This is a genomic window from Agrobacterium sp. NPDC058088, from assembly GCF_042885035.1.
Classification (GTDB): Bacteria; Pseudomonadota; Alphaproteobacteria; order Rhizobiales; family Rhizobiaceae; genus Agrobacterium.
In genome coordinates, this window is sequence record NZ_JBHVSU010000003.1 from 115,072 (window position 1) to 345,757 (window position 230,686).

Below are 230,686 nucleotides of genomic sequence, written 5' to 3' on the forward strand. Positions count from 1 at the left end.
GTTGTCCAGGTCGATAACGTGGAATTTGACAGCGATGAACCGCAGCTTGTCGTCGTTAGGAATGGCAATCCCGACAGCTAGTCCTTGATATTCGATCGTTTGTCTTTGCATTTCGCTTCTCCGCCCATTTTGGCTTTGTGGGTTGGACCGCCTTTCGACGGCGTCTGCATTCGCTGCACAGAGAAGCGACAACACGACCTGGGGTGACGGACATGATCCAATGTCAATGCAGGCGGAGCGGATGCAAAGGCCATTTCCGAATTCTTTCTTGCCGTTGTTTCTATAAAAAATATAGACTAATATTAGAAACGGAGCCATTGATTTGTGTCTTTTCCGAAAGAAAAATCTATATTTCTCCGAAATATCGCGAATGCGTAGATAATTATCTCAAAAATGCAGGTCTAGGGAACTGTCATGCTTGGTGGGCGGCGTCACCGGCGATCGGTCCCGTGGGTTTGACGGAACCGGTGAACTGCCGGGCTGGGCGGATGATGGCGCGTGTGCGAAGAGCTGTTAGGCCGATGGTGCGGCGACCAGAGAAGATCGCCGCCGTGATCACCTGGCTGGCATCGGAGGAATGTTCCTTTTTCTAGCGGTGCGGTGTTCGACCCTTCCGGTTGCAATGCGCCTACCGAAAGCGGAAACCCGCCAGGGTTCTGACTTTTGTGCTCAGTGTCTTTCGAGTTTCTGCGTGATCTTGTCACCTAGCCACTGAATGCCACACACGACCACGATCAAGACCACCACGACGGCGATCATGACGTTTGTTTCGAAGCGTTGATATCCGTAGCGGATGGCAAGGTCGCCGAGGCCTCCGGCACCGATTGCGCCTGCCATCGCGGAGGCACCAATGAGGGTCACAAGTGTGACGGTAAAGCCCGCAACGATACCCGGAAGCGCTTCCGGCACCAGGACTTCGCGAATGACAGTCCACCGATTGCCGCCCATGGCGCGGACCGCTTCAATCAGACCATGATCGACCTCGCGCAAAGACACCTCCGCTATCCGGGCGTAATAGGGTGTTGCGGCAATAGCCAGCGGAACGATCGCCGCCCAGGTGCCAAGCGACGTTCCAACGATCAGTCTTGTCAATGGAATGAGCGCGACGAGCAAAATGATGAAGGGGACAGACCGGAACGCGTTGACGATGGCGCCAATGATGCTGTTGATCCAAAGGTTTTCCGCGATGCCGTCCTTGGCGGTTGCTACCAGCGCAAGGCCAAGCGGCAGGCCCGCCACAAGAGAGATCGCGCCGGCGGCAAAAGTCATCAGGATCGTTTCCCACAATGAGCGGATCAGAAGTTCAATCATGATGTCAGACATTTCCGAGCACCTCCACACGCGCACCTGAAGCGCTCAACTTTCTTTTCACATCCTCCAGCAGATCCGGATTTGCCTTCGGGAGAGTTATGAAGAAGCGCGCAACCGGCTTGCGCTGGATATGCTCAACACCGCCCTCCACTATTCTTGCACCCTGTGAAAATGCTTCTGAAAGATCACTGAAAAGGGCTTGTTGCGCGTAAGGCCCAACAAGATCGACGCTGAGCAGAATATCCGTTCCGGCGTCTCCGATTGCCTTTTGCAAATGACCAGGCAGTTGTGGTCGGCTGCCTGCAAGAAGACTTTTTGTGATGTCTTTTTCCGGCCGTGAAAAAACCGACCAGACGTCGCCTTCCTCCACGATGCTGCCCGCATCGATAACGGCAACGCGGTCTGCGATGGCACGAACGACATCCATTTCGTGGGTTATCAGGACAATTGTCAGCCCGAGTTTCCGGTTGATGTCCTTCAAAAGCGCGAGGATAGAACGGGTTGTTTCGGGGTCCAGCGCAGATGTCGCCTCGTCGGAGAGGAGAAGTGCGGGCTTTCCCGCAAGCGCTCTGGCAATGCCAACGCGCTGTTTTTGGCCGCCGGACAGTTGCCCGGGATAGGCTTTGGCCTTATCGGCAAGCCCCACCAGCTCCAGCATTTCATGAGCGCGTTGCAGACGCTCCTTTCTTGCAAGTCCTTCGATCTTCAAAGGGAGGGCAACATTCGCCTCAACCGTTTTGGCTGAAAGAAGATTGAAGTGTTGGAAGATCATGCCGATCTTGCGGCGCAACGGTTGGAGCTGGCGCTCTGGAAGCCGATCGATCTTCTGGCCCTCGATAAAGATGTCGCCACTGTCAGAACGCTCAAGGCCGTTCAGGCATCGGATCAGCGTAGATTTCCCGGCGCCGCTCCGCCCGATTATCCCGAGGATCTCACCCCTGCTGACGCTAAGGGAGACGCCAGCCAGCGCGGGGACGTGACCAAAACTCCGGCGTACGTCGTTCAGCCTGACGATTTCGTCTGCCTGCTTTTCAAGAATATTCGTCGCTGCAATCGTGGTGTGACTGTTCATCTATTTTCTCAAACCAGAAGGGCGGCACGGGCAAGCCCGTGTCGCCGTTCAAAAACATATCCATGCTTATGCTTAGTAAGCGCTCAAACCCGTGCCGCGATAAACCTTCTCGAACACGGCCTTCACGGCGTCGTTCTGGTAGGATGCGACCAGCTGCTTCACCCAGGGCTGATCCTTGTCGGCTTCCTTCACCGCTATGAAGTTGCGGTAAGGATTGTCAGCGGTCGGTTCCTGGGCAATGCGATTGTTCGGGCCGAGGCCCGCTTTCAAGGCCCAATCCGTGTTGACGACGGCTGCATCGAGATCATCGATGGAGCGGCCGACGATACCGGCGTCAAGTTCCTTGATCTTGAGCTTCTTTGGGTTCTCTACGACATCAGCGAGAGTCGCCAGAATTCCGGTGCCATCCTTCAGCTTGATCAGACCTTCGTTCTGCAGCACGCGCAGTGCGCGGCCTTCGTTCGAGGGATCGTTTGGCACGCCGATCTGGGCGCCTTCCTTCAGCTCAGCCACCGTCTTGTGGGTCTTGGAATAGAGCCCAATCGGCCATACGCCCGTGTATCCGACGGAGACGATCTTGTAGCCATGCTGCTTGATCTGATTGTCAAGATATGGCTTATGCTGGAAGGCGTTGGCATTGATTTCGCCGCGCTCCAGAGCCTCATTCGGCTGCGTGTAATCGTTGAAGATAACCGTTTCGATCTTCAGGCCATTTTTCTCGGCCTGTTTCGTAACTTCACGCCATACGTCTTCGTCTTCACCGCTGATAATACCGACCTTGATGGTCTTGTCGGCTGCATAGATTGTTGTAACGCCAGTTGCCGCTGCTGCAAAGGATGCAAGCAAAGCAACCAGGCCGAAACGACGTGAAATAGATGTGGTGTTTCCGAGTTTTTTGATCATTTTATCGCCCCTGAGTTCAATGAGGCGAGTGCCTCATGTTCAGAAAGCATGTCAGACGAAATCGTGCGTCACCAAGCAGCGTAATCCAAATTGTCGAACTTGCGAGAAAAGGAATTTGCGTCGAACAAAGCTAGTTAGCAAATTCGACCGATTTTGTGTTCTATTGGGGTGACGCTGCTGCTGGCCCTGATTTTATGCCGCGAAAATCGCCTTTCTGGTCGGCTTGATGCTGCAAAGGAGCGGCACATGAGGTGACATGCGATCATGACGGACCTTATCGGAAGACAGCTTTGAGTGTCCCATGAGCTAAGGTCAGGCATCTGGGCGGTAGCTTTATTTCACACCAGGCGTCCAATTTAGAATGGAACGGCTTCCTGTATTCGATGAAATTTATAGATTAAATTTCATCGTTTCAAAGGGAGTTGGACATGAAATATGTGATTAGCCTGGCGCTCGGTCTTTTGGCGTCAGTAACGGCTTTGGGTCATGCCGTTGCCGCCGAGATCTCCGAAATCCGTATAGATTGGGCGACTTACAACCCCGTCAGTCTGGTTCTGAAGAGCGATGGTCTGCTGGAGAAAGAATTCGCGAAGGACGGCATCAAGGTTACCTGGGTCCAATCTGCTGGGTCAAACAAGGCCCTTGAATTCCTCAATGCGTCATCGCTGGATTTCGGCTCCACAGCCGGTGCCGCCGCGCTGATCGGCCGGATCAACGGCAATCCTATCAAATCCGTTTATGTCTATTCCCGACCTGAATGGACTGCTCTCGTCACCCGTAAGGATACCGGTATCTCCAAGGTGGCTGACTTGAAAGGCAAATCCATCGCCGTCACGCGTGGAACGGACCCGCATATATTCCTGGTCCGGGCCCTGGCGGATGCCGGCCTTTCGGAAAAGGATGTCTCGCTTGTGCTTCTGCAGCATGCAGACGGCAAGCTTGCCCTGCAACGCGGAGATGTCGACGCCTGGGCCGGGCTCGATCCTCTGATGGCTTCGGCCGAAGTGGAAAACGGCGATCGCCTGTTTTATCGCAAGCCGGAGAACAACACTTGGGGTGTTCTGAATGTTCGCGAGGCCTTCGCGAAAGAACATCCGCAGATCGTTTCACGCGTTATCGCCACTTATGAGGTTGCTCGTAAGAAAGCTGTTGCCGAGCCTGAGGTCCTCAAGGCTGCACTGGTGAATGCGACAAAATTGCCGGACAACGTCATTGCAAAGCAACTTGAGCGGACCGATCTCAGCTACTCTAAGATCGGCGATGAACAGCGCGCCACGATTGAGGCTGCCGGGGCTGCCTTGCAACAGGCCGGCGTTATCAAGGCTGATGTGGACGTAAAGAAAGTGGCTGGCGACTTGATCGATCCGACATTCGGCAACAGCCTGGGTCAATAAGGAGGCGCCCCATGGCTTTGGCCGATCTGTCGCGACCAGATGGAGTAGGGAAAGAAGCCGGGAGGCGTCCAGGACGCCTCCCGGTTTTTGACAATCCTATCCTTGGACTGGCTTTTCCCTGTGGGCTTCTCATCGCATGGGAAGTTTTAGTCCGGTCCGGACTTGTCGAGGGACGATTGATGCCGCCGCCATCGCGCATCTTTGCGACCATTTTCGAACTTGCCGCCTCAGGTGAGCTCACGGGCCATATTGGTGTTACTCTCTGGCGTGTCGTCGTTGGCTTTCTGGCTGGCGCCGCGCTTGGTACGGTGATCGGCGCATTCACCGGATATTCATCCCGGCTGAGCCGGTTGCTGGATCCTACATTGCAAGCACTTCGTGCCATTCCATCGATTGCCTGGGTTCCTTTATTCATCCTTTGGTTCGGTATCTTTGAAGCATCGAAGGTGGCGCTTATTGCCGTCGGTGTCTTTTTTCCGGTCTACCTCGGCGTTTATGGCGCGGTGCGGGGCGTGGATCGTAAAGTCGTGGAGGTTGGGCGAATATTCCGGCTTTCCGATTTCCAGCTTGTTCGGCGCATCCTGCTCCCCTCCATTTTGCCAGATTATGTACTGGCACTTCGCGCCGGTCTCGGGCTCGGCTGGATGTTCGTGGTGGCTGCCGAATTCATGGGGGCGTCAAAGGGGCTTGGCTATCTTCTTGTGGACGGTCAGCAATTGGGTAAACCAGACCAGATTCTCGCCGCGATCCTCATCTTCGCCGTCGTTGGCAAATTGACCGACACCCTGTTGATAGTGGCCAGCGCGCCCTTCGTTCGCTGGCACGATTACCACGGTCGAAAGGGATAATATGCTCACCATAGACAGACTGTCGAAGACCTATCCCAACGGCACAAACGCGATCAGCGATTTCACCCTGCAGATCAAAACGGGAGAGGTGGTCGCCATCATCGGTGGCTCCGGATGTGGCAAAAGCACTTTGCTGCGGCTGGTCTCCGGTCTCGAGCGCGCAACGCACGGACAGATCGTCCTGCACGACAAGCCATTGATAGAACCCGATGAGCGCGTCAATCTCGTATTTCAGGAGCCGCGGCTTTTTCCATGGCTAAGCGTCGCTGACAATATCGGGTTCGGGCTAAACCATCTACCTTCCAAAGACCGCAGGGATCGGGTTTCGAAAATCCTCTCTCGGATAGGTCTCTCGAATTACGGAACCCGCTGGGTGCGCGAGCTGTCCGGCGGTCAAGCGCAGCGGGTGGCGCTCGCGCGGGCGCTTGTCGCCGATCCTGCCCTCCTGCTTCTCGATGAGCCTTTTTCTGCACTTGATGCGATGACGAGAGCCGATCTGCAAGACCATCTTGCCGATCTGTGGCTAGAGAAGCGCACAACCATGCTGCTTGTTACGCACGACATCGAAGAGGCCGTTGTGCTCGCCGACAGGATCGTCGTGATGCAGCCATCGCCTGGGCGGATATTTGAAACTGTCAACGTCGATCTGGCACGCAAACGCGACCGAAATTCGTCCTCCGCGACGTCCTTGAAGCGCCATTTGTCAGGATTGCTGGAACGTTCTCTTGGCACAGCTTCGCGCCAGCATCCCGCAGTGAGTGCTGCCTGACGCAAGAAGAGCCTGTGCAGTGCAGTCTCCGCCCTGCGATGCGCACAGATTCGTCTGGTAAACGCCGCCCCGGAGCCGTTTGCCTGCGATTCCGAAAAATGAGCCTGACCTGGCCTTAGGAGGTCGGCCTTGCCCCTTGAGATCCAGCAATGTGCCTTTGCATGCTTTTTGGAATTTTTTTTCGCGCCGGTCAGGCGGAAGGGCTTTTCGTTTCTATCAAAACCAATTGAATCTACTAATTTGCTAGACAATATAGTTTTAAGAGGCTCCAATGAAACTCACTGCTCTCCTGTCCGCCCTGTTCCTTACTGTCACAGGTCCGGCGCTTGCTGAAACCGTAAAAATTGGCGTCGTTCCCGGCGTTTATGGCGATTCTGTCGCGGCACTCGTGCCGGAGGCGAAGGCCGCCGGTATCGACTTGCAGGTCATCGAATTCAGCGATTGGACCACGCCGAACGAGGCGCTTCAGGCGGGCGATCTGGATCTCAACTACTTCCAGCATGTGCCATTCCTCACCAATGCCATTAAACAGAAAGGCTACGACATCACGCCGGTCGGTGTCGGCACGCTTGCCAATATTGGCATCTACTCCCTGAAGCACAAGGATTTCGCCAGCGTTCCCCAAGATGCAACGGTTGCTATCGCCAACGATCCGGTCAACCAGGGGCGCGGCCTGTTGCTGTTGGCCAAGGGCGGACTGATCAAGTTGAAGGATGGTGTCGGCTACCTCGGCACGCTTGACGATATCGTCGACAATCCGAAGAACGTCACGTTTAAGGAAGTCGAAGGTCCGCAGCTTGCCCGCATCACGGCCGATGTGGATCTGGCTCTGGGCTATCCGCATTTCATCATCGCCGCTAAGACGTTCGATCCAGGTTCGGCCCTGATTTTCTCCGGCATCGACGACAAGCAGTTTGCAATCGTCTTTGCCGCCAACAAGGCGAAGGCAGATAACCCTGCGCTCAAGAAGGTTGTCGAGCTTTATCAGACGTCCAAGACGGTGCGCGAAGCGATCGACAAGGGCTTTGCACACAACCCCAAGCTCTACACACTTGCGTGGGAAAAATGAGCGCCGTTCTTTTCGATGCAGACGACGATGTTACGCCTATGACGGTGACAACCTCGCGTAGCGTCGAGGACGACGTATCGTCACAAGAGTTGAGGCCTGCGGCAACTGCCGCCGGCTCCATCCGCTTCCAGTCTGTGGAGAAGACTTATGTCTCCTCCGCAGGACCGGTGAAAGCACTCACGGATATTACCATCGAAGTGCCCGCCGGTACCGTTTTTGGCATCATAGGGCGTTCGGGCGCCGGTAAATCGAGCCTGCTGCGCACGATCAACCGGCTGGAGCGGCCAACCGCTGGCGAGGTAGTTGTCGATGGTGAGGATATCTCTGTCTTCAACGAGGATCAGCTTGTAGCTCTGCGCCGCCGTGTTGGTATGATCTTTCAGCACTTCAACCTGCTCTCGGCCAAGACGGTGTTCGGTAACGTCGCCTTGCCGCTGGTCGTGGCCGGTGTGCCGGCGCAGGAAGTGCGGGCAAGGGTCGCCGAGGTACTCAAACTCGTTGGATTGGAAGGCAAGGAGAGCACCTATCCCTCTCGCCTGTCCGGCGGACAGAAGCAGCGTGTCGGAATTGCCCGTGCGCTTGTCAGTCGCCCGGAAATTCTGCTTTGTGATGAGGCGACATCCGCGCTCGATCCAGAAACGACGCTCTCAATCCTGTCCCTGCTGAAAGACATCAATCGCCGTCTTGGTCTGACGATCGTACTCATTACTCATGAGATGAGCGTCATTCGTGAGATATGCGACCATGTTCTGGTGCTGGAGGCGGGGCGAATTGCCGAGGCCGGACGGGTCTGGGAAGTGTTTGGCAACCCAACCCACGAGGCGACACGGGCGCTGCTGAAACCGCTCGATCGTGGTCTGCCGGAGGAGTTGACCGGCCGTCTTGTTGCTGACTGGGATGGCTACCGTGCAACGGCCGTAATCGAATTCACCTATACGGGGGCCGGCGGTCTGGAGCCGGATCTGAGCCGTCTTCTTGCTGTTCTCGGAGAGGGCACAAGGATCATCCAGAGCAATCTGGACCGCATTCAGGGTCATATCAGCGGACGGTTGATCGTCGCTTCGCCCGCGCGCAAAGACCTGGAACGGCTTATTGCCAACCCCGATCTGGCCCATGCAGCAAGGATAATCGGTTATGACGCCGCAAATGTATAACCGCCTCTGGCAGGCTTTTCTCGACACATTGGCAATGGTCGGCGTATCTGCGTTCGTGGCGCTCTTGGCCGGTATTCCGCTTGCCGTATTTCTGGTTTTGTCCTCGCCGGGCGGGCTTATCCACGCGCCGCGTGCCAACCGGGTGCTGGGTGCCGTTATCAATGGTTTCCGCGCAACGCCCTTTATCGTGCTTCTGGTCGCGCTTCTTCCATTCACGCGTCTGGTAACGGGAACGACCATCGGCGTATGGGCTGCCATCGTTCCACTCTCCATCAGCGCCACGCCTTTTTTCGCCCGTATCGCTGAAGTCAGCCTTCGCGAAGTGGAGCACGGTTTGATCGAAGCTGCCCAGGCTATCGGTTGCCGGCGCTGGCATATCATCCGGCATGTGCTGCTTCCCGAAGCCCTGCCGGGCCTGATCGGCGGCTTCACGATAACGGTTGTTTCCATGATCGGCGCTTCGGCGATGGCGGGGGCAGTGGGGGCGGGTGGGCTCGGCGATATGGCGATCCGCTACGGTTACCAACGTTTCGACACTACCGTGATGCTGGCGGTGATCGTCGTGTTGATCGCCACCGTTTGCATCGTGCAATTCATTGGCGATACCGCCGTACGGCGACTGCGAGCACGTTGACCGAACGCGTTTTTTCAAAAACGGCAGGAGCTATGACAGTGCCTCAGACAAAATTTGCCGTGGCCAACGATCCACAGGGGTCCCGGCTGCCACGCGCTCCAAGGCCCGTATACCGGATCCGTGACGACGGGGAAGCCATCGACATTGCCCATCGGCTAGCCGGGAATTTCAAGGCAGGCGCCTCAGAGCGGGACAGGGACCGGTCCTTGCCATGGGATGAAATCGAGGCCTACACGGAAAGCGGACTTGGGGCGATTACCATTCCACGCGCTCACGGCGGAACAGGTGTGAGCTATGAGACCCTGGCCAAGGTCTTCGAAATCCTTTGCGCGGCAGATCCGGCTTTGGGTCAAATTCCGCAGAACCATTTCGGTGTTCTGGCGCTTGTGCACGATATCGGTACCGAAGAGCAGAAAGAACGCGTCTACGGCGATGTTCTTGCAGGTTGCCGGATCGGCAATGCAGGCCCTGAGCGGAAAACCAAGCTTGTCAACATCGCCACGACACGCCTTGAGCAGCAGCGCGAAGGTCTTTTTCTCAGCGGAGAACGGTTTTATTCGACGGGATCGATCTTCGCCCATTATATTCCAACGCGGGCGGTGGACGATGAAGGCAGAGCGGTTCAGGTCTGGGCGCAAAGGGATGTACCCGGTGTCACTGTTATCGATGACTGGAATTCTTTTGGTCAGCGAACCACCGCCAGCGGCACGGTGACATTCGACAGGGTGCCCATCGATCCCCTTCTCGTCTTTCCCGTCTATGCCTTTGTCGACAAGCCGGGCCTTGCCGGACCGGTCTCCCAGATCATTCAAGCCGCGATCGATGCGGGCATCGCCCGCGCCGCACTGGACGATACGCTGGATTTCGTGCGTGAAAAAGCACGTCCATGGATGGATTCAGGCCTGGAGCGGGCGGTGGATGATCCGACCATCATTCATGAAGTCGGCAATCTTGCTACGAACCTGCATGCGGCCCAGGAAATTCTCTATGAAGCGGGGCGGGTCCTCGACAGCGTTGCTGCCGAACCGGTAACGGCAAAAAGCAGTGGCCGCGCTTCCGTCGCCGTGGCGGAGGCGAAAATCCTGACAACGGAGATTGCCCTGGAGGCCAGCGAGAAGCTCTTTGATCTGGCGGGTTCGGCTGCGACCCGGGGCAGCCACAACCTTGATCGCCATTGGCGAAATGCCCGCGTTCACACCCTGCATGACCCGGTTCGGTGGAAATATCATCTCATCGGTAATTACGAATTGAACGGCGTATTACCCGCCCGGCACCAATGGAACTAATCATGACCGATCCGCGCATCGCAGACCCCGCGCCCGCGCCTGTCGTCAGGCCGCATCTGATCACGTCCGATGCAGAGGCTCTAGAGACGGCACAGAATTTCGCAGAACGGGTGCGGGCAGAGGCCTCCATCCGCGATACGGAACGTCGCCTGCCGTGGAAGGAACTGGATGAATTTGTCGCGACAGGTCTCTGGGGCATAAGTGTTCCCAAGGAGTATGGTGGGGCGGGGGTTTCGGCCACCACGCTCGCGCAGGTGACAGCGACCATCGCCGCGGCGGACGGTTCTCTCTCCCAAATCCCGCAAAACCATTATTACTCGCTTGAGGTGCTGCGCGTTGGTGGCAGCGAAACCCAGAAACGCTACTTCTATGATCGCGTCCTCGCCGGTGAGCGCACTGGCAACGCCCTAGCCGAAATCGGTCACAAAGATTTCAAGCGCAGGACGCATCTGACAAGAGACGGTGGACGATGGCGCGTGAACGGTACGAAATATTACTGCACCGGCGCCATCTATGCGCACTGGATCCCCACGCTTGTATCCGCGGAGGAGGAGGGGGCTGTCAGGACCTACATCGCCTTCATCCCACGCAGTGCGCCCGGCGTCACCGTTGTGGATGATTGGGATGGGTTTGGCCAACGGGTGACCGGCAGCGGCACAGTCCGTTTCGAGGATGTCGGGGTCGAGCCGGAATGGATCGTTCCTTTTCAGTCCTCCTTTGAAACGGCAACCACCATAGGCCCGGTTGCGCAGATCATCCATGCCGCAATCGATCTTGGGATCGGCGAGGGGGCTTATCGGGACACGCTGGATTTTGTCCGGGGACGAGCCAGGCCATGGATCGATGCCAAGGTGGAAACTGCGGCCGAAGATCCCTTGACATTGAGCGAAATCGGCCAGGTCCGGGTCAGACTGCGTGCAGCGGATGCTCTCTTGCGACGAGCGGGACGACTGGTGGATGAAGCTATGGCCAATCCGACGGAAGACACGGTTGCTTCAGCATCAATTGCCGTTGCGGAAGCGAAGATTCTCTCTACCAAAGCTGGCCTGCTTGCAGCCAACAAGCTGTTTGAACTATCCGGCACCTCATCCACAATGAAAGTAGATAACTACGATCGCTATTGGCGGAACGTGCGAACCCACACGCTCCATGATCCGGTCCGCTGGAAATATCAGGCGATCGGTCAGTACATCCTCAATGGCCGTCGGCCGCCGCGCCACGGTGCTATCTGACTGGTGCCGTTTGCCTTTGTTCGAATTCTGGAAAAGTGATGTCGTCGCGTAAACAAATTCTGCTCAATGCCTTCAGCATGAACTGCGTGGGCCACATTAATCATGGTCTGTGGACGCATCCCCGTGACCGCTCTCATGACTATAAACGGCTATCCTACTGGACGGATCTGGCGAGGACGCTTGAGCGCGGCCTTTTCGATGGTATCTTCCTTGCCGACATCGTCGGTGTCTACGATATCTACCAGTCCTCTGTGGACCTGACGCTGAAGGAGTCGATTCAGCTTCCCGTCAACGATCCGATCTTGCTGATATCGGCCATGGCGGCGGCCACGCAACATCTGGGTTTTGGTGTCACCGTCAATACCAGCGTCGAAGCCCCCTACACCTTTGCGCGGCGAATCTCGACGCTTGACCACCTTACAGAGGGTCGCGTCGGATGGAATATCGTGACGGGTTATCTTGACAGCGCCACACGCGCCCTCGGCCAGTCCGGCTTGAAAGAGCATGACACGCGGTATGACCGCGCAGATGATTATCTTGATGTGCTTTATAAGCTCTGGGAGGGAAGCTGGGCGGATGACGCGGTAGTTCTCGATAAGAAGCGACGCGTCTTCGCAGACCCGGACCGCGTGCGAAAAATACACCATCAGGGACCCTTCTACCAAGGTGAGGGGTATCATCTGTCGGAACCTTCTGCGCAGCGCACGCCGGTGCTCTATCAGGCAGGCACGTCAGGGCGTGGCCGACGCTTTGCAGGTCGTCATGCCGAATGTATTTTCATCAACGCAACCGACAAGGCCGCCGCGGCCAAGACATCCCGTGCTCTCCGAGAGGAGGCGGTTGCGGCTGGAAGGCGACCCGAAGACATCAAGATTTTCGTCGGCATAACGGTTGTGCCGGGGCGCACGGCGTCCGAAGCGGAGGCGAAGCTCGCGGACTATCTGGAACATGCAAATCCGGAGGCGGGATTGGCGCATTTCGCTGCCGGCAGCGGCATCGATTTTTCACGCTTCGACCTGGATGAGACAATTGAATATGCGACCGGCAACGCCATTCAATCCGTCACGCAGCTGGCGCGTCAAAAGGGTTGGACCAAGCGACAGCTGCTGAAGGAACTGGCGATCGGCGGGCGGTATCCGGTGATTGTCGGCGATGGTGCCAAAGTGGCCGAGGAGTTGATCTCCTGGCTGGACGAGGGCGGAATTGACGGTTTCAATCTGGCGCGAACAGTCGTTCCCGAAAGCTATATCGATTTCATCGACATCGTAGTACCGGAATTACAGGAGCGTGGCGCCTACAAGACGGCTTATGCCAATGGCACGCTTCGCAGCCGCTTGTTCGGGGCAAGCGACAGGCTGCCGGACAATCATTACGGCAGCAAGTTTCGCAGCCCCGCTATCCGTGCTGCGGCCACGCACACATGAATTTCGGCTAGTTGACCGGCGCGAAGCTAAATGTCTATCGCGGCGATGCGCGACTTTGATCTCGTCGTCGTCAGATGCTGCCAACGTCGATTCCATCCCGTTGTTGCTGAAGCAGAATGAAAAGATTTGAAGCCCGGTGATCTTGCTCGATCGTGTTAATGGGCTGTTTGAACTCAGAATCTCGATTAGCCAAAATCATCCTAGTTGCAATCCTAAGCTAGGTCGGACCGATGCCAGTCAATTGACGAAAATCCACGGGTTGCGAGTTCGACTCCGTTCAAGAGCTTACACAAGCTATCTCCGACACGAAGTGGAGATCACCCCTTGAGGAGCGCGTGGAGCTGGCTGCTTTTGTCAAGAAAGCCGCAGCCGTGCGGTGACGTTCAATATTCAGGAGCATTTCTGGGCGATAGAGGCTCTTCTGGACAAGATCATGCAGGGCACGGACGAATTCCGGCGACGCATATCGAGGTGACGGCGGCCCCGCCATCAACAAACAGAGCAGTGGGGAAACACTTCCACCGGCGATGACTTGTCATGCCCAGCCCTTCAGCGCCCGCCCGGAATAATAGCTGGGCGTGGTGGCGCGGTAGATCGGTATGCTGGCGGCGCCGAGATGAGGCAGGTCGCTCATGATCGATTTGCGTATTTCCGGAGGTTCGACGAAAAAATCTTCCCCGAGTATGTCCAGCGAACCGATACGCCGCACGATATGCTCGAGAATCCAGTCCGGCAGCGATCCACCGAAAATGATGGCTGCCGGATCCATCGTGCGGGCGACCGTCAGTGAAAGCAGGCGAAGCTGATCCGTTGCCCGCTCCAGCCACGACACCACGGCGGGATGGTCGGCGTAACTCTCGTCAATGTCCTTCAGGCGTCGAATGCCGATGCCCTGAGCAGCCAGAGTGTCGCACAGGTCCTGTCCCGAGGGTCGGGGATGGGATTTTGGAAACAGTCCACCGAACTCGCCGGCATTGCCATTGGTGCCGCGATAGAGATGGCGCTGCACCACCAGCGCACCGCCAATGCCATATGTCAGCCAGATCATCGCGAAATTTCGGATATTGCGGCCTGCACCATAATAGAGTTCCGAAAGAATGACGGTGTTGCCGTCATTTTCGTGAAAGACCGGGAAATCGAAATAGGGCTGGAAGTCCTTTTCGACGTCGATATCGCGCCAGCTTTCAAACTGCTTGATGCGGAAGACATGGCCGCGATCCCGCTTGAAATGGCCGGGAAAGCTGATGCCGCAGCCCAGTACATCTTTCTTTTTTATCTTCGCTTTTTCAAGCACTTGCCGGGCGGATGCCTCGGCCATCTCCATAATATGCTCGAAACTGTGCCCTTCCAGTTCCGATCTGATTTCCTGCCTTATCGTGCCGTTGAGATCGGCCACGCAGACACGCAGATCGTCTGGATTGAAGTAGACCCCCAGCGTGAAAAGCCCGTTCGGGTTGATTTCGATGGCGGTGGAGGGTTTCCCCCGTTTACCGTCATTGCGGGCTTCCTCCGCTTCGACGATGAGGCCGGATTCCAGAAGATTGGCGGTCAGGCGGGTAAGGGTGGGGGCGGACACATCCATCTCCCGCGCCAGTTCGATACGCGACATACCTCCCTTGCCGCGCAAAATCTCGAGCAGACGCCGCTCATTGTAGCCGAGATCGATCAAAAAAGTCTCCCGCGAGAAATCATGCCGGATGATTAGCGAAAATTACGCGATTGTACATCGCGTTTCGCCAAAAATCCCGCCATTGAAATTGGTGGGCTGTGAGTCAAAATCAGGAAATAATGTGGTTTTTCAATATGATATTTTATTGTCATATTCGAAATAAATTTTGGCTTGACTAATTAATTTACGTAAAGAAAATAAATAGCAGACAGCGGGTGGCGACAGGGAAAACCAAAAAGAAATCATGTCGCAGGGCCGGTCTGTCAGGGAACAAAAAAACGGAGCCCCCTCATGCGTCAATCATGCACTATTTTCGCGCGCCTTTTTGCCGGCGCCACTTTCCTTGCCAGCGCGGCTTTCGCTCATGCCGAAGGTACCGTCGTGGTCTATTCCGCTGCCCCTCAGCAACTCATGGACGAATTGCTGCCCATGTTTGAAAAGAAAACCGGCACCAAGGTCGAGCTTGTCAAAGCCGGGTCCGGCGAGCTTATGAACCGCATCAAGGCGGAGAGCGGCAAGGCGGCGGGCGATGTGATCTGGAGCGTCGACGGAACGGTTATCGATTTCTCCGCTGACCTTTTCGAGCCATACAAGCCGGTTGAGGCTGCATCGATCAACCCAGCCTTTTCACCGAGCACAAACTGGGTGCCTTTTACGGCCGTCGTCACAGCCTTTATCGTCAATAAGGAGGCCCTGAAGGGCGCTCCCGTTCCGACGTCCTGGGCCGATCTCGCAAAGCCGGAATATAAGGGCCTGATTTCGTCGGCTCGCGCCGATCAGTCGGGCTCCGCCTATATTCAGATGGCAACGGTATTGCAGGATTTCGACAGCGAGGAAAAAGGCTGGGAAATTTATACCGGCATCCTCGGCAACTCGGTTCTGTCCACTTCTTCGGGCGCGGTGCCGCGTTTCGTGAACGACGGCGAGCAGGCCGTTGGCATTACGCTGGAAGATGCCGCGCTGCGTTACAAGCTCGGCAGCGCGCCGGTCGAAATCGTGTATCCGAAAGAGGGTACGGCAATTGCGCCTGACGGCATGGCGCTCGTCAAGGGAGCGCCGAATGCCGACAATGGCAAGGCCTTCATCGATTTCATCGTCTCCAAGGAAGCGCAGGAAGTCGTCGTGAAGGCGGGTCGTCGCTCGGTTCGTACCGATGTTCCCGCCAATGCGGCACTTGTTCCGCTGTCCGATGTTCCGGCGGCGAAATACGATTTCAAATGGGCTGCGGACAACCGCGCGCGCCTGATGGAAAAGTGGAACGAGACATTGCTCGACGTTCAATAAGATAATTGCCGGGGACGGCGCAGAAGCGGCCGTCCCCCCTTTATCCCGTTCACAATTCGCTTTTCGTTTTGTCCAGCGTGGTCACGGGCCGTGCAGGATTTGTCATGGAGCAGCACATGGCCGCCGTGGAAATTACCAGCATCAAAAAGAGTTACCGGGATGTCGTTGCCCTTTCCGACATCAATATCTCCATCCCCTCGGGTTCGTTCTTTACGCTTCTCGGTCCGAGCGGTTGCGGCAAGACGACCCTCCTGCGCACGATTGCCGGGTTTCACCAGCAGGACAGCGGCAGCATCAGTATCGAGAGACAGGCGATCGAACATGTGCCCGCACATAAGCGCGATGTGGGCATGGTTTTTCAGGATTACGCGGTCTTTCCGCATATTTCCGTCTTCGACAACATCGCCTTCGGTTTGAAGCAGCGCAAGGCGTCTTCCGCCGAGATTCGTGAACGTGTCGGCAAGATTCTCGATATCGTGCAGCTCGCTCCCTACGCCAAGCGCATGCCGCATGAATTATCCGGCGGTCAGCAGCAGCGCGTCGGTCTGGCGCGTGCACTCGTCATCAATCCAAAAGTGCTGTTGATGGACGAGCCGCTATCCAACCTCGATGCGAAACTGCGCGTCGATCTGCGGCGCGAGTTGCGTGAAATTCAGCAGGCCATGAACATTACCACGGTTTATGTGACCCACGATCAGGAGGAGGCACTTGCCATGTCCGATCTGGTCTGTGTGATGTATGGTGGCGTCATCCAGCAGGCAGCTGCACCCTGGGAGGTTTATAACAACCCAGCCAACCGTTTCGTCGCCTCCTTCGTGGGTGCGAACAATTTCCTGACGCTAGATCGTTCGGGCGGACAGACCTCCATTTCCGGGCACCCGGTGGAGCTACCGCAGGTCGACGCCATTATGCCGGAACGAACGGTCGTTGCGGCCATCCGCCCCGAAGCGATTACCGTTGGCTCTCGGGCAACCGATGGCGAAGACCGCATCGAACTGCCCGTCACCATAAGACAGGTGAGCTTCACCGGTCGCGAGATGAATGTTGCCGCGGTACTGTCGTCGGGAGAGGAAATCGAGGCGATCACCAAGCCGTCGCCTGACATCATCGCCCTTCAGCCCGGCCAGAAAACGGTTTTCTCCTGGTCTGCTGTTGATACCAAGCTCTTTGGCGAGGGCGTTACCGGGGAGCGCCTGTCATGACGGATATGACTGCGACTTCACTACCCGGAGGTTTCCGCCTGCGGCTGCCGGGGTTCTGGACAAGCGTGACGGTACTTGCCGTTATCCTCTTGGGGATTTTCCTGATCCTGCCGATCTTCAGCGTATTCTTCATCAGTTTCTTCGATGCCAAGACGGGTGCGTTCGGTTTCGGCAATTATGTTCAGGTGCTGACGCGGCGTTTTTATACCGTGGCATTGTGGAATACGCTTGTCATCGGTGTGCTCGGCATGTTGGGGGCCTGCCTGCTCGGTATTCCGCTTGCCTTCTGCACGTCGCGTTACCGCATCAAGGGCCGCACCTTCATTGCCACCTTTGCTGTGCTGGTTCTGTGCGCGCCGCCCTTCATCGGCGCCTATGCCTGGATCATGCTATTCGGCGCCAACGGCGCAGTAACCAATCTCCTGTCTTTCGCCGGCATTTCATTGCCAACGATTTACGGGATACCCGGCATCGTGATGGTCTTCAGCCTGAAATTCTTTCCCTATATCTTCCTGATGACGGAAAATGCGCTGAACACCATCAACAAATCCTATGAGGATGCAGCGGAAAACCTCGGCTGCACGGCGTTCCAACGGTTCCGCAAGATCACCTTACCGCTGGTCTTTCCGGCAGTCAGCACCGGCGCGATCATCTGCTTCGTATTGTCCATCGCAGATTTCGGAACGCCGGCAATCCTCGGCAAGGGCATCAGGACGCTGTCGACCATCGCCTATGCGCAATATACCTCCGAAATGGCCGGTACGCCGACCATGGCAGTCACGATTTCCATGGTGATGATCGCCATTTCCATGGCCGCACTCCTCTTGCAGCGGCACATCCTCGCCAAGCGCCGTTATGCCAGCTCATTGACGAGCCGGCCGGTAAAGCGCTCCATGCGCCCGCTGAAATCGTTCATCGTGCATGGTTTCTGCTACCTGGTCGTCTTTGTCGCCATGCTGCCGTCTCTTACGGTCATCTACACATCGTTCCTCGCAACGAACGGTCCCGTTTTCACCGGCGGTTTCGGGTTGGACAGCTATGCCCGCATTCTCCGCGATTCACCGCAGGCGATTGCCAACAGCTTCACCTTTGCGCTTGCCGCGGTAGTGTTGATCGCCATCGTTTCCGGCCTGCTCTCTTTCATCGTTGTCAGGCGGGACAATGCAGTATCAGGCTCGCTCGATCTTCTGTTGATGGTTCCCTATCTGATACCCGGTGTCGTCATGGCAATCGGCTACGTCACGACGTTCCGTTATCCGCCATTTGATATCACCGGCACGGCGCTCATCATCATCCTGCTGGTGTTTATCCGTCGCCTGCCTTACGGCGTCCGCTCCACCACTTCGATTCTCAGGCAGATCAAGCCTTCCATCGAAGAGGCCGCGGTCAATCTCGGCGCTTCGCCGGCAAAGACGTTCATATCGGTGACGGTGCCGCTGATGTTGCCGGGTCTCATCATTGGTTCGTTGATGAGCTTCATCACCGCCATCAATGAGCTGTCTTCGACGCTGATCCTTTACACGGCGCGGACGATTACGATGCCGGTCCTGATCTATATTCAGGTGATTGACGGCGAGTTCGGCACGGCAGCCGCACTTTCAACGTTGCTTCTCGTCAGCACCGGACTTTGCGTCTTCGTCGTCTTCCGGCTTTCGGAAGACAAGGAAGCCTCTTTCGTCTGAAGCCATCAAATATCATTCAAAACTGCAGCAGCGGCGACTCATGTGTCGCCGCCAGCCTCCCTCTGCAAGGACACCAGAAAGATGAATATCGCGAGCTTTTCGCAATCGAAATACAAGAACGCCGCAAAGCCGGGGGACGATGTGGCGCTTCTCATTCCCGGGCGGGTTCTGGCCGTTTTCGATGGCGCGACCGACCCGACCGGAGCAAGTTACGGCGGGTTGAGTTCTGGCCGCATCGCGGCCCTCGCCGCCGCCAATGCCGTGGCTGAAATGAGCCTTGACGGCAGGCTGCAAACACTCGCTGCGCCCACGCTTTTTCAAAATATCAGCGATATCCTGAAAAAGGAGGCGCAGCGGATCAATGCCGGCCATCCCCCATCGACCACATTGGCAATCGTGGCGGATATGGGCGACAGTTTCCGCCTGCTGCTCGCCGGCGATTCCGGCGTCAGGATCAACGGCACGCGTCTGGTCCAGAACACAAAGTTGATCGATACGGTAAGCACGTCGGCGCGCATATTCGTATTTCAACAGCTTCTCGCCGCCATCGGTGACGGTGATGCGGCCGAAGCACGCACGCGTGCGACGATCTTCTCCGGCCTGCGTTCGGCGGTCGAAAACGGGATCATGACGGCGCAGGATGCGGAAAATGTCGTCATTGCTTCGGCCGGGATGAGCGGCCTTGAGAACGACATCGAAACGGTAGAGGAATTCCTGATGGGTGGAATCCGTGTCCAGCCGCAATTCGCAAACCGGCATGGGCATGTACTAGGTTACGCCTCGGTGAATGGCGGAACCGTCATGCAGGAGGGGACGGTTGACCTTCGCGTCAACAAGGACGAGCTTTCGAGCATTGAAATATTCTCTGACGGCTATTTATCTCTGCCGGCGGGGACGGATGTTGCGGCCTGGGAAGCGGAATTCGCGCGTGTGGAGGCGGTGGATTTTCACAAGTTGCGTGAATATCCGTCCGTCAAAGGTTCAACGACGGCGGAATTCAGCGATGACAGAACCGTCATCTGCCTCAACCTTCTTCAAGGGTAGCAGAGTTTACAAACCTTATATGAGCCGGCCGACATCGCGTATCGATGTCGGCATCATTCGCGATCGGTCAGCTTGAGGTCTGCTGACGGAAACGGTCATGCTGTGCCCGTAAGGATCGGAGACTGAGAGCTTATGCCACCCGGTTCATTCAGATCGGAGACCGAGGCGGTAATAACGTCCCCTAGACCGATGTGGCATTAATCCCAATCAGAGCGCAACATCCTCGCGCGGAATTGTATGTCTTAGCTATTCTTGGGACTGCCGTCATGAAGGCATTCGTGACCATAAGCTGGTAACGCCTGACGAATTGCAAAAGGAAATTCGATCCTACGGAAGGAGGTGAACCGCGACAGGCCGGATGTCATCCGTGCGCCCGTGCCCCATCACAACGATGGCTGACGCGTATTCCCTGCGTTGTAATTGAGTGCTGCCCAAAAAAAGGGAAACCCGCGCACTGTTAATACAGCCAGCGGGTCTCAACCTTTACCCCCTCCCACAAGGGCGGCTGCACAAAAGCACATGAAATGAAATATGGCAAGATCATGGCGAATATATTCTTGTTGTACAGCGCTGGGCTTGGCTGATTTTGGATCGGAATCTGGCTCGCGCCGGGTCAGTTCTTCGGGGCCGCGGTGAAGACCGCTAATTGGGCGTCATAGGCCCGCTTGAACGCAAGCCTCGCCTTGCCTCGGTCAACATAGGCCAAAAGGTTTCCGTAGTCTTTCAATATACTCGACGATTCCAGCCGGCGTAATACGCAGATCATCAGGATATCTGCAGCGCTGAAAGAACCTTCGAGCCATTCGCGGTCGCCAAACCACGCGGATAATTCGTCAAGGCGCTGCAGGAGCTGTTGCTTTACTCGGGCAAGCCGGGCGTCGTACCAGGGCTCGTCGCGCTCGAAGAGCCAGACCGTACCGAAATTGATGACGGGTGGCTCGATCGTGTTCAATGCAGCGAACATCCAGGCGATGGTCCGGGCTCGTTCCAGTGCATCCTCCGGCAGCAGGCCTACATGATTCTGGGCGATATGGAGGACGATCGCGCCCGACTCGAACAGAATTGGCCCACTTCCTCAAGCGCCCAGCGCACCGGCATGTCGCGCGCGAGACCGCGGCCACCATCGGGAGAGCGTTCAAAAACGGTGATTGTGGGGGGCGTTTGCATCTCCGCAGAAGCGGGAGGTGTTTCGATGTTCGACATGCTGTTTCTCCCATACGAGGTCCGTATTTCCGAAAGGAACAGCCTCCGCCTCGCGGAACGTTCGGTCAAGGTTGCGGCGCCGGCGCGATCGACATCAGGCGCGCAGCCGGTGGGGAGAGTAGCCGACTATCCTCGTGCCAATGATCGTGGCGAATATTGACTGTTTCCAGCCGGAGAGGCGAAACGGCGCTTCAATGCCGGACTGATACGTGGGGAAGCCGCGGAAGATGGTGTCCTGAGGACAGTTTGGGCTTTGCCGGGCGGCGTTATACAAGCGCAAACAGAAGGCGCGTCGTATAAAGGGATAGCCGTCCAAACGTCGATTTTTCTAGGAAAACTTGGAGCGGGCGAAGGGATTTGAACCCTCGACCCCAACCTTGGCAAGGTTGTGCTCTACCCCTGAGCTACACCCGCTCAAATCCACCGGTCCGGGGTAGTTCGCTGAACCGTGGGCCGCCAAGCGGCGACGGGCGCTATATCGCTCAATCGATTTTGGAATGCAACAGGGAAATGACAAAAACGCGAAAATTTCTTTGAGAAATGCGACAAGCAGCGGAAATGATTGAGAATTTTTCGATTTGGCGGTTTTTCCTGCGTTGCCAAGCGCTGGCCACCGCCTTAATCAGGAAAGAACGATAACGGAATCGGCGGAAGCAGGTGGCAGGATATGACGGAAAATTCCCGGAAGACGGCAACGGAGCTGTTCGAGTTTCTCGACGGTCTTGGCATTTCGCACACCACGAAACAGCATGAGCCAGTATTCACCGTCGCAGAATCCCAGTCGCTGCGCGATCTCATTCCAGGCGGTCATACAAAGAACCTCTTTGTGAAGGACAAGAAGGACCAGTATTTTGTTCTGACCGTCGAGGAAAATGCCGCCGTGGACCTTAAAAGCGTTCACAAGACCATCGGTGCGTCAAGCCGCGTCTCCTTCGGCAGGCCGGAAAAAATGCTGGAATATCTGGGCGTCGTGCCGGGGTCCGTCACGGTGTTTGGGGCCATCAACGACACGGGCAGGCAGGTCACTTTCGTGCTCGATAGCGATCTTCTGGAAAACGAACTGGTCAATGGCCATCCGCTTTCCAATGACCAGACGACAACGATCGCGTCCAAGGATCTTATTCGCTTTCTCGAGGCAACCGGACATGCGCCGCTTGTCTTGAAAGTCAGCGAGTGAGATACGATCTTTGCTTCAACTGAGACATGCGAGAGAGATTACGGGAGACCGGCATGAGTGACACGAATAATCCCTACGGCGGCTCCTATGGCGGGCAGATGACCGCAAGCGTGCATCATCATGGCGAGGTGAACGGCGCGGCCTCCGGCCATGTCAAAGACACCACGACGGCGGGATTTTCCAAGGACGTTCTGGATGAGTCGCGCCGCCAGCCTGTTCTGGTGGACTTCTGGGCACCCTGGTGCGGTCCGTGCAAGCAGCTGACGCCGGTGCTGGAGAAGGTCATCAATGAGGCAAATGGCCGTGTGAAGCTTGTGAAGCTGAATATTGACGATCACCCGTCCATTCCAGGTCAGCTCGGCATCCAGTCCATTCCCGCCATCGTCGCTTTTGTCGACGGCCGGCCGGTGGATGGCTTCATGGGTGCGGTGCCGGAAAGCCAGATCAAGCAATTCATTGACAAGATTGCAGGCCCGGATGCGGGTGATCCGAAGGCCGAAATCGAGGCGGCTCTGACCGAGGCGAAGCAGCTTCTGGCTGATGGTGATTTTAACGGTGCGGCACAGCTCTTCGGTGCCGTCATGCAGGCCGATCCGGAAAACCCCGCAGCGATTGCCGGTATCGCCGAATGCATGATCGCCGCCGGTCAATACGAGCGGGCCAGCGAGTTGCTTTCTTCCCTTCCTGCCGAACTCAATGACGATGCGGGCATCCAACTGGTTTCTAAAAAGATCGCGCAATATGAAGAAGCGCGTAAGATCGGTGATCCGGTCGCGCTTGAGCATGACCTCGCCCAAAATCCTGATGATCACGAGGCGCGGGTAAAACTCGCCAAGGTGCTGAACGCACAGGGTCGGCGCGATGAGGCGGCGGATCATCTGCTTTACGTCATGCGCAAAGACCGCACTTTCGATGATGATGGCGCGCGCCGCCAGCTTCTGGAGTTTTTCGAGGCCTGGGGCTTCAAGGACCCGGCAACCGTTGCCGGCCGCAGGAAGCTTTCGGCGATACTGTTTTCTTAATGCGGGCATATCCCGGCCGTTGCGGTTGAACCGCCGGCCGGGCAGCAGTGAACAGGGGGCTTGATCCCATGCATGTCGGAAATGCGAGATATGTGGAGAACGATGACCTGCCGGAGACCGTGCCGGTCTTTCCATTGCCCGGTGCGTTGCTTCTGCCGGAAGGCCATCTTCCGCTCAATATTTTCGAGCCGCGATATCTTGCCATGATCGATACGGCACTGGCGAGCCACCGTCTCATCGGTATGGTGCAGCCGGCCCTTCACCTCCTCGAGGCGGGGACTGAAGGCGGGCCTCTGAGTGCTGTCGGCTGCCTCGGCCGCATCACCTCCTTTTCCGAAACGGGGGATGGCCGCTACATCATCTCGCTCACCGGTGTCTGCCGCTTCCGCCTGCTGGAGGAGGTCGCCGCGGGTGAGCCCTATCGACGTTTCCGGCACGCGCCCTTCATCGCCGATCTTAGCGGCGAATATGACGAGGAGGCTGTGGACCGCGAGAACCTTTTGCGTGTCTTCCGCTCGTTTCTGGATGCCAATCAGCTGGAGGCGGATTGGGAAAGCGTTGAGAGGGCGGGCAATCGCGTTCTCGTCAATTCGCTTTCCATGATGTCTCCGTTCGGGCCTGCCGAAAAGCAGGCGCTGCTTGAAGCGCCTGATCTGAAGACGCGGGCCGAAACACTGATCGCCATCACCGAGATCGTTCTTGCCCAGGGTTCGGGCGAGGGCGGCACCGTGCTGCAATAGGATCGCTGCCATGGACGACAGGATGAGCAGTGTCGATCCGAAGCTGCTGGAGCTCTTGGTCTGCCCCCTGACGAAGGGCCGTCTTTCTTATGACCGCACCCATAACGAGCTCATTTCCGAAAGCGCAAAGCTTGCCTATCCGATCCGTGACGGCGTGCCGATCATGCTGATTTCGGAAGCGCGCAAAATAGAAGACTAACCTCCCCTTCCTCCGTCTTCCACAGATCGTCATGTCGCGAATTGACGAAGATGCGTTGACAACCATGCGTGGATTTGACCAGAGTCCCGCCCGACATGTCTGTTGCGGGGAGAATATTGATGTCGTTGCGCGCTCTTGTCCGGGTCTCGTTGGTTGCGGTCTCTACCGCCTTCATTTTTCTTCCAGCCACGGCAGCAGAACCTTCGCGGAAGGTGGTAACCACCCAGAACGGCGATTATTTCGGCTTTGATCTTCGAACGGAGCAGAATGTCTCGCTGGAGCAGTGCGGCGAAATTTGTGTGGGCGACGCAGCCTGCAAGGCCTTCACCTACAATCCCAAGGTGAAATGGTGTTTCCTCAAATCCGATTTCAATCAGCTGAACGCCTTTCCCGGCGCTGTTGCCGGCAAGATCGTGAACGTGGCGACAGAGTCCGATATAGGCGCGCCACAGCGCCTGTCCTTCGTCACCGACAGCCTGCAGCAGGAAGCACGCCGGCTGAAATCCGGTCTTGTGGCAACTGACGCTGAGGCCGGGCAGGGTGTCGAAGCGCTGGTCGAAACGGCTCGGCAGCAGGTGGCTTCGGGGAATATTCCCGATGCAGTCACGACCTATAAACAGGCTCTAGCCATCACGCCTGATGACGGTGCGCTCTGGGCGGAATTGTCGGAAAAGGCGGCTCAGGTCACGGATAATTATTCGATTGCGGGGCAGGCGGCGTCTGCTGCCATCAACGCCTACCAACTGAGCCGCACGGTCAGCGCCCGCACCGAAGCCCTGAACCGGCTGGCGAAGGCTTTTGAGCGAACCCAGAATTACCGCGCAGCACTCAATTCCTATAAGGAGAGCCTTGCGCTCACCGACAACGCACAGACAAAGGCGGCCTATGCGGATCTGCGCACGCGTCAGGGTTTCCGTGTCATCAACAACACGGTGGATACGGATAGTGTCAGCCCGCGCGCCTGCGTGCAGTTTTCCGAACCGCTGGTAAAGAACGGCGTCGATTATTCCTCCTTCATCACGCTGGATGGAGCAGCCCCCAAGGCCATCGAAGCGAAGGGCAGCGAAATTTGCGTGGAGGGCCTGAGCCACGGCCAGCGCTACAAGATCGCGTTTCGCGCCGGCCTGCCGTCCTCGGTGGACGAGCCTCTGGAAAAGCAGGTCAATCTCGATATTTACGTGCGCGACCGCGCCGCCAGCGTGCGATTCACGGGTGAGAACTTCGTACTGCCGGGTACGGCGCGCCGTGGCATTCCGATTGTCTCTGTTAATGCCGACAAGGCTGATCTGAAACTCTATCGTGTCGGTGATCGCAACATCACCGCGCTTCTCACCAATTCGCAGTTTCTGACGCAGATGGACGGTTACAACGCCGACCGCATCGAAAACGAAATCGGCGAACTCGTCTGGCAGGGCGCGATCGATATCCAGCCCGACCTCAACAAGGATGTGGTGACAAGCTTCCCGGTGGATGAAGCGCTGCCGGAGCGCAAATCCGGCATTTATGTGCTGACCGCCGTGCCGCCCGGCACCGCGCCGGAAACATGGGATTCCCGCGCCACGCAATGGTTCCTGGTGTCCGATACCGGCATCACCACTTATGCTGGAACCGACGGTTTGAATGTGTTCGTCCGAGCCCTTGGCAGCGCCAAGCCGCTTGCGGGCGTGGACCTGCAGCTGCTTGCCAAGAATAACGAAGTGCTCGGCACGGCAAAGACCGATGCGGACGGCCGCGCGGTGTTCTCGGCCGGCCTGATGCGCGGCACGGCGGCGCAGGCGCCTGCGATCCTGACGGCGCGGAACGGCGACAAGGACTACGTCTTTCTGGATATGACACGCGCCGGCTTCGATCTCTCGGATCGCGGCGTGACGGGACGTGCGGCTCCCGGCCCGATCGATGTGTTCAGCTGGACCGAGCGCGGCATCTACCGCGCCGGCGAGACCGTTCATGCGGCGGCGCTTGCCCGCGATGTCGACGGCAAGGCAATCGAGGATTTGCCGCTCACCTTCATCTTCTCACGCCCTGACGGTGTCGAGGATCGACGTTTCGTCAGCGACGGCAAGGCACTGGGCGGCCATGCAGTCGATCTGCCGTTGCAGGCAAACGCCATGCGCGGCACCTGGACATTGCGCATCCATACCGACCCGAAGACGGCTGCGATCAGCGAAAAGAGCTTCCTCGTCGATGATTTCGTGCCTGATCGCACCGAATTCGACCTCTCGAGCAAGGCAAAGCAGATCGATCCGGGTGCGGAAACGGCAATCGATGTGGATGGCCGTTATCTCTATGGCGCCCCGGCCGAAGGCCTGACGCTGGAAGGCGAGATCGCCATCAAGCCGACACGCACCAGTGCCGATTTCGAAGGTTACTTCTTCGGTCTGGCCGATGAGGAGAGTGAAGAAGAAAACCGCACGACGCTTGCCGACCTGCCGGTGCTGGATGAAGAGGGCAAGGCGAGCTTCAATGTTGATCTGACCGATCTACCTTCCACCACGCAGCTTCTTTCCGCCAATATTACCGTGCGCATGCAGGAGGCGGGCGGCCGTGCCGTGGAGCGCTCGCTGACGCTACCCATCAAGGCTGAAGCGCCTCTCATCGGTATCAAGCCGCAATTTTCCGGCGATCTCGCCCAGAATTCCGTCGGTCGTTTCCATATTATCGGCGTCAGCACAGATGGTGCGAAACAGGCGATGAACGGCCTCAACTGGAAGCTCATCAAGGTCGAGCGGAACTATCAATGGTATCGTCAGGGCAATTCCTGGCGTTACGAACCGGTGGAATACACCAAGCAGCAGGAAGCGGGTACGCTTTCGGTCGATGCCAACGGCGGCGAGATTTCCGTGCCCGTCACCTGGGGCCGCTACCGGCTGGAAGTGGAAGGCGCAGGCAATGGCGCACCGGTTTCAAGCGTCGAATTCGATGCAGGTTTCTATGTCGAGGCAAGCTCGACAGAAACGCCGGATGCACTGGAAATCGCACTGGATAAGCAGAGCTACAGGATCGGCGATACGGCCAAACTCAAGGTTTCCTCGCGTTTTGCCGGCGAGTTGATGATCACGTCCGGTTCCGAGAAGCTGATTTCCATTCAGAACGCCGAGATTGGTGAGAATGGTGGCGAGATCGACATTCCGGTCACTGAGGAATGGGGGGCGGGCGCTTATGTGACGGCGACGCTGTTCCGGCCCGGCGATGCCCAGGAAAGCCGTATGCCGATGCGCGCCATCGGCATCAAGTGGCTTGCCGTCGATCCGGCCGAGCGCAAGCTTGCCGTCACGCTCGGCGCGCCGCAGAAGACGCTGCCGCGCCAGCCGCTTGAAATTCCGATCACCGTTGCCGGTGCTGGTGTCGGCGAAAAGGCCTATGCCATCGTCGCGGCCGTCGATGTCGGCATCCTGAACCTCACCCGCTATGAGCCGCCGAAGCCGGATGAATGGTATTTCGGCCAGCGCCGGCTGGGGCTGGAAATCCGTGACCTTTATGGCCGCCTGATTGACGGTTCGCTTGGCGCCACCGGCCGGCTGCGCACCGGTGGTGACGGCGCGGGTGCAGCCCTTCAGGGCAGCCCGCCCACCGAAAAGCTGGTGGCCTTCTTTGCCGGTCCGGTCGAACTTGACGCTAACGGCAAGGCGACTGTCAGTTTCGATATTCCGCAGTTCAACGGCACCGCCCGCATCATGGCTGTGGCCTGGACGAAGACGGGTGTTGGCCATGCGGTTTCCGATGCCATCATTCGCGATCCCGTCGTGGTGACGGCCAGCGCGCCGAAATTCCTTGCCCCCGGCGATGTCTCGCAATTGCGGCTCGATATCGCCAATACGGATGGCGAGGCCGGTGATTACCGGTTGGATGTGACAAGCAATACGGCCTTGACGGTTGATCAGGGTGAGATGTCGCAGACATTGGCGCTTCAAAAAGGCGGTAAGTCGTCGCTGACCGTTCCGCTGACGGGCGAACAGCCCGGCAACGGTGCAATCACCATCAAGGTTTCCAATGCGTCAGGCGTTTCGCTGGAGCAGGTGCTGAATGTTCCGGTCCGCCCGGCCGTTTTGCCGGTGACAACGCGGCGCGAAATCAAGATCGCGCCGAACAGCAGCCTGACGATCAACGGTGATCTTCTGGCCGACAGCATGCTGCTCGGTTCCTCCGTCGCCATCAACGTCACGCGCTCACCCGCCTTCGATATTCCGGCGCTGGTGATGATGCTGGATAAATATCCTTATGGCTGCGCCGAGCAGACGACTAGCCGCGCTTTGCCGCTGCTCTATGTCTCGGAACTGACAAAGGACAGCGGCATGGCTGAGGATCCCGATACCCGCAAGCGGGTGCAGGAGGCGATTTACCGCGTGCTGTCCTTCCAGTCGAGTTCCGGCAGCTTCGGCCTCTGGTCGCCGGGGTACGGCGATCTGTGGCTCGATGCCTATATCACTGACTTCCTGACAAGAGCGCGTGAGCAGAGTTACGATGTTCCCGAAGCGGCCATGGTGCAGGCGCTGAACAACCTGCAGAACGGTCTTTCCTATGACAGCAATGTCAAGGATCGCGGCAACGAGATCGCCTATTCGCTTTATGTGCTGGCGCGCAACCGCAAGGCGGCGATCAACGATCTGCGTTATTACGCCGATACGGCGCTTGCCGATTTCCCGACGCCGCTTGCCAAGGCGCAGGTTGCCGCTGCCCTTTCGCTTTATGGCGACCAGACCCGTTCGAAGAGTGTGTTCGGCGCTTCGCTCGATATGGCAAGCCGTGCAACCAATGTCAGCTTCGCCCGCGCCGATTATGGCTCGGCCCTGCGTGATGGTGCGGCAACGCTGGCGCTTGCGGCCGAAAGCCGTCCGGTTCCGGCCGTCGTGCCGCAGCTTGCCGGTGCCGTGGCGAAGGAATGGGAAAAGAAGCCCTACACCAGCACCCAGGAACAGGCATGGATGCTGCTGGCCGCCCGCGCCGTCAAAGGCGAGGACAAGGATATCCGTCTCGACGTGAACGGCGATCTGCAGACCGGCGGTTTCGGTAAGCGGATGAGCGGCGATGAATTGCTGGCGGCTCCCCTGAAGATCGCCAATGCCTCGGCCGATCCGGTCACGGCTGTTGTCACCACCGTGGCGCCCCCGGCGCAGCCGCTTGCCGCCGGCGGCGAAGGCTTCACCATAACCCGCACCTATTATTCCATGGATGGCGAGGAGGTGAACCCGAGCGAGGTCACGCAAAACGAGCGTTATGTGGTGGTACTGAACGTGGTGCCGCAAAATAACTGGCAGTCGCGTATTCTGGTGACAGATCTTTTGCCCTCCGGTTTCGAAATCGACAATCCGAGCCTCGTCAATTCGGCAGCGCTTTCGAATTTCGACTGGTTGCCGGAAACGGAAGCGGCACATACCGAATTCCGCTACGACCGTTTCGTCGCGGCCTTTGATCGCTCGGCCGGCGACAGTTCGGAAATTGCTCTCGGTTATGTGGTCCGGGCCGTCACCCCCGGCACCTATGACCATCCAGCAGCCTCGGTTGAGGATATGTACCGGCCGCAATTTGCCGCCCGCACGGCAACCGGCCGCATGGAGGTGCGCTCGGCAACCCCATGAGGCGGAAAAAGGCTGTTATCGTCGGCATCGTTACGGCCGCGCTGCTTATCGGCGGCGCGGCCTTCGGTCTCGACGCGCTCGACAAGGCCTTCCCACCACCGCTGGAGGCGGCGCAGCAGCGATCCTTCGAGGTGCTGGACCGCGACGGTAAGCTGTTGCGCGCCTTTGCGACACCGGATGGCCGCTGGAGGCTGAAGACCGAGGCCGACGAGGTCGATCCGCAATTCCTGCGCATGCTGGTCGCCTATGAAGACCAGCGCTTTTACGATCATCACGGCGTCGATCCCTGGGCGTTGCTACGCTCCGCCTGGCAACTGGCCAGCAACGGGCGGATCGTCTCAGGCGCGTCGACGCTGTCCATGCAGGTGGCGAGGCTGATCGAGCCGCGCGCCGACCGATCTTTTTCGGCGAAGTTCCTGCAGGCGGCGCGCGCGCTTCAGATCGAGAGGCGGCTCGACAAGGCCGAGATTCTTGATCTTTATTTGAATATTGCCCCCTATGGCGGTAATCTTGAGGGTATCAGAGCCGCAAGCCTCGCCTGGTTCGGCAAGGAGCCGGGCCGGTTGGATACCGCCGAAGCGGCTCTTCTGGTAGCGCTGCCGCAATTGCCGGAAAAACGCCGCCCGGACCGTTTTCCGGACGCGGCGAAACAGGCGCGCGAACGGGTGCTTCAACGGCTTGCCGTGGAGCGCGTGGTGGGGGAAGGAGAGGCGGAGCGGGCCGCATCGGCGGCTGTGCCGGTCAACCGGCGGGACTTGCCATCGTTTGCGCCGCATATGGCGGTAGCAGCTCGCGCGAAGTTTCAAAATGCTCCTGAGGCGCGTTCAACGCTGAGATTGCCGATCCAGCGGGAACTGGAGGGCGTTGCCCGCCATGCGGCTGAAAAGCTGGGCGACAAGGTCTCCGTCGCCATCGTCATGGCCGATGCGCAGACCGGGGATATTCTCGCGGAGGTCGGCTCGGCGGATTATCTCGATACGGCACGGCGTGGCTTCGTGGAGATGAGCCGGGCCGTCCGCTCGCCGGGCTCCACCCTCAAGCCGTTCATCTACGGCCTTGCCTTTGAAGACGGTCTTGTCGGGCAGGAAACCATCATCGAGGATCGCCCGGTCGATTTTTCCGGTTACCGGCCGCGCAATTTCGACATGCATTACCAAGGCGATGTCAGCATCCGCCAGGCGCTGCAACTGTCGCTCAACGTGCCAGCGGTCAAACTGCTTGATGCCGTCAGCCCCTCCGCACTGATGGTGCGGTTCCGGCGGGCGGGCGTCAAATTGGTGCTCCCGGCCAATGAAGCGCCGGGCCTTGCTATAGCGCTCGGCGGTGCCGGCATTTCCCTCGTCGATCTGGTGCAGCTTTACGCCGGGCTTGTCGGCAGCGGCGATCCCGTGCGGCTGGGCGATGGTGTCCGTGCCATCCCCGAACGGCTGGAGGGGGACCGGCTGTTTTCCGATGCCGCGATCTGGAATGTCACCGATATACTCTCCGGTGTTCTTCCGCCGCTTGGCATGAAACAGCGAGGCATCGCCTATAAGACCGGCACCAGCTATGGTTATCGCGACGCATGGTCGGTCGGCTACGATGGGCGGCATGTGGTTGGCGTCTGGGTCGGCCGCGCCGATAATGGTGCGGTGCCTGGTATTGCCGGTTACGCGACGGCAGCTCCCATCCTGTTCGAGGCTTTCGCGAAATCCGGCGTTGCGGTGACGCCGATGCCCGCCGCACCCTCCGGCATTGCGCGCGTCGCCGTAAGCGACCTTCCCGCCAACCAGCGGCGCTTCACCACGACTGCAAACGGCCTGCTTTCGGCCTCCAGACGCGAAAGCCCGCCGCGCATCGTCTATCCGCCGGAAGGCGCGCGGGTGGAACTCTCCAGCCAATCAGGCATTTCGCCGCTGGTGCTGAAGCTGCAGGGCGGGCGCGCGCCCTTCCGCTGGCTCGCCAACGGCCTGCCTTTGCCGGATGCTTCTCATCGCCGCAACAGCGAATGGCGACCGGAGGGGCAGGGGTTCTCGACGCTGACAGTCATCGATGCCGATGGCCGCGCCTCAAGTGTGCGGGTTTTTGTCGAGTAAGTTCATTAGTTGGAACGTTAAATCGTGCTTCCCCCGTCCAAGCGGCGAAGACAGCCTGCCGAGATCAGGAGGTTACAACGATGATAGGACCAACTCTATATGTCTGGATGTTGAGCGCGGTGCGCAGGAAGTTCAGCGCGGCCTCCGTATCGGTTACGAAGAGCGTGCCGCTGACGACACGCCGTGCCGTCGCTTCGTTTCCTATGACAATGCGCCCATGAAAATGCCGTTGTATTTCCTCGACCACATAGGAGAGGGGCACATTGTCCACGGTGAGCTGGCCCCGGCGCCAGGCAAGCGCCGTACTGACATCCGTTTTCCGGATCGTGCTTTTGCCTGTCTCGTTCAAGTGAAGCACTTCTTCGCCTTCGCCAACTTTCACCGGAACGCTTCCCTGCTCCTTGAAATCGACGCGCACGGAATGTTCCGTAACGGCAATGCGGGTGTCGGTCTCGCTTTGGCGAACATCGAAGGCCGTGCCGAGAGCCGTGACCAGCGTATCGTCCGTGCTGACGGAGAAAGGTCGCTTCGCATCCGGGCTGACCTGAAAGAAGGCCTGTCCTCGCAGGAGCCGAACGGTCCGTCGCTCGCTGGTGAAATCGAGCGCAATTGCAGATGACGCGTTTAATTGTACCCGGGAACCGTCTTCCAGTGTCACTTCAGGCATCTCATCGGCGCCAGACATGATATCCGCACTCAGGCGCATGGGGCCATCCAGAGCAACGAACAATGTTCCGGCCGCGATGATCGCGACGACCGAGGAGATGATCGTGTTGCGGGTGCGCGATGAGGATGCGGCCGGCGCTTCACGCAGCCCGGCGTCAGAGCGTATCGCCGTTCTCGCTTCACCGAGAATGCGTTTCGCCGCCGTGTAGGCCCGACAGTTTTCCGGATCCATCTCCATCCAGCGACGAAATTCCGCCACTTCGGTTTCAGGCTGGTCCGGATCGCGGTTGCGAAACACCCAGTCGGCTGCCTCTCTGTTTCGTTTGCGCTGATCACGCGTCAGGCGTCTACGTTGCACGGAACGCTCCAATTATGCTCTTCCATGTGTAGACGAATGAGCTGTGTTGATTGGGATGTTTACTCCATTTCAAACAGCCGGTCGAGGCAATGGCTGAGCGCGCGCCGGAGGTGCCGGTCGACCATATTGCGTGAAATTTTCAGTTTTGAGGCGATCTGGTCCGGGGAGAGGTGATGCAGCCTGTGCAGGACGAAGGCCGTACGCCGTTTTTCGGGCAGTTCGGCAATGGCCTGTTTCAGAACCGCCAGCCGCGCTTCGATGGCCAGGCCCTGATCGGGCGCGCTTTCTGTCGTGACCACGGTTCTGGCATCTTCATCCGAGCCGGAAAAAAGCCTGGATTCGAACTGCTCCCGTCTGATCCGGTCGATCCGCATATTCGAAGCGGCGCGGCACAGGAACGCCTTTATGGATCGCTTGCCGGACAGCGCATCCGGCTGCAAGGCGAGCTTGACATAGAGGTCGTGCACGATTTCCCGCGCGGCCCCGTCCGAGCGGCTGCGTCCCCCCACGGCCTTGATGATATCGCCGTAATGCTCGACGATCGCCCTGTTCAACAGGTCGGTTCCGTCACTTTCATTGAGGCTGGCCGTCGACGTTCGCATTGCTTTCCTGAACCTCCGCAAGCTGCAAGGTGCGACAACTGAAGGCGGACACAGAGCGTAAACCGGATGCTCTCCTTAGGGTCTGTCCGAACCTCGTCATCATCCGGCATCGAAGTTTTGGCCCTTCATTGCCGGTTGGGAATTTCTAGTCACGGGTAAAAAGCGATGCAAGTGCAATGATTTAAGGTCAGAGCCGCAAAAAACTCTGTTGGTGCTTAAAAGAGGACAATTTTTATCATGTTTATGTCTGGATTCATTGCATCTTTTGGCTTGTGAACGAATGGCCGCAAAGGCGGGAGGCAGAAGCGTCTTTCACGAAAAACCCAAAGAATGTTGCGTAGCGGCCACAGGTCAGGCCCCTCGGGCCTGTGATGGAAGGGGCACGCACATCGGTGTTCCCGAAATCGGATCCGGCATGATGACGGCATTGACGCCAAAGACGTCAAGAACATTTGGCGCGGTGATGACGGCGCTTGGGACCCCTGCGTCGAATATCCTGCCGTCCCTGACAAGAACGATTTCGTCAGCATAGCGGGCAGCCTGGTTGAGATCGTGGAGAACCGCGACAATGGTGCGGCCGCGCTCATGAACAAGCTGCCTGATGAGTTCAAGTATTTCGATCTGGTGGGCGAGATCGAGGAACGTCGTCGGTTCATCCAGAAGAAGGATGTCCGTTTCCTGGGCGAGCGTCATCGCGATCCAGGCGCGTTGCCGTTGACCGCCGGAAAGCGCCTCCACCTGACGGCCGGAGAGTGATGTCATGTCGGTCAGTTCGAGAGCATGGGCGCACGCATCCTCATCACGGCTGGACCAGCGCTCGAAAAGCCTGCGATGGGGATAACGCCCTTGCCGGACCAGTTCCGCGACCGACAGTCCTTCCGGGGCCTGCGGTCCTTGCGTGAGGACGCCGATCTGTTTTGCACGCTCCCGCGATGGGATTGTCCGCGTCGAAGCGCCATCCAGAAATATCTCGCCTTTCATGGGGCTGAGAAGTCCGGCGAGTGCACGCAATATCGTGGATTTTCCGCATCCGTTCTTCCCGACGAGAACGGTAAAATGCCCGGACGGAATCTTCAGGTTCAAGTCTTCGACAATGACGGAGCCATTATATCCAAGGGACAGATTGTGTGTCGCGAGGCGGTAATTTTCATGCATGCCGGCGGCCCTTCAGAAGATAGGCGAAAAACGGAGCCCCCAGCAGGGCCGTGACGATACCGGCCGGCAATTGCGCCGGTGCTATGACCGTGCGGCCGATAATATCGGCGACCAACAATAAGAGACTGCCAGTCAGAGCCGCAACCGGAATGAGGGTCCGATGGGCAGGACCAACGATCCGCCTCGCAATATGCGGGGCGATCAGGCCGACAAACCCGACCAGCCCCACCATGGCGACGGTGGCGCCCGATATCAGTGTGCAGAGCACTATCAGGAATGCACGCGCGAGATTGACCTTCTGTCCCAAGCCCGTCGCCACGTCGTCGCCGAAACGGATGAGGTCCAGCTGTCGGCAGGAGAGCCAGGTCAGGGCCAACGGAACGGAAAGCCAGAGCAGAAGGCTTTTGACCTTGGTCCAGTCAGCGCCGTAGACGCTGCCCGATAGCCAGATCATTGCCCGTTGCACATCCATGACGTTGCCGAATGCGGTCAGAAAGCTGGTTCCCGCGCCGGCCATGGCGCTGAGGCCTATGCCGACAAGGATGATCCGGAGGGAGGAGGTGCCACGCTTCCAGGAGAGTGCGTAGACGGCAGCCGCCATCGTGACGGCCCCTGCAAAGCCCGCCCAAGGCAGAACGGCTGGCGAAACATCTGCAAAAAGGATGATAACCACACTTGCGACAAGTGCTGCCCCCGCATTGATGCCAAGAACGCCGGGCTCTGCCAGGGGATTGCGCATGACGGTCTGCGAGATCGTGCCCGCAACGGCAAGGCCGGTGCCGGCCAGCAGGGCGAGGATCGCTCTTGAAAGCCGGAATTCGATGATGATCATCTGCAGATCGGCAGGCGCGTTGCCAATGAGTGCATTCGCGACATCACGCCAGGCAATCGACTGGTCACCCCAGATCATCGCAGCAATGATGGCCAGAAGATTAAGAAGGATCAGAACAGTTATCGCGCGTGTCACGGTCTGCCTGCTCCCGTGCGATAACGCGCCAGCCAGAGGAAAAATGGCGCTCCAATCAGCGCCATCGTGACGCCAACAGGAAAACTCTGGTTGGCGAGGACGATCCGTCCGGCGAGATCGGCGATGACCACCATGATCGCACCGATGATGGCGCTGAAGGGAATGACCCACCGGTAATCCACGCTAATAGCAAGGCGAACGATATGCGGCACGACGAGGCCGACGAAGCCGACGGGCCCGACAAGTGCGACGGCGCTGCCGGAGAGGAGAATGACGATCACGACCGACAGGCTGCGCCAAAGAGCCAGGTTCTGGCCAAGCGCCGTAGCGACATCGCTGCCAAGACTGAGTGTCGTCAGATGACGGGCGAGCAGCAATGATCCGAGCAGTCCTGCCAGCGAATATGGCACCATGGTGAAGACGTGTTCCATAGTCCGGCCGCTTAAGGAACCGACGGTCCACAGCCGCACGGCATCCAGCGTCGTCTGGTCGAAGATCAGAATTGCCGTGGTCAGTGAGGTGAGGAATGTCGCGACCACTGCTCCAGCCAGCACCATGATCAGCGGGGTCGCGCCCACACGGCCGACAGAGCCGATGAAGAAAACACAGAGTGCAGCAAAAGCCGCGCCACCAAAGGCATACCAGACCAGTGCGTCGCCCGAAACGCCGACGATCGACAGGCTGGCGACGACTGCAAAAGCGGCGCCGGCATTGATGCCGAGCAGCCCTGGCGAAGCCAGCGGGTTTTTTGTTACCGCCTGCATGATTGCGCCTGAAACAGCCAGGCCCGCTCCTGCGATCATGGCAGCCGCGACGCGTGGCAGGCGCAGCAACATCACGACGAGATGATCACGCGAGCCGTCAAAGCGGAAGATTGCAGAGAGCACCGTCGACGGTGAAAGGGATGCCGGACCAGCCATTATTGCCAGCAGTGCGGAAACCAGAAGGCCAGCTATGGCCAGCAAAAGCAGGACCGAGCAGAAAAATTCTGCTCGGCGTGGATGTATCGGTCTTTCCGCCCTCGATAGTCCGCGCAACAATGTCACGGCTTATCCAGCAGATATTGCTCGATGTCATCGAGAACTTTGTTTGCTGAGCCGATGCCGTTGAAGCTCATCCATGTTTCGCGCCTGACCCGATGGGCGTTTCCGGATGCGACTGCCGGCAACATTTGCCAGAAGGGGTTGCTGGTCGTGCGGTCGGCAAGCGCGTCGTCCATGGTTGTGTCATATCGGCCGGCAACGACGTAAAGCAGGATGTCCCCGTCAAGGAGTGCGAGGTCCTCCCATTCGGGCCGTTTGAAGACCGTATTGTCCTCAGTCGTTTCGTAAGCACTCCGTTTTACGCCGGCATCACGAAGAACCTCATAAGGCGCATAGGCGGCCGGACCGTCGAGATAGACATGAAAACCGCTGGGCGTCACCCGCAATACCGATACCTTATGGGAAGCGGTCTTCTCTCTGATGGCGGCAACTCGTTTTTCGTAACCGGCCAGCATCGCTGCCGCCTCGTCACTCTTGCCTGAAAGGAGCGCCAATGTGCGGAAATGGTCTTTCCAGCTCTTTGCGTCGATGAGCGCGGTCGGCGCAATCTTGGCGAAGTTCTGGTAGGATTGGCTGTGCAGGGCGGCGTCCCCAATAATCAGGTCAGGCTTCAGCGCGACGATGCGCTCGAGACTCGGCTGCCGTGCTTCGCCAATATCGGCGACCGCCGCCTTTTCGGCTTTTTCTTTCAGTTCGTGGTCTTGAACGGACATGAGCGGTGCGCCGACCAGAGGCAGGCCGAGTTCAAGCGCCATTCCCAGATTGTAGAAGGGATCGAGCACGACGATCCTGCGGGGCGTGTCCGGTACGCAGATCGGTGCGCCATATACGCCCGATGTGAAGGACCGGCCCGAACATTGCGCTGAAGCGCCGGAGGCAAAAAGTCCCATCAGCAAGATGAGAAACGATCGCAGGATCATTCGTTACTCCAGAAATGGAAGCCTGCGCGGCATGAAGCCGCGCAGGAAACGCATCAGAATTTGACCTTGAGATTCAGGCCGACGTTTCGGCGCTCACCGAGCGTGGCGGCAATATTGTTGTCGTTGTAGACAAAATATTTCTCATCCAGAAGGTTCTGCGCAAAGGCGTTGACTTCCCACCTTTCGGTCTTGTAGCCCGCCTGCAGGTTCACGATCCAACGGCTGTCGAGATAATCGTGCGGCAGGCTGCCCAGACGCGCGAGGTAGCTCGAGGTATATTTGGCGTCGGCGCCGACATAGACGCCGTTATCGAAGGTGTAGCGGGCACCGAGACCCAGCGACCATTCCGGCGCTTCCGGGAATGGCAGGCCGGACAGATTGCCATAGGTCAGATCGTTGAAATTCTTGAATTCGGTATGGACGTAGCCGAGCGATGCGAAGGTCTGGAGGTTGTCCGTGACCTTGAATGACGGCTCGAATTCGAAGCCCCATGCTTCCGAAGACGCAGCGTTGATAATGCGCCGGCTCAGCAGATCCGTCGGATCGAGCTGCATCAGAACCTGCTGGTCCGAATATTTGGTGAGGAACACGTTTGAATTCACGGTCAGCCGGTCATCCATGAACGAGCCTTTGTAGAAAATCTCGTAGGTCGATGCCGTTTCCGGTTCGTAATTATAGGCTGTGCGCCGATACGAATCGTAACTCGCGCCACCTGTCCGGAAGCCTTGGGAATAGGTAATCCCGACCGTCTGTGTGTCAGTCAGCTCTTTCGAAAGGCCGATTTTCGGTACGAAATTGACCTCGCTGAAGGATGCGGCATAGTCCGTCACAACAGTCGTGGTGCCACCCAGAGGCTGGGTCCGAACCAGATTTTGCGTTATATCCTGATCCGTATAGTCCAGCCGGCCGCCGAGGGTGATTTTCCATGTCGGAACGAATTCGTATGTCGCCTCTCCGAACAGGGCGGCATTGAACGATTTCTGCGTATTGTGCTGAACCTGGTTGCGGTTGACGGTGGCTGTCAGCGGAATGGTGCGATCATAGAAATTTTTCTCGTCTTCATAAGAAAAATAAACGCCGCCGACCCAGTCCCATTTGTCACCTTCATAATTGAGGCGGACTTCCTGGGAGCCGATCCATTCCTTGTAGTAGCCATGATAGGTGTTGATTTCGCCCGGAGTTCCGTAATTGACCGAAAGGCGATCGGCATCGGAATAGCTGAAGGCCGAAAGTGACGTCAGCTTCAGCTCGTCTGAAAAGTCATGCGTTACCTCCAGTCCGACGTTATGGACGTCGGTCGGGCGATATTCGATGTAGACCGGAAGCTGATAGTCGCCGCGTTTCTGGTCGAAGCTGAAAGGAATAGAGCCCTTGGGGCCGCCAATATCGCGGACGGCGGGATTGTCGTGTGAAAACGAGTAGCTGAGAAGCGCGCGCGTCTCCGGCATTTCTGCCGGTTCAAACAGAACCTTGCCGCGGACCTGGTAATAGAAGTCGTGGGTGAACTCGTTATAGTTCTCAAAACGCTCGAAGGTCGGGTAATTGATATCGTTCTTGCTGCGCTGAACCTCACCGGAAATTCGAACAGCGAGCTGATCGTCCATCAACGGCGCATTGAACATGAAGCCGGTGCCGTAGAGATTGCCGGTGGCGATCGTGGTCGAAAGTTCCGCTTCCTTTTCGAAAGTGGGATCCTTGGTCTTTATGTAAATTGCGCCGGCCATGGCCGCGCGTCCCGACAGGGTTGACTGCGGGCCGCGATAGACTTCGACCTGCTCGACGTCAAACAGCCCGCGTGCCCCGCGGCGCGCGCCACGTACCGTCTGCTGAACGCCGTCAATGTAGAGGGTGGCAAGAGGTGCGCCGCCAGGCACGAGACCTTCCGAGCTGACACCACGAATGATGAAACCGGCATCGGCCCAGTCGCCATCCATGACGTTTGCCATGCGGCGGAAGCTATCGCGGAAACTCCTTAGCTGGCTGTTGTCGATCTGCTCCGCGTTGACGATGCCGATGCTTGAGGATGTGCTGGCAAGCGTCGTAGCGTTGCGGGAACCGTAAATCGTGATGGCCTGCAACTGGGTCGCGCCATCGGCACCGACGGCTGCGGCATCTGCAGGAGCCGGCGCAAGGCTGAGGGCGATCTGGTTCTGGCCGGCAAACCGCGACTGGACACCGGTCCCCGCAAGCACGGCGCTGAGCGCCTGGGAGGGTGTGAGATTGCCCCTGGCGCCGTTAGACGTTTTGCCGTTGGCGATCGACCCGTCAAAGATAATCTGCAGGCCGGTTTGCGTGGCGAGCTGATTAAGCGCGGAAGTCAGCGGCCCGGCGGCAATGGAGATCTGTCGTGGCGCGGTGCTGGTCTGGGCGGCAGTCTGTGCCGCAGCCGGCGCATGTAAAGCCAGAGCAGAAACCGAAGTTGTAAGCAGCACCGCTACCCATCCTGCCAGTCCGGTTCGAGCCGTCCTGCCATTAATTCCCTTGCATTCCATTGAAGCCCCCGCTCCCGCGCACTTGATAAGCGTTTCAGAAAAAAGGCGGCAATATCCGCCCACTCATGCTGAAGACGATCAAAGGTGGCGTGATGGGACTCTCAGGTAAAAAAAATATTGAAAATAATAATCTTATTTTAGGCAGAAATGGGCACGCATTTCCTGAAGAAGAATGCTGTTACGCTCTTCATTCGACTTCAGCACGCAGGTGGGGCACTTTTCCGCACCCTCTACGGTATAATACCGACAGCATCCACCGCGGGCGCGAAACGTATAGGTGAAGGGTTCTTTTAAGGCGCTGTCATGCAGGGTGAGGTCGAAATAACCTAGCTGGCGGTTGTTCAGCGGCGATCCCTGTACCTTGACGATCGTCATGGCCGTAGCCATCGCCTCGGTAAGGCAGCCGAACCGCCTTCCGACATCGAGAAATCTGCCGGCTATCGCATCTCCCACCAGCCGCCACTGCGCGTTTTTCGAAAAGCCGGTCCTTTTTGCCAATGCTTCCACCAGCGGATGGAAATGTTGCTCGACGCCCATGCGGAACCTTTCGCATAAGCCTGCGTGGTCCGTGACCGTCGAAAAAGGCCCGGCCTCACGATCGGTAAATATCTGCGGCGACAGTAGCCGGACGCGTGCCCGCCTCACCGTCATCGCTTCCCCGTCATGTTCGCCATGATGGGTGTAGAACTGCAATGAGACGGAGTCGGGCGACATATCCGGCACCACGCTTCGGCCCACTAGCAGCGGAACCGTGGCCATGAAGAAAATATAGCAATAGTCGCTCATCAGGAATGCGGCGCGACTTTTGAGATCGACGCCGGGATCGAACGACCCTTCATAATCCAGAAATTCTTCCAGCGCCGCGGGGCTGGAGAACAGCTCGGCAGACGTCATCCAGCCGGGAAGCATCGGGCCGGCGCTGCAAGGCACCTCGGGCCACATGGACTGCTGTAGGGCAGTCGCTTCCGTCAGACTATCGGCGGCGGAGGCGCCGGCTGTTTCATGATCCCTCATTGTCTGCCGCATCCTCAGTTTGGCATCGCAAGTCAGGCTCATGCCGTTCCGGTTGAAACAGCGCAAGCCTGCACCTGATCGGTTTGCCATAATTGGCCCAGTTTTCCAATGAAGTGAGCGAAGGCCTGTGGCGCGAGCATATGCGCCCCTTCGATCTGATGCATCGTGATGTCTTGCCCGATACAGTTTTCCCAGGCACCTGCCGCATGCCAGCTGACAAGATGGTCGGCATCGGCAACGAAGACATGGACCGGGAATGTCACGGGCAGATGCGGAGGGGTGAACTGATAAGTCTCGCAAATGCGAAAATCATTGCGCAGAACCGGCTCGAACAGGGCCATAGCCTCTCTGTCACGTAATATTTCGTCCGGCGTGCCGCCGATCGCGACCAGCGATTGGTGAAAATCCTCGCTCGTCATGCTGTGGATGGGCTCACGCCCCTCAAGGACGCGGTCGGGCGCGTTGGAACCGAGAATGTAGAAGGCGTCGGGAAGCGGCAGGCGCCGAACAGAGAGGTGTCGGAGCAGTTCATAGGCCAAAACCGCGCCCATGGAATAACCGAACAGGGCATAGGGCGCCTGCAGCAGCCCGGCGATTTCGTTTCCGACGTGGTCGGCAAGGCTCTGGATATCGCGTGGCAGCGGCTTGGTGAAATGCGCTTCGCGACCGGGCAGGGCGACCGGTACGACGTCAAATACGGCCTGTGAGTTCTGTACCCATGATCGGAACAGGCTCGGGCCGGCGCCGGCCGGGGGTAGGCAGATCAACCGCGGACGAACGGTCATCGGGGCTCCTCTCATATTTCAATCGCATTGTATTCGCCGACTGGCGCGGCGGTTGCTTTCAACGCGTCGATGAATGCCGCAAAATCCGCAAGCACCGGACGGTCGAACAGGACTTTTACGGGAAAATTGATCGCAAATTCTCGCCGCACCCGGTTGACGACCCTGGCTGCCAGAAGCGAATGGCCACCGAGATCGAAGAAATTGTCGCTATTGCGCTGGGCCTCAACTTTCAGAACCTCTGCCCATATCCGGGCAATCCTTTCTTCCGTCTCCGTCCAGGCGTTAGCGGAGAGGGGCTGATCATTATGTGTTACCGCCACAGGCGGCGCAGGCTTGTCGATATCGACCGGCTTTGTGTCCGGATCGGATACATGCGGAACCGCCGCCGTGCCGCCGACCATCTCGCCGATTGTCGCGTCAAGCTCGTTCAGAAATGCCTCCATCTCCTGCGCAGCAATGCAGCGCCTGTCGTATCGGGCGGAAATCGCAATCTTCGTGGCGTCGGCAGCCGCAAACAGGGTGAGGGGATAGTGGGTCCATTCATCGACTTCGACGCCGGTCACGGCGAATGTCGCTTCCGCCGATATGTCTCGCGGCACGGGATAATTTTCAAAGACCAGCAGGCAGTCGAAAAGATCGCCCCGCCCGGCCTGTATCTCGCGTAACGGAAGATAGTCATGCTCCGCACAGGCGGACTGGCGTTTCTGCAATGTCTGCAGCCACGGCGCGAGGTTGCCCTTGTCAACTTCGATGCACACCGGCAGCGTGTTGATGAACAGGCCGACCATGTTTTCCACGCCCTGTAGTTCGGGTGGACGCCCGGCCGTCGTCGCACCGAAGACGACATGTCTCTTGCCGGTTTTTCGGGCAATGACGATGGCAAGTGCGGCCTGCAGCAGGGTATTGGGGGTAATCCCCATGTCCCTGCACAGTTTTGCCGCCTGCGTGGAAACGGCGGGATCGCAGGTGAGGTGATGACTTGAGAAATCGGCCTTGCCGCCGGTGGCGTCGCGGGTAATCCTGTGCGGTCCGTCGATCCTGGCAGTGTAGTCCGTCCAGAACGCACGCGTCGCCTCACGCTTCCTGCTTTTCAGCCAGGCAATATAATCCACATAGGGTCGTGGTGCGGGCAGTGGCGGACGTGATGAGCCGCACCGTCTCTGATAGGTCCTGAAGGCGTCTTCGACGATGCGCCCTGCCGACCATCCATCGAGAATAATATGATGATACTGAAGCACAAGGCGCGAATTTTCCCCGCCATAGTCGATCCATTGCAGACGGATGAGCGGAGCATTTTTCAGATCGAAAGCCTGCCGCCGGTTGGTGTAGAGAAGCGTGCCGAGGCGGCTGTGCTGCTCCTCTACATCAATACCGGACCAGTCCAGTTGCGACCAAAAAAGGCTGGCATCGCTGTGGACCACCTGAAAGGGCTCGTCTCTTTCTTCCCAGTGAAAGGTGGTGCGCAAAACGGCGTGGCGCGACACCATTTCGCTCCAGCAATCATGCATGATCTGCGGATCGACGGCGCCCCTCAGTTGCAGGACGATCTGCGGCACGTAGACGCCCTCGTCAGGCGTGGCGATGGAGTGGAACAGCAATCCTTCCTGCATCGGTGACAGCGGATAGATGTTTTCGATAGCCGGGCGGCGGCGGCTTTCAAGCGGGCGATTGTCCATTGTGTCACAAGCTCTTTAGCAGATTGTCGAGTTCGTCCTGGCCGAGATCCATCAGCGGGAAATCAGAAACGCTGTAGCCAGCACCTGTACCATCAAGGCAATGCTGGATCAGCGTTTCAAGATTGTCCCGGAAATCTTCGGCCAGCATCCTGATGGTGTCCCCGGAATGCAGCTGCGCGCCATAGACCCATTGCAACTGCAATTCGCCGCGCACCACCATGGCGTTGATCTCGAGGATCGCATCGCGCGGGTTGCCGGAGCCGTACATCGGACCGGAGGTAATGCCGGAGGGAGCAAACAGGCTGTCGGCTCCAAACATGGCATCCATCTGGCCGAGATAATTGAAGCGGACCTGCGGTTGGCCGTAGTCCAAATGCTTACCCCTGTTGCGAAGATATTTCAGAACGCCGAAACCCACGCCATTATTGGGAATTCGCCGCAGGGTGTCCTTGACGTCGAGAAGCAGGCGGTCTGGCGTTGCCTCATCAGGCGTATCGAACAACACGGGATAAAGCGCGGTCAGCCACCCCACCGTTTCGGAAACATCGATATCTTCGAACAGATGCGGTCTGCCGTGGCTTTCCATTTCAAGGCGCAGGCGTGGCTTTCCACTCCATTGGCGCAGCGTCAGATAAAGGGCTGCGACCAGAACTTCGTTCGGGGCGACGCTGAAGCATTCCGGCACATCCCGAAGCAATTGCCTTGTCGTTTCGGCATCGATCGTCTGCCGGTACGTCATCGCATCCGATTGAGTATTGCTGCCACTCTGGTTGTCGAGCGGCAGCGCCTGCACGTCTTCTTCGCAGATGCCGCGCCAATATGCCTCCTCTCCATCGAAAAGCACCGACCGCAAAAGCCGGCTGTTCCAACTGCCCGCAGCGACCGTGCCGGAGCGGATGGTGCCAGTTTCCAGATAATGTCGCTCGATATCCGCGACGATCATTCGCCAGGACACGCCATCGACGATGAGGTGGTGGGCCGCGAGGATGAGGCGCCCGGAACCATCGGGCAATGTCGCGAAAATAGCGCCGAAGAGAGGCCCGGCACTCATATCGAAGCTAGCGTGGAGCTTTTTGGCAAAATCCGTGACCTCCTTCTCATCTGCGGCGGCCAGTCGCTGCATGAGGGGCATCCCCGAAATGGGGGCAAATTTCTGTTGCCATTGCCCGTTTTCACGCAAAAATCTGGCGCGGAGCGATTGATGCGCGTCTACAACTCTGGCGATCGCCTTTTCCAGCCGGTCGAGATCGAGAGATCGGGTGGGTTTCAGGATCAGTCCCTGGTTCCAGTGGGAGAGATCGGGCAGATCCTGATCCAGCAGCCAGCGCTGTATTGCGCCGAGCGTCGCTTCGTCATCAGCTTGATCGTTTTCGGTCGTCGCCGTGCTTTCCGTGCGTGTCGCTTCTGCGAGCGATGCGAGCGTGGGGTGGAGGAATACGTCGCGCGGGGTCATCCTCAACCCCTTCTGGCGGGCCTGAGACACCAGCTGGATGGCAAGGATGGAATCGCCGCCGAGCGAGAAGAAATTGTCGTTTCGCCGGATGTCTCCGCAGCCGAGCAAGCCTTGCCATATCTGCGCCAGCACGTTCTCTCGGTCATTGAGCGGGCTTGCGGTTTCAGTGGAGCGTTCGCCATGGGCTGCGGGATCGGGCAGGGCGGATCGGTCCAGCTTGCCGTTTGGCAGGCGCGGAAGCGCATCGAGCCTTGTTGCAAGGGTGGGAATGAAGCGCTCAGGCAGGCGTTGCCTGAGGGTTGCAACGAGTTTGGCGATCTCTAGTGAGGGACTGCCGGCAACCCACATCGCCAGGCGCGGATGATTGGAGGCATCGCGCCAGAGCCCGGCAACGGCCTCGTGCACCCCTTCCTGCTGAAGCAATACGGCCTCAATTTCACCCGGCTCGATACGAAACCCGTTGAGCTTCAGCTGCCGGTCGCCGCGCCCCATGTAATCGAGGCCACCATCATCACGTCTGCGCACGATATCGCCGGTTTGATACATGACGCGGTGTTCGCTGCAATCGGCAAAAGGATTGGGCAGAAAACGCTCGGCCGTCTGGCCGGGCCGGTTCCAGTAGCCACGTGCCAGCCCGCTGCCGGACAGGAACAATTCACCGGGAACGCCAACCGGCACCTCGTTTAACTCGCCGTCGAGCACATAGGCGCGGGTATTGGCAATCGGAACCCCGATCCCGAACCATTCTCCCGATCTGGGCACCGGCGCCACCGTCGAATAGGTCGTGTCTTCCGAGGGGCCATAAAGATTATAGAGTCTCTCGACATGGTCGTTGGCGTAAATCCGCGCGACAAGTTCACGAGGAAGCGGCTCTCCCGCCAGGCAAACCGTTTTCACGCTCTCCGGCAGGGGCCCGAGTTTGAGCAGTTCGGATATCGGCGTCGGAACAGTGTTCACCAGCGTTACTTCACCCGAAAACGGTGCGCTCGGGAAGGCAAAGAGGTCGTCCACCATGAAGATGCGTCCACCCGCCGCAAGCGTCGCAAATATTTCGAATATCGAAAGATCAAAGCAGATCGAGGTGGAGGCGAGCACGCCGGATAGCTGATCTCCGGTGAAGCTGTGCAGGCACCATTGCACGAAAGAAACGGCGTTGCGATGTTCGATGGCCACGCCCTTCGGCCTGCCGGTCGAGCCTGATGTGTAGATGATATAGGCAAGATCGGAGCCTGACGTTGCTGGCGTCGGCACGGCCCCGCCTGCCAGACTTTCCACCATGCCCGGCGTCATGCAGCGGAAATTCTGTCCGGCAGTCGAGATATCATCCTCTGTCGTGACCAGAATGAGCGCCAGATCGGCGTCCGCGGCGATGAATTCTATGCGGTCGGCAGGGTAACGCGGGTCGAGCGGCACATAGGCCGCGCCGGTGCGAAGAACGGCCAATATGGCGACCACCAGCCCCACGCTTCTTTCAAGACGGATGCCGACGCGTTTGCCACGGCCTATGCCTGCTGCAGCGAGCCCGCTGGCGAGCTGGTCGGCTCCTCGGTCAAGTTCGGCATAGGACAGGCTCCGGTCCTGATCAGTGACGGCTATTGCCTGCGGATTGGCGTCAGCACTCGCTTTTACGAAGTCGTGCAGGCAGCGCCGCTGCGGCTGAAAGGCCACCTCCGTGTCGTTCCACTGCCGCAGCCTTTTCTGCTGGCTGCCTGACAGCAGGGAGAGCCTGTCGAGTGGCACATCAGGATGTTCGACAATCTTTTCAAGTAGGGCGACCAGCGCATCACCAAGCGATTCCATGGTTGAGCGGCGGAAAAGATCGCTGCGATATTCCAGACGGCACGAAAGTTCGTGCGCCGTTTCATGGATGAACAATGTCAGGTCCACACGCGACGACGTGTCGGGAAGCACCAGTCTTTCCCAATCCATACCGGCAAGCGAAATGGCTTCACGCCGGGTTTCGACGGTCGAGACGAGCATGGCCTGGAACAGCGGGTTATGGCTCCATGTCCGGGGAAGTGAGAGCGCATCAACCACTTTCTCAAAAGGCGCAGCCTGGTTGGCGAAAGCGCTTAATGCCGTGTCGCGGGTTGCCTTCAGTGCTTCGTTGAAGCTCTCGCCGCCTTGGGTCTGCAATCGGATCGCCAGCGTATTGGCAAACATCCCGATGATGTGTTCCAGATCGGGGTGGAACCGCTCGGATATCGGTGTCCCGATGACGATATCGCGCATGCCGCTGGCGCGCTGGAGCAGCGTCGAGAATGCTGTCAGCATTCCCATGAAGAGGGTAGCGCCTTGCTGGTCGCAGAGCTTGCGCAGTCTTGCGAGCAAAGCCGCGTCAAGCGAGAATCGGATGCTGTCACCCGAGAAGCCCTGTATGGCGGGCCGCACAAAATCCGTCGGTAACTCCAGCAGCGGTGGAGCGCCTGCAAGCGTCTTCCGCCAGTAGTCGACCTCATTCGCGGTGTCCTGCTCCCGCTGCCAGACTGCAAAATCCGCATATTGCAGCGGCAGCGTCCCGTTTGGCGGTGCGGTTTTCTTTAAGAGGGACACGTAAAACTCAGCAACATCGTTGAGCAGAATTTCCGCTGAAAGGGCGTCACCGATGATGTGGTGCAGTATGAAAAGCAGAACATGGTCCTGCGGGCCGGTGCGGAAGGCGTGAATGCGCAGGAGCGGCGCGACGGCAAGATCGAATGGCCGGCGCGCGCAGTCGAGCAGGGCAGCCTCGAGTTCCCTATCGTAGATCTCTTCCGGCACGATCCGGAATATCATCTCGGGGTCAGTCTCGACGAATGGCTTGCCATCGACGGAGACGAACCGGCTGCGCAGGATATCCTGCTTTTGCGCCGTCAGTTCCAACGCATGCGAGAGGATTTCGAAATCGGGCGTTCCCCTGATCTTCAGGGCAAACGGAATATTATAAAGCGGGCTGTCCGGTTCAAGCTGCGCGAGCGCCCATTGCCTGTTCTGTGCATGCGACAGTGGCGTTAGGCCGGTATGGTTCCTCTTTGCCAGTCCGGATGAAGCCGCTTCCGATCCGCGTCCGGTGATGGCCACCAGCGCATCGACAGCACCGGCAAATTCCGAAAGCCTCGGTTTTTCAAAAATGGCGCGCAGCGGCAGGTCGATGGAAAACGACGTCCGCAAACGCGCGAGCACCCGCGTCGCGAGTAGGGAATGGCCGCCAACCGTGAAGAAATTGTCGTCACGGCCGATCTTTTCGGCGCCGAGCAATTCACGCCATATGGCCGCAACCATCCGCTCGGTGCCGTCGCGCGGAGCGGCATAGGCGGCTGACGAGACTATGTGTTTCGGTCGCTCAAGCCGCTTGCGATCGATCTTGCCATTGGCGTTTAATGGAAAACTGTCCATCCAGACATAGGCTGAGGGAAGCATGTAGGAGGGAAGCTGCGACGCGAGCGCTGTGCGGATCGCTTCCTCGTCCACCACGCCTGTCCCGCGGCGGCAATAGGCGACGAGGTTGCCCGAGCCTTCCTCATCGTACCAAAGGGTAACGACGGCCTGCTCGATGGAAGGCTGCGAGGCGAGGATCGCCTCGATTTCGCTGAGTTCGATGCGGAAACCGCGAAGCTTGACCTGAAAATCGGCGCGGCCGACATAAAGAAGGTGCCCGGCGGCGGAACGCCGCATCAGGTCACCGGTTCGGTATAGCCTTGACGTTTCAGGACGACCGTTCGAGCCTGCGGCTGGGCCTTCGACGAAGGCGCGCGACGTCAGATCGTCCCGCTTGAAATAGCCGGGGCTCAGACCTTCGCCACCGATATACAGTTCTCCGACAACGCCTGCCGGCACCGGCATCAGCGCGTCATCGAGCAAATGCAACTGCGTATTGGCGATCGGCTCGCCGATCGGCAGGGCAGGAAGTTCCAGATGTTTGGGGGTTATGCGAGTGCAGGTGGACCAGATGGTCGTTTCGGTCGGGCCGTAGAGGTTCCACAATTCGCCACCGGTCTCCAGCAGGCGGCGGGCAAGGCCCGGCTCGAGCGCTTCACCGCCGCAAAGCATCCTGAAACCTGCCGGAGCCTTCCAGTCGGCGTCTGCCATCAGCCGCCATGTCGCGGGGGTCGCCTGCATCATCGTCGCGCCGTGGTTCCGGATAAGCTCCGAAAGGGCCATATCGTCATAGACATCATCGGCTTCGGCGATGATCAGCAGGCCGCCGACTATGAGCGGCATCAAAAGCTCGAGGGTAGCGATGTCAAAGGCCGGCGTGGTGACGGCGAGGAACCGGTCTTCAGCGGTCATGCCTGGCCGTCTCGCCATGCTGGTTAGAAGATTGACCAGGCTTTTCTGCCGGATCGGCACGCCTTTCGGCCGGCCTGTCGAACCTGACGTGTAGATGATATACGCCACATCGTCAGGCAACGTCTCGCGGTGCGGATTGCTGAAGGAGCCGGTTGCGCGCAGCAGAGGTTCAATCGCCATGCAATCGAAAGGATATGCCGCTTGCGCAGTGTCATCGTCAGCCTCGCTGACGAGAATAATGTCAGGCCTGCAGTCTTCGAGAATGAGTGCGCGCCGTTCCGCCGGGTGCCCGGGGTCGAGAGGCACATAATGGCCACCGAGTTTCAGCACCGCGAGGATGGCGATGACGAGGTTTTCGGAACGCGGCAGGCAGATGGCGATGCGGGGATGGGGTTTGTCTTTGCCGATGCGATCACGCAACCCCGACGCTACGCGGTTGGCGGCATCGTTGATATCGCCATGGGAATATTGCCGGGCACCGCAGCGCACAGCCGCAAACGAACCGCGCGTCTGGGCGGTCTCTTCCAGCAGCGATGCGACATCTTTTGATGGAAAGGCAATGGTGGTCCGGTTCGCAGTCGCTATAGCCGCATGCTCCGTCTCGTCCAGCAGGTCGATTTCGGCGATGCGACCGCTTGGATTCGATACGAGCCCGCCGAGCAGTCTCATGAAGTAGCCGGAGAAGCGTGCCACCGTTTCAGGCAGGAAGAGTTCCGTATTGTATTCGAAAACGCCGCTGAAACCTTCGGTTTCCCGTCCCTCGTGCATATCGAGGCTGAGATCGAAACGCGAGGCGCCTGAATCGAGCGCGATCGGTGTGACTTTGATATCGCCGAGGTCGAAAGTTGCACCCACGACGTTGTGAAGCACGAAGGTCGACTGGAACAAGGCGTTGTGGCCGATGTCACGCTCGACATTCAGCGCATCCACCACCTGCTCAAAGGGGACATCCTGGTTGGACAGGGCTTCAAGCGTCGTCTCCCGAACCCGTCCGAGCAGCGCATCGAAAGTGTCATTCGGTTGCAGGCGGGTCCGCATGACGAGATTGTTGACGAACAGCCCGATGAGGTTGCGGGTCTGCGCCCAGTTGCGGTTCGATGCCGTCGTGCCGATGCAGATGTCGTCTGATCTCGAAAGGCGGGCGAGCAGAATTTGATAGGCCGCCAGCAGCACCATGAATGTCGTCAGGTTCCGGCTTTTCGCCAGGTCCTTGATGGCGGCGGAGAGGTTGGGCCCAAGGTGGAACTTATGCCGGGCACCGCGAAACGCCTGCGTCACCGGCCGGGCGAAATCGAACGGAAGTTGAAGCAGCAACGGTGCGTCACGAAGCTGTTCGCGCCAGTAGTCGACCTGGCCAGAAAGCGCCGCAGTGCCGTTGCGCTGCCATTCGGCATAGTCGCGATACTGGATATCGAGTGCCGGAAGCTGGCCGGTGGAGGGAGATCCGGACGCGCTATAGAGTCTGTGGACCTCGTCGATGAGGATCTGCATCGAGGCGTAGTCGGAAATGATGTGATGGATGACAATGACGAGGATATGCTCGTCAGGTGCGACGGAAAACAGGCCCACGCGAAACAGCGGACCTTGCGAGAGTTCGAATGGCTCCCGCGCGAAGCGGCTTATGGCGGCATCGCGTGCGGTCTCTTCATCGCCCGGTTGGTGAAAACTGAAGTCTGCCGTTGACCGGGAGGAAATGACCTGGAATGGCTCTCCGTCAAGCACCTTAAAAACCGTCCGCAGGCTTTCATGGCGCTCTACGACAATATCGAAGCAGGTCTTCAGCCTGACGCGGTCGAGCGGACCTTTCAGCCTCACGGCCAGAGGTATCGAATATGCGCCTGAGCCGGGCTGCATCTGCTCGACGAACCAGATACGTTCCTGAGCATGGCTCAGGCGGACGTTCTTTTTTTCGGATGCCTGCTGTCCGGCCATCATGCGCTGCAGAAGCTGGCGCTTTTCATCTGCGGTCAGTCGGGAAATATCCATTGTGTTCACGTCTACTGGTCCTTTTGGCCGGAGAGCAGCTGCTCCAGCATTTTATCCACGTCATCATCAGAAAGGTCGCTTACGGATGTCTCCCTGGCGATCGGGGAAATTCCCGCTTCCACGTCGCCCGACAGGGACGGTGAAAGAGAGCCGAGTAATTCCGTCTGGGCTTTGACGGTGGTGGCGCCGAAGAGCTGAGCGAGCGTCAGGTGCACCGAAAATTCCTGTCTGATGCGCGAAAGCAGCTGCATGATCGTCAGGGAATCACCGCCCGCTTCGAAGAAGTTGTCCTCCACGCCAGCGCTGTCACTGGACAGGAGTTCGTGCCAGATCGCCAGCAATGCGGCCTCTTTTTCGCTTGCCGGAGCGACGCTGTGGCGTGCCTTCGCGCCGGGTGCGGGCAGGGCCTTTCGGTCAACCTTGCCATTGGCGCTGAGAGGCAGCCGCTCCATGATCACGAATTCGCGGGGGACCATATAGGCGGGAAGTTTTGCGGCAAGAAAGGCGCGTAGACGGTCAGACAGGGTTTCACCGCGCATTTGAGCGGCTGCCTGCCACTGTGTGCTCCATGCGGGATCGATGGATCCGCCGGCGAGCACGTAAAGCGGCTCCGCGTCTTCGTCCGTTGCCAGTGCCGATGCGATGGCCGCCAGATCAACGCCACCGGCCGCGCACAGGCCGATATCGAGACGCGGCGCATGCAGCATCATCACCTGCGCCATATGGCCGGCTTCCAGCAGGCAGAAATCTCTGGCCTTTTGCCCGTAACTGCGCGCCATGGCGGCCTTGAGGCCGGTGAAAACCACGAGGAAAGCGCTTTGCCTGACGATATCGTCACTTTTGCCGGCGATTGCCGCGATCTGTTCCGGTGAAACGGCCGCCAGAAATTCCAGCCGGTGTTCGGCGGGATGATGACGATACCAGCCGGCAGACAGCCCCTTGATCCGGCCGTCCTGGACCAGAATATGGGTCTGAACCGGATAAAGTCCTCCCGCTGACGGGTAAAGCGCCTTTTTCAGCGGTGTGCCGGGGACATCGAAGGCCCTTATGCTGGCGAGCAGATGGCCGATGCTCTGAAGTTCGGCGGGAGCGCTCAAAAACCGGCGATGACTTTGCCGGGTGATCGCTTCGTGGAACAGGCCGTCCGGCGTGCTCAAATCGACGGTTCTCCCGGCATCGCCCAATCTGTCATCACCTGACCGGCCGGCCTTCGCTTCAAGTTTGCCGATGAGGCTGCCTTTGGTATCCGGAACGATATAGGCAACGAGAGCAGGTGGCTGGCCTGTCGTCGTTACCACGGCTTCGGCGACATTTTGATTTTGCAGCAGGGCGGTCTCGATTTCCCCGAGCTCGATCCTGAAGCCGTTGACTTTGACCTGGAAATCTTCGCGCCCCAGAAACTCCAGCAGTCCCTCCGGCCGCAGCCGCCCGAGATCGCCAGTTTCGTAAAGCAGCAGCGCGCCGTTTCCGGCCTCTTCTTCGTCCGCAAAACTGTCGGGAATGAAGCGTTCGGCGGTCAGCTGCGGCCGCCCCCAGTAACCACGCGCAACACCGATCCCGCCGATAAACAGCCGGCCCGTGACCCATGGCGGGCAGGGCCGCCCCTGATCATCGAGAACATACCAGCGCTGGTTCGCCAGCGGCTGGCCATAGGGGATGCTCGTCCAGTCCCGCAGTGCTTCCCCGATCGGGTAGAAAATCGACCAGATGGAAGCTTCGGTTGCCCCGCCGAGGCTGATGAGATCGGCATCTGGCAATTGTGCTTTCAAGGAGGGAGGCAGGCTGACGGGAATCCAGTCTCCGCTCATCATGATCAGGCGCAGGGGCGGCTTTTCCCGGAGCGCCGGTAACTCGGCCAGGAGCAATTGTGCAAGGGCCGGCACCGAGTTCCAGACCGTCACCCGATGTTGCAACAGAAGCTTCATCCAGCGGGCATTGTCCGACACTTCCTCGCGCACGGGAATGACAATGGCGCCGCCTACCGCAAGCGGACCGAATATATCGTAGACCGAAAGGTCGAAGCTCAGCGACGAGAGCGCGAAAACCCGGTCCTCAGTGGAAACGCCAAAGCGGCGATTGATGTCGAGGATCGTATTCAACGCACCGCGATGGTCAATCATCACGCCTTTCGGTTTGCCGGTCGAACCCGAGGTGAAGATGATATAGGCGAGATCCGACGGTTTGGTCGCCGAGGGTGAAGGTCTGGCTCCGCCATCTTCGGGAACAGCGATCACGGTTACCCGCTGCGGCCAGTCGCCCCCTTCGGCGATGACGAGATCGGCCGCCGTATCTTCCACAAGCTCGAAACGCCGCTCCGCAGGCAGGTCGGGGTCGACAGGCACATAGGCTGCGCCGCTTGCCAGAATGCCGAGGCAGGCGATCACCTGACCTGCGCCCTTCGGCAGAGAAACGGCAACCCGGTCGTTAGGACTTGCACGGGCCTTCTGCAGATCAGCCGCCAGCGCCAGCGCCCGTTCGGCCACCTGTCCGTAGGTCAGTTCGATGCCGCCTGCGCAGACGGCGATCTTGCCAGGGCTTTCCGCGGCTCTCTCAAAAAACGCCTCATGCAGCAGCTGCGTGTCGTCGGGAAGCGCGATTTTCGCCCTGTTGTTCAGCGTTTCGAACGCTTGGCAATCAACGATATCAGGCTCGGTCTGCCATGCCGCGTCGTCGCTGGCCAGCGCCCGCAGCAGGGTCTCATAGGCGGCAAACATCATGTCCAGCATGGCAGGCGGGAAGAGTTCCTCGACCGCATCCCAATTATAGACGAGCTCGCCCTGATCTTCGGAAACCTGATGGTCGAGATAGACCTGCGGCGTCTGGCTGACGCTGTCCACCAATCGGGTATCGAGACGCGGAGCGTTGTCGTCTCTCGAAGATTGGCCAAGAACGCTGGTGAAAACCACGGGCATAAGGGCGCCGCCGGAGCGCCCGTTCTGTTTCGCCAGCTCACGAAGCACGGAAACGCCGCTAAAAAGCCGGTGTTCCAGATCTTCCATCAGGCGCAGCTGAACCTGACGGGCACGCGTGGTGAAGTCGGCACGTGCCGAAAAATCGAGCCCCAGCAGGAGTGACGCCGTGAAGTCGCCGACGATCTTTTCCACGTCCTGATGGACCGGCTCACGATTGAAGACAGTAAGATTGAGGGTGAAATCCTGGCGCCTGCTCCAGCGCGCCAGAACCTCCGCAAAGATCGTCATGATCGCGGCCGTAGGGGTGAGGCCGGCGCTCTGGGCCAGTTCCTTGAAGCGTGACCAGTCTTTCGCGGCAAGCCGGCCCCGGCGACGCGTGAAGCGCGGATGCTCGATCTGCGATGGGTTGCATGCCAAGGGCAGATCCGGTGAGGCTGGCAGGGTGGCTATGCGGGCAGTCCAGTACTCCCGCGCCCGCTCATAGGCTGCACTGTTATGGGCGGATTTCTCGAACAGAACATAATCCCGGAATGTCAGTCCGATTTCAGGAAGCGCGCGTTTCTGCATGAGCGCCGCGAGTTCGGTCCCCATTAATTTCAACGACCAGGCGTCACCGATGAGAACATCGAAACTGACGAACAGCCTCGTCGTTTTTTCATCGAGCCGGGCGGCTTCGATGTGAAACAACGGCCAGCGGTCCGCCTTGAAAATATTGTGCGACAGCCGGTTTCTGATGTCCATCAGGCACGCGGCCCCATCGGCCGCATCACGCAGGTCCGCCACCGGCAGCGTATAATGGGGAACGTCTGCCAGCACGCGTTGCCGCCCGTCGGCATCGACGATCGCGCGCAGCATGTCGTGGCGCGCGACAAGACCGTTTATGGCGTTTTCCAGCGCACCGGTATCAAGATTGTCTATATCGAATTCCCGATAGCCGTGTGACCCGACGCTCCCGAGTTCGAAACCCTGGTTGCGGCCGATCCAGTATGCATGCTGGATATCCGTCAGCGGAAAAGGCTCATGGCGGTCTTCAGGATTATGGACCACCGCAAGGCCGTCGACGTTGAGGGTTTCCTCGGCCTCATTATCAAGCCGGTTTGCCAGCCCAGCGATCGTCGGTGTCTCGAAAATTGCTTTCAGCGGCAGTGAAACCCCGAAATCGGCCTTGATGCGGGCAATGATCCTGATAGCGAGGAGTGAGTGCCCCCCCATCTCGAAGAAGCTGCGCTCGACATCGATCATGCTGGTTTGAAGAACGTCCTGCCATATGGCAGCAAGTCGCTCCTCGACATGGTTTCGTGGCGCGGTAGCGCTGCTATCAGGCGTCTTTATTTCAAGTGCGCGCAGGGCGCTCCGGTCGATCTTGCCGTTCGGCAGATGCGGCATGGCCGGCAGGATGGTCCATAGGGCCGGGACAAGGTGGGAGGGTAGCTGCCTTGCCAGTGCAGAGCGGATGTCGTCGACCGTTAGCTGTCGTCCGGCATCGAGCGAAATATAGGCGGCCAGCTGGCGTTCCGGGCTTGCTTCATCACCGATAACTGCAACGACGGCCTCGTTGACGCCATCGATATCCTCAAGCTGGTGCTCGATCTCGCCGGTCTCGATCCGCAGGCCCCTGATCTTGACCTGATTATCGAGACGTCCGTGGAATTCCAGCGTACCATCCGCGCGGCGCCTGACCCGGTCGCCGGTGCGGTAGAGATAGGCGGACGGCCTGCCGGAAAAAGCATCCGGGACGAAACGCTCGGCCGTTTGGCCCGGGCGTCGCAGATATCCGCGGGTGACACCGGCTCCGCCGAGATAAAGTTCGCCCGCAAGACCGTCAGGCCGGAGACGTCCGGCCCGGTCGAGGACATAGGCTTCCGTGCCCGGCAGGGGTGCGCCGATGGAAACCGTTTTTTCCCCGTTGACGGCGCAAACCATAGCGCCTGTTGAGTAAGTCGTATCTTCCGAAGGCCCGTAGAGATTGTGTATGCCCGCCTGCGGTGCCTTCTTCGCCAGTTCTTCAAGCAGGACCGGCGGCAGCGGCTCCCCGGCGAGATTGACGGCCCGAACGGAGGTCGGAAGCGTGTCGTGGCGCAGATATTCGCGCAGCAAACTCGGAACGGTGTTGATCAGGCTGACCTCGGCGACATGCTGCAAACGCGGCAGATCGAACAGCGTGTTGGCCAGAACCACCTGACCGCCGCAGGAAAGCGTGCCGAAAATCTCGAATATGGAGAGATCGAAGCACACTGAGGTCGATGCCAGGACGCCTGCCAGCTCGTCACCAGTGAAATTGCTGCGGGTCCACTGCATGCGGGCGGCGGCATTGCCATGCGTGATCGCCACGCCCTTCGGTCGTCCCGTCGAGCCTGATGTATAGATGATATAGGCGAGATCGGCCGGATCGCAGGCGTGAGCGGCGGCAAAGACCGCATCGGGAAGTTTGGCGACCTCAAGGATAGTCAGTTCATCCGTGGCGTCGAATGCCAGCCGGTCGCTATCCGTGAGCACGACCCTGATGGCCGCATCCTGTGCAATGAAGGCAAGCCTCTCTGACGGATAGTCCGGGTCGAGCGGCACATAGGCCGCGCCGGCTTTCAACACGCCGAACAGGGCCGCGATGAGATCCGGCGTGCGTTGCATGCAGACGCCGACGATAGAGCCGCGGCCAAGCCCGCCTGCGGCGAGCGCAGCGGCAATCGCGTCGCTTCGCTGATCGAGCTCCCGATAGGTGAGGCTGCCATGTTCGCTCGCCACGGCGGATTCTTCCGGGGTGCGCGACGCCTGCGAGGTCAGCATCTCGTGCAGGCAAAGCCGGTTGGGTGTCAGAGCCTGACCGGCAGACCGGCGGATCTCTCCCTGCTGCTCGTCGTCGCAAAGAAGGGAGAATTCCGAAAGCTTGCGGGCAGGATTTTCGGCGATCGTGCGCAATACATGTTCGAAACGCCGCCAGATCGTGGCGACCGTCTCCTCATTGAAGAGATCGGTTGCATATTCGATCTTTCCGCCGATGTCGGGGTCATTGTCCTCGAGGTTGAAGCGGATTTCGTTTTTTGCAGCACCATCGGGCAGGCGCAGTGTCTCGATGGCAAGACCGTCGAGTTCAGGCAATCTTGCCAGATTGTGCTGAAGATCGAATTTTGCCTGAAACAGCGGCGTCATTTCGGACAGGGAGCGTTTTGGATTGAGCGCCTCGACGATCCGCTCATAGGGCACATCCTGGTTCGCCAGGCCGGTGCGGACGGTCTCGCCGACGCGCTGCAGCAGGCTGGAGAAATCCGGATTGCCGGCAAGATCGGTACGCAGCACCAGCGTGTTGACCAGAGGGCCGATCATCGCCTGGGTTTCCGGCCGGTCGCGGTTTGCGACTTCGCTGCCCACGACGATGTCGTCGCTGTCGCAATAGAGATGCAGCACCAGTTTGAAAGCGGAGAGAAGCAGAACGTAGAGGCTGACATTGTGTGCCCGTGCCAGCGCCCTCAGCTGTCCCGACAGTGCGGGGTCGACGGAAACCGCAAATTGCGCGCCGAGGAAAGTGGCGACGGCCGGTCGCGGCCGGTCGAATGGCAGGTCCAGCACCGGCAGGTCCGTTCCGAGCGCCTTTTTCCAGTATGCGAGCTGGTTTTCAAGCACCGGGCCGCGCAGCATCTTTCCCTGCCAGATCGCCCAGTCGGCATATTGAACGCGAATATCAGGCAGATGGTGTGACTGGCCTGTCGTCTCCTTGTAGAAGCCCGCGAGATCACGGGCAAGCACGGTCATGGACCACCGGTCGCCGGCGATGTGATGCAGCCCGACCGCCAGCAGATGATCTTCGGCCGAAAGGCGCACCAGCATTGCGCGCAGTTGCGGATGGCTCAGATCATAAGGTTCGGAAAGCCGTTGCAGGATGTGCTGCCGGGCTGTGGCTTCCGCATGGGTGTCCTGCGCGAGGTCTAGGAATTCGATTTCCCCGTCACCGGCCGTCAGAATATCCTGTTCAGGAAAGCCGTCGGCGCCGGCAATGAAGCGCGTTCGCAGCGGTTCATGCCGTTCCACAACCTTCGCCAGCGCCTCTTCCAGCGCCGTCCTGTCGAGTTTCCCGCGGAACCGCAGGATGCTGCGCATATTGTAAGCCGTGTTTTCAGGTTCAAGCTGCTGCATGAACCACAGGCGCTGCTGCGCAAAGGACAGGGGCCGATCACCATCGCCTTCCTCACGTCCTGGAATGACGGAGTCGAGAGCCGACTGATATCCCCGCTCGGCAAGGCGCTGCTCTATGAGGCGACGGCGCTCGGGCGAAAGGTTCGCGAGTTTGGCGTAGAATTCGTTCATCGTGCTTCTGCTCCTCCAAGCGCGCTCTGGACTTCACTGTCGGAAAGGCTTTCGATTTCCATCAACAGCGCCGCCATCTCGTCCAGGTCGCCTTCATCAGGCATATGGGCGGTAATCATGCTCGCCACGCGGGCGACCGTGGGGTTTTCGAAGAGGAGTTCGCGCATTTCGATCTTGACCGGGAATGTTTCCCTGAGCTTGGCGACAACGCGGATGGCCAGAAGCGAGTGGCCGCCCAGCTCATAAAACCCGTCATCCACGCCGATCCCGTTCACGCCGATCAGTTCTTCGAAAATGCCCGCGACTGTGGTTTCGGTGTGGGTGCGCGGGGCGATGAAGGGTGTGGACATCGCCGGCCTCGCACGGCCCGAAACAGGCGCATTCGACAGCTGCGCCTTCTTGACCGCCGTTGGTGCGACGGTGATGTCACTGCGCGAAAGCATCGTTGTGCCGGTAATGCCGTTCTCGATGATCCTTCTCGTCAGGTCCCAGGCATCATCAGAGGCAACCGCATAGGCGTTGGTGTCGAGCGAGGAACGTTTGCCGGCGGCCAGCACATCGATGAGCGGATAACCAATGGCGAACCAGGGCATTCTCGCGCTGCGTGACTGGGCAGCCACAAGCAGCTCCACCGCCTGATATCCCGATGTATAGGCGGCCAAGCCCACGCCGCCGATGACGGTTGCGAGCGATGACTGGATGCAGCAAAAACCTGCCCGCCGTTGCTCCATCGCCGTTATGAGCGCCCGCAGCGGCGCGATGCGAACCGCTTCATTGTAGCTGAGATGCGTGTCGTCCATCATCGAAAGCGGCGCTGCGGCCTGCCGGTTCGCCTGAGGCATGCTCAGAAAAATTCCGTCGATACGGCCGTGCCTCGACACCACCTCATCGAGTGCCGCGCCGATGGCAGCCGGATCATTGCAGTTAATCCGGCGCGTATCGATAGCTGCGTCCAACTGTATGGCGGCCTCGGCATCCTCGATGGAGTGCAGCACGGACAGGCGTGTGCCGGATATTTTCGCCAGATGATCCAGCCAGACGGTGCCGACACCTTCGGCGATATTGCCGATCACGACATAAACGCCGTTTTTCTTCAGGCGGGCGGATGCCTGCGGTTCAGGCAGGTCGAGCGGCGCAAATCCATGCGACCAGCGATGCGGCCCCCTTATGGCGACCACCGGACCGGTTCCGTTGAATTCCGCCAGGAGGCGATCCGCAACCGCCTGATCCGCCATGTCCTGCGCCACCATGATATCGATGTGCCTGCAGGTCAGGTCTTCATATTCCTGGCCCGCAACCTTCAGGATGCCCGGCAACTGAGACTGCAGCTCGTCGAGCTTTTCCAGGCCGGTGACATCCGTTGCGCCATTGGTCACCAGCGTCAGATTACTTTTGTGCCCCTGTGCGGTGAGCGCCCGCACGAGATTGAGCAGGGTCGTAACCTCGTCCCGCCGGCCGGGCTTCAGCGGCCAAAGATAAAGGATATCCTGTGGCAGAGCCCCGCGTTCGCCGAGAGTGTCGAGCAGCCGGGCAAAATCCGCGACGGAATGTCCGGCAAGGCTGAAGCAGCGGAAATCGCACTCGTCGAACCTGTCGCCTTCAATGGCGCGATAGGCCTGAGCGCCAGCGCCTTCCAGCCGTGCGGCGAGGGATTTGCCGATACGTCCTTCATCAAGGATCAGGACACGGCGGTTTCTGCAATCTGCCGGGCTTGCCGGCAGGCGCTGCCAAGTCGGACGATAGATTCTGGCGCTGTCGACGGCGTTGGAGACAGGCGCCTGGTTTCCTGCCGTCTGGGCGGAAATCCAGTAGCGCTGCCCCTGAAACGGATAGGTGGCGAGCGGCACGCGGCCGCCTTCAGCCGATACGGCCTGCCAGTCGAGATGCCCGCCGGTCCGCCAATATTGTCCCAGTGCGGCAAGGTACTGGCCCGTCTCGTTTTCCGGTCTGGAACGGCCAAGGCACGGTATGATCCGGTCTTCCGCGATAGCCTGTGCGCTGATGAGACCCGACAGTGCCGAGCCGGGTCCGGCCTCGATGAAGGTGGCATTATCGATGCGGAGAAGGGTTCGCATCCCCTCATCGAAACGCACGGTCTGTTCCAGATGGCTGGCCCAGTAATTCGGATCCGTCGCCTGCGCGTCGCTCAGCCAGGTTCCCGTCACATTGGAGATCATCGCAACGGATGGCGGGAAAAGCCTGACATTTCGCAGTTCCTCCAGATAGCGCGCTGCGGCCTGCGCCATCATCGGCGAATGAAACGCATGTCCAGTCTTCAGCCGCCGCGTCACGTAACGCGCCTGTTTGAGTTCCGTTTCGAGCTTTGCGATCGCGTCCAGGCTGCCTGAAACGACGCTGAGGCCCGGCGCATTGCTGGCCGCCAGGGCTATGTCCGCGTTAAGCCAGCGGTCGATCGGTGCGTCGGGATGAACGACCGCAAGCATTGCGCCGGGGGCGGCCTGTTGCATCAACCGGCCGCGCGACACCACAAGCGCAAGTGCCGTATCCAGATCAAAGATGCCCGCCAGGCAGGCCGCCACATATTCGCCGATGCTATGGCCATGAAGCGCCTGCGGTATCACACCCTGCGCCATCCATGCCTTCGCAAGGGCATATTCCACGGCAAACAGCGCCGGTTGGGCAAAGTCCGTATTATGGATATCCTCATGTCCGGCAAAGAGATCAGCGCGGAAATCGCGTTGCATGATCTTGGAAAGACGATCCGCGCAGGCATCGAAAGGCGCACGGAAAAGCTCCATCCGCTCGTAGAGATCCTTGCCCATTCCGGCATATTGGCTTCCCTGTCCCGGAAACAGGAAAACTGGTGACGGCGTGCTGCCGGCAATGGTTGGCTTTTGAGCAGCAAGACGGTGCAGTTCCGTCGCGGCCGACGCCAGATCATCCGCAACCAGCGACTGGCGATGGCTAAAAGCCTTCCGGCCATGACGCAGCGTGAAGGCAACGTCGTTGATCGCAAGTTCCGGGTCCGCCTCGAACGTTTTCGCCTGTGCCGAAAGCAGGGCCGAGAGCGCTGCTTCATTGCGCGCCGAAAATACCAGAAGCTGCGGGGATGCCGCTTGCGTCCTAGCGCACGGGCCTGCTTCGGCCGGAGCCTCTTCCAGCACCAGATGCGCATTCGTTCCGCCGATGCCAAGAGAACTGATGCCGGCTCTCCGGGGGTCTTCCACAGGATCCCAGTTTCGCAGGGCGGTATTGACCTCAAAGGGGCTTGCCGGGAAGTCGATCTTTGCGTTTGCCTGTTTGAAATGAAGGCTTGCGGGGATTTTGCCGTGCTTGAGGCAAAGTACGGTCTTGATGAAACCTGCAACGCCTGCGGCGGTATCGAGGTGGCCGATATTGGTTTTCACGGAGCCAATGGCGCAATATCCGGTGCGCGTCGTCGTCTTGCGAAAGGCCTGCGTCAGCGCCGCGATCTCGATGGGGTCGCCCAGCGATGTTCCCGTGCCATGCGCCTCGATATAACCGATGGAATCGGCCGATATTCCGGCGGCGGCGTGGGCCTCGCTTATGACCATGGCCTGGCTGTCCACCTGTGGCGCGGTGAAGCTCGCCTTCAGCGCGCCGTCATTGTTGATGGCCGAACCGATGATGACGGCGTCGATCGTGTCGCCGTCTGCAAGCGCATCTTCGAGGCGCTTGAGCACGACGACGCCGACGCCGCTGCCGGGAACGGTTCCTGCGGCATCCGCATCGAACGCACGGCAATGCCCGTCAGGAGACAATATTCCGCCTTCGCGCGCCACATATCCGTGCGAACGGGAAACTGTTACGCCGCCCGCGAGCGCAATATCGCATTCGCCCGCAATGAGGCTCTGGGCCGCGACATGGATGGAAACAAGGGATGAGGAGCAGGCCGTCTGCACCGTCATGGCCGGTCCGCGCAGATTGAGCTTGTAAGCCGTGCGCGTCGCCAGAAAGTCCTTGTCGTTGGCGACGAACAGTTCAAAGGGGCTGATCGATTGGCGCACCGCGGCATTGGCGTGCAGGTTCAGGAGATAGGTATTGAAGCCGCTTGAGGCATAGACGCCGATGGAACCGTCAAAAGTGTCGCCCTGATATCCGGCGCGCTCCAGCGCCGCCCAGGCGCATTCGAGAAACAGCCGCTGCTGCGGATCGAGAATTTCCGCTTCGCTGGGGCTGTAGCCGAAAAATTCGGCGTCAAACAGGTCAGCGCCCTCCAGCGGCGCTGAAGCCCGCACGAAATCCGGATCGGCAAGCTGTTCGGGCGGCACACCCAGCGCGATGAGTTCCTCGTCGGTCCATTCTTTAACCGACTCCCGGCCATGAACCAGATTATCCCAGAAGCTCTCAATGTCGGAGGCTCCCGGAAAGCGGCCTGCCATACCGATGACGGCGACCCGAAAGGCGTTCCGATCCTGGTTTGAAGCGCTGGTATAGTCGGACATATGCAGTTCTCGCTGGATTAGAAATTGAACACGCACGTTACTTGTGGAACGGGCAGCCTTTTTTGGGTGGATCGATCATGCCGAGCCGACCGCGTTCGAAACGCTGAAGCGTATCGATTGCCTTCCGGTCGCCGTATCGCAGGCTTCCGGCGTCGGAGCCGACGAAACGGGAGCAGACGCCGACATGCCCTTCCGCCAGATATTTGTAGGCTGCGACGAATTCCGTGTGCGCGTCATGGAGTTCGACCGGCAGGGTGGCGAACACGTCCTTCATTTCACGCCAGACCTGAATGAGGACGGCATGATCGAACGACATCAGCCCGCTGAAATCATCGGATTCGACTGATGGCGGCGTCATGGAGACGCGGATGGTATTTTCGTAATCCGCCTTGCTGAAGCTGGCGGCGAGGTCCATGGAGCTGGCAGATGTGCGCAGAAGCACCGCGGCGGCCCGCAATTCCCTGTCCGCTTCGGCATGGTTTTCCTCATGCACCTGCATATTGAAACGACGAAGGCACAGAACCAGCCCCTGCACGTTCATGAAAAACGCCCAGTGGAATTCGCGCCATATCCGGGAAGGTGAGGGGGGAGCAACGGTCATCTGGCACACTCCACGCCAAAGCACCTTGCAAGAAGCCTTGCATGAACCTTAAAACCGTCAAACTGGGCCTTAGCGGCCTTTTCCGACAGGTGTGGCGCCCGGCAGAAAAGATCGGTAACGGAGAGCGCGACCTGCAGGAAGCTGCGCAGCAGAACATGGGCGGGCTGGGCAGTGGTAATGCGGTTCACGCGGAAATATCGGTCATAATCATTGGCGTGAAAGGACGTCAGCGGCAGGCCGCTGATATCCACGACGCCGGGGTCGGACATCGGCTTTTCCATGTTGCCCAGAAGTGCTGCGATGCGCGCGCGGCATTCGGGATGATGCAGCGTGAACGCTTCGAGGGCCTCGCAGATGATGTGCTGCAGGCGGGCTCTTTCGTGTTCTTCCGGCACCATTACCGGTGCCAGTGCCTCTGGCAGGAGCAGATCTAGAACGGCATCCTGCGCAAGCCAGTCCCTGTCCGGTCCGGCGTCCTCGCGGGGCACCGGGCTTGGCCATGGTTGGTCGTCCATGGGGATGCGTCCTATTCTTGCGTGCTGGTAGAGTTCGCTGTTTCGCCGTCCATCAACCGCCGCAGACTCAAGGGGCGCATGTCGGTCCACTCCACCTCGATATGATCAAGGCACGCCTGCTTCGATCCGGAAAAGCCGCTTAGTCGCCACCCTGTCGGGACCGCCTTGTAGACCGGCCATATCGAATATCGCTCCTCGTCGCTGATCACGACGTTGTAGTGCAGGTCTTCAGTCGGGGTCTGGGAACTCATGGTGGTCACTCCGATCAATGTCTGTCGAGAAGACGGTGGTCCGCCAAAGCCGTCAGGCCTTGCAGAACAGCGTCGTGAACAAAGGTGATGTCGTCATCGCTGTGGGCGGTTGAGAGAAAACCGCCGCGGTCTCCGGCACGAAGGTGAACGCCGGAGGTCAGAAGAAGGAAGGAAAGCATGGTGACAGCCTGCGGCGAGATGCGGCTGCGGGCAGCGGATACGGCAAAGAACGAACCGAAGCTCATGAACGCAACGGGCAACCCCGCATCTCTGAGCGCGCCGTTCAGCCGTTCCACGAATGCCTGGGTCCTGGCGTTGAGGCTGTCTTGCAGGGCCGGTCCGTCTTCCAGCAATCGTGTCGCGACGGCCTTGGCGGCTGCGAGTGCCAGCGGATGGCGGCAATAGGTTCCGGCAAAAAATGTCGGGGCCACTTTCGGGAGGGAGCTGTCGCCATAAGCCCATGCTCCGCCATCGACGAAATCCATGAACCGCCCCTTGCCGGCGATGAGCGACAGTGGCAATCCGCCGCCGGCGATTTTGCCGTATGTGGCGATGTCGGCATCGATGCCGAAATAAGACTGTGCGCCGCCGGGTGCGACGCGAAAGCCCGTGATCATCTCGTCGAATATCAGCGCACTTCCGGTCTTTTCCGTCACGCTTCGCAATTCATGGAGAAACTCTCGCGGCTGCAGTTCCGGGTTCCGGCTCTGAACGGGTTCGACGAGCACGCCGGCAAGGCTTTCGCCGTGACGCCTGATATAATCGATGGAACGGGGATTGCCGTATTCCAGCAGCACGATATCGCGGGCGGAGGAAGGGGCCACGCCCGAAAAGCCGGGAACTGCTTTCGTCAGCATCATACGTTTCAGGAGCGGCTTGAGCGCCACCAGCCATGCCGGACGGGACCGCATCAACGCGCCCCTGCGGATATATTCGAGTTTGGTCGCCTTATGCAGGGCAGGGTCTGAGTGGCCGTGATACGAGCCTGTAAACAGCACAATCTTGTCGCGCCCCGTCGCGGCACGGGCTATACGCATGGCCGTCTGCACGGCTTCGGTTCCGGTATTGCTGAATGTGACGCGGTCTTTTCCGGTGATGCGGCAAAACAGTTCCGCGGTCTCGCCGGCCAGATCCGATTGCGGCCCAAGTGCGAAACCCTTGGCCAGCTGCGCTTCGATTGCCGTGCGGACAAAGGACGGATTATGGCCAAAGAGATTGGTGCCGAGGCCCATGAGAATATCGACATATCTGTTGTTGTCGATGTCCTGCAAATAGGCGCCTTCCGCATGGGTGGCGACGATGGGATACAGCGCCTCTTTGGTTTGCATGGTGAAGGGAAGGCCGATCGAGCTTTTGTCCGAAAGGAAATCCCGGTTATAGGCGGCGGCGCGCTTCGAACCCGGCGTCTTGAGATTGAAGTCGGTAACGATTGCGGCAACAGGGTCGGCCGCCGTGCCGATATTATTGTGAATATTCATTCGACGGCCTCCTGCGTGGCTTCTTGGCGCGCGTGATCCCCGGCAATCTTCTTGCAGAGGAAGTAGACCGCTCTCTCATCGGTCACCGGACCGCCATCGGTGCTTCGCATTGTCACCGAAAAGCCCGATGTGCGGAGAAGCTCGGTCACGGTGTCCAGATCGTGCCCCCAAACAGGGTTGGTCACGGCATGGCGCTGCCAGTTCTTCCCGGGAATGCCGAAGCGGGCGATGAGAGCGAGCCGCCGGCGATTGGAAAGCAGCCGGGCCACCAGCCTGTATGCCGCCTCCACCGGGGAGAAGCCCGCCTCTTTCGACCTCGTATGGATTTCAACCGTGAAGGACCCCTCGTTCGACCGTGAATTATATCGAGGCGTGATCAGCCAGGCATAATCGTCGGTGAGTTCTCCCTCAGCCGGAAAATCACGCCAGTAGCGCACCATCTGGCCGGGATGGTTGATGTCGAAAGCAAAAATTCCGTCATCCCTCAGGCAGCGGCGAACGCTTGAAAAAACCTTCTGCAGGTCTTCGGTATTCTGGATGTGGTTCAACGATGCGCTGGTGCAGACCACGCCGTCGAAAGGCCGTTCGAAGGTGAAATCCCTTGCGTCCCCCAGAACGAATTCAAGATCGGGCGCATTGCCACGGGCATGGTTTATCATGTCCTGTGAACCATCCAGCCCGGTGACGGCATATCCGCGCGCAGCCATCAGCTTTGCCAGATGTCCCGTTCCACAGCAGAGATCGAGCACCGAAGCGCCGTCGGGCAGTTGCGAAAGAACCGCCCGTGTCAGGGGCTCGATCTTTTGCTCGCTATAGCGCGGGCCAAGCGTGTGGTTGTAGAGCCAGGCCCAATGGTCGTAATTGCCGGCTTCGCTTGATATGACTGTGCTCATCGTTCACCCTGCTTTCGCGCGTCATTGGACGTCGCGTTCAGAAAGTTGGCCTTGGCAAATGCGCGCAGATATGTTCGCAAAAGCTCGAATGTCAGGGCCGGTTCGCGGAATGGTGCGTCGGACATTGCCGCCTGTGTGAGGTGGCAATCGAAGTTACGCGTCTGTTTTTCATCGCTCTTGCCGGCGGCGGAAGGCGATCGTAGCAATCCCAGCAATGGATAAAGCGGGTGGTCCGGCGTTCCGGGCGCCACATCGCTCAGCATGTCCTGCCATTCCAGCTGCGAAACCCGTTTCAGTTCGATTCCCTCCAGTTCGCAGGCCTCAAAGAGCCGGGCGCTTGAAACGGGGGAGGAATGAATGAGATGGAATACCTGTCCTGCGGAAGCCGGTTTGCCGGAGAGATGGACAATCGCCCGGGCCACATGGTCGACCGGCAGCATATCGAGCAGCCTTTCGCCTTCCGGCGCTGTCCTGGTGTAAAGATAGGCCTGCACCAGGCGGCACAATATGTCCGAGCCGTTGAAGGCGCCGGTAACGCTGTCGCCGGATATCGCTCCCGGCCGGTAGATCGTCACCGGCAATCCCCGCTTTCCGGCTTCGTGAACGAGATGCTCCGCCACCCATTTGCTCCGGTTATAACCGCCGGCGGGCGGAGCAAACCCTTCCACGCTCTCCAGTTCGCAGACAGGCCTGGCATCGCTACCGGAACCGCGACGCGGCGTCAGCGCACTGAGTGTCGAGATGTAATGAACGTGCCGCCCTGCCCCGGTGCAGGCCAGTTTGAGAATTTCGTGGGTCCCGAGCACGTTTGTCTCGCGCAGCCTCTCGTACCGATGCAAATGGTGCACTTCCGCGCCATTGTGGAAAATACAATCGGCATTTCGGGCAATATGGTCGTAGTCCGCCGCGGTAAGCCCGAGATTTGGTTTGGAAAGCTCGCCCGACAATGTCGTCACACGCTCCGTCAGCACGGATTGGGGCAGGTCATATTGCCTGAAGGCCTGCCGCAGGCGGCTCATTCCGTCGTCGCCACGGACCAGGCAGGTGACTTTTCTCGCCGGGTCGCGAAGCAGCTCGTGGAGCAGATAGGTGCCGAGAAAGCCGGTCGCTCCGGTCAGGAAGACGTGGGCGGAGGGACTTTCCGCTCTTGCCGTCGCACTCGGGCGGATTGCGTCATCCAGTTCTATATCGCGCTTCAGCAGCAGGGTTTCTTCGTCGCTGCCACTATCGCCGGCGTCTCTGGTTCGCAGGCGGTTCGCCAGCGCTTCCACCGTGGAGGCATTGAAAAGATCGAGAACGCCGATGTCGAGGCCGAACTTCTCCTTTGCGACGGCGCAGAAACGGGTGGCCAGCAGCGAGTGGCCGCCAAGCGCGAAGAAGTCATCGGTTGCGGCAACCTGATCAATATTCAGAACATGCCCGAACGCGCTGGCTATCCGGGTTTCCATTTCGCCTTCAGGCGGCCGGCCATCGGGGTTTGTTTCGGCGCGCGGCGCGGGAAGCCTTGAGGGATCGATCTTGCCGTTCACGGTGAGCGGCAGCGCCTCAAGCCAGTCGAACGTGTCGGGCACAAGAAATTTCGGCAGGCGGTTTGCCAGCCATGCGCGAATTTCCGACGGCGTGGGTCTGGTTGCAGCGTCCTGATCGGTTTGAGGAACCGCATAGGCGGCGAGCCTTTTGCCGCCGCGTCCGTCGTCACGAACTGTCACCGTCGCCGAAACGATGGACGGGTGGGCAAGCAGGCCAGCCTCTATTTCCCCGGGCTCAATGCGGTATCCACGGATCTTGACCTGGCTGTCCAGCCGCCCTGATACGTGGACCCGGCCATCGGCAAGCAGCACGGCCCGATCGCCGGTGCGGTAAAGCACGCCCGCGCGCCCGTTCGTGGCAAATGGATCGGGAACGAAACGTTCGGCCGTCAGGGCCGCCCGGTCGTGATAACCGCGGGCAATGCCGCAGCCGCCGATATGAAGTTCTCCGGGCACGCCGAATGGCAACAGCTCGAGATTATCATCCAGCACATAGAGCTGCTTGTTTGCCGCAGGCCTCAGCACCGGCAGGCCGGCGCGCCCGCCTCCCATGTCGACCATGCTGGCATTGACGGTGGTTTCGGTGGGACCGTAGGCATTGATGAAACGACGGTTCTTTCCCCATCTTTCGATGAGTTCCGGCATCGGAACCTCTCCGCCGACCAGAACGGTGCGCAGCGACGGCAGGTCGTCGACCGGCAGGGAAAGCAGGGCCGATGGCGTCATCGTCAGGTGTGTCACATGTCGCGTGTGCAGGATATCGGCCAGTTCGGCGCCGGGAAGGGTCGCATATCCGGGCAGAAGGAGAAGCCTGGCGCCGGCACCAAGGCTCATCACGAGTTCGGGAATGGAGGCGTCAAAACTGAAGCTGAAGAACTGCAGCACACAATCGCCGGGCCTGACGTCGCAGGCGCTGATCTTGTCCCTCGTCAGATTGATCAGCCCGCTATGATCGACAAGGACGCCTTTTGCCTTGCCAGTCGAGCCTGACGTATAGATCACATAGGCCAGCTGCGAAGGATGCGTGATCGTTGCAAGGTTGTCAGTGCATTCGTCGTGGGGGAAATCCTCATCCAGATTGAGCCGGTCGGCTGTCGCTGGGAGATCGATCGAACTGTGGCTGACGACGAGTCGGGCACCTGCGTCCGACAGCATCGAGCCAATCCGCTCGGCAGGATAATCCGGATCGAGAGGCAGATAGGCGCCGCCGGCTTTCCAGACTGCAAGCCAGGCCACGATCATGTCGAAACCGCGCGGCAACGAGATTGCGATGACCGTTTCCGCGGTAACGTCCTTATGCCGCAGCAGGCGCGCCAGCCTGTTTGCGCGCGCGTTGAGTTCGCCATATGTCAGGATGTCATCAGCGTCCGCGCGCGGCATGACGAGCGCCACGGCGTCCGGCGCGCGCGCCACCTGCGCCTCGAACAGCTCATGAAAGGAGTGCGGCCCAGCGTGTTCCTGCGTCGTGCTGTTGAAGTCGAAAACCCGCTGCTGCTGCTCTTCCTGTGTCAAAAGCGCAAGGGTTGCGATCGGCAGGGAGGGGGTGGCGACGATGGATTTCAGCAGTTGCTGGAAATGGCTGGCGAACAGGCTAATCGTCTCGGCTTTGAACAGTGCGGTCTTGTATTCGACCGTGCCGGAAAGCCCGGTTTCCGTCTCGCGTAGATCGAGGCACAGGTCGAGCCTCGAAACCTTGTCCTGGCGCGCCAGCCGGCGCATTTCCAGCGCGGGAAGCCGGATGCGCTCGCGTGGTGCTGCGTCGAGCTGAAATTTTATCTGGAACAGCGGGTGGCTGTCGGGGTCGCGTTGCACGCCGACCATGTCGACAATACGCTCGAACGGCATGTCCTGATGGCTGATAACCTGCTGCAGGGTCTCATGTGTTTGCCGCAGGGCCTTTTCAAAATTGCCGAAGGGATCGACACGCGACCTGACGGGGAGAGGATTAACGAACAGCCCGACCAGATCTTCCGTCTCCACATACGGGCGGCTCGCGACGGGCGTGCCGATCACCAGATCGGTTTGCCCGGTATAGCGGTGAATCAGCAGGTTAAAGGCGGTAAAAAGCGCCGTGAACAGCGTTGTGCCATGCGCGGCGGCAATCTTGCGCAGCGCATCGGCCGTCGCTTTGTCGATCGAGAAGTCATGCAGTTCACCTGCATGGCCATGGCCTGCGGTGCGCGGCATGTCCGTTACCAGCTGCGTTATCTGCAAAGGCTGCGAAAGGTGCCGTTTCCAGAATTCCTCGAGCGCTCCTGCCGTTTCCGCCGCCAGACGCTGGCGCTGCCATGCGGCAAAGTCGCCATATTGTATCGGCAACGCCGCTTCCGGCGTCTCGCTGCCGGACACTTGTGCGCTGTAAAACGCGCCGAGGTCTTTCAGCAGGATTTCAGTAGACCAGCCGTCGGCGCATATGTGGTGCAGCATAAAAACAAGGACATGGCGGCCATCGCCGCACTTGACGACGAGCAGGCGGATGGGCGGTTCTGCGGCAAGATCGAAGGGTCTGCTCGTTTCTGTATGAATGACATCTTCGATTGCCGCATCGGCAGGTGAAATACTGACGACGGAAAAAGGCGTTTCACAATCTGCGGATATGGTTTGTCTCGGTACGCCCTTGTCACTGTATATGCGGGCGCGAAGCACCTCGTGGCGGTTCATGACAGCGGCAAGCGCCGCCCTCAGCGCATCGAGGTCGAGCGTACCTTGGGCTTCGAGCGCGATGCAGATGTGGTGCAAAGCCGAGCCCGGATAGATCTGATCGATCAGCCACAGTCTTTCCTGGGCGAATGAAAGCGGCGGGCAGGTCTCGTGGCGGGCAGGAATATTGTTCCGGCCGGGTGCTCCGGCCCCCGCGTGCGCCATGTTGAGGAATGCCAGAATGTCGTTTTTTCTGGTCCGGATTTCGCTCATCACGGCATCGTTCAGGCGACCGTCAGGGTCCGAACATTTCAGGCTGCCGGCGTCGATCCAGACACGAATATTGTTTTGATGAAGCCGGGTTATGAGAGTTTCGACTGGCTCGATGTAATTCATAAGCCGCCCCTTGGCTGTATCGACTTCGCGCGATCCGGAGAACGAAGGGCGAGCCCTTTTAGGCCGGCGTTAAACGGCAATGTTCCCATCGGTAAAACAACTATCAATTGCATATTCAGCCGCCTGAAGCCGGTCGTCAATTTCAATTTCTTATTCTTGACTATGTGATTCAAGAATTATATGCAAGAGGTAATTGTTGTCATCGAGACGACGCGAGCGGCGACAACTGCCGCTGTCGGATAAGCGTGGGCAATTAGAACGATTAGCATCCTATGGTTGCTTGTCGCGAATAGTGATGGCACGACGTCAGGAGCTTTTTCAGATGCAGATCATACCGATGTTCGTTCGAACGCCGTCTGTGGAAAGAGATTTTGTAACGATAATACATAGGCTTGATGATCTCGCCGCCGATCGCCCGGCAGATGAGGCCTTTCGTTTTTATCCTGACGATCCAGGCGCGATCGATGAGAGCCGCAGCGGCGGCTGGACATGGGGGGAACTGAATGATCGCGTTAAAATTGTTTCCAGCGAGGTTTCCAGAACGGGTCTCGTCGGGCAGGGCGGTCGGGTGCTCATCGTTTATCCGCCGGGTCTTGCATTCATCGCAGCCTTCCTTGGATGCCTGCATGCGGGTGCCGTTCCGGTACCTGTCCCGGCGCCGCGGCGGAATGAAGGAATACACCGTTGGTTGCATATCGCGAAAGACGCCGGCATCTCGGGAATAGTCTGCGCCGCCGAATTGAAGGAGCTGCTGGAACCGCTCCAGAGGGCCGTCGGCCATGGATTTTGCCTTGCGCCTTCGGGTGCCGATCCCAATATTCCGCTGCAGGATCTTGCGCCTTCATCGAGCCTTCCAGCGGTGCTCGATGGAAGCCGGATTGCATTTCTGCAATATACATCCGGTTCGACCAGTGATCCGAAAGGCGTCATGGTCACCCATGCCAACCTGATGGCCAATCTGCGGCAGATCAGCCTTGCATTTCATTATGGCCCCGAGGATCGGTCCGCGACGTGGTTGCCCCATTATCACGATATGGGGCTGATCGACGGTATCCTGTCACCGATCTTCAACGGATTTCCGGTGTCGATCATGGCGCCTGCAAGCTTTCTGCGACGGCCGCTGCGGTTCCTTGAACTGGCGACGCAAAACCGGGCAACCATTATCGGCGGACCTAATTTCGCCTACGAGCATTGCGCCGACCGCTACAGTGAAGAAGCCGCCGCGCCGCTTGATCTCTCCACGGTCCGGATCGCCTATAATGGGGCGGAGCCGGTGCGCCCGCACACGCTGAGGCGCTTCAGTGCGCTGTTTGCCGACCATGGCTTTCGGCAAGAAGCCTTCTATTGCTGCTACGGCCAAGCCGAAGCCACGCTTTTCCTGACCGGAAATGCCCCATCCGACCCGCCACAATTGCGGAGTTTCAAGCGTGAAACGCTGGCGAAACAGGGAGTGGCGCTGCCGCTCCCTGCTGGAGCGGAAGAGCATGATGCAATCGAACTTGCGGCCTGCGGCCGTCCCGGAGCGGATATCGAGATCGTTGTCATGGAGCCGGAGGAAAACCGGCTGCTCGACGACGGGCAGGTCGGCGAATTGTGGATCCGTGGTCCTAATGTCACGCCCGGTTACTGGGCGAGAGCAAAAGCAAGCGCGGAAAGTTTCGACCAGAAAATTGCTGGCGAGGGTGGCTGGCGCCGCACGGGCGATCTCGGCTTTCGCCATGAGGGGCAATATTTCATTACCGGCCGTCTCAAGGATCTCATCATCATCAGGGGGCAGAACCATCACCCCGAGGACATAGAGCAGACCGCCTTCTCGTCGCATGCCGCGCTTGCACAGGGGCGAGCGGGTGCTTTCGCGCTTGATGTGGATGGTGAGGAACAGGTCGGTCTCGTCTGCGAGCTTACCCGTGATGGTCTGCGCAATCTGGACGCCGAAGCGGTTCTGCAAGCCATTCGCGGAGCCATTTCCCGTGTTCACAAGCTCAAGCTTGCCACCATCGTCCTCATCCGCCCCAGCAGCCTGCCGCGTACGCCGAGCGGCAAGGTCCGGCGTTTTGCCTGCCGCCAGGATTTGCTGAACGGCAATCTCAAGGTGGTCGAGCGTTGGGAGGCAACCCCGCAGGCGAGTTTCACGCCGGTTGCCGACCCGGGTGCGGTTGCAGACTGGGCGCAACAACTGGCTCGGGTTGACCGATCCCGGCATCCTGCTTTGCTTCGGCAGTGGATAAGGGAGGAAGTGTCATGGCTTTCTCGTCTACCTGCCGGAACCCTGCCCGCTGCAAATGCTGGTTTTTTTGATCTCGGCTTGGATTCCGTTGCGCTTGTCGGCCTTGCCGGAACGCTGGAGCGTGAGCTGGGTATCCGAACGCAACCGACGCTGTTTTTTGAGCATGCGACGATCGATGCGCTGGTGGACCATCTGTGCAGCGATCTCCTCGCCTCCGAGGTAACGGCGCAAGTGCAGGAGACGCCGGCGCAGAATTCCCGGTCGGATGACGCGGCGGAAGAAAGCGACCTGTCGTCCGAACTGGCTGCCCTGTCATCCCTTCTGCAGGCTGGAACAGGCCGAAAATAATCTCACGCTTTTCATGCAATCGATGATCGGAGCCATCGCCGATGAACGTAAAACAACAGGCCGCGGCCGGCAGTCAGCCCGATCAGGCGACATTGCTCGGAATATTGCGAGACGCGCGGGAGCGTCTGGAGATTTTCCAGAAACGCCATGACGAGCGGGTAGCGATTATCGGCCTCGCAGGCCGTTTTCCCGGTGCCGACGATATTGACGGTTTCTGGCAGCTGCTTGCCGGCGGCGGCTCCGGACTGACGACGGTCACGGATGCCGATCTCGAAAGCGCCGGTGTCGACCCGGAATTGTCGGGGCAGTCCGACTATGTCAGGGTCTGGGGCGGGTTCAGCGATCCGACTGCTTTCGATGCCGGGTTTTTCGGTTATGCGCCAAGGGAAGCCCAGCTGCTCGACCCCCAGCAACGGGTGTTTCTGGAATGCGCCTGGAACGCGCTGGAACATGCCGGTTATGGAAGCGGGAAAAGCCGGGGCCGCACGGGTGTTTATGCCGGCGGTTCGCTGAATTATCACTTCACCCATATTCATTCCGACCCGTCCCTGCGAGACAGCGTGGCACCGTTGCAGGCGGGGCTCGGCAATGTTTCCGGCATGATCGCATCGCGCGTGGCTTACCACCTTGATCTTGAGGGGCCGAGTGTGGGCGTTCAGGCAACCTGCGCCACCGGTCTGGTGTCGGTGCATCTCGCCGTTCAGGCATTGCTTTCGGGCGAATGCGAGATGGCGGTGGCAGGTGCTGTCTCCGTTGGCCAGCCCAAGCCTGCCGGTTATCTCTATGAGGCAGGGGGCATAGGCGCTCCCGATGGCCAATGCCGGCCATTCGATGCTTCCGCCAACGGCACCATATTCACCAACGGCGTTGGCGCCGTGATCCTGAAACGCCTTGGCGATGCGAAGGCGGCCGGCGATACGGTCTATGCCGTTATTGCCGGGTCGGCGATCGGTAACGACGGCAGCTCCAAGGTGGGATTGACGGCCCCTAGTGTCAAAGGCCAGGCCTCTGTTCTCAAGAAGGCGCTGGCCAATGCGGGCATCGCTCCCTCGGCAGTGGATTATGTGGAGGCCCATGCGACCGCGACGGCGATCGGCGATCCAATCGAACTGACCGCACTGAACCGTATCTACGGGCCGTCGCTTCGCGCCGAAGGCCGGACTTGTCTTATCGGTTCGGTCAAAGGAAATGTCGGGCATATGGATGCCGCGGCCGGCATTGGCGGGCTCATCAAGACTGTGCTTGCCCTGCGGCATGAATGCCTGCCTGCAAGCGGCAACTTCACGACGCCCAGCAGCGCCTGCGATTTTGATAGCGGCCCCTTCCGGGTGGCGGCAGGCAAATCCGACTGGAAAGCCGATGCCGACAGGCCGCGCCGCGCCGCCATCAGCGCGTTTGGCATGGGGGGCAGCAATGCTCATGTGATCATAGAGGAAGCGCCCGCACGCCAGGAATCGACGGAAGGCGAGACGGGCGCGCTGCTGCTGCCGCTCTCGGCGCGTTCGGCGGCCTCGCTCGCCGCAATGCAATCGTCCCTTTCGGATGCGCTCTCGAAAATTGGCAAACCTCAAGGGATGTCCCTTGCCGATGTTGCCCATACGCTGCAGACGGGACGAGAGACCTTCAACCACCGTTCCATCACGCTTGCGACGACATTATCCGACGCCGCTGAGAAACTGAGAGCCGGCTCTGGACCCGGTTTCGCCACGAGCCAGATCCCGCAGCATGATCCAAGCCTGGTATTCATGTTCCCGGGTCAGGGCAGCCAGCATGTGGGAATGGCCCGGTCACTCTATGAGCGCGAAGAGCATTTCCGGGCAGCACTCGATGAGTGCCTGTCATTGATACCATACGATCTTGAAATCCGGGCTTTGCTTCTTGCACGGGCGGATGCCTCCGATACCGGACTGGACCGCACGGACCGTGCCCAGCCTGCACTATTCGCCGTCGAATATGCGCTGGCCAGAATGTGGATGCAGAAGGGTCTGCAGCCGCGGGCCATGATTGGCCACAGCGTCGGCGAATATGTCGCTGCCTGCCTCGCCGGCGTGTTCTCCCTGAAGGACGCAATGTTCCTCGTGCTGGCACGGGGGCGGTTGATGCAGGGTTGCGCCGCTGGCGGAATGTTGTCGGTGATGCTGCCCGAGGCTGATCTGCGCGCCCGACTGGATGAGGGGCTTGAAATAGCTGCCGTGAATGGCCCGGGTAGCTGCGTTGTTGCTGGCGATACGGAGCTTCTGCATCGTTTTGCCGAACGTCTGGAGAAGGACGGGGCCGGTTGCCGGCTGCTCAGGACATCGCATGCGTTCCACAGTGCGGCGATGGAGCCTATCCTTGAAGAGTTTGCGGGCCTCTTCAATGGCATCGGTCTTTCTGCGCCGGCAATCGATGTGATGTCCAATCTTTCCGGAAACTGGCTGCGGGCCGAACAGGCCTGCAACCCGGCATACTGGACCGAACATCTTCGCAGAGCGGTAAATTTCAGCGGCGGGATGAAACATCTTCTCGAACTTTCCGCTCCCGTTCTGCTGGAGGTTGGGCCCGGCTCGACGCTTTCAAGGCTGGCGCGCCAGCAGGCGAATGAAGATTGCCGCATCGTAGCGTCCCTGCCGGATGCGGCCGGAACGGCCGACGCTGCCGACCATGCGTTGCTGGCGTTTGGACAGCTATGGCTGGCGGGCATCGATGTCCGCTGGGAGGCGCTTGACGACGGATCGCCGCGCCGCCGTGTGGGTTTGCCGGGTTATCATTTCGAGCGGCAATCATACTGGATTGCGCCACCCACGGTTGGGCGGGAGACGGCTGCTGCCGCAACCCACAGACCAATGGCCGAATGGTTCCATCAGCCGGTGTGGAAGACGCGGCCGCTGAAAATCGGCGTATCGGCAGTCGCCAAAGGTCGCTGGCTTGTTTTCGGTGCGGCTCTTCCGGAAATTCCGCACGGGATCGATGCGGTTCTTGTGGGTGAGGGAGCGACATTCAGTGCTTCGGAGAAAGCCTATACGATCGATCCGGCGAGCGCCGAGCATCTTCTTGCCCTGTTCGACGATCTCGCCAAGAAGAACTGGGCGCCTGATCAGATCATCAGCGGTTTTGGCTTGGCAGATACGGACCTGCCGGACGCCGCGTGGAATTTTGCGTTGGCTCTTGCCAAAGCGCTCGCCGGTGGCAACCTGCGCCCGGCTGTGACATTTATCAGCAGGTCCATGCACGGTATTTTTGCCGCCGATGAGGTTCAGCCCGCCAAAGCCCGGATTAACGGGCTGGCGCGGATGCTGAGCCAGGAACTGCCGGGACTATTGTGCCGCAGTATCGATGTTCAGGGTCTGCCGGACGCAAATGCCGCAAAATGCCTTCGGGATGTCGTCTCCTCGCCTCTGGTCGAAGGAGAGCAGATTTATGCCCTTCGCGAGGGTCTTTTGTTCGCGCTCTCCCATGAACGGGTCGAACTCAGTGATGTTGAAGCCGGTTCCATTGCAAAGCCCGGTGAAACCTATCTTGTCATAGGCGAACTTCTGGGAGGGCTGGGGCTGGTCTATGCCCGCGCGCTCATCAAAGCTGGAGCAAAAGTCATTCTGGCGGGTCGTGCGGGAATTCCGCTGGTGCCGGACTGGGAGCGCTGGCTTGCATCTCATAGCCCCCGTCATCCGGTCAGTCTTTTCATCCAGACGCTCAGATCGCTTGGGACCCCCGGCAGGGACTATCTTCTCTTTTCGGGTGATGTCAGTGAGGCGCAATGGCTTCGCTCTTCGCTGGAGGAGGGAGAAAAATGCCTCGGAACCGTGAAGGGTGTTCTCCACACGGCCGCGATGGGGGACCAATATTTCGGGCTGCTCGGCAATGAAAATTTCGACACCAAAAGCCTTCAGGCCGTAAAATCCGGCGCCATTGACGCTCTTGATCGTGTTCTTGGACAGCGCAGCGACATTTTCGTGCTTGTCCAGTCGTCGCTCTCATCGATCGTTGGTGGCAAAGGCCTTGGCCGATACGCTGCGGAAAATGCCTATCTGGATGCTTTCGTCGCCGCAAAACGGCAGGCGTCCGGTCCGGTCTGGAAATCCGTCAACTGGGATGCCTGCGCATCGGTTCACGCAACGGAGGCCGGCCATGCGGACCATCGGGAAATAACCCCGGAGGAGGTCTGGCAGATCACCGCGCTGGTGCTTTCGCAGGCTTCGCCGGCGTCAATCGTCGTCACGCCCTATGATCTCGAAAACCGTCCGGCAGCGGCGGTCCAGGGTTCCGACGGCGCCACTGCGAACGGCCATAAATCCGCCCGCAGCGGGGTGTCGGCCGCCTATGCCGCGCCACAGGGGCCGGTTGAGGAGGAGGTCGTCGCCATCATGGCGGAGCTTCTCGGGATCAATGGTATCGGCGTTGCCGATAATTTCTTTGAACTCGGCGGGCATTCGCTGCTTGCCATCCAGGTCGTCGCCCGGCTTCGAAAACGCTTCGAAGTCGAAATCCCAATGCGGGCCCTGCTTTTCGACGCACCGACGGCCGCCGGCCTCGCCAGGGTCATTCAGGAGGTTCTCGACGCCCGCAACCATGAGGCGGATATGCTTGCCTCGATGCTTGATGACGTCGAGGCCGGTCGTTGAAGACGCGATAACGCACACACACAATCGGGATCATTCTGATGAAATTCAGCCTTTTTTATTTTGACGGTGACGGGTCTCGTCCGGGTCAGGAAAACTACCGCCTGTTGATGGACAGTGCACAGTTTGCGGATGCGAATGATCTGGAGGCACTGTGGGTGCCGGAACGGCATTTCCACGCATTTGGGGGGCTCTACCCCAATCCCTCGATCGTTAGTGCTGCATTGGCGATGGTCACGCGCAAGGTACAGCTGAGGGCCGGCAGCGTCGTTGCCGCCCTGCATCATCCTGCCCGCGTGGCGGAGGAATGGGCTGTCGTCGACAATCTGTCCGGCGGCAGGGCAGGCATTGCGATTGCAGCCGGCTGGACGAAAGATGAATTCGTCTTCTCGAAGGAACCGCACGGAAACCGCCGCAGCACCATGTGGCGCTCGTATGAACAGATCACCCGGCTTCTCGCCGGTGAGGCGGTTTCGTTCGAGGATGCGGACGGCAATATCGTTGACGCTAAAACCCTGCCGCGGCCGGTGCAATCGCGCATTCCTTTCTGGGTGGCATGCCAATCCACGGAGACTTTCATCGAAGCAGGCCGCCGCGGCCTCAATGTTCTGACGGCCCTGCTTGGCGAGACGACGGAGTCGCTTGCGCCGAAGATTGCGGCCTACCGCACGTCGCGGGAAAAACATGGGCACGATCCGGCAGTGGGTACGGTCAGCATGATGGTCCACACGTTTCTGGGTGACGATGCCGGCAAGGTCAAATCCAATGTTTCGAAGCCCTTCGGGGACTATCTCCGTACCCATTATCACCTGCTTGAAGGCCTTGGGCGGAGCATGGGTGTCGACATTACGCTCGATAATTTCAGCGATGACGACCTCGACAGCCTGATTGAGTTCGGCATCGAGGGTTTCATGAAAGGCAGGTCGCTGATCGGCACGCCGGAAAGCTGCCAGTCGACGGTGGACACATTGGCGGAGATGGGCGTCGATGAAATCGCCTGCCTGATCGATTTCGTGCAGGATTACGACCTCGTCATGGGTAGCCTGCCATTTCTGCTGAAACTTGTGGAAGCGAACCGCCCGCCGGTGCGCATTGCCAGAGCGGTCTGAAGGATTTGCGATGATGTCGAATGCCGAGACGATTGCTTTATTGCGGAACCGCATCGCAAATCTTGACCCGGAGCAGCGGGCAAGACTTCGCTCGCAGCTTGAAGCGCGCGGCATGTCCTGGCAGGATGTTGCGCCTGACGAGGGCGATGCTGGCGATGGGGCCGGGCGATTGCCGCTGACGTCATCGCAGATGCATTTCTGGCTGCAGCAGAAGATCTACCCTGGTAGTTCGGCCTATGTCATTCCGTTCCGCTGGCATATTGACGGCCCGCTGGACCACGACGCGATCATCCGCACCCTTCAAATTCTCGTCGCGCGGCATGAGCCGTTGCGCACGGCGTTTCCGCTCGAAGAGGGAAGGCCGTGGCAACAGGTTCACGGCAGTATGGCGCCCGAACTGGTCGTTTCCGATTGCCGAAACATGTCTGCTTCCGATTGTGACGATGCGATAGGTCGGATTGCCCGCACCCCTTTCGATCTGTCCAAGGCGCCGCTGATGCGCACGCATCTGCTGCAGCTTGGAGAAAACGAGCATATTCTTGTTTTCGTCTTTCATCACACGGTTGCCGACGGATGGTCGCGCGGCATTCTCATGCGCGAATTTTCGTTGTGTTACGCTGCCGTTGTAAACGGTCAGGAACCGGTCCTCGACCCCTTGCCGCACTCCTATGGCGACTTTGTCCGCGCCAGGCAAAAATGGTCCGGCACGAAGGAATACGAGCGGCAAAAACAATATTGGGTCAACCGGCTGCAAAATCTTGAGCCGCAGGAGTTTCCAGCCGACTATCCCCGCCATGAAACGGCTGATATGGCCAGCGAAACGCTGGTGAAGGAGATTTCACAGGATCTCATGGCGGAAGTGTCGGCTCTGGCCGCCAGACTTGGCACGACGACCTTTGTGGTGTTCGCCGCCGTTTTCCAGCTTTTGCACCACCGTTATACCGGCCGCCGTGACCTAGCCGTATGCGTACCCGTTGCCGGTCGGAGCGATCCCGATTTGGCAGGATTGATTGGCCTCTTCACCAATACGATCGTGTTGCGCAATGATCTCAGCCCGGCCATGTCATTCCGGGACTGGGCGAGACGCATACAGGAAGACTTCGCCAACGCGCTAGAACATCAGGACTATCCCTTTGCGGAGTTGATGGATGTGCTGGGCAGCAACCGCGAAGGGGTGGAAAATTCACCTTTCCAGATTTCCTTTCAGGTCCAGACCCAGGGCTACAGGCAGCAGAATGCGCAGGGCTTCGATCTGGGCAATGCCAGCCTGCGGGTACGGCAGGAAGCGATACCGGTCGCGGAAGCTAAGCTCGACATGAGCTGGATGATCATGGAGCGTGCATCGGGCGCGCTCGTCACCGTTGAGTACCGGTCCGGCCGGTTCGAGGCGGTACGAATGGAGCGGCAGCTGGAGCATTTTGAAAACCTGCTGCGGTCGGTCATCGCTTCCCCCGACGCGCTTTTACCGACCTTCGACTATATCTCCGCCGGAGAGCGTGAAGATCTTCTGTCGGCAGGCGCGCTCGTGGCGCGGCCTCTGCCGGGCAATGCTGTGCACGACCTGATAAGCGGCGTGGCACGTCTCCATCCCGAAAAGATTGCCATTGAATGCCTGGACAGGAGCTGGACGTATAGTCAGCTCGAAGAGGCGTCGAATAATCTCGCAAGAGCGCTTCTGACACTGGACCGGCCGGTGAAACCGGGAATGCGTGTGGCGGTTTCGCTGCCGGGGCAGGCGAGCTGCATCATATCTTTCCTTGCGATCATAAAGGCCGGTGCGGTCTATGTTCCGATCGATCCACGCCACCCGGCAGACAGGATCGGTTACGTGCTGGAGGACGCCGCAGCGGTTCTGGTGCTGACTGACAATGCGGGGATCTTCCCCGGCATTACCTGCATCGATCCCGCCGATCATCTTGAGGATCAGCCGGATGCCCGGCTTCCGGCAATGCCTGATAACAGTGACATCTATATTCTCTACACAAGCGGCAGCACGGGGCGACCCAAGGGAGTGCCGATTACGCATACGGGCCTGCTCAATCAGTTCCAGTCCATGGCGCGCCACCCCGGTATAGGGGCTGGAGATCGTATGCTTTCAGTGACGACGCCGGCATTCGACATCTCCATTCTGGAAATGCTCTGGCCATTGAGCGTCGGCGCCACGGCCGTCATGCGCGAACCGGACCTTTTACTTCAACCAGAGAAGCTGGGAAGGACACTGAACGAACGTGATATTTCGCATTTTCAGGCGACCCCCGCCACATGGAGAATGCTGCTGGACAGCGGCTGGCAAGGGAAAAAATCCCTCACCGGACTGTGTGGTGGTGAAGCTCTCGATGCCCAGCTTGCCGGCAGGCTCATCCAAAAGATCGGTTCTCTCTGGAATGTCTATGGCCCGACCGAGACGACGATCTGGGCCGGTGCATTGCTGGTAGAGGAGGCGCATTCCAAAAGCGGCAAGGTGCCGATCGGCGGCCGTCTGGATAACACCTCGTTCCTCGTCCTCGATGCCTATATGGATCCCGTTCCCGAAGGCGTGCCGGGAGAGCTGCACATTGGTGGCATAAGTCTCAGCCGTGGTTACTGGGATCGGCCGGCGCTTGCGGCGGAAAAATTCGTTCCCGATCCCTATGATCGCACATTGACGCCGGGCTCCCGCCTCTACAAAACAGGTGACCTTGTCGTGCGCAGACCGGACGGCAATCTGGAATTCGTCGGACGAACCGACTTCCAGATCAAATTGCGCGGCTATCGCATCGAGGTTGGAGAAATCGAGAGCCTGCTTCAGGAAGAAGACGGGGTCGATCAGGTTCTGGTCCTGCTCGATGCGAGCAAGGAGCAGCTTCTGGCCTATGTTCTCCTAAAGGATCGCTCCGGTAAGGTCGACAAGGGCGCCATGGGTATCCGGCTCAGCAGGGCGCTTTCGGCCCGGTTGCCGCGTTACATGGTACCTTCGCATTTCATTCTTCTGGAAGAGTTTCACATGAATGCGAATGGCAAAGTGGATCGCAAGCGGCTGCCGTTGCCGGATCGCTCGGAAAGGGCGGTTTCCGAAATCAGCTCTCCGGGAAACCGGGTCGAACAGGCATTGCACGGCGTCTGGCAGCAGATGCTGAAGCGCGAGGATATTGGCGTTAGCGACAATTTTTTCGAGCTGGGAGGCGATTCCCTGCTGATCGTCGCTATGCCAGCGAGGGTTCGCGATGCGCTTGGCATCGAGCTGGAAGTCACGGATTTCTTCCGTTTCCCGACTCTGGAAACGCTGGCTGGCCACATCATCGATCTGCAACAGGGCAAGACCGCGCCGTTGGAGAGTGGACGTGGGCGAAGCGACACCAGAGTGCAGGGGCGTGAGCGGCAATTGCAGCGGCGCATCAGGTCAGGCAATTTCGCCTGACCTGTTCATGATGCCGATCAGGATGACAGCCATGGAACAGGGCGCCGCAACCGCCGGGACAGAAGATTTCAACACGCATGGTAAACCTACCCTATTCCAGCTGAGCTTTCCGCTCCTGCTTCATTCGCTGCTGAGCTTTTTCGTCAATCTGGCCGATACGGCGATCATAAGCGCCTATTCGGCAGAAGCTGCGGCGGCCGTTGCCGTTGCCAAGCAGGTGATGATGATCGCTTTCGAATTGTCGGGGCTGGTCGGCATCGGCGCGGTTATCGTCATTTCCCGACATCTCGGCCGGGGTGAGGTGGAGGACGCGCGGCAGGTGGTTGCGGTAGCGCTCCTGACCAACACGCTTGTTGGCCTGACGCTTGGCCTGTCAGTGATCGTTGCAGGCCCCTTCGTGCTTGAACGGCTGGCCGGTTCGACGTCCCTGAATGATGAAGCCGGCCTCTACCTGAACATCGTTGCGGCCGCCATGGTCTTTAACGGCTTCATAGCCGCCGGGCTTGCCTGTCTGCGCGCTTTTGGTCACAGCAGGTTGATCCTGGCCTTCGGGGTTGGCGTGTCAGCCTTTTACCTTCTCGCGGAATGGATTCTCATTCTGGGGGTCGGTCCTTTGCCGGGTATGGGCGTGAAAGGTGCTGCACTCGGTACCTTCAGCATTCGCGTGCTGACAACCGCCGTTCTGACACCGGTTCTCATGCGGAAACTGGGGTTGCGTTTCTCATTCGCGGATACGATCGCGCGTTTCGCGACTGCCCGCCGGATGATCGCGATCGCCTTGCCAAGTGTGACCGATTACATTGCCTATAGTTTTTACCAGATCATTCTTTTGGGACTGGTTGCCAGATTTGGCGTCGAGGCCGTCCTGGGCCGTACCTATACGATGCTGGCCATGGCGTTTCTGGTCGTTGTCGTCATGGCAATCAGCCAGAGCAACGAGGTTCTGATCGGCTACCGTTTCGGCGAACGCAGGCTTGAGGCGGCGACCAGCCAGGCGCTCCGGTCGGCAAGTCTTGCGGCGGCGGCGACGACGTCCATCGCCACGCTGATCTGGCTCGCCTCGGCTCCATATACAAGGTTGTTCACCGACAATCCCGCCGTGGTAGAATTGTGCGGCAGCCTGCTGTTTCTGACGATCTTCATTCAGCCGGGATTTGCATTCAATACGATCCTGTTTCAATCGCTGCGGGCAGTGGGAGATGTCCGCTGGCCGGTTTTCGTCAGCCTGACCGTGACATGGGGTCTTGGCCTTTCCACGGCCTGGTTCTTCTGCCTGTTCCTCAATCTCGGGGTGACGGGTGTGTGGTGGTCGCTGATTATCGAAGAGACCATAAAGGGCAGCCTGTTCCTGCACCGCTGGCTCTCACACGGGGCGAGGCATGAGGCGGGCTGACGCATTCATCATGCTGGGCGGCTGGTATGGAAGAATTGAATGATGCGATGTAACGCGATAGTCTGAGCGCCGGATCGGCGATCCCTGCACTCGCCATGAGGACGTTCATAAGCAATGCATCTGAAACGGCAGACTGAAATCGCCTTTGGCATCCTTGCGGTATGCGCGCGGCAGGAGCGCGAAATCATATCGGTTCAAAAGGTCGCGCAGGAAATCGGTTCGACGAAAGACCATACCTATCAGGTTGTCGCGTTGCTTGCGCGAAACGGTCTTCTGCGGAGCGAACGGGGGCCGGGCGGCGGCCTGAAACTGGCAAGGGACCCGAAGACGGTGAAGCTGACCGACGTGCTGCGACTGGTACAGCCCGAATTGCTTGGGGAAGGTGCGGACACCCTTTCATCGCCCCAATCTGAAACCGAAGCATTCCTCGGTCGCATTGTTTCAACGACCTCATCTTTTTTCGCCCGTCTTCTCGATCGCTTCACGATTGCCGATCTGATCGCTCCTGAAAGCAACCTGCGTGTCAGCTGTCTTGATTGCAGCCTGTTGGCTTCCAGCCAACAGGCGACGGCGTCCGTGACGGGCGATGACCGGCCGGAACCTTTGGTCGTCAGGCGGTCTGGCACCCGTAGTTAGGTAAAAGACCGCCGGGCTTTTCAGGCAATCGCGCGATCCGCAATGCTCTCCTCTTCCGTATCGGAGTTTTCCGCGTGCGGCAGGGTTTCGATAAAGAAGTCGAAGGGTCGCCGCGCCGTTTCCTTGACGCGATAGCGCAGAACATCTTTCACATCGTTTTTCGGCGTGAATGTCAGCACCATCGGCGCGGTGTCATAAAGTGCCGTTTCCTGCACGTAAGACGACGAGCAAATGATGACCTGATCGCCACGCTGGCAGGTGCGCGCCGCAGCGCCGTTCAGGATGCAGCATTTGGATCCGGCTTCGCCGAAAATCACGTAAGTCGAAATTCTGGCGCCGCTCTGCTTGTTCCAGATATCGACAAATTCAAGAGGTCTGATCCCGGCGAGATCACAATGCTCGGGATCAAGTGTGATGGATCCGTGATAATCGAGATCGGCTCCCGTTACGGTGATGCCGTGCAGCTTGGCTCTGACGATGCGTATCAAATGCGCCACTCCTCAACATGATTTCAAATTGTCGCATTCGACCGGCTGACAGCCTCAGTCTCTCCCAGGGATTGGCACTGGCGGCACCAATCGCCGGCTGCGACACTGCGCATTGCCGATCTTTGTCGGAATGACATCGGCGATCTTGCAGGTGTCCGCAAGTTCGATGAAATATTCGGAGGTTGCCTCTGCCAGCATGTGGAAAATGCCAGTCGTGCCGGACGGATTGGCATTGCGCGTGCGCGGTCGCCGGACGAGAACCGGCTGCGTTGCCCGCAGGATCATGCCCACGGAAAGACTTTTCGGGTCGACATTAAGAACGACCCCGCCGGTCCGCCCACGCCTACTCTGCAGCAGACCGTTTTTGACGAGAACAGCAACCACCCTCGCGGCATGATCTTTTGTGACCCCAAGCCGGTGCGCCAGCTTCCCCGTCGTATGGGCTTCCTCTGCCTCATGGACGAAGTTGGTCAGAATACCGATTGCGATCTCAGATTCTCTGGTCAGATACATTAGCTGTTCTCCTCACGCCGAGAAACGGAACGTGCAAGTTCCCTCTCGTAGTTTAGACGAGCAGCATGTGTCCTTTGGGACTTTGTCATATAAAAATATTGTGGCGGACAGCGGCGTCGTGAAGCTGGGATTTTCTGTCGGTGTCTCGAGTGCAGGTGAAATAATATATATTTCACAAAGTCTTAATGAAATTAGTCTCAGGATTTTTGGTGTCCACGAGAGGATTCGAACCTCCGACCCCAGGATTCATACCGCTTCGGCTTTCACCGCCGTTCCACCCGTTGTCAGGCAGAACGTTCGTGGTCTGGACTGTCCCTTCACCATGGGCCGAAGCCTTTAGGTGCTGCCCATCCAGTCTCTACACCTTCACCGGATTTCTCCGGAGCTTGGCTCGGGATTGGCATGCTGGAAGACCAGCGAAGCTTTCCCCGACTTTGAGCAGATCGATTGCGTCGTTTCCGGGCGCAACCCCCAATTTACCTTAGGAATCCTGTGCTCTATCCTGCTGAGCTACGTGGACACTGAATTGCTCTTTAACCTGACGATGCCTGCGGATCAACCGCGTTCTTCATCGCGGTTGATCTCTTCCTCGGCTTTCTTTGCTTCTGCCGGCAATCAACTCGTCAGGCGCTGTTCAGCCAGTTTCACCCAATAGGAAATACCATAGGCGATGGCCTCATCGTTGAAATCATAACCGGGATTGTGGAGGCCCGCCGAATCGCCGTTGCCGATGAAGATGAAGCAGCCCGGTCTTTCCTTCAGCATGAAGGAGAAATCCTCGCCCGCCATGGAAGGATCGACATCGGGATCGACATTCGGTTCGCCCACCACATCGCGCGCAACGAGGATGGCGTGGTCGGTTTCAGCGGCGTGATTGAAGGTCACCGGACAATAGCGCTCATAGACGACCTCGGCTTCCGCGCCGTTTGCAAGAGCGATACCTTCCGCCATCTGCTTGATGCGATCCTGCGCGAGATCGCGCACCGTTTCGTCGAGACTGCGTACCGTGCCGGCAATCAACGCCTCGTTGGGGATGATGTTGTGACTGGAGCCGGCCTGAAAGCGGGTAACGGAGACGACCACCGAACGGATCGGATCTGCATTGCGCGAGGCGATCATCTGCAGGTTGCCGACGATCTGCGCGCCGATGGTGATGGGATCGATGGTACGGTGCGGCTGGGCTGCATGACCGCCGCGGCCCTTGACGGTGATGGAGAATTTGTCCGGTGCGGCCATGATGCCGCCCTTGCGAATGGCGAAGGCGCCGAGCGGAATGCCCGGCATGTTGTGCATGCCATAAACCTCATTGATGCCGAAACGCTCCATCAGCCCGTCCTCGACCATGGCGAGCGCGCCTGCACCGCCTTCTTCCGCCGGCTGGAAGATGACTGCGATGGAGCCGGCGAAATTGCGAGTCTCGGCGAGATATTTGGCCGCGCCAAGCAGCATGGCCGTGTGGCCGTCATGGCCGCAGGCATGCATGGCGCCCGTGGTTTTCGACGCCCAGGGTTTGCCCGTTTCCTCAACGATGGGAAGAGCATCCATGTCTGCGCGAAAGCCGATGGTGCGATGACCCGGAAGATTGCCCCTGATGATGCCGACGACACCCGTGCGGCCGAGACCGGTCACGATTTCGTCAACGCCGAAAGATTTCAGCTTCTCCGCAACAAAAGCTGCGGTGTTGTCGACATCATACAAAATCTCTGGATTTTCATGCAGGTGATGCCGCCATTCGCTGACTTCCTGCTGGAGTTCGGCGGCTCTGTTCAAAATCGGCATTCGTTCATTCCTGGGTTCATCGGTACGGCGTGTCGTAAAACTCCATCCTCCATGGTGGATAGTGCGCCGCATAATTGACGTAATCAATGTACTTTGCCATTGCTAGGACATATATGGTGAATATTGCCATTCCCCGACTGAAGACGGGAATTCGAGGACCAGCCTTGCCACAGACTTTTAAATCGCCAAACGCCGCGCGCCGGCTTTCCGCAGCCATTGCCATCATGACCGCAGGCCTCGTTGCCGCGGCGCCCGCGGCAAATGCCAATCCGAAAATGGTTGTGGATGTCAAAACCGGCAAGGTGATTTCACACCAGGAAGCCTTCCGCAAATGGTATCCCGCCTCGCTCACGAAGCTGATGACCGCCTATATCGCCTTTTCGCAGATGAAGGCAGGCAAGATCAGCCCACAAACGGAAGTGGTGATGAGCAAGAAGGCCGCCGACCAGCCGGCCTCAAAAATGTACTTCAAGCCCGGACAGAAGCTGACCATGGACAGCGCGCTGAAGCTGCTGCTCATTAAATCCGCCAATGATATCGCTGTCGCAATTGCCGAGACCATCGGCGGCAACACGGATAATTTCGTGGCGCAGATGAATGCGCAGGCGCAGCGCCTCGGCATGAATTCCACACATTACGTGAACCCCAATGGTCTGCCGGGCAAGGGGCAATATACGACGGCCCGCGACCTTGCGCTGCTGGCATTGATCATCAAGCGGGAATTCCCCGAATATGCCCACTATTTCTCGCTGGAAGGTGTGACGACGGGCAAGAAGAATTATGCCAACTTCAACATGCTTGTCGGCCGCTTCGAGGGCGCCGATGGCATGAAGACGGGCTTCATATGCGCCTCCGGTTTCAACCAGGTGGCATCGGCCGTTCGCAACGGGCGCTCGGTCATCACCGTCGTTTTGGGTGCCGATAGCCTTGCCGGTCGAACCGATCAGTCGGCCGATCTTCTGCAGATGGGTCTGACCTCGCCTTCCGGTCAGGGTGTCTCGCTCGCCTCGCTCGCGCCCTATGGCGATACCGCAGAGGTCAACGATATCAGCGCTGAAATCTGCAACCCGAAGGCAGCCAAGGTGCGCAGCGAGGGTCGTGACGAGGCTGGCCGCATGGTCATCCATTCCCCCTATGTGCAGGAAATGACCAGGCCGCCGGAATATTCTTTTGCCGGGCTGATCCCCGGTAGCGAAACGGTCGCGGTCAATGCGCCGAAGGGTGCGGCAGCAAAGGGCCAACTGGCCAACGTTCCGATCCCGATCCCACGTCCGACGTTCTGACGGGGAGTAAGCGGGACGAGGGTGAGGCTCTCGGCCGCCATGCTGTTTGTCTATTCGCAGGTCGATAATGTTATGATATTACGGTGTCGCTCGTGGCTTTCAGCCTCGGGCGATTTCTTTTAGCTTCATGCTGTTGCGGGTCTGCGTCCTCGACCGATCACCCACAGCGGCAATCAACACACAGGCAAGACATGTCTCGCGATCGTATACCGGTTTCCATCATTACCGGGTTTCTCGGCGCCGGAAAATCGACGCTGCTCAACCGTCTTCTCAAAGACCCCGAAATGAACGATGCGGCGATCATCATCAATGAATTCGGCGATGTCAGCATCGATCATATGCTGGTTGAAAGTGCTGGTGAGGGAATCATTGAACTGGCGGAGGGCTGCCTCTGCTGCACGGTGCGTGGTGAGTTGGTGGATACGCTGGCGGAACTGATGGATGGTATCCAGACCGGCAAGCTGAAGCCGGTCAAGCGGGTGGTTATCGAGACCACCGGTCTTGCCGATCCCGCGCCCGTCATGCAGTCGATCATGGGCAATCCCGTCATTGCGCAGAGTTTCGTGCTGAACGGCATGGTCACAGTGGTGGACGCCGTCAACGGCTTGTCCACGCTCGACAATCACGAGGAGGCGGTGAAGCAGGCAGCTGTAGCCGATCGGCTGGTGATGACCAAGCAGGCGCTCGCCGATGCTTCCAAGATCGCAGCACTGACGGCACGCCTTGAGGCGCTCAACCCGCGCGCGACAATCGAGGGTGGCGATAAAACCGACTGGAGTGCTGCGGGGCTTCTCGACAATGGCCTTTACGATGTCTCCAGCAAAAATACCGATGTCGGCCGCTGGCTGGGGGAAGAGTCCGGTCATGATCATGACCATGACCACGATCACGGCCACGACCACGACCATCACCACCATCACGGCGACCACGATCATCACCATCATGATGTGAACCGGCATGACGCATCGATCCGGTCCTTCTCGATCATTCACGACAAGCCGATCGATCCGATGGCGATCGATATGTTTGTCGATCTACTGCGCTCGGCACATGGGGAAAAGCTTCTTCGTATGAAGGCCATCGTCAAGCTGTCGGATAATCCGGGCCGGCCTCTGGTGCTGCATGGGGTACAAAGCATTTTCCACCCGCCCGAACGCCTCTCGGCCTGGCCGGACCCGGCGGATCAGCGCACTCGCATGGTGCTGATTACGAAGGATTTGCCGGAGGCTTTCGTGAAAGACCTGTTTGCCGCCTTCACCGGCACACCGGGCATTGACCGGCCGGACAGGCAAGCGATGACGGACAATCCGCTGGCGGTTTCAGGGTTGCGGTTTTGAGGGAAGTGCTAGCGCAGGTAGATCTGGCGGGTGCGGTTTAACCCCCCTCTGCCCTGCCGGGCATCTCCCCCACAAGGGGGGAGATGGACAAGCGGCCTGCGCCGAATATCGTTATCAGACCGTTGAGACCGCAATAAATAGGTTTGCTAGTGACCGAACGGTTGCGTCGCACGATCTCCCCCCTTGAGGGGGAGATGTCCGGCAGGACAGAGGGGGGTATCCTTCGCGGTGCGCGAATTACCCGCCCTTCACAATCCGAAACCGATGCCCCTTATCCAGCGTAGTGGTTTCCACTAGGCTGTGCCCATCCTCATTGCACATATGCGCAATATCGATCACTGCCAGTGGATCGGTCGTCTCTACCGTCAAGACATCGCCAGCCTTAAGGGTGGCGAGCTTCTTGCGGCTTCTCAAAACTGGAAGGGGGCATTTAAGCCCCCTCAAATCATAAACGATTTCGGCCGTTTCGGTCATTCCTTGGCCCAGAACTTCCAGAATGGCTTCTTTTCGGGCGCTTCCGGTGCCGGGGCAGAGGAATAGGCGAGTGGGTTCATCGTGGGGACCGGGACGCTCTGCGTGGCACCGCCTGTATGGCCTGCTGTTGCGGGCGCGGCCGTTGCAACCATGGTCGGGGCAGCGGGCGCCGGGTTGGATTGTGGTGCGGTGGCGGGCTGGGCTGCAGAAGGACGCGGGCCGCGCAGCGCGGAGGCGGTTGCGGTCGTGGCCGGCGAGGATGACGTGACCTGCTGCGCCTTCTTTTCCATCAGCGCGGCATATTCCGTTTCCTTCATCAGCTTGCCGGCCTTCAGCGCCGAGCCGGTTGGGGCATAGGCGGGCTCACGGCCTTTGCGCTTTTCGGCAACCAGCGCTTTGCGCTCCGCCTCGCTCGGATCATACCAGGCCATGCCCTCATATTTCGACATAGCCTTTGCATAAGCGAGATCATAGGTTTTCTCGTAGCTCGAGAGCGCGCTGACAAGCGCGGGCGGTGTGCTCATGGCCGGGCATTGGCCTGACGCGTTGAAGCTTCCGCCTTCCGTCTGCTGATTGAAGACATATTTCTTCTCGCAGACATTCACTTCGGGCGGACGTTTGGTCACTTCGAAATTGTCGTAACCGACCTTCAGCATCTTCCAGAATTCGAGATGTTCGCTCTTGCGATGACGGGCCATGTTTTCCGCTGTCATGCGGAAGGGGAAGGCCTGCAGCTGAACGGTCTTCTGGCCGCCCTTGAAGGCATCCCGTGCGAAACCGTAGATTTCAAGAATCTGCGCATCCGTCATCGAATAGCAGCCCGACGATGAGCAGGCGCCATGGATCATCAGATTGGTGCCGTTGCGGCCATTGGCGGCATCGTAGCGGTTCGGGAAGCCGGTATTGATGGCGAGGTAATATTTCGAATTCGGGTTCAGATGGGCCGGCGTCAGGTTGTAGAAACCTTCGGGCGCCTGTCGGTCGCCTTCCTTCACTTTGGGGCCGAGTTTACCGGACCACGCGCAAATCTGGTATTCGGCGATCTTGTCGAAGCGGTTGTCCCGCTTGGCCTTCCAGATCTCCAGCGCACCTTCTTCCTTGAAGATGCGGATCATGATCGGCGAGGTACGATCCATGCCCTTTTTGTCGATCTCGGCCAGAATGGACGGAGACAAGGGGTAATCGACCTTGTTCTTGACGTGGGAAACGTCGCGTTCGACGGTTTCAAGCGTATCGTTGCAGCCGGTGAGAATAAGCGCGGTGCAGGCGAGAAGGGCAAAATGTGTCAAACGCATGATCTGATCCGAAAGACGATGGCACGAAATGGCGGCAGTTCTATACCGTTCCGTGTGCAATTTAAATACGGTATTAACCGTTTACATCTTCTTAACTCAAATCGGATCCGCGCCGCGGCCGCCGATACATCTGTTGATGTGACCGGACTATGGCCGAGTTGGGGCGACAGCGGCGGAAATTAAGGCCGCCTTAGAGGTTTCGACCGATATCCAGGAATTTCTGGCGGCGTTCGGCGCGCAGCTGCGTGCCAGAGCGCTGGGAAAGATCGGCCAGAGCCTTGGCGATAACGTCACCCGTCGCATTGATGACGGTTTCGGGAGCGCGGTGCGCGCCGCCGATCGGTTCCGGAATGATTCCGTCGATGACGCCGAGCGATTTCAAATCTTCCGAGGTGATCTTCATGTTGGTCGCGGCTTCCTTGGCGCGGGTAGAATCGCGCCAGAGGATGGAAGCGGCGCCTTCCGGCGAGATCACCGAATAGATGGCGTGTTCGAGCATGTAGACGCGGTTGCCTGTAGCGATCGCGATCGCGCCGCCCGAGCCGCCTTCGCCGATCACGACGGAGACGATCGGCACCTTCACGTTGAGGCACATTTCCGTCGAGCGGGCGATGGCTTCCGCCTGACCGCGCTCTTCAGCGCCGACGCCGGGATAAGCGCCGGCCGTATCGATGAGCGTGACGACCGGCAGCGAGAAGCGGTCAGCCAGTTCGAGAACGCGGATCGCCTTGCGGTAACCTTCCGGGCGCGGGCTGCCGAAATTGTGCTTCAGGCGGCTCTTGGTGTCATTGCCCTTTTCCTGGCCGATGATGGCGACGGGCTGGCCGTTAAAACGGGCAAGGCCAGCCTGAATGGCGGCGTCTTCGGAAAATTTGCGGTCGCCGGCAAGCGGCGTGAAATCTGTGAACAGCGCCTTGGCGTAATCGACGAAATGCGGACGCTGCGGGTGACGCGCGACCTGCGTTTTTTGCCAGGCGTTCAGCTTGGAATAGATGTCCTGCATCGCATCGTTGACGCGCGATTCCAGGCGGTTGATCTCCTCCGAGGTGTCTATGCTCTCGTCTTCATCGGCAAGCTTCTTAAGCTCGATGATCTTGCCTTCAAGGTCAGAGATAGGTTTTTCGAAGTCGAGATAATTGTGCATGAGATCCGTTTCCGATCGTTTTGCGCAAGGTTTGACCGTGTTATCCGGCGGTTCCGGTCGCTCTAATCAAGGTTTTTGCCCTGTTTGGCAAGGGGGTGATGTGTTTGTACCAGCTCTTGCAGGCGTTCTTCCAACACATGTGTATAGATTTGTGTCGTTGAAATGTCGGAATGGCCAAGCAGTTCCTGCACAGCACGCAGATCCGCACCGTTCTGCAGAAGGTGGCTGGCAAAGGCGTGGCGCAGCACGTGCGGTGACACTGCCGAGGGTGTGAGGCCCGCGCGCATGGCGATGTCCTTCAGGTCACGGGCGAAGACCTGACGGGGCAGATGGCCTTCCTTGCTGCTGGAAGGAAAGAGCCACGGGCTCTCCGTGGCTTCAGCCTTTTTCGGTGCCTTGCTTATTTCCGTCGCGACCGCCTTTCGGGCGGCTTCGTATTTTTCCATCGCCTCGATGGCGGCGCGGGAAAGAAGCACCATCCGGTCCTTGTTGCCCTTGCCGCGGATCATCAGGAAGCGGCCTTCCTGGCGCAGCACCTTGACGGGAAGTGACACGAGTTCGCTGACACGCATGCCGGTGGCATAAAGAAGCTCGAGCAGCAGATGCATGCGGATGCGGGCAAGCTGGCCGGGACCGGCCGTTGCGGCTTCCTGCGCCGCGAGGCCGAGAAGCCGGTTCACATCGGCGACGCTCATCGTTTTCGGCAGGGTAAGGCCTTTCCTGGGCGCATCGATGATGCCGGTCGGATCGTCACTGCGCAGCCCTTCCGAATAGAGAAAGCGATAAAACTGCCGCATGGATGAAAGGCGTCTCGCCTGCGAGGTCGCGGCGAAGCCTTGCGCAGAAAGATGGGTCAGATAGGCGGAAAGGTCCGATGTGGCGGCTTCTGTCAGAGACCGGCCGCGACTGCTCAGGAATTCGCGCAGGTCCATCAGGTCCCGCTCATAAGATGCGAGTGTGTTGGCGGCGGCACCCCGCTCGGCGCTCATCATTTCCAGAAAACTTTCGAGCCGTGCGCCGTCGCGCCCTCCCGCCGCCTGTCCGCTCATGGGGTGCGCCTCGCAGGCTCCGTCGATGGCGGATTCAACCGCTCGGAGGGAATGCGCACCGTCACCTCGCGGTCGCGCGGCTGAACGAACAGAACGAGCAGCACCATGCCGCCATAGATCAGCCCCGCGATGGTCGCCAGTATCATCGTGAAGCGGAAGAGGGTGGGCATGGCGGCTCCGTAAAGGTGGCGGTCAAAACGTATATGCGGTGCGGCGAAAGCGGCGACAAGATCAAAATGCCCGTTCAGCCCCAAGCCGCGTGCGGCGATCATTGTGATTCACCGCCATTCAGGCAGCAATTTGGCTTGACGCTTCGTAAACATTTGCAGATATCCATGCCAAACGGGCTTTCAAATCTATGAATGAAACGAATTTATCCGTCCCGGCCACACTCGGGGAGCAAGCGCGGGCAAAGCTCGGACGGCGAAACATCGTCTTCGTCGGGCTGATGGGGGCTGGAAAGTCGGCGGTGGGCCGTATGGTCGCCCAGCAGCTCAGGATTCCTTTCATTGATACGGATGTCGAAATCGAACGTGTGTCGCGCATGACGATTTCGGAGCTTTTCGCTACCTATGGTGAGGAAGAGTTTCGGGCTCTGGAGACACGGGTCATCAAGCGCCTGCTGCGCGGCGGTCCCAAGGTCGTCTCCACGGGTGGCGGCGCCTTCATCAACGACAATACCCGTGCCCATATCAGACGGGGTGGCATTTCGCTGTGGCTGAAAGCCGATCTCGAGGTTCTGTGGGAGAGGGTCAACAAGCGCGACCATCGTCCGTTGCTCAAGACTGAAAACCCCAAGGCAACGCTCGCTGCCCTGATGGAGAAACGCTACCCGATCTATGCGGAGGCGGATGTCACCATCGAATCCCGTGATGTCCGCAAGGAGATCATCGCGACCGAAGTGCTGACGGCTATTGCCGGCTTTAAACAGAGAGACTGACCACCATGACGCCTTCCGAAATCCATGCCGATGAACGTCTTGTCCATGTGCCGCTCGGCGAGCGCGCCTATGACATTCTGATCGGGCCGGGACTGATCGGCAGGGCGGGCGGCGAAATTTCGGCGCGGCTGAAGGGTCGCCGTGCGGCGATCATCACCGACAAGCATGTCGCGCCGCTTTATCTCGAAGGCCTGATGGACGGCTTGCAGACGGATGGCATCGAGGCTGTTTCGCTGACCTTGCCGGCTGGCGAAAAGACCAAGAGTTTCGAGCATCTCGTCACCGTCTGCGATGCGGTTCTGGCGGCACGGGTGGAGCGTAATGATGCGGTAATCGCGCTCGGCGGCGGCGTGATCGGCGATCTCGCCGGTTTTGCGGCCGGTATCGTCCGCCGCGGCGTCCGTTTCGTGCAGATACCGACCTCGCTTTTGGCGCAGGTCGATTCCTCCGTCGGCGGCAAGACCGGCATCAACACCCGCCATGGAAAGAACCTGATCGGTGTTTTCCACCAGCCCGATCTGGTTCTGGCCGATACGGCGGTGCTCGATACGCTCAGTCCGCGCGAGTTCCGCGCCGGCTACGCGGAAGTCGTCAAATACGGCCTGATCGACAAGCCGGATTTCTTCTTCTGGCTGGAAAAGAACTGCGATGACATCCGCACCGGCGGCCCGGCCCGCATTCAGGCGATTGCGACCAGCTGCCAGGCCAAGGCAGACGTGGTGGTGGCCGACGAAAAGGAAAACGGCGTACGCGCCCTTCTGAATCTCGGCCACACCTTCGGTCACGCACTGGAGGCGGCAACCAATTACGACAGCAAGCGCCTGGTACATGGCGAAGGCGTCGCCATCGGCATGGTGCTGGCGCACCAGTTCTCCGCCCGTCTCAACCTCGCAAGCCCTGACGATGCCGCGCGCGTCGAAGCGCATCTGAAGGCCGTTGGCCTGCCAACAACGATGAAAGATATTCCCGGCGAATTGCCGCCCGTCGAAACGCTGATGACGGCAATTGCGCAGGACAAGAAGGTCAAGGGCGGCAAACTCACCTTCATCCTCACCCATGGCATCGGCCAGTCCTTCGTGGCGGATGATGTGGCGGCGTCCGAGGTGCAGTCCTTCCTGTCGGAAAAACATCCGGGTTAAGGCCGCGAGACAAAGGAAGCCGTGCCTAGAACCGCACCGCTTCCCCCGGTGCCGCCGCCTCGATCGCCAGCGCATGCAACCCGGCGTCGAGTTCCGGCTTCAAAAGCGCGTTGATGGCCCGATGGCGATCGACGCGAGACTTGCCGGAAAAGCTTTCCGATACTATCTGAACACGCATATGCGTTTCGCCTGTGCCGGTCATATCTGGCTGGTGGCCCGCATGCATCTGGCTTTCATCGACGACCCTCAGGCGTTCCGGTGAAAAGCTTTCCCGAAGCTTGGTTTCTATGCGCTCTCGCAGAGACATTCGAAGGGCTCCAATTTTGTTTGTGGTCTTTGAAGGGGGCTCCCTAAAAGCCTGTAACATTCCACTTTGTCAATTCTTGTTGTGCGGCTTTTCGCACCCCATAATCAGGGCATCATGAAACTGGATTCGAAATATTTCGATCGCATCCGCACGCGCCGGAAAAGGGAGCGGGAACCTGAGGTTCAGGCCCCCACCTGCCAGTGGGATGGATGCGATAAACCGGGCGTTCACCGGGCACCTGTCGGCCGCAATGCCGAGGGGCAATTCTTCCTGTTCTGTTTTGAGCACGTGAAGGAGTATAATAAAGGCTATAATTATTTTTCCGGCCTCTCCGACAGCGAGATCGCCCGTTACCAGAAGGAAGCGATCACCGGCCATCGCCCCACCTGGACGGTGGGCGTCAACAAGACCGCCCGTGACAGCCCGCTGCATTCCACGCTGCGCTCCGGTTCGGCCAGCGGCAATGCCCGTATCCGTGACCCTTTCGGCTTTGCCGGCGGATTTGCGGGTGGCTCGAAGGCAGGCGGCACCCGAATGCAGCAGGACCGCAAATTGAAGACGCTGGAGGCAAAAGCCTTCGATACGCTCGGTCTTTCGTCCAGCGCAAAGCAGGAAGACATAAAAAGGCGCTATAAGGAGCTTGTCAAAAAGCACCATCCTGATGCTAATGGTGGCGATCGTGGTTCGGAAGAACGTTTTCGGGCTGTTGTTCAAGCATATCAATTGTTAAAGCAGTCAGGTTTCTGCTAAGCCAACTTATGTGTTTACCGCCTGATTGATGATGTGGCCGGGTGGCTGCCGCCCGCCTTGGAGACGTGATGAGCAAAATCGACCTTGATATTTCTAACCTGCCCGACACGACGGTGTCCGTGCGGGAGGTTTTCGGCATTGATACGGATCTGCGGGTTCCCGCCTATTCCCAGGGCGACGCCTATGTGCCGGACCTCGATCCCGACTATCTTTTCGACCGCGACACGACGCTCGCGATTCTTGCCGGTTTTGCTCACAACCGACGTGTCATGGTGTCCGGTTTCCACGGTACGGGTAAATCCACCCATATCGAGCAGGTTGCTGCCCGCCTCAACTGGCCCTGCGTGCGCGTCAACCTCGACAGCCATGTCAGCCGTATCGACCTTGTCGGCAAGGATGCCATCGTTCTGAAGGACGGCAAGCAGGTTACCGAATTCAAGGACGGCATCCTGCCCTGGGCCTACCAGCACAATGTCGCGCTCGTCTTCGACGAATACGACGCCGGTCGCCCGGACGTGATGTTCGTTATCCAGCGCGTGCTGGAATCCTCCGGCCGCCTGACCCTGCTCGACCAGAGCCGCGTTATCCGTCCTCACCCGGCGTTCCGTATTTTCGCGACCGCCAACACGGTCGGCCTTGGTGATACGACGGGCCTTTACCACGGCACGCAGCAGATCAACCAGGCGCAGATGGACCGCTGGTCCATCGTCACGACGCTGAACTACCTGCCGCATGAGCAGGAAGTGAATATCATCGCCGCCAAGGTGAAGAGCCTCGACAACCCGAAGGGACGCGAAACCGTTTCCAAGATGGTGCGCGTGGCCGATCTTACCCGTTCGGCTTTCGTCAATGGCGACCTTTCCACGGTTATGAGCCCGCGTACCGTCATCACTTGGGCGGAAAATGCGGAAATCTTCGGAGATCTCGCCTTTGCCTTCCGCGTGACCTTCCTCAACAAGTGCGACGAGCTGGAGCGCACGCTGGTTGCCGAGCAGTATCAGCGGGCCTTTGGCGTCGAGCTGAAGGAAAGCGCTGCGAACATCGTTCTCAGCGCCTGATCGTTCCCGGCTTGTCCGGAGACGATTTCGATGACTTGAAGACGCCTGCAGACCGCGCACATATCGTTGGGCGGTCTCCACGCGTCGGCAAATGACAGGAAAGACAATGGCAGCGCGCGGCGACAATTCCAGAGCAAAACCGGGTACGGCGGTCGATACGGAGCCGTTGCGTCAGGCGATTGCCGGATGTGTGCGATCCGTCGCTGGCGACGCCGAAGTCGAAGTCGTTTTCGCCAATGAACGGCCGGGTCTTGCCGGTGAGCGCATGCGCCTGCCGGAAATCTCCAAAAAGCCGACTGCGCAGGAAATTGCTATTACCCGTGGTCTCGGTGATTCCATGGCGCTGCGTCTTGCCTGCCATGATGCCGATACCCACGCCGTGATGTCGCCGCAGGGCGCTGAAGCGCGGCTGATCTTCGATGCTGTCGAACAGGCGCGCGTGGAATCGATCGGCGCGCTGCGCATGCCGGGCATGGCCTCCAACATCCAGGCCATGAACACGGAAAAATACGCTAAGGCCAATTTCGCCGGCATCACCAACAAGGACGACGCGCCGCTTGCCGAGGCTGTGGCGCTTCTGGTGCGCGAGAAGCTGACGGGTGAGAAGCCGCCGGAAAGCGCCGGCAGGGTTGTCGATCTGTGGCGCGATTTCATTGAGGACAAAGCCGCCGGCGACCTCAAGGATCTCTCCAGCGTCATCACCGACCAGAAGGCGTTTTCGCGTCTGGTGCGCAAGATGCTGACCTCCATGCAGATGGCGGAAGATTTCGGCGACGAGGATAACGAGCCTGAGAGCCAGGAGGCGGAATCCAACGAGGACCAGCCGCGCACCAACGAGACCGAAGAAGAGCAGGTCGAGGAAGAAGCCGGCTCCGATGCCACGCCCGCCGACGAGAACGAGGCCTCGCAGGAGGAGATGGAAGAAGGCGAGATGGACGGCGCCGAGATGTCGGACGAAGAGATGTCCGATGATCTCGACGAGGATTCCGAAACGCCCGGCGAGACCCGCCGTCCCAACAGCCCCTTCGATGATTTCAACGAGAAGGTTGATTACCGCATCTTCACGCAGGAATTTGACGAGGAAATCCACGCCGAGGAACTGTGCGACGAGGCCGAGCTTGATCGTCTGCGCGCCTTTCTCGACAAGCAGCTCGCCCATCTTCAGGGTGCCGTCGGACGACTGGCGAACCGGTTGCAGCGCCGCCTGATGGCGCAGCAGAACCGCTCCTGGGACTTTGACCTGGAAGAGGGCTATCTCGATCCTGCCCGCCTCGTCAGGCTTATTATCGATCCCATGCAGCCGCTTTCTTTCAAGAAAGAACGCGACACCAAGTTCCGGGATACCGTGGTTTCGCTCGTTATCGACAATTCCGGTTCGATGCGCGGTCGTCCTATCACCGTGGCCGCTACCTGCGCCGATATTCTGGCGCGCACGCTGGAACGGTCGGGCGTGAAGGTGGAGATCCTCGGCTTCACGACAAAGGCCTGGAAGGGCGGACAATCGCGCGAGCAATGGCTCGCCAACGGCAAGCCCGCTTCGCCGGGGCGCCTCAATGATTTGCGCCATATCATCTACAAGTCGGCGGATGCGCCTTGGCGGCGTTCGCGACGCAATCTTGGCCTGATGATGCGCGAGGGGCTGCTCAAGGAAAACATCGACGGCGAAGCGCTGATGTGGGCGCATAATCGTCTCATCGGCCGTCCCGAGCAGCGCAAGATCATGATGATGATCTCGGACGGTGCGCCGGTCGACGATTCGACCCTATCGGTCAATCCGGGCAACTATCTGGAGCGGCATCTGCGCGCCGTGATCGAGCAGATCGAGACACGGTCGCCGGTGGAACTGCTGGCAATCGGTATCGGCCATGACGTGACGCGTTATTATCGCCGCGCCGTGACCATCGTGGATGCCGACGAACTGGCCGGCGCGATGACCGAACAGCTCGCGGCTCTCTTCGAGGATACCAGCAGCGCCTCCGGTTCGTCCCGCAGGGTTCGCCGTGCGGGATAAGCGAGGCCGGCTTTCCTCCGCTTGCAAGCCTCTTCCGGCCGCCATTCTGGCGGCCGCCTTGCTATTTCCGGCTTCTATTGGCGCTTCGACCAACGACGTGCCGGTGAGTGCGCGTCTCCTGTCCTCTTTCGAAGTCGGCACCAGCGAAAAACGTTTTGGCAAGCTGGAATTTGTCGGCGGCATGGTGATGAGCGCGCCGGAAAAGCTGTTCGGGGCAATATCCTCCATCCGCTTTCGCACCAATGGGGAGGATTTTATTGCGGTGCTGGATACTGGCCATTGGCTGACGGGCAGAGTGACCCGTGACGCTGTCGGCGCGCTGTCTGGCCTTGCGGAAGTCCGTATCACCCCGATGCTGGATATGAGTGGTCGCGAACCGCCGCGCAAGATGGAGATGGATGCCGAAGGGCTGGCGCTGCGCGCTGGCAGGGTTTTCGTCAGCTACGAGCAACGCCACAGGATCGATATCTATTCAGATCCGGGCTTTGCCACGTCAAAGCCACTTGGCCGTCTGCCGCATCTAATCCCAAATAACGAGTTGCGCCACAATGGCGGCATGGAGGCGCTTGCTGTATCGCCGACCGATTCGCCGCTCGCCGGTGCACTGGTCGTGGTGGCCGAAAAAAGCATCGATGCGGATGGCAATCTTCTTGCCGCCATATTGGAGGGCCCGCTCAAGGGCACATTTGCCGTTACCCATCACCCGTCATTCGATGTGACGGATGGCGCTTTCCTGCCAAACGGCGATCTGCTGCTTCTTGAGCGGCGCTTCAACTTTGCCGAAGGTGTGGGCATGCGCATCCGCCGCATCAGCGGGGCCGATATCCGGCCGGGCGCCGTGGTGGATGGCGAAATTCTCATGGAAGCCGGCATGGCCTACCAGATCGACAATATGGAAGGCATGGATGTGGTCAAGGGGCCGGACGGTTCCACGCGCCTCATCATCGTTTCCGATGACAATCATTCGTTTCTGCAGCGCAACCTGATGCTGGAATTCAAGCTGGTGGAATAAAAAGCCCGCTCGCGCGGGCTTCCAATCGGCTTTTCACAGCACTTTTGCAGGCGGCATCGGCTTCAGTGTGTTCATCAGCGCGCCGTAGGGCAGGAGCATGACGAGGCCGACGAGAACCTTCACCGAGAGATCACCCAGAGCCCAGGAAATCCACCGAGGGGCCTCCAGAGCGAAGACGCCGAGCACCGGCGCGTTCTCGATGGCGAAGGCATCGTTGGGGCCGACGAAGGAGAAGCTTGCGGCAAAGGCGATGGAAAAGAACAGCGCGGTATCCAGCACCGAACCCAGCATGGAGCCGGCAAGGGGCGCATGCCACCAGCGCTGACGGCGCAGGCGGTTGAACACCGAAATATCCAGCAGTTGGCCGATCAGATAGGCGGTGCCGGAAGCAACCGCGATGCGGGGAATGGATGTCCAGAAGGACAGAGTGACGCCAACGACGAACCCGGCAAGCACCACGCGGCGCGCAACGGACGGACCGAACTGGCGGTTGGTCAGGTCGGTAACTAGGAAGGCGACCGGGTAGGTGAAGGCGCCCCAGGTCAGAAGGTCGGCGAGATTGATGCCAAACAGCGAGCCGGAAAGCGGGTATTGCACCAGAATATTCGATGCAACGACGACGAGCGTCATCAGCAGAACATAGATAAGCGTAAAGCGAAGATAAGGCATTTTTTTATCCTGGGTGATGCCACCAGTTGGAGCCACACATCAGGCTTTTCGAAACATCTCAATCGATTTTCGGAAAGTCAGATGCAAGTGAAATCTGAAACAAACAAAAGGCTTGAGCGGCATAAGCCATTCAAGCCCTCTGAATATCAGATGATGTTGAAGCCGCTATTAAGCAGCTTCAGCCGTCTTCTTGGCGATCTGGCGGCGCAGGAGACGAGCGCGCATGCTCAGTTCGTTTTCGCCGGACTTCAGAAGGAAGGCATCGAGACCGCCACGGTGTTCAACCGAGCGCAGAGCGGCTGCGGAAACACGCAGGCGGAAGCGCTGGCCGAGAGCATCGGAGATCAACGTAACCTGGCAAAGGTTCGGAAGGAACCTGCGCTTGGTCTTGTTGTTGGCGTGGCTGACGTTGTTGCCCGTCTGGACGCCCTTGCCGGTCAATTCGCATACACGGGACATGGGTACACCTATTTCGTTTCGTCTGTTTCACCACTGGCTCGCCACCGGCAAAACCGGGGTGGCAATCCAATTGGCCATGATTGGAAAGTTGCGGTTCTATAGTCAGACGAGACCAAACAGTCAAGCCGCTCGCAATCAAATCAAAGGAAATTCCGGCGTTTTCAACCGTCGTCCGCTTTTTTATTGCCACAAGTCAGCGTATATGATCGCCCGATAAGGCCGCTTCCGCGCCTCTTTTAAGGTGATATCGAAATGATTGCCAGAGGAAAAAGCATTTTCATGGCCGTGACAATGGCGTTTGCGGGCGTCTCCCCCTCGCTTGCCGCCGAAGCACGCCACACAAGCGAATACAGCATCAATCTCGGCATTTTGCCGATTGCCAAAGCGAGTTTCTCGACTCGCATGGATGGACCGAATTATTCGATCTCCGGTTCCTTCAGCGCCGCCGGCCTTGCCAGCATCCTGAAAGACATTTCCGGCAAGACGACGGTCTCGGGCGCCAAGCGCGGCCACCGGCTGCAGGCCAACGAATATTCGCTGGTCTACAAGGACGGCAAGCGCGTGCGCACCTATGACGTCGTTTATCGCAACGGCAACGTCACATCGACCACGGTGAAACCGGAGCCCAAGGCCCGGCCGGACAATTGGGTTGACGTGAAAGACCGCGACCTGCGCTCGGTTCTCGATCCAATTTCCGGTCTCATCATACCCTCGGGCGGCCGCATCTGCCCGACCCGTCTGCCGATCTATGACGGCGAATCGCGACTCGACCTCGTTTTGAGCTCCAGCGGCACCAAGCCTTTCAAGACGAACGGTTTCAGTGGTGACGCCATCGTCTGTAAGGCGCGTTACGTGCCGAAGTCGGGTTACCGGCAGGGACGCAAGGATATCGAATATCTGAAATCCATCTCGATGGAGATCTGGTTCGCCAAGTCGAACAATATGGATGTCTATGCGCCTGTCTATGCGATCATCCCAACGCGGGTGGGACAGGTTTATATCACCGCTACGAAATACGGCGGCTGACCGAAGCTGACGGTGGCGTAAGAAAAGCAGACGTTGCGGCGTATTTCTTCTCCCCGCCGGGGGGAAGGTGGCCCGAAGGGTCGGATGAGGGGGCTACGTTGACGATAGATCGAGAGCTTGCTCCCTCATCCCGCTGCCGCGGACTTCTCCCCGGCGGGGAGAAGAAACAAGTGGCATCCGCTCACCCCACTGACATAACTCAGGGAGTTACGGCGCATCACCCGGCGACCAGCCGGCGTCTGCCATAACGAAGCTCGAAAAGGCAAAGCCCGGCGAGACGGTGCAGCCGACGAGCGTGAAATCACCGAGGCTTTCCGCCGATTGCCAGCAATTGGCCGGCACGATCACCTGCGGGCGCTCACCCTCCAGAATGGCTGGGCCAAGCGTGAAGGTCTGCACCTCACGGCCATCCTGTGAAAGATGCAGAGCGATGGGCGCGCCGGCATAATAGTGCCACACCTCCACTGCATCGGTAACCCGATGCCAGTGCGAGCGGTCGCCCTTCTCCAGAAGGTAATAGATCGCCGTGGAATGCCCGCGCTCGCCGCCTGCCTTGTCGCGAAAAGTCTGGTGGTAAAACCCGCCCTCGGGATGCGGCTCCAGCCCCAGCTCACGAATGATGGCCTGCGCTGATATATCCGTTCCCATCAGAAATTGTCCTTACGCGTGCGAATTTCCGCGAAGACATCGGCATCGGCCGCCCCTTCAAGGCCGAGATGTCTGCGAATGCCGGCATCCGCCACGCGCATATAGGGATTGGTCTGTTTTTCGAGCCCGATTGTGGTGGGAATGGTGAACTCATTGGCCTGCCGCGCCGTCTCGACGCGGGCAGCGCGCTCCCGCAGCACTGCATTGTCGGGATCGACGGTCAACGCAAAGCGGGCATTGCTCAGCGTATATTCGTGGCCGAAATAGACCTTGGTTTCATCCGGCAGGGCCATCAGTTTCTGGAAGGAATGCCACATATCCGCGGCCGGGCGTTCAAACAGTCGGCCGCAGCCCATGGCAAACAAGGTGTCGGCGGCAAATAGCAGCCCGTCATCCGGCAGGTAATAACAGATGTGCCCCGCCGTATGGCCGGGCGTGGCGATGACCTGAACGCGGCGTCCGGCGAATTCGAATTCGTCGCCATCGGCCTGTGAACGGTCGAGGCCCGGTATGGCCACGGCTTCGTCATAGGGGCCGTGAATTTCGCACTGAAACTTGTCCTTCAACGCCAGATTGGCTTCCACATGGTCAAGATGGTGGTGGGTGGTGAAGATATGCGTCAGTTTCCAGCCATGGCCGTCCAGAGCGTGCAGGATGGGCCCTTCTTCCGGTGCATCAATGGCTGCCGTCGCCCCGCTTTCGGGATCGTGGAGGAGCACTCCGAAATTGTCACTGCGGCAAAGAAAGACGTCTATTTCCAAAGGTTTCATAGTATCCTCTCCATTTGCCGGCCAACACCGGCGCATTCGCCTGCCTGACTGTCCCAACTGATTTCCAATGTAAGGGCAGACGCCTTGAAGTCCAACCGCCTGATGCTACATTCTCGCCCATGAATACCGATATCGTCGATCTGCGCGAATTCTATCACTCTCCGCTTGGCCGCTCGGCCGAGCAGGCGATCACCATGGCGCTTTCGACGCTGTGGCCGGCTTTGCCGGAGGAACGACTGGTCGGCCTCGGTTATGCCGTGCCGTTTCTGGAGCGGTTCCGCCACGATACGGAGCGCACTTTCGCTTTCATGCCCGCGGGGCAGGGCGCCGTGAACTGGCCGGCGGGCGAGCTTTCATCCACCGCGCTGGTGTTTGACGAGGAGCTGCCGCTACCCGATTCGTCGATAGATCGGGTCCTGATGGTGCATGCGCTGGAATTTGCCGAAAATCCGCGTGAAAGTTTGAAGGAACTGTGGCGGGTGCTGGCGCCGGGCGGCCGCCTGGTTATTGTGGTGCCGAACCGGCGCGGCGTCTGGGCGCGCATGGAACATACACCTTTCGGTTCCGGCCGGCCCTATTCGCGGGGGCAGCTGACAGCGCTTTTGCGCGAAACCAATTTCACGCCGGGCGCCACCGCCGAGGCGCTGTTCTTCCCGCCCACCACGAGCCGGCCGGTGCTGAAATTCCGCCGTTATCTCGAACATACCGGCCGCCGGCTCTGGCCGCTGTTTTCCGGTGTCATCGTGGTGGAAGCGCAAAAACGTCTCTATCAGGGATTGCCCGTGACCCAGCGCGCCTCGCGCCGCGTTTTTGTGCCGGTGCTGGCTCCGCAGGGCGTGCCCACCACCCGCACTGCCGCAAGCCAAGGAAAGCCGCGCTGACCCTCGACAAAGCGGCCATTCCGGTCTAATGCCTCCGGCATTGCTGTTGCCGGGTTACCCGGCGTTTTTCCAAAGGTCGATCAAATGAGTGCAGAGCTTAGCCAACCTGTTCCGCGTCCGGGTATTCTGGATATCGCCGCTTATGTTCCCGGCAAGGAACATGTGGATGGCGTTGCGAAGGTTTATAAGCTCTCCTCCAATGAAACGCCGCTTGGGCCGAGCCCGAAGGCGATCGAGGCTTTCGGTACGGCGGCCAGCCATCTGGAAATCTATCCGGACGGGCAGGCGATCGCGCTGCGCCAGGCGATTGCCGACGTGCACGGTCTCAATATCGCGAACATCATGTGCGGCAACGGCTCTGACGAGCTTCTAGGCCTGCTTTGCCACGTCTACCTCGGTGCAGGCGATGAAGCGATCATCACCGAACACGGTTTCCTCGTCTACAAGATCCAGATCATGGGTGCGGGCGCGACACCGGTGACGGTGAAGGAAAAGGATTGCGCTGTCGATGTGGATGCGATCCTCGCCGCCGTGACGCCGAAGACCAAGATGGTGTTCATCGCCAATCCCGGCAATCCCACCGGCACCTATGTTCCGGTTGCGGAAATCCGCCGCCTGCAGGCCGGTCTGCCGAAACATGTTCTGCTGGTGCTGGATGCGGCCTATGCCGAATATGTGCGCAAGAACGACTATGAGGCCGGGCTGGAGCTCGTTTCCGGCAACCGCAACGTGGTGATGACCCGCACCTTCTCGAAGGTCTATGGCCTCGCTGCCCTGCGCGTGGGCTGGATGTATGGTCCGGCCGCCGTCATCGATGCGCTGAACCGCGTGCGCGGTCCGTTTAACATGAGCGCACCGGCCATCGCGGCTGGTGCCGCTGCCATCCGCGATCAGGCTTTCGTCGAAAAGGCAGTGGCGCACAACACGCTGTGGATGGAAAAGTTGGTAACGACCTTCACCAGCCTTGGCCTCACCGTCACGCCCTCCGTCACCAACTTCATCCTCATCCATTTCCCGGATCAGGACGGCAAGCGGGCAACGGATGCAGACGAGTTCCTGAGCCGCCGCGGTTATATTCTGCGTGCAGTGCGCGGTTATGGTTTCCCGAATGCGCTTAGAATGACCGTCGGTTCCGAGGAGGCAAATCTCGGCGTCATCGATGCTCTTACCGAGTTCATGGGGCAGGCGTGATGGCTGAATTCATGTTTGAACGCATCGCGCTGATCGGCATCGGTCTGATCGGCTCGTCGATTGCCCGCGATATCAAGGAACTGGGACTTGCTCGCCATGTGGTGATTTCCACCCGCAGTGAAGATACGCTGAAACGGGCGGAAGAACTGGGGCTCGGTACGGATTATACCGTTTCGGCGGCGGAGGCGGTCAAGGAAGCCGATCTCGTCATCGTTTCGGTGCCGGTCGGCGCTTCGGAGAGCGTTGCGCAGCAGATTGCGCCGCATCTAAAACCCGGCACCATTGTCACTGATGTCGGCTCCACCAAGGCCTCCGTCATTGCGCAGATGGCGCCGCATATGCCTGACAATGTGCATTTCATTCCGGGCCATCCGCTGGCGGGTACGGAAAAATCCGGCCCGGATGCGGGTTTTGCCGGTCTCTTCCGTGATCGATGGTGCATTTTTACGCCTTTGCCGGGCACGGATGCGCAGGCGCTGGAAAAGCTGAAGGATTTCTGGCGGGCGCTTGGTTCGCGGGTGGACGAAATGGATGCCGAGCACCACGACAAGGTTCTGGCGATCGTTTCGCATCTGCCGCATATCATCGCCTATAACATCGTCGGCACGGCGGATGATCTGGAAACGGTGACCGAATCGGAAGTCATCAAATATTCCGCTTCCGGTTTCCGTGACTTCACCCGTCTGGCGGCGTCTGATCCCACCATGTGGCGCGATGTCTGCCTGCATAACAAGGACGCCATCCTTGAAATGCTGGCACGGTTTTCCGAAGATCTCGCCTCCCTGCAAAGGGCGATCCGGTGGGGAGAAGGCGATAAGCTGTTCGAATTGTTTTCCCGCACCCGCGCCATCCGCCGCTCCATCGTTCAGGCCGGTCAGGATGTGGATGCACCCGACTTTGGTCGCCATGCGCTGGATCAGAAGAAGTAAATCGCCGCTGGTAACAGTCATGGCCGGATTTGATCCGGCCATCAGACCGCTGGCAAAGTGTCAAAGCTTTGATTTCGTCATCCTTGGGCTTGTCCCAAGGATCTAAATACATCAACACAAACAATCGGTTGCAGACCCTCGGGACAAGCCCGAGGATGACGTCGAATATGGGGCTAAACGTCAAATAGGCGGGATTTTCCCAAGCGGGATGAACCCGCTGATCGTGACACGGCCACGGTCCACCACCAGATCGACGGATGCCCTGTCGCTGCCACCGGCGAGCGCGCGGAGCAGCTTGCGGGCCGTATCGATGGTGGATTGCAGCTGCGGGAAGGCCTGCTTGGCATTATCAGACCACGCGCCAAGCTTTTCGATCTCAAGCTTGAACTGGCCGGAGAGATAACCTTCGTTGTCGAATGAGAAGGGGCCGGTGATGCGCATCGTGCGGCCGTCGCCGATATCCGCAACCAGGCGGCGGAGTTCACCGCTTGTGCCATAAAGGCCGGATTTATCGCTTCCATCCACCATGCCCGCCTTACCGGCCAGCGTCACATCGAGAATGGCGTCGAGGCGCGGAAGAACCTGTGGCCAGTCCTTGATGACGGTCGCCGAATCGGTGAGCGTGATCGCGCCATCGAGATCGGCGCCGTTCTGGCGCAGATGCATTTCCGTCTTGACGGCATCGAAGTCGATGGTCTGGCCGGTGACGGAGGAAACCGCCTGCGCTTTCAGCCCGTCGATGACGAGCGAGCTGCGGTCGATGCCCTTCAGCTTGGTGACGATGCTCGACTGCATGTTCTTCCAGGTCGCCGAAATCGCTAGACCGTGGGCAGAGCGGATTTCCGCGGGCGAATCGAGCTCCCAGACGATATGACCTGGATTATAGACCTGCGCCGCCGAGCGAAGTTCGCCGAAGGAGGCGGAGACACCGTTCTGGCTGTCGTCCACAGTCACCTTGGAGCAGAAAAGGCCGATGCGAAAGGGGTAACCCTTGAAAGCGATATCGCCGCATTCGCCGCTGACGCTGCGGGCCTGCGAGGGGGAGATGACGTTCAGGACCGTCTGCTTCAATTTTTCCGCGGCGTAAAACCACCCCGCCGTATAAAGTCCTATGACCACCAGAATGGCGATGGCGAGCCAGAGGAATTTTTTGGCCGTGCCGGATTGGCTTGACGCTGCCATATTGATCTCCGATGAACAGACTTCAGGGAATTTTGATTTGGCTTGGGATATGGACGATTTTTGGGTCTTTGGCTACGGTTCGTTGATGTGGAACCCCGGCTTTGCCTTCGAGGAGAGGCAGCAGGCGCGGCTGCACGGTTATCGGCGCTCGCTCTGCATCAGTTCCAATTTTTACAGAGGCACGGAAGAAAAGCCCGGCCTCGTCCTCGGTCTGGAACGCGGCGGCTCCTGCCTCGGTGTCGCTTTCCGCGTGCGCGGACAGGACCGTGATCCCGTCATGGCCTATCTGCGCGAGCGGGAACTGGTGACGAATGTCTACAAGGAGCGGGTGGTTTCCATCGCGCTGTCAGATGGCAGGCGCGGCAGTGCCGTGACCTATGTGGCCGATCCCGCGCATGAGCAATATATCGGCGGTCTCGGTGTCGCTGAATCGGCCACCATCATCGCGGCTGCAACGGGGCGTTCCGGGCCGAACACGGACTATGTCTTCAACACCGTGCAGCATCTACAGGAGATGGGCATTCGCGACTCGCTGCTGGAAAGCATCGCCGCGCGTGTGGGTACGCTTTCGGCTCAGCCAGCCGTTGTTTCCTTGCCCTGAAGTTCGGCAATCCGCTTCACGGCGGTTGGTGGCAGCGGCAAATGTGGGTTGTTGCGCGCCGTTTCCAAAAGCAACTCGTCGCTCGCCTTTTCTGTGACCTCGATCAGGCGCTTGAAGAACACATCGGGGTCGAGCCCAGGTTCGATGGCGGGCAGGATACGCACCTTGAAATGGCCGGGATAACGCATGGTCGACCGGCGCGGCCAGAACAGGCCGGGATGCATGGCGACGGGAATGACCGGCACCTGAAGGTCACGGTAAAGCCTTGCGATGCCGTAACGATATTCAGGCTCCGCACCCGGCGGGCGGCGTGTGCCTTCGGGATAGATGATGAGTTCGCGGCCTTCGGCCATTTCCTCTTTCGCCCGCTCCATCACTTTCAGCATCACCTTGCCGCGCGCGGCCCGGTTGACCGGGATCATACGCTGTTTCATGGCGTACCAGCCGAACAGCGGAATCCACAAAAGTTCGCGCTTCAGAATATAGACGGGATCGGGAAGATTGGGCAGCAGCGCATAGGTGTCCCAGAAGGACTGATGTTTTGGCGCGAAGATGCAGCCGGTCTCGGGAATGTTTTCCAGCCCTTCGATTTCGAAGGTGGTGCCGACAATGGTCTTCATCAGCCAATGGTTGGATCGAGCCCAGTTCTTGGGAATCTCATAGGCGATCTTGCGCGGCAGGATGAAATAGATCGGCGTCAGCACGATCATGCGCACAATCAGGTTGATATAAAACAGCGTATTGAAAAGAAAAGAGCGCAGCTTGAGCATCAACAGCCTTCCCGGGATGCAGCCGTTCCGAAACGTTGAGCGTCTCGATGCCGGATGCCAATGCCAGACGCCTACACGAAAACACGGGGCCGCAGCAAGCGTGTTTCTGGAGGCTTATGAGGAAGCTGCCGTGACTTTCGGTGCCGTGTGATCGGTTGTGGCTTTGCGCAGGCCGTCACCCTTGCCAAAGCCGGTGAGGTCACGTCCGGCCGCCGCCACGAACTTCAGATATTCGTAAAGCAGAGTACGCACCACATCCGGCTCCACAAACCAGTTCGTCCGGGCGAGATCGGCGCTAATGACGGGATAGGCGATGAATTCCGTCTGCGGGCTGGCGTTGCGCAATTCATGCAGGCTGCGGTGCATGTGATAATTATTGGTGACGACGACAATGGAGGCGTAGTTGTGATCGCGTATCCAGCTTGCCGCCTCATTGGCGTTGCCGATCGTGTCTATCGCTTTGTAGCCCATGTCCACGCAGCAGGTGAACATGTCGGAAGACCCTTGGGTCATCTTGCGGATTTGCGAGCGGGTAGTGGCGGGATTGACGCCTGATATCAAAAGCCTCTTCCCCACACCATCCCGCAGCAGACCGACAGCTTGTTCAATGCGCTGATAGCCGCCAGTCAGAACAATGATCGCATCGCCCTTCGCGCTCTCCGGCGGGCGCATGGAAGCGACAGAATCGGCAAACCAAAGGAAGCCGCCTGAAAAAATGCCGAGAAGAACGACGCAGAGCAGGATGAGACCGCGAATAAAACGGCGCAACGGACCACGCCGCGACAACAGGCCCTTTCGGACCGGCCGCGCCGTCGTCTGATCCTGGTCCATCCGACTCACAAACATTCCTCCTGAATACTCGCCGATTAAGGCAAGGAACAGGCATTTTTGTCCACCGTCTGCAGGTTACATCCCGCGTGTGACGGTTTCAGTTTTCCCGCAGAATTTCGGTCGTCGCTTCACGATGCGACACCGTCGCTTTTCGACGGATCCGACCGGACACGATCAATATCGTCGATGGTGCGGATGACAGTCACGCGCGCCGTGATGGTGGTGAGAAGCGCGATGATGATCATCGTCAGGGCAATGCCGAGATAACCGCCAAGGCCGACCGCAAACGAGCCAAAAAGCGCACTCGCCTGGTCGCTCTGCGGCGTGGCGACGGTGCTCGATTGCCAGAAGCCGGCGACCAGGAACACGGCGGCCGCCAATGCGCTGCCCGCCGCCGCTCCCTTGAGGCTGATCTTTAAAAAGTGCTTCTGGAATTCGCGGGCCACGAAGCTACTCTCGGCGCCGACGAAATGCAGCACTTCAACGATGTGCCGGTTGCCGGAAAGCGCGCCGCGCGTCGCAAACACCACCGTCAGTACCATGGCCGTGAAGACGAGGATCAGCACGCCAACACCAATCATGACGGTGGTCCTGGCCATGGAAACCAGCCTGTCGACCCAGGTGCGGTGGTCGTCCAGAAAGGCCTGCGGGATTTCCGTCTTCAGCATATCCCGCATCGCCTGGAAATCGGGTGGATTGCTTTCGTCGATGGTGATGACGACGAGGCGCGGTATGGGCAGTTCGGAAAGGTCGAGACCGCTGCCGAGCCACGGTTCCAGAAGACGGGAGGTGGCGGCATCGTCGAGGATGGTGCCATCGCGCGTGCCGACAAAGGTGAGTGCGAGGTTGCGCGCCTTGTTCAGCGCCGCATTCATGTCCAGCCCGTCCTCAGGCTTGATCTGAATGGTGATCTCGCGGGAAATCTGGCTCTGCCAGGTGGCGGCGGTGGCGCGCACCATGGAGACGGCACCGAGCGTCAGGCAGGCGAGAAAGGCCATGATGGCGATCACCACCATCAGGGCATTGCCCTGAATGTTGGAGGGCGGCAGGATGGGCGCCATGGGGCGGATGCGCATGGGCGGGCGCTTCGGCTGGGCCGCCTCGGGCTTCAACTGTTTGCGGGTGATCTCATTCATAGATATCGAGCCGCCCTTCGGTCAGAATCATCCGGCGCGCATCGATCTGGTCCATCAGTGCAAAATCATGGGTGGCGATGACAACGGCCGTACCCAGCCTGTTGAGTTCGAGAAAAAGGTTGAGCAGACGTTTGGCCATCGGCGGGTCGACGTTGCCGGTCGGTTCGTCGGCGAGCAATATTTCCGGCTGGTCCATCAGCGCGCGGGCGATGGCAGCGCGCTGTTTTTCCCCGCCGGAAAGGATTGCCGGCAGCACGTTGATACGCTCGCCGAGCCCGACCCATTTCAGAAGCTCTATCACATCGTTGCGATAGGCGCTCTCTTCCTTGCCGCGCACACGCAGCGGCAGGGCGACATTTTCATAGGTCGTGAGATGATCGAGCAGACGGAAATCCTGAAACACGATGCCGACGCGGCGGCGCAGCATGGGCAACTCGCTGCGCGGAATGCGCGCCACATCGCGATTGAACATGCGAATATGGCCGCGCGTTGGCTGCAGCGACATCAGGAGCAGGCGCAGGAGCGTCGTCTTGCCGGCACCCGACGGGCCGGTCAGAAACTGGAACGAACCCTTGGGGATATCGAAGGTCATGTCCCTCAGGATCTCGGGTCCCATGCCGTAACGCAACCCGACATTTTCGAAATGGATCAACGGACTTCCAGTCTCTTCGTTTCGTGGTGTTTCGCAAGCCGAAAGCGCAGAGGCCCGGGTGGCGCGGTTTAACCCGGTTCCGGTGGCCTGTGCGAGCCGTTTTTGCGAAGCATTAACCAATTAAATTTAAAACTTGGCAGGATTCGTTGCAATGCCCAGTTTTGCGGGCCGGAAAACCTCACCGAAGGAATTCTATGGCTATGTTCCGTTCATCTCGCCGGCAAGCGGCGTTCGATTTTGACCTCCTGATGCCGGAACCACCGGTGCGCCGTTCGGCGCGGGCGGCAAATCCCGACCGCGATGTGGTAGACGCGGAATTTGTCACCATCAAGGAAAACCGTACGCGCCAGCCCGGAAACGACAATCGCGGTACGGCACACCGGCAAATGGCAAAGCCATCAGTCACAGTAGGCGCGCTCGGCCTCGCCTTCATCGGCTGGCTGGATCGCAGATTGTCGCGCCTTTCTGCCGATGCCTACTCGGCACTGGTGGCGGCACTCGCGATTTTCGTTTTCGTCTGCTCCGGTGGCCTGTCTGTCGTGGTGCCGGAAAAGTCGGCGGTCGCCGCCTCGGTCAACCCGCTTGCCATTTCCCATGTCACCATCACGCCGCAGGAAGCGGGCGGCATGGATATATTGCTCATCAACGGCATTGTGGAAAACAATGGCGGCAATCTCGAAGAAGTGCCGGCCATTCGCGCCGACCTCTTCGCCGCCAAGGGACAGCTGGTCGCCAGCATGGTCATCGAACCGCCGGTCAAGGAGATGCAGCCCGGCTTCAGCCACGGTTTTTCGGCAAAACTGCGCCATCCCGGTGGAAAAACGCCTGAGATCAAGCTTTCCTTCGTCGAGGCGGGTGCGTCCGAACGTTGACTGTGGTAACGCGTGAGCTTCGTATTTTTACTGAAAGGTAAAATCGGCAAGGCGCAGCACAGGAGAAAGAATGCCCGTCGTCCGTGGAAAAAATATCGAGCCGCTTTATAGCGCCGAGCAGATCGCCGAGCGCAATCGCGACATGGCCAAGCATATCGCCAGCGGCCCGACCAAGGATTTGCTGGTCATTGCCGTGCTCAAGGGATCATTCATTTTCGCGGCCGATCTCATCCGCGCGCTGCATGATAGCGGCCTTGCTCCCGAAGTCGAGTTCATCACGCTGTCGAGCTACGGCGCTGGCACGGTTTCCCAGGGTGTCAGGATCGTCAAGGATATCGACAGCGACGTGAAGGACCGCGATGTTCTCCTGATCGACGATATTCTCGAATCCGGCCGTACGCTACGTTTTGCCAAGGAACTGCTCTACGAGCGTGGCGCTCGCAACGTTACTATCGCCGTGCTTCTCGACAAAAAGGTCAAGCGCAAGGAAGATCTGGAGGCCGATTATGTCGGTTTCGAATGCCCTGACTATTTCGTCGTGGGTTACGGCATGGATGTGGCCTATGCCTTCCGCGAGCTGCCCTTCGTCGGCGTGGTGACAGGCGACGCCTGAGCATCTTTGCCCGTGCCGGAACGGCACAGGACGGAGACGCCTCATTAACCATTCACCCAGCGAAGGCCTGGGTGTTTACCTCTTGAAAAGAGGAGCCTGCGATGTTGCTCACGGCTGGAAATGATGCCCAGGAGCAATGAGTAATGGCGAAGATTCTGATTACCGAAGACGAGGATGCGCTGCGTTCTTTCGTGGCGCGGGCGCTCCGTCTCGACGGTCACGAGACCCATGAGGCGGCAGACGGCGAGCAAGGGCTGGAGAAGCTCCAGGAAACCAGTTTCGATCTTCTTCTTTCGGATATCCGCATGCCGGTCATGGATGGCATCGAGCTGGCGCACCGCGCCGCAGAAAGCTTCCCGGCCATGCGCATTTTGTTGATGACCGGTTACGCCGAGCAGCGCGAACGGGCGGATGATCTGGCGACGAAGATCGTGGACGTGGTTTCTAAACCCTTTGCGCTTCCGGATATTCGCAAGGCCGTGGCGCGGGCGCTTGCGGCCTGAGCTACAGGATTGCAGAGATTAAAGGGCGGCCTTCGGGCCGCCTTTTTTGTTGCGGAGTTGTCAGCGTTCCAGTCCGTCATGTTCGGGCCTGTCCCGAGCATCTGCAACGTATCGGTTTCATGGGAGGTTGGCAGATCCTCGGCACAAGGCCGAGGATGACGTCAGAGTGTTTCGCGACCTGTCTCCGGTACCTCTTCCCGCTACTTTTCGGGACAGCGGCGACATTAAAGTGCCGGGCCAGATCGTCGTGAATGGCTTCGGACCTCACCGAATATCCAGCAGCCGCTCCAGATAACGCCGCTCCACTTCACCCGGCGGGTTGTTGCCAAGCTTTTCTCGGATTGCTTCGAGAATTTCGCGGGCGCGCTGCACGTCGATCTCGTCAGGCACGTTCACCTGCTCGCCAAAATCCGGGCCGGTGGTGCTGCGCGGGCGGCCGAGCGGGTCGCGGCCGTTCTGGCCGCCTTGACCGGTCATGCCTTCCTGCCCCTGTCCGGGCTGCTGGCCCTGTTGGCGCATGGCCTGCATGATCTGGCCCATCATGTCCTGAGCGCCCTGTCGCAGCGCATTCAGCGCATTGCCCTGGCCCTCGACCGCCTGTTCGCCCTGGCTTTTGCCCAGCGCTTCGCCGGCGCCCTGCATTTCCTGTTGCGCCTTGCCGAAGTTTTCGCCCGGTTCCATGCCGAGATCGCGCAGGCCCTGCTGCAATTCGCCAAGCTGCTTGCCGAGCGCATCCTGCTGCGCCCGCAGGTTTTTCAGCGCCTCGCGCAACTGTTCGGCGGTCATCTGGTCGCTGGGCTGTTGCCCGCCCTGTTGACCGTTTTGCCCCTGTTCGCCTTGCTGGCCCTGCTGCGGCTGCTGGCCATTTTCGCCCATCTGCTGGTCGTCGCCTTCGCCGCCCTGCTGCGGGTCGCCGCGCTGCATGCGGTCGCGCAGCGCCTGATCGAGCTTGAAGGTCTCGTCCATCAGCTTCTGCTGCTGTTGCAGGATTTCGCCCAGCTTGTCGATCTGCTGGCGCATCTTGCTACTCTGCTGCTGTCCCTGCTGGCCCTGGCGTTGCGGGCGGCCAGCCTGCAGATTGTTCATCATGCGCTGCAGTTGCGAGAGCATTTCCTGTGCCGCATCGCGGTTGCCGGAACGGGCAAGGTTCTCGATCTGGTTCATCATGTTTTCCAGATCGCGCTGGCGCAGCACATTCTGTGCCTGTTGGTTCATGTTGGCTTGCGGCGCATTCTGCATGCGTTGCGCAAGCTCGCTCATGAACTGCTGCATCGCCTCGCGCAGCTCCTGCATGAGCTTGGCCACTTCCTCGTCGGAGGCATTGCGCTGAAGCGCCTCGGAAAGCGCGGTCTGTGCATCGCGCAGGCGCTTTTCCGCCTGCGAAAGATCGCCATCCTCAATACCGAGCGCGATCTCCCAGAGGTAATCCGCCGTGTTCTTCAGCATCTCCTCATTATAGGCGAGCCGCATGCGGGTCTGCGCCGATTGCAGCAGGAGATAATGCGTGGTGTTGGGAATGGTCTCTTCCGGCCGCATTCCAACCGCCTCGTTATAGGCGATCGCCTTCGGCATCTGGCGTGTGTCGAGCGAGAAAATCTGCCGCTGTTCGGCAATGGAAGCAGCCAGCGGTTCGGAGAAATTACGGCCCGGCAGCACCATTTCGTGCGCCGGGCTGCGGCCGGTCTGGCCGGCACCATCAGTGGCGACGAGCGTGATGCGCACGCGTTTGCCCGCCATCGGATGTTCGGTCAGGTTGCGGCTGGTCAGCCCCTTGATCTCGCGATTGTTCTGCCGCGGCAGATCGAGCTTGAATTCCGGCGGCGGGTAAAGCGCTGTCGCGCCTTCTGCAATGCCGATGGGCTCGATGATGGCATGCGCTTCCTTCAGGCCATAATCGTCTTTGGCCGTGAAGCCGATTTCCAGCGCGCCATTGACGGCGCGGCGCGGCATGTTGTCGAAGGCGATGCTGGGCGGCTGGTCGGGAATGACGTTGAACACCCATTGTTCGCCATTGGCGGTGATCATGCCGCTTTCGGTGACATCCATCGCGAAAGTGCGTGGGGTAACGGGCTGATCGGCAGAGCGGGCCGACGCTTGGACGGCGATATCGCCGCTGGCGCTATCGGCTTTGGCCGCCTCAGGCGCAAGCTTCTGCAATGCACCCGCCGTTTCCGGCTCGAATGTCACCTCCTCACCGCCATCGCCGCCGGTCATGCGGATTGTCAGCTTGGAGGATTGCGGTACGGAAACCGCGTCGCGGTTGGTTGCGTCACGTCCGGTCAGGAAAATCGGCGCGCGGCCGGTATAGGCAGGCGGTGTAACCCAGGCATCGAGACGGATATCGGGATTGAGCGGACCGACGGCTGGCCGGCTGCGGAACGCATCGGCAACTGTGCCGGCGCCATTGGAGTAGGAAAAACCGAAAGCGGTGACTAGCAGCAGTGCCGGAATGGCGCGCAGCGCCAGACGGTCATAGCGGGCAATATCGGGTTTCGGCAGGCCGGCATTCAGCGCAGCGATGCGCTCCGCCATGCGGATCTGATGTTCTTTCCAGAGCGTGCGCGAAAATGGCGTGTCGAAAGCAGGCTCATCTTCCTGCACGCCGACCGGCTGGTGCGCCAGGCCGTTGCGATCCTCAAGAAGGCGCGAGGCTTCATGATCCGTTGGCCACTTCAGCCGAAGGATCGGCAAAAGCGTGGCGATGAAACCGAAAACCAGAACGAAAACGATGCCGAGCCGCAGGAAATCCGGCATGTGCCGGTAAAGCCCGAACCAGGCAAGCGCCAGAAAGGCGGCAGCGATGGAGAGTGGCCACAGCGTTTTCGGCGCGATTTTCTCGCAGAGCAGCACAATTTTGGCGAAGAAACGCTTGGCTGTGACCCGGCGGGCAAGGTCCGGTCGATGCGAGAACGCGCCGGTCGGGCGCTTTCTGCCTGTGCTGTCCTCTCCGGCTGTGGTCATCAATCCGTTCTCCCGGTTCTGGCCACGTCGAACGCCATTCCCGGAACGGCGAGCTGTTCATATCACAGGGCAAGGATAACATTCTTTGTGGCGAAGACGAGGGCACCGAAGCCCTCACCCCCATTTTTTAGGCAGCTTCGCTCAATTGTGATCGGTCAAGTCAAATATTGGGTGGGGTCAGTCGAGCCAGTCAGGTACGGAATCGAGCGCGATCAGCTCCTCATAGGTGCCGCGCGGACGAATGACGTGGAATTTGTCACCCTTGACGAGCACTTCCGGCACAAGCAGGCGCGAATTATAGGTGCCCGCCTGCACCGCACCATAGGCGCCGGCGGAGCTGACGGCGATCAGGTCACCCGGCTGCGGCGCGGCCATCTCCCGGTCCAGCGCCAGATAGTCGCCGGTTTCGCAGACGGGGCCGACGATATCCGCCTTGATGCGCGTGGCATTCTCTGCAGGCTGCACCACCGGGCGAATGCCATGATAAGCTTCGTAAAGTGTGGGGCGGATGAGATCGTTCATCGCGCCGTCGACAATCACAAAGGTCTTGTCGCCGCCATCCTTCACATAGATCACTTCCGTTACCAGAATGCCGGCATTGCCGACGATCAGGCGTCCCGGCTCGGTTACGATCTTGCAGTTGAGGCTTTTCAACTCGTTCTTGACGATATGCGCATAGGCATCCGGCAGCGGCGGCGGATTGTTGTCGTCGCGATAGGGAATGCCGAGGCCGCCGCCGATATCGACGTGGCTAATCGCATGGCCGTCGCCGCGAAGCGCTTCCACCAGTTCGCGCAGTAGCCGGAAGGCATCCTCGAAAGGCTGCAATTCGGTGATCTGGCTGCCGATATGCATGTCGATGCCGGTGACTTCGATGCCGGGCAGGGTGGCCGCATGGGCATAAACCGCCCGCGCCCGTTCATAGGAAATGCCGAACTTGTTTTCCTTCTTGCCGGTGGAAATCTTGGCGTGGGTGCGCGCATCCACATCAGGATTGATGCGGAAGGAGACATGCGCCCGCTTGCCAGCTTTGATGGCGCGCAGATTGAGGACTTCCAGCTCCGGCTCGGATTCGATGTTGAAGCAATAAATGCCCACATCCAGCGCATAATCCATTTCCGCCACCGTCTTGCCGACGCCGGAAAACATGATGCGGCTTGCCGGCACACCAGCCGCAAGAGCACGGCGCAGTTCGCCGCCAGAGACGACATCGATGCCGGCGCCGAGCTTTGCCAGCGTCTTTAGCACCGCCTGGTTGGAATTGGCCTTCATGGCGTAACAGACCATGGCGTCCACGTCGGCAAACGCCCCTGAGAACACCTTGTAGTGGCGCTCTAGCGTTGCGGTGGAATAGACGTAGAAGGGCGTGCCGACCGCCTTGGCGATCTCGGGCACGGGCACGTTTTCGGCGTGCAGCACGCCGTCGATATAGCCAAAATGGTTCACGGCTTTTTACCCGTCAGAGAAGCTTGTCGAGAATGAACGGACGCTCAGCCGTTGCCGGCTTCGGTTCGCTTCCATCGGCGGCGCGTTTGTTACGCATTTCGACCGGCGTGCTCGGCGGATCGATGTCGCCCTTACGCCCGCAGGCGGAAAGAGCAAGGCTGACGGCGAGCGCCATGCCGATGGGAACGATGAGTTTGCGCGCGGTTTTTGAAAGCATGAGCCTGTCCAAAGGAAATATGTGCTTCTCTGATAACGAAAAACAGGGCGCTTGTGCACCCTGTTTCTTGTGATCGCGGCTTAACGCAGATTTATCAGTTGCGGCCGCGCCACCAGGCGATTTGTTTGCGTACCTCCGAAGGAGCCGTGCCGCCGAAGCTCGTGCGACTGGCGACAGATGCTTCCACCGAAAGAACATCGAAAACGCTGTTGGTGATGCCGGGGTGGATGGCCTGCAATTCTTCCAGCGAAAGATCGGCAAGATCGCAGCCTTTCTTTTCCGCCAGCGCCACGGCATTGCCGGTCACATGGTGAGCATCGCGGAAGGGCAGGCCCGCCTCGCGCACCAGCCAGTCGGCCAGATCGGTAGCGGTGGAATAACCGGAGCCCGCCGCCGCACGCATGCGGTCCTTGCGCACTTCGAGATCGCGGATCATGCCGGTCATGGCGGCGATTGCCAGTTCCAGGCTTTCGGCGGAGTCGAAAACCTGTTCCTTGTCTTCCTGCATATCCTTGGAATAGGCGAGGGGTAGGCCCTTCATGACCGTCAGCAGCGCCACCAGCGAGCCGTTGATGCGGCCAGTCTTGGCGCGAACCAGCTCAGCGGCGTCGGGGTTTTTCTTCTGCGGCATGATCGACGAGCCCGTGGAGAAGGCATCCGACAGGCGGATGAAGCCGAATTGGGGGGTCGACCAGATAACGATTTCTTCTGCGAGCCGCGACAGATGCGTGGCGCAGATCGACGCGATCGACAGGAACTCCAGCGCGAAATCGCGGTCGGAGACGGTGTCGATGGAGTTGCGGGTCGGCTCGCGGAAACCGAGCGCCTTGGCCGTCATGTGGCGGTCGATGGGGTAACCGGTGCCGGCAAGGGCAGCGGCGCCGATCGGGCTTTCGTCCATATGCTCGATAGCGTGGCGCACCCGGGCGCGGTCACGGCCGAACATCTCCACATAGGCCATGCAATGGTGGCCGAAGGTCACCGGCTGGGCCGTCTGCAGGTGAGTGAAACCGGGCATGACCGTATCGGCATTTTCCTCGGCGCGGTCGAGGAAGGCGGCGATGAGCGCCGTCAACATTCCCTCAGTCTTCTGCAACTCTTCCTTGACCCAAAGGCGGAAATCGAGCGCGACCTGATCGTTGCGCGAGCGTGCGGTATGCAGGCGTCCGGCGGCCGGGCCGATCAGCGTTGCAAGCCGCGCTTCGATATTCATGTGAATATCTTCGAGTTTGCGCGAAAATTCAAAGGTGCCGGCTTCGATCTCTGACAGGATCGTGTTCAGGCCCTCAATGATCTTGTCTTTATCTTCAGGCGAAATAATGCCTTTAGATGCCAGCATGGTGGCATGCGCCATAGAGCCACGGATATCCTGGGCGTAAAGCTTCTTGTCGAAGCCGATGGAGGCATTTATCTCTTCCATGATGGCAGATGGCCCGGAAGCGAAACGTCCGCCCCACATCTGGTTGGAGGATTTCTGATCTGTGCCGTCAGCCATATGTCGTGCCCTGGAGTATTCGATGACAGAAAAAAGGCCGTTCAGGCTTCCTTCCGCCAAATTGGTTGCAATTGCTGCCGTTGCCGGTGTGCTCGCCGGTGCTGGCGCGGTCTGGTTCAGGCATATTGGGTCTGAGAGCCCGGTTCAAGGGGCAGCGGTGGCAGACGGCGGTTTATGTGAGGGTGCGGCAAACCGCATCGCCTCGCTGAAACCGTTTCTGAAGGGGCAGGTGGCCGCCATGTCGGCGGCGGACAGGCCGCGTGTCGTCCCGCTGTCCTTCAAGGGACCGGAGGCTAAGGACATGACGCTTGCCGATCTCAAGGGCAAGGCGGTTCTTCTCAATCTGTGGGCCACATGGTGCGTGCCTTGCCGGGAGGAGATGCCGGCTCTGAACGCGCTGGAGAAGGAAAAAGGTGGCGACAAGTTCGAGGTCGTGGCCGTCAATATCGATGTCGGCGCGGATGAAAAACCGAAAGCCTTCATGGATGAATACAAGATCGACGCGCTGAAACATTACCGCGACAATTCTATGGGCGTCTTCAACGTTCTGAAAAAGGAAGGTCTCGCTTTCGGCCTGCCGGCCACCCTGCTGCTGGATGAAAACGGCTGCCTTCTCGCAGCGATGAACGGGCCGGCGGCGTGGGATAGCGAAGATGCCAAGGCGTTGGTGACGGCCGCAACATCCAGGTAGCTTTGAGTTTTCAGCTTGGGGGAGAGATATTTCCTCTCCCTCAGCACAAGGTCTACTTTTACCGCGTCGGAACCGGCGTCTCACCCCGATAATCGTAGAAACCACGGCCGGATTTGCGGCCGAGCCAGCCGGCTTCGACATATTTGACCAGCAGCGGGCAGGGGCGGTATTTGCTGTCGGAGAGGCCGTCATGCAGCACCTGCATGATCGACAAACAGGTGTCGAGACCGATGAAGTCGGCAAGTTGTAGCGGGCCCATCGGGTGGTTTGCGCCGAGGCGCATGGCGGTGTCGATGGCTTCCACCGAACCGACGCCCTCATAAAGCGTATAGATCGCCTCATTGATCATCGGCAGCAGGATGCGGTTGACGATGAAGGCCGGGAAATCCTCGGCGACGGTGATCGCCTTTTCAAGCGTCCGCACATAGTCCTTGGCCGCATCGAAGGTCTTTTCATTGGTGGCGATGCCGCGTACCAGCTCCACCAGCTTCATGACCGGCACCGGGTTCATGAAGTGGATACCCATGAACTGTTCGGGACGGTCGGTGGCAGAGGCAAGCCGGGTGATGGAGAGCGAAGACGTGTTGGTGGCGAGAAGCGCTTCCGGCTTCAGCACCGGGCAGACCTGCGCATAGATCTTTCGCTTGATCTCTTCATTTTCCGTGGCAGCCTCGATGACAAGATCCATTGGCGCCAGATCATTGACGTCGGTCGAACCGCTGATGAGCGTCAGTGCCTGCTTGCGGGCCTCGTCGGAAAGCTTGCCGTTAGTCACCTGGCGGGCGAGGTTGCCGTTGATCGTGGCAAGACCGGCCTCGATGCCTTCCTTCGAAAGATCGTAAATATGGACCCTGTAGCCGGCAATGGCGGAAACATGCGCTATGCCGCATCCCATCTGACCGGCTCCGATAACACCGATATTCTTAAAGGGGGCGGTCATATGCTGTTCTCCCATGTGCTGCATGTGCAAATTCGCTGGCGATGTTACGCATATCGCCGAAAAAGAGAAGGCGGCGCGTCCAAAAAACGCGCCGCCTTCATCATGTATTTAAAATCAAAGGGCTTTTTGCAGTTCCGGCAGAGCTTCGAAGAGGTCCGCGACGAGACCGTAATCGGCAACCTGGAAGATCGGCGCTTCTTCGTCCTTGTTGATGGCGACGATGACCTTCGAATCCTTCATGCCGGCCAGATGCTGGATGGCACCGGAAATGCCGGCCGCGATGTAAAGCTGCGGCGCAACCACCTTGCCGGTCTGGCCCACCTGCCAGTCGTTCGGCGCATAACCGGCATCGACGGCCGCGCGCGATGCACCAACGGCAGCACCGAGCTTGTCGGCGACCGGAAGGATGACTTCCTTGAATTTTTCCGAAGAGCCGAGCGCGCGGCCACCCGAGATGATGATCTTTGCAGAGGTCAGCTCCGGACGGTCGGACGAGGCAAGCGCATCGGAAACGAAAGACGAGACGCCGGGGTTTTCAGCGGCCGTGATCGTCTCGACCGCTGCCGAACCACCTTCTGCCGCTGCCGCAAAGGCGGTCGGACGCACGGTGATGACCTTCTTTGCATCCGTTGCCTGCACGGTCTGGATGGCATTGCCGGCATAGATCGGACGCTTGAAGGTATCAGGCGATACGACTTCGATTATCTCAGAGACCTGAGCAACGTCGAGAAGGGCCGCAACGCGCGGCGTTACGTTCTTGGCCGAAGCCGTTGCCGGTGCGATGATGACGTCATAGGAGGGGCTGAGCGAAACGATCAGCGCCGCCAGCGGTTCTGCCAGTGAATTGGCATAGGATGCGTCGTCGGCGAGCAGCACCTTGGAGACGCCGGAGAGTTTTGCGGCAGCGTCAGCGGCACCCTTGGCGCCCGAACCGGCGACCAGCACATGCACGTCGCCGCCGATCTGCGTCGCCGCCGTCAGCGTCTTTGCCGTCAGGTCGGAAAGGGTTGCGTTGTCGTGTTCTGCCAGAAGAAGAATGGCCATGAGAATATCTCCCTTTTCCGAAACCTTAGAGGACGCCGTCGGCTTTGAGCTTTTCGACCAGCTCGGTAACCGAGCCAACCTTGATGCCAGCCTTGCGGCCTGCCGGCTCCTCGGTCTTCAGCACCTTCAGGCGCGGCGAAACATCAACGCCGAAATCAGCCGGTGCCTTCTTGTCGAGCGGCTTCTTCTTTGCCTTCATGATGTTCGGCAACGAGGCATAACGCGGCTCGTTCAGACGAAGATCGGTGGTGACGACGGCGGGAAGCTTCAGTTCGATCGTCTGCAAACCGCCATCAACTTCGCGGGTGACCGCGACCTTGCCATCTGCGGGCACGACCTTGGAGGCAAAGGTGCCCTGGCCCCAGCCCAGAAGCGCTGCCAGCATCTGGCCGGTCTGGTTTGAATCGTCGTCGATCGCCTGCTTGCCGACGATGACGAGACCAGGCTGCTCAGCCTCGGCCACGCCCTTCAGCAGCTTGGCGACGGCGAGCGGCTCAACCGTTTCATCGGTCTCGATCAGGATAGCGCGGTCGGCACCCATCGCAAGCGCCGTGCGCAGCGTTTCTTCCGCCTTGGCTGGGCCGATGGAAACGACCACAACCTCTTCGGCCTTGCCGGCTTCTTTCAGGCGAAGAGCCTCTTCCACCGAGATTTCGTCGAACGGGTTCATCGACATCTTCACATTGGCAAGCTCAACGCCAGAACCATCCGCCTTCACGCGGATCTTCACGTTGTAATCGACAACTCGTTTAACGGGGACAAGGATTTTCATCGACGGTCTTCCTCAAACTCCTGTCCGCGGGGCGGGTAAACCGCGCGGACCTCCAAAAACAGGTGGCGACATGGATAAGCATTTTTCCCGCAAATACAACGGAGCAATCTTCATTATCACATGCACGTAAGGCATATCTTACGTTGACGTTAACGTAAATACTCTATCTCCGACGAGACGTCTCATCTACCCCCGTCATAGCCCCCTTCGATTTGCGACAACCCTGCCGTTTGCGACGTATTCTTGAATTGCGCCGCCCTCGGCGGAACAATCGTGCGGTCAAACAGTGGCACGCCTCGCCTGCGCATAAAAACCACCATGATGGCACCTGCCAATATTCCGCCGACATGCGCACCCCAGGAGACGTTTTCCTCCAGCCCCAGCGCCAGCATCATAAATTGCTGGCCGATCCACAGCGCCAGCGGAATGAATGCGGGCAGGGGAAGCGGAATGCGCATCAAAACCAGTACCCAGACACGCACCCTGGGATGCAGCAGGAAATAGGCTGCAACCACACCGGAAACCGCACCCGAGGCGCCGATCAGCGGCCCTTCGGAGGTGGGGGCAACAAAGCCGTGAAACAGGGCACCGGCAATCGCGCAGACAAGATAGAAGATCAGGAATCGGAAATGGCCGAGCGCATCTTCGACATTGTCGCCGAAGACCCAGAGAAACAACATGTTGCCGGCGAGATGCCAGAAATCGAGATGCAGGAACGCATAGGTGACAACGGTGAGGTCATCAGGCACGACCTGCAGGGCCGGTTCCAGATAGGCATAATCGAACACGACTGCCGGAATGAAGCCGAGGCCGAGGGCTGCGGCATTGGCCTGCGTATCGCTGGCAAGCACGCCGGTAAACAGCCAGACCAGTACATTGACCACGATCAGACCGATCGTGACGTATTGCAGCCGGATATGTTTGAGGGAATTCGCATCGTGCAGGGGTATGAACATCGAATGCCCTTTTATTGAACGTTGTCAGCGGTTTTTGCCGGGAACCCACAAAATGTCGGCCTTGCCCATGTCATTGGCGAAACGGGCGGCAACGAACAGGAAGTCGGACAGGCGGTTGACGTATTTGATGGCCGCCGGGCTGACGATCTCGTTCTCAGTGACTGAAAGCGCCACCATCAATCTTTCCGCTCGCCGGCAGACGGTGCGCGCCATATGCAGATTGGCCGCTGCCGCGCTGCCGCCCGGCAGCACGAAGGAGGTGAGGGGCTCAAGCGACGCGTTGAGTTCGTCGATTTCGTTTTCCAGCCGGGTGACCTGGCTTTCGACGATGCGCAGCGGTTCATAGGAAAGCGGTTCGCCATTATCAGGCGTGGCGAGATCGGCGCCGAGATCGAAAAGATCGTTCTGGATGCGGAACAGCATGGCATCCAACGTCTCCAGTCCACCGGTATGAAGCCGTGCGACGCCGATGGCCGAATTGGTCTCGTCGACCGTGCCATATGCCTCGACGCGAAGATCGTGCTTCAGGCGGCGCGGGCCGGAGACCAGCGCCGTCGTGCCTTTGTCGCCGGTGCGGGTATAGATCTTGTTCAGCTTCACCATGTCAGCGGCCGCCGCCCGTGAGCCAGAGGGTGAGCATGATCAGCACGATGGCGATGGCCTGTAGCAGCAGGCGAAGCTGCATCAGCTTGTTGGAACGGTTGGCGTCCTGTCCCTTCAGCATGTTGAAGAGGCCGCGTATCAGCACGATGACGACGAGGCCCATGGCAATAAGGGCCAGAACAGTGGTGAAGCCGGACATTTAGGGGTTACTCCTCCTCAATCGAATCTGCGCAGCAGACGATAGAACAGTCCGGCAGGCAAGAGCCGTTTGAGGATAAGACCCTGTTTGGCTGGAACGGTGACGGGATAATGCGGTTTCGGCGCGGCTGCGGTCAGGGCATGTTTCAGCACGGCATAAACGGCATCGGGGCCAAGCTTGTGGCGGTTGACGGGGCCTGAGCCATCCATGCGGGCCAACTGACGTTTATATTCCGCTGCATGGGCCGAATTTTCGAGGTCGATCTTGTCCTTGACATGGGCAAGTGCCGTCGCGGTGAATTTTGAGGTAATCGGACCTGGTTCGATCAGGCTCACATGAATGCCGCTGCCCTGAAGCTCCATGCGCAAGGTGACGCCGAGCCCTTCGATCGCAAATTTCGATGCGGTGTAGGCGCCACGATATCGATAGGGCACGAGGCCGAGAATGGAGGAGCAATGCACGATGCGGCCGGTGCCGCGAGCGCGCATGAAGGGAATGACCCGCCGTGTGAGATCGTGCCAGCCGAAGACATTGGTTTCGAACTGGGCTCTCAGCGCTTCGACGGGCAGGTCTTCCACCGCGCCCGGCTGGCCATAGGCGCCATTATTGAAAAGCGCATCGATACGGCCGCCGGTCCGGGCGGCAACAGTGTCCACCAGCGCGGCAATGGTTTCGGGCTTGGTGTAATCCATGATCAGGGTTTCGATGCCCTGATTTTCGAGTGCCGCCATGTCAGCGATGCGGCGCACGGTAGCAAAAACCCGCCAGCCATCCCTGTGAAGCGCGCCGGCGCAATGAGCGCCGATGCCAGAGGAACAGCCGGTGATGATGATGACCGGTCTTTCAGACATGTTCCGCCCCGCCAATGGTCTTTGCGCCAAGGTGCGCTCAGATTCACAAAATTAAATTGCGCGAAATCCTTTTCGGAAATGGAACCGAAAGCCGGCCTTGCGCGCTGTACAAAGCGAAGCTGATTTCCCATATTCGGGGCGAAGTTACAAATGAAATGCCGATGAATGGAGGCGACATGGTTGCCGCAGTGCGCCTGGCAGGCAAGGTTGCCTTCGATGCCTATTCCCATTTTGCCGAGGATGACGGCTGGGCGATGGCGAGTCATATGGCGCTTTCCATTCTATTGGCTCTGTTTCCGTTTCTTATCTTCGGCACGGCGCTCGCCGGTTTTCTCGGCGCCGACCAGTTTTCTGAAACAGCAGTGCATCTGATTTTCGACACCTGGCCAGCGGCGATCGCTGGGCCGCTGGCGGCGCAGGTGCAGCAGGTGCTGACCATTCCGCGCGGCGGGCTGCTGACGATTTCAGTGCTGGCCGCGGCCTATTTTGCGTCCAACGGTGTCGAGGCGCTGCGAATTTCGCTCAACCGCGCCTATCGTGTCACCGAAACGCGCTGGTGGTATGTCACCCGTCTGCTCAGCCTGCTGTATGTGCTGATTGCGGTGGTGGTCTTCACCGGCATCAGCATTGTGCTGGTTGCCGTACCGGTCGCTACTTCCTTTGCCGAGCAGCGCTTTCCGTGGTTGACGGATATATTGAACACCGTCTCCAGCCTCGGTCTATATGGCACAATCGTGGTTCTGACCGCTGGGCTGGTGGCGGCGCATCTGTGGCTGCCCGCCGGCAAGCGGCGCATCTGGGACGTCTGGCCGGGAATTCTGTTCACCCTGCTCTTCTGGGTCATCGGCGCGGCGATTTTCGCCTATTACCTCTCGACCTTTGCCAATTATGCCGCCACCTATGCCGGTCTCGCCTCTGTCATGGTGGTTCTGGTGTTTCTTTATATGGTCGGCGTCATCTTCATGCTCGGTGCGGAGGTGAATGCGGCCCTGATGAAATACAAAGTGCGACAGATCATTCGCCGCAACATCGGCGGTAGCGGCGCGCGCCGGGAACAGGCGCTAGAGGAGGCCGACAAGCCTGCGGATATCTGAGGGCGTCGCTCCTTCGGCGCGAAGGGCGGAAAGCCCGGTACTGCCTTCGCTTTTCGAAAGCTTGCGCCCGTCCGTGCCCAAAATCAGCCGGTGATGGTGATAGATGGGTTGCGGCAGGTCCAGCAGATGCTGCAGCAGCCGGTGGATGGCAGTTGCGTGGAACAGATCCATGCCGCGCACCACATGGGTGATGCCCTGTAGCGCATCATCCACCACGACGGAAAGATGATAGCTTGAGGGCGCGTCGGAACGCGACAGCACCACATCGCCCCAGAGTGCGGGAAGGGCCTCGATCCGTCCCGTCTCGCCATCGCCGCTCTCCTGCCAGAACAGGGGCCTGCCGACGGCGCGGATCGCCTTCTCCATGTCGAGCCGCCATGCGTACGGCCGGCCGGATGCAAGGAGCGATGCGCGCTCCGCCTCAGACCTCTTCCGGTCGATGACCGGATAAAGCGGTGCGCCATCCGGATCGCGCGGCCAGAGCCCGCCATCGGCCTCGAAGGCCTTTACGATCGCCCTGGTTTCTCCGCGGCTGAGAAAAGCCGGATAGGCAAGGCCCGTATCGATCAACCTGTCCAGCGCCACCCGATAGATGTCGAAATGGTCCGATTGTCGCCTGACAGGCTCTTCCCAAACGAGTCCCAACCAGCCGAGATCATCATAGATCGCCTGCTCCAGTTCCGCTGTGCAGCGGGTCTGGTCGATATCCTCGATACGCAGCAGAAAACGACCGCCATTGTCCCGCGCCATATCATGGTTCAGGAAGGCGGAAAGCGCGTGGCCAAGATGAAGCAGGCCATTGGGGCTTGGCGCAAAACGGTAAAGAGGTTTTTGACGGGAAGGCGAAGGCATGGTTTCTTCTGCCATGTTTTAAAGCACCCCGCTAGCCGGCTGCGGGTGGGGTGGGTATGGAATGCGAAGATGACAATCATTACTGGAATGGATGACATCAGCGAAGGGCTGGAGCATCTCGCCCGCCTCGATCCGGCGCTTCGACCCGTCATTGAAATAGCCGGTCCGCTGGAACTGCGCATTCACGAGCCCGGCTTTGCCGGCCTTGCCCATATCGTCGTGTCGCAGATGGTGTCGCGCGCCAGCGCCAATGCCATCTGGGGGCGAATCATCGCCGGCACCGGCGGCGCGGTCACGGCGGAGAATTATCTGGCCGCGCCCGAAGAATTGCGCGCCACATTCGGCCTTTCCAGAGCCAAGGCGACGACGCTGGAAGGGCTGGCCCGCGCCGTCGTCGAAGGAAAGGTCGATCTTGATGGCGTGGTGCGCAAGGAGGGGAGTGCAGCCCTTTCCGAACTCGTGGCGCTTCGTGGCATAGGCCCATGGACGGCGGAGGTCTATCTGATGTTCTGCGGTGGGCATCCGGATATCTTTCCTGTCGGCGATGTGGCGCTGCGATCGGCAGTGGCGCATGCGCTTGCCCTGGAGGTGAGGCCGGAAGCGAAGTGGCTGGCTGAGCGGGCGACACTTTGGTCGCCGTGGCGCTCCGTGGCCGCCCGGCTTTTCTGGGGCTATTATGCAAACATCATGCGTCGCGCCATGGTGCCGCTGCCCTGAGCGGGGTTAAAAATCGGCGATACTGTAGGGCAGAGCACCGCGCGAAAGATGATCGAAATGCAGCTTGCGTTTGAGCGGCGGCACGGCGCGCTGCACACAATCCACCCTTTCGCAAACCCGACAGGAAATACCGATGGGTTTGAAGGAGGCCGCATTGCCGAGATCGAGCGTATCGGCATAGACGAAATTCTGCGCATGGGAAATTTCGCAACCAAGTGCGATGGCGTAACGCGGCCTTTCCGTATTGAAACCGGCGCCGGCCTTTTCGATCTGGGTGGCGATGGAAAGATAGCGCACGCCGTCGGGCGTTTCCGCCAGCTGCCGCACGATCCTGTCGGAGCTTTCGAAAGCCTGATGGATATTCCACAGCGGACAGGCCGCGCCAAAACGGGCAAATTGCAGCCGCGTGGCGCTGTGGCGTTTGGTGATGTTGCCGGCGCGGTCGATCTTGGCGAAAAAGATCGGTACGCCTTTCATGCCCGGGCGCTGCAGGGTGCTCAGCCGGTGGGCCACCTGCTCAAGGCTCGCGCCGAAACGCACGGCCAGAAGTTCGAGATCGTGGCGTAGCTCCTGCGCCGCCCGGTGAAACTGCCCGTAGGGCAGGATGAGCGCTGCGGCGAAATAATTGTGCAGTCCGATACGACAGATTTCGGCCGCTTCCGTGTTGCGGAAACCGGCGCCGGCCAACACCCTGTCCACCGTCGCGCCGGCGTGAAGCTGGGCGATCTGCAATGCAAGCTGAAAACAGCGGGTAGATGCGGCGATGTAGGAGCTGAGGGCGAGCGTTTTGCCGACAGGATCGAAGTGCCGGATCAGCCCGCCCGCCGCCTCGGTTCTTGTGATATGGATGCCGTAACGGTTCCTGAGATGCGCTGCCAGAATGCCGTCGGTCTCGCCTCCCTCGATCTCCAGTTTCTGCGCCAGCTCCTCGGCCAGAAGGTCGATCTCGGCAACGTAATTGTCGACAAAGTGGAAGAAGTCTCGCACCTCCTCATAGGGGGTCCTTTCCACCTGCGCGGTGCCGCGGCCCAGCCGGTCATCCAGTTGCACCAGCTGTTCGCTGTTCTGGCGATAGGCCTGGTGGGCGCGAAGCAGCGCATGGGCAAAACCCGGTGCATTCTGGGCAATCAGCTTCAACTCCTGAAGCCCCGGTTCGTAATTCATGAACAGCGGGTCCTTTAGAGCCTCGCGCAGGGCGGAAACCAGCCGGTCGCTTTCGCCCGTCGCCAGTTCCGCCATGTCGAGCTGAAATTTTTCCACCAGCGTCACCAGAACGCTGGCCGAAACGGGGCGCTGGTTGTTTTCGATCTGGTTCAGGTAACTCGCGGAGATGCCCAGCCGTTCGGCAAATTGCGCCTGCGTCGCGCGGACATTTTCGCGAAGGCCGCGCACCTTGCGGCCGATGAAGAGTTTTTCTGTCGCCATGTTGCAACTTTGCAAAATTAAATATTGCAAATATTTATGGCACGCATACGCGCACGATCAAGGCTTCTAGGCGAATGTTTTCTAAGCTATTGATTTTGAGGAAACGCATGGAGGAAACATGCCCGGCATTCTGGAGCAATTGGAAACGCGGCGACAAGAGGCGCGGCTCGGCGGCGGCGTCAAGCGCATCGATGCGCAGCATGCCAAGGGCAAGCTGACGGCACGCGAGCGCATCGACGTGCTCCTGGATGAAGGTTCCTTTGAGGAATACGACATGTATGTCACCCACCGGGCGGTGGATTTCGGCATGGCGGAGCAGAAGGTGGCGGGCGACGGCGTCGTGACCGGCTGGGGCACCATCAATGGCCGGCAGGTCTATGTGTTTTCGCAGGATTTTACCGTGCTCGGCGGCTCGCTCTCGGAAACCCACGCGCAGAAAATCTGCAAGATCATGGATATGGCGGTCCGCAACGGCGCGCCTGTTATCGGGCTCAACGACAGCGGCGGCGCGCGTATTCAGGAGGGCGTGGCCTCGCTTGGCGGTTATGCCGATGTCTTCAAGCGCAATGTCGTCGCCTCCGGCGTCGTGCCGCAAATCTCCGTCATCATGGGGCCTTGTGCGGGTGGTGCGGTTTATTCGCCTGCCATGACCGATTTCATCTTCATGGTGCGCGATACCTCCTACATGTTCGTGACAGGGCCGGATGTGGTGAAGACGGTGACGAACGAGATCGTCACCGCCGAAGAACTTGGCGGGGCCTCCACCCATACAAAAAAATCCTCCGTTGCCGATGGCGCTTACGAAAACGACATCGAGACGCTGGAACATTTGCGGCTGCTGTTCGATTTCCTGCCGCTCAACAATCGCGAAAAGCCGCCGGTGCGGCCGTTCCACGACGACCCGGCGCGGCTGGAATCGCGGCTCGATACGCTGATCCCCGACAGTTCCAACAAGCCCTATGACATGAAGGAGCTGATCCACGCGCTGGCAGACGAGGGAGATTTCTTCGAGTTGCAGGAGGCCTTCGCCCGAAACATCATCACCGGCTTCATCCGTCTCGAAGGCCAGACGGTCGGCGTCGTCGCCAACCAGCCGATGGTCCTGGCCGGCTGCCTCGATATCGACAGTTCGCGCAAGGCCGCCCGTTTCGTGCGCTTCTGCGATGCCTTCAATATTCCGCTGCTGACGCTGGTGGATGTGCCGGGCTTCCTGCCGGGAACCGCGCAGGAATATGGCGGCGTCATCAAGCACGGCGCGAAACTTCTCTTCGCCTATTCCGAGGCGACGGTGCCGATGGTGACGCTGATTACCCGCAAGGCCTATGGCGGTGCTTATGACGTGATGGCCTCCAAACATATCGGCGCGGACGTGAATTACGCCTGGCCGACGGCGGAAATCGCGGTCATGGGCGCGAAGGGAGCGGCGGAAATTCTCTATCGTTCCGAGCTTTCCGATCCAGAAAAGATCGCCGCGCGCACAAGAGAATATGAGGAGCGTTTCGCCAATCCCTTCGTCGCGGCGGAGCGCGGATTTATCGATGAGGTCATCATGCCGCATTCCTCGCGTCGCCGCATCGCGCGCGCGTTTGCGTCCCTGCGCAACAAGAACGTGGAAACCCGCTGGAAGAAACACGACACCATCCCGCTCTGATCTGCTGAAGGGCTGGAAAAATGCTTCGGCCACCTTACTATATGGATGTTCAGGCGCCCGGATGTCCGGATGTCTTCCCGAAACGCACAAGGACCCATTTTCATGGCCGAAAATTCCTCTGCTGATAATTTCCCCGCCGGATATGAACCGCCCAAGGTCTGGACCTGGGAAAAGGGCAATGGCGGCCAGTTCGCCAATATCAACCGGCCTATCGCCGGCCCGACCCATGAAAAGGAACTTCCCGTCGGCAAGCATCCGCTGCAGCTTTATTCGCTGGCGACGCCGAATGGCCAGAAGGTCACCATCATGCTGGAAGAATTGCTGGCTGCCGGCCACAAGGGGGCAGACTATGATGCCTGGCTGATCAAGATCGGCGAAGGCGACCAGTTCGGTTCCGGTTTCGTCGGTGTCAATCCGAATTCCAAGATCCCGGCGCTGATGGATCATTCGACCCCTGAACCGACGCGGGTCTTTGAAAGCGGCTCCATCCTCGTTTACCTCGCGGAAAAATTCGGCGCTTTCCTGCCGAAAGAGGGCAATGCACGCACGCAGGCGCTGAACTGGCTGTTCTGGCAGATGGGCTCTGCCCCCTTCCTCGGCGGTGGTTTCGGCCATTTTTATGCCTACGCGCCGATCAAGATCAAATATGCGATCGACCGTTACGCCATGGAAGTCAAACGGCAGCTTGATGTGCTGGATCGTCATCTTGCTGAGAATCGTTATCTCGCCGGATCGGAATATACGATTGCCGACATGGCCGTGTGGCCGTGGTATGGCAAAATCGCGCTGGGTCAGGCCTATGGCGATGCGGGTGCTTTCCTTGAAGCCGATGGCTACAAGAACGTCATGCGCTGGACGCTGGAAATCGGCGGACGCCCTGCTGTCAAACGCGGCGTGATCGTCAACAAGACCTCCGGCGATCCGTCCGAACAATTGCATGAACGCCACGACGCCTCCGACTTCGACACGAAGACGCAGGACAAGATCGGCAAGGCATAATGAAAGACTAGAGCGCTTCTGGTTTTAATGGACCATGAAAGCGCTCTAATTATTTGAACTACGCATTGTCCGCAGGTAAAGGCGAACCCGCTTTTACTGGAAATGCTTTTCGAAGGACAAAAAATGGCGAACCTGCCCGAAATGACCAAACACAAGGGGTTTCCCTCCGGCATGCCAAGCACGGGCGTCCAGTTCACCATCCGCCGCGCCAATCCCAAGGGGGTCACGCCTATCAAGATGATACCTCGCAGGGCGCGCGACGATTCCAAGGAGCATCGCATCGATGCTGCCTTTCTGCACTCGCTCTGGCACCATTTCGGTGCCGAGCCCTTCGAGCGCGGCAATCTCGATGCCGCCCGCCTCAACCTGCTTTTCGGCCGCGAGGTGGTGCCGGCGGAGAAGAATTTCGACCCTGTTTCCTATCAGGCGATGCTCGTCATAGACGAACGCGTCGCCCGGCAGAGTTTCCCGGAGTCCTTCGAGAATTTCTTCGAGATCTGAGGACGTATTAAGGGTTTGTGCTGAGGGAAGAGGGGCAACAACCGCATGATCAAGAAAATCCTCATCGCCAATCGCGGCGAGATCGCCTGCCGGGTCATCAAGACGGCGAAGAAGATGGGCATCGCCACCGTTGCGGTTTATTCGGATGCCGATGCCAATGCGCTGCATGTGAGACAAGCAGATGAGGCCGTTCATATCGGCCCGGCACCCTCGTCACAGTCCTATATCGTCATCGACAAGATCCTTGAGGCGATCAAGACGACCGGGGCGGATGCGGTCCATCCGGGCTACGGCTTCCTGTCGGAAAACGCTGCCTTTGCGCAGGCGCTGGAAAAGGCGGGTGTCGTTTTTATCGGTCCGCCCGTCGGCGCGATCGAGGCCATGGGTGACAAGATCACCTCCAAGAAACTGGCGGCGAAAGCCGGCGTTTCCACCGTTCCCGGCCATATGGGGCTGATCGAGGATGCGGATGAGGCGGTCAAGATCGCGTCCCAGATTGGGTATCCCGTCATGATCAAGGCTTCTGCCGGTGGCGGTGGCAAGGGTATGCGCATCGCATTTAATGATGCCGAAGCGCGCGAGGGATTTCAGTCCTCCAAAAACGAAGCGAAATCCTCTTTTGGTGACGATCGCATCTTCATCGAAAAATTCGTCACCCAGCCGCGCCATATCGAAATTCAGGTGCTAGGCGACAAGCACGGGAATATCCTTTATCTCGGGGAGCGCGAATGCTCGATCCAGCGGCGCAACCAGAAAGTCATCGAGGAAGCGCCGTCGCCCTTTCTGGATGAAGCGACTCGGCATGCCATGGGCGAGCAGGCCGTGGCGCTGGCGAGCGCCGTCGGCTACCATTCGGCTGGCACGGTGGAATTCATCGTCGATGGCGAACGCAACTTCTATTTCCTCGAAATGAACACCCGTTTGCAGGTGGAACATCCGGTGACGGAACTGGTCACGGGCGTCGATCTGGTAGAACAGATGATCCGTGTGGCCTCGGGTGAAAAACTGTCCTTCGGACAGGCGGATGTGAAGCTGAACGGTTGGGCGATCGAAAGCCGGCTTTATGCCGAAGACCCCTATCGCAACTTCCTGCCCTCGATTGGCCGGCTGACGCGTTATCGCCCGCCGCAGGAAGGTGCGCAGGAGAACGGAACGGTCATCCGCAACGATACCGGTGTTTTCGAAGGCGGCGAAATTTCGATGTATTACGATCCGATGATCGCCAAGCTGTGCAGCTGGGGCAAGGATCGGACGACCGCCATCCATGCCATGGGAGAGGCATTGGATCGTTTTGAGGTTGAAGGCATTGGCCACAATCTGCCGTTTCTCTCCGCCGTCATGCAGCATGAGCGCTTTCGCTCTGGCAGGCTGACGACGGGCTTTATTGCGGAAGAGTTCCCGGAAGGCTTTTCCGGCGTCGAGCCGGATGAGGCCGCCGCGCGCAAGCTTTCCGCCATTGCCGCCATCATCAATCAGCGCCTGCAGAACCGCGCGGTGGAGATTTCCGGCACCATCGGCAATCACCGCCGCATCGTCGGTGGTGACTGGGTGGTTTCGTTTGGGGCGTTCCGCCATGGGGTCAGCGTCGAAACCGGTGCGGATGGTACGGCGGTCCGTTTTGAGGATGGGATGGCGCTGACCATCGATACCGGCTGGCGTCCCGGCCAAAGCCTTGGCCTGTTCACGGTGGCGGGCGAGGTCATCGCCGCCAAGGTCGATCTTGCGGGTGCTGCGGTTCGCCTGCGCTGGCGCGGCATGGATGTTCTCGCCCGCGTGCGCAGCCCGCGCGTGGCGGAGCTCGCGCTGCTGATGCCGGAAAAACTACCGCCGGATACCTCGAAACTGCTGCTCTGCCCCATGCCCGGTGTCATTACCGGTATCTCGGTGGGTGAGGGTGACGAGGTGGAGGCCGGGCAGGCGCTGGCGACGGTGGAGGCCATGAAGATGGAAAACATCCTGCGCGCGGAAAAACGCGGCCGTGTTGTGAGAGTGGCGGCAAAACCGGGCGACAGCCTCGCGGTGGACGAGGTCATTCTCGAGTTCGAGTAACGCTGCTGCCGTTTCTTCGGAACGCAAGCGGGCCGCAGCGGTTTATGGGCACGGGGTAGATCGTTCGATTTTCGTCATGATCACCCGCCAGAATGCTAAAGCGAAATGCAAAAGGGGAGAGATGCATGTCGGGTGAAAAAACGGTGCGAGATTGGCTTCACCTTGCTGAAAAGGAGCTGAAGCGCTCACCGGACACACTCGTCTGGCACACGCCCGAAGGTATCGAGGTCAAGGCGCTTTACACAGCTGACGATCTCCAGAAGATCTCCCATCTCGACAGCCTGCCGGGATTTGCCCCTTTCACCCGCGGTCCGCGCGCCACCATGTATGCCGGACGGCCCTGGACCATCCGTCAATATGCCGGTTTTTCCACCGCGGAAGCCTCCAATGCCTTTTACCGCAAGGCGCTGGCCGCCGGTCAGCAGGGCGTTTCCGTCGCCTTCGATCTCGCCACCCATCGCGGTTATGACAGCGACCATCCGCGCGTGGAGGGCGATGTCGGCAAGGCGGGCGTTGCGATCGATAGTGTCGAGGACATGAAAACCCTGTTCGACGGCATCCCGCTCGAAAAGGTCTCGGTGTCCATGACGATGAATGGCGCGGTCATTCCCGTGCTTGCCAATTTCATCGTTGCGGGCGAGGAACAGGGCGTTCCGCGTGCAGCGCTTTCCGGCACCATCCAGAACGATATCCTCAAGGAGTTCATGGTCCGCAACACCTATATCTATCCGCCGGAACCCTCGATGCGGATCATCGCCGATATCATCGAATATACGGCGAGGGAGATGCCGAAATTCAATTCCATTTCCATTTCCGGCTATCACATGCAGGAAGCCGGGGCGACGCTGGTGCAGGAGCTTGCCTTCACACTCGCGGACGGCCGTGAATATGTGCGGGCGGCGCTGGCCAAGGGGCTGAATGTTGACGATTTTGCCGGCCGCCTGTCTTTCTTTTTCGCCATCGGCATGAATTTCTTCATGGAAGCGGCCAAGCTGCGCGCTGCGCGCCTGCTGTGGTCACGCATCATGGAGGAATTCAAGCCGCAAAAGGCGTCCTCGCTGATGTTGCGCACCCATTGCCAGACATCGGGCGTCTCGCTTCAGGAGCAGGACCCCTATAACAACATCGTCCGCACTGCCTTCGAGGCCATGTCCGCCGTGCTCGGCGGCACGCAATCGCTGCACACCAATTCGTTTGATGAGGCGATTGCCCTGCCGACGGAATTTTCTGCCCGTATTGCCCGCAACACGCAGCTTATCCTCCAGCACGAAACCGGCGTCACCAGGGTCGTCGATCCCTTGGCCGGTTCCTATTATGTCGAAAGCCTGACGAATGAACTGGCCGAGAAGGCCTGGGCGTTGATCGAGGAGGTCGAGACGCTTGGCGGCATGACCAAGGCGGTGGCGGAAGGCCTGCCGAAACGGCTGATCGAAGAGGCCGCGACACGCCGGCAGGCGGCGGTGGACAAGGGCGAGGAGGTGATCGTCGGCGTCAACCGTTACCGGCTGGAAACGGAAGAGGATATTGATGTTCTCGATATCGATAACGCGGCGGTGCGTGCGGCACAGATCCGCCGCATCGAGGACACGCGCCGTCGCCGCGATGGCAAGGATGTGACCGCCGCTTTGCAGGCGCTCTCGGAGGTGGCTCGCAGCGGCAAGGGCAATATTCTCGAAGCCGCCGTTGTCGCGGCTCGTGCACGCGCCACAGTGGGAGAAATTTCCGATGCGTTGCGCGTGGCCTTCGGCGACCACGCCGCCGTGCCTGAGGTGGTGAGCGATATCTACGGCGAGGCCTACAAGGATGAACCGGAGCTGGCCACGCTTGCCACCCGTCTCTCCGGGGTTGCCGAAAGGATCGGCACCAAACCGCGTATCATGGTCGCCAAGCTCGGGCAGGACGGGCATGATCGTGGCGCAAAGGTCATTGCGTCTGCCTTCGGCGATATCGGTTTCGACGTGCTGGCCGGTCCCCTGTTCCAGACCCCGGCGGAGGCAGCCGAGCTTGCCCTTGAGAACAAGGTGCATGTGGTCGGCATGTCGTCGCTCGCCGCAGGACACAAGACGCTTGCGCCGCAGCTGGTCGAGGCGTTGAAACAGAAGGGCGCAGAAGACATCATCGTTGTTGTCGGTGGGGTCATTCCGCGCCAGGATTATCAGTTCCTGCTCGACCACGGTGTCTCGGCCATCTTCGGCCCCGGCACCAATGTCATGGATGCGGCCAACAAGGTGCTCGATTTGCTCGAGGGCATTAGGCGAAATGCGTGAGGGGTCGGCGAGCATGTTCGGAAGATTGAACCACGTTGCCCTTGCGGTGCCTGATCTCAATGCCGCCGTTTCGCGATACAGGGCGCTCGGCGCACGGGTTTCCGAGCCGCAATCGCTGCCGGAACATGGTGTGACGGTGGTGTTTATTCAGGCTGAGAACACCAAGATCGAACTTCTTCACCCGCTCGGGGAAAACTCGCCGATTACCGCTTTTCTCAAACGCAATCCTGGCGGCGGCACCCATCACCTCTGCTTCGAGGTGTCGGATATTCTGGCGGCGCGCGACGACCTCATCCAAAAAGGCGTCCGTATTCTCGGCGATGGCACACCAAAGATCGGCGCGCACGGCAATCCCGTTCTTTTCCTGCATCCGAAGGATATGGGCGGGGTGCTTTACGAGCTCGAGCAGGTTTCTCGGACACACGGCTGAAACATAAATCTCCTAGTTGGCTGACTATGTGAAGCGACGCTCACGGTGGTGCTTTCACTTGCGCCTTCATGGTTCGTTTGTTTTCTTTTGACATTCGTTTTATTTTCGTTTTTATTGAATTGTCTTTCCATAACGGGTTTTTCCCTTGCATTGTCGCGGAGGCTCCATGTCCGGCGAAAACATTTTTGATCTTTTTGTCATCGGCGGCGGCATTAATGGCTGCGGCATTGCCCGCGATGCGGTGGGCAGGGGGTATTCAGTGGCGCTTGCGGAAAAGGGCGACTTTGCCTCCGGCACGTCTTCTGCCGCCACCAAGCTCATTCATGGTGGCTTGCGTTATCTCGAACATTACGAATTCCGCCTGGTGCGCGAGGCGCTGATGGAGCGGGAAATCCTGTGGGCCATGGCGCCGCATGTCATCTGGCCCATGCGTTTCGTTCTGCCCATGCAGAAGGGCGGCGTGCGTCCATCATGGATGGTCCGGCTTGGCCTGTTTCTTTATGACAATCTCGGCGGCCGAAAGCTCTTGCCGCCGACGCGCACGCTCGATCTTCGCAAGGATCCGGCTGGCAAGCCGCTGAAGCCTGTTTTCGCCAAGGCTTTCGAATATTCCGACGGCTGGGTGGATGATGCCCGTTTCGTCGTTCTCAATGCACGCGATGCGGCTAATCGCGGCGCAACGATCATGAACCGCACGCGGGTGGTTTCGGCGCGGCGTGAAGGCGGGCTTTGGCTCATCGAGACACTGGACGAAAAAACCGGCCGGGCGGCCACACACAGGGCTCGCATGCTGGTCAATGCGGCCGGCCCCTGGGTGGACAATGTGCTGTCCGGTGTCTTCGGGCGCAACGATGTCCACAATGTCCGCCTTGTGCAGGGCAGCCATATCATCGTGCGCCGGAAGTTTTCCGATCCGCGCGCCTATTTCTTCCAGAACCCTGATAACCGCATCATCTTCGCCATCCCCTATGAGCGGGATTTCACGCTGATCGGCACCACGGATCGCGACTACAAGGGCGATCCGGCCAAGGTGCGTATTTCCGAAGAAGAGATTTCCTATCTCTGCAATGCGGCCAGCGACTATTTCAGCGAGCCGGTGCGCCCGGAAGATATCGTCTGGACCTATTCCGGCGTGCGACCGCTCTTTGACGATGGCGCCTCGAAAGCGCAGGAAGCCACCCGCGATTACGTGCTGAAGGTGGAGGAGGCAGAGGGCGAAGCGCCGCTCCTCAACATCTTCGGCGGCAAGCTGACCACCTATCGGCGGCTGGCGGAACATGCGCTGGAAAAAATCGGTGCCGCAATCGGTGAAAAGGGCAAGCCGTGGACAGCGGGATCCCACCTGCCGGGCGGCGATTTCGGTGCGCAGCGATTTGACGCGCAGGTGAAGACGCTGCTCTCGCGTTATTCCTTCCTGGATGAACGCCATGCCGAGCGGCTCGTCAAAAACTACGGCACGAAGGCAGCGGCCCTGCTCGGATCCGCCACAGATGTTTCCGGCCTCGGCCGGCATTTTGGCGGCACTCTTTACGAGTGCGAAGTGCGCTGGCTGGTGGAGAATGAATGGGCTTTTTCGGCCGAGGATATTCTCTGGCGCCGCACAAAGCAGGGCCTGCGTTTGAGCAAGGACGAGGCGGCCGCGCTGGACGAATTCGTGGCCGAGCTGACAGGTGTCAGAGAAAATCCGGAAGCGATGGCGCAGCGCGCCTGAACACCCGTCGGCTGCCTTCTCAGCCCGCCGAATTCCGCATCGGTTTCTGAGCGCCTTCGGCGCTCAGAACATAATCGTCAGCGGCGGAAAGCGCATGTTCCATGTGGCCCTCGAACACCAGTTCAGGCTCGTTGGGGGCGATGGCAATTTTTGGCATACCGCCGAAACGGACGGCTTGGGATTGCGCAAGGCCGTCGCGCAGGCCGCTTTCCAGAAGATCGAAGTAACGTGTGCCGGGTCCGGTGATGAAAACCGGCATATGGCCGTGCAGGCTGAAAAGGCGCGAAAGGCCGTTGCCCAGTGCAAGTCCGGCGGTGCGGAAAGCGAAACGTGCCATGCGCGCACCGGCGCGGGCGGAGGCGGCGATCTTGTCCACCTCGGCAATCGGTACGAATTTTGCGGGCTCCGCCTGCGGCGGGGCTTCGAAAGCCGAGCGCAGGATCGCGTAGAAGCCCGAATAGGCCTCGATACAGCCTCTGGTGCCGCAGCGGCACAAAGCGCCATCGGCAAGATGCAGCATATGGCCGAAATTGGGAGCGCTGACTTCGATTGCACCGTTTATGGAACGGGCAATGCCGAGGCCGATGCTGTGGCCGAGCGACAGCGTGACGAGGGCTTCCGGGGCTATCTCGTCTTTCGCATGTTCCCGCATCCAGATCGCCTTGGCGGCAAGCAGGGTTTCATTGTTGAGCGTCACGCGCGTGCGCCCATCCACCGATATCAGCTGCTGGAAGTCGACCTTTTCATCTCCGAGGACCGGCGACCAGAGAAGCGTCGCCGTTGCCGCATCCACCAACCCCTTGCTGCTGATCGAGACCTGCAGGATACGGTGGCGGTCAATGCGCGAGCGATCGGCGAGCCTCGCAAGGCCGGCCAGGACCGCGCCGCCGAACCTGCCTTTCTCAGTCGTCATCCTCTGTTCCGTAAAGCGATCCACTAGCTTGCCGGCATAATCGACCAGCGAATACTGCACGCTGTCGGACGAGATGATGATGATGGCGACGTGGCAGAAGGCGCCATCAGGTGCGAAGAGAATGCGCGGCCGCCCGCGGCCCGCAGCGGCGATCTGTTCCTTGCGCAGGATGAGGCCGGTCCGCTCCAGATCGGTGGTGATGACGGAGACGGTGGCGGAGGCGAGCCCGGTAAAGGACGACATCGCCGTGTGGGACAGGCTGCCGTGAAGGCGCAGCGCCGCCATCACCGACAGGCTGTTTTTCTGGCGCACCAGTTCCGTGCTTGCAATGGCGGACATGGGCTGGGGCATGCTCCCTGAACGGCTTTTTTCCTGTCGTGTTTATCCCCTCTGATGGCGCATACCACGGAAAGGATCAAGGCACCCGGATGCTGCCCGCAGCCGTTGTTGACAGCATAGGGAATCTCTGACATTAATTTTCTCGACTGTCGAGAAAATTGTGAAACCACAGAGACCGGCAGCTTTTTCCGGGCGTTTCCCCCACATGGAGGTGTGAGGCTGCGCCCTTACCGGGAGGACATCATGAATTCATTTGCCAAGCTTTTGGCGGGTACGGCCGTACTCGTTTCCCTGCATACCGCTGCTATTGCGGCTGATCTTGTCGTTGGCGTTTCCTGGTCGAATTTCCAGGAAGAACGCTGGAAGACGGACGAGGCAGCCATCAAGTCGGCGCTCGACAAGGCCGGTGCGAAATACATTTCCGCCGATGCGCAATCGTCTGCCGCAAAGCAGCTGACCGACGTGGAATCGCTGATTTCCCAGGGCGCCAATGCGCTGATCATCCTGGCGCAGGACAGCGACGCGATTGGCCCTGCTGTTGAAAAGGCTGTCGCAGAGGGTATTCCGGTCGTCGGTTATGACCGCCTGATCGAAAACAAGAACGCCTTCTACATCACCTTCGACAATAAGGAAGTCGGTCGCCTGCAGGCTGCCGAAGTCTTCAAGGTCAAGCCGGAAGGCAACTACGTCTTCATCAAGGGTTCGTCTTCCGATCCGAATGCCGACTTCCTTTTTGCCGGTCAGCAGGAAGTGCTGAAGAAGGCAATCGACGCCGGCAAGATCAAGAATGTCGGCGAAGCCTATACCGATGGCTGGAAGCCGGAAAATGCCCAGAAGAACATGGAACAGTTCCTGACCAAGAATAACAACAAGGTCGATGCTGTCGTCGCGTCGAACGACGGCACGGCCGGTGGCGCAATCGCCGCTCTTGCCGCGCAAGGCCTTGCAGGTTCAGTCCCCGTGTCCGGTCAGGATGCGGACTTCGCCGCGCTCAACCGCGTTGCGCTCGGCACGCAGACGGTATCTGTCTGGAAGGACAGCCGTGAACTCGGCAAGGAAGCAGCCGGCATCGCGCTTGCGCTGGCCGGTGGCAAGAAGATGACGGAGATCAAGGGCGTCACCGCCTTTGACGGCGGCCCGAAGAAGGTGACGATGCAATCTGTCTTCCTCAAGCCGATCGCCATCACCAAGGACAATCTGAACGTCGTCATCGACGCCGGCTGGATCAAGAAGGAAACGGCCTGCCAGGGTGTAAAGGCCGGATCCGTCAAGGCCTGCAACTGAGACCGGTAGGTTGATGTTTGGGCGCCGCGCCACGGCATGTGGCGCGGCGCTTTCCAGATGTAAGGAGGACCGGCAGTCCATGGCCGACATGACACAATCCAATTCCACAGCGTCCCCCAAGACGGAAAAGACGGGCTCGATCTCGCGCTTCATCAATGCCACCGAGCTTGATACCCGGCTGCTCGGCATGGTCTTCGCGCTTCTTCTGATCTGGATCGGGTTTCACATTCTCTCGGGTGGGCTTTTCCTGACGCCGAGAAATCTCTGGAACCTCTCCGTCCAGACTGCGTCCGTCGCCGTGATGGCGACAGGCATGGTCCTCGTCATCGTCACCCGCAATATCGACCTGTCGGTCGGGTCGATCCTTGGTTTTTCCGGCATGATCATGGGTGTCATGCAGGCGGAAATTCTGCCGCAGATACTCGGTTTCGAACATTGGGCGACATGGATCGTCACGCTTCTGGTCGGCATTCTCGTGGGTGGCGCGATCGGCATGCTGCAAGGCTCGATCATCGCCTTCCTGAATGTGCCGTCTTTCATCGTCACGCTTGGCGGTCTGCTGGTATGGCGTGGCGGAACATGGTTCGTCACCAGTGGCCGCACCGTTGCACCGATGGATTCTACCTTCCGCCTGATGGGCGGCGGCACCAGTGGTTCGATCGGCGCGACATGGAGCTGGATTGCAGCCATTGTCGCCTGCGTCGCCATCGTTGCGGCAATTCTGAATTCGCGCCATCAGCGCCGCCGTTTCGGCTTTCCGCTGCGGCCGGTTTGGGCGGAATATTTTCTGGTTGCGCTCGGCTGCTTCGTCGTCGTCGGTTTCGTGGCTGTCGTCAACAGCTACCCGTGGCCGGTCAACATCGCCCGCAACTATGCCGATGCTAACGGCGTTGCCTGGCCTGACGGCGGCCTGTTCATTCCGCACGGCATTGCCATTCCGGTGCTGATGGCGCTTGCCGTCGGTGCTGTCATGACCTTCATCGCGACACGGCTGCGTTTTGGCCGCTACGTCTTCGCCATCGGCGGCAACCCGGAAGCGGCGGAACTCGCCGGCATCAAGACCCGCTGGGTCACGGTGAAGATTTTTACGCTGATGGGCGTTCTCTGCGCCATCGCGGCGGCAATCTCCACGGCTCGTCTCAATGCGGCCACCAATGCCCAGGGTGAACTCGACGAACTTTATACCATCGCGGCGGCGGTCATCGGCGGCACCTCGCTTGCCGGCGGCGTCGGCACAATAGCGGGTGCGATGCTCGGTGCGCTCGTCATGCAATCGCTGCAATCCGGCATGGTGCTCGTGGGCATCGATACGCCCTTCCAGCGCATCGTCGTCGGTGTGGTCCTGGTCGTCGCCGTCTGGCTCGACACCATCTACCGCGCCCGCGCCAAGTAAGAACCGAGGAGAACCCCAATGACGGAACAAGTCACGCCCCTCGTGGAAATGCGCAATATTTCCATTTCCTTCGGCGGTATCCATGCGGTGGAAAACGCCTCAGTCGATCTTTTCCCCGGCGAGGTGGTCGCCCTTCTTGGCCACAACGGCGCAGGCAAATCGACGCTCATCAAGATATTGTCCGGTGCATACCGGCGGGATGGGGGCGAAATCCTCATCAATGGCGAGGATGCGGATATCCGAAATCCCCGCGACGCGAAGAAATACGGCATTGAAACCATCTACCAGACGCTGGCGGTGGCGGATAATGTCGATGCGGCGGCCAATCTCTATCTCGGACGCGAGCTGAAGACGAAGTGGGGCACGCTTGACGATGTCGCCATGGAAGCCTCGGCCCGTGAGGTGATGGGTCGTCTCAACCCCAATTTCCGGCGGTTCAAGGAGCCGGTAAAGGCGCTCTCGGGCGGTCAGCGCCAGTCCGTCGCCATTGCCCGCGCCATTCTGTTTGATGCCCGCATCCTCATCATGGACGAGCCGACGGCTGCACTCGGGCCGCAGGAAACGGCGCAGGTGGGCGATCTCGTCAAGGAGCTGAAACGGCAGGGCATCGGTATCTTCCTCATCAGCCACGATATCCACGATGTCTTCGATCTGGCTGACCGGGTCTTCGTCATGAAGAACGGCAAGGTGGTTGGCCATGCGCGGACCGAGGATGTCACCAAGGACGAGGTTCTCGGCATGATCATTCTGGGCAAGGTGCCGCCGGGTGCGGTGGCGGGTCCGGGCGCGGTCGTTGCCTGACGACAGGAGTTCGTCGTCTTTACTTCCAATATAAATCGAGGCCCGGTAAAAACCGGGCCTCGACAAATGCTGGGAACAAAAGTTCCTGGAGTTGACTAAAAAATATATGCGTCCGGTGTGTTTCAGCCCAGCCGGAACCGCAGACGAAAAATGTCTGCGGCTCTGCGCAATTGCAGACGCGGTCGTTAAAAAGCGATGTTTTAATGGAGTTCGGCGTGTGCGAAACCGCTGCCGTTCATTTCTGCGCCGGCCGGTAGCGAGCCATGCTGATTGATGTCCTGGGCCAGCGACAGCAATGCCATTTCCAGGAAATAGGTCGACATGCCCAGTTCCAGAGATTTGGAGCGCTGGCAAAGATAGGAGACCATCCGCCCAAGCGCCAGAATCTCGTCTGCATTGTCCTGTTCAAGTATTGCTGCGGTAGACGCCACCATGATTCCCTCTCGACAGTCGACAGTATGAAAACGCGTTGATCTCGCGTTGTTCATTTTCGACCACATCGAGCGTCACGCGAGCGTCACACCTGCGTCAATCGTCGCTTTTGTCCGTGGGCGTGCCGGGATTTTCCGCCGTTTCACTCGCTGCGAGTGATGTCACGAGGGCAACGATGCTTCTGCGCACGGCCGAGCTCTTGATGCGTGAAAAGGCCTGGTTGAGCGAAAACCCTTCATTCGAGGCCACGAAGGTCTGCATGGCATTGATCGTGCCGAGCGCAGGGTTGGCGCCTCCGCCATCAGGGGTGACGTTGGCGAACAGAGAGCTGACCTCAACGCCGAGGATCGACGCAATGGCCTGCAGACGGGACGCGCCGACGCGGTTGGCGCCTTTTTCGTACTTCTGGACCTGCTGGAAGGTGATACCCAATCGCCCGGCCAGCGCACTCTGACTCATGCCGAGCGATTTGCGGCGCATTCTGATCTGCGCGCCCACATGGACATCGATCGGGCTGGGTAGTTTGGCTTGCATTACAACTTCCTCCTATGTGAGGTTCTTTAATTCGATGATTGTCAATTAATATTGTTGAAGGTACATATTCAATACAATTTCCACGGGTATTGTGAACCTTTATTGACAAAACGCCAGGGTTTTTCATTCATAATCTTGTGTCCGGATCACGATCTACGATCTTTATTGCACAGCGCAATGCGCCGTTGCGGCTCGAGAGGTTGCTCCATCCGGCCACACCGATTGGCTGAAAGCCCAGCCCGCACCAGATTTTCCGGTTCACCGCGTCGAACTCCTCAAGCGTCTCGGTATCGCCAAAATGTGGAATCCAGACGAATGGTCGTTTCTGACCGGAACGTGTGACATTTTCAAGAACGACATTGTTGTAAAGTCTGGGCAGGCATTTATTGTTATCGATAGCGGGCGCCACCGGAATGGGGTTGCGTTCAATCGCAAAACCTTGCCGTGCAAGCGAGAGGGCTGAAGCGTCGAGTTTTCGTTTCAGCTCGGTTGCGGCGCGGACATTGCATCCGCTGTGCGCGACGGGGTCGGCGACGAGCAGGAGCGGACGGCCACTCCGTTCGAGACCGGTGACGGAAACGAACTGATCGACATGGAAGCCGCATTGGTGCGTCTTTCCCTCGAGTGCTGCCGGGTCGAGCTGGACTGCCAAAAGATCGAGAGGGGCATTGTCGAGGTCTTGCGGCCGATATCCGAAACTGTGCACGCTTCTGCCGTCGAGAGCCTGAATTTTTTGCCGTCGATTTGCGGAGCCTGCCACTGGCCGCCTGATCCCACTATCATCCACGAGGCTGGAGTGGCCGATCAGCCGAAAATTCGGCCCGACAAGCTGGTTTCCTCCTGCCAGGGTCACATCCGCATGCGTGACTGCCGCGCCGAGATGCGCGGCCAGACCAGAGCCGACGATATTTCCCGCCGCAGGGACAAGTTCCGGTCCAACTCCGCGTCCGCGATCCCTTGTCCGCACATGAAACATGTCCTGTATCCACGGATGCGGGATGTTTTCGGATCCAGAAAGGGAAACTAGTTCGGTGATGCAAGAGATTAGCAGGCCGTCGAGCCAGTTTCGTGCCGAGGCATGAGAGGTGCCGTCGATCACAATAACGGCAATCATGTCAGAAGGCAGGGCCAAGAGCAGGTTGCCGATTGGGAGGAGCGGTGAAACGGTGTTGTCCATCCCGCTTTCTACAAAAAAGGCGGCCGGCAACGCCAGCGCGATCACGCGGATCAAACCGCCGCAATCGGGCACCAGCGGCAGAGGATTGGCGGCGATCATGGGGCGTCTTCCACAGCCATCTGTCGCGCCGTCAATTGCTCGAAAAACAGGGTGTTTTGCAGTTTCCACGATTGCGGTGCCGGAGATGGCAATGGCTCATTCTTGAGCACTGACAGAAGTCTGGTCGCATCGTTTCGTTTGGCGGAGATGGCGTGGGCGGCGAGCAGATGAGCCGTTGCGGTGCTGAGACCCGCATTAGTGGCGACAGCGCGCCAGGTCCTGCGGGTAAAATGCAGGGTGCGGGCGGCAGAGGCCAGCTTGTCGTATTCCTCGGGGGTAATTGCATCACCGCATGCGGCGAGCGTGGCCTCGGCATCGACCAGCGCGATCGTTAGCGGGCGATAGCCGAGTTCACCGGGCGCGTGGCTTACCGCCACATCCGCATCGGAAACGCGGTGGCCGTCGCGATAGGCCTCGAAGATGTCGCCTATGCCGATCATGCCGAAGGCTTCACATTCCGCCGCCCTTAGAGCACCCATGCTGGCGCCGCCGAAAACGGCAATGCCGTTTGATAAAGCAAACAGGATTTCCTTGTGCCACACAGCCGCGCAATCGCCGTAGAGACCGTCGATCAGCCCGATTGTCCGCGCACCTTGACGCACCGTATCGAGAATATCGCCGCGGGCCGCCGGTGCGCGACAATCGAGGCCGGAGAGATGTTCATCTGCGATGCCGTGGATGGACGGGCCTGCAAAAACCACCGGCTTCATCAAAAACCTCCGAGATTCAGCAGGTGATCGAGCGTGCGCGGCGAGATGTGTTGCAGGCCACCGCCGGCCGGTGCCAGACCGCTTGCCAGAACCCTGATGACATGCAGGCCGGAGACCTTCGTTTCCAGCGGAAAGACATGGATATCCTCGATACCGCGGGCGAAGAGATGTTCTGCCAACTGGCGCCATGACGGAAGAGATGCATCGCTTTCTGGAAAACCGGGATTGGCTGGCATCCGCCGCAGCGGTCGCGCGTCGGAGGCGGGGCGCGATGTGAACAGGTCGCGTTGGTAGCGCAGCGGCGAGAGATCGTCCCTTGCGCCGCTGATGTCGGTCAGCCGTGACTGGATTGCCTCCAGCAGCGCGGCCATCGCCGCGGCAGGGGCGCTCAGGCGGCAGGCGGCACCCGCGGCGCTGCGGGTCGCCGGCCCGTCTGCAGCCTGAAGCGAGCGGGGCAGGCTTGCCATCACCACCGGCACACCAAGCGCATTCGTCAGGTCGAGGAAAGAGGGCGGCAGGCCGATAGTCGAAAGATGTTGAACGAGATCATCCAGGGCCGGGTCTATTCCTGCCGGGAGCAGAAACGGTTGCGGCGCGATCGCGCGCGTTTCGAAGGCATCAACGAGAAAGCTAGCGTCGTTCTCAATGAGTTCGAGCAGGGCATGGAGAACCGCATGGTCATGGTCAAAACCGGCCGCGAGCCCCTGCGAACTCATGCGGAAGGCCCGCCGGTCCCATGGGAAGTCTACACGGAAATCCATGCCGATGAGTTCGTAAGGGGCAAAGACCTCCTGCTGCCGTCGAATGGATGTTCCCTTCACCCAGGCGCGCTCCTTGCGCAGATCGAGAGCGTCCGGATCGACCCGGCCGACGCTTTCGAAGGGAATGAGCGCAACGCCTCTGTTCCGCATCTCCTCTATGGAGCCGAAAGCGGCAACATGCCCACGGGTTTCTTCGGCAACCGCGCCTTCGATCGCCTCCATGATCGCCGACAGCCGGGCCTGTTCGGCAACAAGCCCCTTGCCCTGCGATACGGAGAGGCCGCGTGAATTGGGTCGGGTGGCAAACCAGACCGGGATACCGATAATGTCGAGGCCGGTCACATCGCCGACACGGGTAATCCCGAACCGCCGAAGCAGTCCGGGATCGAAGAATGAGGCGTCTGCATGCCCTGGAGCCGCTGTCGCTGACATGGGAGCATCGACACCGGTCAAGGCACGAGGGTCGCCATCAGCGTGCCGTGTTGCTGTCGTCGGCAAGGATGGCGTCGAACAGTTCGCCGGTGACGGAACCCGCCGGGCCGACAGCCTTCAAGGCCGCTTCGATCGGCGCCTGCACCATGCGGTTAAAGTCCCAGCCGGCATCGACGACTTCACCGATGAAGGCGAAATCGGCTTCGGAAACCACGGCGCCACCGGAAACGAGGGCCTCGATGCCCTGGATTTGTACCTGGTCAAGCTCTGTCTCGGACGCGCCATCCTGACGAACGAGCATCGATTTTGCAGCCGCCGCCACGCGGGCATAACCGTCCACGCCCGGATGGCTCGCCTCATAAGCAGCAATCGTCTCATGCGAGACCGACGCGACCCGAAGCGGTGCCGTGCGAATGAAAAGAACGCCGAAACCCTTTTTTCCGACAATGAAGAAATGCGAGGACATAATATCTCCTATTTGATCCCAGCTAATCGAAGTGCGTGATAGAATCGTTCATTCGCTACCGGGTCGCGGTCTGGAGACAGGCTGCTGATCTCCCTCGCCGTCATGCCCGGATAGTTTTCCTGAAGCCTGCTGCCGCTTTCGCGGGCGGCGGCTAAATCGCCATGTAATGCCTGGCTTGCGGTCAGAACGCGCAGCGCCGGTTCGTCATTCTCCATCCGTCCGCACAGTTCCACCGCCGTGCCGTAATCCTGACGTTTGAAGGCGATACTGGCGCCGGCCCACCAATAGATATCAGGGGCCAGCGGGTTGAGATCGATGGCCTGCTGAAACTTGTCCCAGGCGATTTCCGCGTCGCCAAAATGCGCAAGCGCATCGGCGTGCTGGAGAAGCAGATCGGCGGAGTTGGGTGCCAGTGCCTCCGCCTCGAAGAATTTTTCGGCGGATATGTCGAAATCCCGCTGATAGAGCGCCACGACGGCACACATCCAGTGCCCGACGCCAAGCGCCGGATCGATCTCGACGGAGGCATCGGCCTCAGCCTTGGCGCGGTGCAGCAGGTGGGGATCATTGCCGCCCAGCATCAGCCATTCCAGCTGCAGGCTCTGCGCCACCCGGGCGCGGGCGACCGCCAGGCTGTGGTCGAGATCGACCGCCTTGCGGAATAGGGAGCGGGCTCTCCTGAGAAGCGGCAGGTCGCATTTGCCACGCAGAAGCTGCTGGCCATCCAGCAATTGCCGGTAGGCTTCGCCGCTGTGGTTGCGGTCGGGTTCCACCTGCAGCCGCTCGATTTCACGGGCAAGTGCCGCCGCCACCTGTTTGGAGAGCAGCCGGAAGGCGGCGTGGATATGCCGCTCGGTCAGCACCGCCTCCAGCGACCAGACGATTTCACCGCTCGCATCCTCGATCAGGGCAACCGACATGCGAGCGTCGTCGAAGACAGTTGAGATGATGCGGTAATCCGCCCGCAGCATGGCGTAGCTGTCGTCTACCCGGTCATGGGCAAGCGCAAAGGTGCTGTGCGGCGAAAGCACGGTGAAGGTGCGGTATCGGACAAGGCTGTTGGCAACGTCTTCAACGAAGGCATGCATGACCGTTGGGACCGGCTGCCCGTCTATCCGGGCCGGTCGAATGAATGCAACACGCGGTTTTGCCAATGTTTTTCGGCGGCTGCCCTCTTCCGGCTCAGCCGGGCCGGTTATCGTTGCGGCAAGGCTCTGTATCCGCCGTTTCAGGGCCACGGTTTCCGCTTCCGGCGAGCGGGCCTCCTGACGAAGCTGTTCCATCAGAAGCTGATACATGCCTTCGCAGGCGCTGATATTGCCTATTCGCGCATAGGCTGCCATCGCGGCGCGGTAGGTTTCCTCGCGCTCCGGCTCGATCTTGCAGGCGCATTCTGCCAGTCTGGCGATGTCGTTGGAACTCGCACGCCCAAACCGGGTCAATTCCTCCAGCAGCTGGGTATAGCTTGAAAAGAACAGGTCCTTAAGGCGACGACGCTCCGAAAGCAGCCACAGGTAGAGATGATCCTGCCCGGCCTCCAGACCCTCCAGCAGATCACCGCCGAATTCGAGCAGGGCATTAAGCCGCCGCATCGGGTCTTCGGCTCTTGCGCCAGCCAGGAAGATGGCAAGATCGGTGCGCTGTGCCAGCGCTCCGGCCTTCAGATCGTTCCCTTCGGTCAGGAGGATGGCGTCATCTTCATTGGGAAGTTTCTGCAGGCGCAGAATGAGCTGCCGCAAGTTGCCAAGCGCTCGTTTCTGCTCGACATTTTCCCACAGCAGCGATGCGGCGTGCTGGCGGGAAAGCGACTGGTTCGGGGCAAGGATCAGGGCGGCGGTGAGGGCAAATCCCTTGGACGGAAAAAATGCGTCCCGCACCGCTTCGCAGCGCGGGGTGCCAAATAGCCGGATCGGTATCAGTTCAGCGTTTCCAGCCACGTTCATCCCCTCATGGAACATCATCTAACAACGTGCTCGGAAAATTGAAAGTCATCATAGCGTTCCATTTGACGCTGGTGTGACGCGGCCTGCCTATTGTCAGGAACAGAAGAATGAATGACGGGCGGAAAACAGCGGATATGCGGCTGGCAGGCATCGGGAACTTTCGACAGTGATCGCGTTCAACGGAAGCTATATGGCGTTCGAGCCGCGTATCGAACCTTACCAGCGTGCCGACGATGTCGGTTATGCGGTCAGTGAATTCATGTGGTTCAAAGGCCGGCCTTTTTATCCGGTTTCGGCACTTGTTCACGCGAAGGTCGCCCATGCCAGGCTGTCGGTGGAAAAAGGCGATGAGGAAGACGAGGATAATCTCGATATTCTTTTTCGCATGCCGCTGGTGGCAGGCGGGCATTTTTTCGAGATCGTGCTGCGGTCGAATGAAGGGACGTCCTACGGCGGCTGGGTGTGGGGAGAAGACCTGGAAATCCTGAATGAATTCGTCAACGGCTATCGCGTTCTGGCGGGAAAGTTCGACGACAGGCTCATCCGGTTTGAATATTCCAGGCGGTTTCAGCGTTATCGGACGATCGAGCCGCTGCCGGTGGAAAAGTCCGTCTTCCTGATCCAGCGCGAGGCAAAACCTTACGCGGGCGGGCGGGGCCTGCCGGGCAACCCGGCTCCCTGATCGTAGGCACGCCTGGCCTCGAAGGGGCGCAGGGCGTGGAGAAATAAGGGCGATGGGCGCGGCGGGGGCCAAGGCATATCGTTGAATGTCCGATAAGGCGCGATTTTACCGGGAATCACCGGAATATTCTTATTTTTATTGTGTGGAACATTATGATGCCCAATAGAGGTAATGTGCGTAACAGGGGGATATCACCGCAGCTTATAGCGGTGGGCTGTGCTTCCGGTGACAGTGCGATTTCCGATGCGGAGTGCGTTGACGATGCGCCGCGTGCGCTGCCGCGCAGCGAAAGGTTCCACGTTGTCGGTGAGCCGATTTCCCTGACACCGCTGCCATCATCCGCCCAGGATGATCTGGCTGCGGCGCTCGCGCCGGGCAGGGCCGAGGGTCGCAACAGGGTTGTCGACACTGACATCAGGATCGCAAAATGGGCGTGGGCGATATTGGCGATTGCACATTGCTGGCTGATCTATTTCATGGTCAATAATCTCGGTTGACACTTCTCGCCTGAAGATCGCCGTCTACGCTCCGCCGACACCAAACCATGGCCGACATGCCGCGTGGGCTTCTGATTGTTCCAGATTTACAGAGCCCGCGGTCGCAGGACCGCCATTTGCTGAACAACCCGTTCAGCCTTTCCCAACACTCCTCCTGCGTGCTTTTTCCTGATGGCGCTGCGTCTCCAACCAGGGAGACCGCTCAATGCGCCCGGAAATGTCATAAAGCTGTAAATGAAGAAACTTAATTGAATGATCGGTTTCCAAGCAAACCGACTACCATGTTCCAGCCGCCATCCACCGAGGCGGCGGCGACCGTGGACTTTTTTACGACATCGTGTCGGTCGGCATAGACGACGTCAGGACCGACCGGCCGGACCCGCTTTCCTGCGGCACGACGCATTGCGTGGCCGCACGGCCCCTTATGACTTTTTAAGCCCTGGAGATGACGACGTGAGCAATCTTATAGGTACCGGCTTCAATGCTGGCTCGGATGACGGCGAACTGGCTACACTCGAAAGCGATCTGCGCGCGCTTGCCGATATCGGCTGCGACACCGTGGAAATCGCCGCAACAAGCCTCGACATGATCGCAGGTGGCCGGATTATCCAGGAGCGCGCCGACCGTTTCGTGTCGCTTGTGACGCAGTTCGACTTCCGCTACACCGTGCACGGTCTCGTCTCTTCAAATTTCATGGATCCGGTAACGTGCCGCTACCAGATCGATGCCGCTAAGGCGCTTGCCGTTCTCTGCGACCGTATCGGTGCGGGAATTCTCGTTCAGCATAGCGGTGCGCTGCGCGCCGACCAGATTGCCGAGCGGGCCGATGCCGATGCCCGCGAGCGGGAAGCGCTTTTCGAACTGGCTGAATTCTGCAAGCCCTATGGCGTGCGCATCGCCCTTGAAAACATTTTCTCCACCGAACCCGGCCAATATCGCCAGACGCCCAGTGAGGTGGCCGCGACAGTAAAAGCTCTCGGTCACGACAACGTCGTGGCGCTGATCGATTTCAGCCATGCCTATCTCGAATCCACCTATCGTGGCCTCGACTTCCGCGCCCAACTCCGCGCCATGGCGCCGGTTGCCGGCCATCTGCATGTGCACGATTCTTTCGGCCGCCCGCAGGGCTTTTATGAGCCCTATTTCCCGCAGGAAAGCACGGCGCTTGGCATTGGCGATCTGCATATGCCGCTCGGCTGGGGCGATATCGACTGGCAGGACATCTTCTCGGAACTCACCTTCCTGCCGGACACCGTGCTGATGATGGAAATCGGCCGCCGTTACCGCGCCGAGCAACCGGCAAGCCTCGAAACGGCGCGGCATCTGATGTCGCTGAATGCCGCACGCAACCAACCCCAGCTCGCGGCTGAATGATACGCCGCAACAAGGCCTAGTCGCGACGGACCGATATATAAAACACCGGCAGTCAAAAACGATTGCCGGTGTTTCATTCATGCCGCCCAGTCGGAGAGCGAATAGGCTCTGATGTAATCGATCATCATCTGCGAGCCGTCACTGAAGTCGCTGGCCGATGGCGTTCCCGCCGTTCCGCCGACCGCCAGATTGACGACCATATACATCGGGTCATGCATGTCGTCAGGCGTGTCTGTCTGGGCAACGGCGACATCGTCGAAATACCAGGTGATGTGTTCGGCATCCCACAAGACACCGTAAGTGTGAAACCCGTCCGTGCTCGGTACGCTGACATTGTTGATGACCGATGTCTGCTCGCCGGTGGCGTTGGAATGGGTGGACATGATGAGCGTGTTGGGATTTTGCCCACGCATTTCGATGACATCGAGTTCCGGCGGCCAGGATCCGTTTTCCGGCAGCAGCCAGAAGGCCGGCCAGGCGCCCCGGTCTGTCGGCATATCCGCGCGGATTTCAAAATAACCATAGGTCTGGCTGAAGGAGGAATAGGTGTTCAGCATGCCGGACGTATAGTCGTAACCCTCGACTTCATCGGCGATCGACTGTGCGGTTTCCGCGGCGGTGATGGTCAGGACGCCATTTTGAACGCTGAAGGGATTGACCTGCGTCGTGCCGGCATAAGCGGGATTGATGTACCATTGCGCCTCACCATTGGTCGTCAGCGAGCTTCCCTTTTCCGGTGCCCACCAATATTTGGCATCCCAGGTGCCCTCACTGCCGCTGCGCAGCGATAGCGCGTCGAATTCATCGGCAAAGGTCTGGGTAAATGATGATCGGTCGAGGCTGAGTTCGAACTGATCGGCGTGAAGATCGTCCACGGTCGTTCCGGCAAGAACGACGGCTTCGCCATTCGAAAAGTTGAGCCAGAGGTCGTTACCCTGCTGCGTGGCATTGCCGACAAGCTGATCGAAAGAAGTGACGCCGTAACCATTGAGACGGATCGTGTCATTGGCGCTGAAATCCATGATGAGATCGGTGCCGTTGCCGCTCGTGAAAACGAAGGTATCTGCACCGCCGCCACCGATCAACACATCGTTACCGGCCCCACCGTCTATCGTCTGGCTGCCCGATCCGCCGGTGATGATATTGTCGAGTGAATTACCAAAGGCGTATCGCCCGTCGCCCGTTACCCGCAGGTTCTCGAAGTTCTCGGGCAGGGTGTAGCTCATCCAGGTGTCGATGGTGTCGATGCCTTCTCCCGCATTTTCGACGGCACGATTGATGCTGGAATAAAGGTAATAAATATCGTCGCCCGTGCCGCCGGCCATCGTCACGTTCACGGAACTGTCGCCCCACATGGAATCATTGCCGGCGGTGCCGCTGAGCAGGGGGCCGGAACCCGTGGCGGAGAAAAATCCGGTGGAACTGCCACTGTAATAGAGTGTGTCTCCAAGCGCATTCACTACTGTGCGGGCCATGAACCGTCTCCTGTCCGTTCGCGTTGGTGTACTCACTCCTCCCTGCTGCACACTCTAACAGGGCAAAAAGCCTCTCGTTAGGCCGAATTGTGAGGGGTATGTTTCCTTTTGGTTGCATCGAGCTGTTGAGCGGGGGCGTTGTCATCGCCCGGCTTCCCCTGTTAAATGCCCGTTTTTGAACCGGCGCGGCGTGGTCTTGCCGTGCCCCCGTGGACCATGGCAAGATTGGATTGGAGATGCCCGAGTGGCTCTCGGCAGTGGAGTGTCAGGATTGAGCGTAGCCTTTACCAAGGAAGACAGTGCGGAAACCGCAGCCGAAACCGTTCTGCCGGATCGGGTGATCTCGCCTCATCTCAATCTGGTGACGCAGGCCGGGTTGAAGGCGCTGGAACAGCAGTTGCAGCTGGCGCGTGAAGCCTTAGAGACAGCCAATGCCATTGAAGACATCAATGGAAGACGACGCCTCTCCGCCGGTCCCCTGCGGGACATGCGATATTTCGCAGAGCGGATGCGAACGGCACAACTGATGCCTGATCCGCCGGCGGACGGCGTTGTTGCTTTCGGCAGCCTGGTGACCTTCAGTCGCGATGACGGTCGAACGCAACAGTTCCGTATCGTCGGCGAGGATGAGGCCGATCCTGCTGCGGGAACGATGTCTTATGTCTCTCCGGTCGCAAGGGCGTTGATGGGAAAAGCGGCCGGTGATGTGGTGAACCTCGCCGGCAAGGAGATCGAAATCATCGAAGTCGCGTGAGGCAAAAGCTGGACTGAACAAAAAAGGCCGTTAACAGTGGGGGCCTCTTCACCTTTATCTGCTGTCCGACAACAAGGGGCTGAGACCCGGACTGCCGATGCCGCCTGCTTCCTGCTGGTGGCGAACGTCATCTGTCATTCCCAGCATCCGCATCATCGTGTTTTTAAGGAAAAGCCTGAAGTCCAGATCTATGGCGGCATAAGCGAGGCCAAGTCCCACATGGGCCATGAAGACGGGGTTGAAATTCAGCTCTTCGAACTGATAGCCGATGACGATCCCGATTGCCGAATAGACGAAAAAGCCGATCTTGCGTTTCCGGAAAATCACATAAAACAGCGCAAAGGCGCTCATGATGCAAAATCCCAGGCCGGAAGCGTAGGCGGTGGCCATGAAGCCGTTATGGGGCGTGCCGATCTTCGCGATGCGCGCAAGCTCCTGATATCGCGCGGAAAATCCAATGCCCAAAGGGTGCTGGAACATGACCTGAAAACCGCCGGTGATCGTTTCCCACCGCTCATGCAGGTTGTTGCTGCTATTGCTGTCCTCAAGAAATCGTTTCGAAAAAACCTCTTGCGCAAAATCGAAAGCGCCGAGCGGCAGAATAGCGGCGATGACAAGAGCGCATAATGCAAAGCCGAAATAGGTGCTGAGCAGCATCTTGATCGAAAAATTCCGGACGTAGAAATAAAGTCCGATGGCGAGAACGGCAAACACGCCCGAGCGATTGAGTGTGAGCGTGAAGCTCGCCAGATATATGAGCAGAAACACGGCAAACAGCGCGGGCCGCCTTTGCCGTTCGGCAACATAGGCAGCCGCGGCTCCGGCCAGCGCAAAGGCTGGTCCAGCCGTGTTTCCCACGGGCCAGATGCCGCCTGCCTTTTCGACGCGCAAAAGCAGCGGGGTTATTTCGCCTTTTGCCGCAAGCTCCAGAACGCTAGCCTCATCGAACATGAATGACAATCCCAGGGAGGCAAGCTGGTCATGGATGACGATATCAAGGAAGAGCAGGATCGTCACCGCTATGAAGCCGGCGAATATGCCCCAGCAGAACAGTTCGAGGAGGTTTTCCTTGAACAGCATATAGGCAAAGAACAGAAAATAGACCGCGTAAAAATAGGTCATTGCCGTCGTATAAAATTCGCCATCGCCCCTCGCGTCGGCAAAGAGAGCGGTGAGGGCAAAGAGGATGGTCAATGGCAGCAGGTAAAGCAGGACGATTGAGGGCGTCAGGCAGCGAATGTAGAGCAGCGCGATGAGGGGTAGCGTCATCAGCACCAGCATGTCGGTGATGTTGAGGAAACGTAGGCCAATATTGCTGGTCAGCACATTACATTGAATGAAGAAGCCGATGGCAAAAACGAATATTGCGAGAAAAACGCCGGGAATATTGACTGTTTTTGGAGGGTAGAGCGGCATTGCCAAAACAAAACCCGGTAGCGCAGGCTGCTGCGATGCCGTGTGATTTGCTCGTCTTTTCATTGGCGGCCTTTATTTTTGTTGGCAGATATCGACGGTCCCGTAAGGACAGCGCTGCCGCGCGGCAATAAATATAATATGCGATCATTAGTGGGCTTGATGACGGCGCGACGCAAGATAATTTTATCGGGGTCTTCATCAGATCAGATTGCCTCTCGGCAAGTCTCCTTCGACGGCAATGACCCGCTGAATGTGAACGGGTTCATTCGAGGCGGGGGCGCTGGTGCCGAATGCGGGAAGAATCCTCATGTAGAAATTATATCCGGAGGGGCTAATATCAGCGTCGACAGGGATTTCATTTGCAACGGCCCACATCCAGCCGCTGTTGCCGGAGATGTTAGCGCCACCGAATTGCAGAGCGGAGCAAACGATCGTGCGGACTGAGCTACCGCTTTTGACGACCAGCGTAATATAGGGGAGACGCTGCTTTTCGTTGTTCTTGTAAGCACGGCGAAAGAAATCGTCCTGCCGATCAAGGCTGCCGCCTCCGAGTTGCGGAAATAACGTGTGAGGCCGGCTGCCTGGTTGCCATTTGCATAGAGGGCAAGGCTGCTGGTGAAGGATGAAGAAAAGACGACCTCCGTGGTCTTGATGGCCGAGCCCGGCGCGGTCACACTCCAACCGGTCGGAATGAAGCCTGACCAGTCGGTGAAATCGCCATTGCCGATGAGATTGGTGGCAGGAATTTTTGGCCAGCAAGGGGTCTCAAAGACGCTATTGGGTGCCGAAGCCAGATAGGCATCGAGCAGGGTCCTGGCAACAAGCCGGGAGCCTGTATCGTTTGGGTGGATATTGTCCCTGTAGAGGGCGGCGTCCTTTCCTTTCGCCAGAAATGCGGCGTGGGTATCCACGAGCGTGAGATTCGGGTGTGTTCGGGCCAGATCGAGGATTGCCTGATAGACCTTGTCGTAACTCGTCCCGTCGCGCCATGGGTTCTGCGTGGTGATGAGTTGTGGTGCGCCCGGCCATTGCCATTCCGCCATGCCCAGCGGACCGAGCAGGCTGGCCCGCCCGGAACTGAGAATACCTCCCGGCATTTCGAAGGTCTGCATATTGTGACCATGATGCATGATGCACAGATCGGGACGGGGAATTTTCAGCGCTGCTGCGCGCTGCTCTGCCAGCATATACCCCGCCATGCCACCGGGCAGCGTTGCGAGATAGAGCGTGAGCGTTGCTCCCTTGCCATTCCGCAGAGTGACGGCGTCCGCATAGGCCTTCGGCCCGGTGGCGGCATTTGTTTCCCATTCCGCCCAGCGGTATGACACCACCTTCGCATCGTGCAGATCGCCGAGCATCACCGCAAATTGCTGAAAGGGCCCGGCATCGGCATGGGCGGTGCTGTCGCCGTTCACGAAGATCGTGGCGTTCCGACCGGCCGTCAGGAGGGCGCGCAAAGGAGAAAGTGCCGACACGGAAAGGCCGGTGTCAGCCATGTTCCGGGGGCGGATACCGAGCGTCACGCCGATCATGCCGCCACCTCTTCCGTTCTTGCCGTATATATGCATAAGTTGTTTTTGCGCGGTGTCATCGTTCGTTCTCCTGGTCTGGCCTCAGGATAATCCGGTCTCGAAGGGCGGGGAAAGACACAGGCAGCGAAACGGCAAAGAGTACAAAAAATTGAGCGCAACCAAGTTTTATTGCGCTTCCTTTGGAAGTTAAAAATAGAATATTTTTCTTCATGCTTATAATTATTGAATTTTAGTTTGAATAAAGGTCTGAATGCTGGTGTTTTTATCTAGCGACCCGCATTTTTGTGCGATTTTCGTCGAAAATATTGTCCTCGTTTCCCGATGGGTGTCTTCCTGTCTCGGCGTGGCTGTTCATTCCCGCAATCACGGGCAGCGTCCCCGCCCGCGGCTGTATCCGGAAGGGGGGCAGCGATGACCTCAGCTCTTTTTGTCAGCCATACCGGAGAGAAGGGCGGCGCCGAACTTTTCCTGACGGACCTGGTCAAGGCTGGACCGCATTCCTGGCGTGCCTGTTTTCTCAGTGGTGGTGCTGCCGCAGACGATCTGGCAAAGGCGGGGCGGCCGCCTGTCATGTTGTCGGCCGGAGGGAAAATGCTGTCCATCCGCCGGAATTCCTCGTTCGGCATGCTGGCACGCGGAGCAGCTGACGTGATGGCCGTCGCCTGGCAATTGAGCCGGGAAGCGAGACATTATGACGTGATCTGCGCCAATTCGCAAAAGGCGCTTTTTGTCTGTGCGCTCGCTGCGAAGCTCAGTCGCCGGCCGCTCGTCTGGATATTGCATGACATCGTCACCGATCCGGCATTCAGCGCCACCAACCGCCGGGCTTCGCTGGCCTTCGCACGCCTTTTCGCCCGGCTGGTGGCAGTCAATTCGCAGGAAACGGGCCGGGCCTTCATCGAAGCTGGCGGCGAGGCGGATAAGGTTCGCATCGTCTACAACGGCTTCGATCCTGCAAAGGCAAAACCTCATGATCCCGGCACGGCTGCACGGCTGCGGGCAGAGCTTGGCCTTGGCCCGCAGCCGCTTGTCGGCCTGTTTGGCCGTTTGAGCGAATGGAAAGGGCAGCATGTGTTTCTGGATGCTATTGCCGCGATGGAGGGTGTGCAGGGCGTGATCGTTGGTGGTGCCCTTTTCGGACAGGAGGCTTACGAGGCGCGCATCCGCGAACAGGCATCGCTTCTCGGGCTTGATGATCGCGTCCGCTTCCTTGGCTTCCGTTCGGATGTACCAGAACTGATGGCGTCGATGGATGCGGTTGCACATACCTCAATCGTTGCCGAACCCTTTGGCCGGGTGGTGGTCGAGGCGATGATGTGTGGGCGACCGGTCGTCGCCACGCGCGGTGGCGGCGTTACCGAAATCATTCGTGATGGAGAAACGGGCCTTCTCGTGCCCCCGGGAGATGCATCGGCTCTGGCCGTGGCGCTCGGCTCGATCCTGTCTGACCCTTCTCTGGCGCAAAGGCTGGGACAAAGGGGCCGCGAGGATGTGAGTGACCGTTTCTCGCTGGAGGAGACCTGCCGATCCGTCTCCGCGCTGCTGACAGAGGCGGCTTGAGTACGCCCGGTGATTGACAGGAACCAGGCAATGCCGGCAGGCGGAAGGGCCAGAATGCGCATTCTCGTAAACATGCCGAGCCAATATGGCGGTAAGGCCTCCGGTGTGGCCCGGGTGACCTTCAGCCTTTTGGAACGATTGCTGGAGCAGACGGGCGACGATTATATTCTGCGTTCGCCATGGACGAGGGAGCAACTGCCGGAAAGCCTGCGCGGCAGCCGGCTGGAACTGATGGAGACGCCACGGCCGCGCATCATGGTTTTTGATGTGGTGCGTCAGGCCGCGATGCTGCCTGTGCTGTGCCGCCGGCACCACATCGATGTGCTGTTTAACGTTGATCCGTTTGGAAGTCCTCTCGGCGGCAAACGACGCCTCACCCTGGTTCACGATCTCTATTTCAAAACTATTCCGGAGCAGATCGGCCGGCGGGCGACCCTGACGACCGATTTCATCTTCAGGCTGATGATGGCTGGCTCGAACCGGGTCATTTGCGTATCCGAGGCAACGCGGAAGGATCTGGCGCGGTTCTATCCCGCCGCTGCCGGCAAAAGCCTGACCATTCATTCCGACAGCACTCTGAGTGTCGATACCCAAGCCGTTGACACGGTGTCGCCCGTTGCCGGACGCTATATACTGGCGGTCGGAAATGCGACGTCCAACAAGAATTTCGCTCTCCTCGGCAAAGCCTTCGCCATGATCGGCAAAAAATGGCCGGACCTGCATATCGTGCATGTGGGTCGTGACGAGGCGGAGGAAATCGCCGGCATGCTGGATGATGGGGAGCTGAAGGCCCGGCTGATCCGGCTTTCAGGTATAGACGACAGCCAACTGGTCGGGCTTTACCGCAATGCGGCCTGCCTTTGTGTTCCCTCCACCTATGAAGGGTTCTGCCTGCCCGTGCTGGAGGCGCAGCAGCTTGGATGCCCGGTCGTGTGCTCCAATCGCTCCGCCACGCCGGAGATCGCCGGTGAGGGGGCGTTGACGTTTGATCCAGCCGATGCCCAAAGCCTCGTCGAAGCCCTCGAGCGAGTTTTGGAAAATCCCCAATTGGCAGGGAGGCTTCGCCAGGCGGGTTACGAAAACCGCAAATTATATTCGTGGCAGAAAGCTGCGGAAAGCTATGCGCGGCTTTTTCACGCCGAGGCCTGACGACTAGCGGCAGACGCTCCAAGCACGGTTTCCCTATCTTCTAGTTCCTATTGGGGAAAACCGGTTCTGGTTGAGGTGGAAGAGGCGGTTTCCCAGCCCGGCACGTGGTCTATGCTTCAACACCAGCGCCCACGTCAGCATAAAGCTTTTCATAAGCCGCGACGACCGCCTCGGGCGCGACGCCCTGACGAATTCGCTCCAGCGTTTCAGGCGTTTCCGTGAGCATGGCGGGATCGCGCATCGCCTCCGTCATGCGTGCTGCGAGTTCTGCGGGATTGCCGGGTGCGAAGAGGCCCTCCCCTCTCTCCGAGCCGATCTGTTCGGCGACACCTGCGAGATTGGCGCCGATGACCGGTACGCCGCGCAGAATGGCTTCGGCAACGGTGCGGCCGAAAGCTTCCGGCCACAGAGGCGGTACAATGAGGCAGTCGATGCCGGCGAAGAAATTGTCGGCCTCGACATAACCTGGAAACTCGACCGGAAGGCCGGCTGCCTTTTGCTGATAGGCTTCGATACCTTCGGGCGCACGGCCCGCCATGACCAGCCGCCAACCCTGCGAAGGCAGGAACCGTAAAGCCTCGATCAGCAGGTCCGCTCCCTTCGCCGCTTCGATACGTCCCAGATAACCGAAGACCAGCGGCGCTCCGGGTGTGGGGGGAATGCGGGGTTTTGGCGAATCCGGCGGTGAAATGGCATTCCAGATAACGGTGCGGCGGCTCTCGGGCACATGGGTGAAAAACCCGGCCCGCACATGGCGCTCGACGATATCGCGACCAACGCCGGCGACGGCGTCGACCGCAGATTGGCAACGGCGGTGGAGATAAGAAAAGGCACGGCATTTTTTGCCGCTGCCATCACAGATATGTCCGTCATGAAACAGCGAGCCATTGGTGCACATGCTGGTGAAATCATGCAGCGAATGGACGAGGGGAATGCCACGCTTGCGGATCATCGGCCATATCAATGGTGTCAGTTCCGACAGAGAGTGGGTATTGACCACATCCGGCCGGAACTCATCGATGACAGCCGCAAGCCGGCGAACGAGGCGTGGATCCAGTTGCACTGCAATTTTGTAATATTTCCGCTTCCATTCCGGTTGTTGTCCCCAGTCGCCGATGAAGAACGGCGTGGTATGCCCGAGCCGATGAATGGCGAAACCATCACGTTGCTCCGGCGGCACCTGTTGTTTACGGGATATGGCGGCCACCGCGACGGTGTGACCTTTATCGGAAAGCCCGCGCGCAAGATCTTCCACGAATATTTCCGCGCCGCCCACCCTGTCCGGAGAAAATAGCGAGGTTATTTGCAATATCCGCATGCTCAAAATCCTGCGCTTATTGTTCTAAAATGGCGGCTGCCAGTTGGATTCGCCGTCCCTTGCCGACACGGGTCATGGCAAACGAAGCATGGTTTCCCTTGTCCCGCCTGAATGGCGCGGCGGTACCATTGCTGTTTCCGCTGACGATTGCTTCTGCCTTTTGCGTCCCTCCCGTTCCGTGCCGGGCGGGTTCAGGCAAAGCGTGACGACGGGTGCGAGAAAAACGGCGTAAGCCATGGCGAAACCCGGGATCTGCAGCGAAAAATCTAGCGTCGAATGCAGCAGGACAAGCAGCAGCGCCGCAAGGCCGAGATGAGATGCATAACGATAATTCCGGCGCTTGCGGGCTCCACGAATGAAAATTGTCAGTTGAACAAGCAGGAAAAAAGCCAGGTAGAAAGGGAAGGCGGCACCAAGCGTCAACAGGCCCTCGGCATAGACATTGTGAGCATGGGTGACAACGGCGTCCACGCCACATCGCGCGGCGTGATAGGGGGCATAGATTTGGGCGAAGCTCGAAAGACCTGATCCCAGCGGCCAATTGTCGGTGATGGCGCGCCCGATGCCGGGCATGTAGCAAAACCGCATATCGTCTTCCAAGCGGGTTTCCATACGCAGTGCCACCCGATTGGCAAAAAGTGCAAACAGGGCGATGGCGACGGCGATCATGAGTGCGGCACGGCGTCTCGACCCGCGCTGCCTGCGCCGGCTGGAGGCGCTGTTACGACCAGTTCTCGGAGCGGAATTGAAGACGGTAAGAAGGATCAGGAAAATCAGCGCGGCAAGGCTTGAGGCAATGCCCGCACGCGATCCGGTCAGCATCAATGCGATGAAAGAGAAGCCGGCGAGCACGCCGATGAAGGCCGCCTTGCGGATGAGTTTTTTCTGATCGGCGGGCACAGTCAGGCGATTGGCGACGAGTGCCTTCACCATTCCCCAGTCAGGTGCGACAAGGCTCTTTTGCAGCAGCATGGCGAGTGTGAGAAGGATGAGGCCGAAGAAGGTCGCGGCGGTATTGCGGTTGACGAAGAGACCGGTCAGGCTGCCGAGATAGAAGCGCTTCTGGATGAAGCCGAGAGCATCGGGAAAAAGCGCAAACTGCACGATTGAAAACAGCGCCAGCCAACCGCCGGCAATTGCGAACCATCGCAGGGTTCTTGCCGCGCGTTCATCTGTGTCGAAAATTACGAGACCGGTCATGAAGGCGCCGAAGGGCAGGGCGGCACTCATGAGGCCGAGCCAGTCATCCGCAGGCGTGAGTGAGATTGTTGCGACCGGAGCAATCTGCGTGAACATGGCGGCGGTGGACCAGGCCGGGTTGGGACGCGCGATTGCTGGTGTGGGCGATGATTGCAGCACTATCTGCACGATGAGCGCACCCAATAAAAAACAGGCGGCAACAAGCACCTTACCTGCGCCGGCCTTGGGCGGCCCGAAAAGAAGGATGGCCGGCACCAGCAGCAGATAGATGGCAGCCGTGACGACGATACGGCTTTCGATATCCGTCGCCCCTTGGTTGAGCAACGTGAGCAGGAAAATGGCCCAGAATGCGACGATCGCGACCGGCCGGGCATAGTTTTGAAATGCCATCGGCTGAGGCTGAGAGGAGAAGAGTGGTTCTGATCGAGCTTCGTTAAGCGACATTCTGGCGGCTTTATCTGTACGTTTGGTGGTGGTTAAACCTCAATGAGGAGCAGGGCTTTCGCCGTTCTGGATCATGGCAGCGTCGTCGGGTGTTTCGTGCTGACCGGCAACGGCTTCGGACAGACAGCGGCCAGGGTCCAGCGGAGGATCTCCCCGTTCTTACCGCAGACGACGGTCGTGTCCGCATCGCGGGCCGTTATGGCCTGGGGCAATGCATCCCTCTGAAATTTCTGCCACATCACGAAACGTCCGCGGATGAGATTGGCATCGGCGGGTCCGTAGAGCTGCGAAAAATTCATCAGCACGGCGATTTCCAGGGGCGAGGCGTTTCGAAGGGAGCGAACCATGGCTAGACGCAGCCAGGCATCGCCATCTGCGGGCAGGCAAAAGAGCGAATGGCGAATAAAGGTTTCGGCAAAATCGAGCCGCGCCAGACTGGACTCGGATGCTGGGTCGGCACCATTCGCATCGAGATCGGCAAGGACAAGCCGTAGCCCGGCCTTGACGATATCCGACCGGCAGATTTTTTCAGTGACGACGGGGCGCAATTCAGGGACCGTTGCGGCAAGGAGAGCCGGCGCCAGGCCGTTATTGTCGTCGGCGATCTTCGCCATCGCGACAATGTCGGAAAAGCGCCGGCTTTGCGAAAATGCCTCCGCCGCGACGGACAGCACAAAAACGGAAATGACGAGGACTGGCACGACCGCGAGGATTTTCCGCAGGCGCATCACGCCGTCACGCCTAGTCATGGTAATATCGCGTGTAGCGCGAATGATAATATTCGCTGGAGCCATAGGCGCGGTAGAGCTTCAGCTTTTCAGTATCGACCTTGTTGAGGATGACACCGAGACACTTCTTGCGGATGTGGACTTCGTTCTCCACAGTGTTGCGCACCGCCCTGCGCGCGGTTTTGCCCCATTCCGTGACGAAGATGAAACCGTCGATGCGCCCCGCCATCGCACGGGCATCCACCACCGGCCCGAGCGGCGGCAGATCGACGATGATGTAGTCGAAAGTACTGCTGGCTTCGGCCAGCAGCTTGTGCATCTGCGCCGAAGTCAGGAGTTCGGAGGAATGGGGAACGCGCTGCTTGACCACGGTGGGCAGGAAGGCAAGCCGGGTTTTTTCGTCGCGAAGCAGTACGTCCTGCAGGTTGCGGCTTTCCAGCAAGACTTCAAGCAGGCCTTCGCTGGCGTGACGCGCCATGGCGCGCGTGGCGCCGGGGTTGCGGATATCCGCATCCAGCAACAGAACCCGCGCACCCTGTCCGGCCAATAGCTGGGCGAGATTGATCGAGATCGTCGATTTTCCCTCGCTCGGCAAGGACGAGACAACGCCGACAATCCGCGCGCCGCTCTTGGCGGGAATGCCGAGATCAATGGCCAGCCGCGTGCTGCGCAGGGTTTCAGCAAAGGAGGAAAGCGGATGGTCGACCGCATACCGGGCGACACTTGTGGGACGTGTCAGGCCGGGATGGCCGTTTTCCGGAACTTCCGTCGTGAGCTGGTTCGGGATGAGGGGGGTGTTGCCGAGGAACTCCAGCCCCAGCACATCGCGAACCTGGTCGCCGGTGCGGAAAAAGCGGTCGCGGAACTCGCGGAACATGGCGATACCGCCGCCGGCTGCCGCGCCCATGATCATGAACAGGGCCAAGATGATGGGCTTGTTCGGCTTGCTTGGAATGTAAGACGGCATCGCCTTGGAAATCACGCGCGCTTCCGTCACGGGGAAGGATTGCTGCTGCATCGCCTCCTGATAACGCTGCAGGAAGGTCTGATACATGTTCTTGTAGGTTTCGGCTTCGCGCTGCAATTCGCGCAGCTGAACCTGCGTCTCACCGGCCGAGTTGCTGATATCGGTCGCCTTGGCGACGCTCTCGGCAAGCGATTTTTCCCTCGCTTCAGAGACCTCGAGATCGCTTTTGTAACTCTGCGCGATGCGGCTGATTTCCTGGAACATCAAACGCCGATATTCCTGCATTTCGTTGCGTAGCCGCACCGCCTGGATATGGTTGCTGCCGAGCCGTCTGGTGATCTCCGCCTCGATCTTCGAGGATTCGAGATATTTCTTGCGCAGGTCGTTTGCGACGGAGCTGTCGAGAATATCGGTGACGACAGCATCGACATCATCGGTGGCGAGAATGTGCTCGATGCGCTGCACGCGGGCCCGCGCCCTTGCCGTTTCCGACTGCGCCAGAATGAGGGCGCTGTTGGATTCGGCCAGCTGCTGATCGGAAAGCAGGCCGTTGTTGCCGGTCGAAATCAGATTGTGCTCGGCCCGGAATTTCTGCACGGCAAGATCGGTGTCGAGCGCGCGCTGGCGCAATTCGGCAATACGGTCGGAAAGCCAGTCGCTGGCGCGCCGCGTCGCTTCATATTTGGAGTTCAGCTTATCCAGCAGATAGGCCGAAGCCACGGCGTTGACGATCTGGGCGGCAAGAACCGGCGATGTCGAGTTATAGGTCAGTTCCAGCGCGTAGGTGCGACCGAGGCGCTTGACGCTGAGGTCGTTGAGCAGGCGATCCGATAGAGACCGCTTCAGCGTTCCGTCATCGATCACGGCCTCTTTTTTCGTCGGCGAAAACCATTGCGATACGTTGACGAGCGAGCGGATCGTGCTGAAAATAGAGCTCAGTAGCGACGCGCGCGTTGCCCTGAACTCCTGATTTTCCGTGAGCTTGAGACTGTCGACAACGGCAAGCCCGATTGTTTCCGACTGAAGCACCTCGACCTGGCTGAGAATGGAAGCCTCATCTTCCACCACGCCGCCGATCGTCGAAAGCTGTTCGACAATCTGGCTGTTGTTGCGGTCGATCAACAGGGTTGCCGTTGCCGAATAGATCGGAACGGCCGTAGCGGCAAAGGCAAGGCCGATTGCCCCGGCAACCGCGATGGCGGCAAGCACGACGCGCCATTGCCGGCGGATAACAGCGAGCACGACATCAATGTCGATAAATTCGGCCGTCAGTCCGCTTTTTTCGTAATCGGACATTGTGAGAGGATCGTGCCTTTGCAACAACTGTCAGCCTCGCTCATTTCGGCGGCCGCAGGGCCCACCAAGTCACGGTTGCATCACAGAACGGGTGGCGGCCTCTCCTTTTTGGAAAGGCAACGAAGCCACACTCAAACGGGACTTGTGCTGATCGGCGTGGTGGTGCTGCCGGTCGAAAAGAAGTTATTAATAATGAAATTATTGGTCGTTGTGGATGTGGACGTGCCGCCACCGCCGGTCGTTCCGCCAACGCTGCCACCACCGCCGACGGGTGCGCTACCGCCGCCCGCCTGGGCGGTGCCGCCATCGGTGCCTGCGGTTCCCGAGCCGCCAATACTGTCGGCGCTTGCCGGTGACGAACCGGCGCCGCCGATTGGCGATGCCGCCGCAGGCGCTGCTGCAGCCGCCGCCGGGCCGGCGGCCGTTCCCTGGATATTCTCGCTAAAGGCGATCAGCAGATCGGAGGGTACGCCCGGGCCCTTTGTCTGCAGCTGAATGGCGGCTGCAAGGATCGTGTTGCCGTTGCGCATCGCGGTGGCGTGGGCGAGCGCCAGGCCTTCGCCGACAACTTCGGAGAAGTCCTTGTTGCCGACCTTCTGGGCCAGCGCGACGACGGTGGGCAATTGGCCGGAATCGCTGAGGATCAGGGCAGAAAGCTGTTCGGAAAACTGCACCGCGCTGGTGGAAACGGCAATGATCGGGAAACCACTCGTCACTTTTCCGGTGACCTCTGCCGCGGCCGCATCCGTGCTGGACGCGATGGTGACGAGATCCTTGACGATTGCCTGCGTCGGAGACTGCTTGAACAGTTCCGCAGCGGTGATGGAAACGCTGTCGGGATTGGTAGCGTTGACGCGGGTCAGAAATGCAGCGGTCGATTCATCCGCAGCTTTGACGAGTGCGCCTGTTGTGGCAGTGCTATCTACCGCTTGTGTCTGCTGCGGGGCGGCGGGCGGAAGGGCTTCCACGGTCTGTGCGTTGGCGACTGAGGAAAAAACACCAATGCTGGCGACGAACATCGCACCAACGAGCATCGAGCCGTTATGAATGCGGGGCATCCAACTCTCCAAATTTTTAAAATACGACTTTAAATACATGAATGCTGGATATGGTTATCCAACATCTAAAATTTCTTTTTAAATCGCACAGCGCACGCAAAGGATCAAGCGCTAAAATAAGGCCGCGGCGGAAACCCTCAGCTATCGTTAACGGCCCTGCCCCGTGCGTGTCCCACATGCTTCAGGTCACGGCGACTTTCCGTGGCGATGTTATCAGCCTGTCACGAAGCCAGAGATTGGCCGGTGTTTCGACAAAGACGTGGAATGCGTGGGCGATGGCGACCGTACTGACGACAATGACGAGATAGACGAGGTTGCTCCATTCCGGCGGGAAAGTGACGCCGCTGAGCACGGTCTTGAAACCCCGGAAAATGAACGGGTGCAACAGATAAAGCGCGTAGGAGGAATCGCCGAGCTTCGCCAGCGGCTGGGCGAAGCGGGGTAGAGAGATGTTTCGAGTGAGGGTCGCTGCCGCCATCAGCAGGATGGCGCCGCCGCCGAAGACGAGCAGCCGCGAATAGGAATAACATCCCGGATTGCACTGGAAGCCGATGCTGCTCAAATCCGTCAGCATCCAGATCGCAAGGCCGCATAGGGCGGTGGCAAGGCCGAGCAAGGGCGGCAGGCGCACGCCCCGAAGGAAAAGCGTGGCGATCAGCATTCCCGCGACGAATTCGAGAATGATAGGCTGAAACCAGAAGCTGAAGGGCAGGGCGAGATCGATGCTGGAGCCGATCAACACGGCGACCAGAAGCACACCGGCCGTCGTGAAGACGGCGCGCTCCAGCGGCAGGAATATGAATATGGCGAAAACGAGGTAAAAGAACATCTCGTAATTCAGGGTCCAGCCCAGATCGATCAGCGGAAACGGATAGGCGTCGCCGTAACCCATGCTGTCATAAGGAATGAAAAGATAGGAGGTCACGATAGACTGGAGCGGCGGAAAGGCCTTCGCGCCGATAATGGTGGCGACGGCGGCCATGGCAAGCCGCACGGTCAGCACAAACCAGTAAAGCGGAACGATGCGCAGAAAGCGGCGCAGCAGAAACGCGGAGCGGCCGCCGGGAGCGGCAAAATAAGGCCGTGAGGCATAAACGATGACGAAGCCGGAAATGACGAAAAACAGGTCGACACCGCCACCCAGCCGTAAGGCGCGGAGCGGGAAAAGCGTAAATTGCCAGTTTACATCGGCGTGCAGCGCGACAATCATGACTGCCGCCACCGCGCGCATTACCTGAAGAACATCGAGACGTCGCGCCCCCGTTGCGGGCGCTTTTTTAAAAGTTTTCATCATCTTCAATCTATAAAATAAAGATATATTTGGTAATATATGGCCTCCGCTTTCGCAGAGCTGAAGTCTATTTATGCAGCCAAGCTAACATGCAGCAGGCCGAGGCGATACACATAATTTTGCGATGCGGCATTTCCTCCGCACCCTTCAGAAAACTTCCAGAACGGTGAGCTGGTCGCTCACCGAAAGCTGATATTTTCCGCCTTCCGGGGCGATTGTCTGCTGGCTCACCGAACCGTCATCAAGGAAGCGGTGTGCAACGACGTGACTATGCTGGCCGGTCACGGAAAATGCCGCAACCCGTTCGGCAGGCGGGTTTTCGATCCGGGCGGGCCATTGCCAGCCTGAAACGGCAAGCCAGACCGGAACGAGCAAAGCGCCATCCTGCCTCTTTAAGGGTATGGACATCCTTTGGGCGTCTGCATCAAGAAAAGCGACCTGTCGTTCCGCAGAACCGGTTTGGCGGCTTGCCTTGCAAAGCGAGAGGAGGCCCCTAACGGCCTCATAAGCGGGTGTACGGCTCAGATCATGACGGAGGAGGCCGAAGGAGGATTCCGGGTTCGTCGCGTCGGCGGCGAAGCTTGAAACCAGTTCATAGATATAAGACCGGCGAATGCCGCTGATGAAACTAAAGAGCAGCATGCGCGGCATGTACCGCGCCTTGATGCCTTCGGTAACGGGAAAATGGAAGGTCTTCGTCTGCAGCGAGGTGTGGTAGCCCATCTCCGTGGCGAGCACAGGCCTGCAGGCGGCTATATGCGCCGAGGCGGCGACGGATTTCGAGAGCGCACCCGGCCCGTTGGTTTCGGGATGCTCCATTCCGGCATAGGGGTGAATATTGCCATAGTCGCAGACATCCTTGAGGTCCAATGCCAGTGCCCTGTGCGTCAGGACATAGCTTGGGGCCGCAACGGGCAACGCGCTCAGTTGCGGGTTTGAACGAATGGCATTGTAGAGGGCCGCCTGATGGTCTGCCGAAATGCGCGGGGCATTTTGCGGATCCTTCGTCATGTTCGGTTCGTTGCTGCCCTCGAAAATATCGACCCCCCCGTCACACCACGCGTAAAAATCCGCGAGCCTGTTGAGCGGTGTTGAGACATAGGGGTTGAGATTGTCGTAACAGATGATGGTGAGGCGAATGTCCGATGCCACGATCCGGCGCAATCTCCGGAAGACGGGGCTGTCGCGGCTGTCTTTCGGCGTGATGAGGCCGTCATCCCGCAGATGTTGCACGCCGAGTGCTTCGAACTCCGGCATGATCCGGTCGAATTGTTCCGTATAGACCCCGTTGGGCCGGGTGAAATGGCCGCACACGCCGACACTGTCCAGAAAAGCCACGGTGGTGGCGGAAGAAACCGCCTGGGCCTGTGCGAAAACGGGCCGCAGCCCCGAGGCGGCAAACAATGCAAGGGGGGCGGCTGCAAGCAGGTTGCGCCGCGTCAGGCTGCCCGGGGCGATCGGCTGTTTTCCATTCATATGCGTCTCCCGGCTGGTGCGGAGAAAAGACAGGTCGGACATCACCCGGTCGACGTTGCCGTCCAAATGGCGATGACGCCGCTCAGCATGTCGAGATCAGAATGTGCTTGATGGTCCTGGCATCTGAAGCCGCTCCAAAATCCATGTCTTTGAAATGAAATAAATATTATCAACTGGAATATTATCATCGGTGCAAGCGGAACCCATGGCTTCCATTCGCCCGCTTTTAAAAGCACATAAACCGTAACACGGGACAGGTTCTTTTCGCAACACCGCATGACTTTTGCCGCGCCGCGAAAAAAATCACTTGAAATGCCGCCAGTTCCCGTGCTTTTTGAAAAGTAGATTTTGGTAATTCATATTTTCAAACATTAGATCCGCTCCGGTTCTTGTATTTTATAGATATCTCACTGGTCTCCGGCATTACGGGAGACGAACGAGCCGGAATGGACGCCATACATTTTCGATGAAGGAAAATAGAGCGTATCCGCATGAGAATTCTCCATCTTAGCAGCCTTTATCCGCCGCATATCGTTGGTGGATGCGAACGCTCGGTCGAACATCTCGCCGAGGAACTCGTTGCCATGGGCCACACGGTCGGCGCCGCCTGCATCGGGCGGCAGGCCGAGCCGAAAACGGTGCGCAACGGCGTTACCGTTTACCGCATGTTCCACAACAATGATTTCTGGCTTGAGGACTGGCCGCAATATTCGCCGCAGCAGCGGCGTATGCAGAAGCTCAAGCAGCAGTGGAATTTCGACGTCGAAAAGCAGTTCGAGGCCGTTCTCGATGATTTCAAGCCTGACGTTCTCAACACCCATTCTCTTTTGGATGTGACGACGCTGGTGTGGCGGGCGGCGCGAAAGCGCGGCATTCCGATCGTCCATACCATCTGCGAATATGATCTTCTCTGCGGCAATGCGGCCATGTTCAAGGCTGGCAAGCCCTGCGAGCATATCCATCTCGGCTGTCAGGTGGTGAATTTCTCCAAGAAATTCACCCAGCGTTACATCAGCGCGGTGGCAAGTGTGGGCACCGAAATCCTCAAGACGCATGTCAATCACGGGCTTTTTCATCACATCCCGGAAAGCCTGCGCCGCGTCATCTTTTATTCCTGCACGGTGCCGGACGGCGACCCTGTGGCACGCCGACAGATCGACCGGGCTGGCCGGCCGCTGACATTCGGTTACATCGGCCGCATCAACACCGAAAAAGGCGTCGGCAACATGGTCGATGCCTTCAAGGAAATCGGTCACGGCAACTGGCGCTGTCTTGTCGCCGGCCATGCGATGGATGATTCCATCGAGCGTTTCACGGCTCAGGCCGGCGATCTGCCGATCGAGTTCGTCGGCTGGGCAAAGCCGAAGGAGTTTTTCGAAGAGATCGATGTGCTCATCGTTCCTTCCTTCTGGGCCGAGCCCTCGCCGCGCACCATTTACGAGGCCTATGCCATGGGCGTGCCGGTCATCGGCGCGGCCTCGGGCGGTATTCCCGAATTGATCGGTGAGACCAACCAGGACTGGCTGTTCGAACCGGGCAACGTTTCCGAGCTTGCGGACCGCATCCGCCGGGTTTTGACTTTGTCGCGCGAAGAGCTTCCGACGGAGGCCGATTTCGGAAACATCGTCGAGGAATCCACCTCGCGCCGCGTCGGCGAAAACTACGTGAAACTTTATGAGGACGTACTGGCGAAAAACAGGGAAGGCCGAACCTTACGCGCATCCTAAACCGGCAACGGACGCGGTCCGTTGCAAGCGTTTCTTCCAAGGAGAAAGCACATGGTAAAAGGCAATATCGGCCCAGTCCATTTCCCCGTGCCGGATTTCGGTCGTTTTTCTGCCGCTACGGTCCGCGCCCTGTCGTTGCCGGCCTTCCAGGCGGTGGGCTGATGGCGGAGCAACATTCGATAGGCAGCGCTGCCATTACCGGAGTCTTCTGGTCCATCGTCCAGAACTGGGGCGGCAAGCTTTTCACCTCCATCTTGTTTATCGTCCTCGCCCGGTTCCTCAGCCCTACCGATTACGGCATGGTCGCAACTGCCGGGCTGGTGCTGATGCTGATCCAGATGGTGTCCGAATTCGGTTTCGGCGACGCTATCGTGCAAAAGCGCAATCTGGAGCCAAGCGACGTCAACCTGCCATTTTATGCCTCGGTCACAGTTGCGACGCTGCTGGCCGTAACCGTTTGCGTATTTTCGTCCGAATTGGAACGCTGGTTCGAGGTCGAGGGGCTGGCGCCGATCATCGTGGCGATCTGCATATTGCTGCCGTTGAACACGGCCTCGCTGTTTCAGGAGGTCAATTATCGCCGCGCACTCGCCTTCAAGCCGCTGGCGATCAGAACCTTCATCTCGAATATCGTCGGTGGGGGCGTGGCGATTGCTTTTGCAATCATGGGTCTCGGCGTCTGGAGCCTGGTGGTTCAAACCTATGTCGCAACCATCGTCACGCTGATCTGGCTCTGGCGAAAACCACACTGGCTTCCGGGTACAACGCTCAATCCCCGCAGCTTTGTCGAGCTGCTTCGCTTCGGCACGTCTGCTCTCGGGCTTCGTATCGTGGATTTCGGCGCCACCCGGCTGATCGATTTCATGATCCTCGGGCGCTACGGGGTCGCGCTTTTTGGTCTCTATACCGTCGGCAGCCGACTTTACCAGCTTCTGATGCAATTGCTCCAGGCGGCGCTTTACGATGTTTCGCTGACCGTGCTTTCGCGCATATCGCACGAACGGGAAAGGATGGCGGCGCTTTACAAGCAATCGATCACCATGTCGGCGATCTTCTCGACACCGATCTTCGTGCTCTCCGCAGCACTGGCGCCGGAAATTTGCAACGTGCTGTTCGGTGCGCGGTGGCAGGGTGCTGATGGTGTGGCGCAACCGCTGCTGCTACTTGGCGCGCTGCAATGCGTTCAGTTTCAAAATGCACCGTTCCTGTCCGCGCGCGGCAAGCCCGACAAGGTGCTGATCGCTGGAAGCGTCAAGGCAATTTCCACCATCCTGCTGATCCTGCTGGTGCCAACAGACAGCATCCGGGAGATCGTCATTGTTTATGCTTTCGGGCAGCTGACCTCGACACCCTTCACATTTTTCTTCGTTGCACGCGAGCTAGGCATCGGGCTGTGGAGGATATTCCTGCTGCTCCTGCCGAGTTTTGCCTCCAGCGGCTTCTGCTTCCTGCTCGTTCAGTGGATGCGTCCTGAGATCAAGCTGCTGGGCGCCGGGGATTTCATATCCGGCATCCTGCTCGGGTCCATTTTCGGCGTGGCATATCTTCTCCTTCTAGCCCTGACTGCAAGAAGCGAGGCCCGGTCCGCCATCGCGCTCGTCATGGGCAAAATTATTTCCCGAAAGGAAAGCAAATGCGCAAGCTGATAAAAAAGATGCTGCCAGCACCGCTGCGTCAAAGAGTGGTGAGCTATATCGAGCGGCGCAACCGGGATATCGCGTTCCGGCAACTCTTCGACGATTTGCAGGCATTAAAGGCCGGCATGAAGCCCATCGTTGCCGGCGGCCCGCTGCGCCGGCTTTTGATCGTGGCCGGTGATCCCATCACACTTTTCGGCTCGCTGGGCGATGATGCGATGATCACCGCGACGCTGCAACATGCCCGTGCCAGCAATCCCGATGTCGAGATCGATATCCTTGTCGATGGCATGGCGCATGCCGATGCCGCCTACCAGAGGGGCTTTGTTCCCGTCGATATCTTTAGCAAGCCGGACTTCATAAAGGCCCTCGCCCAGCGGTTCCAGACAAGGCAATATGATTGCGTGGTCGTTGTCGGTGCCGATGTCATGGACGGATATTACCATCCGCTGGTCAGCGCAAAACTTCTCGCAAGTGCGGATCTGGCCGCCGCTGCCGGCATCAAAAACGTCATTCTCGGCTTCAGTTTCAATGAAACGCCACATGCCGATCTCGCCATGTTCTATCGATCGCTTCACCCGGAATGCTCGCTGAAGGTGCGCGACGTCATCTCGCTCGAGCGTCTGCAATCCTTCGCTAAGACGAATGCGGCGCTTGTTGCCGATTCAGCTTTCAGCCTTCAGCCATCCGAGCCCGATAAGGACACGCGGTCCTGGATCGCGCGAAAGAAGGCCGAGGGATACAGGGTGATGGGCTTCAACCTGCATCCCATGCTGTTCAAGAACGCGGATCGTGCGCAGACCGAGGCGATCATCAGGAATGCGGCGGATGCATTGCAATATGCCGCCGATGCACGGCCGGTGTGCTGGCTGCTCATCCCACATGACTACCGTGACAATGTCGGCGATCAGGCCTATCTGAAAGCCATAACCGAACTGGTTCCGGGCGCGCGGGCCGACAGGGTGCGCTATCTTGACGGCAAATGGTCGGCCCCCGTTTTGAAGGGCATCGCAGGCCAGCTTGACGGCCTCGTCAGCGGGCGCATGCATCTTGCCATTGCAGCGCTCGGCAAGGGCGTCCCCGCCATATGCATCGCCTATCAGGGCAAGTTTGAAGGGCTGTACCGGCATTTTGGCCTGTCTGCCGCCAATCTGCTTTCGCCGTCCGCATTCCTCACGCAGGACGGGATAAAGAAGGCGCTGGTAGAATTTATCGATCAGTCCGACGAGATTCGCGAGCGTGTCGGGAAAAAATTGCCTGATATTCTTGCGATGTCGAAGAGCAATTTCCAGGTGTTCGAGACCTTCTCGGCACGGGCCTGAGTTCGGCCATGAAGGTCGCTTTCGTCTCGGCATTTCCGGTCGTTCCTGCCAATGAGGGCGCGCGGAGTAGGATTCTCCAGCTGACGCGTGCCGTGCGCAGCCTCGGTCACGAGGTGCATTTTGTCCATGTCGATGGCACGATCGCCGCCGATTTCGATCGGGCGGGGCATGAGGCGGAATTCGGGGCGGGTCATTTGCACCTTGTTTCCCGGCAGGCAGGCGGGTGCAAGAACAGGCTTGCCGGCGATGTCGGTTTCGACATCGGCTTGACGGTGTTTCGGGCCGTGCGAAAGGTCCATCGCCTTCTCGGCCGCGATCGTGGTTTTTATAACCACCTCGATGAGTTCTATTACCCGGAAATCGGCCGGCAGGTTCGGGATATCCAGCACCGGCTTGGCATCGATGCCGTCATCGTCGAATATGCTTTCCATTCGAGGGCATTTCTGGGCTTGCCCGATGATGTGCTGCGTATTCTCGATACGCATGATTCTTTCGCCAACCGGCATAAGGCCTTCATCAACACCGCGAACAAATATGGATACTGGTTCTCGGTGCCGCCGGCTGTCGAGCGCAGGGCTCTTCGCCGTGCGGACGTGGTTGTCGCCATTCAGGAAGAAGAGGAACAGGCGTTCCGGCGTCGGCTGGGGGCGGAACCGCCGGTTGTCGCAACCGTCAGCCATATTCTCGATCTTGGCGGAAGGGTGGAGGATTTCACCGCGAGCGATTTTCTGTTTCTGGGCTCCGGCAATGATGCCAACATCATTTCCCTGAAAGCTTTCCTTCAGAACGTCATGCCGTTGGTAAGAGCGGCCCGACCGGATATTCGTCTGGTCCTCGCAGGCGGAATATGTGGCAAGATCGACGATGGCGAGGGCATTCTCAAGCTCGGCCGTGTCGATAATCTGAGGGAGGCATTCACCCGAGCGCCGCTCTCGATCAATCCCATCACGCTTGGAACGGGCATCAACATAAAATTGCTCGACGCTCTGGCTGCGGGCGTTCCCACGATCAGCACCCGAACAGGTGCTAGGGGGCTTTCGGACCGATGCCGGCGCGGCGTGGTCATTGTCGGCGATAACGATCATCAGGCTTTCGCCGACGCCATCCTGCAACTGGCCTCCAGCCGGGATCAGCGGCAGGAGCTGGGAAACAGGGCCTTTGAGGACGCCATTGAGTGGAACCGCCGCCAGATGACGGTGCTTGATCATATTCTGACCGGCAGGAAACCCGGATAACGAAGAGTCTTCCGGTTGGAGGTGACAATCGGTGATGCCTTGTCGGGCGTACGGAGGGTTGTTCTTGGTGGGTGGATCGATGTATTCAGGGGCCGGATCGTCACTTGAACCCACTGGTACATGGAAACGTCGCTTTATCTGCCCGTCAAAGACTTTCTTGAAATGGCTGGTTACACCGTCAAGGGTGAAGTTGGTGGTTGCGACCTCGTTGGTTTGAGCGATGACGACCCCGCCGTTGTCGTGATCTGCGAGCTGAAACTGAGCTTCAATCTGGAACTTATCCTGCAGGCGGTCGATCGCGCGGCTGTCGCGGACGAGGTCTGGATTGCGGCGCGGGTCTCGGCCAAGGGCAGGGGGCGTGAGGCCGACAAACGCTACCGGGATCTCTGCCGCAGGCTCGGGATCGGCATGCTCGGTATTTCCGATGCCGGCGATGTCAGCATTATCGTCGGCTCTGTGACCCCCATGCCGCGCACCAATCCGAAACGCCGTTCCCGGCTGATGCGCGAACACCAGAGGCGGCGCGGTGATCCGGCGGTGGGTGGCAGCACGCGCGCACCGATCATGACCGCCTACCGCCAGCAGGCACTTGGCTGCGCCGTGGCGCTGGCATCGGGGCCGATGCGCGTGCGGCAGATCAGGTCCAGCGTGCCGGATGCGGGCAAGATTCTGCTTGCGAATGTCTATGGCTGGTTCGAACGGCTTGATCGGGGCGTCTATGGCCTGACCGAGGCCGGGCAGGAAGCGCTGCAGCGATGGCCGCAACCGGCAATCTGAGACGAATTGCCGGTCGCGGGCGTCGATGAGGTCGATATTGATCGACCGTCGCAAAGGCAGGGGTCGGCCTTCCCCCTCGTGACGAGTGTACCCGCGCATTTCATAAAACCGGAAGGCCTTTGCGGCCCTCCGGATGTTCTAAAACGGCAGCGGCTTATTCCGCCGTTGCCTGAATGTCGACCTTGTCGAGCAGAAGCATCGGATTGTCGGATGCTGCAACGAGGTCCAGAAGGCCGAGGCCATTTGCACCTGTCGACTTGACCGTGACCGTCAGCGTTCCCGGGGTGCTGATGAAGCGGCCGAGCGCTTCCACCGCATTTTGCAGCTTCGGCTGGTCAGCCGCGACTTCCTGCAGCAGGGCACTTGCCACCAATGTCAGGGTGGCGCGTACCTGGTCTTCGGTCATGTCGTTCTGCAGGGCATAGAGCTTGATCGCCTTGGCCATCAAACCCTCGTCCTTGATCGTGAGTTTTACCTCGCGACCAGCCAGCCCGAAGAGCGCAGCCTGGGCCCGATTGATATCGAAGGAGAAGAACTCTTCGGTAAACCCGCTCGCCAGACCGGAGAAATTGACGCTGCCAATATCCTTGCCGCTGAAGAAGATTTCCCGGATCATCAGATTGTTGTTCGGCTGGTCCCAGCCCGCGGAGAGGCCATAGGACAGGGCGAGCGACTCGATGCCCAGCTTGCGCGCCTCGACGAAAACCTCCTCCGACGAGTCAGCCGGGATGGGGAGGGAGAGATCGTCCTGCCTGATTTTGATATCCGTCGGGATGCCGTTGAAGGGCTTCGTCAGTCCCATCTCGAAATTCTTGAGCGTGAATTTGATGCGGTCCGGTGTGCCCTTTGAAGTATCCTGTGTTTCTTCTTCGTCCGACTTCTCGGGCGCAGCCACATCGACATTGATGCCGCCGACACGGAACGTACCCAGCTCGGGTATCAGACGGTTGAACGGGAAGGTCTCAATCTGCGTATCATCGAGAGCGGCGAGCTGGGAGATTGCCTCGATCGTCGAACTCCAGTCAAAACCCTTGAGGCTTGCCTCATCGAATTTGATCGTATCGTCGCCATTGCCGATCGACATGCCATTCAGACCGAAATCGAGCTTGCGGCCGTCCATCTGCATGTCGATACGGTTGATGGTCGCCTTGATCCTCTTGCCGGCCGCTCCCTCGCTTTCGTCAGGCGCGTCCACCTTGAACCCGATCATCTGCATGTCGCTCTTGCCGACAATATCGAGAATGGAGATGACCTTCTTGAAATAGGCCTGGCGTTCCTCCGGGGAAAGCTCCTCAGGCTTCTTGTCAGCCGTAAGGGCTTTCAAGGTTTCCAGAAGCGGTTCGGCCGGCATGCGGGCGGTGAAGCCATTGCTGCGGATTTCGTCGTAGCTGAACTGACCATCACCTTCCGAGAACGAAATCGTGCTGACGGACAGCGGACCGTAGAGAGGTTTTGCGTCCTTGTCTTCCGGACCGGCCTTTTCCGTATAGAGCCGGGCGAGATAAGCGACGTCGATATCCTGACCGGCGATGGCGCCCGTCGAGACGGCCATATGCTTCTTTTCCATGGCGCCGTTATTGTCCGGCAGATCCATCTGGATATCGAAGTTGGCCTTGTCGATGGAATAACGGGCGATCCGGCCGCCGGCGATATCCGAGAAAGCCACGTTCTTGTAAACGGTCTTCTGCTCGCTGGTCGTGATGGACTGGGTAAGGGTCAGCTCCGGCGTGGAGATGCGCGATGTCGCGAAGCGCTCGATGCGCTTTGCGAGAGAATGGGCGTTGCCATCGGTTGCTGCTGTCGCGGGCCTTTCAAAGGCGGCATTTTCGACACGCGCATGCGCCATCGAGATTTTCCCGGCGGGCATATCGATATTGATGTCATTCATGTCCAGCGCGCCGTCCAGGAATGGCAATTTTGGGCGTCCGTCGATGGCCGCGATCTTGATGTTTTTGCCCTCTTCGAGCGGCAATGTCAGATCGCGAACGTGGATTTTTCCAAGAAAATCGACTTCCACAGAACCGGCCGTGGCACCGCTGCGGGCAACGAGTTCGCTGACCTTGGCCTGGTAGAAGGTTTTGCCTCCCACGACACCTGCTGCGGCAACGGCAATGATCGCAACCGCCGCCCATAGAGCCTTACGCCGGCCCTTGCCGGTCTGTGTAGTTGTCTGTTCCAAGAATTCGTCCTCTGTGACGCCAAATGAGACTGTGCGCCTTTTAAGCACGCAAAAGTTGCTGCGCAAGCCGCTGTCAGGGGAAAACCGCGCGTATTTCGCGATAACCCCTTCGCAGTTTCCGGTGTGATCGTCGAGTTTCTGCGAAGGTCACAGCAGCAATGTTGCAAGCGACGCCAGCAAAGCCGGTGTCATGACCACGACGCCCAGTTTGAGAAAGTCCAGCGCGCTCACGTGCAGGCCTTCGCGCCGGAGTGCTGAAAGCCACAGGATGGTTGCAAGCGACCCAGTGACCGACAGGTTCGGTCCCAGGTCCACGCCGATCAGGACGGAGGCGGTGACATTGTCTGGCACCTGTGCAGCCTGAACGGCACTTGCGGCGAAGAGGCCAGCCGGCAGGTTATTAACGAGGTTGGAGAAGAGGGCGACGGCCACGCCGCCAATACCGATGGCCTGTGCCTCGGAATGCAGGCTCAGCGCCTTCAATTGCTCGGCGACCACGGCGGTGATGCCCGTATGGCTGACAGCCTCGACGATGACGAACAGACCCGCAACGAGCGGCAGCACACCCCAGCTCACATCCTTGATGATCTCCACCGGGTTCTGCCGCACGATGGCAAGAACGAGGATGGTCGTGATCACGCCGGCAAGGAACGTCGGAAGGCCAAGGTCCATGTGGAATGCAGAGGCTGACAGCAGTACGGCGGCAGTTGCCAGCAGGCCGGCGCCCGCGAGTTTCGCAGGCAGGCTGAGGGTGGGGCGTTCCACCCGATCCGCGACGGTGTCTTCGGCGAGAACACGGCGCTGCGACCAGTAAAGGGCGAGAAAGGTGACGACGATTGCCGCAATCGACGGCAGCAGGAAGGTGTCCAGCCAGCGGGACAGCGGCGGCATCTCGCCGCCGGCGAAAATGACGAGGTTGGCAGGGTTGGAGATCGGCAGCACGAAACTCGCGGCATTGGCAATGAAGGCGCAGATATAGAGGTAAGGAAGGGGATCCTTGACCCTGGCAGCGCGGCATGCCGCATAAACGGCGGGCGTCAGGACAACGGCGGTTGCGTCGTTGGAAAGAAGCGCGGTCACAATCACGCCGATCAGGTAGATCAGCACGAAGAGGCGCCGCGAAGACCCTCTGGCGTAGGAGATCGCGACGGCGGCAACCCAGTCGAACAGGCCCTCACGCCGGGCAAGCTCGGACAGCAGCATCATTCCGGTCAAGAAGAGGTAGACGTCGAGACCCTTGATCACCCCCGACCAGACTTCCGCAGGCGTCAGAATACCGAGCGCGAGGATCAGCAGCGCTCCGGCGACGGCCCAAATGGCCTCGGGCAATCGGAAAGGCCTGATGACCACGCCTGCCGCAGTCGCGACCGCGATGGCCGCCGTATAATACGCAGCGCTCATGTGTTTCCTTGATGCTCGTTGTTGAGGTTGATCAGGTGGTGGGTTGCGTCAGGTTATTTCAGTATTGTTTTTCGCGACGGGGCGGCCTGTCGAGAAAACGAGAGATCACCGGCGTCCTATACAATGTTGGAAGCTGGCTGACCAGAAGTCTGCCGAGAATTGCACAGCCGAGAAGGCTGGTAGTGTTCCGTGCTCGACGCTTTCCGTCGATGCGCGGCGGTTGCAATCGGCGGGGAGATCGTGCTTGTTCACGGTTCAAATGGCATCTGCACGTTTTCCAGCACGAGCAAATGCCGGCACCGACCCGCCAGCTGACGCACTGCATCGAGGAGTAAGGCATGAAGAAGCTCATCAACGACCCATCCACCGTTGTCCGGGACATGCTGGAGGGCATCGTGGCGCTCAGCCCCGAAACCATCCTGCTTGAGGATGAGAACGTGGTCATAAGGTCTGGTCTGCCAGTGGCGGAAAAGCGCAAGGTGGCGGTGCTATCGGGTGGCGGCAGCGGGCACGAGCCGGCTCATGCCGGTTATGTCGGTGCGGGCATGCTGACGGTCGCGGTGGCGGGCGATGTTTTCACCTCGCCGAGTACCGATGCGGTTCTCGCCGGTATCAGGGCTGCGGCGGGACCTGCCGGTGCCCTTGTCATCGTCAAGAATTATACCGGCGACCGGCTGAATTTCGGACTGGCGGCCGAGCTGGCGAGAGCCGAAGGAATTCCTGTCGAGATCGTTGTCGTCGCCGATGACGTTGCCCTGAAGGACACGGTTCCTCTCGATCGCCGCCGCGGGATTGCGGGGACGGTGCTTGTGCACAAGCTCGCCGGGGCCGCGGCGGAAAAGGGGCTTCCTCTTCAAGAGGTCGCACGTATTGCCCGGCACGCTGCCGGCAGGCTATCCTCCATGGGTATCTCGCTGGGCTCCTGCACGCTGCCGTCCGTGGGCAAGCCGGGCTTCGTGCTGGGTGAGGTCGAAATCGAAGTCGGGCTCGGCATTCACGGCGAACAGGGCGTGCAGCGGATGCCCATTGCATCGGCCGATACGCTGGTGAAGCTGGTGATCGAAACGATCGAAGCCGATGGCAAGCTTGCCGGCGGAGATCGCGTCGCGCTGCTTGTCAACGGTTTGGGGTCCACGCCGCCGATGGAACTCGCCATCGTGGCACGGTCGGCGGTCGCGCAGCTGGAGGCGAAAGGTATCGTCGTGGAACGGGCCTGGGCCGGCACTTTCCTGTCGGCGCTTGATATGCCGGGTTTTTCGTTGTCCGTCATGCAGGTTGACGACGCAGCGCTAGGCCTCATCGATGCGCCAACCGATGCTGGCGCGTGGCCGCGCGGCGGTGCGGTAAACCACGCGCGGGTTCTGCCCTCGGCAAAGGCGGAAAAGGCTGTGATTGCGGCAAACAGGAGGACGGCAGCTGGTGATCGGCTGCGTTCGGCTGCAGAGCGGGCCGCGAAAGCCCTGATCGCCGCGGAGCCCAGGCTGACGCAGCTTGATAGTGTTGCGGGTGACGGGGACCTTGGCGCCAGCATGATACGTGGTGGCGAGGCAATCCTTGCACTGCCGAAAGAGAGCTTCGGTGACGTCTCCGATGGTTTGATGGCGATGGCAAATGCAATGCGCAAGGCAATCGGCGGAAGCTCGGGCCCCTTCTATGCCACCGGCCTCATGCGCGCTTCACGCCAGCTGGCAGGGATCGACCAGCCAACGGCCCAACAGATGGCGGAAGCATTCGCGGCGGCGGTCGTTGCCGTTACGGAACTGGGTGGTGCGAAGCCGGGCGACCGGACGATGATCGATGCGCTGCATCCGGCAGCAGAAACGTTCAGGGACAAACTTGCGGCAGGCGCTTCGGCAGAGGAAGCATGGCGATCCGCCGTGGCGGCAGGCCTGGCGGGTGCTGGGGCGACGGCTTCGATGAAGCCGCGGCTTGGACGCGCAAGTTATCTTGGTGAGCGGGCTGTCGGCCATCCCGACGGCGGCGCGGTCGCCGTCGGCATCTGGCTCGAAGCGATCGGGGGGGCTTGAGGATAGGCGTATCCCGGGTTTATTGACGGAGCGGTGGCGGTGATATTCTGCTGTCTCATTCTATGCATTGCAGAACGGTCATTGACGGGTCGAAGGCTCAGCCGATCAAGTGCAAACCCGCATCCGAGAGCCTGAGAACGGTAAGCCTGCCCGTGGTAAAGGCGCCGGTGTCGATGCCGATGCGCCGCGGGCCGGTCTCCGGTTGTTCGACCGGCGTGTGCCCGTGGACGACAAGGAGGTCCAGTCCGGCCCCCTGTGACAGGAAAGGTTCGCGGATCCATAGCATGTCTTCATCGGTCTGCGCATCCAGCGGCAATCCCGGCCTCAAACCCGCATGTACGAAGATAGAGGACCCAATCCGGGCGTAAATGGGCAGGCTGGATAGAAGCTGACGATGGCTCGGCGGGATTGCGCCAAGCAGCGCATCCCTGAATGGCTGCAGCCTGAGCTTACCCTTGTGCATGAAATAGTCGATGTCGACGCCGTAGGACAGAAGCGTCTGGCGGCCGCCAAAGTCCAGCCAGTTCATATTCTCCTGCGGATTTTCGAGAAAATCGTGGAAGAGTTGCTCGTGGTTGCCGCAAAGCGCGATACGACGAAGCGGCGCGGGCGGCGCTCGCAGCAGATGGTCGAGAACGCCGCGGGAATCGCGTCCGCGATCGACGTAATCACCAAGCAGGACCACCAGCGCCGGGGAGGGATCGGGGCCCAGATCGGCGAGGATTTTCCGCTCCGCCTGTAAAAGCAGGTCGAGGCTGCCGTGGACGTCGCCAATGGCGTAAATGGGGAAGGAGGCCGGCTTGTCGCCAAGGTCTATTCTGCGCCGCCTCCGGTCGTCGCGGGGGGCTGGTTGCTTACGACCGCGAATCCAGTTGAATACCTTGGGCATAGCTGCCGATACTGTCTCTCCCGCACAAGGTCAAGAGTGATCGATTATCTGCCGGGGCCTACTCGAATGAAGCCCCAAATATGTGTTTCCGGCGGTCTAGAGTTTAAGCCAGACGCGCGGGTTTTCATGTGACTGGATCTTGATCCATTTCAGATCGACCGCTTTCCACGGTTTGACGACGTTGGTGCGGTTATCCAGAACCAGATCGCCCTGGCTTGTGCTGACGACCAGGACGGCATGGCCGATACCATCAGTGGTACGGGCCGTCGCGATGCGCAACGCGCCCGAGGGCCAGCCGGCGCGCAGCAGGCGCTGCCGCTTGGTCACCGCGAAATCATCGCAGTCACCGCTTGCCGGGTTCAGCTTCCAGTCGTCTTCACCGTCCGGCTCGCTGGCATAGCGGATCGAGGTGTTGATTTCGGCGTTGATGCGCTGGAGTTCCATGCGCGTCTGTTTTGTCAGCTCGACCATGTCGCCGTCGCCGATGCGGACGCATTGATCAGCGGCGCCGTCGCAGAATTTCGCAAAGGCAATGGGCGCGATGGTCGGGCGGCTTGTCGGCATGAACTGGCCGGGCCGAGCGGCACCCGGCTTCTGGGCGAGGCCAAGCGGTACGGCCGACGCCGTTGTCGCAATGCTTGCCGCCACGCCGGCGGCGACGGCAAAAATCTTTGCCAGACGGATTTTTTTCTTCGCCATGTCCTTGCCCCTGCACAGTTGTCTTCTCTTGTGCTGGCACCATAGCGGCCCTTTCTTGCAGGCCGTTTAAGTCGATGGATTGCATTTTAGTGAAATCCGATTTTGTCACGGCAAGCTGAAAGCGGTCTGAATGAGCGGGCCGGCGCTCACCTGCAGCGCGTTTGACCCTCGCTGTCAACGACACAGGTCTGTTGCGGGGCGGCCCGCCTGAGTTCGCGCCGTGTTTCGGGTGAGGTGCCGCCCGCCGGCGGCCGGTCATAATTTCGGTAAACCTCGAAATTTCGCCCGCCGAGGGTTCCCTGCGCACCGCCGCGCCCATCCGGCGTCACTTCAAAATTCTGGTATTGCTGGGCATGGGCACCCGTCGCGAGGCCGATCATGACGGAGAGAACCCCTGCCGCCAGGCTGCCCCGCACTATCGTTGCCTGCCGCATGCGCAACCTCATGACCGTTTCCTCCAACGAAGCAATGCCGGACGCCGCCGTTGCCGCATATTTGCCACGGCAGGCGCGCATTGGTTTTTCGTTGAAGGTCATCATACCACCGATATTGCGTCCGCCGTGAGAATGATTTTGTGGCTGGCCGAATCGCCTTCCCGCCGCATCGGCCCAAGATGCCACATGGCAATGGCATCGCCCGGCCTCCAGGAAGTCGAAAACGGCCCTTCCGGGGCTTAAAAATTAAGCTCTTTGCCGCTGCATTTATAGGCTTCACAATCCTGTAACAACGGACCTAATATACAGGTGCAGATGCCGAATCGCTCAGGAGAAGCCCTTGACGATTGCAGTTTCACCACAGGCCCTGCCGGCGCTCGTTCTGAACGCAGACTACAGGCCACTGAGTTATTACCCCTTGTCGTTATGGTCCTGGCAGGACGCGATCAAGGCCGTATTTCTAGACCGTGTGAACATCATTGCAGAATATGATCACGCGGTGTCATCCCCCAGCTTTTCCATGCGGCTGCCGAGTGTCGTCAGCCTCAAGACCTATGTGCAGCCCACCCGCAATCCCGCCTTTACACGCTTCAACGTTTTCCTTCGGGACAAGTTCGAATGCCAGTATTGCGGCACGCGGGACGAATTGACCTTCGACCACGTCATCCCCCGCGCGCATGGCGGTGAAACAACGTGGCACAATGTCGTGGCGGCGTGCTCGCCCTGCAACCTTAAAAAAGGCAGCAAGCTTCCCAAGCAGGCGGGCATGTTCCCGGCGCAGAAGCCCTTCCAGCCGACGGTTCAGGATCTGCACAATAACGGACGGTTGTTCCCGCCCAACTATCTGCACGAAAGCTGGATGGACTATCTTTACTGGGATACCGAACTGCAGCCCTGACCTTTCAGAGACTGCAACGCGGTTTTTCCGCTTACCGGCTTTTACGGCTCGCGCCAAAAAAGGCGACTGCCGCAAGTGCAACGCTTGCGATGACGTTCCAGCCCGCAAAAGAAAGGCCGAGCACCCGCAACGCAGCGTCGTTGCAGGAGGGTGCCTTGATGGCGTTCAGATTGCCCAGCAGATCGCCGGCATTGGTGGTGATGGAAGGTGCGCCGGTCGCGCAGGTGATCGGGCCTGCCCAGAAACCCCATTCCACGCCGGCATGATAGACGCCAAGCCCGGCACCGATCAGCATCGCGACACCGATCAGGGCAAGAAGCAGCCGCGTGATCTGGGTCGGCAGTTTGAAGACGCTGGTCGCAATGGCCAATATGCCCAGCGGAATGGCGTAATAATAGGGATCGCGCTGCAACAGGCAGAGCGCGCAGGGCGTATAACCGCCAATATGCTGGAAACCGAGGGCGGAGCCGACGGTGAAGATCATCCCTGCCGTGACGCCGAGAGCGGCGAGCGTGCGGCTGTTGTCGGCGGTGGTCGCATTGGCCATGTTGTTTTCCTCAAACTTCGAAAAGAAGCAGATATCCCGGACGGGCTTTCAAAAAGGCGGGCGTGATGGCGAAATTAAGTCGCGGTCTTCACGGGTGTAACGGGATTCGTCTAATCCAGTCCGCTGCATCTGGCAAATGAAAGCCCGGCACTCCTGGCGGGATGAGCAAGCAAAGTTTCGTGAGCGCGCCGAGGGCAGGGACCGGTGAGGTTTCCTGCGACGCGCCGCGCGAGGCAAGGAAAATTGATGCCCTCGGGTAGCGGAAGCTCGGAGTGGTGAGAACTATGCCTGATGGAGGTGGGCCTCGCCCTCTTGCGAGCGATGGATGAAAGCCATGATGCCTTGGCTCATATCGGCGTAGACGCCGTTATTTTCCACTGTACCCTTCACGCTGTAGCGGTCCATCACGACAATGCGATCGGCGAGCGCCACCATTTCCGGCATATCGCTGGTAATGACGAGAATGGCAGTGCCGTTATCTGCCAGCTCGCGCAGCAGGTCATGCAGATAGGCCTTGGTCTTGATGTCGATGCCGACGGAGGGTTCGTCGACGATCAGCAGTTTTACATCGGCGGCAAGCCATTTGGCGACGCTGATCTTCTGCTGGTTGCCACCTGAGAGGTTGCCCACGGTCTGGCTGAGGCTTGGCGTCTTCACCTCCAGCTTTTGCAGGAAAGGTGTCACCGCCGCACGGATGCGCCCATCCGAAAGCACGCCGAATGCATTTGAGAGTTTGCGCCAGATGGGAACGCCCGCATTGGCCAGAACGGAGTGCTGGAGAATGAGACCATCTCCCTTGCGGTCTTCGCTGACATAACCGACGCCATATTCGTGGATCGCTTCGGCAACGGAGCGGATGCGGGCGGGCCGGCCTGCAATGCGGAGATTGCCGGTCGTGACCGCGAATTTTCCCATGATTGATTTTGCGAGCTCAGTACGCCCGGCGCCGACAAGTCCGTAAAGACCGACAATTTCGCCTTTGCGCACGGACAGGCTGACATCGCGGTGACCGATCGCTGTCGATATGTTCTCAAGTTCCAGCACCATCGGATTGTGTTCGACCGCGCGTTTGCGCCAGCCGCCGCCGCCTTCAGCGCGTCCGATCATCAGGCGTACGAGATCCTGTCGTCCGAGACCCTCCATGGAGCGGCTTTCGCAGGCGTTTTCACCATCCCGCAGCACTGTCACCCGGTCGCAGATGTCGAGAACCTCTTCCAGCTTGTGGCTGACGAAGACGAGGCTTGCGCCATCGTCGCGCAGACGGCGCAGAATACGGAAGAGATTGTCCGTCTCACTCGGCGTCAGCGATGTGGTGGGTTCATCGAGCAGAAGAACCCGGCTTTGCAGGGAAAGCGCCTTGGCGATTTCCACAAGCTGCATCTGTGCGACGGAGAGCTCCGATACTGGCGTTGCCGGATCGATTTCCAGATTGAGAGCCTGCAACCAGCGGCGCGCCTCACGGTTCAGCGCGGCGTAGTCGATGGGTTTGAGATAGTGGGCCCCGAGCTTTTCCATATGGATGTTTTCGGCAATCGAAAAGCGCGGAATGAGGTTGCGCTCCTGATGCACGACACCGATGCCGCGCGCAATCGCTTCGCGCGGATTGCCGAAGCGCACCTCCTGTCCATCGACAAGGATCTGGCCGCTGGTTTGATGATGGACACCGGTGATGACCTTGATGAGTGTCGATTTGCCAGCGCCGTTCTCACCCAGCAGCGCGTGGATCGAGCCGGGTTGCAGCGAAAGATTGACGCCCTTGAGGGCTCTGACACCGGGAAAGACTTTTTCGATGTTTCGTGCCTGAAAGACGGGTTGCTTGTCCATGATGTCAGGCCTTCCCTGTCTTTTTGCCGAGATGCGTTTCGCGCAGGCGGTTGATGCCAACGGCGGCGAGGATCATTGCGCCCAGCACCACCTGGACGAGGAACGGATCGATGGAGAACAACACGAGTGCCTGCGTGATGATCGCCACGATGACGACGCCGAGCAGGGTTGCCCCGACGCTGACATGCCCGCCCGCCAGCACGGCACCGCCGATGACGGGCGCGGCAAAGGAGAGGATGAGCCAATCGTCGCCGATGGAAGGCTGGCCGATCTGCAGGCGGGAGACAAGCAGGATACCCGCGACAGATGCAAGAAGACCGGAAATGCCGTGCGCGACGATCACCGTGGTGCGCACCGAAATGCCGGAAAGCTCCGCCGCGTGGCTGTTGCCGCCTATGGCAAGGATGAAGCGGCCGATCGGCTGGCGGCGCAGCATGAACCACAGGGAAAATGCGATGACGATGGTCGGGACAGCAAGCCACGGAATGGGCCCGGCAATAAGGGCCGAACCGAAGTTTTTCACTGACTCAGGTACACCGTAGAAGGGCTCTGCCCGCGTAATGCCAAGGTTGATACCTTTGTAGATCGACAGTGTTGCCAGCGTGATGACGAAGGCGGAAATGCCGGTGATGGCGATCAGCAGGCCGTTGAGCATGCCGCAGACAATGCCGATCAGCACCGCGGCAATGGCAGCGACCGGCGCCGGAAGCCCCCAGACCTGCATCAGCCCCGCAAAGGAGATTGCCGCAAGGCCCCCGATCGCACCGACGGAGAGGTTCATCTGGCCGATGGCGATGATGATCATCTGCGAAAAGGCGATGAGCGCGTTGACCGAGATGGCGAGAAGCAGGATCTGGATATTGAAAGAAGACAGGAAGTTGGGGCTGAAGCCACGGATCAGCACAATTGCCAGCACCGTGACCAGCAGGGGGCCGAACCAGTCGGTTCTGGCAAGGCGAAGAAGGGTGTTGTCAGTCGTCATCGTCCAGTCCTCAAGCCAGATTGCGCCGGGCGAGATAGCTTCGCCGCGCCTTATCCATCAAAACCGCCAGCAACAGCAGCAGGCCAAGAAATGTCTGGACCCAGAATTCACCGAGCTGGAGCAGCAGCAGGCCGCTGGTCAGCATGGTGACCAGAAGTGCGCCAAGGCAGGTGCCAAGCACCGAAACCTTACCGCCTTGCAGCAGCGTGCCGCCGAGAACAGGGCCGAGAAAGGCGGGCAAAAGCCAGTCCTGCCCGAGCTGGCCGGCCATGGAAGGAATGGCCGCACCTGTGCGCGTCACCAGCATCAGGGCTGCGAGCGCGGCAAGCAGGCCCGACAGCATGTGACAGGCAATAAAGATGCGGTCGACACGAATGCCTGATAGTTCCGCCGCCTCGGGGCGCGCACCCGCCGCCAGCATTTCACGGCCAAGAACGGTGGACCGGTAGAGAAAGGACAGGGCCAGCGCGGTTGCGAGCGTGACGAGAAGCAGTGGTGAGAAATAGGTGGCAAGTTTCATCTTGCCGAAGGCGGCGAAGATCGGTGGCAGGCCGCGATAGGCCTCGGCGCGCGTCAGGAATATCATGACGCCGAAAAAGATGCTCATGGTGGCAAGTGTGATGATAAAGCTGTGCAGTCCCGTGCGGATGACGGTCCAGCCGTTGATGAAACCGAGTGCTGCGCCCGTGGCAAGGCTGCCGATGAGCGCGAGCGGCCACGGCACGCCAAGCACCTCGATCAGATAACCGCAGGCCATGGCCGCCGAGACGCCAATCGCGCCGACGGCGAGATTGAGGCCGCCGGTCACGATCACCGCCATCATAGACAGGCCGATCATGATGTTGATCGCAGCGCTACGGCCAAGCGTGAACAGGTTGAAAGGCGAAAGGAAGCCGCTGGCCGCCACGCCGAAAATGACGGCGAAGACGACGATCAGCAAAATGAGGCCGAATTCGTTGGTAAGGAAAAAACGGCTTTGCGACAGGCTGGAACCCATTCGTTCGTCTGTGTCCTGTGTGCCTTTTGCGAGCAAACTATCGTTCACGGTCATGAAACTGTCCCGGTACTGGTTCGGCCCGAGGCACCTTTAAGGTTCGCCTCGATATTGCGCCGCCGGCGAAGGACGGCGTTGCGGCGGCATTGGTTGCCGGGCGTGATCGTAAGCCGCCCGGCAACCGCAAAGGAGTTGTTTATTTGCAGCTCAGATACGTCGTATCGAAGTTTGCGAGCAGCTTTTTGGTCTCGGCGCGCATGGCGTCGATATAGTTGTCGACCTTGCCGGCATCGACATAGGCGGTGCCGGAATCGATGAACCTGGTCGTCAGCGCGTTGGACTTGAACGGCGCATCTTCCTTCACCTTGCAGCCTGCCTGCAATTTGCTGAGCGCGAAGGAACCGATATAGCCCTGACCATAGGGGTTCTGAAGCATGGTGCCGTCAACGAAACCGTCCTTGATCGCCTTCAGCACCACTTCATCGTGGTCGATGCCGACCATGTGGATCCGCTTGTCGCCGATCTTGCGCAGCGCGTTGGCGGCGACAACCGCCGGCACCCAGGCGGTGGTGACGATGCCGTCCACCTCGGAGGCATGGGCGGCGAGGTAGGCGTTGATCTTTTCTTCGGCGGGTTCCGGCGCGTCGATATCGGCAATGACCTGTACCACCTCGGCGCCGGCTTCGTCAGCGGCCTTCTTCACGGCATCGATGCGAAGCTGGGTGTTGGGGTCGACAAGGAAGCCGGTGAAATGGGCGATGCGTTTTTTACCCGTTCCCATTGCCTTGATGAGTTCCTTGGTGCCAAGATAGGCAGAATTGCCGGTATCCGTGCCGAGGCAGAAGGCGGCAGGTGAGGGGTCTTTGAAGCAGCCGGCACCGGCAATCACGTTCGCGCCGTTGCCGGTCAGTTCCTCGGCCGTGGAGACCGCACCAACGGGATCGCCGGGGAAAATCAGGAAGCCGTTATACCCCTGGCTGAGAAGGCTTTCGAGAAGCTGGTTCTGCTGCGCCAGTTCCCATTTCTGCGGAACCTTGTAATCCGCGCCCGCCAGGCCGAAATCCTTGGCAGCGTCCTTTCCGGCCTGTTCCCAGGCGGCGAAATAGGGATGCGGACCACCCGGAACGAGAGCGATCCTGCTTTGATCCGCCGCCTGCGCAAGACCGCAGGCTCCAGCGCCGATGATTGCGGCAGCGACGAGGCTGCGCATGAAATGCGTCATGTTTTTCTCCTCCATGAAACGGCCTGCATCCATAAAAAACGACTGGAACCCTCCCTTAATCGCTCTTTCTCCCAACAGCCGGCTTGCGTAAGCAGGATGGACCCTAGTATACTTGTATCCAAGTGGCAATCGGATTTTCACGACGGCCTTGGAAGAGGGAAGCGCTCATGACGAAAAACACCAGCGCCGGCTTTGCCGGACGCGGCGGCCAACAGGAGGCCTCGGGCCCGGGGATCGAAAGCGTGGAGCTTGTGGTCAATCGTTATGGACCGGTGGCTGATCAGGTTCATGCGGCCCTGCGCCAGGCCATTGTCGAGGTGCGATTGGCGCCCGGCGCGCCCATTAGCGAGAACTCGATCTGCCGTCAGTTTTCCGTATCACGCACCCCTGTGCGGGCTGCCATCCAGCGCCTGTCGGAAGAGGGGCTTGTGGATGTCTACCCGCAACTCGGCAGTTTCGTTGCGCCGATCAGGCTCGGTGAAATTCAGGACAGTCACTTTATCCGCCGTTCGCTTGAAGTGGCCCTGCTGCGCGAAGTTGCGCCGCGATGGACGAAAGAAATGAGCCGGACGATGCGCGATGTGATTGCCGAACAGGAAAGGGTGATTGCCGCCAATGACGCCAATGGCTTTTTCCATGCCGACGAGGCGTTTCACCGGCTGCTCGGCACGTTTTCCGGCCGCGAAGGCGTCTGGCAGGCAATCCTTGCCGCCAAGGTGACGCTCTCGCGGTTTCACCGCTACTGGGCGAAGCCTGACCGTCTGCCCGCGGTAATCGAGGAGCACCTCGCGGTCGTCGACGCCCTCGACCGGGGGGATGCTGAGGGCGCGGAAAAGGCGCTGGTGACACATCTGGATATGGTTTTCGTGATCTACGAACAGTTGCCCGAAGAAGAGCGCAAGCATTTGTCCATTTGATAATGGACGTGGAGGAGACGGAATGGAACTGAGACACAAGACCGCGCTCGTGACCGGCGCGTGCGGCGGCATCGGCCGCGCCGTGGTGACGGCGCTGGTGGCGCAGGGCGCAAGAGTGCTCGCCTTCGATCGCGACATCAAGGCTGTTACGGCGCTCGCGCAGGGGTTTGACGGTGCCTGCGATCCCATCGCCGTCGATCTCGGTGATGCGGCGGCGCTGCAGGCCGTCATGAAGGATATAGCCGGCCGTTTCGAGGTCATCGATATTCTCGTCAACAATGCAGGCGTGCTTTCGCCCCACAAGCTCGCCGCGACGACGCTTGAGGAATGGCACAGGCTGATGGCGGTCAATCTCGATGCCGCCCTGCTGCTGACGCAAGCCGTCGTTCCCGCCATGAAGGAAAACCGCTGGGGCCGCCTGATCAACATCTCCTCCTACGCCTGGAAATCCGGTGGACTGACGGCGGGCACGGCCTATTCGGTTTCGAAATCGGCGATGGTCGGCCTCACCTATTCCTCGGCGCGTGAACTCGCCCCCTTCGGCGTTACTGCCAATGCGGTGGCGCCGGCCTATGTGGTGTCGCCGATGATCATGGAACAATTGTCGGAGGAAGACCGTCAGCGGCAACTCGCAGCCATTCCCGTCGGGCGTTTCTGCCAGCCGGAAGAAGTGGCGCATGCCGTGCGTTTCCTCGCCTCACCCCTGTCCGGTTTCATGACCGGAACGGTCGTCGACATGAATGGCGGCCTGCAATTCGGCTGAGATACGGAGACAACAACGTGACCAATCGTCTTTCCTCCCTTGCGCTCTCCCATCTGCCGCAAGACGTGGCTGTGCCCGTCTATGACCGTAAAGCGGTCACGCCGGGCATCGTCCATCTCGGCGTCGGCGCTTTTCACCGGGCGCATCAGGCCGTGTTCATCGATGATTGCCTGGCACGCGGCGAAACCGGCTGGGGCATCGTCGCAGCCTCGCTGCGCAGCGCGGACACCCGTGATGCGATTGCACCCCAGGATAATCTCTACACTTTCTGCCTGCGCGACGGCGAAAGGGAGATGCTACGGATCGTCGGTTCCATCCTGGAGACCATCGTTGCCCCGGAAAATCCGGAGCGTCTTTTGCAGGCGATAGCCGATCCGCAGGTCCGGATCGTCACGTTGACCGTGACGGAAAAAGGCTATCTCGCCGATCTGTCCGCAGCGGCGCTTCTTCGCGATCATCCCGATGTCGTTCATGATCTGGAACATCCGCAAAGGCCCCGTTCGGCGCTGGGTTTTCTGCTGGAAGCGACAAGGCGCAGGCGTGCGGCCGGGGCGGTGCCGCTCACTCTGCTCTCCTGCGACAATCTTCCGTCCAATGGCCGAATCCTGCACCGGCTTCTGGTGGAGATGGCTGGTTTGGCCGACAGCGAACTCGCCGCTTTCATCGCTGGGAATCTCTCCTGCCCCTGCGTCATGGTGGACCGCATCGTGCCCGCCACCACTCCAGGCGACCGCGAGCGTGTGGCGGCCCGTCTCGGCTGCGAGGATGCCTGGCCGGTGATTGCCGAACCTTATTTCCGCTGGGTAATCGAGGACCGCTTTCCCCATGGCCGCCCCGGCATCGAGCTTTCCGGCGCTGAACTCGTCGATGACGTCGAGCCCTATGAACATATGAAGCTCAGAATGCTGAATGGCGCCCACACCGCCATGGCCGCCATCGGTCAATGCAGCGGTCTGGAGACCATCGCCGATATCTATGCCGATCCGCGAGTAAGAGGTTACGTCGACCGTTACTGGCGGGAGGTGGGTTCGACCTTGAGCCCGGCTGTCAGCGGCCCGGACTATGTCGCCGGCTTGCGCCAGCGTTTTGCCAACCCCGCACTTCGCCACCGCGCCGCCCAGATTGCCTCGGACGCCTCCCAGAAGGTGCCGCAACGCATTCTTGCGGCGCTTGCGGAACTGCGTGCCGCAGGTGCTGCGAATACGGCCGCTCTTTTTGCGGTTGCCCTGTGGATACGGTCCTGTGCGGCGCTGAACGAGCGTGGTGAGCCCATCCTCATGGCCGATCCGGCCTTTGCGGAATGGAGTGACCCAACCAGTGCCGGCGAGGACCCAGATGCGGTCGTCGACCGGTTTTTAACATTCCGTCGTGTCTTCGGTCCGGAATGGCGGTCTGACGAGGCGTTCGTGACGGCGCTGAAGGTCGCCCATCGCGACATCGTCCAATATGGCGCTCTCGACGCCATCGAACGGCATTTTTCGGAGGAGTAGACTATGAAGGAAACCTGGCGCTGGTTCGGAGAATCGGACCCGATCACTCTTGAGCATGTGCGGCAGACGGGTGCCAGCGGCGTGGTGACGGCGCTGCACCAGATCCCCGATGGCACCGCATGGCCGGTGGACGAGATCGCCAAACGCAAGGCGATGATAGAGGCGGCCGGTCTGGAATGGAGCGTCTGCGAATCCATTCCGATGGAACAGTCCGTCAAGCGCGGTGACGCCGATGCCCCGAAGGCGATTGCGCGCTGGAAGGATACGCTCGCCCGTCTCGGCCGCGCGGGTGTTCCCGTCGTCTGCTACAATTTCATGCCTGTCGTGGATTGGACGCGCACCAATCTGCGCTGGCAGGCGCGCAACACCGGATTGGCGCTGCGCTTCGAAATGGCGGATTTCGTCGCTTATGACGTCTTCATCCTGAAGCGTGCCCGTGCGGCAGAAAATTATGATCCCGCGCTGGTGGCGCGGGCTGAAGCGCGTTTCGCGAAAATGGGCGAAGAGGAACAGTCGCTTCTGGAGCGCAACATCATCGCCGGTCTGCCGGGTGGCGCGCTGGTGCAGACGCGCGACTCCATCGCCGCGCTGATTGCGTCCTTCGATGGCATCGACAGCGCGACCATGCAGGGCAATCTTCTCGCCTTTCTGCGGGAGGTCGTGCCTGTCGCGGAGGAGGTCGGCGTGCATCTCGGCATCCACCCCGACGATCCGCCATTTTCCCTGTTCGGCCTGCCGCGCGTGGTATCAACACCATCGGATATTCGCGCCATCCTGTCGGCTGTTGAAAGCCCGAATAACGGCATCACCCTTTGTACCGGCTCCTACGGCGCACGCAGCGACAATGATCTCGTGGCGATGGCAAAGGAATTCGCATCCCGTATCAATTTCGCCCATCTGCGAAATGTCACCGTCGAGGCGGATGGTTCGTTCTTCGAGGACGATCATCTGGATGGCGGAACCGACATGATCGGCGTCATCGAGGCGCTGTTGCGCGAGGAGCGGGCTGCCGCCCGGGCGGGCCGCCGGAGGGATATTCCGATGCGACCGGACCATGGCCACCTGCTGGGTGACGACATCACCAAAAAAACCAACCCCGGCTACTCCTATATCGGCCGCATGAAGGGTCTCGGCGAGCTCCGCGGTGTCATCCGAACCATCGAGCGTCAGCTACGTTACGAGGAGGCCACCGCATGAAAAGCCGCAAACTCGGACGCACGGCACTGTCGCTGAGCGAGCTTTCTTTTGGCGCAGCCGGCATCGGCAATCTCTACCGCAGCGTCAGCCGCGAAGATGCGATGGCGACACTACAAGCTGCCTGGGATGCCGGTATCCGTTATTTCGATACTGCGCCCTATTATGGGCAGGGCCTTTCCGAACGCCGCATCGGGGATTTTCTACAGACGAAACCACGCGATGCATTCGTGCTATCCACCAAGGTCGGGCGAATCCTGAGGCCAGCTGAGGGCGTGACCCCGGATTACGGTTTTGTCGATGCGCTGCCTTTCGTGGTGGAATACGATTACAGCTATGATGGCATCATGCGGTCGCATGAGCAGAGCCTTGCCCGGCTTGGCCTCGGTTCGGTGGATATTGTCTATGTCCACGATCTGGAGGCGAGCACTCTGGGAGAGGAAGCCTATCGCCATCATTTCAGGATATTCACCGAAAGCGGCATCGAGGCGCTGCACGAATTGAAGGCGAAGGGCAAGATCGGTGCGTTCGGCCTTGGCGTGAACGAGGTTGCGGCCTGTCTCAATCTCATGGAGATCGACGAGATAGACTGCATCCTTCTGGCAGGCCGTTATACCTTGCTAGACCGTTCGGCAGCAGCACGGCTGCTGGGGCGTTGCGCGGAGACCGGCACCTCCCTCATCATTGGCGGCGTCTTCAACTCGGGCATTCTTGCAACCGGCGCAAGGCCAGGCGCGACATTCAATTATAGTGAGGCAGCACCCGACGTCATGGAGCGGGTGCGCGCCATGGAAGCCCACGCCGCCCGCCACGGCGTCGCACTTGCTGCCGCTGCCTTGCATTTTCCGCTGCAAAACGCCGATGTCGCCAGCGTGCTGATCGGCACGGCGAAACCGGACAGTCTCCGGCGCAATCTATCCATTTTCGAAACGCCCGTGCCGGAGGCCGCCTGGGCGGGTTTTGACACGCTCGCTCTTTAAGATTGACCGATACGACGGGAGGAGGACGCCATGGAGCTGATTGATACCCACCAGCATCTGATCTTGCGGGGCAAACTCGGCTATGCCTGGACGCGCGGGGAGCCGAGCCTTGCAGGAAGCTTCACCCGGGCGGACTATGCAGCCCTTCTCGAGGGAAGCGGGATCATCGGCACGATCTTCATGGAGAGCGGGGTGGATGACGGTGATTACCGGGCGGAGGCTCGGCTCATCGCCGAAATGGTCGGGGAAGGCGCCTTGCCGATGTTCGGCCAGATCGCCAGCTGCCGACCGGAAACGGATCGGGGCTTCGATGCCTGGCTGGAGGAGTGCCGCCGCCTCAAGGTGGTCGGCTTCCGGCGTATCCTCCACGTCATGCCTGATGAGACAAGCCGTGTGGAAAACTACCGGCGAAATGTGCGCAAGATCGGAAAGGCTGGATGGCCGGTCGATCTGTGTTTTCACTCCCGCCAACTGGCCATTGCCGCCGAACTCATCCGCGCCTGCCCGGACGTCCGCTTTATGCTCGACCATTGCGGCACGCCTGATATTGCCGGAAACGATTTCCCCGCCTGGAGCGAGCGGATGGCCGATCTGGCCAGTTTGCCCAATCTCTCCGTCAAGCTTTCCGGTGTCACCGCCTATTGTGCGCCGGGCCAGGCGATTGCGGAAAGCGTGAGACCGTACGTGGAAACCGTATTGAACCTGTTCGGCCCTACCAGAATGGTCTGGGGCGGCGACTGGCCGGTAGTTGATCTCGGCTCGGGTCTGCCGGAATGGATCGCGATGACGAGAGAGTTTCTTTCGGCGCTTTCACCGGATGAACAGGCAGCGATCGGTCATGGCAACGCCAGACGATTTTATCTGGCAGAATAGGACGAAACCTGGCCGGATATCGCCCTGATTATGTTCACAATTCCGTGAAAATTCTGAGAGGTGGTGCGGGTGGTCGGGCTCGAACCGACACTCCTTTCGGAACCGGATTTTGAGTCCGGCGCGTCTACCAATTCCACCACACCCGCATTTCGTTGCCGATCATGGTTCAGGTCTCGGCTGGACGCCGTCGCCTGATACCCTTCGGCAGAATTCCCGTTCTCTATTCTCACGTCGCCAGTCCTTTGAAAATACGACGTTTTCAATTCGTCATTATTTTCTGTGGATTGATAGCCAAGCCTTTTTTTTGAGTACGGCGTGTCCAGCAATTCCGCCATTGAGGCAACGGAGGTAATGCAACGGCGTCTATCACGGGCGGGACCATGCGTGCAACCCCAAAAGCGGGAAATTTGCCCTGCAGAATGGCATGTCCGCGTGCCGGGCGGGGGGCAAGATCACAGGCCGCCACCTGAAACATTCGGCGGCCTCGCCGCGCCGTCGATGGCTCAATCGTTTGCGAATGTTTCAAAACGATACACCTTTGATTGAAATATTTTTATAATTTTAGACATCTCTAATAAATGCTTATATACGCAATTGCTAATTGAACTTATAATGGCGCGGTGGAGTTTCCACGCGGGGCGGGAGTAGCCAACTCATACGGAGGAAATTATGAGGGCTCTTTCTCGCAATTTGTTACTGTCTGCCTGCCTGATCTTGCCGGTCAATGCTCACGCGCTGGACATCGGGGTCGGTGGATCGAACGGGGTTAATGCTAGCGTGGGTGGTAATGGTAGCGGTGGCCTTGGTGTCGGCGCCTCCGTGGGCGGCAGCAACGGCATAAATGCCGGCGCCAATGTGGGCGGACGAAGTGGGGGCGGACTGGGCGCCGATGTCAACGCTTCCGTCGGCGGCAGCAATGGGGTCAACGCCAATGTTAATACATCCGTTGGCGGTGCCGGTGGTGTCAATGCGGCGGCAAAGGCTTCCGTTGGCGGCTCGGGTGGCGTCAACGCCAATGTCGGCGCTAACGTGGGTGGATCGAACGGTCTCGGCCTCAACGTCGGGCTCGGAATCGGTGGTTCAGGCTCGCCAGGCAATCCGGGCAATCCGGGCAATCCGGGTAATCCGGGTAATCCAGGAAGTCCGGGTAATCCGAACAATCCACAAAATCCCGGTAGTAATCCGGGGCAACTGTCGCCTGGCGCTGTGCGCAATGCCATACAGGCTTATAACGACATGTCGCGGATTGAGCAGATCAAGCTCGCCCGCCGGTGCGTCGATATTCTGGGTGGCGGATATGATGCGGCTTTGACGCAATTGTGCAAGATGATCAGGACCGCCTCGCGCTAAGACGGGTTCCGTCCGTGTCATGAAATCCGAAGGGCGCCACGGCGTCCTTCGGATCAATTGCCCTTTCGTCCGAAGGATAGAATCTTCTGCCGTAGGCTGCGCGCGAGGTTGCGGGTATTGCGGTACATGTCCACCTGCGTGGAAACCTGCCGCACGTCGCGGTCGCTGTTTTGTGTGAGACCGACGACCAGTGTGCCCATTTCCTGCCGTTCCTGCCAGAAGCGGCTCATGATCGGATGATCGGGCACGGCGCAGCTGTCGCTGCGCACAATATTGGCGTCGTCCAGATGCCAGTCGGTCAGTTTCTGCACCAGCAGCTTGCCGGGGGAATATTGCGAATAGTTTTCGTCGAAGGCTGTTTTCCACGTATAGGCTTCGCCGGCCGTGATGAACACCACCATGGATGCGATGGCGCTGCCATTGAGATCGATAGTGTGGATACGAACGGCATCCGCTTCGGCCAGGTTGGTGATCGCCTCGCGGGCGAAAGCGGCGCGATAGCGGTCGTTGACAAGCGCGGTGCGTTTGCGCCCCTTCCAGCCGCTCGCCTCCAGCGCCAGAAACTCCTCCATGCGATAGCGCACATCTTTTGGCTGGCGGGTCACGCTGTAGGAGAGGGACCCAAGTTTTTCGAGCTGACGCCACTGCCTGCTCATTTCGCGCAGATGGTGCGGCGCAAGGGCGTTTCGCAGATAGGCCTTGCCATCGAGGAGACTTTCCAGCATCGGCCGATGATAATTGCCGGTCGTCGTCACCGGCAGGTTGCGGCTGAGCGCAATCGCCCTGAACATGCGCGCAAACGGCCCTTCCAGCCGCACATCCGGCAGGACAAGAACATTCGGCAGGCGCATGTTCGGGTCGGAAAGGGCGTCGAAAAGATTGTCGAGGGTCTCGGCCGCTCCTTCGGTGTCGACCAGCGGCGTGCCGAGCGGCCCGAATGGATTGGCCCAGACGCGAATGATGGAAGGGCCGATTGAAAAGCCCGGCTTTTCCACGGTAAAGGGCATCAGAAAGCGCATGCGGCTCCTGGCGCCGTTCTCATCGCGAATGAGGGCAAAGCGGACGGACTTGTCCTCGATCCGCGGCATGGCGGGTGCAAGAAGCCGTCCGGTGAAGAAGACATTTGCCTCCATGACGCGGTTGGACAGAAAGTCGAGCTCTTCCTGCATCTCGTAGCCGAGCTGACCCGGATAGATGCAGAATTCCCGGCCCTCGCGTCCCACGCGCCGGCTGCTGTCAGCGGCAGGACGATCACGCTCCGCAGACGCCATCAGCGCCGCAATGCGCGGGTCCTGAAAATCCGGATTTTTTGGATCGCTGGACATGCTTATCGTTACACCGCCTTCCCAGTGTCTTGACCCGCCCGGGGATCGTTGAAGGCAAAAAGGACGATCCCGAGTGTGCGGCGAATGGCAATATGCAATAGCACAGCTTCTATGCACATGGCTATTGCCACCGCCGCCGCGGCCCCAGTCAGACCATAGACCGGAATGAGCGCCATGTTGAGTGCAATATTGCAACCAAAGATGATTATATAAAGCACAACGCAAAGTTTTTGTTTGCCGGCCATATTCAGCAGCGTTTCTCCCGGACCGATCATCGCTTTGGCGAGAAAACCGGCAAAAAGGAAGAACATCAGCTGGTAACCCTGGACGAAGCCCGGGCCGAACAGCGATAGCAGGAACGGGCCCGCCAGGAGCACCATGCTACCGACGGCGAGCGATGGCCAGAAAGCCCAGCGTGCGGCCTGGCTGGCAAAACCCGCAAGGCCCTGACGATCATTGGCCGACATCAGGGCGGCAATACGTGGTGCTGCGGCCGCTTGCACCGAGAAAAACACGAATTGCATCAGCACGATGGTTTTTGCCGCGGCAAAATAGATGCCGACCTGATCGGGTGGCAGGTAAAGGCCGACAATCACTACATCGGAATTGGTCATGAGGAAGCCGATGCCATCGATCAGGAACATCGGGAAGGCAAATCTTATCCAGTGGCGGAAATGAACCCTGCGGGCAGCACTCCGGAAATGCCGGTTGAGCCGGCGGTTCATGAACGCGAAGTGGAGAAGTGTGGTGACATAGGTGGCAAGAAGGGCCATGAGCATGGCGGTCGTCGCAGTTTTTTCCGCGCCGAAACCGATTGCCGCCAGCATGAACATGAGGATCAGCACCGGGCGGACGATATAGGTGGGGCTGAGCGCGGAGACGGCCCAGCCATTGGCGCGCGCGGTGCCGTTCAGCACATCGCCCAACGCCACCATCGGCAGGGTGAAAAGCGCCAGCGCAACCGGGATCAGATAATAGGAAGCGATGCGCTCGCCGAAGAAATACAGGAAAACGAACCCGAAAATTGCTAGCGTGCTGGCGGCGAGCATTGCGAAGATGCGTGCCGTCGAGGTTAGCCCCATGATCTTGTCATGGGCCTGCTCCTGCCGGTAGCCGGGTAAAAAGCGGATCACGGTCGTATGGAAACCGAGACAGGAAAGGTTGCCGAACAGGATCACCAGAACCCAGACGAAGGCGAAGAGGCCATATTCGAATTCGCCCATCAGGCGGGCAAGAATGATCTGCGAAATGAAGGCGATACCGGCGCTGACAATGCGCACGGCAAAGGCGACGAGTGCCATGCGCTGCGCACGCGAAACGTCATCTCTTCCGGAAACAAGGACGGCGACTTTCATCCCCAGCGGCGCAAGCTTTGCGCGCAGGCCTGCGGGTAAGGCTTTTTCCGCCGTATTGAGGATAGCCATGATCCACACGCCATCATTTCCAGTTGAATAGGCAGTCCAACTGTAAGCGCTTCTCCTTAACGAAGGGTTTGGGGCGCGCCGGCCTCTGTGCCAATATCGTCCACCCCTCGTGGCTTGCGGATGCCGTTGAACAGGAAAAGCGCGAGCGGGCTCCGGCGCATTACCTGATGCAGCATATAGGCCGTAGCCGTGGTGGCTGCGACGATGATTGCGAACTCCAGGATCGGTGGCAGCGCGATCAGGATGAAGAGGATTCCGAAGGTGTAAATCAGCGGATGATGAACCAGGTAAATGGTGAAGGACGCATCTGTCATGCGTTTTGCAAGCGGGCTCGGCCGGTCGAAATGGCGGCAGGCAAGGTCGATCAACAGACGGCTTGCCGCCACCGCGGCAATTGCGGAAACCAGCACCAGCAGGGCCGAAGTCGAAAACGGATGCTTCAGTCGCAATGTCACCGCCGTGCTTATTGCGCCCGCCGCGACGATGCCGGTGAGGAGACCCGTCTGACGGAATTGCTGAAAAAGAGCGCGATTGCGGTGCAGCAGGGCACCGATCAGGAAGAAGGGCAGGTAGCGGGCGTAGGGGTCGGAAGCGCGTTCATAAAGAAGGAAAAGCCTGTTTCCGCTGCTTGCTGCAAGCAGGCTGGCACCATACACCATCAACTCCCACAGAACCGGGAGGGTGCAGAGTGTTGCGAAAAACAGGGTGGAGTGCCGCTGCTGCAGCCTGTCGAACCAGTCTCTGACATGGGTAAATGGCGCGTGTTCCGCCAGAAACAGGAGAACTGCCAGCAGGACCGAATAGGCGATGAGGGCCGGCAGGAACCACAAATGCATGATCCATTGTTCGCTTGGGTGCAGCAAGCCGGGCAGGCTCTCAAGCAGACTGTCGGCGGGAATATCGCCTTTGGCGACACCGGCCAGCTGTAACAGGAAAAGCTGCAATGGCCCGAGGAGAAGCACGGCCACGATGAAGGGCACGCCGAGGCGCAGAAACCGCTGCTTCAACCAGCGCACCCTGCCTTTTTTGCCGATGACCATGGTGGAGAAATATCCCGCCACCAGAAAAAATGCCGGCATGCGGAAGGTCACCAGCGCAGCACCCAGCGCACTCAGAAACGGGCTGGTCTCGAAATCCTTGATGTCCCAGGGCAAAGCATGGCTGTAGAGCAGGGAGGCGTGATAGGGGATGCCAAGCAGCATCAGGAGAGCCCTGAGAGGGTCCCAGTAATGCTCGTAGTCTGACTTGTCCGGCTGCATTTTTCCCCCGCGCCGAAAACGCGATCCCGCGTGCTCCGCGACGACCAGCACGACTATTGGTGGAAAATGCTAATAAACTCTTCACGCACCGGAGGGGGTGGGCGGCGCCTTTTTCTTCGGCAGAAGGTCGAGTACCAGCGCGCAGCCGAAAATGATGATGCCGGCGCCGAAGAGTTGGGGAAGTGACAGGGGTTCGTCTAGCACCAGAGCACCGACGAGAACGGCAACTACCGTAACAGCGAACTCCACGCTGATCGCCTTGGTCGCACCGATCGAAGAGACCAGTTTGAAATAAGTGATGTAGGTTACGCCACTCATCACGACCGCCTGTATCAGAAGATATCCGTAATCGATGAGACCAGGTGTTCCCGGCAGGGGGACGGCGAAAAGAAGTGGCAGGGTCATCAGTCCACCCGTCAGGAAGGAACCGATGGTGATTTCCCATGATCCCACGCCTTTCAGGTGAAGGCTCGCAAAATTGCTGCCATAGGCGGCGCAGATGCAGGCGGCGACGGCAGCGGCGCAGCCGATGACGAAACCGGTTGTCACGGGAACGGCGGGAAAACCAACGAGCAGGACAATGCCGGCAAAGCCGATGACGAGACCCGCAATGCCCTGCCGCGTCAGGCGTTCCAGTCCCCAAATCTGCGAGATGAGCATGGAAAAAAGCGGGATCGTCGCCACCAGTATGGCGGCCATCGCGGTGCCGATCTGCGGCGTCGCGTAGGAAAGACCGATGAGCTGCCCTGCGACGGTCGTTGCACCGACGACCGTGAAGGCGCGCCAGCCGGCGGTAAAGGCCAGCTTGCGACGTGCTGCCCGCGCGATGAGGAAGAGGGCGACTGCGGTTATGATCGAGCGAAGCGTAACCGCGCCGATCCAGCCGAAGGCGGCGACGACATGCAGAAGCAGCAGGAAAGACACACCCCACGCAAGCGCGAGAAAAATATAGGCGGCAAGATCGCGAGGAGCCATGGAAGCGGTTTCCAGAAGATGATCAGGCTGCCTTATGGAATGTGTCGACACCAGTCAACACCCGGATCAGTTGCAATGATCCGGGACAAACAAAATCGCCCGCAACACGGGTTACGGGCGATTTATTTCTGGCAGAAAACCGGTGCTTTTACGCCTGTTCGTAAACGCCGTGGCAGTGCTTGTATTTCTTGCCGGAGCCGCAGGGGCACATTTCATTGCGCCCGATACGGCCCCAGGTGGCGGGATTGTTCGGATCGCGTTCCTCGGCCGGCACGATAGTGGCCGGAACGCCCTGCAACATCTCGTCTTCGCCGGTGACGGGGTCGAGATGATGGGCGGTCATCTCTGGCAGTTCCGGCTGCTGCGGTTCCTGCTGTACCAGTTCAACACGCATCAGTTGGGCCGTGACGGCCTCTCGCAGATTGGTGAGCAGAGACTGGAACAGTTCGAAGGCCTCTGCCTTGTATTCCTGCAAAGGATCGCGCTGGGCGTAACCACGGAAACCGACGACAGAACGGAGATGGTCGAGATTGACGATATGTTCGCGCCACAGATGGTCGATCGTCTGGAGAATGACCGAGCGTTCCACGTAGGTCATGATCTCGGGGCCGAAACGTTCCGCGCGCTCGGCGGCGTATTTGTCGGCAGCTTCGGTGACGCGCTGGAGAATATCGTCCTCGGCGATGCCTTCTTCCTTCGCCCATTCCTCCACCGGCAGGTCCAGGTTCAGGAACTGATTGATACCCGCCTTCAGGCCAGCGATATCCCACTGTTCGGCATAGGCATTTTCAGGAATATGCTTGCTGACGAGCGCTTCGATGACCTCGTGGCGCATGTCTGCGGCGGTTTCACCGATATTGTCGGCTTCCATCAGCTCAAGACGCTGATCGAAGATGACCTTGCGCTGATCGTTCAGCACGTCGTCATATTTCAGAAGGTTCTTACGGGTCTCGAAGTTGCGGGCTTCGACCTTTTTCTGGGCGCGTTCCAGCGCCTTGTTGATCCACGGATGGACGATGGCTTCGCCTTCCTTGAGGCCCAGCTTCTGCAGCATCGAGTCCATGCGCTCGGAACCGAAGATACGCATCAGGTCGTCCTGAAGCGACAGGTAGAATTTCGAGCGGCCCGGGTCGCCCTGACGGCCGGAACGGCCGCGCAGCTGGTTGTCGATACGGCGGCTTTCGTGGCGTTCGGTCGCGATGACGTAGAGACCGCCGGCTGCAAGGGCCTTTTCCTTGAGAACCTTGATCTCGGCGCGGATGGCTGCTTCCTTCGCATCAAGCTCCGGACCCGGCTCCATGCCTTCCAGCTCGCGCTCGAGGCGCATGTCGACGTTGCCGCCGAGCTGGATGTCGGTACCGCGACCGGCCATGTTGGTGGCGATGGTGACGGCGCCGGGAACGCCGGCCTGCGAAACGATATAGGCTTCCTGCTCGTGGTAACGGGCGTTCAGAACCTGGAAATCGGTAAAGCCGGACTGGCGCAGCATATGGGCCAGAAGCTCGGACTTTTCGATCGAGGTCGTGCCCACCAGAACCGGCTGGCCGCGCTCATGCGCCGCCTTGATCTCGGCGATGATCGCCAGGAATTTCTCCTCGCCGGTGCGATAGACCTCGTCGTCCTCGTCGATACGCTGGATCGGCAGGTTGGTCGGAACTTCGATGACGTCGAGACCGTAGATATTGCCGAATTCTTCCGCTTCCGTCGAAGCCGTACCGGTCATGCCGGCGAGCTTTTCATACATGCGGAAATAATTCTGGAAGGTGACGGAGGACAGCGTCTGGTTTTCCGGCTGGATCTGCACCTTTTCCTTGGCTTCGAGAGCCTGGTGCTGGCCTTCCGAATAACGGCGGCCCGGCATCATGCGGCCGGTGAATTCGTCGATGATGACGATTTCGTCGTTACGGACGATGTAGTCCTTATCCCGGGTGAAGAGCTTGTGGGCCTTCAGCGCATTGTTGATGTGGTGAACGATGGCGACATTTTCGATGTCGTAAAGCGATTCGCCCTTCAGCAGACCCGCCTGCCGCAGCAGGTTTTCGAGCTTCTCGGTGCCCTCTTCGGAGAAGTTGGCCGAGCGCTGTTTTTCATCGATCTCGTAGTCTTCCGGCGACAGAAGCGGAATGAAGGCGTCGATAGTATTGTAGAGGTCGGAGCGGTCGTCCAGCGGGCCGGAGATGATGAGCGGCGTGCGCGCCTCGTCGACGAGGATCGAGTCGACTTCGTCGACGATCGCGTAGTTGTGGCTTCGCTGCACCATCTGGGCGCGGTCGTATTTCATGTTGTCGCGCAGATAATCGAAGCCGAGTTCGTTATTCGTCGCGTAGGTGATGTCGCAGGCATAGGCCTCGCGACGCTGGTCGTCGTCGAGCCCGTGTACGATGACGCCGGTCGTCAGTCCGAGGAAGCCATAGAGCCTGCTCATCGTGGCCGCGTCGCGCTTGGCGAGATAGTCGTTGACGGTAACGACATGCACGCCCTTGCCGGCGAGCGCGTTGAGGTAGACCGCAAGGGTTGCCACCAGCGTCTTGCCTTCACCAGTCTTCATTTCGGCGATGGCGCCGCCATGAAGAATCATGGCGCCGGTCAGCTGGACGTCGAAGGGACGCATGCCGAGAACGCGGCGAGATGCTTCACGGGCGACGGCGAATGCAGGGATCAGCAGATCGTCGAGCGTCTTGCCGTCTGCCAGCTGCTGGCGGAATTCCGTGGTCTTGGCCGCCAGCGCTTCATCGGAGAGCGCCTTGGTGGCCTCTTCCAGCGCATTGATGGCTGCGATCTTGCTTTTATAGGAGCGGACGCGGCGATCATTTGCCGAACCGAACAACTTGCGGGCTATTCCGCCGAGACTGACCATCTTACTGGCCCTTTCTGAAATTCCGTTTTACCGGGCGCTTTGCTCCGTCACGCTGTTTTCAGCACAAATGACGGACTTCGCCCTTCAACGTATCTGGACGCGAGGTTGCGTGACAGATAAGAGGGGGGGCAAATGATGTCAACGGTTCTGCCCGTTACAGAATGGCCACAATCCGGTGTTTGGAAGTTTTTTCAGAGCCGGAAACCATGTCTGGAGCCGGCATTGTCCCCGAAAGGTTCAAAATGTTGCGCTATAATAAAATTGCGGCTGCGGTGATTGTGGCCACGCTCGGCCTCCAGCTTCCGGCTTTTGCACAGGAAGACAAGGTTGTCGCCAAGGTCGGCGACCTGGAAATCCACCAGTCCGAACTCGACCTTGCCATGAGCAACCTCGACCCCCAGCTCGCGCAGCTTCCCGATGAACAGAAGAAGGTCGCAGCCCTTTCCGGCGCCATCGACGTCAAGCTTCTCGTCAAGAACGCGACCGCTGAAGGCCTGGAAAAGACAGACGATTTCAAGAAGCGCATGGATTTCATCAAGGACCGTGAGCTGCACAACGCCTATTTCCGCAAGCATGTGGTTGATGCCGTCACCAATGACGAAGTGAAGGCCCGCTACGACAAGGAAGTCGCAGCCCTGCCGAAGGAAGAGGAAATCAAGGCCGCCCACATCCTCGTCGCGAGCGAGGACGAAGCGAAAGACATCATCAAGCAGCTTGATTCGGGCAAGGATTTCGCAGCGCTTGCCAAGGAGAAGTCGACCGATTCCAACAAGGATGATGGCGGCGATCTCGGCTGGTTCGGCAAGGGCCGCATGGTTCCGGAATTCGAAGAAGCCGCTTTCGGTCTCGAAAAGGGTGCCTACACCAAGACCCCTGTGAAGACCCAGTTCGGCTTCCACGTCATCAAGCTGGAAGACAAGCGCATCGCCCCGCCGCCGGCTTTCGAGCAGGTCGAGCCGCAGGTTCGTCAGCTTGTCATGCGTGACAAGTACGTTGCCCTCATCGAGAAGGCGAAGGCCGACCAGAAGATCGACATCATGGATGAGACGCTGAAGAAGGGCTACGACGAAGCCTCGAAGGAACAGCAGGCTCAGCCGCAGCAGTAAGAATTACCCTTGTTACGGGGCGGCATAGAAGCCGCCCCGTTTCATCTCAGGCACTTCCATACCTCCCCATTTCCAGAATTTCAGGCGCTTCCCATGTCCGTTGCCGTTTCCCCGCTCGCTCCGAAATCTTATCCCGATATGCCCGCGCTGCGTGGTGTTCGCATGGCGACGGCCGCCGCCGGCATCAAGTACAAGAACCGCACCGACGTTCTCCTGATGGTGTTCGACAAGCCGGCCAGTGTGGCGGGCGTTTTCACCAAATCGAAATGCCCCTCGGCTCCCGTTGATTTCTGCCGCGCCAATCTTGGCGGCGGCGCTGCGCGTGCGGTGGTGGTCAATTCCGGCAATGCCAATGCCTTTACGGGCGTCAAGGGCAAGGCCGCGACCGAACTGACGGCGAAATCCGCCGCCGCTGCCGTTGGCTGCTCCGAAGGCGAGGTTTTCCTGGCATCGACAGGCGTGATCGGCGAGCCGCTGGATGCCTCGAAATTTGCCGGCGTTCTCAGCGATATGAACGTCAGGGCGGAAGCCGATTTCTGGCAGGAAGCTGCCAAGGCGATCATGACGACCGACACCTATCCGAAGGTCGCGACCCGCACCGCCGAGATCGGCGGCGTGATGGTCACGATCAACGGCATTTCCAAGGGCGCCGGCATGATTGCCCCCGATATGGCGACAATGCTCTCCTTTGTGGTGACGGATGCCGATATCGAGCCCTCGGCACTGCAATCGCTGCTTTCGGCCGGTGTCGGCCCGACCTTCAATTCCGTAACGGTTGATAGCGATACCTCCACGTCCGATACGCTGATGCTGTTCGCCACGGGTGCAGCAGCGGAAGATGGCCAGGTTAAGGTGACGAGCGCCGATGACGAGCGCCTGTCTTCCTTCCGCGCCGCGCTTAACGATCTCCTGAAGGATCTCGCGCTTCAAGTGGTTCGCGACGGCGAAGGCGCGCGCAAGATGGTGGAGGTCACTGTCACCGGCGCGGAAAACGATGCTGCCGCCAAGAAGATCGCCCTTTCCATTGCCAATTCGCCGCTGGTCAAAACCGCGGTTGCGGGCGAGGACGCGAATTGGGGCCGTGTCGTCATGGCTGTCGGCAAATCCGGCGAAATGGCCGACCGTGATCGCCTTGCCATCTGGTTCGGCGGCGTGCGCGTGGCCGTTAATGGTGAGCGCGATCCGGATTATTCGGAAGCGGAGACCAGCGCCGTCATGCGGCTGGAAGACATTCCGGTGAAGGTGGATATCGGTCTCGGCCAGGGAACGGCCACCGTCTGGACCTGCGACCTGACCAAGGAATATGTTGCGATCAACGGCGACTACCGGAGCTGACCGTTGGAGCCGAAGAGAATGCAGGATAACAAGGCCGTCAATCTGCCGCTGGTTCGCCGTCTGGAAGCCGTCAGCTTCCGGGCATGGCCCGCCTCGTCGGTGATTTATGACGGCAGCTGGCAAATCCGTCTCACGGGTTCGCATCCCTCCAAGCGTATCAACTGCGTAGTGCCGCTCGATCCCTCCGATTACGGCAACTGCGCCGTGCGGCTGGAAAAGGCGCGCAAGCGTTTCGAGGATTTCGGCCGGCCGCTGGTGGTGCGCGAAACGACGCTGATGCCGCCGCAACTCGTGGATTTTCTGACTGGTGACGGCTGGTCCGTCTTCGAAGAGGTTGTGGTCATGACGGCCGATCTCTCCAGCATGGAACTGCCGGAAACGATGGTCAGCCTGCCGAGCCATGATATCGGCCGTTTTGTCGAAGCGAGCATCAAAGTTAGCGACGGCGATCCGGCGCTGCGCCCGGCTATCGCGGAAATCGTCAGTTCCATCAAGCCGACGCTTGGCCTCTTCATCAACGAGAAGGTGGAGGGCAACCCGCTCGCCACGGTGATCTGCGTGCAGGATAACGACCTTGCCGGCATCATCTCGCTCGACGTCGAAAAGTCGCAGCGTAAAAAGGGACTGGGCACGCAGGTTCTGTCGTCGGCCCTGCGGTGGGCCAGAATCAGCGGCGCCAAAACCGCCTGGCTGCAGGTGGTCTCCACCAATTCGCCGGCGATCGCGCTTTATGAAAAATTCGGCTTCTCCGAGGCTTATTGTTATCGCTACTGGCGAAAAGGGAGCGGCGAATGAGCGAGGCGGGCAAAAAGATCCTGCTGGTCGCCGCCTGTGCGCTTCTCGATCAGGACGGGCGCATTCTTCTGGCGCAGCGGCCGGAAGGCAAGTCGCTTGCGGGGCTATGGGAGTTTCCCGGCGGCAAGGTGGAGCACGGCGAAACCCCGGAAGAAACCCTTGTGCGCGAACTGGACGAGGAACTGGGCATCAAAACCAAGGTCGCCTGTCTCGCGCCTTTGACCTTTGCCAGCCATACCTACGAGACCTTTCATCTTTTGATGCCGCTTTACGTGTGCCGTCGTTATGAAGGCATTCCCCATGGCCGGGAAGGACAGGCGCTGAAGTGGGTCAAACCGCAGGCACTGCGCGATTATCCCATGCCTCCGGCCGATGAGCCGCTCATCCCGTTCCTCCAGGATTTGCTGTAGAATCGTGAGGCCCTCGAGGCCCTCCTGTCATATCCCGTCACAGCTTTGTGAAAATGCCCTGAATTCACGGTTTTGCCGTGCCAAAACGGGGCTTCGTTAAGAGATCGTTTAGCACCCTCTGGCAGATTATTAAGCTAAAGAAGCGGTAAACTGCGCGAGACGAGGTTGGTCATGAACGAGGATTTCTGGAAGACGGTGGAAGGTCGTCGTTCATATTCCAACAAAACTCGTCGTACCGGCGTCCTGAATGTCGCGCTGCTTTTCGGCACGGCGGTCATCGCCCTTTCCTTGATCGTCACCCCCATGCTCGCCGGAAAATCGCAGACGCGCGTTGCACAGTTCCCCGAGAATTTCGACATGATCAGCACGGGCTCCATCAAGAAGACCGATGTGGGCAAGACCTATTCGATCCGTCGCAGTATCACCCAGCCAATGCCGGAAATGCCCTGCGTCGTCACAGGTTACAGCAACGACAGCGGTTGCTGATCATTTACCATCAAAGGTAACGGATTTCTCATATTAGCGACCTAGAATGGTGCTGATTTCAACAGGGCACATGCCGGTTGTCGAAACGCACCGGATGGTGGATGGGGAATATCCTGTGCTGCATTTTTTTATCAATTTTTGCAAAAACGAAGACGGTGCGACAGCGGTCGAATACGGGCTTATTGTCGGTGTAATTTCCGCAGCGCTCATCGCTGGCGCAGGCACTATCAGCAGCAATATCAATTCGGTGTTTCAATTCATTGTAGACACTTTGGCGGATTGAAACCGTCTGGCTAAAAGCTCAGGAAAGCTTCACCTCGGTCGTCTTCAGCGCATCTGCCAACCGCACCTTGGCAGAGCCGGGTTTTAGCGGTTTCTGCTGGCTCTCATGCGGCGCCCAGCCTGAAACGTAGATGATGGAAAATGTCGCCCTTATCCGCCCGTCGGGATCGGAATAGCGCTCGGCGTAAAGCTCCGCGGCGCGCAGGAAAAAGGCGCGGTTGAGCGGCTTTCGGCTTCTGCTTGCCAGCGGATTGCCCATGCCCATGGCACGTAAGTCGCGCATTAGCGGGAAAATCGAATCGTAACGCACCGTGTAGGTCTCCGCGTCTGTGACGGGAAGCGCAAAACCGGCCCGTTGCAAAAGCGCACCGACATCCCGCACATCGGCGAAGGGAATGACGCGCGGGCTGGCACCTCCGGTCAGCTCCGCTTCCGCGGTCAGCAGGACGTCGCGCAACTCATGCAATGTGCCGCTGCCGGGAATGGCGCCGAGAAACAGACCGTCAGGCTTCAATGCCCGCCGGATCTGGATCAGCGCGCCAGGGGTGTCATTGGTCAGGTGCAGGGCAAGCGGTGAAACGATGAGATTGGCGGAGGCTTCCGCGAGCGGCAGATGCTCCATGGACGCCGTTTCGGGAATATTTCCGTCTGTCGCGAATGCGCTCTCGGTTTCGATACGGTGAACACTGTCCACCTTTCCTGTCTCAGAAAGGCGGCGGGCGGTGACGCCCGTTCCGCCGTGCAGCTCGATGGCCATCTCGAACTTGCGCTCGACGATCGCAAGCCGGTCCGCCAGCTCTTCTGCTGCCATATCCAGAAGAAACAGGGCCTTGTCGTCACGCCGGGTCCATGCCCGGTGGCGATTTTGTTCGATCAGGGCCTGGTCAAAGAGAATATCCATCGTCTTGCCTGCTCGGCCTTCAACGCCTCTGAGATTGGCGGGCCGTATCGTTGCTGTCATGCCGCTTCCGGCATTATTTCCGGTGTCGCACCGGAGCGTATCGCCCTCGCAAAGGCACCCGTTCGGCGCTAAAGTCAACCTCATGGGTGCTGGTGACGATCTGTTTTCGGGATTGCTGTCGAAGTCTGCCGCGGTGCCGGCCGCGGCTCGCGGGGTCGCGCGTTCGCTCTTCCGCCTCGTCTATCCGCCGACCTGCGCCGGCTGTAATCGCATGACTGGTGGTGAGGGCGCCTTGTGCTCGGATTGCTGGAGGGATGTCGACTTTATCGATCGTCCTTTCTGCGAGGTTCTCGGCATTCCCTTCGCGCGGGATCACGGAGAAGGTGTCGTCAGCGCGCGGGCCATTGCCGATCCGCCGCCATTTGACCGCCTGCGTACCGTCGCCGCCCATGAGGGCACTGCCCGCAAGCTGGTTCATCGGTTAAAATATCAGGATCGCACCGATCTCGCCCGGTTGATGGCGCTATGGATGTTGCGGGCAAGTGACGGGACAGTCGATGCCTGTGACTGCGTCGTGCCGGTTCCGTTGCATCGCGGCCGTTTCCTGCGCCGTCGCTTCAACCAGTCCGCCGAGCTGGCGCGTCATCTTGCCAAGGCCGCCGACAAGCCTTTGCTCGCCGGGACGCTGCTGCGTGTAAAGCCGACCGAGCGGCAGGTGAGGCTTTCCGCGCTTGCCCGGCAGGACAATGTGCGGGGCGCTTTCTCGCTCGCGCTCGGCCGGGAAGCCGATGTTTCCGGCAAGCGCGTGGTGCTGGTAGATGACGTTTATACCACCGGCGCGACGGTGGGCGCGGCAAGCCGCGCCCTGCGCAAGGCGGGTGCCGTGGATGTGACAGTTTTGACCTTTGCAATGGCCATTTCCGGCCCTATATGAAGCGTGAATGACATGACTTTATCGTGCGTTTTGCCGCACGTTTGCGAGGCTCTGAAGAACATGGCACCGGTAACGATCTATACACGCGATTTTTGTGGTTATTGTGCGCGCGCCAAGGCGCTGCTGGACATGAAGGGTGTGGATTACGCCGAATATAATGCCACCACGACGCCGGAATACCGGCAGGAAATGATCGAGAAATCCGGCGGCACGACTTTCCCGCAAATCTTCATCAACGGCCAGCATGTCGGCGGTTGCGACGACCTGCATGCGCTGGAACGTGCCGGCAAACTGGATGCCATGCTGGCGGCCTGATCAGTAGGGTTTATGGAGGACGTGATGAGTTTCAAGGCTGCCGCCATCCAGATGCGCTCCGGCGTCGATACGGTCAGGAACGCCGCCGATATGGAACGACTGGTGCGTACCGCCGCGGCTGAAGGGGCTGTTTATGTGCAAACCCCGGAAATGACCGGCGCGCTCCAGAAGGACAGGCAGGCGCTTCGTGCCCAGCTACGCGATGACGAAGGCGACATCATCGTCGCCACGGCCGCCAGTCTGGCACGCGAACTCGGCATTCACGTCCATGTCGGCTCAACGGCCATTGCCCGCCCGGACGGCAAGATCGCCAATCGCGGTTTTCTCTTCGCGCCGGATGGTTCGCGCATCTGCAGCTATGACAAGATCCATATGTTCGATGTCGATCTCGACAATGGTGAAAGCTGGCGTGAAAGCGCGGCTTACCAAGCAGGTGAAGTAGCGCGTATTGCCGATCTACCATTGGCGAAATTCGGCTTTGCGATCTGCTATGACGTTCGTTTCCCTCAGCTTTTCCGGGCGGAAGCGCTTGCCGGCGCCGAGGTGCTGACGGTCCCGGCGGCTTTCACGCGCCAGACGGGGGAAGCCCATTGGGAAATCCTGTTGCGTGCCCGGGCTATCGAGAACGGCGCTTTCGTCATCGCCGCCGCACAGGCCGGCGTGCATGAGGATGGTCGCGAGACCTTCGGCCATTCCATCATCATCGACCCCTGGGGCAAGGTGCTGGCCATGGCCGGCGGCGAGGGGGAAGAGATCATCTTCGCTGAGATCGACACGTCGCTGGTTGCGGCTGCGCGTGGCAAAATTCCCAATCTCCGCAATGCCCGCGAATTCGGACTGGACACTGTCATTCCCCTGAAACCTGCCGGAGGTGAGGCGGCGTGATCCGGTATGCGCTGGCCTGTGAAAAGGGCCATGAGTTCGAAGGCTGGTTTGCCGGTGGCGACGATTTCGACAATCAGTTGCAGCGTGGTTTTTTGTCCTGCCCGGTCTGCAATTCCATGCAGGTCTCAAAGCTCCTGATGGCGCCTTCCGTCTCCACCGCCCGCAAGAAGGATGAACGCCAGACGCTCGCTATGGACACGGCGAGAAAGGAGGCGATTGCGAAAATCCGCGAGGCCGTCGCCAATATCCGTGCCAATGCCGAGGACGTCGGCGACAAATTTCCCGAGGAAGCCCGCAAGATTCATTATGGCGAGGCGGACGAGCGCGGTATCATTGGCAATGCGTCGGTGCAGGAAGCTAAGGCCCTGCTGGACGAAGGCATAGAGATCGCGCCACTGCCGGCGCTGCCTGACGACGTCAACTGAGTTTATCCTGATAATATTGCCCTGCGGAATATCCGGCGCATCTTCAGCCTGGATTGAAACTGGAACCCGCTCGGATAGAAAGCGGGGGGTGTCACCCCTCCGCCGGTCGTTTCGCCAGCATCATGTAGTTGACGTCCATATCCGGTGAGAGATTCCAGCGATCCTGCAGCACGTTGTAGAAGACGCCCGTGCGGTGGATGATATCCATGCCGCTCGCCACTATCGGCCGCTCGAGTTCCTCCGGGCGGACCAGCTTTTCATACTGGTGCGTGCCGCGTGGCAGCCAGCGCAGAACGTTTTCGGCGGCGAAGATTGCCAATGCGCGGGCTTTGAGCGTGCGGTTGATGGTGGCGGCGAACATCAACCCACCAGGACGCACCATTTTCGCGCAGGTGGTGACGAAGAAATCGACATTGGCCACGTGCTCCACCACCTCCATGTTGAGGATGACGTCGAAGGTTTCGCCCGCTTCCTGCAACTGTTCGGCGGTCACGGCGCGGTAGTCGACGTTGACGCCGCTTTCGCGGGCATGGGTGGAGGCGATGCCGATATTCTTCTCCGAGGGATCGGCACCGACCACGTCCGCGCCCATGCGTGCCACGGGTTCGGACAGTAGGCCGCCGCCGCAGCCGATATCCAGCACGCGCAGACCTTCCAGCGGGCGGTGTGTTTTGGGGTCGCGGCCGAAATTTTCGCAAACGCGGTTGCGGATATATTCGAGCCGAACCGGATTGAACTTGTGCAGCGGACGGAACTTGCCCGTCGGGCTCCACCATTCCGCAGCCATCGCGGAGAAGCGATCCACCTCGCTCTGGTCGACGGTCGTCTGTGCGGTTTCGCTCATGGTTCTGCTCCATATTGCTGTTGCATTGAAGTCGGATGATTGCCCCACGAAGTCAAGACCGGCCGTTCGTTCCTTCGGTAATTTGCCGGGAGCGGATTGCCGCAGGTGGAACTGAAAAGGCATCTCATTTGTTTCATGCTGCGTTCATGCAGCAACGCGTATTTTCCGATCGTGGCAGTATGCGGAACGCATGCTCGTCCATCGAACGTGGGTGGATGCCGACAAGGGCAAAGCGGGCCTTTGCTTGAGGAGAAAGAAGTGAAGAAAAAACTGTTTGGCGCAATTGCGCTGGTGGCCATGCTCGCCGCGCCGGCACTTGCCGAAGCTGCGACGCGCGGTTTCGCCACCGCGAATGTAAACATGCGATCCGGCCCGAGCACGGCTTATCCGGCCGTCGTCGTGATCCCGGTTGGCGCACCATTGACGGTGCATGGTTGCCTGTCCGATACGCCGTGGTGCGACGTTTCTTTTGTCAACGGTCGAGGCTGGGTCGCCGGTCGTTATATCCAGACGACGTTCCGGCAGAACCGGGTCTATGTTGAGCCGCGTTATTATCGCGACCTCGGCGTTCCCGTGATCACCTTCGAAGCCGGCCGTTATTGGGACCGTTATTATCGCGACCGCGACTTTTATCGTGAGCGTGATCGCTGGCGCCGCCCACCGCCGTCAGGCGGTTACTGGAATGCGCCGCCGCCGAGTGCGGGCTGGGATCGCCCGCGTCCGCGTGACGAGTGGCGTGACGGTCGCCGCGATGACTGGCGCGATGGTCGCCGCGACGAGTGGCGTGATCCCCGTCAGGGTGGCGGCCCAAATGACGGTCGCTGGGAACGTCGTTACGGCGATTGGAACCAGGGTGATCGAAATCAGGACAGACCGCGACGCGACGATGACCGCCGCCGCTGGGAAGACGAAAATCGCGACCGCAACCGTGATCGCGACGCTAATCGTGATCGAGGCGGCCAGCAGAACCAGTATGACGGTCAACGCGGTCAGCTGGAGGGCCAGGCGCCGCGCCCGCCTGCACCTGCTCCGGATGCCCCGCTGCAGGGGTGCATCATTGGTAGTCCAGGTTGCGCCTCGCGCTAAAAGAAAATGCCCGGCGAGATTTCGTCGGGCTTTTTTCATTTGGGGCCTTGGCCGATGTGTCGTTGTGGCCTTATTTCTCGGCGGGAGCCTTGCGGGAGCGACTCTTGGGTTTCGCCGGCGTTTCCGCATCCGGTGTGGCAACATCTGCGACAGCCTTGGGAGCGGCTTTTTTACGTGTTGCGGGTTTTGTCGCTTCCGATGTCTTCAGCAGCGAAAATTCATGCTTTGCCTGTTCCCAATGTTGCGCGTCGCGACCATGGGGATGGCCTTCCTTTTCCCAGAGCGTATATGCCCGCTTGCTGATCCATTCATTTTCCGAAACCTGCATGCTCGTCTCCCGTTGCTGTTTACAGCGCCTTTGAGAAGGCGACACTTCGCTTGGTCCGGCACATGCTCGACAGCAACCAATGCCGGCATTTCGAAGCTCCATTACATGCCATGATCTTCCGGGCGTCAAGCAACCATGCTGCATTGCGAAAGAGGATTTCCGGCATTTTCTCTCCTGCAAGGCAGTTTCATCGAAAGACGTTCCCGCAAGCAAGATCAACGTTGCGTGATCGCGCCAAGGCCGCCAAGATGGATGGAGGCATGGCAGCGGAGGAGGCGGTCTTGGAACTGACAGGGGAAGTGGAAGCTGAGGTTATCGTCGAGACAAAAGGAGCGGTCGGCATCATCAGCCTCAATCGCCCGAAGGCCATCAACAGCTTGACGCTGCCGATGGTGCGTGGCCTGTTTCAGGCACTTCAGCGTTTCGAAGACGATCCGGCCATTTCCTGCGTGGTGCTGAGAGGAGAAGGCGAAAGAGGGCTCTGCGCTGGTGGTGATGTCCGCATCATTCATGATCTCGGCAGGGCCGGCGACCCGAAGGTGCTGGATTTCTGGCGGGAGGAGTTTCCGCTCAACTATCGCATCGCCCATTTCGGCAAACCCTATGCGGCCTTGATGGACGGTATCGTCATGGGCGGCGGTGTCGGCATTGCCGCCCATGGTAGCCACCGCATCGTCACGGAGCGCACGCGGCTCGCCATGCCGGAAACGGGTATCGGGTATTTTCCTGATGTCGGTGGTTCCTGGCTTTTGCCCAGAGCGCCCGGCGAATGCGGCACCTGGCTGGGGCTGACCGGCAACGCCGTCACTGCCGCCGATGCGATTTATGCCGGTTTTGCCGATGATTGCGTGCCATCAGGATGTCTGGATGCGCTGGTGCAGGCTCTGTCGCAAGCTACCGATATCGAAACTGTCGAGGCGGCCATAGCTTCCTGCGCCACTGACGATGACAGTGGCGATTGTGAAGGCGAAGGCGTGCTGGCAGCAAACCGCGATATCATTGACGCGACATTCCGTTTCGACACGGTCGAGGAAATCGTCGCTGCACTTTCGGCGCGCGATGATGCTTTTTCGCGCGAAACGCTTGAAGTCCTGCGCAAACGCTCCCCCACCAGTCTCAAACTGACCCTGAAATTACTGCGCCTCGGCCGGGAAAGCGCGAGCCTGATCGAATGCCTTGAGCGTGAATTTGCCGCCGGTACGGAGATATTACGACAGCACGATTTTTACGAAGGCGTGCGTGCGGCGCTGGTCGATAAAGATCGCAATCCTCGCTGGCAACCTGCGCGGCTGGAAGATGTGAGTGAGGAAGACCTTGCACCTTATCTTGCGGCGCATTCCGGCACTCTGTTTCCCGAGCATCGTCTTTGATCAGTATGAGGGCGGCGAGGATGCGGGCGGTGTGAAATGCGTGCTTGTGTGCAAATGCAGGCGCAAAAGAAATCCGGCTTCACGCCGCATATGAAATCATCGCCTTTTAACGTCCAATTCTTTGGGCGAAATTTCCAATCCATGCCGCCGCAAAGCATGGCTGTTTCTCGTCGCTGTTGCCGCCGCCCGCTATGTTGAGCACCATTCGAATTGCCGGGGGTATTCATGAAACGTCTTCTCATTATCGGTACTGCCGTTGCCGCTCTTTTTGCAGGTGCGGCGCAGGCGCAGTCTCCGACCACCATTCTCAACGCGTCCTATGATGTCGCCCGCGAAGTTTTTGCGGCCGAGAACGAGGCGTTCATCAAGCAGCATCCGGGTGTCACCGTCGATCAGTCGCATGCCGGCACTTCCAAGCAGGCGCGCGCCATCGTTGAGGGGCTGGAAGCTGACGTGGTCACTTTCAATCAGGTTACCGATGTCGATTTTCTGGTGAAACAGGGTTTCGTGTCCGCCGACTGGAAGAAGGATTTCCCGAACGACGCCTCGCCGTTCTATTCCTTCCCGTCCTTTCTCGTGCGCGCCGGTAACCCCAAGGGTATCAAGGACTGGGACGATCTTGCCCGCGACGACGTGAAGGTGGTGTTCCCCAATCCGAAGACCTCGGGTAACGCCCGTTATACCTACCTTGCCGCCACCGCTTACGCCAAGGAGAAGTTCAACGGCGACGAGAAGAAGGTTCAGGAATTCGTCAAGAAAATCTTCGACAATACGCCAGTCTTCGATACCGGGGGCCGCGCCGCCACCACCACTTTCGTGGAGCGTGAAATCGGCGACGTATTGATCACCTTTGAAGCCGAGACCCGCGGTATTGCCAAGCAATATGGCGCGCAAAAGGTGGAAGGCGTCGTGCCTTCGGTCAGCCTGCTCGCCGAGTTCCCGGTCGCCATCGTGGACAAGGTCGTCGACAAGCGCGGCTCGCGTGATCTGGCGAAGAGCTATCTGGAATTCATCTATACTGAAGAGGGGCAGCGCATCGCCGCCGAGTTCGGTCATCGTGTTCATGATGAAAAGGTTGTCGGTGAGTTCAAGGACAAGTTCCCGGCCGTTCGCCTCGTCAACGTCAACGATGCCTTCGGTGGCTGGGACAAAATCCAGAAAGAGCATTTTGCATCCGGCGCGACGCTTGATACGCTTTACGGCAGCCGTTAATCACGACGACTAAGAACAGCTAAAAGACCCGGCGGGAAACTGCCGGGTCGCTTTTTGATTGATGGGGGCGAGGTTTGAAGCGGAATGTTCTGCCGGGGTTGAAATTGTCCCTTGGCGTTACCCTGACTTACGTCGCCATTATCGTGCTTCTTCCGCTCTCGGCGCTGGTTTTCAAGGCGGCGAGCCTCGGGCCTGCAGAATACTGGTCGATCATCTCTTCCCCGCGCGCCGTTGCCAGCTACCGTGTCACCGTGCTTTGCGCGCTGGCTGCCACGCTGTTCAACGTCATCTTCGGGCTCGCGCTCGCCTGGGTGCTGACCCGTTACCGTTTTCCGGGCTGGCGTCTCGTTGATGCCATTGTCGACCTGCCTTTCGCGCTGCCCACGGCCGTTGCCGGCATTGCGCTGACGACGCTGTTTGCGGGCAATGGCTGGTTCGGTTCGCTGCTGGCACCGCTCGGCATCACGGTGGCCTACACGCCACTCGGCATTATGGTGGCGATGGCTTTTACCAGCCTGCCCTTCATCGTTCGCACGGTGCAGCCCGTGCTGGAAGATCTGGACCCGGCTCTGGAGGAAGCGGCGCAGTCGCTCGGCGGCTCTGATATGGAGATTTTTCGCAAGGTCATCCTGCCGCTGCTGACGCCGGCGCTGCTTGCCGGTCTTTCGCTTTCCTTCGCCCGTAGTCTCGGTGAGTTCGGGGCGATCATCTTCATAGCCGGCAACCAGCCGTTTTCGACTGAAATTACCGCGCTGCTGATTTTTATCCGGCTGGAGGAATATGATTATCAGGCCGCCGCCGCCATCGCCTCCGTGCTGCTGATGACCGCTTTCGTGATGCTGGCGGTGACCAATTATCTGCAGGCGCGTGCGCTGCGTTATACGGTGAGGAGCTGAGGCATGAGCACCGTTTCTTCACAGCGCAAGCCGCCGCGCGTCGGTGACGCTGCCTGGGTGCGCCGCAGCCTGATCGCCTTCGTGCTCGTCATTGGCGCGCTGTTGGTTGTCGCACCGCTTGTCGTCATCGGCGTTGAGGCGTTTTCGCAGGGCTGGAAGGTGTATTCCGCCACCATCACCCATCCGGATGCCCGCCACGCCATCATGCTGACGGTGCTGACGGCGCTGATCGCCGTGCCTGTTAATACCGCTTTCGGGGTTGCTGCGGCCTGGGCCATCACCAAATTCGATTTTCCCGGCCGGCGCTTCCTGCTGGTGCTGATCGAAATACCCTTCTCGATTTCGCCGATCGTTGCGGGTGTCGCCTATCTCTTCGTTTACGGGCTGCAGGGGCTGTTCGGCCCGTTCCTCGATGCGCATGATATCAAAATACTCTTCGCGCTGCCCGGCATCGTCATCGCTTCGATGTTCGTGACCGCGCCTTTCGTGGCGCGTGAATTGATCCCGCTGATGCAGGCGCAGGGCCGCGATCTCGAGGAGGCAGCGACGTCGCTTGGCGCATCCGGCTGGCGAACCTTCTTTTCGGTAACTTTGCCGAATATCAAGTGGGCGCTGCTTTATGGGGTCGTGCTGTGCAACGCCCGCGTGATGGGTGAATTCGGCGCGGTATCGGTCGTATCGGGCAATATTCGCGGCCAGACCAATACGCTGCCGCTGCACATCGAGTTGCTTTATCACGACTATCAGACGGCTGGCGCCTTCGCGTCAGCCTCCATTCTTGCCTTGCTCGCCGTCGTCACCATCATCGCCAAAGTGGCGCTGGAACGGCGCGGCGCCGGGCGCGGGGCCAAAAAGACCAATGGCGATGCCGCCATCGCCACGGAGACCTGATTCCCATGAAAATCCGCCTCGAAAATGTGGTGAAGACCTTCGATACGTTCCGCGCCGTGCGCGATGTTTCGCTGGATATTGAAAGCGGCGAGCTTCTCGCACTGCTCGGTCCTTCCGGTTCTGGTAAGACGACGATTTTGCGCATGGTGGCCGGGCTTGAATATAGCGATGGCGGCCGCATCTTTTTCGGGGAAGAAGACGCCACTAATATTCCGGTGCGCGATCGCGGCGTCGGTTTCGTGTTCCAGCACTATGCGCTGTTCCCACATATGACGATCCATGAAAACATTGCCTTCGGCATGAAGGTGTCCAAGGTGAAGCGCGACAAGGTGGCGATCGATGCCCGGGTCAATGAACTTCTGAACCTCGTCAAACTCGATGGTTTGGGTGATCGTTTCCCGGCGCAGATTTCCGGCGGGCAGCGGCAGCGCGTGGCGCTGGCTCGCGCCCTTTCGGTCGATCCCAAGGTGCTGCTGCTGGACGAACCGTTTGGGGCGCTGGATGCCAATGTGCGCCGCGACCTGCGCCGCTGGCTGCGCGAAATTCACAATTCCCTTGGCATCACCACGATTTTCGTGACGCATGATCAGGAGGAGGCTCTTGATCTGGCTGACCGCGTGGTCATTCTCAATCAGGGCGAGATCGTGCAGCAGGGCACACCGAAGGAGGTGTGCCGCCAGCCTAACAGTTCTTTCGTCATGCGTTTCCTCGGTGATGCCAACCGGGTCTCCGGCGTGGCGCGCGGCGGCAAGGTCTATGTCGGCGACAATGAGCTGCCATTCTCCTATGCGCAGGGCGACGGTGCAGTCGATATCTATGCGCGTCCCGGTGATCTCGAATGGGAAGATCTGCATGAGGGCATTCCGGCTTCGGTGGAGCGCGTCCTCGACCGCGCCGGCGAGCGCCGGGTGATCGCCAGCACCGATGGCGGCGACATCCTGGAGTTCGATGTGCCGCCGGAAAACGATGTCACGGCTGGAGATCGCGGTTCGGTCATCATCCGCAGAGCGAAGATTTTCCCGGCGGCGTAAGGGTCGTCAGATCAGAAGTTCGAATGCGCTTTCCGCTACAGGCCTGCCATTGATCATCAACTCGACCCTGTGCAGGCCGGCATAGTGCTTGCGGGTGGTGAAATCGCGCATGGCGCGGCTGATCGATAGCGCGCAGGTTTCGCCGGGCTGAAGTTCCACTTCCTTCCACTTGAAGACCTTGGCGGAAGCATCGCCATTCTTCTTCACGTAATGCACGGCATAATCGATTACCAGCTTTTGCGGTGTCTTCGCCGTTGAGGTGAAAGAGGCGGAAATCCGCACCGGATTACCGAGAGCCACCGTCTCAGGCGACACCTTAAACGCTGCAAGCGCAATCTGCGCTTCCTCATGCGCGCCCAGATGTGCAAGTGCGGCCGCGTCGCCCTTCTTGATGAGGGTGCGCAGGGCCTGCCGCACGATCCAGCGCATATGCGGGTGGTCTTTCGGCCACGTGTCGATGAGCCCCAACACGAATTCGGGGTTGTCCTTGGTAATGTCGTTCAGGTGGTTGGCGACGGATTTGCGCACGTAAAGCGCATCATCGGCTTTCATGGCGTCGAGGATTGCGGTGACCGGGGAAGGATCATCGATCAGAGGTCTCAACTGGAACGACCAGGGCAGACGGGGCCGGCAGCCTTCGCTCGCCAGCCGCCGTACATGCTCGTTTTCGTGTCGCGACCAGCTTTCCATCACGGCGAGCGTGGCGCCCAAGTCCTTTTGCAGAAAATGACGGATGGCGAATTCCGAAGAGCCGAAGCGGGTGAAATAGGACAAGGCCCGCATGGAAAGATCGAAATCATCGAGACCATAGAGCGCCACATATTCCGGCAGCGAAATGGATGCAAAGCCGTTGCCGATGCCGGGAGCTGCGGCGGTCAGTATCTCGATGTTGCGGGCATAGTCGCCGGGAAGCGTCGCATGCAGACTGGTCGCCACCTGTCGCATGCGCTGCATGATGCCAAGTGCTTCAAGATTTGTCGTCGCAAGCGCAATGAAGGCGGAAACGTCGAAGGGCGGATGAACGGCCTTGGTCTGGTCGGCGATGTGCTGCAGTTTCTCGCGGTTGAAGATTTCCTTCAATGCCGGTGCCGCCGTGTCGCTCATAATACCCCCAAAGTTCACTTTTTGTTCTTCTAAGGCAAGGTGAGATCGGAGGCAAGGGAAGACTGCACGGCTTTATTATCGTGCTGACGGAACGAGCGGGCGCCACAAACCTCTTCTTCCCGCCGGGAAGAAGTCCGAGGCGGCGGGAGGAGGGGGCAAAGGCAGCACTAAGTCGCGAGCCGAACCTTCGGGCCATCTTCTCCCCGGCGGGGGAGAAGAAGTATCTGCGAAAAATCAGCTCATCTGACTGACGAATTTGGTCTCCAGATAGGCCTGAACCGCTTCCGAGCCGCCTTCCGTGCCATAACCGGAATCCTTGATGCCGCCAAAGGGGACTTCGGGGAGCGCAAGGCCGTTGTGGTTGATGGTCAGCATGCCGGCTTCGACCTGATGGCCGAGCGCATGCGCGGTCTTGACCGAGCCGGTGAAGGCATAGGATGCAAGGCCGAAGGGCAGGCGGTTCGCTTCGGTGATGGCGTCATCGAAGGTCGAGAAGCGGTTGATGATCGCGACCGGGCCGAAGGGCTCGTCGTTCATGATCTTGGCAGTGGTAGGCACATTGGCGAGCACCGTCGGTTCGAAGAAATTGCCTTTGTTGCCGATGCGGCGTCCGCCGGTTTTCAGGTCTGCACCATGGGAAACAGCGTCGTTGATGAGGCCTTCCAGTGCGGGAATGCGGCGCTCATTGGCAAGGGGACCCATTACGACATCGTCTTCCAGGCCATTGCCGACCTTGATCGCCTTGGTCGCTTCCACGAAACCTTCAAGGAAGCGATCCGCCACGCCGTCCTGCACCAGGAAGCGGGTGGGGGCGACGCAGACCTGGCCTGCATTGCGGAACTTCGCAAGCGAGGTCACCTGGATGGCCTTTTCGATATCGGCATCGTCAAAGATCATGACAGGCGCGTGGCCGCCCAGTTCCATCGTGGCACGCTTCATGTGCTTGCCGGCCAAGGCCGCCAGATGTTTGCCAATCGGCGTGGAGCCGGTGAAAGAAATCTTGCGGATCACCGGATGCGGGATCAGATATTCGGAAATCTCTGATGGAACGCCATAAACGAGGCCGATAACGCCGGCCGGCACGCCCGCATCCACAAAGGCGCGGATAAGTTCAGCCGGTGACGCCGGAGTTTCTTCCGGCGCCTTGACGATGATGGAGCAGCCGGTGGCAAGCGCTGCTGAAAGCTTGCGGACGATCTGGTTGATCGGGAAATTCCACGGCGTGAACGCCGCAACGGGACCTACAGGCAACTTGATGGCAAGCTGCGAAACGCCGGTCGCGCGAGCGGGAATGACCTGGCCATAGGTGCGGCGGGCTTCTTCAGCGAACCAGTCGATGGTATCGGCGGCGCCCATGATTTCGGTGGCGGATTGCGCCAGCGGCTTACCCTGCTCGCGGGTCATGATGTAGGCGATCTTGTCCTTGCGTTCGCGCAGGATGTCGGCAGCCTTGCGCATGATCTTCGAACGCTCGAAAGGCGAGGTGTCGCGCCAGACCTTGAAACCGCGCTCGGCGGCGGCAAGCGCCAGATCGAGGTCTGCTTTCTCGGCGTGGGCGATAGCGCCAATAATTTCGTCGGTTGCCGGATCGGACACGGCAATCGTCTTGCCGGAAACGGCGTCTCGCCATTCGCCATCAATGAGGAGTTTGATGTCGGGATAGGTGTGCATAGGGGCTACCTTCATGATGCGGCCGATACGGCGGATGCCGTCCGGCCCGGAGACGTGAACAGAATTTTCCTGACCGGACGATATCCGGCATCGCGGCTTACGCTGCGCTGAACGGGTGTCTGGATGTTTCCGGCATCCGGCATCGCCGAAAACGGGAACGACAGCCTTTATATTAAGTTTCGGGCGATATGTTTCAACCGTGTACCCCGGCAATCGCCACGATTTTTCTGTGACTGGGAACCTGTCTTTGCCATTCCGGTTTGGTATCTGAAGGGGCGGCGATTGGTCGGCCAATCTGCGCGAATCAGAAGAGATTCTGTGCAAGGGTGGAACAGCTCTCGCCGCAAGTCGGCCTTCGTCGCACCTGGCGGGTTGTGATGAAAGGCTTCTCGTGTTTGCCGTTTGCGTCATAACAGGGCGTCGAGCCTCAAAAAGCGACAATAGGACGGAAAACTTATCCAAAGGGTTTACTCCAAACCTAGAGAAAATACGGATAAAATCTCAGTGAGGATATAACATCGGTTCCTGATATATATTGTGAGCGTCGGTGCCCTTAACCTTCACAGGTTGGCGATAACCCTCGAACTGAACGTTGTCGATGGAGAAAAAGTATGAATCTCGCCCGGGTACTTCTCAGTGCGTTCTTGTCGCTCATGTGGCTTTCCTGCGCGCAGGCCGGGACGATTGCCAAACCGCAGGGCAAACCGATATTAACCATATCCGGAAACATCACGAACACGAATGCCGATGGTGCGGCGCAGTTTGACCGCGACATGCTGGAAGCGCTCGGCATGGAGACGGTGGAGACGACGACGCCCTGGCATGATGGCCGTGTTCGCTTTGATGGTGTTTCGCTGGCAAAGTTGATGGATGTCGTGGGCGCAAAGGGCACCAGCGTCACGGCAGTCGCTTTGAACGATTATGTCAGCACGATACCGATTGAAGATTTTAAGAAATTTAACGTTATCCTGGCGATCAAGCTGGATGGCAATTACATGACAGTTCGCGAAAAAGGCCCGTTGTTTGTCATCTATCCCTATGACAGCGACCCGGAGCTGCAAAAGCAGACCTATTATTCGCGGTCCGCATGGCAAGTTGCCAAACTGATAGTGGAATAAAGGTGCCGTTTGCGAAAACTTGTGGCGGTGATCATCTGTTGCTTCGTCCTGGCAACGGGCTATATCGCTTTCGTCATTGCCGAGCGGCAGACCGCTCTGCAGAAATTCGCCCGCTATAATGATTCCTGGGCCGTCAGCCAGACGGTGGCGGAATATCTGCGTCTGCAGAACAAACTGGCCGTCTTCGCGCTCAATCCCGGCAAGATAGACCGGGACGAATTACAGTTGCGTCTGGACATCATGCTGAGCCGGCTGGAGCTTCTGAAGCAGGGTAATCTAGGGGCCTTTATCAATGAAAAACAGCAGTGGCGGGATCTCGTAACCCGCCTCGACGCTATTCTGGCGCGTCTGGAGCAGGACGTGAACACGCTTGATCCGGCGAAGGTTCCCGATCTCCTCTCGGCAATGAGCGCACTCGATGCGCCGATGACGACGCTCGCCTCCTCCTCTGTCGCTTATGACGTCAATCTCATCGATACCGCGCACGAGGATGTGCGCAAGCTGCATATTGTTTATACCGCGCTGGCCGGCGGCCTGATCCTCTGCGGCATCGCGCTTGTCATATTGCTGCTTCGCCAGAACGATCTCCTGAATCGGGCGCAAAAAAGCATGCGTGGTCTCACGGACGATCTGCGTGCCGCGACGCTGGAGTTGCAGGCAAAGAATGTCAGGCTAGAGCATGATGCCTATCATGACGCACTGACGGGCCTGCCGAACCGGGCGCTGTTTAGACAGGAACTGATCGAGAGGCTGCGCCGATCCTTCGGCGGCACCGGAACGACGGCGATCCTTCTCCTCGATCTCGACGGGTTCAAGGACGTCAACGATACGCTCGGCCATGATGCGGGCGATGCGCTGCTTCAGGCCGTGGCGCAGCGCCTTTCGGCCATTGGCGGCGATTACGACATGGTCTGCCGTCTGGGCGGCGATGAATTTGCCGTCGTCTCCGACGATCTGAACGAAGACGCCGCCCGCCGCCTTGCCACCAAACTCATCGACCAGATCAGCCGCACCTATCAGCTGGGTGAGCAGGAGGTCAAAATCGGCACCTGCATCGGCATCGCCATCTCGCATGGCGCCGTTGATGCCGATGAATTGTTCAAGCGTGCTGACCTCGCTCTTTACGAGGCGAAAGCCATCGGACCGGGCCGGGCAAGCGTGTTCAAGGTCCGCATGCAGAAGCAGCTGACGGAGAAAAAATCCTTCGAGGCCGATCTGCAGACGGCGTTGCAGAACGACGAGATGGAAGTCTATTACCAGCCGCAGGTGGCAACGCAGACCCGCAAACTCTGCGGCTTCGAAGCGTTGCTGCGCTGGAAACATCCGGTCAGGGGCGATGTGCCGCCCAGCGTATTCATTCCTGTCGCGGAAAGAACCGGCCTCATCCATTCGCTCGGGAAATGGGTGATGGAGACAGCCTGCCGCGAGGCGATGGGCTGGGACGAAGACATGAAGGTGGCGGTCAATCTTTCGCCGGTTCAGTTCCACAGCACCAACCTCATCCAGAACGTCATGGGCGCGCTTGAGAAAAGCGGGTTGGAGCCGAGCCGTCTCGAACTCGAGATCACCGAATCGATCCTGCTCAACAAAAGCGACCAGACGATCAACACGCTGTCGCGGTTGAAGGCCGTCGGCATCAAGATCGCCATGGATGATTTTGGCACGGGTTATTCTTCACTTGCCAATCTTCGCGGCGTACCCTTTGACAAGATCAAGATCGACCGATCCTTTCTGCGCGATATCACAAGTGACCGTGACGCCTTGGCGATCGTGGAATTCGTCGTCGGGGTCGGCCGCAGTTTGCGCATGACGACGATTGCGGAAGGCATCGAGACGGAAGAGCAATATGAATGCGTCAGACGCCTGGGATGTGATCAGGTTCAGGGCTATCTGATCAGCAGGCCGTTGCCGGCCAAGGAACTGGTGGCCTGGAGTTCCGTCTGAGCCGCGCCTGTTTTGAAGGCCGTGTTAGAATTTTTACCAAGTCATGGTGTTGCTTGGGAAAACCGATACCGGTTCGCGCAACGATGCTGTAGAGCATTTTCGGTTGATACGGGATCGTTGTGGCGAGACGACCGGATTTTGCGAAAAGGCTTGAGACATGGAAATACTGGACGTGCACGGGGTTGCCCTGCCTCTTTCTTGCGATGAGGTATCGCCCGTCATATGGCAGGCGCTGACCGACGGCAGCTATGAGGCAAAAGAGGCCCGCAGCGTCCTGAAAGCCATCAAGCCCGGCGACCGCGTGCTGGAGCTGGGATCGGGTATCGGTATCATCACCTCGATCATTGCCGGCATTGAGGATGTCTCCGTCTGGGCTTTCGAGGCCAATCCCTCCACGGCCGCGCTCGCGGAGCGGGTCATCAAGGCTA

At 59.2% G+C, this 230,686-nt stretch carries 186 protein-coding genes, 2 tRNA genes and 2 pseudogenes (2 of these 190 running past the window's edge); 94 read left to right on the top strand and 96 right to left on the bottom strand.

Annotated elements, in window-relative coordinates:
- The 4 genes from ACFVTJ_RS10670 to ACFVTJ_RS10685 all read right to left on the bottom strand — a co-directional run.
- Window positions 1-111 carry the 5' portion of a hypothetical protein gene (locus ACFVTJ_RS10670; RefSeq protein ID WP_386907134.1) on the bottom strand. It extends 78 nt beyond the left edge of the window, so 111 of the gene's 189 nt are visible here — the first part of the coding sequence; it begins with the start codon at window positions 109-111; its stop codon lies off the left edge, out of view.
- A gap of 558 nt (window positions 112-669) precedes the next feature.
- Window positions 670-1,323, bottom strand: coding sequence for a methionine ABC transporter permease (locus tag ACFVTJ_RS10675; RefSeq protein WP_386907136.1), 654 nt, complete (start codon window positions 1,321-1,323; stop codon window positions 670-672).
- The gene (locus ACFVTJ_RS10680; RefSeq protein WP_386907138.1) at window positions 1,316-2,383 is read right to left on the bottom strand and encodes a methionine ABC transporter ATP-binding protein; all 1,068 of its coding nucleotides are present in this window, start codon (window positions 2,381-2,383) and stop codon (window positions 1,316-1,318) included. Before ACFVTJ_RS10680 ends, ACFVTJ_RS10675 begins: the two co-directional genes overlap by 8 nt.
- A gap of 72 nt (window positions 2,384-2,455) precedes the next feature.
- Window positions 2,456-3,286: a MetQ/NlpA family lipoprotein gene (locus ACFVTJ_RS10685; RefSeq protein ID WP_386907139.1), complete on the bottom strand. Its 831-nt coding sequence runs from the start codon at window positions 3,284-3,286 to the stop codon at window positions 2,456-2,458.
- Window positions 3,287-3,714: 428 nt separating this feature from the next.
- On the opposite strand from ACFVTJ_RS10685, the gene ACFVTJ_RS10690 reads away from it, so the two are divergent.
- The 9 genes from ACFVTJ_RS10690 to ACFVTJ_RS10730 all read left to right on the top strand — a co-directional run bounded on the left by ACFVTJ_RS10690 (window position 3,715) and on the right by ACFVTJ_RS10730 (window position 13,096).
- On the top strand, window positions 3,715-4,680 hold the full coding sequence (locus tag ACFVTJ_RS10690; protein ID WP_386907140.1) for an aliphatic sulfonate ABC transporter substrate-binding protein: 966 nt from the start codon (window positions 3,715-3,717) through the stop codon (window positions 4,678-4,680).
- 11 nt (window positions 4,681-4,691) lie between these two features.
- Window positions 4,692-5,528, top strand: coding sequence for an ABC transporter permease (locus ACFVTJ_RS10695; protein WP_386907142.1), 837 nt, complete (start codon window positions 4,692-4,694; stop codon window positions 5,526-5,528).
- Between the two features lies 1 nt (window position 5,529).
- Window positions 5,530-6,297 (top strand): ABC transporter ATP-binding protein, encoded by a 768-nt coding sequence (locus ACFVTJ_RS10700; protein ID WP_386907144.1) that lies wholly within the window; start codon window positions 5,530-5,532, stop codon window positions 6,295-6,297.
- A 271-nt stretch (window positions 6,298-6,568) separates the two neighbouring features.
- On the top strand, window positions 6,569-7,366 hold the full coding sequence (locus ACFVTJ_RS10705; RefSeq protein WP_386907146.1) for a MetQ/NlpA family ABC transporter substrate-binding protein: 798 nt from the start codon (window positions 6,569-6,571) through the stop codon (window positions 7,364-7,366).
- Window positions 7,363-8,520: a methionine ABC transporter ATP-binding protein gene (locus tag ACFVTJ_RS10710; RefSeq protein ID WP_386907148.1), complete on the top strand. Its 1,158-nt coding sequence runs from the start codon at window positions 7,363-7,365 to the stop codon at window positions 8,518-8,520. The genes ACFVTJ_RS10705 and ACFVTJ_RS10710 overlap by 4 nt, the downstream gene beginning before the upstream one ends.
- Window positions 8,501-9,154 (top strand): methionine ABC transporter permease, encoded by a 654-nt coding sequence (locus tag ACFVTJ_RS10715; protein WP_386907150.1) that lies wholly within the window; start codon window positions 8,501-8,503, stop codon window positions 9,152-9,154. Before ACFVTJ_RS10710 ends, ACFVTJ_RS10715 begins: the two co-directional genes overlap by 20 nt.
- 32 nt (window positions 9,155-9,186) lie before the next feature.
- Window positions 9,187-10,440, top strand: a complete 1,254-nt coding sequence (locus ACFVTJ_RS10720) for an SfnB family sulfur acquisition oxidoreductase (protein WP_386907152.1) — start codon at window positions 9,187-9,189, stop codon at window positions 10,438-10,440.
- 2 nt (window positions 10,441-10,442) lie between these two features.
- The gene (locus ACFVTJ_RS10725) at window positions 10,443-11,672 is read left to right on the top strand and encodes an SfnB family sulfur acquisition oxidoreductase (RefSeq protein ID WP_386907153.1); all 1,230 of its coding nucleotides are present in this window, start codon (window positions 10,443-10,445) and stop codon (window positions 11,670-11,672) included.
- A gap of 38 nt (window positions 11,673-11,710) precedes the next feature.
- Complete coding sequence (locus ACFVTJ_RS10730; RefSeq protein ID WP_386907155.1) at window positions 11,711-13,096, top strand: LLM class flavin-dependent oxidoreductase; 1,386 nt, start codon at window positions 11,711-11,713, stop codon at window positions 13,094-13,096.
- 535 nt (window positions 13,097-13,631) lie between these two features.
- Here the strand turns inward: ACFVTJ_RS10730 and ACFVTJ_RS10735 are convergent.
- On the bottom strand, window positions 13,632-14,765 hold the full coding sequence (locus ACFVTJ_RS10735) for an ROK family protein (RefSeq protein ID WP_386907157.1): 1,134 nt from the start codon (window positions 14,763-14,765) through the stop codon (window positions 13,632-13,634).
- Window positions 14,766-15,056: 291 nt separating this feature from the next.
- Here ACFVTJ_RS10735 and ACFVTJ_RS10740 point away from each other — a divergent pair, with 291 nt between their 5' ends.
- The 4 genes from ACFVTJ_RS10740 to ACFVTJ_RS10755 all read left to right on the top strand — a co-directional run bounded on the left by ACFVTJ_RS10740 (window position 15,057) and on the right by ACFVTJ_RS10755 (window position 19,977).
- Entirely contained in the window at window positions 15,057-16,049 is a 993-nt protein-coding gene (locus ACFVTJ_RS10740) for an ABC transporter substrate-binding protein (protein ID WP_386907159.1), read from the top strand.
- 116 nt (window positions 16,050-16,165) lie between these two features.
- Entirely contained in the window at window positions 16,166-17,251 is a 1,086-nt protein-coding gene (locus ACFVTJ_RS10745) for an ABC transporter ATP-binding protein (protein WP_386907161.1), read from the top strand.
- Window positions 17,248-18,933, top strand: a complete 1,686-nt coding sequence (locus ACFVTJ_RS10750) for an ABC transporter permease (RefSeq protein WP_386907163.1) — start codon at window positions 17,248-17,250, stop codon at window positions 18,931-18,933. Before ACFVTJ_RS10745 ends, ACFVTJ_RS10750 begins: the two co-directional genes overlap by 4 nt.
- An 81-nt stretch (window positions 18,934-19,014) precedes the next feature.
- Window positions 19,015-19,977 (top strand): hypothetical protein, encoded by a 963-nt coding sequence (locus ACFVTJ_RS10755; RefSeq protein ID WP_386907165.1) that lies wholly within the window; start codon window positions 19,015-19,017, stop codon window positions 19,975-19,977.
- Between the two features lie 613 nt (window positions 19,978-20,590).
- Here ACFVTJ_RS10755 and ACFVTJ_RS10760 read toward each other — a convergent pair.
- Window positions 20,591-21,180, bottom strand: a pseudogene (locus ACFVTJ_RS10760) (glutathione S-transferase family protein).
- On the opposite strand from ACFVTJ_RS10760, the gene ACFVTJ_RS10765 reads away from it, so the two are divergent.
- The gene (locus ACFVTJ_RS10765; protein WP_386908044.1) at window positions 21,170-21,340 is read left to right on the top strand and encodes a hypothetical protein; all 171 of its coding nucleotides are present in this window, start codon (window positions 21,170-21,172) and stop codon (window positions 21,338-21,340) included. The pseudogene ACFVTJ_RS10760 and the gene ACFVTJ_RS10765 overlap by 11 nt on opposite strands.
- Before the next feature lie 179 nt (window positions 21,341-21,519).
- On the opposite strand, the gene ACFVTJ_RS10770 is transcribed toward ACFVTJ_RS10765, so the two are convergent.
- Window positions 21,520-21,594 (bottom strand) — tRNA-Gly (locus ACFVTJ_RS10770).
- A 253-nt stretch (window positions 21,595-21,847) separates the two neighbouring features.
- On the opposite strand from ACFVTJ_RS10770, the gene ACFVTJ_RS10775 reads away from it, so the two are divergent.
- From ACFVTJ_RS10775 to pbpC, 6 genes are all read left to right on the top strand, one after another.
- Window positions 21,848-22,357, top strand: a complete 510-nt coding sequence (locus tag ACFVTJ_RS10775; protein WP_386907167.1) for a prolyl-tRNA synthetase associated domain-containing protein — start codon at window positions 21,848-21,850, stop codon at window positions 22,355-22,357.
- A 53-nt stretch (window positions 22,358-22,410) separates the two neighbouring features.
- Window positions 22,411-23,379, top strand: coding sequence for a thioredoxin (gene trxA, locus ACFVTJ_RS10780; protein ID WP_386907169.1), 969 nt, complete (start codon window positions 22,411-22,413; stop codon window positions 23,377-23,379).
- Window positions 23,380-23,447: 68 nt separating this feature from the next.
- Window positions 23,448-24,119, top strand: coding sequence for an LON peptidase substrate-binding domain-containing protein (locus ACFVTJ_RS10785; protein ID WP_386907171.1), 672 nt, complete (start codon window positions 23,448-23,450; stop codon window positions 24,117-24,119).
- Between the two features lie 10 nt (window positions 24,120-24,129).
- Window positions 24,130-24,318, top strand: coding sequence for a Trm112 family protein (locus ACFVTJ_RS10790; RefSeq protein WP_386907173.1), 189 nt, complete (start codon window positions 24,130-24,132; stop codon window positions 24,316-24,318).
- 119 nt (window positions 24,319-24,437) lie between these two features.
- Window positions 24,438-29,894: an MG2 domain-containing protein gene (locus ACFVTJ_RS10795; RefSeq protein WP_386907175.1), complete on the top strand. Its 5,457-nt coding sequence runs from the start codon at window positions 24,438-24,440 to the stop codon at window positions 29,892-29,894.
- A complete protein-coding gene (gene pbpC, locus ACFVTJ_RS10800; RefSeq protein WP_386907177.1) occupies window positions 29,891-31,969 on the top strand; it encodes a penicillin-binding protein 1C in 2,079 nt (692 codons plus the stop codon). Before ACFVTJ_RS10795 ends, pbpC begins: the two co-directional genes overlap by 4 nt.
- A 64-nt stretch (window positions 31,970-32,033) precedes the next feature.
- Here the strand turns inward: pbpC and ACFVTJ_RS10805 are convergent, their stop codons facing one another.
- From ACFVTJ_RS10805 to ACFVTJ_RS10895, 19 genes are all read right to left on the bottom strand, one after another.
- A complete protein-coding gene (locus ACFVTJ_RS10805; protein ID WP_386907179.1) occupies window positions 32,034-32,993 on the bottom strand; it encodes a FecR family protein in 960 nt (319 codons plus the stop codon).
- 59 nt (window positions 32,994-33,052) lie between these two features.
- Window positions 33,053-33,595 carry an RNA polymerase sigma factor gene (locus tag ACFVTJ_RS10810; protein ID WP_386907180.1) on the bottom strand — a complete coding sequence of 181 codons (543 nt, stop codon included), beginning with the start codon at window positions 33,593-33,595 and terminating at the stop codon, window positions 33,053-33,055.
- A gap of 351 nt (window positions 33,596-33,946) precedes the next feature.
- Window positions 33,947-34,750: an ABC transporter ATP-binding protein gene (locus ACFVTJ_RS10815; RefSeq protein ID WP_386907182.1), complete on the bottom strand. Its 804-nt coding sequence runs from the start codon at window positions 34,748-34,750 to the stop codon at window positions 33,947-33,949.
- Window positions 34,743-35,717, bottom strand: coding sequence for a FecCD family ABC transporter permease (locus ACFVTJ_RS10820; protein WP_386907184.1), 975 nt, complete (start codon window positions 35,715-35,717; stop codon window positions 34,743-34,745). Before ACFVTJ_RS10820 ends, ACFVTJ_RS10815 begins: the two co-directional genes overlap by 8 nt.
- A complete protein-coding gene (locus tag ACFVTJ_RS10825) occupies window positions 35,714-36,763 on the bottom strand; it encodes a FecCD family ABC transporter permease (protein WP_386907186.1) in 1,050 nt (349 codons plus the stop codon). Before ACFVTJ_RS10825 ends, ACFVTJ_RS10820 begins: the two co-directional genes overlap by 4 nt.
- Complete coding sequence (locus tag ACFVTJ_RS10830; RefSeq protein WP_386907188.1) at window positions 36,760-37,680, bottom strand: iron-siderophore ABC transporter substrate-binding protein; 921 nt, start codon at window positions 37,678-37,680, stop codon at window positions 36,760-36,762. The genes ACFVTJ_RS10825 and ACFVTJ_RS10830 overlap by 4 nt, the downstream gene beginning before the upstream one ends.
- 53 nt (window positions 37,681-37,733) lie before the next feature.
- Window positions 37,734-40,112: a TonB-dependent receptor domain-containing protein gene (locus tag ACFVTJ_RS10835; protein ID WP_386907190.1), complete on the bottom strand. Its 2,379-nt coding sequence runs from the start codon at window positions 40,110-40,112 to the stop codon at window positions 37,734-37,736.
- Window positions 40,113-40,304: 192 nt separating this feature from the next.
- Window positions 40,305-41,186: a (2Fe-2S)-binding protein gene (locus tag ACFVTJ_RS10840; protein ID WP_386907191.1), complete on the bottom strand. Its 882-nt coding sequence runs from the start codon at window positions 41,184-41,186 to the stop codon at window positions 40,305-40,307.
- A gap of 38 nt (window positions 41,187-41,224) precedes the next feature.
- Window positions 41,225-41,971 carry a thioesterase II family protein gene (locus ACFVTJ_RS10845; RefSeq protein WP_386907193.1) on the bottom strand — a complete coding sequence of 249 codons (747 nt, stop codon included), beginning with the start codon at window positions 41,969-41,971 and terminating at the stop codon, window positions 41,225-41,227.
- An 11-nt stretch (window positions 41,972-41,982) separates the two neighbouring features.
- On the bottom strand, window positions 41,983-43,647 hold the full coding sequence (locus ACFVTJ_RS10850; protein ID WP_386907195.1) for a condensation domain-containing protein: 1,665 nt from the start codon (window positions 43,645-43,647) through the stop codon (window positions 41,983-41,985).
- A 4-nt stretch (window positions 43,648-43,651) separates the two neighbouring features.
- On the bottom strand, window positions 43,652-51,355 hold the full coding sequence (locus tag ACFVTJ_RS10855; protein WP_386908017.1) for an amino acid adenylation domain-containing protein: 7,704 nt from the start codon (window positions 51,353-51,355) through the stop codon (window positions 43,652-43,654).
- A gap of 11 nt (window positions 51,356-51,366) precedes the next feature.
- Window positions 51,367-58,566: an amino acid adenylation domain-containing protein gene (locus ACFVTJ_RS10860; protein ID WP_386907197.1), complete on the bottom strand. Its 7,200-nt coding sequence runs from the start codon at window positions 58,564-58,566 to the stop codon at window positions 51,367-51,369.
- On the bottom strand, window positions 58,563-62,993 hold the full coding sequence (locus ACFVTJ_RS10865) for a beta-ketoacyl synthase N-terminal-like domain-containing protein (RefSeq protein ID WP_386907199.1): 4,431 nt from the start codon (window positions 62,991-62,993) through the stop codon (window positions 58,563-58,565). The genes ACFVTJ_RS10860 and ACFVTJ_RS10865 overlap by 4 nt, the downstream gene beginning before the upstream one ends.
- A gap of 37 nt (window positions 62,994-63,030) precedes the next feature.
- On the bottom strand, window positions 63,031-63,594 hold the full coding sequence (locus ACFVTJ_RS10870) for a siderophore biosynthesis protein (RefSeq protein ID WP_386907201.1): 564 nt from the start codon (window positions 63,592-63,594) through the stop codon (window positions 63,031-63,033).
- Window positions 63,591-64,109 (bottom strand): siderophore biosynthesis protein, encoded by a 519-nt coding sequence (locus ACFVTJ_RS10875; protein WP_386907203.1) that lies wholly within the window; start codon window positions 64,107-64,109, stop codon window positions 63,591-63,593. The genes ACFVTJ_RS10870 and ACFVTJ_RS10875 overlap by 4 nt, the downstream gene beginning before the upstream one ends.
- An 11-nt stretch (window positions 64,110-64,120) precedes the next feature.
- Window positions 64,121-64,360, bottom strand: coding sequence for an MbtH family protein (locus ACFVTJ_RS10880; RefSeq protein WP_386907205.1), 240 nt, complete (start codon window positions 64,358-64,360; stop codon window positions 64,121-64,123).
- A gap of 14 nt (window positions 64,361-64,374) precedes the next feature.
- Window positions 64,375-65,838, bottom strand: a complete 1,464-nt coding sequence (locus ACFVTJ_RS10885; RefSeq protein ID WP_386907207.1) for an aminotransferase class III-fold pyridoxal phosphate-dependent enzyme — start codon at window positions 65,836-65,838, stop codon at window positions 64,375-64,377.
- Window positions 65,835-66,731 carry a class I SAM-dependent DNA methyltransferase gene (locus tag ACFVTJ_RS10890; RefSeq protein ID WP_386907209.1) on the bottom strand — a complete coding sequence of 299 codons (897 nt, stop codon included), beginning with the start codon at window positions 66,729-66,731 and terminating at the stop codon, window positions 65,835-65,837. Before ACFVTJ_RS10890 ends, ACFVTJ_RS10885 begins: the two co-directional genes overlap by 4 nt.
- On the bottom strand, window positions 66,728-71,296 hold the full coding sequence (locus ACFVTJ_RS10895; protein ID WP_386907211.1) for a thioester reductase domain-containing protein: 4,569 nt from the start codon (window positions 71,294-71,296) through the stop codon (window positions 66,728-66,730). Before ACFVTJ_RS10895 ends, ACFVTJ_RS10890 begins: the two co-directional genes overlap by 4 nt.
- 337 nt (window positions 71,297-71,633) lie before the next feature.
- Here ACFVTJ_RS10895 and ACFVTJ_RS10900 point away from each other — a divergent pair, with 337 nt between their 5' ends.
- The 6 genes from ACFVTJ_RS10900 (at window position 71,634) to ACFVTJ_RS10925 (ending at window position 85,004) form a co-directional block, all read left to right on the top strand.
- Window positions 71,634-73,871 (top strand): AMP-binding protein, encoded by a 2,238-nt coding sequence (locus tag ACFVTJ_RS10900; RefSeq protein ID WP_386908019.1) that lies wholly within the window; start codon window positions 71,634-71,636, stop codon window positions 73,869-73,871.
- A gap of 41 nt (window positions 73,872-73,912) precedes the next feature.
- The gene (locus tag ACFVTJ_RS10905) at window positions 73,913-78,472 is read left to right on the top strand and encodes a beta-ketoacyl synthase N-terminal-like domain-containing protein (RefSeq protein ID WP_386907213.1); all 4,560 of its coding nucleotides are present in this window, start codon (window positions 73,913-73,915) and stop codon (window positions 78,470-78,472) included.
- A 38-nt stretch (window positions 78,473-78,510) separates the two neighbouring features.
- Entirely contained in the window at window positions 78,511-79,578 is a 1,068-nt protein-coding gene (locus tag ACFVTJ_RS10910; protein WP_386907215.1) for an LLM class flavin-dependent oxidoreductase, read from the top strand.
- A gap of 10 nt (window positions 79,579-79,588) precedes the next feature.
- A complete protein-coding gene (locus tag ACFVTJ_RS10915) occupies window positions 79,589-82,975 on the top strand; it encodes an amino acid adenylation domain-containing protein (RefSeq protein WP_386907217.1) in 3,387 nt (1,128 codons plus the stop codon).
- Window positions 82,976-83,006: 31 nt separating this feature from the next.
- Window positions 83,007-84,368, top strand: a complete 1,362-nt coding sequence (locus ACFVTJ_RS10920; protein WP_386907219.1) for an MATE family efflux transporter — start codon at window positions 83,007-83,009, stop codon at window positions 84,366-84,368.
- A gap of 114 nt (window positions 84,369-84,482) precedes the next feature.
- On the top strand, window positions 84,483-85,004 hold the full coding sequence (locus ACFVTJ_RS10925) for an Rrf2 family transcriptional regulator (RefSeq protein WP_386907221.1): 522 nt from the start codon (window positions 84,483-84,485) through the stop codon (window positions 85,002-85,004).
- A gap of 20 nt (window positions 85,005-85,024) precedes the next feature.
- Here the strand turns inward: ACFVTJ_RS10925 and panD are convergent, their stop codons facing one another.
- The 3 genes from panD to ACFVTJ_RS10940 form a co-directional block, all read right to left on the bottom strand.
- Window positions 85,025-85,492 (bottom strand): aspartate 1-decarboxylase, encoded by a 468-nt coding sequence (panD, locus tag ACFVTJ_RS10930; RefSeq protein ID WP_386907222.1) that lies wholly within the window; start codon window positions 85,490-85,492, stop codon window positions 85,025-85,027.
- A gap of 54 nt (window positions 85,493-85,546) precedes the next feature.
- The gene (locus ACFVTJ_RS10935; RefSeq protein WP_386907224.1) at window positions 85,547-86,005 is read right to left on the bottom strand and encodes an Rrf2 family transcriptional regulator; all 459 of its coding nucleotides are present in this window, start codon (window positions 86,003-86,005) and stop codon (window positions 85,547-85,549) included.
- Between the two features lie 615 nt (window positions 86,006-86,620).
- Complete coding sequence (locus ACFVTJ_RS10940) at window positions 86,621-87,784, bottom strand: M20 aminoacylase family protein (RefSeq protein ID WP_386907228.1); 1,164 nt, start codon at window positions 87,782-87,784, stop codon at window positions 86,621-86,623.
- A 224-nt stretch (window positions 87,785-88,008) separates the two neighbouring features.
- Here ACFVTJ_RS10940 and ACFVTJ_RS10945 point away from each other — a divergent pair, with 224 nt between their 5' ends.
- Together ACFVTJ_RS10945 and ACFVTJ_RS10950 are read left to right on the top strand one after the other, a co-directional pair.
- A complete protein-coding gene (locus ACFVTJ_RS10945) occupies window positions 88,009-89,067 on the top strand; it encodes a D-alanyl-D-alanine carboxypeptidase family protein (protein WP_386908021.1) in 1,059 nt (352 codons plus the stop codon).
- A 191-nt stretch (window positions 89,068-89,258) separates the two neighbouring features.
- Window positions 89,259-90,404 carry a CobW family GTP-binding protein gene (locus ACFVTJ_RS10950; RefSeq protein ID WP_386907230.1) on the top strand — a complete coding sequence of 382 codons (1,146 nt, stop codon included), beginning with the start codon at window positions 89,259-89,261 and terminating at the stop codon, window positions 90,402-90,404.
- Between the two features lie 237 nt (window positions 90,405-90,641).
- On the opposite strand, the gene ACFVTJ_RS10955 is transcribed toward ACFVTJ_RS10950, so the two are convergent.
- From ACFVTJ_RS10955 to ACFVTJ_RS10975, 5 genes are all read right to left on the bottom strand, one after another.
- Window positions 90,642-90,878, bottom strand: a complete 237-nt coding sequence (locus ACFVTJ_RS10955; protein ID WP_386907232.1) for a sulfurtransferase TusA family protein — start codon at window positions 90,876-90,878, stop codon at window positions 90,642-90,644.
- Window positions 90,875-92,173 carry a L,D-transpeptidase family protein gene (locus ACFVTJ_RS10960; RefSeq protein WP_386907234.1) on the bottom strand — a complete coding sequence of 433 codons (1,299 nt, stop codon included), beginning with the start codon at window positions 92,171-92,173 and terminating at the stop codon, window positions 90,875-90,877. Before ACFVTJ_RS10960 ends, ACFVTJ_RS10955 begins: the two co-directional genes overlap by 4 nt.
- A gap of 190 nt (window positions 92,174-92,363) precedes the next feature.
- On the bottom strand, window positions 92,364-93,317 hold the full coding sequence (locus ACFVTJ_RS10965) for an acetyl-CoA carboxylase carboxyltransferase subunit alpha (RefSeq protein ID WP_112356437.1): 954 nt from the start codon (window positions 93,315-93,317) through the stop codon (window positions 92,364-92,366).
- A gap of 62 nt (window positions 93,318-93,379) precedes the next feature.
- The gene (xerD, locus tag ACFVTJ_RS10970) at window positions 93,380-94,366 is read right to left on the bottom strand and encodes a site-specific tyrosine recombinase XerD (protein ID WP_386907237.1); all 987 of its coding nucleotides are present in this window, start codon (window positions 94,364-94,366) and stop codon (window positions 93,380-93,382) included.
- A complete protein-coding gene (locus ACFVTJ_RS10975; RefSeq protein WP_386908023.1) occupies window positions 94,363-94,536 on the bottom strand; it encodes a histidine kinase in 174 nt (57 codons plus the stop codon). Before ACFVTJ_RS10975 ends, xerD begins: the two co-directional genes overlap by 4 nt.
- A 188-nt stretch (window positions 94,537-94,724) precedes the next feature.
- On the opposite strand from ACFVTJ_RS10975, the gene ACFVTJ_RS10980 reads away from it, so the two are divergent.
- Window positions 94,725-95,306: a shikimate kinase gene (locus ACFVTJ_RS10980; protein WP_386907239.1), complete on the top strand. Its 582-nt coding sequence runs from the start codon at window positions 94,725-94,727 to the stop codon at window positions 95,304-95,306.
- Between the two features lie 5 nt (window positions 95,307-95,311).
- Complete coding sequence (gene aroB, locus ACFVTJ_RS10985) at window positions 95,312-96,445, top strand: 3-dehydroquinate synthase (protein WP_386907240.1); 1,134 nt, start codon at window positions 95,312-95,314, stop codon at window positions 96,443-96,445.
- Between the two features lie 25 nt (window positions 96,446-96,470).
- Here aroB and ACFVTJ_RS10990 read toward each other — a convergent pair whose 3' ends face one another.
- Window positions 96,471-96,752: a BolA family protein gene (locus ACFVTJ_RS10990; protein ID WP_386907242.1), complete on the bottom strand. Its 282-nt coding sequence runs from the start codon at window positions 96,750-96,752 to the stop codon at window positions 96,471-96,473.
- 114 nt (window positions 96,753-96,866) lie between these two features.
- On the opposite strand from ACFVTJ_RS10990, the gene ACFVTJ_RS10995 reads away from it, so the two are divergent.
- The 4 genes from ACFVTJ_RS10995 (at window position 96,867) to ACFVTJ_RS11010 (ending at window position 101,583) form a co-directional block, all read left to right on the top strand.
- A complete protein-coding gene (locus ACFVTJ_RS10995; protein WP_386907244.1) occupies window positions 96,867-97,502 on the top strand; it encodes a J domain-containing protein in 636 nt (211 codons plus the stop codon).
- Between the two features lie 68 nt (window positions 97,503-97,570).
- Entirely contained in the window at window positions 97,571-98,560 is a 990-nt protein-coding gene (gene cobS / locus ACFVTJ_RS11000; protein ID WP_003509875.1) for a cobaltochelatase subunit CobS, read from the top strand.
- 106 nt (window positions 98,561-98,666) lie between these two features.
- On the top strand, window positions 98,667-100,571 hold the full coding sequence (gene cobT, locus ACFVTJ_RS11005; protein WP_386907247.1) for a cobaltochelatase subunit CobT: 1,905 nt from the start codon (window positions 98,667-98,669) through the stop codon (window positions 100,569-100,571).
- Window positions 100,561-101,583, top strand: coding sequence for an esterase-like activity of phytase family protein (locus ACFVTJ_RS11010; protein ID WP_386907249.1), 1,023 nt, complete (start codon window positions 100,561-100,563; stop codon window positions 101,581-101,583). Before cobT ends, ACFVTJ_RS11010 begins: the two co-directional genes overlap by 11 nt.
- 33 nt (window positions 101,584-101,616) lie before the next feature.
- Here the strand turns inward: ACFVTJ_RS11010 and ACFVTJ_RS11015 are convergent, their stop codons facing one another.
- Window positions 101,617-102,252 carry a queuosine precursor transporter gene (locus tag ACFVTJ_RS11015; RefSeq protein WP_207590274.1) on the bottom strand — a complete coding sequence of 212 codons (636 nt, stop codon included), beginning with the start codon at window positions 102,250-102,252 and terminating at the stop codon, window positions 101,617-101,619.
- 168 nt (window positions 102,253-102,420) lie between these two features.
- Window positions 102,421-102,711: a 50S ribosomal protein L28 gene (gene rpmB, locus ACFVTJ_RS11020; protein WP_003509888.1), complete on the bottom strand. Its 291-nt coding sequence runs from the start codon at window positions 102,709-102,711 to the stop codon at window positions 102,421-102,423.
- Window positions 102,712-102,963: 252 nt separating this feature from the next.
- Here rpmB and ACFVTJ_RS11025 point away from each other — a divergent pair, with 252 nt between their 5' ends.
- Window positions 102,964-103,737 (top strand): DUF3108 domain-containing protein, encoded by a 774-nt coding sequence (locus tag ACFVTJ_RS11025; protein WP_386907252.1) that lies wholly within the window; start codon window positions 102,964-102,966, stop codon window positions 103,735-103,737.
- A gap of 207 nt (window positions 103,738-103,944) precedes the next feature.
- Here the strand turns inward: ACFVTJ_RS11025 and ACFVTJ_RS11030 are convergent, their stop codons facing one another.
- Complete coding sequence (locus ACFVTJ_RS11030) at window positions 103,945-104,385, bottom strand: cupin domain-containing protein (protein ID WP_386907254.1); 441 nt, start codon at window positions 104,383-104,385, stop codon at window positions 103,945-103,947.
- On the bottom strand, window positions 104,385-105,155 hold the full coding sequence (gloB, locus tag ACFVTJ_RS11035) for a hydroxyacylglutathione hydrolase (protein ID WP_386907256.1): 771 nt from the start codon (window positions 105,153-105,155) through the stop codon (window positions 104,385-104,387). The genes ACFVTJ_RS11030 and gloB overlap by 1 nt, the downstream gene beginning before the upstream one ends.
- A 119-nt stretch (window positions 105,156-105,274) precedes the next feature.
- Here gloB and ACFVTJ_RS11040 point away from each other — a divergent pair, with 119 nt between their 5' ends.
- The 3 genes from ACFVTJ_RS11040 (at window position 105,275) to ACFVTJ_RS11050 (ending at window position 108,156) form a co-directional block, all read left to right on the top strand.
- Window positions 105,275-106,036: a class I SAM-dependent methyltransferase gene (locus ACFVTJ_RS11040; RefSeq protein WP_386907258.1), complete on the top strand. Its 762-nt coding sequence runs from the start codon at window positions 105,275-105,277 to the stop codon at window positions 106,034-106,036.
- An 84-nt stretch (window positions 106,037-106,120) separates the two neighbouring features.
- A complete protein-coding gene (gene hisC / locus ACFVTJ_RS11045) occupies window positions 106,121-107,227 on the top strand; it encodes a histidinol-phosphate transaminase (protein WP_386907260.1) in 1,107 nt (368 codons plus the stop codon).
- Window positions 107,227-108,156, top strand: a complete 930-nt coding sequence (locus tag ACFVTJ_RS11050) for a prephenate/arogenate dehydrogenase family protein (protein ID WP_386907262.1) — start codon at window positions 107,227-107,229, stop codon at window positions 108,154-108,156. The genes hisC and ACFVTJ_RS11050 overlap by 1 nt, the downstream gene beginning before the upstream one ends.
- Before the next feature lie 180 nt (window positions 108,157-108,336).
- On the opposite strand, the gene ACFVTJ_RS11055 is transcribed toward ACFVTJ_RS11050, so the two are convergent.
- A complete protein-coding gene (locus ACFVTJ_RS11055; protein WP_386907264.1) occupies window positions 108,337-109,338 on the bottom strand; it encodes a DUF2125 domain-containing protein in 1,002 nt (333 codons plus the stop codon).
- Window positions 109,339-109,387: 49 nt separating this feature from the next.
- Here ACFVTJ_RS11055 and ACFVTJ_RS11060 point away from each other — a divergent pair, with 49 nt between their 5' ends.
- The gene (locus ACFVTJ_RS11060) at window positions 109,388-109,939 is read left to right on the top strand and encodes a gamma-glutamylcyclotransferase (RefSeq protein WP_386907266.1); all 552 of its coding nucleotides are present in this window, start codon (window positions 109,388-109,390) and stop codon (window positions 109,937-109,939) included.
- On the opposite strand, the gene ACFVTJ_RS11065 is transcribed toward ACFVTJ_RS11060, so the two are convergent.
- From ACFVTJ_RS11065 to ftsE, 4 genes are all read right to left on the bottom strand, one after another.
- Window positions 109,912-110,709: a lysophospholipid acyltransferase family protein gene (locus ACFVTJ_RS11065; RefSeq protein WP_386907268.1), complete on the bottom strand. Its 798-nt coding sequence runs from the start codon at window positions 110,707-110,709 to the stop codon at window positions 109,912-109,914. The two genes, ACFVTJ_RS11060 and ACFVTJ_RS11065, sit on opposite strands and share 28 nt — an antisense overlap.
- 114 nt (window positions 110,710-110,823) lie before the next feature.
- On the bottom strand, window positions 110,824-111,540 hold the full coding sequence (locus tag ACFVTJ_RS11070) for a YdcF family protein (RefSeq protein ID WP_386908025.1): 717 nt from the start codon (window positions 111,538-111,540) through the stop codon (window positions 110,824-110,826).
- 128 nt (window positions 111,541-111,668) lie between these two features.
- A complete protein-coding gene (locus tag ACFVTJ_RS11075; RefSeq protein ID WP_386907270.1) occupies window positions 111,669-112,676 on the bottom strand; it encodes a cell division protein FtsX in 1,008 nt (335 codons plus the stop codon).
- Window positions 112,669-113,328, bottom strand: coding sequence for a cell division ATP-binding protein FtsE (gene ftsE / locus ACFVTJ_RS11080; protein WP_386907272.1), 660 nt, complete (start codon window positions 113,326-113,328; stop codon window positions 112,669-112,671). The genes ACFVTJ_RS11075 and ftsE overlap by 8 nt, the downstream gene beginning before the upstream one ends.
- A gap of 200 nt (window positions 113,329-113,528) precedes the next feature.
- Here ftsE and ACFVTJ_RS11085 point away from each other — a divergent pair, with 200 nt between their 5' ends.
- The 3 genes from ACFVTJ_RS11085 (at window position 113,529) to ACFVTJ_RS11095 (ending at window position 115,316) form a co-directional block, all read left to right on the top strand.
- Window positions 113,529-114,200, top strand: a complete 672-nt coding sequence (locus tag ACFVTJ_RS11085) for a hypothetical protein (RefSeq protein ID WP_386907274.1) — start codon at window positions 113,529-113,531, stop codon at window positions 114,198-114,200.
- 70 nt (window positions 114,201-114,270) lie between these two features.
- Window positions 114,271-114,813, top strand: a complete 543-nt coding sequence (gene hpt / locus ACFVTJ_RS11090) for a hypoxanthine phosphoribosyltransferase (protein ID WP_077985217.1) — start codon at window positions 114,271-114,273, stop codon at window positions 114,811-114,813.
- A gap of 143 nt (window positions 114,814-114,956) precedes the next feature.
- Window positions 114,957-115,316 (top strand): response regulator, encoded by a 360-nt coding sequence (locus ACFVTJ_RS11095; RefSeq protein ID WP_004445642.1) that lies wholly within the window; start codon window positions 114,957-114,959, stop codon window positions 115,314-115,316.
- Between the two features lie 264 nt (window positions 115,317-115,580).
- Here ACFVTJ_RS11095 and ACFVTJ_RS11100 read toward each other — a convergent pair whose 3' ends face one another.
- The 4 genes from ACFVTJ_RS11100 to argH form a co-directional block, all read right to left on the bottom strand.
- Complete coding sequence (locus ACFVTJ_RS11100) at window positions 115,581-118,277, bottom strand: TIGR02302 family protein (RefSeq protein ID WP_386907276.1); 2,697 nt, start codon at window positions 118,275-118,277, stop codon at window positions 115,581-115,583.
- A gap of 177 nt (window positions 118,278-118,454) precedes the next feature.
- The gene (gene lysA, locus ACFVTJ_RS11105) at window positions 118,455-119,723 is read right to left on the bottom strand and encodes a diaminopimelate decarboxylase (RefSeq protein ID WP_386907278.1); all 1,269 of its coding nucleotides are present in this window, start codon (window positions 119,721-119,723) and stop codon (window positions 118,455-118,457) included.
- 13 nt (window positions 119,724-119,736) lie between these two features.
- The gene (locus ACFVTJ_RS11110; protein ID WP_386907280.1) at window positions 119,737-119,940 is read right to left on the bottom strand and encodes a lipoprotein; all 204 of its coding nucleotides are present in this window, start codon (window positions 119,938-119,940) and stop codon (window positions 119,737-119,739) included.
- 94 nt (window positions 119,941-120,034) lie between these two features.
- Window positions 120,035-121,435 (bottom strand): argininosuccinate lyase, encoded by a 1,401-nt coding sequence (gene argH / locus ACFVTJ_RS11115; protein WP_386907282.1) that lies wholly within the window; start codon window positions 121,433-121,435, stop codon window positions 120,035-120,037.
- A 22-nt stretch (window positions 121,436-121,457) separates the two neighbouring features.
- Here argH and ACFVTJ_RS11120 point away from each other — a divergent pair, with 22 nt between their 5' ends.
- Complete coding sequence (locus ACFVTJ_RS11120; RefSeq protein WP_386907284.1) at window positions 121,458-122,126, top strand: TlpA disulfide reductase family protein; 669 nt, start codon at window positions 121,458-121,460, stop codon at window positions 122,124-122,126.
- 58 nt (window positions 122,127-122,184) lie between these two features.
- Here the strand turns inward: ACFVTJ_RS11120 and ACFVTJ_RS11125 are convergent, their stop codons facing one another.
- The 7 genes from ACFVTJ_RS11125 to ACFVTJ_RS11155 form a co-directional block, all read right to left on the bottom strand.
- Window positions 122,185-123,066, bottom strand: coding sequence for a 3-hydroxybutyryl-CoA dehydrogenase (locus ACFVTJ_RS11125; protein ID WP_063949214.1), 882 nt, complete (start codon window positions 123,064-123,066; stop codon window positions 122,185-122,187).
- Between the two features lie 114 nt (window positions 123,067-123,180).
- A complete protein-coding gene (locus tag ACFVTJ_RS11130) occupies window positions 123,181-124,110 on the bottom strand; it encodes an electron transfer flavoprotein subunit alpha/FixB family protein (protein WP_386907287.1) in 930 nt (309 codons plus the stop codon).
- A gap of 25 nt (window positions 124,111-124,135) precedes the next feature.
- Entirely contained in the window at window positions 124,136-124,882 is a 747-nt protein-coding gene (locus tag ACFVTJ_RS11135) for an electron transfer flavoprotein subunit beta/FixA family protein (protein ID WP_386907289.1), read from the bottom strand.
- Between the two features lie 182 nt (window positions 124,883-125,064).
- Window positions 125,065-125,838 (bottom strand): rhomboid family intramembrane serine protease, encoded by a 774-nt coding sequence (locus ACFVTJ_RS11140; RefSeq protein ID WP_386907291.1) that lies wholly within the window; start codon window positions 125,836-125,838, stop codon window positions 125,065-125,067.
- 24 nt (window positions 125,839-125,862) lie between these two features.
- On the bottom strand, window positions 125,863-126,441 hold the full coding sequence (locus ACFVTJ_RS11145; protein WP_386907293.1) for a cob(I)yrinic acid a,c-diamide adenosyltransferase: 579 nt from the start codon (window positions 126,439-126,441) through the stop codon (window positions 125,863-125,865).
- 1 nt (window position 126,442) lies between these two features.
- Window positions 126,443-126,640, bottom strand: a complete 198-nt coding sequence (locus ACFVTJ_RS11150; protein WP_006315578.1) for a twin transmembrane helix small protein — start codon at window positions 126,638-126,640, stop codon at window positions 126,443-126,445.
- Between the two features lie 17 nt (window positions 126,641-126,657).
- The gene (locus tag ACFVTJ_RS11155; RefSeq protein ID WP_386907295.1) at window positions 126,658-127,491 is read right to left on the bottom strand and encodes an SDR family oxidoreductase; all 834 of its coding nucleotides are present in this window, start codon (window positions 127,489-127,491) and stop codon (window positions 126,658-126,660) included.
- A 176-nt stretch (window positions 127,492-127,667) separates the two neighbouring features.
- Between ACFVTJ_RS11155 and ACFVTJ_RS11160 the strand changes: the two genes are divergently transcribed.
- Window positions 127,668-128,585, top strand: a complete 918-nt coding sequence (locus tag ACFVTJ_RS11160) for a YihY/virulence factor BrkB family protein (RefSeq protein ID WP_386907297.1) — start codon at window positions 127,668-127,670, stop codon at window positions 128,583-128,585.
- Here ACFVTJ_RS11160 and gluQRS read toward each other — a convergent pair.
- On the bottom strand, window positions 128,553-129,452 hold the full coding sequence (gluQRS, locus tag ACFVTJ_RS11165; RefSeq protein ID WP_386907299.1) for a tRNA glutamyl-Q(34) synthetase GluQRS: 900 nt from the start codon (window positions 129,450-129,452) through the stop codon (window positions 128,553-128,555). The two genes, ACFVTJ_RS11160 and gluQRS, sit on opposite strands and share 33 nt — an antisense overlap.
- A gap of 54 nt (window positions 129,453-129,506) precedes the next feature.
- Here gluQRS and ACFVTJ_RS11170 point away from each other — a divergent pair, with 54 nt between their 5' ends.
- On the top strand, window positions 129,507-130,154 hold the full coding sequence (locus ACFVTJ_RS11170; protein WP_386907301.1) for a DNA-3-methyladenine glycosylase family protein: 648 nt from the start codon (window positions 129,507-129,509) through the stop codon (window positions 130,152-130,154).
- Between the two features lie 6 nt (window positions 130,155-130,160).
- On the opposite strand, the gene ACFVTJ_RS11175 is transcribed toward ACFVTJ_RS11170, so the two are convergent.
- Window positions 130,161-131,579 carry a short-chain fatty acyl-CoA regulator family protein gene (locus ACFVTJ_RS11175; RefSeq protein ID WP_386907303.1) on the bottom strand — a complete coding sequence of 473 codons (1,419 nt, stop codon included), beginning with the start codon at window positions 131,577-131,579 and terminating at the stop codon, window positions 130,161-130,163.
- Between the two features lie 118 nt (window positions 131,580-131,697).
- On the opposite strand from ACFVTJ_RS11175, the gene ACFVTJ_RS11180 reads away from it, so the two are divergent.
- The 7 genes from ACFVTJ_RS11180 to ACFVTJ_RS11210 all read left to right on the top strand — a co-directional run bounded on the left by ACFVTJ_RS11180 (window position 131,698) and on the right by ACFVTJ_RS11210 (window position 141,187).
- Window positions 131,698-133,230, top strand: coding sequence for an acyl-CoA carboxylase subunit beta (locus ACFVTJ_RS11180; protein ID WP_386907305.1), 1,533 nt, complete (start codon window positions 131,698-131,700; stop codon window positions 133,228-133,230).
- A 102-nt stretch (window positions 133,231-133,332) separates the two neighbouring features.
- Window positions 133,333-134,229: a glutathione-dependent disulfide-bond oxidoreductase gene (yghU, locus tag ACFVTJ_RS11185; RefSeq protein WP_386907307.1), complete on the top strand. Its 897-nt coding sequence runs from the start codon at window positions 133,333-133,335 to the stop codon at window positions 134,227-134,229.
- A 123-nt stretch (window positions 134,230-134,352) separates the two neighbouring features.
- On the top strand, window positions 134,353-134,730 hold the full coding sequence (locus tag ACFVTJ_RS11190; RefSeq protein WP_386907309.1) for a hypothetical protein: 378 nt from the start codon (window positions 134,353-134,355) through the stop codon (window positions 134,728-134,730).
- Between the two features lie 45 nt (window positions 134,731-134,775).
- On the top strand, window positions 134,776-136,779 hold the full coding sequence (locus ACFVTJ_RS11195; RefSeq protein ID WP_386907310.1) for an acetyl-CoA carboxylase biotin carboxylase subunit: 2,004 nt from the start codon (window positions 134,776-134,778) through the stop codon (window positions 136,777-136,779).
- A 125-nt stretch (window positions 136,780-136,904) separates the two neighbouring features.
- A complete protein-coding gene (gene scpA / locus ACFVTJ_RS11200) occupies window positions 136,905-139,046 on the top strand; it encodes a methylmalonyl-CoA mutase (RefSeq protein ID WP_386907312.1) in 2,142 nt (713 codons plus the stop codon).
- A gap of 13 nt (window positions 139,047-139,059) precedes the next feature.
- Window positions 139,060-139,476 carry a methylmalonyl-CoA epimerase gene (mce, locus tag ACFVTJ_RS11205; protein WP_386907314.1) on the top strand — a complete coding sequence of 139 codons (417 nt, stop codon included), beginning with the start codon at window positions 139,060-139,062 and terminating at the stop codon, window positions 139,474-139,476.
- 166 nt (window positions 139,477-139,642) lie between these two features.
- Window positions 139,643-141,187 (top strand): glycerol-3-phosphate dehydrogenase, encoded by a 1,545-nt coding sequence (locus ACFVTJ_RS11210; RefSeq protein ID WP_386907316.1) that lies wholly within the window; start codon window positions 139,643-139,645, stop codon window positions 141,185-141,187.
- 19 nt (window positions 141,188-141,206) lie between these two features.
- Here the strand turns inward: ACFVTJ_RS11210 and ACFVTJ_RS11215 are convergent, their stop codons facing one another.
- A complete protein-coding gene (locus ACFVTJ_RS11215) occupies window positions 141,207-142,439 on the bottom strand; it encodes an ROK family protein (RefSeq protein WP_386907318.1) in 1,233 nt (410 codons plus the stop codon).
- 243 nt (window positions 142,440-142,682) lie between these two features.
- On the opposite strand from ACFVTJ_RS11215, the gene xylF reads away from it, so the two are divergent.
- The 3 genes from xylF (at window position 142,683) to ACFVTJ_RS11230 (ending at window position 145,917) form a co-directional block, all read left to right on the top strand.
- On the top strand, window positions 142,683-143,723 hold the full coding sequence (gene xylF / locus ACFVTJ_RS11220; RefSeq protein ID WP_386907320.1) for a D-xylose ABC transporter substrate-binding protein: 1,041 nt from the start codon (window positions 142,683-142,685) through the stop codon (window positions 143,721-143,723).
- A 79-nt stretch (window positions 143,724-143,802) separates the two neighbouring features.
- Window positions 143,803-145,116 carry a sugar ABC transporter permease gene (locus ACFVTJ_RS11225; RefSeq protein WP_386907322.1) on the top strand — a complete coding sequence of 438 codons (1,314 nt, stop codon included), beginning with the start codon at window positions 143,803-143,805 and terminating at the stop codon, window positions 145,114-145,116.
- Window positions 145,117-145,134: 18 nt separating this feature from the next.
- On the top strand, window positions 145,135-145,917 hold the full coding sequence (locus tag ACFVTJ_RS11230) for an ATP-binding cassette domain-containing protein (RefSeq protein WP_013761766.1): 783 nt from the start codon (window positions 145,135-145,137) through the stop codon (window positions 145,915-145,917).
- A 200-nt stretch (window positions 145,918-146,117) separates the two neighbouring features.
- Here the strand turns inward: ACFVTJ_RS11230 and ACFVTJ_RS11235 are convergent, their stop codons facing one another.
- From ACFVTJ_RS11235 to ACFVTJ_RS11265, 7 genes are all read right to left on the bottom strand, one after another.
- Window positions 146,118-146,351: a hypothetical protein gene (locus tag ACFVTJ_RS11235; RefSeq protein ID WP_013761765.1), complete on the bottom strand. Its 234-nt coding sequence runs from the start codon at window positions 146,349-146,351 to the stop codon at window positions 146,118-146,120.
- 94 nt (window positions 146,352-146,445) lie between these two features.
- Window positions 146,446-146,883: a helix-turn-helix domain-containing protein gene (locus ACFVTJ_RS11240; RefSeq protein ID WP_386907325.1), complete on the bottom strand. Its 438-nt coding sequence runs from the start codon at window positions 146,881-146,883 to the stop codon at window positions 146,446-146,448.
- 127 nt (window positions 146,884-147,010) lie between these two features.
- Window positions 147,011-148,159 carry a hypothetical protein gene (locus ACFVTJ_RS11245; RefSeq protein ID WP_386907327.1) on the bottom strand — a complete coding sequence of 383 codons (1,149 nt, stop codon included), beginning with the start codon at window positions 148,157-148,159 and terminating at the stop codon, window positions 147,011-147,013.
- Window positions 148,156-148,869: a TfuA-like protein gene (locus ACFVTJ_RS11250; protein WP_386907329.1), complete on the bottom strand. Its 714-nt coding sequence runs from the start codon at window positions 148,867-148,869 to the stop codon at window positions 148,156-148,158. Before ACFVTJ_RS11250 ends, ACFVTJ_RS11245 begins: the two co-directional genes overlap by 4 nt.
- Complete coding sequence (locus ACFVTJ_RS11255) at window positions 148,869-150,062, bottom strand: YcaO-like family protein (RefSeq protein ID WP_386907331.1); 1,194 nt, start codon at window positions 150,060-150,062, stop codon at window positions 148,869-148,871. The genes ACFVTJ_RS11250 and ACFVTJ_RS11255 overlap by 1 nt, the downstream gene beginning before the upstream one ends.
- Before the next feature lie 37 nt (window positions 150,063-150,099).
- Entirely contained in the window at window positions 150,100-150,528 is a 429-nt protein-coding gene (locus ACFVTJ_RS11260; RefSeq protein ID WP_386907333.1) for a hypothetical protein, read from the bottom strand.
- 8 nt (window positions 150,529-150,536) lie between these two features.
- Entirely contained in the window at window positions 150,537-152,489 is a 1,953-nt protein-coding gene (locus tag ACFVTJ_RS11265) for a BTAD domain-containing putative transcriptional regulator (protein ID WP_386907334.1), read from the bottom strand.
- Between the two features lie 172 nt (window positions 152,490-152,661).
- On the opposite strand from ACFVTJ_RS11265, the gene ACFVTJ_RS11270 reads away from it, so the two are divergent.
- The 3 genes from ACFVTJ_RS11270 to ACFVTJ_RS11280 all read left to right on the top strand — a co-directional run bounded on the left by ACFVTJ_RS11270 (window position 152,662) and on the right by ACFVTJ_RS11280 (window position 155,024).
- Window positions 152,662-153,153 (top strand): hypothetical protein, encoded by a 492-nt coding sequence (locus tag ACFVTJ_RS11270; RefSeq protein WP_386908027.1) that lies wholly within the window; start codon window positions 152,662-152,664, stop codon window positions 153,151-153,153.
- Window positions 153,154-153,308: 155 nt separating this feature from the next.
- Window positions 153,309-153,650, top strand: a complete 342-nt coding sequence (locus tag ACFVTJ_RS11275; RefSeq protein WP_386907336.1) for a hypothetical protein — start codon at window positions 153,309-153,311, stop codon at window positions 153,648-153,650.
- A 453-nt stretch (window positions 153,651-154,103) separates the two neighbouring features.
- Window positions 154,104-155,024: a TIM barrel protein gene (locus tag ACFVTJ_RS11280; RefSeq protein WP_386907338.1), complete on the top strand. Its 921-nt coding sequence runs from the start codon at window positions 154,104-154,106 to the stop codon at window positions 155,022-155,024.
- 77 nt (window positions 155,025-155,101) lie between these two features.
- Here the strand turns inward: ACFVTJ_RS11280 and ACFVTJ_RS11285 are convergent, their stop codons facing one another.
- Window positions 155,102-156,499 carry a family 16 glycosylhydrolase gene (locus ACFVTJ_RS11285; RefSeq protein WP_386907340.1) on the bottom strand — a complete coding sequence of 466 codons (1,398 nt, stop codon included), beginning with the start codon at window positions 156,497-156,499 and terminating at the stop codon, window positions 155,102-155,104.
- Window positions 156,500-156,770: 271 nt separating this feature from the next.
- Here ACFVTJ_RS11285 and greA point away from each other — a divergent pair, with 271 nt between their 5' ends.
- Window positions 156,771-157,253: a transcription elongation factor GreA gene (gene greA, locus ACFVTJ_RS11290; protein ID WP_386907342.1), complete on the top strand. Its 483-nt coding sequence runs from the start codon at window positions 156,771-156,773 to the stop codon at window positions 157,251-157,253.
- A gap of 54 nt (window positions 157,254-157,307) precedes the next feature.
- On the opposite strand, the gene ACFVTJ_RS11295 is transcribed toward greA, so the two are convergent.
- Together ACFVTJ_RS11295 and ACFVTJ_RS11300 are read right to left on the bottom strand one after the other, a co-directional pair.
- A complete protein-coding gene (locus ACFVTJ_RS11295) occupies window positions 157,308-158,732 on the bottom strand; it encodes an O-antigen ligase family protein (RefSeq protein WP_386907344.1) in 1,425 nt (474 codons plus the stop codon).
- Window positions 158,733-158,867: 135 nt separating this feature from the next.
- Window positions 158,868-160,201, bottom strand: a pseudogene (locus tag ACFVTJ_RS11300) (SGNH/GDSL hydrolase family protein).
- A 411-nt stretch (window positions 160,202-160,612) separates the two neighbouring features.
- Between ACFVTJ_RS11300 and ACFVTJ_RS11305 the strand changes: the two are divergent.
- Together ACFVTJ_RS11305 and ACFVTJ_RS11310 are read left to right on the top strand one after the other, a co-directional pair.
- Window positions 160,613-161,761 (top strand): glycosyltransferase family 4 protein, encoded by a 1,149-nt coding sequence (locus ACFVTJ_RS11305; protein WP_386907346.1) that lies wholly within the window; start codon window positions 160,613-160,615, stop codon window positions 161,759-161,761.
- A gap of 54 nt (window positions 161,762-161,815) precedes the next feature.
- A complete protein-coding gene (locus ACFVTJ_RS11310; protein ID WP_386907347.1) occupies window positions 161,816-162,910 on the top strand; it encodes a glycosyltransferase family 4 protein in 1,095 nt (364 codons plus the stop codon).
- Window positions 162,911-163,019: 109 nt separating this feature from the next.
- On the opposite strand, the gene ACFVTJ_RS11315 is transcribed toward ACFVTJ_RS11310, so the two are convergent.
- The 7 genes from ACFVTJ_RS11315 to ACFVTJ_RS11345 all read right to left on the bottom strand — a co-directional run bounded on the left by ACFVTJ_RS11315 (window position 163,020) and on the right by ACFVTJ_RS11345 (window position 172,688).
- On the bottom strand, window positions 163,020-164,228 hold the full coding sequence (locus ACFVTJ_RS11315; RefSeq protein ID WP_386907349.1) for a glycosyltransferase family 4 protein: 1,209 nt from the start codon (window positions 164,226-164,228) through the stop codon (window positions 163,020-163,022).
- A 72-nt stretch (window positions 164,229-164,300) separates the two neighbouring features.
- A complete protein-coding gene (locus ACFVTJ_RS11320; RefSeq protein WP_386907351.1) occupies window positions 164,301-165,872 on the bottom strand; it encodes an O-antigen ligase family protein in 1,572 nt (523 codons plus the stop codon).
- 71 nt (window positions 165,873-165,943) lie between these two features.
- Entirely contained in the window at window positions 165,944-166,621 is a 678-nt protein-coding gene (locus tag ACFVTJ_RS11325; RefSeq protein WP_386907353.1) for a hypothetical protein, read from the bottom strand.
- A complete protein-coding gene (locus tag ACFVTJ_RS11330) occupies window positions 166,614-168,863 on the bottom strand; it encodes a polysaccharide biosynthesis tyrosine autokinase (RefSeq protein WP_386907355.1) in 2,250 nt (749 codons plus the stop codon). Before ACFVTJ_RS11330 ends, ACFVTJ_RS11325 begins: the two co-directional genes overlap by 8 nt.
- A gap of 131 nt (window positions 168,864-168,994) precedes the next feature.
- On the bottom strand, window positions 168,995-169,921 hold the full coding sequence (locus ACFVTJ_RS11335) for a hypothetical protein (protein WP_386907357.1): 927 nt from the start codon (window positions 169,919-169,921) through the stop codon (window positions 168,995-168,997).
- A gap of 181 nt (window positions 169,922-170,102) precedes the next feature.
- Window positions 170,103-171,215, bottom strand: coding sequence for an acyltransferase family protein (locus tag ACFVTJ_RS11340; RefSeq protein ID WP_386907359.1), 1,113 nt, complete (start codon window positions 171,213-171,215; stop codon window positions 170,103-170,105).
- A gap of 144 nt (window positions 171,216-171,359) precedes the next feature.
- The gene (locus tag ACFVTJ_RS11345; protein WP_386907360.1) at window positions 171,360-172,688 is read right to left on the bottom strand and encodes a hypothetical protein; all 1,329 of its coding nucleotides are present in this window, start codon (window positions 172,686-172,688) and stop codon (window positions 171,360-171,362) included.
- A gap of 491 nt (window positions 172,689-173,179) precedes the next feature.
- On the opposite strand from ACFVTJ_RS11345, the gene ACFVTJ_RS11350 reads away from it, so the two are divergent.
- The 5 genes from ACFVTJ_RS11350 to ACFVTJ_RS11370 all read left to right on the top strand — a co-directional run bounded on the left by ACFVTJ_RS11350 (window position 173,180) and on the right by ACFVTJ_RS11370 (window position 179,386).
- Window positions 173,180-174,415 carry a glycosyltransferase family 4 protein gene (locus ACFVTJ_RS11350; RefSeq protein ID WP_386907362.1) on the top strand — a complete coding sequence of 412 codons (1,236 nt, stop codon included), beginning with the start codon at window positions 173,180-173,182 and terminating at the stop codon, window positions 174,413-174,415.
- A 161-nt stretch (window positions 174,416-174,576) separates the two neighbouring features.
- The gene (locus ACFVTJ_RS11355) at window positions 174,577-176,061 is read left to right on the top strand and encodes a lipopolysaccharide biosynthesis protein (protein WP_386907364.1); all 1,485 of its coding nucleotides are present in this window, start codon (window positions 174,577-174,579) and stop codon (window positions 176,059-176,061) included.
- Window positions 176,049-177,374 (top strand): polysaccharide pyruvyl transferase family protein, encoded by a 1,326-nt coding sequence (locus ACFVTJ_RS11360; RefSeq protein WP_386907366.1) that lies wholly within the window; start codon window positions 176,049-176,051, stop codon window positions 177,372-177,374. The genes ACFVTJ_RS11355 and ACFVTJ_RS11360 overlap by 13 nt, the downstream gene beginning before the upstream one ends.
- An 8-nt stretch (window positions 177,375-177,382) precedes the next feature.
- Window positions 177,383-178,609, top strand: coding sequence for a glycosyltransferase family 4 protein (locus ACFVTJ_RS11365; RefSeq protein WP_386907368.1), 1,227 nt, complete (start codon window positions 177,383-177,385; stop codon window positions 178,607-178,609).
- Window positions 178,610-178,729: 120 nt separating this feature from the next.
- Window positions 178,730-179,386: a DUF2161 domain-containing phosphodiesterase gene (locus tag ACFVTJ_RS11370; protein WP_386907370.1), complete on the top strand. Its 657-nt coding sequence runs from the start codon at window positions 178,730-178,732 to the stop codon at window positions 179,384-179,386.
- Window positions 179,387-179,540: 154 nt separating this feature from the next.
- Here ACFVTJ_RS11370 and ACFVTJ_RS11375 read toward each other — a convergent pair whose 3' ends face one another.
- Together ACFVTJ_RS11375 and ACFVTJ_RS11380 are read right to left on the bottom strand one after the other, a co-directional pair.
- Window positions 179,541-181,565, bottom strand: coding sequence for a hypothetical protein (locus ACFVTJ_RS11375; RefSeq protein ID WP_386907372.1), 2,025 nt, complete (start codon window positions 181,563-181,565; stop codon window positions 179,541-179,543).
- A 147-nt stretch (window positions 181,566-181,712) separates the two neighbouring features.
- Entirely contained in the window at window positions 181,713-182,966 is a 1,254-nt protein-coding gene (locus tag ACFVTJ_RS11380; protein WP_386907374.1) for an arsenic transporter, read from the bottom strand.
- A gap of 338 nt (window positions 182,967-183,304) precedes the next feature.
- On the opposite strand from ACFVTJ_RS11380, the gene ACFVTJ_RS11385 reads away from it, so the two are divergent.
- A complete protein-coding gene (locus tag ACFVTJ_RS11385) occupies window positions 183,305-184,993 on the top strand; it encodes a dihydroxyacetone kinase family protein (protein ID WP_386907375.1) in 1,689 nt (562 codons plus the stop codon).
- A 97-nt stretch (window positions 184,994-185,090) separates the two neighbouring features.
- Here the strand turns inward: ACFVTJ_RS11385 and ACFVTJ_RS11390 are convergent, their stop codons facing one another.
- The 3 genes from ACFVTJ_RS11390 to ACFVTJ_RS11400 form a co-directional block, all read right to left on the bottom strand.
- Complete coding sequence (locus ACFVTJ_RS11390; RefSeq protein WP_386907377.1) at window positions 185,091-185,882, bottom strand: metallophosphoesterase family protein; 792 nt, start codon at window positions 185,880-185,882, stop codon at window positions 185,091-185,093.
- Window positions 185,883-185,978: 96 nt separating this feature from the next.
- A complete protein-coding gene (locus ACFVTJ_RS11395; protein WP_386907379.1) occupies window positions 185,979-186,581 on the bottom strand; it encodes a transglutaminase-like cysteine peptidase in 603 nt (200 codons plus the stop codon).
- A gap of 146 nt (window positions 186,582-186,727) precedes the next feature.
- The gene (locus ACFVTJ_RS11400) at window positions 186,728-187,117 is read right to left on the bottom strand and encodes a hypothetical protein (RefSeq protein WP_386907381.1); all 390 of its coding nucleotides are present in this window, start codon (window positions 187,115-187,117) and stop codon (window positions 186,728-186,730) included.
- A gap of 238 nt (window positions 187,118-187,355) precedes the next feature.
- Between ACFVTJ_RS11400 and ACFVTJ_RS11405 the strand changes: the two genes are divergently transcribed.
- Window positions 187,356-187,913, top strand: coding sequence for an HNH endonuclease (locus ACFVTJ_RS11405; protein ID WP_003585610.1), 558 nt, complete (start codon window positions 187,356-187,358; stop codon window positions 187,911-187,913).
- 31 nt (window positions 187,914-187,944) lie between these two features.
- On the opposite strand, the gene ACFVTJ_RS11410 is transcribed toward ACFVTJ_RS11405, so the two are convergent.
- The 5 genes from ACFVTJ_RS11410 to ACFVTJ_RS11430 all read right to left on the bottom strand — a co-directional run bounded on the left by ACFVTJ_RS11410 (window position 187,945) and on the right by ACFVTJ_RS11430 (window position 193,497).
- Window positions 187,945-188,460, bottom strand: coding sequence for a disulfide bond formation protein B (locus ACFVTJ_RS11410; protein WP_386907384.1), 516 nt, complete (start codon window positions 188,458-188,460; stop codon window positions 187,945-187,947).
- A 282-nt stretch (window positions 188,461-188,742) separates the two neighbouring features.
- A complete protein-coding gene (locus tag ACFVTJ_RS11415; RefSeq protein ID WP_386907386.1) occupies window positions 188,743-190,284 on the bottom strand; it encodes a sugar ABC transporter ATP-binding protein in 1,542 nt (513 codons plus the stop codon).
- A 4-nt stretch (window positions 190,285-190,288) separates the two neighbouring features.
- Window positions 190,289-191,266 (bottom strand): ABC transporter permease, encoded by a 978-nt coding sequence (locus tag ACFVTJ_RS11420; RefSeq protein WP_386907387.1) that lies wholly within the window; start codon window positions 191,264-191,266, stop codon window positions 190,289-190,291.
- Between the two features lie 10 nt (window positions 191,267-191,276).
- A complete protein-coding gene (locus ACFVTJ_RS11425; RefSeq protein ID WP_386907389.1) occupies window positions 191,277-192,317 on the bottom strand; it encodes an ABC transporter permease in 1,041 nt (346 codons plus the stop codon).
- Between the two features lie 139 nt (window positions 192,318-192,456).
- Window positions 192,457-193,497 carry a sugar ABC transporter substrate-binding protein gene (locus ACFVTJ_RS11430; protein WP_386907391.1) on the bottom strand — a complete coding sequence of 347 codons (1,041 nt, stop codon included), beginning with the start codon at window positions 193,495-193,497 and terminating at the stop codon, window positions 192,457-192,459.
- 152 nt (window positions 193,498-193,649) lie between these two features.
- Here ACFVTJ_RS11430 and ACFVTJ_RS11435 point away from each other — a divergent pair, with 152 nt between their 5' ends.
- Genes ACFVTJ_RS11435 through ACFVTJ_RS11460 form a run of 6 tightly spaced genes read left to right on the top strand, consistent with a single transcriptional unit; the run spans window position 193,650 to window position 199,699 of the window.
- Window positions 193,650-194,399 (top strand): GntR family transcriptional regulator, encoded by a 750-nt coding sequence (locus ACFVTJ_RS11435; protein WP_386907393.1) that lies wholly within the window; start codon window positions 193,650-193,652, stop codon window positions 194,397-194,399.
- A 22-nt stretch (window positions 194,400-194,421) separates the two neighbouring features.
- Entirely contained in the window at window positions 194,422-195,162 is a 741-nt protein-coding gene (locus tag ACFVTJ_RS11440) for an SDR family NAD(P)-dependent oxidoreductase (RefSeq protein WP_386907395.1), read from the top strand.
- Between the two features lie 17 nt (window positions 195,163-195,179).
- On the top strand, window positions 195,180-196,652 hold the full coding sequence (locus ACFVTJ_RS11445; protein WP_386907396.1) for a mannitol dehydrogenase family protein: 1,473 nt from the start codon (window positions 195,180-195,182) through the stop codon (window positions 196,650-196,652).
- Window positions 196,653-196,655: 3 nt separating this feature from the next.
- The gene (gene uxuA / locus ACFVTJ_RS11450; RefSeq protein WP_386907398.1) at window positions 196,656-197,849 is read left to right on the top strand and encodes a mannonate dehydratase; all 1,194 of its coding nucleotides are present in this window, start codon (window positions 196,656-196,658) and stop codon (window positions 197,847-197,849) included.
- Window positions 197,846-198,826, top strand: a complete 981-nt coding sequence (locus ACFVTJ_RS11455) for an aldo/keto reductase (protein ID WP_386907400.1) — start codon at window positions 197,846-197,848, stop codon at window positions 198,824-198,826. The genes uxuA and ACFVTJ_RS11455 overlap by 4 nt, the downstream gene beginning before the upstream one ends.
- Window positions 198,827-198,856: 30 nt before the next feature.
- A complete protein-coding gene (locus ACFVTJ_RS11460; protein WP_386907402.1) occupies window positions 198,857-199,699 on the top strand; it encodes an amidohydrolase family protein in 843 nt (280 codons plus the stop codon).
- A 61-nt stretch (window positions 199,700-199,760) separates the two neighbouring features.
- Here the strand turns inward: ACFVTJ_RS11460 and ACFVTJ_RS11465 are convergent.
- Window positions 199,761-199,845 (bottom strand) — tRNA-Leu (locus tag ACFVTJ_RS11465).
- A 523-nt stretch (window positions 199,846-200,368) separates the two neighbouring features.
- Between ACFVTJ_RS11465 and uppQ the strand changes: the two genes are divergently transcribed.
- Complete coding sequence (gene uppQ, locus ACFVTJ_RS11470) at window positions 200,369-201,049, top strand: polysaccharide biosynthesis GNAT family N-acetyltransferase UppQ (protein WP_386907404.1); 681 nt, start codon at window positions 200,369-200,371, stop codon at window positions 201,047-201,049.
- A gap of 53 nt (window positions 201,050-201,102) precedes the next feature.
- Here uppQ and ACFVTJ_RS11475 read toward each other — a convergent pair whose 3' ends face one another.
- The 5 genes from ACFVTJ_RS11475 to secA all read right to left on the bottom strand — a co-directional run bounded on the left by ACFVTJ_RS11475 (window position 201,103) and on the right by secA (window position 208,889).
- Window positions 201,103-202,374 (bottom strand): GNAT family N-acetyltransferase, encoded by a 1,272-nt coding sequence (locus ACFVTJ_RS11475; RefSeq protein WP_386907406.1) that lies wholly within the window; start codon window positions 202,372-202,374, stop codon window positions 201,103-201,105.
- A gap of 8 nt (window positions 202,375-202,382) precedes the next feature.
- The gene (uppV, locus tag ACFVTJ_RS11480; RefSeq protein ID WP_386907408.1) at window positions 202,383-203,798 is read right to left on the bottom strand and encodes a Wzx-type polysaccharide biosynthesis protein UppV; all 1,416 of its coding nucleotides are present in this window, start codon (window positions 203,796-203,798) and stop codon (window positions 202,383-202,385) included.
- Window positions 203,799-203,854: 56 nt separating this feature from the next.
- Window positions 203,855-205,057: a glucans biosynthesis protein MdoC gene (gene mdoC, locus ACFVTJ_RS11485; protein ID WP_386907409.1), complete on the bottom strand. Its 1,203-nt coding sequence runs from the start codon at window positions 205,055-205,057 to the stop codon at window positions 203,855-203,857.
- Window positions 205,058-205,138: 81 nt separating this feature from the next.
- Window positions 205,139-206,032: a DMT family transporter gene (locus tag ACFVTJ_RS11490; protein WP_386907411.1), complete on the bottom strand. Its 894-nt coding sequence runs from the start codon at window positions 206,030-206,032 to the stop codon at window positions 205,139-205,141.
- 148 nt (window positions 206,033-206,180) lie between these two features.
- The gene (gene secA / locus ACFVTJ_RS11495; protein WP_386907413.1) at window positions 206,181-208,889 is read right to left on the bottom strand and encodes a preprotein translocase subunit SecA; all 2,709 of its coding nucleotides are present in this window, start codon (window positions 208,887-208,889) and stop codon (window positions 206,181-206,183) included.
- Window positions 208,890-209,131: 242 nt separating this feature from the next.
- Here secA and ACFVTJ_RS11500 point away from each other — a divergent pair, with 242 nt between their 5' ends.
- The 6 genes from ACFVTJ_RS11500 (at window position 209,132) to ACFVTJ_RS11525 (ending at window position 213,304) form a co-directional block, all read left to right on the top strand.
- The gene (locus ACFVTJ_RS11500) at window positions 209,132-209,995 is read left to right on the top strand and encodes a peptidylprolyl isomerase (RefSeq protein WP_386907415.1); all 864 of its coding nucleotides are present in this window, start codon (window positions 209,132-209,134) and stop codon (window positions 209,993-209,995) included.
- 93 nt (window positions 209,996-210,088) lie between these two features.
- Window positions 210,089-211,330 carry a bifunctional glutamate N-acetyltransferase/amino-acid acetyltransferase ArgJ gene (argJ, locus tag ACFVTJ_RS11505; protein WP_386907417.1) on the top strand — a complete coding sequence of 414 codons (1,242 nt, stop codon included), beginning with the start codon at window positions 210,089-210,091 and terminating at the stop codon, window positions 211,328-211,330.
- An 18-nt stretch (window positions 211,331-211,348) separates the two neighbouring features.
- On the top strand, window positions 211,349-212,125 hold the full coding sequence (locus ACFVTJ_RS11510) for a GNAT family N-acetyltransferase (RefSeq protein WP_386907419.1): 777 nt from the start codon (window positions 211,349-211,351) through the stop codon (window positions 212,123-212,125).
- Window positions 212,122-212,535, top strand: a complete 414-nt coding sequence (mutT, locus tag ACFVTJ_RS11515; RefSeq protein WP_046801869.1) for an 8-oxo-dGTP diphosphatase MutT — start codon at window positions 212,122-212,124, stop codon at window positions 212,533-212,535. The genes ACFVTJ_RS11510 and mutT overlap by 4 nt, the downstream gene beginning before the upstream one ends.
- Before the next feature lie 171 nt (window positions 212,536-212,706).
- Entirely contained in the window at window positions 212,707-213,021 is a 315-nt protein-coding gene (locus ACFVTJ_RS11520; RefSeq protein ID WP_386907420.1) for a hypothetical protein, read from the top strand.
- A gap of 94 nt (window positions 213,022-213,115) precedes the next feature.
- Window positions 213,116-213,304, top strand: a complete 189-nt coding sequence (locus ACFVTJ_RS11525) for a Flp family type IVb pilin (protein WP_386908029.1) — start codon at window positions 213,116-213,118, stop codon at window positions 213,302-213,304.
- An 18-nt stretch (window positions 213,305-213,322) separates the two neighbouring features.
- On the opposite strand, the gene ACFVTJ_RS11530 is transcribed toward ACFVTJ_RS11525, so the two are convergent.
- On the bottom strand, window positions 213,323-214,204 hold the full coding sequence (locus tag ACFVTJ_RS11530; RefSeq protein WP_386908031.1) for a methyltransferase domain-containing protein: 882 nt from the start codon (window positions 214,202-214,204) through the stop codon (window positions 213,323-213,325).
- A gap of 142 nt (window positions 214,205-214,346) precedes the next feature.
- Between ACFVTJ_RS11530 and ACFVTJ_RS11535 the strand changes: the two genes are divergently transcribed.
- Genes ACFVTJ_RS11535 through ACFVTJ_RS11550 form a run of 4 tightly spaced genes read left to right on the top strand, consistent with a single transcriptional unit; the run spans window position 214,347 to window position 216,763 of the window.
- Window positions 214,347-215,138, top strand: a complete 792-nt coding sequence (locus ACFVTJ_RS11535) for a ComF family protein (protein ID WP_386907422.1) — start codon at window positions 214,347-214,349, stop codon at window positions 215,136-215,138.
- A gap of 60 nt (window positions 215,139-215,198) precedes the next feature.
- A complete protein-coding gene (gene grxC, locus ACFVTJ_RS11540) occupies window positions 215,199-215,453 on the top strand; it encodes a glutaredoxin 3 (protein WP_162688067.1) in 255 nt (84 codons plus the stop codon).
- Between the two features lie 24 nt (window positions 215,454-215,477).
- Entirely contained in the window at window positions 215,478-216,338 is an 861-nt protein-coding gene (locus ACFVTJ_RS11545; RefSeq protein WP_386907425.1) for a carbon-nitrogen hydrolase family protein, read from the top strand.
- Window positions 216,335-216,763: a DUF1178 family protein gene (locus ACFVTJ_RS11550; RefSeq protein WP_386907427.1), complete on the top strand. Its 429-nt coding sequence runs from the start codon at window positions 216,335-216,337 to the stop codon at window positions 216,761-216,763. Before ACFVTJ_RS11545 ends, ACFVTJ_RS11550 begins: the two co-directional genes overlap by 4 nt.
- Before the next feature lie 91 nt (window positions 216,764-216,854).
- Here ACFVTJ_RS11550 and ubiG read toward each other — a convergent pair whose 3' ends face one another.
- On the bottom strand, window positions 216,855-217,607 hold the full coding sequence (gene ubiG / locus ACFVTJ_RS11555; RefSeq protein WP_386907429.1) for a bifunctional 2-polyprenyl-6-hydroxyphenol methylase/3-demethylubiquinol 3-O-methyltransferase UbiG: 753 nt from the start codon (window positions 217,605-217,607) through the stop codon (window positions 216,855-216,857).
- Window positions 217,608-217,865: 258 nt separating this feature from the next.
- Here ubiG and ACFVTJ_RS11560 point away from each other — a divergent pair, with 258 nt between their 5' ends.
- Window positions 217,866-218,693, top strand: a complete 828-nt coding sequence (locus tag ACFVTJ_RS11560; RefSeq protein WP_386907431.1) for an SH3 domain-containing protein — start codon at window positions 217,866-217,868, stop codon at window positions 218,691-218,693.
- A gap of 70 nt (window positions 218,694-218,763) precedes the next feature.
- Here ACFVTJ_RS11560 and ACFVTJ_RS11565 read toward each other — a convergent pair whose 3' ends face one another.
- Entirely contained in the window at window positions 218,764-219,021 is a 258-nt protein-coding gene (locus tag ACFVTJ_RS11565; protein WP_386907433.1) for a DUF2934 domain-containing protein, read from the bottom strand.
- 260 nt (window positions 219,022-219,281) lie between these two features.
- Here ACFVTJ_RS11565 and ACFVTJ_RS11570 point away from each other — a divergent pair, with 260 nt between their 5' ends.
- From ACFVTJ_RS11570 to ACFVTJ_RS11590, 5 genes are all read left to right on the top strand, one after another.
- Entirely contained in the window at window positions 219,282-220,391 is a 1,110-nt protein-coding gene (locus ACFVTJ_RS11570) for an enoyl-CoA hydratase/isomerase family protein (protein ID WP_386907434.1), read from the top strand.
- Window positions 220,392-220,616: 225 nt separating this feature from the next.
- A complete protein-coding gene (gene cysP / locus ACFVTJ_RS11575; protein WP_386907436.1) occupies window positions 220,617-221,603 on the top strand; it encodes a thiosulfate ABC transporter substrate-binding protein CysP in 987 nt (328 codons plus the stop codon).
- A gap of 74 nt (window positions 221,604-221,677) precedes the next feature.
- Window positions 221,678-222,499 (top strand): sulfate ABC transporter permease subunit CysT, encoded by an 822-nt coding sequence (cysT, locus tag ACFVTJ_RS11580; protein ID WP_386907438.1) that lies wholly within the window; start codon window positions 221,678-221,680, stop codon window positions 222,497-222,499.
- Window positions 222,500-222,502: 3 nt separating this feature from the next.
- Complete coding sequence (gene cysW, locus ACFVTJ_RS11585; protein WP_386907440.1) at window positions 222,503-223,390, top strand: sulfate ABC transporter permease subunit CysW; 888 nt, start codon at window positions 222,503-222,505, stop codon at window positions 223,388-223,390.
- Window positions 223,391-223,395: 5 nt separating this feature from the next.
- Window positions 223,396-224,421, top strand: coding sequence for a sulfate/molybdate ABC transporter ATP-binding protein (locus ACFVTJ_RS11590; protein ID WP_386907441.1), 1,026 nt, complete (start codon window positions 223,396-223,398; stop codon window positions 224,419-224,421).
- A 6-nt stretch (window positions 224,422-224,427) separates the two neighbouring features.
- Here the strand turns inward: ACFVTJ_RS11590 and ACFVTJ_RS11595 are convergent, their stop codons facing one another.
- Entirely contained in the window at window positions 224,428-225,525 is a 1,098-nt protein-coding gene (locus ACFVTJ_RS11595; protein WP_386907443.1) for a DNA alkylation repair protein, read from the bottom strand.
- A 234-nt stretch (window positions 225,526-225,759) separates the two neighbouring features.
- Window positions 225,760-227,196: an NAD-dependent succinate-semialdehyde dehydrogenase gene (locus tag ACFVTJ_RS11600; protein ID WP_386908032.1), complete on the bottom strand. Its 1,437-nt coding sequence runs from the start codon at window positions 227,194-227,196 to the stop codon at window positions 225,760-225,762.
- Window positions 227,197-227,807: 611 nt separating this feature from the next.
- Here ACFVTJ_RS11600 and ACFVTJ_RS11605 point away from each other — a divergent pair.
- The 3 genes from ACFVTJ_RS11605 to ACFVTJ_RS11615 form a co-directional block, all read left to right on the top strand.
- The gene (locus ACFVTJ_RS11605; protein WP_386907445.1) at window positions 227,808-228,314 is read left to right on the top strand and encodes a molybdopterin-dependent oxidoreductase; all 507 of its coding nucleotides are present in this window, start codon (window positions 227,808-227,810) and stop codon (window positions 228,312-228,314) included.
- Between the two features lie 9 nt (window positions 228,315-228,323).
- Complete coding sequence (locus tag ACFVTJ_RS11610; protein ID WP_386907447.1) at window positions 228,324-230,258, top strand: putative bifunctional diguanylate cyclase/phosphodiesterase; 1,935 nt, start codon at window positions 228,324-228,326, stop codon at window positions 230,256-230,258.
- A gap of 157 nt (window positions 230,259-230,415) precedes the next feature.
- Window positions 230,416-230,686: the start of an FkbM family methyltransferase gene (locus ACFVTJ_RS11615; RefSeq protein ID WP_386907449.1), read on the top strand. Its footprint extends 425 nt past the window's final position; only the first 271 of its 696 coding nucleotides appear in the window; its start codon is at window positions 230,416-230,418; its stop codon lies off the right edge, out of view.

Coding starts and splice junctions, on each gene's coding strand:
- ACFVTJ_RS10790 (WP_386907173.1), top strand. CDS start 24,130: ATGGACGACAGGATGAGCAGTGTCGATCCGAAGCTGCTGGAGCTCTTG.
- ACFVTJ_RS10900 (WP_386908019.1), top strand. CDS start 71,634: ATGTTCGTTCGAACGCCGTCTGTGGAAAGAGATTTTGTAACGATAATA.
- ACFVTJ_RS10850 (WP_386907195.1), bottom strand. CDS start 43,647: ATGGACAATCGCCCGCTTGAAAGCCGCCGCCGCCCGGCTATCGAAAAC.
- ACFVTJ_RS11140 (WP_386907291.1), bottom strand. CDS start 125,838: ATGTTCATACCCCTGCACGATGCGAATTCCCTCAAACATATCCGGCTG.
- ACFVTJ_RS11155 (WP_386907295.1), bottom strand. CDS start 127,491: ATGTCTGAAAGACCGGTCATCATCATCACCGGCTGTTCCTCTGGCATC.
- ACFVTJ_RS11015 (WP_207590274.1), bottom strand. CDS start 102,252: ATGCCTTATCTTCGCTTTACGCTTATCTATGTTCTGCTGATGACGCTC.
- ACFVTJ_RS11125 (WP_063949214.1), bottom strand. CDS start 123,066: ATGACCGCCCCCTTTAAGAATATCGGTGTTATCGGAGCCGGTCAGATG.
- mdoC (WP_386907409.1), bottom strand. CDS start 205,057: ATGCAGCCGGACAAGTCAGACTACGAGCATTACTGGGACCCTCTCAGG.
- ACFVTJ_RS11570 (WP_386907434.1), top strand. CDS start 219,282: ATGGCAGCGGAGGAGGCGGTCTTGGAACTGACAGGGGAAGTGGAAGCT.
- ACFVTJ_RS10710 (WP_386907148.1), top strand. CDS start 7,363: ATGAGCGCCGTTCTTTTCGATGCAGACGACGATGTTACGCCTATGACG.
- ACFVTJ_RS11415 (WP_386907386.1), bottom strand. CDS start 190,284: ATGGACAAGCAACCCGTCTTTCAGGCACGAAACATCGAAAAAGTCTTT.
- ACFVTJ_RS11100 (WP_386907276.1), bottom strand. CDS start 118,277: ATGACCACAGCCGGAGAGGACAGCACAGGCAGAAAGCGCCCGACCGGC.
- ACFVTJ_RS11500 (WP_386907415.1), top strand. CDS start 209,132: ATGTTGCGCTATAATAAAATTGCGGCTGCGGTGATTGTGGCCACGCTC.
- hisC (WP_386907260.1), top strand. CDS start 106,121: ATGAGTGCAGAGCTTAGCCAACCTGTTCCGCGTCCGGGTATTCTGGAT.
- ACFVTJ_RS11510 (WP_386907419.1), top strand. CDS start 211,349: ATGCAGGATAACAAGGCCGTCAATCTGCCGCTGGTTCGCCGTCTGGAA.
- ACFVTJ_RS10855 (WP_386908017.1), bottom strand. CDS start 51,355: ATGGATATTTCCCGACTGACCGCAGATGAAAAGCGCCAGCTTCTGCAG.
- ACFVTJ_RS10875 (WP_386907203.1), bottom strand. CDS start 64,109: ATGGACGACCAACCATGGCCAAGCCCGGTGCCCCGCGAGGACGCCGGA.
- ACFVTJ_RS11590 (WP_386907441.1), top strand. CDS start 223,396: ATGAAAATCCGCCTCGAAAATGTGGTGAAGACCTTCGATACGTTCCGC.
- ACFVTJ_RS10925 (WP_386907221.1), top strand. CDS start 84,483: ATGCATCTGAAACGGCAGACTGAAATCGCCTTTGGCATCCTTGCGGTA.
- ACFVTJ_RS11410 (WP_386907384.1), bottom strand. CDS start 188,460: ATGGCCAATGCGACCACCGCCGACAACAGCCGCACGCTCGCCGCTCTC.
- ACFVTJ_RS11355 (WP_386907364.1), top strand. CDS start 174,577: ATGGCGGAGCAACATTCGATAGGCAGCGCTGCCATTACCGGAGTCTTC.
- ACFVTJ_RS10915 (WP_386907217.1), top strand. CDS start 79,589: ATGATGTCGAATGCCGAGACGATTGCTTTATTGCGGAACCGCATCGCA.
- grxC (WP_162688067.1), top strand. CDS start 215,199: ATGGCACCGGTAACGATCTATACACGCGATTTTTGTGGTTATTGTGCG.
- ACFVTJ_RS11055 (WP_386907264.1), bottom strand. CDS start 109,338: ATGGCAGCGTCAAGCCAATCCGGCACGGCCAAAAAATTCCTCTGGCTC.
- ACFVTJ_RS11315 (WP_386907349.1), bottom strand. CDS start 164,228: ATGCGGATATTGCAAATAACCTCGCTATTTTCTCCGGACAGGGTGGGC.
- aroB (WP_386907240.1), top strand. CDS start 95,312: ATGACGCCTTCCGAAATCCATGCCGATGAACGTCTTGTCCATGTGCCG.
- ACFVTJ_RS11095 (WP_004445642.1), top strand. CDS start 114,957: ATGGCGAAGATTCTGATTACCGAAGACGAGGATGCGCTGCGTTCTTTC.
- argJ (WP_386907417.1), top strand. CDS start 210,089: ATGTCCGTTGCCGTTTCCCCGCTCGCTCCGAAATCTTATCCCGATATG.
- ACFVTJ_RS11455 (WP_386907400.1), top strand. CDS start 197,846: ATGAAAAGCCGCAAACTCGGACGCACGGCACTGTCGCTGAGCGAGCTT.
- ACFVTJ_RS11030 (WP_386907254.1), bottom strand. CDS start 104,385: ATGGGAACGGATATATCAGCGCAGGCCATCATTCGTGAGCTGGGGCTG.
- ACFVTJ_RS11460 (WP_386907402.1), top strand. CDS start 198,857: ATGGAGCTGATTGATACCCACCAGCATCTGATCTTGCGGGGCAAACTC.
- ACFVTJ_RS10865 (WP_386907199.1), bottom strand. CDS start 62,993: ATGTCCGACTATACCAGCGCTTCAAACCAGGATCGGAACGCCTTTCGG.
- ACFVTJ_RS11430 (WP_386907391.1), bottom strand. CDS start 193,497: ATGGAGGAGAAAAACATGACGCATTTCATGCGCAGCCTCGTCGCTGCC.
- ACFVTJ_RS10910 (WP_386907215.1), top strand. CDS start 78,511: ATGAAATTCAGCCTTTTTTATTTTGACGGTGACGGGTCTCGTCCGGGT.
- ACFVTJ_RS11395 (WP_386907379.1), bottom strand. CDS start 186,581: ATGGCGAAGAAAAAAATCCGTCTGGCAAAGATTTTTGCCGTCGCCGCC.
- ACFVTJ_RS11440 (WP_386907395.1), top strand. CDS start 194,422: ATGGAACTGAGACACAAGACCGCGCTCGTGACCGGCGCGTGCGGCGGC.
- ACFVTJ_RS10870 (WP_386907201.1), bottom strand. CDS start 63,594: ATGACCGTTGCTCCCCCCTCACCTTCCCGGATATGGCGCGAATTCCAC.
- ACFVTJ_RS10765 (WP_386908044.1), top strand. CDS start 21,170: ATGTTCGACATGCTGTTTCTCCCATACGAGGTCCGTATTTCCGAAAGG.
- ACFVTJ_RS11170 (WP_386907301.1), top strand. CDS start 129,507: ATGACAATCATTACTGGAATGGATGACATCAGCGAAGGGCTGGAGCAT.
- ACFVTJ_RS10890 (WP_386907209.1), bottom strand. CDS start 66,731: ATGAGCACAGTCATATCAAGCGAAGCCGGCAATTACGACCATTGGGCC.
- hpt (WP_077985217.1), top strand. CDS start 114,271: ATGCCCGTCGTCCGTGGAAAAAATATCGAGCCGCTTTATAGCGCCGAG.
- ACFVTJ_RS10720 (WP_386907152.1), top strand. CDS start 9,187: ATGACAGTGCCTCAGACAAAATTTGCCGTGGCCAACGATCCACAGGGG.
- cysW (WP_386907440.1), top strand. CDS start 222,503: ATGAGCACCGTTTCTTCACAGCGCAAGCCGCCGCGCGTCGGTGACGCT.
- ACFVTJ_RS11120 (WP_386907284.1), top strand. CDS start 121,458: ATGACAGAAAAAAGGCCGTTCAGGCTTCCTTCCGCCAAATTGGTTGCA.
- ACFVTJ_RS11135 (WP_386907289.1), bottom strand. CDS start 124,882: ATGAAAATCCTTGTCCCCGTTAAACGAGTTGTCGATTACAACGTGAAG.
- ACFVTJ_RS11360 (WP_386907366.1), top strand. CDS start 176,049: ATGCGCAAGCTGATAAAAAAGATGCTGCCAGCACCGCTGCGTCAAAGA.
- ACFVTJ_RS11380 (WP_386907374.1), bottom strand. CDS start 182,966: ATGAGCGCTGCGTATTATACGGCGGCCATCGCGGTCGCGACTGCGGCA.
- ACFVTJ_RS11175 (WP_386907303.1), bottom strand. CDS start 131,579: ATGGCGACAGAAAAACTCTTCATCGGCCGCAAGGTGCGCGGCCTTCGC.
- ACFVTJ_RS11490 (WP_386907411.1), bottom strand. CDS start 206,032: ATGGCTCCTCGCGATCTTGCCGCCTATATTTTTCTCGCGCTTGCGTGG.
- ACFVTJ_RS11535 (WP_386907422.1), top strand. CDS start 214,347: ATGGGTGCTGGTGACGATCTGTTTTCGGGATTGCTGTCGAAGTCTGCC.
- ACFVTJ_RS11195 (WP_386907310.1), top strand. CDS start 134,776: ATGATCAAGAAAATCCTCATCGCCAATCGCGGCGAGATCGCCTGCCGG.
- rpmB (WP_003509888.1), bottom strand. CDS start 102,711: ATGTCCCGTGTATGCGAATTGACCGGCAAGGGCGTCCAGACGGGCAAC.
- ACFVTJ_RS11350 (WP_386907362.1), top strand. CDS start 173,180: ATGAGAATTCTCCATCTTAGCAGCCTTTATCCGCCGCATATCGTTGGT.
- ACFVTJ_RS10680 (WP_386907138.1), bottom strand. CDS start 2,383: ATGAACAGTCACACCACGATTGCAGCGACGAATATTCTTGAAAAGCAG.
- ACFVTJ_RS10840 (WP_386907191.1), bottom strand. CDS start 41,186: ATGAGGGATCATGAAACAGCCGGCGCCTCCGCCGCCGATAGTCTGACG.
- ACFVTJ_RS10975 (WP_386908023.1), bottom strand. CDS start 94,536: ATGCCCACCCTCTTCCGCTTCACGATGATACTGGCGACCATCGCGGGG.
- ACFVTJ_RS11525 (WP_386908029.1), top strand. CDS start 213,116: ATGGTGGATGGGGAATATCCTGTGCTGCATTTTTTTATCAATTTTTGC.
- ACFVTJ_RS11345 (WP_386907360.1), bottom strand. CDS start 172,688: ATGAATGGAAAACAGCCGATCGCCCCGGGCAGCCTGACGCGGCGCAAC.
- ACFVTJ_RS11250 (WP_386907329.1), bottom strand. CDS start 148,869: ATGAAGCCGGTGGTTTTTGCAGGCCCGTCCATCCACGGCATCGCAGAT.
- gluQRS (WP_386907299.1), bottom strand. CDS start 129,452: ATGGCAGAAGAAACCATGCCTTCGCCTTCCCGTCAAAAACCTCTTTAC.
- ACFVTJ_RS10730 (WP_386907155.1), top strand. CDS start 11,711: ATGTCGTCGCGTAAACAAATTCTGCTCAATGCCTTCAGCATGAACTGC.
- ACFVTJ_RS11145 (WP_386907293.1), bottom strand. CDS start 126,441: ATGGTGAAGCTGAACAAGATCTATACCCGCACCGGCGACAAAGGCACG.
- ACFVTJ_RS11025 (WP_386907252.1), top strand. CDS start 102,964: ATGATTGCCAGAGGAAAAAGCATTTTCATGGCCGTGACAATGGCGTTT.
- ACFVTJ_RS10675 (WP_386907136.1), bottom strand. CDS start 1,323: ATGTCTGACATCATGATTGAACTTCTGATCCGCTCATTGTGGGAAACG.
- ACFVTJ_RS10955 (WP_386907232.1), bottom strand. CDS start 90,878: ATGACCGAAACGGCCGAAATCGTTTATGATTTGAGGGGGCTTAAATGC.
- ACFVTJ_RS10750 (WP_386907163.1), top strand. CDS start 17,248: ATGACGGATATGACTGCGACTTCACTACCCGGAGGTTTCCGCCTGCGG.
- mce (WP_386907314.1), top strand. CDS start 139,060: ATGTTCGGAAGATTGAACCACGTTGCCCTTGCGGTGCCTGATCTCAAT.
- trxA (WP_386907169.1), top strand. CDS start 22,411: ATGAGTGACACGAATAATCCCTACGGCGGCTCCTATGGCGGGCAGATG.
- ACFVTJ_RS10950 (WP_386907230.1), top strand. CDS start 89,259: ATGTCTCGCGATCGTATACCGGTTTCCATCATTACCGGGTTTCTCGGC.
- ACFVTJ_RS10960 (WP_386907234.1), bottom strand. CDS start 92,173: ATGCGTTTGACACATTTTGCCCTTCTCGCCTGCACCGCGCTTATTCTC.
- ACFVTJ_RS11050 (WP_386907262.1), top strand. CDS start 107,227: ATGGCTGAATTCATGTTTGAACGCATCGCGCTGATCGGCATCGGTCTG.
- ACFVTJ_RS10745 (WP_386907161.1), top strand. CDS start 16,166: ATGGCCGCCGTGGAAATTACCAGCATCAAAAAGAGTTACCGGGATGTC.
- ACFVTJ_RS10905 (WP_386907213.1), top strand. CDS start 73,913: ATGAACGTAAAACAACAGGCCGCGGCCGGCAGTCAGCCCGATCAGGCG.
- ACFVTJ_RS11420 (WP_386907387.1), bottom strand. CDS start 191,266: ATGACGACTGACAACACCCTTCTTCGCCTTGCCAGAACCGACTGGTTC.
- ACFVTJ_RS11340 (WP_386907359.1), bottom strand. CDS start 171,215: ATGATGAAAACTTTTAAAAAAGCGCCCGCAACGGGGGCGCGACGTCTC.
- ACFVTJ_RS11305 (WP_386907346.1), top strand. CDS start 160,613: ATGACCTCAGCTCTTTTTGTCAGCCATACCGGAGAGAAGGGCGGCGCC.
- ACFVTJ_RS11085 (WP_386907274.1), top strand. CDS start 113,529: ATGTTCCGTTCATCTCGCCGGCAAGCGGCGTTCGATTTTGACCTCCTG.
- ACFVTJ_RS10815 (WP_386907182.1), bottom strand. CDS start 34,750: ATGCATGAAAATTACCGCCTCGCGACACACAATCTGTCCCTTGGATAT.
- ACFVTJ_RS11245 (WP_386907327.1), bottom strand. CDS start 148,159: ATGATCGCCGCCAATCCTCTGCCGCTGGTGCCCGATTGCGGCGGTTTG.
- ACFVTJ_RS11475 (WP_386907406.1), bottom strand. CDS start 202,374: ATGTCCAGCGATCCAAAAAATCCGGATTTTCAGGACCCGCGCATTGCG.
- ACFVTJ_RS10705 (WP_386907146.1), top strand. CDS start 6,569: ATGAAACTCACTGCTCTCCTGTCCGCCCTGTTCCTTACTGTCACAGGT.
- ACFVTJ_RS10725 (WP_386907153.1), top strand. CDS start 10,443: ATGACCGATCCGCGCATCGCAGACCCCGCGCCCGCGCCTGTCGTCAGG.
- xerD (WP_386907237.1), bottom strand. CDS start 94,366: ATGAGCGGACAGGCGGCGGGAGGGCGCGACGGCGCACGGCTCGAAAGT.
- ACFVTJ_RS11435 (WP_386907393.1), top strand. CDS start 193,650: ATGACGAAAAACACCAGCGCCGGCTTTGCCGGACGCGGCGGCCAACAG.
- ACFVTJ_RS11130 (WP_386907287.1), bottom strand. CDS start 124,110: ATGGCCATTCTTCTTCTGGCAGAACACGACAACGCAACCCTTTCCGAC.
- scpA (WP_386907312.1), top strand. CDS start 136,905: ATGTCGGGTGAAAAAACGGTGCGAGATTGGCTTCACCTTGCTGAAAAG.
- ACFVTJ_RS11370 (WP_386907370.1), top strand. CDS start 178,730: ATGGAAACGTCGCTTTATCTGCCCGTCAAAGACTTTCTTGAAATGGCT.
- ACFVTJ_RS10785 (WP_386907171.1), top strand. CDS start 23,448: ATGCATGTCGGAAATGCGAGATATGTGGAGAACGATGACCTGCCGGAG.
- ACFVTJ_RS11530 (WP_386908031.1), bottom strand. CDS start 214,204: ATGGATATTCTCTTTGACCAGGCCCTGATCGAACAAAATCGCCACCGG.
- ACFVTJ_RS11275 (WP_386907336.1), top strand. CDS start 153,309: ATGCCCAATAGAGGTAATGTGCGTAACAGGGGGATATCACCGCAGCTT.
- ACFVTJ_RS10690 (WP_386907140.1), top strand. CDS start 3,715: ATGAAATATGTGATTAGCCTGGCGCTCGGTCTTTTGGCGTCAGTAACG.
- ACFVTJ_RS10810 (WP_386907180.1), bottom strand. CDS start 33,595: ATGCGAACGTCGACGGCCAGCCTCAATGAAAGTGACGGAACCGACCTG.
- ACFVTJ_RS10885 (WP_386907207.1), bottom strand. CDS start 65,838: ATGAATATTCACAATAATATCGGCACGGCGGCCGACCCTGTTGCCGCA.
- ACFVTJ_RS11390 (WP_386907377.1), bottom strand. CDS start 185,882: ATGCCCAAGGTATTCAACTGGATTCGCGGTCGTAAGCAACCAGCCCCC.
- ACFVTJ_RS11260 (WP_386907333.1), bottom strand. CDS start 150,528: ATGTCCTCGCATTTCTTCATTGTCGGAAAAAAGGGTTTCGGCGTTCTT.
- ACFVTJ_RS10980 (WP_386907239.1), top strand. CDS start 94,725: ATGAATGAAACGAATTTATCCGTCCCGGCCACACTCGGGGAGCAAGCG.
- ACFVTJ_RS11285 (WP_386907340.1), bottom strand. CDS start 156,499: ATGGCCCGCACAGTAGTGAATGCGCTTGGAGACACACTCTATTACAGT.
- ACFVTJ_RS11160 (WP_386907297.1), top strand. CDS start 127,668: ATGGTTGCCGCAGTGCGCCTGGCAGGCAAGGTTGCCTTCGATGCCTAT.
- ACFVTJ_RS11565 (WP_386907433.1), bottom strand. CDS start 219,021: ATGCAGGTTTCGGAAAATGAATGGATCAGCAAGCGGGCATATACGCTC.
- ACFVTJ_RS11365 (WP_386907368.1), top strand. CDS start 177,383: ATGAAGGTCGCTTTCGTCTCGGCATTTCCGGTCGTTCCTGCCAATGAG.
- ACFVTJ_RS11225 (WP_386907322.1), top strand. CDS start 143,803: ATGGCCGACATGACACAATCCAATTCCACAGCGTCCCCCAAGACGGAA.
- ACFVTJ_RS10940 (WP_386907228.1), bottom strand. CDS start 87,784: ATGCCGATTTTGAACAGAGCCGCCGAACTCCAGCAGGAAGTCAGCGAA.
- ACFVTJ_RS10895 (WP_386907211.1), bottom strand. CDS start 71,296: ATGAATTACATCGAGCCAGTCGAAACTCTCATAACCCGGCTTCATCAA.
- ACFVTJ_RS11235 (WP_013761765.1), bottom strand. CDS start 146,351: ATGGTGGCGTCTACCGCAGCAATACTTGAACAGGACAATGCAGACGAG.
- ACFVTJ_RS10715 (WP_386907150.1), top strand. CDS start 8,501: ATGACGCCGCAAATGTATAACCGCCTCTGGCAGGCTTTTCTCGACACA.
- ACFVTJ_RS10795 (WP_386907175.1), top strand. CDS start 24,438: ATGTCGTTGCGCGCTCTTGTCCGGGTCTCGTTGGTTGCGGTCTCTACC.
- ACFVTJ_RS11600 (WP_386908032.1), bottom strand. CDS start 227,196: ATGCACACCTATCCCGACATCAAACTCCTCATTGATGGCGAATGGCGA.
- ACFVTJ_RS10945 (WP_386908021.1), top strand. CDS start 88,009: ATGACCGCAGGCCTCGTTGCCGCGGCGCCCGCGGCAAATGCCAATCCG.
- ACFVTJ_RS11545 (WP_386907425.1), top strand. CDS start 215,478: ATGAGTTTCAAGGCTGCCGCCATCCAGATGCGCTCCGGCGTCGATACG.
- ACFVTJ_RS11065 (WP_386907268.1), bottom strand. CDS start 110,709: ATGCTCAAGCTGCGCTCTTTTCTTTTCAATACGCTGTTTTATATCAAC.
- ACFVTJ_RS11320 (WP_386907351.1), bottom strand. CDS start 165,872: ATGTCGCTTAACGAAGCTCGATCAGAACCACTCTTCTCCTCTCAGCCT.
- ACFVTJ_RS11335 (WP_386907357.1), bottom strand. CDS start 169,921: ATGCCCCGCATTCATAACGGCTCGATGCTCGTTGGTGCGATGTTCGTC.
- ACFVTJ_RS11110 (WP_386907280.1), bottom strand. CDS start 119,940: ATGCTTTCAAAAACCGCGCGCAAACTCATCGTTCCCATCGGCATGGCG.
- ACFVTJ_RS10755 (WP_386907165.1), top strand. CDS start 19,015: ATGAATATCGCGAGCTTTTCGCAATCGAAATACAAGAACGCCGCAAAG.
- ACFVTJ_RS11385 (WP_386907375.1), top strand. CDS start 183,305: ATGAAGAAGCTCATCAACGACCCATCCACCGTTGTCCGGGACATGCTG.
- cysP (WP_386907436.1), top strand. CDS start 220,617: ATGAAACGTCTTCTCATTATCGGTACTGCCGTTGCCGCTCTTTTTGCA.
- ACFVTJ_RS11150 (WP_006315578.1), bottom strand. CDS start 126,640: ATGTCCGGCTTCACCACTGTTCTGGCCCTTATTGCCATGGGCCTCGTC.
- ACFVTJ_RS11270 (WP_386908027.1), top strand. CDS start 152,662: ATGGCGTTCGAGCCGCGTATCGAACCTTACCAGCGTGCCGACGATGTC.
- xylF (WP_386907320.1), top strand. CDS start 142,683: ATGAATTCATTTGCCAAGCTTTTGGCGGGTACGGCCGTACTCGTTTCC.
- ACFVTJ_RS11075 (WP_386907270.1), bottom strand. CDS start 112,676: ATGAATGAGATCACCCGCAAACAGTTGAAGCCCGAGGCGGCCCAGCCG.
- ACFVTJ_RS11190 (WP_386907309.1), top strand. CDS start 134,353: ATGGCGAACCTGCCCGAAATGACCAAACACAAGGGGTTTCCCTCCGGC.
- ubiG (WP_386907429.1), bottom strand. CDS start 217,607: ATGAGCGAAACCGCACAGACGACCGTCGACCAGAGCGAGGTGGATCGC.
- ACFVTJ_RS11325 (WP_386907353.1), bottom strand. CDS start 166,621: ATGACTAGGCGTGACGGCGTGATGCGCCTGCGGAAAATCCTCGCGGTC.
- ACFVTJ_RS11040 (WP_386907258.1), top strand. CDS start 105,275: ATGAATACCGATATCGTCGATCTGCGCGAATTCTATCACTCTCCGCTT.
- ACFVTJ_RS11605 (WP_386907445.1), top strand. CDS start 227,808: ATGAATCTCGCCCGGGTACTTCTCAGTGCGTTCTTGTCGCTCATGTGG.
- ACFVTJ_RS10695 (WP_386907142.1), top strand. CDS start 4,692: ATGGCTTTGGCCGATCTGTCGCGACCAGATGGAGTAGGGAAAGAAGCC.
- ACFVTJ_RS11060 (WP_386907266.1), top strand. CDS start 109,388: ATGGACGATTTTTGGGTCTTTGGCTACGGTTCGTTGATGTGGAACCCC.
- ACFVTJ_RS11595 (WP_386907443.1), bottom strand. CDS start 225,525: ATGAGCGACACGGCGGCACCGGCATTGAAGGAAATCTTCAACCGCGAG.
- ACFVTJ_RS11255 (WP_386907331.1), bottom strand. CDS start 150,062: ATGTCAGCGACAGCGGCTCCAGGGCATGCAGACGCCTCATTCTTCGAT.
- ACFVTJ_RS10965 (WP_112356437.1), bottom strand. CDS start 93,317: ATGCACAATTATCTCGACTTCGAAAAACCTATCTCTGACCTTGAAGGC.
- ACFVTJ_RS11070 (WP_386908025.1), bottom strand. CDS start 111,540: ATGGACCAGGATCAGACGACGGCGCGGCCGGTCCGAAAGGGCCTGTTG.
- ACFVTJ_RS10990 (WP_386907242.1), bottom strand. CDS start 96,752: ATGTCTCTGCGAGAGCGCATAGAAACCAAGCTTCGGGAAAGCTTTTCA.
- ACFVTJ_RS11310 (WP_386907347.1), top strand. CDS start 161,816: ATGCGCATTCTCGTAAACATGCCGAGCCAATATGGCGGTAAGGCCTCC.
- ACFVTJ_RS10775 (WP_386907167.1), top strand. CDS start 21,848: ATGACGGAAAATTCCCGGAAGACGGCAACGGAGCTGTTCGAGTTTCTC.
- uxuA (WP_386907398.1), top strand. CDS start 196,656: ATGAAGGAAACCTGGCGCTGGTTCGGAGAATCGGACCCGATCACTCTT.
- argH (WP_386907282.1), bottom strand. CDS start 121,435: ATGGCTGACGGCACAGATCAGAAATCCTCCAACCAGATGTGGGGCGGA.
- ACFVTJ_RS11520 (WP_386907420.1), top strand. CDS start 212,707: ATGAACGAGGATTTCTGGAAGACGGTGGAAGGTCGTCGTTCATATTCC.
- cobS (WP_003509875.1), top strand. CDS start 97,571: ATGAGCAAAATCGACCTTGATATTTCTAACCTGCCCGACACGACGGTG.
- ACFVTJ_RS11295 (WP_386907344.1), bottom strand. CDS start 158,732: ATGAAAAGACGAGCAAATCACACGGCATCGCAGCAGCCTGCGCTACCG.
- ACFVTJ_RS10920 (WP_386907219.1), top strand. CDS start 83,007: ATGGAACAGGGCGCCGCAACCGCCGGGACAGAAGATTTCAACACGCAT.
- ACFVTJ_RS11400 (WP_386907381.1), bottom strand. CDS start 187,117: ATGACCTTCAACGAAAAACCAATGCGCGCCTGCCGTGGCAAATATGCG.
- ACFVTJ_RS11330 (WP_386907355.1), bottom strand. CDS start 168,863: ATGTCCGATTACGAAAAAAGCGGACTGACGGCCGAATTTATCGACATT.
- ACFVTJ_RS10880 (WP_386907205.1), bottom strand. CDS start 64,360: ATGAGTTCCCAGACCCCGACTGAAGACCTGCACTACAACGTCGTGATC.
- uppQ (WP_386907404.1), top strand. CDS start 200,369: ATGAGGGCTCTTTCTCGCAATTTGTTACTGTCTGCCTGCCTGATCTTG.
- ACFVTJ_RS11210 (WP_386907316.1), top strand. CDS start 139,643: ATGTCCGGCGAAAACATTTTTGATCTTTTTGTCATCGGCGGCGGCATT.
- ACFVTJ_RS11215 (WP_386907318.1), bottom strand. CDS start 142,439: ATGTCCGCCATTGCAAGCACGGAACTGGTGCGCCAGAAAAACAGCCTG.
- cobT (WP_386907247.1), top strand. CDS start 98,667: ATGGCAGCGCGCGGCGACAATTCCAGAGCAAAACCGGGTACGGCGGTC.
- yghU (WP_386907307.1), top strand. CDS start 133,333: ATGGCCGAAAATTCCTCTGCTGATAATTTCCCCGCCGGATATGAACCG.
- uppV (WP_386907408.1), bottom strand. CDS start 203,798: ATGGCTATCCTCAATACGGCGGAAAAAGCCTTACCCGCAGGCCTGCGC.
- ACFVTJ_RS10830 (WP_386907188.1), bottom strand. CDS start 37,680: ATGATCCTGCGATCGTTTCTCATCTTGCTGATGGGACTTTTTGCCTCC.
- ACFVTJ_RS10685 (WP_386907139.1), bottom strand. CDS start 3,286: ATGATCAAAAAACTCGGAAACACCACATCTATTTCACGTCGTTTCGGC.
- ACFVTJ_RS10860 (WP_386907197.1), bottom strand. CDS start 58,566: ATGAACGAATTCTACGCCAAACTCGCGAACCTTTCGCCCGAGCGCCGT.
- ACFVTJ_RS10845 (WP_386907193.1), bottom strand. CDS start 41,971: ATGACCGTTCGTCCGCGGTTGATCTGCCTACCCCCGGCCGGCGCCGGC.
- ACFVTJ_RS11265 (WP_386907334.1), bottom strand. CDS start 152,489: ATGATGTTCCATGAGGGGATGAACGTGGCTGGAAACGCTGAACTGATA.
- secA (WP_386907413.1), bottom strand. CDS start 208,889: ATGGTCAGTCTCGGCGGAATAGCCCGCAAGTTGTTCGGTTCGGCAAAT.
- ACFVTJ_RS10995 (WP_386907244.1), top strand. CDS start 96,867: ATGAAACTGGATTCGAAATATTTCGATCGCATCCGCACGCGCCGGAAA.
- ACFVTJ_RS10740 (WP_386907159.1), top strand. CDS start 15,057: ATGCGTCAATCATGCACTATTTTCGCGCGCCTTTTTGCCGGCGCCACT.
- pbpC (WP_386907177.1), top strand. CDS start 29,891: ATGAGGCGGAAAAAGGCTGTTATCGTCGGCATCGTTACGGCCGCGCTG.
- ACFVTJ_RS10700 (WP_386907144.1), top strand. CDS start 5,530: ATGCTCACCATAGACAGACTGTCGAAGACCTATCCCAACGGCACAAAC.
- ACFVTJ_RS11180 (WP_386907305.1), top strand. CDS start 131,698: ATGCCCGGCATTCTGGAGCAATTGGAAACGCGGCGACAAGAGGCGCGG.
- mutT (WP_046801869.1), top strand. CDS start 212,122: ATGAGCGAGGCGGGCAAAAAGATCCTGCTGGTCGCCGCCTGTGCGCTT.
- ACFVTJ_RS11240 (WP_386907325.1), bottom strand. CDS start 146,883: ATGCAAGCCAAACTACCCAGCCCGATCGATGTCCATGTGGGCGCGCAG.
- ACFVTJ_RS11425 (WP_386907389.1), bottom strand. CDS start 192,317: ATGACCGTGAACGATAGTTTGCTCGCAAAAGGCACACAGGACACAGAC.
- gloB (WP_386907256.1), bottom strand. CDS start 105,155: ATGAAACCTTTGGAAATAGACGTCTTTCTTTGCCGCAGTGACAATTTC.
- ACFVTJ_RS11230 (WP_013761766.1), top strand. CDS start 145,135: ATGACGGAACAAGTCACGCCCCTCGTGGAAATGCGCAATATTTCCATT.
- ACFVTJ_RS10935 (WP_386907224.1), bottom strand. CDS start 86,005: ATGTATCTGACCAGAGAATCTGAGATCGCAATCGGTATTCTGACCAAC.